The sequence below is a fragment of the Pseudomonas cistanchae genome (assembly GCF_054483635.1).
In genome coordinates this window covers 115,730-341,084 of the sequence record NZ_JBTLWN010000007.1, presented here as the reverse complement: position 1 = coordinate 341,084, position 225,355 = coordinate 115,730, and the positions used below count along the sequence as shown (strand labels likewise).

General features: G+C 62.0%; 212 protein-coding genes, 2 tRNA genes, 1 other RNA gene and 1 pseudogene (2 of these 216 cut by a window edge). 107 read left to right on the top strand and 109 right to left on the bottom strand.

Annotated elements, in window-relative coordinates; genetic code table 11:
- Window positions 1–1,337: the 5' portion of a phosphoglucomutase (alpha-D-glucose-1,6-bisphosphate-dependent) gene (pgm, locus tag ACX0MV_RS19710; RefSeq protein WP_458984191.1), read on the bottom strand. Its footprint begins 316 nt before the window's first position; 1,337 of the gene's 1,653 nt are visible here — the first part of the coding sequence; it begins with the start codon at window positions 1,335–1,337; its stop codon lies off the left edge, out of view.
- Window positions 1,338–1,854: 517 nt separating this feature from the next.
- On the opposite strand from pgm, the gene ACX0MV_RS19705 reads away from it, so the two are divergent.
- On the top strand, window positions 1,855–3,957 hold the full coding sequence (locus tag ACX0MV_RS19705) for a putative bifunctional diguanylate cyclase/phosphodiesterase (RefSeq protein WP_458984190.1): 2,103 nt from the start codon (window positions 1,855–1,857) through the stop codon (window positions 3,955–3,957).
- A 63-nt stretch (window positions 3,958–4,020) separates the two neighbouring features.
- Window positions 4,021–4,554, top strand: a complete 534-nt coding sequence (locus ACX0MV_RS19700) for a hypothetical protein (RefSeq protein WP_458984189.1) — start codon at window positions 4,021–4,023, stop codon at window positions 4,552–4,554.
- Between the two features lie 174 nt (window positions 4,555–4,728).
- On the opposite strand, the gene ACX0MV_RS19695 is transcribed toward ACX0MV_RS19700, so the two are convergent.
- The 4 genes and pseudogenes from ACX0MV_RS19695 to ACX0MV_RS19680 form a co-directional block, all read right to left on the bottom strand.
- Window positions 4,729–5,898 (bottom strand): iron-containing alcohol dehydrogenase, encoded by a 1,170-nt coding sequence (locus tag ACX0MV_RS19695; RefSeq protein ID WP_458984188.1) that lies wholly within the window; start codon window positions 5,896–5,898, stop codon window positions 4,729–4,731.
- 8 nt (window positions 5,899–5,906) lie between these two features.
- Window positions 5,907–7,295 (bottom strand): aldehyde dehydrogenase family protein, encoded by a 1,389-nt coding sequence (locus tag ACX0MV_RS19690; RefSeq protein ID WP_458984187.1) that lies wholly within the window; start codon window positions 7,293–7,295, stop codon window positions 5,907–5,909.
- Window positions 7,296–7,512: 217 nt separating this feature from the next.
- Complete coding sequence (locus ACX0MV_RS19685; protein ID WP_458984186.1) at window positions 7,513–8,886, bottom strand: glutamine synthetase family protein; 1,374 nt, start codon at window positions 8,884–8,886, stop codon at window positions 7,513–7,515.
- A 473-nt stretch (window positions 8,887–9,359) separates the two neighbouring features.
- A pseudogene (locus ACX0MV_RS19680) lies at window positions 9,360–9,524 on the bottom strand (con-10 family general stress protein); the annotation flags it as partial.
- A 377-nt stretch (window positions 9,525–9,901) separates the two neighbouring features.
- Between ACX0MV_RS19680 and ACX0MV_RS19675 the strand changes: the two are divergent.
- From ACX0MV_RS19675 to ACX0MV_RS19665, 3 genes are all read left to right on the top strand, one after another.
- Window positions 9,902–10,432, top strand: a complete 531-nt coding sequence (locus tag ACX0MV_RS19675) for a DUF2243 domain-containing protein (RefSeq protein ID WP_458984185.1) — start codon at window positions 9,902–9,904, stop codon at window positions 10,430–10,432.
- A gap of 45 nt (window positions 10,433–10,477) precedes the next feature.
- The gene (locus tag ACX0MV_RS19670) at window positions 10,478–10,726 is read left to right on the top strand and encodes a metallothionein family protein (protein ID WP_458984184.1); all 249 of its coding nucleotides are present in this window, start codon (window positions 10,478–10,480) and stop codon (window positions 10,724–10,726) included.
- A gap of 165 nt (window positions 10,727–10,891) precedes the next feature.
- On the top strand, window positions 10,892–11,623 hold the full coding sequence (locus tag ACX0MV_RS19665; protein ID WP_458984183.1) for a TylF/MycF/NovP-related O-methyltransferase: 732 nt from the start codon (window positions 10,892–10,894) through the stop codon (window positions 11,621–11,623).
- 54 nt (window positions 11,624–11,677) lie between these two features.
- Here the strand turns inward: ACX0MV_RS19665 and ACX0MV_RS19660 are convergent, their stop codons facing one another.
- Entirely contained in the window at window positions 11,678–12,457 is a 780-nt protein-coding gene (locus tag ACX0MV_RS19660; protein WP_458984182.1) for an MBL fold metallo-hydrolase, read from the bottom strand.
- 89 nt (window positions 12,458–12,546) lie between these two features.
- Here ACX0MV_RS19660 and ACX0MV_RS19655 point away from each other — a divergent pair, with 89 nt between their 5' ends.
- Window positions 12,547–13,515: a GlxA family transcriptional regulator gene (locus tag ACX0MV_RS19655; protein ID WP_458984181.1), complete on the top strand. Its 969-nt coding sequence runs from the start codon at window positions 12,547–12,549 to the stop codon at window positions 13,513–13,515.
- A gap of 178 nt (window positions 13,516–13,693) precedes the next feature.
- On the opposite strand, the gene ACX0MV_RS19650 is transcribed toward ACX0MV_RS19655, so the two are convergent.
- The 4 genes from ACX0MV_RS19650 to ACX0MV_RS19635 form a co-directional block, all read right to left on the bottom strand.
- Window positions 13,694–14,710, bottom strand: coding sequence for an alpha/beta hydrolase (locus tag ACX0MV_RS19650; RefSeq protein WP_458984180.1), 1,017 nt, complete (start codon window positions 14,708–14,710; stop codon window positions 13,694–13,696).
- A 209-nt stretch (window positions 14,711–14,919) separates the two neighbouring features.
- A complete protein-coding gene (locus ACX0MV_RS19645; RefSeq protein WP_458984179.1) occupies window positions 14,920–15,348 on the bottom strand; it encodes an organic hydroperoxide resistance protein in 429 nt (142 codons plus the stop codon).
- A 111-nt stretch (window positions 15,349–15,459) separates the two neighbouring features.
- Window positions 15,460–16,272, bottom strand: coding sequence for an alpha/beta fold hydrolase (locus tag ACX0MV_RS19640; protein WP_458984178.1), 813 nt, complete (start codon window positions 16,270–16,272; stop codon window positions 15,460–15,462).
- Between the two features lie 164 nt (window positions 16,273–16,436).
- Window positions 16,437–16,565: a hypothetical protein gene (locus tag ACX0MV_RS19635; RefSeq protein WP_458984177.1), complete on the bottom strand. Its 129-nt coding sequence runs from the start codon at window positions 16,563–16,565 to the stop codon at window positions 16,437–16,439.
- Window positions 16,566–16,960: 395 nt separating this feature from the next.
- Here ACX0MV_RS19635 and ampC point away from each other — a divergent pair, with 395 nt between their 5' ends.
- On the top strand, window positions 16,961–18,121 hold the full coding sequence (ampC, locus tag ACX0MV_RS19630; RefSeq protein WP_458984176.1) for a class C beta-lactamase: 1,161 nt from the start codon (window positions 16,961–16,963) through the stop codon (window positions 18,119–18,121).
- Window positions 18,122–18,161: 40 nt separating this feature from the next.
- Here ampC and ACX0MV_RS19625 read toward each other — a convergent pair whose 3' ends face one another.
- Window positions 18,162–20,102 carry a hybrid sensor histidine kinase/response regulator gene (locus ACX0MV_RS19625; RefSeq protein ID WP_458984175.1) on the bottom strand — a complete coding sequence of 647 codons (1,941 nt, stop codon included), beginning with the start codon at window positions 20,100–20,102 and terminating at the stop codon, window positions 18,162–18,164.
- Between the two features lie 466 nt (window positions 20,103–20,568).
- Between ACX0MV_RS19625 and ACX0MV_RS19620 the strand changes: the two genes are divergently transcribed.
- A complete protein-coding gene (locus ACX0MV_RS19620) occupies window positions 20,569–22,680 on the top strand; it encodes a putative bifunctional diguanylate cyclase/phosphodiesterase (RefSeq protein ID WP_458984174.1) in 2,112 nt (703 codons plus the stop codon).
- Window positions 22,681–23,008: 328 nt separating this feature from the next.
- Here the strand turns inward: ACX0MV_RS19620 and gdhA are convergent, their stop codons facing one another.
- Together gdhA and ACX0MV_RS19610 are read right to left on the bottom strand one after the other, a co-directional pair.
- Window positions 23,009–24,346, bottom strand: coding sequence for an NADP-specific glutamate dehydrogenase (gdhA, locus tag ACX0MV_RS19615; protein ID WP_458984173.1), 1,338 nt, complete (start codon window positions 24,344–24,346; stop codon window positions 23,009–23,011).
- Between the two features lie 219 nt (window positions 24,347–24,565).
- Window positions 24,566–24,970: a RidA family protein gene (locus ACX0MV_RS19610; protein WP_458984172.1), complete on the bottom strand. Its 405-nt coding sequence runs from the start codon at window positions 24,968–24,970 to the stop codon at window positions 24,566–24,568.
- 138 nt (window positions 24,971–25,108) lie between these two features.
- On the opposite strand from ACX0MV_RS19610, the gene ACX0MV_RS19605 reads away from it, so the two are divergent.
- Window positions 25,109–26,035, top strand: coding sequence for a LysR family transcriptional regulator (locus ACX0MV_RS19605; protein WP_458984171.1), 927 nt, complete (start codon window positions 25,109–25,111; stop codon window positions 26,033–26,035).
- Between the two features lie 219 nt (window positions 26,036–26,254).
- On the opposite strand, the gene ACX0MV_RS19600 is transcribed toward ACX0MV_RS19605, so the two are convergent.
- Window positions 26,255–26,671: a VOC family protein gene (locus ACX0MV_RS19600; protein ID WP_458984170.1), complete on the bottom strand. Its 417-nt coding sequence runs from the start codon at window positions 26,669–26,671 to the stop codon at window positions 26,255–26,257.
- Between the two features lie 59 nt (window positions 26,672–26,730).
- Between ACX0MV_RS19600 and ACX0MV_RS19595 the strand changes: the two genes are divergently transcribed.
- Window positions 26,731–27,033 carry a putative quinol monooxygenase gene (locus ACX0MV_RS19595; protein ID WP_458984169.1) on the top strand — a complete coding sequence of 101 codons (303 nt, stop codon included), beginning with the start codon at window positions 26,731–26,733 and terminating at the stop codon, window positions 27,031–27,033.
- A 53-nt stretch (window positions 27,034–27,086) separates the two neighbouring features.
- On the opposite strand, the gene ACX0MV_RS19590 is transcribed toward ACX0MV_RS19595, so the two are convergent.
- On the bottom strand, window positions 27,087–28,337 hold the full coding sequence (locus ACX0MV_RS19590) for an MFS transporter (RefSeq protein WP_458984168.1): 1,251 nt from the start codon (window positions 28,335–28,337) through the stop codon (window positions 27,087–27,089).
- Between the two features lie 74 nt (window positions 28,338–28,411).
- Between ACX0MV_RS19590 and ACX0MV_RS19585 the strand changes: the two genes are divergently transcribed.
- Entirely contained in the window at window positions 28,412–29,113 is a 702-nt protein-coding gene (locus ACX0MV_RS19585; protein WP_458984167.1) for an ArsR/SmtB family transcription factor, read from the top strand.
- A gap of 246 nt (window positions 29,114–29,359) precedes the next feature.
- Here the strand turns inward: ACX0MV_RS19585 and ACX0MV_RS19580 are convergent, their stop codons facing one another.
- A complete protein-coding gene (locus ACX0MV_RS19580) occupies window positions 29,360–30,910 on the bottom strand; it encodes a cell envelope integrity TolA family protein (protein ID WP_458984166.1) in 1,551 nt (516 codons plus the stop codon).
- 306 nt (window positions 30,911–31,216) lie between these two features.
- On the opposite strand from ACX0MV_RS19580, the gene ACX0MV_RS19575 reads away from it, so the two are divergent.
- On the top strand, window positions 31,217–31,714 hold the full coding sequence (locus ACX0MV_RS19575) for a hypothetical protein (RefSeq protein WP_458984165.1): 498 nt from the start codon (window positions 31,217–31,219) through the stop codon (window positions 31,712–31,714).
- Window positions 31,715–31,927: 213 nt separating this feature from the next.
- Here the strand turns inward: ACX0MV_RS19575 and ACX0MV_RS19570 are convergent, their stop codons facing one another.
- The 3 genes from ACX0MV_RS19570 to ACX0MV_RS19560 are packed head-to-tail and all read right to left on the bottom strand — an operon-like array spanning window position 31,928 to window position 33,386.
- Window positions 31,928–32,320 carry a GFA family protein gene (locus tag ACX0MV_RS19570; RefSeq protein WP_458984164.1) on the bottom strand — a complete coding sequence of 131 codons (393 nt, stop codon included), beginning with the start codon at window positions 32,318–32,320 and terminating at the stop codon, window positions 31,928–31,930.
- A 51-nt stretch (window positions 32,321–32,371) separates the two neighbouring features.
- Entirely contained in the window at window positions 32,372–32,680 is a 309-nt protein-coding gene (locus tag ACX0MV_RS19565) for an AzlD family protein (RefSeq protein ID WP_458984163.1), read from the bottom strand.
- Window positions 32,670–33,386, bottom strand: a complete 717-nt coding sequence (locus ACX0MV_RS19560; protein ID WP_458984162.1) for an AzlC family ABC transporter permease — start codon at window positions 33,384–33,386, stop codon at window positions 32,670–32,672. Before ACX0MV_RS19560 ends, ACX0MV_RS19565 begins: the two co-directional genes overlap by 11 nt.
- Before the next feature lie 191 nt (window positions 33,387–33,577).
- Here ACX0MV_RS19560 and ACX0MV_RS19555 point away from each other — a divergent pair, with 191 nt between their 5' ends.
- Entirely contained in the window at window positions 33,578–34,447 is an 870-nt protein-coding gene (locus ACX0MV_RS19555) for a LysR family transcriptional regulator (RefSeq protein WP_458984161.1), read from the top strand.
- A gap of 126 nt (window positions 34,448–34,573) precedes the next feature.
- Here ACX0MV_RS19555 and ACX0MV_RS19550 read toward each other — a convergent pair whose 3' ends face one another.
- The 5 genes from ACX0MV_RS19550 to ACX0MV_RS19530 all read right to left on the bottom strand — a co-directional run bounded on the left by ACX0MV_RS19550 (window position 34,574) and on the right by ACX0MV_RS19530 (window position 39,712).
- Entirely contained in the window at window positions 34,574–35,623 is a 1,050-nt protein-coding gene (locus ACX0MV_RS19550; protein ID WP_458984160.1) for a TRAP transporter substrate-binding protein, read from the bottom strand.
- A gap of 183 nt (window positions 35,624–35,806) precedes the next feature.
- Window positions 35,807–37,132, bottom strand: coding sequence for a TRAP transporter large permease (locus ACX0MV_RS19545; protein ID WP_458984159.1), 1,326 nt, complete (start codon window positions 37,130–37,132; stop codon window positions 35,807–35,809).
- A complete protein-coding gene (locus ACX0MV_RS19540; protein WP_458984158.1) occupies window positions 37,132–37,638 on the bottom strand; it encodes a TRAP transporter small permease subunit in 507 nt (168 codons plus the stop codon). The genes ACX0MV_RS19545 and ACX0MV_RS19540 overlap by 1 nt, the downstream gene beginning before the upstream one ends.
- A 131-nt stretch (window positions 37,639–37,769) precedes the next feature.
- Complete coding sequence (locus ACX0MV_RS19535; RefSeq protein ID WP_458984157.1) at window positions 37,770–38,717, bottom strand: alpha/beta fold hydrolase; 948 nt, start codon at window positions 38,715–38,717, stop codon at window positions 37,770–37,772.
- A 107-nt stretch (window positions 38,718–38,824) separates the two neighbouring features.
- Window positions 38,825–39,712 (bottom strand): esterase/lipase family protein, encoded by an 888-nt coding sequence (locus tag ACX0MV_RS19530; RefSeq protein ID WP_458984156.1) that lies wholly within the window; start codon window positions 39,710–39,712, stop codon window positions 38,825–38,827.
- Between the two features lie 274 nt (window positions 39,713–39,986).
- On the opposite strand from ACX0MV_RS19530, the gene osmE reads away from it, so the two are divergent.
- On the top strand, window positions 39,987–40,340 hold the full coding sequence (gene osmE, locus ACX0MV_RS19525; protein WP_458984155.1) for an osmotically-inducible lipoprotein OsmE: 354 nt from the start codon (window positions 39,987–39,989) through the stop codon (window positions 40,338–40,340).
- Window positions 40,341–40,400: 60 nt separating this feature from the next.
- Here osmE and ACX0MV_RS19520 read toward each other — a convergent pair whose 3' ends face one another.
- Both ACX0MV_RS19520 and ACX0MV_RS19515 read right to left on the bottom strand, forming a co-directional pair.
- The gene (locus ACX0MV_RS19520) at window positions 40,401–41,468 is read right to left on the bottom strand and encodes a fatty acid desaturase family protein (protein WP_458984154.1); all 1,068 of its coding nucleotides are present in this window, start codon (window positions 41,466–41,468) and stop codon (window positions 40,401–40,403) included.
- Between the two features lie 35 nt (window positions 41,469–41,503).
- Window positions 41,504–42,631: a ferredoxin reductase gene (locus tag ACX0MV_RS19515; protein WP_458984153.1), complete on the bottom strand. Its 1,128-nt coding sequence runs from the start codon at window positions 42,629–42,631 to the stop codon at window positions 41,504–41,506.
- A 136-nt stretch (window positions 42,632–42,767) separates the two neighbouring features.
- On the opposite strand from ACX0MV_RS19515, the gene ACX0MV_RS19510 reads away from it, so the two are divergent.
- The 23 genes from ACX0MV_RS19510 (at window position 42,768) to ACX0MV_RS19400 (ending at window position 70,095) form a co-directional block, all read left to right on the top strand.
- On the top strand, window positions 42,768–43,403 hold the full coding sequence (locus ACX0MV_RS19510) for a TetR family transcriptional regulator (RefSeq protein ID WP_458984152.1): 636 nt from the start codon (window positions 42,768–42,770) through the stop codon (window positions 43,401–43,403).
- A gap of 161 nt (window positions 43,404–43,564) precedes the next feature.
- Entirely contained in the window at window positions 43,565–44,065 is a 501-nt protein-coding gene (ureE, locus tag ACX0MV_RS19505; RefSeq protein WP_458984151.1) for an urease accessory protein UreE, read from the top strand.
- Entirely contained in the window at window positions 44,062–44,736 is a 675-nt protein-coding gene (locus ACX0MV_RS19500) for an urease accessory protein UreF (RefSeq protein WP_458984150.1), read from the top strand. Before ureE ends, ACX0MV_RS19500 begins: the two co-directional genes overlap by 4 nt.
- Window positions 44,737–44,755: 19 nt before the next feature.
- Complete coding sequence (gene ureG, locus ACX0MV_RS19495) at window positions 44,756–45,370, top strand: urease accessory protein UreG (RefSeq protein WP_458984149.1); 615 nt, start codon at window positions 44,756–44,758, stop codon at window positions 45,368–45,370.
- A 56-nt stretch (window positions 45,371–45,426) separates the two neighbouring features.
- Complete coding sequence (locus tag ACX0MV_RS19490; RefSeq protein WP_458984148.1) at window positions 45,427–45,999, top strand: HupE/UreJ family protein; 573 nt, start codon at window positions 45,427–45,429, stop codon at window positions 45,997–45,999.
- A 127-nt stretch (window positions 46,000–46,126) separates the two neighbouring features.
- On the top strand, window positions 46,127–47,038 hold the full coding sequence (locus tag ACX0MV_RS19485) for a glycerophosphodiester phosphodiesterase family protein (protein WP_458984147.1): 912 nt from the start codon (window positions 46,127–46,129) through the stop codon (window positions 47,036–47,038).
- Between the two features lie 798 nt (window positions 47,039–47,836).
- A complete protein-coding gene (locus ACX0MV_RS19480; protein ID WP_458984146.1) occupies window positions 47,837–48,778 on the top strand; it encodes a DUF808 domain-containing protein in 942 nt (313 codons plus the stop codon).
- Window positions 48,779–48,889: 111 nt separating this feature from the next.
- Window positions 48,890–49,066, top strand: coding sequence for a hypothetical protein (locus tag ACX0MV_RS19475; RefSeq protein WP_003244646.1), 177 nt, complete (start codon window positions 48,890–48,892; stop codon window positions 49,064–49,066).
- Window positions 49,050–52,004, top strand: a complete 2,955-nt coding sequence (locus ACX0MV_RS19470) for a sensor histidine kinase (protein ID WP_458984145.1) — start codon at window positions 49,050–49,052, stop codon at window positions 52,002–52,004. Before ACX0MV_RS19475 ends, ACX0MV_RS19470 begins: the two co-directional genes overlap by 17 nt.
- 64 nt (window positions 52,005–52,068) lie before the next feature.
- Window positions 52,069–53,496 carry a sigma-54-dependent transcriptional regulator gene (locus ACX0MV_RS19465; protein ID WP_458984144.1) on the top strand — a complete coding sequence of 476 codons (1,428 nt, stop codon included), beginning with the start codon at window positions 52,069–52,071 and terminating at the stop codon, window positions 53,494–53,496.
- A gap of 668 nt (window positions 53,497–54,164) precedes the next feature.
- Window positions 54,165–55,568, top strand: a complete 1,404-nt coding sequence (locus ACX0MV_RS19460) for a polynucleotide adenylyltransferase PcnB (protein ID WP_458984143.1) — start codon at window positions 54,165–54,167, stop codon at window positions 55,566–55,568.
- Entirely contained in the window at window positions 55,568–56,059 is a 492-nt protein-coding gene (gene folK, locus ACX0MV_RS19455) for a 2-amino-4-hydroxy-6-hydroxymethyldihydropteridine diphosphokinase (protein ID WP_458984142.1), read from the top strand. Before ACX0MV_RS19460 ends, folK begins: the two co-directional genes overlap by 1 nt.
- Before the next feature lie 225 nt (window positions 56,060–56,284).
- The gene (panB, locus tag ACX0MV_RS19450; RefSeq protein WP_458984141.1) at window positions 56,285–57,085 is read left to right on the top strand and encodes a 3-methyl-2-oxobutanoate hydroxymethyltransferase; all 801 of its coding nucleotides are present in this window, start codon (window positions 56,285–56,287) and stop codon (window positions 57,083–57,085) included.
- Entirely contained in the window at window positions 57,082–57,942 is an 861-nt protein-coding gene (panC, locus tag ACX0MV_RS19445; protein WP_458984140.1) for a pantoate--beta-alanine ligase, read from the top strand. Before panB ends, panC begins: the two co-directional genes overlap by 4 nt.
- Before the next feature lie 82 nt (window positions 57,943–58,024).
- Window positions 58,025–58,405: an aspartate 1-decarboxylase gene (gene panD / locus ACX0MV_RS19440; RefSeq protein WP_458984139.1), complete on the top strand. Its 381-nt coding sequence runs from the start codon at window positions 58,025–58,027 to the stop codon at window positions 58,403–58,405.
- A 226-nt stretch (window positions 58,406–58,631) separates the two neighbouring features.
- The gene (pgi, locus tag ACX0MV_RS19435; protein ID WP_458984138.1) at window positions 58,632–60,296 is read left to right on the top strand and encodes a glucose-6-phosphate isomerase; all 1,665 of its coding nucleotides are present in this window, start codon (window positions 58,632–58,634) and stop codon (window positions 60,294–60,296) included.
- Window positions 60,297–60,416: 120 nt separating this feature from the next.
- Window positions 60,417–62,354: an acetate--CoA ligase gene (acs, locus tag ACX0MV_RS19430; protein WP_458984137.1), complete on the top strand. Its 1,938-nt coding sequence runs from the start codon at window positions 60,417–60,419 to the stop codon at window positions 62,352–62,354.
- Window positions 62,355–62,480: 126 nt separating this feature from the next.
- On the top strand, window positions 62,481–63,662 hold the full coding sequence (locus ACX0MV_RS19425) for an acetyl-CoA C-acetyltransferase (protein ID WP_458984136.1): 1,182 nt from the start codon (window positions 62,481–62,483) through the stop codon (window positions 63,660–63,662).
- Window positions 63,663–63,840: 178 nt separating this feature from the next.
- On the top strand, window positions 63,841–64,857 hold the full coding sequence (locus ACX0MV_RS19420) for a class I SAM-dependent rRNA methyltransferase (RefSeq protein ID WP_458984135.1): 1,017 nt from the start codon (window positions 63,841–63,843) through the stop codon (window positions 64,855–64,857).
- Between the two features lie 114 nt (window positions 64,858–64,971).
- The gene (locus ACX0MV_RS19415; RefSeq protein ID WP_458984134.1) at window positions 64,972–67,944 is read left to right on the top strand and encodes a DUF748 domain-containing protein; all 2,973 of its coding nucleotides are present in this window, start codon (window positions 64,972–64,974) and stop codon (window positions 67,942–67,944) included.
- A gap of 9 nt (window positions 67,945–67,953) precedes the next feature.
- Window positions 67,954–68,244 carry a DUF2845 domain-containing protein gene (locus ACX0MV_RS19410; RefSeq protein ID WP_458984133.1) on the top strand — a complete coding sequence of 97 codons (291 nt, stop codon included), beginning with the start codon at window positions 67,954–67,956 and terminating at the stop codon, window positions 68,242–68,244.
- Window positions 68,245–68,282: 38 nt separating this feature from the next.
- Window positions 68,283–68,582, top strand: coding sequence for a DUF2845 domain-containing protein (locus ACX0MV_RS19405; protein ID WP_458984132.1), 300 nt, complete (start codon window positions 68,283–68,285; stop codon window positions 68,580–68,582).
- A gap of 58 nt (window positions 68,583–68,640) precedes the next feature.
- Complete coding sequence (locus ACX0MV_RS19400; protein ID WP_458984131.1) at window positions 68,641–70,095, top strand: rhomboid family intramembrane serine protease; 1,455 nt, start codon at window positions 68,641–68,643, stop codon at window positions 70,093–70,095.
- A 116-nt stretch (window positions 70,096–70,211) separates the two neighbouring features.
- On the opposite strand, the gene ACX0MV_RS19395 is transcribed toward ACX0MV_RS19400, so the two are convergent.
- From ACX0MV_RS19395 to rlmE, 17 genes are all read right to left on the bottom strand, one after another.
- Complete coding sequence (locus ACX0MV_RS19395; protein ID WP_458984130.1) at window positions 70,212–70,598, bottom strand: BON domain-containing protein; 387 nt, start codon at window positions 70,596–70,598, stop codon at window positions 70,212–70,214.
- 201 nt (window positions 70,599–70,799) lie between these two features.
- Window positions 70,800–72,215 carry a tetratricopeptide repeat protein gene (locus tag ACX0MV_RS19390; protein ID WP_458984129.1) on the bottom strand — a complete coding sequence of 472 codons (1,416 nt, stop codon included), beginning with the start codon at window positions 72,213–72,215 and terminating at the stop codon, window positions 70,800–70,802.
- A 160-nt stretch (window positions 72,216–72,375) separates the two neighbouring features.
- Entirely contained in the window at window positions 72,376–74,481 is a 2,106-nt protein-coding gene (pnp, locus tag ACX0MV_RS19385) for a polyribonucleotide nucleotidyltransferase (protein WP_458984128.1), read from the bottom strand.
- Window positions 74,482–74,690: 209 nt separating this feature from the next.
- Complete coding sequence (rpsO, locus tag ACX0MV_RS19380) at window positions 74,691–74,960, bottom strand: 30S ribosomal protein S15 (protein ID WP_422602863.1); 270 nt, start codon at window positions 74,958–74,960, stop codon at window positions 74,691–74,693.
- Between the two features lie 155 nt (window positions 74,961–75,115).
- Window positions 75,116–76,033, bottom strand: a complete 918-nt coding sequence (gene truB / locus ACX0MV_RS19375; protein WP_458984127.1) for a tRNA pseudouridine(55) synthase TruB — start codon at window positions 76,031–76,033, stop codon at window positions 75,116–75,118.
- Between the two features lie 4 nt (window positions 76,034–76,037).
- Entirely contained in the window at window positions 76,038–76,442 is a 405-nt protein-coding gene (gene rbfA / locus ACX0MV_RS19370) for a 30S ribosome-binding factor RbfA (RefSeq protein WP_275961683.1), read from the bottom strand.
- Window positions 76,443–76,550: 108 nt separating this feature from the next.
- Window positions 76,551–79,052, bottom strand: a complete 2,502-nt coding sequence (gene infB / locus ACX0MV_RS19365; protein WP_458984126.1) for a translation initiation factor IF-2 — start codon at window positions 79,050–79,052, stop codon at window positions 76,551–76,553.
- A gap of 26 nt (window positions 79,053–79,078) precedes the next feature.
- Window positions 79,079–80,560: a transcription termination factor NusA gene (gene nusA / locus ACX0MV_RS19360; RefSeq protein ID WP_458984125.1), complete on the bottom strand. Its 1,482-nt coding sequence runs from the start codon at window positions 80,558–80,560 to the stop codon at window positions 79,079–79,081.
- A 47-nt stretch (window positions 80,561–80,607) separates the two neighbouring features.
- Entirely contained in the window at window positions 80,608–81,066 is a 459-nt protein-coding gene (gene rimP / locus ACX0MV_RS19355) for a ribosome maturation factor RimP (RefSeq protein WP_458984124.1), read from the bottom strand.
- A 126-nt stretch (window positions 81,067–81,192) separates the two neighbouring features.
- Window positions 81,193–81,269: transfer RNA gene (locus ACX0MV_RS19350), tRNA-Met, on the bottom strand.
- A gap of 97 nt (window positions 81,270–81,366) precedes the next feature.
- A tRNA-Leu gene (locus ACX0MV_RS19345) sits at window positions 81,367–81,452 on the bottom strand.
- A gap of 10 nt (window positions 81,453–81,462) precedes the next feature.
- The gene (secG, locus tag ACX0MV_RS19340) at window positions 81,463–81,843 is read right to left on the bottom strand and encodes a preprotein translocase subunit SecG (RefSeq protein ID WP_458984123.1); all 381 of its coding nucleotides are present in this window, start codon (window positions 81,841–81,843) and stop codon (window positions 81,463–81,465) included.
- A gap of 4 nt (window positions 81,844–81,847) precedes the next feature.
- Window positions 81,848–82,603 (bottom strand): triose-phosphate isomerase, encoded by a 756-nt coding sequence (tpiA, locus tag ACX0MV_RS19335; protein ID WP_458984122.1) that lies wholly within the window; start codon window positions 82,601–82,603, stop codon window positions 81,848–81,850.
- 65 nt (window positions 82,604–82,668) lie between these two features.
- On the bottom strand, window positions 82,669–84,006 hold the full coding sequence (gene glmM, locus ACX0MV_RS19330; protein ID WP_458984121.1) for a phosphoglucosamine mutase: 1,338 nt from the start codon (window positions 84,004–84,006) through the stop codon (window positions 82,669–82,671).
- A gap of 19 nt (window positions 84,007–84,025) precedes the next feature.
- The gene (gene folP, locus ACX0MV_RS19325) at window positions 84,026–84,874 is read right to left on the bottom strand and encodes a dihydropteroate synthase (RefSeq protein ID WP_458984120.1); all 849 of its coding nucleotides are present in this window, start codon (window positions 84,872–84,874) and stop codon (window positions 84,026–84,028) included.
- An 8-nt stretch (window positions 84,875–84,882) separates the two neighbouring features.
- The gene (gene ftsH / locus ACX0MV_RS19320) at window positions 84,883–86,799 is read right to left on the bottom strand and encodes an ATP-dependent zinc metalloprotease FtsH (protein WP_458984119.1); all 1,917 of its coding nucleotides are present in this window, start codon (window positions 86,797–86,799) and stop codon (window positions 84,883–84,885) included.
- A gap of 185 nt (window positions 86,800–86,984) precedes the next feature.
- Entirely contained in the window at window positions 86,985–87,608 is a 624-nt protein-coding gene (rlmE, locus tag ACX0MV_RS19315) for a 23S rRNA (uridine(2552)-2'-O)-methyltransferase RlmE (RefSeq protein ID WP_458984118.1), read from the bottom strand.
- A 103-nt stretch (window positions 87,609–87,711) separates the two neighbouring features.
- Between rlmE and yhbY the strand changes: the two genes are divergently transcribed.
- On the top strand, window positions 87,712–88,023 hold the full coding sequence (gene yhbY / locus ACX0MV_RS19310) for a ribosome assembly RNA-binding protein YhbY (protein ID WP_458984117.1): 312 nt from the start codon (window positions 87,712–87,714) through the stop codon (window positions 88,021–88,023).
- 37 nt (window positions 88,024–88,060) lie between these two features.
- On the opposite strand, the gene ACX0MV_RS19305 is transcribed toward yhbY, so the two are convergent.
- From ACX0MV_RS19305 to grpE, 8 genes are all read right to left on the bottom strand, one after another.
- A complete protein-coding gene (locus tag ACX0MV_RS19305; RefSeq protein WP_458984116.1) occupies window positions 88,061–88,507 on the bottom strand; it encodes a DUF4149 domain-containing protein in 447 nt (148 codons plus the stop codon).
- Entirely contained in the window at window positions 88,479–88,955 is a 477-nt protein-coding gene (greA, locus tag ACX0MV_RS19300; protein ID WP_458984115.1) for a transcription elongation factor GreA, read from the bottom strand. Before greA ends, ACX0MV_RS19305 begins: the two co-directional genes overlap by 29 nt.
- Entirely contained in the window at window positions 88,952–92,173 is a 3,222-nt protein-coding gene (gene carB / locus ACX0MV_RS19295; RefSeq protein ID WP_458984114.1) for a carbamoyl-phosphate synthase large subunit, read from the bottom strand. The genes greA and carB overlap by 4 nt, the downstream gene beginning before the upstream one ends.
- 145 nt (window positions 92,174–92,318) lie before the next feature.
- A complete protein-coding gene (gene carA / locus ACX0MV_RS19290) occupies window positions 92,319–93,467 on the bottom strand; it encodes a glutamine-hydrolyzing carbamoyl-phosphate synthase small subunit (protein WP_458984113.1) in 1,149 nt (382 codons plus the stop codon).
- A 208-nt stretch (window positions 93,468–93,675) separates the two neighbouring features.
- Window positions 93,676–94,479 carry a 4-hydroxy-tetrahydrodipicolinate reductase gene (gene dapB / locus ACX0MV_RS19285; protein WP_458984112.1) on the bottom strand — a complete coding sequence of 268 codons (804 nt, stop codon included), beginning with the start codon at window positions 94,477–94,479 and terminating at the stop codon, window positions 93,676–93,678.
- Between the two features lie 66 nt (window positions 94,480–94,545).
- Entirely contained in the window at window positions 94,546–95,682 is a 1,137-nt protein-coding gene (dnaJ, locus tag ACX0MV_RS19280; RefSeq protein WP_458984111.1) for a molecular chaperone DnaJ, read from the bottom strand.
- A 122-nt stretch (window positions 95,683–95,804) separates the two neighbouring features.
- Entirely contained in the window at window positions 95,805–97,724 is a 1,920-nt protein-coding gene (gene dnaK / locus ACX0MV_RS19275; protein WP_458984110.1) for a molecular chaperone DnaK, read from the bottom strand.
- 99 nt (window positions 97,725–97,823) lie between these two features.
- Complete coding sequence (grpE, locus tag ACX0MV_RS19270; RefSeq protein ID WP_458984109.1) at window positions 97,824–98,381, bottom strand: nucleotide exchange factor GrpE; 558 nt, start codon at window positions 98,379–98,381, stop codon at window positions 97,824–97,826.
- A 157-nt stretch (window positions 98,382–98,538) separates the two neighbouring features.
- Here grpE and recN point away from each other — a divergent pair, with 157 nt between their 5' ends.
- Complete coding sequence (gene recN / locus ACX0MV_RS19265) at window positions 98,539–100,212, top strand: DNA repair protein RecN (protein ID WP_458984108.1); 1,674 nt, start codon at window positions 98,539–98,541, stop codon at window positions 100,210–100,212.
- Between the two features lie 84 nt (window positions 100,213–100,296).
- On the opposite strand, the gene fur is transcribed toward recN, so the two are convergent.
- Window positions 100,297–100,707, bottom strand: coding sequence for a ferric iron uptake transcriptional regulator (fur, locus tag ACX0MV_RS19260; protein WP_458984107.1), 411 nt, complete (start codon window positions 100,705–100,707; stop codon window positions 100,297–100,299).
- Window positions 100,708–100,804: 97 nt separating this feature from the next.
- On the opposite strand from fur, the gene ACX0MV_RS19255 reads away from it, so the two are divergent.
- Window positions 100,805–101,326, top strand: coding sequence for an outer membrane protein assembly factor BamE (locus tag ACX0MV_RS19255; RefSeq protein ID WP_458984106.1), 522 nt, complete (start codon window positions 100,805–100,807; stop codon window positions 101,324–101,326).
- An 84-nt stretch (window positions 101,327–101,410) separates the two neighbouring features.
- Here the strand turns inward: ACX0MV_RS19255 and ACX0MV_RS19250 are convergent, their stop codons facing one another.
- The 3 genes from ACX0MV_RS19250 to ACX0MV_RS19240 are packed head-to-tail and all read right to left on the bottom strand — an operon-like array spanning window position 101,411 to window position 103,558.
- Complete coding sequence (locus tag ACX0MV_RS19250; RefSeq protein ID WP_458984105.1) at window positions 101,411–101,731, bottom strand: RnfH family protein; 321 nt, start codon at window positions 101,729–101,731, stop codon at window positions 101,411–101,413.
- Window positions 101,724–102,158 (bottom strand): type II toxin-antitoxin system RatA family toxin, encoded by a 435-nt coding sequence (locus tag ACX0MV_RS19245; RefSeq protein ID WP_458984104.1) that lies wholly within the window; start codon window positions 102,156–102,158, stop codon window positions 101,724–101,726. Before ACX0MV_RS19245 ends, ACX0MV_RS19250 begins: the two co-directional genes overlap by 8 nt.
- Window positions 102,155–103,558, bottom strand: a complete 1,404-nt coding sequence (locus ACX0MV_RS19240) for a sodium-dependent transporter (RefSeq protein ID WP_458984103.1) — start codon at window positions 103,556–103,558, stop codon at window positions 102,155–102,157. The genes ACX0MV_RS19245 and ACX0MV_RS19240 overlap by 4 nt, the downstream gene beginning before the upstream one ends.
- Before the next feature lie 109 nt (window positions 103,559–103,667).
- Between ACX0MV_RS19240 and smpB the strand changes: the two genes are divergently transcribed.
- Window positions 103,668–104,150 carry an SsrA-binding protein SmpB gene (smpB, locus tag ACX0MV_RS19235; RefSeq protein WP_458984102.1) on the top strand — a complete coding sequence of 161 codons (483 nt, stop codon included), beginning with the start codon at window positions 103,668–103,670 and terminating at the stop codon, window positions 104,148–104,150.
- Between the two features lie 61 nt (window positions 104,151–104,211).
- On the opposite strand, the gene ACX0MV_RS19230 is transcribed toward smpB, so the two are convergent.
- Window positions 104,212–104,988 (bottom strand): FCD domain-containing protein, encoded by a 777-nt coding sequence (locus tag ACX0MV_RS19230; RefSeq protein ID WP_458984101.1) that lies wholly within the window; start codon window positions 104,986–104,988, stop codon window positions 104,212–104,214.
- Window positions 104,989–105,282: 294 nt separating this feature from the next.
- Here ACX0MV_RS19230 and ACX0MV_RS19225 point away from each other — a divergent pair, with 294 nt between their 5' ends.
- The 4 genes from ACX0MV_RS19225 (at window position 105,283) to ACX0MV_RS19210 (ending at window position 111,486) form a co-directional block, all read left to right on the top strand.
- Window positions 105,283–106,977, top strand: a complete 1,695-nt coding sequence (locus ACX0MV_RS19225) for an L-lactate permease (protein WP_458984100.1) — start codon at window positions 105,283–105,285, stop codon at window positions 106,975–106,977.
- 116 nt (window positions 106,978–107,093) lie between these two features.
- Window positions 107,094–108,245, top strand: a complete 1,152-nt coding sequence (gene lldD, locus ACX0MV_RS19220; RefSeq protein WP_458984099.1) for an FMN-dependent L-lactate dehydrogenase LldD — start codon at window positions 107,094–107,096, stop codon at window positions 108,243–108,245.
- A 46-nt stretch (window positions 108,246–108,291) separates the two neighbouring features.
- Window positions 108,292–111,135: an FAD-binding and (Fe-S)-binding domain-containing protein gene (locus ACX0MV_RS19215; protein WP_458984098.1), complete on the top strand. Its 2,844-nt coding sequence runs from the start codon at window positions 108,292–108,294 to the stop codon at window positions 111,133–111,135.
- A gap of 105 nt (window positions 111,136–111,240) precedes the next feature.
- On the top strand, window positions 111,241–111,486 hold the full coding sequence (locus ACX0MV_RS19210; RefSeq protein WP_458984097.1) for a hypothetical protein: 246 nt from the start codon (window positions 111,241–111,243) through the stop codon (window positions 111,484–111,486).
- A 4-nt stretch (window positions 111,487–111,490) separates the two neighbouring features.
- Here the strand turns inward: ACX0MV_RS19210 and ACX0MV_RS19205 are convergent, their stop codons facing one another.
- Window positions 111,491–114,406, bottom strand: a complete 2,916-nt coding sequence (locus tag ACX0MV_RS19205; RefSeq protein ID WP_458984096.1) for a hybrid sensor histidine kinase/response regulator — start codon at window positions 114,404–114,406, stop codon at window positions 111,491–111,493.
- Window positions 114,407–114,551: 145 nt separating this feature from the next.
- Between ACX0MV_RS19205 and ssrA the strand changes: the two genes are divergently transcribed.
- The 3 genes from ssrA to ACX0MV_RS19190 all read left to right on the top strand — a co-directional run bounded on the left by ssrA (window position 114,552) and on the right by ACX0MV_RS19190 (window position 115,668).
- Window positions 114,552–114,939, top strand: a transfer-messenger RNA (tmRNA) gene (gene ssrA / locus ACX0MV_RS19200).
- Window positions 114,940–115,099: 160 nt separating this feature from the next.
- Complete coding sequence (locus tag ACX0MV_RS19195) at window positions 115,100–115,381, top strand: hypothetical protein (RefSeq protein WP_458984095.1); 282 nt, start codon at window positions 115,100–115,102, stop codon at window positions 115,379–115,381.
- 20 nt (window positions 115,382–115,401) lie between these two features.
- The gene (locus ACX0MV_RS19190) at window positions 115,402–115,668 is read left to right on the top strand and encodes a hypothetical protein (protein ID WP_458984094.1); all 267 of its coding nucleotides are present in this window, start codon (window positions 115,402–115,404) and stop codon (window positions 115,666–115,668) included.
- Window positions 115,669–115,699: 31 nt separating this feature from the next.
- Here ACX0MV_RS19190 and ACX0MV_RS19185 read toward each other — a convergent pair whose 3' ends face one another.
- Window positions 115,700–116,791, bottom strand: a complete 1,092-nt coding sequence (locus tag ACX0MV_RS19185) for a phage integrase (RefSeq protein WP_458984093.1) — start codon at window positions 116,789–116,791, stop codon at window positions 115,700–115,702.
- A gap of 225 nt (window positions 116,792–117,016) precedes the next feature.
- Here ACX0MV_RS19185 and ACX0MV_RS19180 point away from each other — a divergent pair, with 225 nt between their 5' ends.
- The 4 genes from ACX0MV_RS19180 (at window position 117,017) to ACX0MV_RS19165 (ending at window position 119,629) form a co-directional block, all read left to right on the top strand.
- Complete coding sequence (locus ACX0MV_RS19180; RefSeq protein WP_458984092.1) at window positions 117,017–117,541, top strand: YniB family protein; 525 nt, start codon at window positions 117,017–117,019, stop codon at window positions 117,539–117,541.
- Window positions 117,542–117,573: 32 nt separating this feature from the next.
- Entirely contained in the window at window positions 117,574–117,996 is a 423-nt protein-coding gene (locus tag ACX0MV_RS19175) for a DUF1810 domain-containing protein (protein WP_458984091.1), read from the top strand.
- A 114-nt stretch (window positions 117,997–118,110) separates the two neighbouring features.
- The gene (gene xth / locus ACX0MV_RS19170) at window positions 118,111–118,932 is read left to right on the top strand and encodes an exodeoxyribonuclease III (protein WP_458984090.1); all 822 of its coding nucleotides are present in this window, start codon (window positions 118,111–118,113) and stop codon (window positions 118,930–118,932) included.
- A 118-nt stretch (window positions 118,933–119,050) separates the two neighbouring features.
- Window positions 119,051–119,629 carry a sterol desaturase family protein gene (locus ACX0MV_RS19165; protein ID WP_458984089.1) on the top strand — a complete coding sequence of 193 codons (579 nt, stop codon included), beginning with the start codon at window positions 119,051–119,053 and terminating at the stop codon, window positions 119,627–119,629.
- On the opposite strand, the gene crtB is transcribed toward ACX0MV_RS19165, so the two are convergent.
- Genes crtB through fni form a run of 5 tightly spaced genes read right to left on the bottom strand, consistent with a single transcriptional unit; the run spans window position 119,544 to window position 125,509 of the window.
- The gene (gene crtB / locus ACX0MV_RS19160; protein ID WP_458984088.1) at window positions 119,544–120,470 is read right to left on the bottom strand and encodes a 15-cis-phytoene synthase CrtB; all 927 of its coding nucleotides are present in this window, start codon (window positions 120,468–120,470) and stop codon (window positions 119,544–119,546) included. The genes ACX0MV_RS19165 and crtB overlap by 86 nt on opposite strands.
- Window positions 120,467–121,951, bottom strand: coding sequence for a phytoene desaturase (locus tag ACX0MV_RS19155; protein WP_458984087.1), 1,485 nt, complete (start codon window positions 121,949–121,951; stop codon window positions 120,467–120,469). Before ACX0MV_RS19155 ends, crtB begins: the two co-directional genes overlap by 4 nt.
- The gene (crtY, locus tag ACX0MV_RS19150; protein ID WP_458984086.1) at window positions 121,948–123,174 is read right to left on the bottom strand and encodes a lycopene beta-cyclase CrtY; all 1,227 of its coding nucleotides are present in this window, start codon (window positions 123,172–123,174) and stop codon (window positions 121,948–121,950) included. Before crtY ends, ACX0MV_RS19155 begins: the two co-directional genes overlap by 4 nt.
- Window positions 123,171–124,457, bottom strand: a complete 1,287-nt coding sequence (locus ACX0MV_RS19145; RefSeq protein ID WP_458984085.1) for a glycosyltransferase — start codon at window positions 124,455–124,457, stop codon at window positions 123,171–123,173. The genes crtY and ACX0MV_RS19145 overlap by 4 nt, the downstream gene beginning before the upstream one ends.
- Complete coding sequence (gene fni / locus ACX0MV_RS19140) at window positions 124,454–125,509, bottom strand: type 2 isopentenyl-diphosphate Delta-isomerase (protein ID WP_458984084.1); 1,056 nt, start codon at window positions 125,507–125,509, stop codon at window positions 124,454–124,456. Before fni ends, ACX0MV_RS19145 begins: the two co-directional genes overlap by 4 nt.
- Window positions 125,510–125,741: 232 nt before the next feature.
- Between fni and ACX0MV_RS19135 the strand changes: the two genes are divergently transcribed.
- Complete coding sequence (locus tag ACX0MV_RS19135) at window positions 125,742–126,719, top strand: polyprenyl synthetase family protein (RefSeq protein ID WP_458984083.1); 978 nt, start codon at window positions 125,742–125,744, stop codon at window positions 126,717–126,719.
- Window positions 126,720–126,741: 22 nt separating this feature from the next.
- Window positions 126,742–126,885, top strand: coding sequence for a hypothetical protein (locus tag ACX0MV_RS19130; protein ID WP_458984082.1), 144 nt, complete (start codon window positions 126,742–126,744; stop codon window positions 126,883–126,885).
- Window positions 126,886–126,909: 24 nt separating this feature from the next.
- On the opposite strand, the gene ACX0MV_RS19125 is transcribed toward ACX0MV_RS19130, so the two are convergent.
- Complete coding sequence (locus tag ACX0MV_RS19125) at window positions 126,910–127,362, bottom strand: FAD/FMN-containing dehydrogenase (protein WP_458984081.1); 453 nt, start codon at window positions 127,360–127,362, stop codon at window positions 126,910–126,912.
- Window positions 127,363–127,501: 139 nt separating this feature from the next.
- Window positions 127,502–128,752: a cytochrome P450 gene (locus ACX0MV_RS19120; RefSeq protein ID WP_458984080.1), complete on the bottom strand. Its 1,251-nt coding sequence runs from the start codon at window positions 128,750–128,752 to the stop codon at window positions 127,502–127,504.
- 217 nt (window positions 128,753–128,969) lie between these two features.
- Between ACX0MV_RS19120 and ACX0MV_RS19115 the strand changes: the two genes are divergently transcribed.
- The 4 genes from ACX0MV_RS19115 (at window position 128,970) to ACX0MV_RS19100 (ending at window position 131,905) form a co-directional block, all read left to right on the top strand.
- A complete protein-coding gene (locus ACX0MV_RS19115) occupies window positions 128,970–129,344 on the top strand; it encodes a hypothetical protein (RefSeq protein WP_458984079.1) in 375 nt (124 codons plus the stop codon).
- A 20-nt stretch (window positions 129,345–129,364) separates the two neighbouring features.
- Entirely contained in the window at window positions 129,365–129,721 is a 357-nt protein-coding gene (locus ACX0MV_RS19110; protein ID WP_458984078.1) for a YgaP family membrane protein, read from the top strand.
- 142 nt (window positions 129,722–129,863) lie between these two features.
- Window positions 129,864–130,358 (top strand): LEA/WHy family protein, encoded by a 495-nt coding sequence (locus ACX0MV_RS19105; protein WP_458984077.1) that lies wholly within the window; start codon window positions 129,864–129,866, stop codon window positions 130,356–130,358.
- Between the two features lie 200 nt (window positions 130,359–130,558).
- Entirely contained in the window at window positions 130,559–131,905 is a 1,347-nt protein-coding gene (locus ACX0MV_RS19100; RefSeq protein WP_458984076.1) for a choice-of-anchor Q domain-containing protein, read from the top strand.
- A 40-nt stretch (window positions 131,906–131,945) separates the two neighbouring features.
- Here the strand turns inward: ACX0MV_RS19100 and ACX0MV_RS19095 are convergent, their stop codons facing one another.
- Entirely contained in the window at window positions 131,946–132,821 is an 876-nt protein-coding gene (locus tag ACX0MV_RS19095) for a YihY/virulence factor BrkB family protein (RefSeq protein WP_458984075.1), read from the bottom strand.
- Between the two features lie 175 nt (window positions 132,822–132,996).
- Here ACX0MV_RS19095 and ACX0MV_RS19090 point away from each other — a divergent pair, with 175 nt between their 5' ends.
- From ACX0MV_RS19090 to ACX0MV_RS19080, 3 genes are all read left to right on the top strand, one after another.
- Window positions 132,997–133,803 carry a substrate-binding periplasmic protein gene (locus ACX0MV_RS19090; RefSeq protein WP_458984229.1) on the top strand — a complete coding sequence of 269 codons (807 nt, stop codon included), beginning with the start codon at window positions 132,997–132,999 and terminating at the stop codon, window positions 133,801–133,803.
- An 89-nt stretch (window positions 133,804–133,892) separates the two neighbouring features.
- Window positions 133,893–134,237 carry a zinc ribbon domain-containing protein YjdM gene (locus ACX0MV_RS19085; RefSeq protein WP_458984074.1) on the top strand — a complete coding sequence of 115 codons (345 nt, stop codon included), beginning with the start codon at window positions 133,893–133,895 and terminating at the stop codon, window positions 134,235–134,237.
- A gap of 50 nt (window positions 134,238–134,287) precedes the next feature.
- Complete coding sequence (locus ACX0MV_RS19080; protein ID WP_458984073.1) at window positions 134,288–134,494, top strand: hypothetical protein; 207 nt, start codon at window positions 134,288–134,290, stop codon at window positions 134,492–134,494.
- A 4-nt stretch (window positions 134,495–134,498) separates the two neighbouring features.
- On the opposite strand, the gene ACX0MV_RS19075 is transcribed toward ACX0MV_RS19080, so the two are convergent.
- Both ACX0MV_RS19075 and ACX0MV_RS19070 read right to left on the bottom strand, forming a co-directional pair.
- Window positions 134,499–135,842, bottom strand: a complete 1,344-nt coding sequence (locus tag ACX0MV_RS19075) for a beta-galactosidase (RefSeq protein WP_458984072.1) — start codon at window positions 135,840–135,842, stop codon at window positions 134,499–134,501.
- A gap of 300 nt (window positions 135,843–136,142) precedes the next feature.
- On the bottom strand, window positions 136,143–136,925 hold the full coding sequence (locus ACX0MV_RS19070; RefSeq protein ID WP_458984228.1) for a hypothetical protein: 783 nt from the start codon (window positions 136,923–136,925) through the stop codon (window positions 136,143–136,145).
- Window positions 136,926–137,169: 244 nt separating this feature from the next.
- Between ACX0MV_RS19070 and ACX0MV_RS19065 the strand changes: the two genes are divergently transcribed.
- Window positions 137,170–137,895 (top strand): endonuclease, encoded by a 726-nt coding sequence (locus ACX0MV_RS19065; RefSeq protein WP_458984071.1) that lies wholly within the window; start codon window positions 137,170–137,172, stop codon window positions 137,893–137,895.
- Between the two features lie 27 nt (window positions 137,896–137,922).
- Here the strand turns inward: ACX0MV_RS19065 and ACX0MV_RS19060 are convergent, their stop codons facing one another.
- A complete protein-coding gene (locus tag ACX0MV_RS19060) occupies window positions 137,923–139,011 on the bottom strand; it encodes a DUF3616 domain-containing protein (protein ID WP_458984070.1) in 1,089 nt (362 codons plus the stop codon).
- Window positions 139,012–139,116: 105 nt separating this feature from the next.
- Window positions 139,117–139,950, bottom strand: coding sequence for an arylamine N-acetyltransferase family protein (locus ACX0MV_RS19055; protein ID WP_458984069.1), 834 nt, complete (start codon window positions 139,948–139,950; stop codon window positions 139,117–139,119).
- Window positions 139,951–140,162: 212 nt separating this feature from the next.
- On the opposite strand from ACX0MV_RS19055, the gene ACX0MV_RS19050 reads away from it, so the two are divergent.
- A complete protein-coding gene (locus ACX0MV_RS19050) occupies window positions 140,163–140,696 on the top strand; it encodes an REP-associated tyrosine transposase (protein ID WP_458984068.1) in 534 nt (177 codons plus the stop codon).
- A 205-nt stretch (window positions 140,697–140,901) separates the two neighbouring features.
- On the opposite strand, the gene ACX0MV_RS19045 is transcribed toward ACX0MV_RS19050, so the two are convergent.
- Both ACX0MV_RS19045 and aptA read right to left on the bottom strand, forming a co-directional pair.
- Window positions 140,902–142,398, bottom strand: coding sequence for a CoA-acylating methylmalonate-semialdehyde dehydrogenase (locus ACX0MV_RS19045; protein ID WP_458984067.1), 1,497 nt, complete (start codon window positions 142,396–142,398; stop codon window positions 140,902–140,904).
- Window positions 142,399–142,495: 97 nt separating this feature from the next.
- Window positions 142,496–143,842 carry an omega-aminotransferase AptA gene (aptA, locus tag ACX0MV_RS19040; RefSeq protein WP_458984066.1) on the bottom strand — a complete coding sequence of 449 codons (1,347 nt, stop codon included), beginning with the start codon at window positions 143,840–143,842 and terminating at the stop codon, window positions 142,496–142,498.
- Between the two features lie 138 nt (window positions 143,843–143,980).
- Between aptA and ACX0MV_RS19035 the strand changes: the two genes are divergently transcribed.
- The 3 genes from ACX0MV_RS19035 (at window position 143,981) to ACX0MV_RS19025 (ending at window position 147,495) form a co-directional block, all read left to right on the top strand.
- Window positions 143,981–144,898, top strand: coding sequence for a LysR family transcriptional regulator (locus ACX0MV_RS19035; RefSeq protein WP_458984065.1), 918 nt, complete (start codon window positions 143,981–143,983; stop codon window positions 144,896–144,898).
- Window positions 144,899–145,244: 346 nt separating this feature from the next.
- Window positions 145,245–146,168, top strand: a complete 924-nt coding sequence (locus ACX0MV_RS19030; protein ID WP_458984064.1) for an aldo/keto reductase — start codon at window positions 145,245–145,247, stop codon at window positions 146,166–146,168.
- A gap of 37 nt (window positions 146,169–146,205) precedes the next feature.
- Window positions 146,206–147,495 (top strand): NTP/NDP exchange transporter, encoded by a 1,290-nt coding sequence (locus tag ACX0MV_RS19025; RefSeq protein ID WP_458984227.1) that lies wholly within the window; start codon window positions 146,206–146,208, stop codon window positions 147,493–147,495.
- 9 nt (window positions 147,496–147,504) lie between these two features.
- Here the strand turns inward: ACX0MV_RS19025 and ACX0MV_RS19020 are convergent, their stop codons facing one another.
- Window positions 147,505–148,929, bottom strand: a complete 1,425-nt coding sequence (locus ACX0MV_RS19020) for an amidohydrolase family protein (RefSeq protein WP_458984063.1) — start codon at window positions 148,927–148,929, stop codon at window positions 147,505–147,507.
- 273 nt (window positions 148,930–149,202) lie between these two features.
- Between ACX0MV_RS19020 and ACX0MV_RS19015 the strand changes: the two genes are divergently transcribed.
- The 8 genes from ACX0MV_RS19015 (at window position 149,203) to ACX0MV_RS18980 (ending at window position 156,976) form a co-directional block, all read left to right on the top strand.
- On the top strand, window positions 149,203–149,868 hold the full coding sequence (locus tag ACX0MV_RS19015) for a TetR/AcrR family transcriptional regulator (protein ID WP_458984062.1): 666 nt from the start codon (window positions 149,203–149,205) through the stop codon (window positions 149,866–149,868).
- 11 nt (window positions 149,869–149,879) lie between these two features.
- On the top strand, window positions 149,880–150,464 hold the full coding sequence (locus ACX0MV_RS19010) for an IMPACT family protein (RefSeq protein ID WP_458984061.1): 585 nt from the start codon (window positions 149,880–149,882) through the stop codon (window positions 150,462–150,464).
- A 79-nt stretch (window positions 150,465–150,543) separates the two neighbouring features.
- Window positions 150,544–151,230 (top strand): SDR family oxidoreductase, encoded by a 687-nt coding sequence (locus tag ACX0MV_RS19005; protein WP_458984060.1) that lies wholly within the window; start codon window positions 150,544–150,546, stop codon window positions 151,228–151,230.
- 147 nt (window positions 151,231–151,377) lie between these two features.
- Entirely contained in the window at window positions 151,378–152,733 is a 1,356-nt protein-coding gene (locus tag ACX0MV_RS19000) for an 8-oxoguanine deaminase (RefSeq protein ID WP_458984059.1), read from the top strand.
- Window positions 152,734–152,869: 136 nt separating this feature from the next.
- Entirely contained in the window at window positions 152,870–153,817 is a 948-nt protein-coding gene (locus ACX0MV_RS18995) for an adenosine deaminase (protein WP_458984058.1), read from the top strand.
- A gap of 283 nt (window positions 153,818–154,100) precedes the next feature.
- Window positions 154,101–154,871, top strand: a complete 771-nt coding sequence (locus ACX0MV_RS18990) for a substrate-binding periplasmic protein (RefSeq protein ID WP_458984057.1) — start codon at window positions 154,101–154,103, stop codon at window positions 154,869–154,871.
- Window positions 154,872–154,875: 4 nt separating this feature from the next.
- Entirely contained in the window at window positions 154,876–156,222 is a 1,347-nt protein-coding gene (locus tag ACX0MV_RS18985) for a GGDEF domain-containing protein (protein ID WP_458984226.1), read from the top strand.
- 22 nt (window positions 156,223–156,244) lie between these two features.
- Window positions 156,245–156,976 (top strand): substrate-binding periplasmic protein, encoded by a 732-nt coding sequence (locus ACX0MV_RS18980; protein WP_458984056.1) that lies wholly within the window; start codon window positions 156,245–156,247, stop codon window positions 156,974–156,976.
- 86 nt (window positions 156,977–157,062) lie between these two features.
- On the opposite strand, the gene thiO is transcribed toward ACX0MV_RS18980, so the two are convergent.
- A complete protein-coding gene (gene thiO / locus ACX0MV_RS18975) occupies window positions 157,063–158,166 on the bottom strand; it encodes a glycine oxidase ThiO (protein WP_458984055.1) in 1,104 nt (367 codons plus the stop codon).
- Between the two features lie 60 nt (window positions 158,167–158,226).
- Here thiO and ACX0MV_RS18970 point away from each other — a divergent pair, with 60 nt between their 5' ends.
- The 8 genes from ACX0MV_RS18970 (at window position 158,227) to ACX0MV_RS18935 (ending at window position 166,336) form a co-directional block, all read left to right on the top strand.
- Window positions 158,227–158,745 carry a GspH/FimT family pseudopilin gene (locus ACX0MV_RS18970; RefSeq protein WP_458984054.1) on the top strand — a complete coding sequence of 173 codons (519 nt, stop codon included), beginning with the start codon at window positions 158,227–158,229 and terminating at the stop codon, window positions 158,743–158,745.
- A 75-nt stretch (window positions 158,746–158,820) separates the two neighbouring features.
- On the top strand, window positions 158,821–159,339 hold the full coding sequence (locus tag ACX0MV_RS18965; RefSeq protein WP_458984053.1) for a GspH/FimT family pseudopilin: 519 nt from the start codon (window positions 158,821–158,823) through the stop codon (window positions 159,337–159,339).
- Window positions 159,326–159,916, top strand: coding sequence for a type IV pilus modification protein PilV (gene pilV / locus ACX0MV_RS18960; protein ID WP_458984052.1), 591 nt, complete (start codon window positions 159,326–159,328; stop codon window positions 159,914–159,916). Before ACX0MV_RS18965 ends, pilV begins: the two co-directional genes overlap by 14 nt.
- Window positions 159,916–160,719: a PilW family protein gene (locus ACX0MV_RS18955; RefSeq protein ID WP_458984051.1), complete on the top strand. Its 804-nt coding sequence runs from the start codon at window positions 159,916–159,918 to the stop codon at window positions 160,717–160,719. The genes pilV and ACX0MV_RS18955 overlap by 1 nt, the downstream gene beginning before the upstream one ends.
- Before the next feature lie 6 nt (window positions 160,720–160,725).
- Window positions 160,726–161,229, top strand: a complete 504-nt coding sequence (locus ACX0MV_RS18950; protein ID WP_458984050.1) for a pilus assembly PilX family protein — start codon at window positions 160,726–160,728, stop codon at window positions 161,227–161,229.
- Window positions 161,230–161,243: 14 nt separating this feature from the next.
- Window positions 161,244–161,579 (top strand): hypothetical protein, encoded by a 336-nt coding sequence (locus ACX0MV_RS18945; RefSeq protein ID WP_458984049.1) that lies wholly within the window; start codon window positions 161,244–161,246, stop codon window positions 161,577–161,579.
- Window positions 161,580–161,594: 15 nt separating this feature from the next.
- Window positions 161,595–165,893, top strand: a complete 4,299-nt coding sequence (locus ACX0MV_RS18940; protein WP_458984048.1) for a PilC/PilY family type IV pilus protein — start codon at window positions 161,595–161,597, stop codon at window positions 165,891–165,893.
- Window positions 165,893–166,336, top strand: a complete 444-nt coding sequence (locus tag ACX0MV_RS18935; RefSeq protein ID WP_458984047.1) for a type IV pilin protein — start codon at window positions 165,893–165,895, stop codon at window positions 166,334–166,336. The genes ACX0MV_RS18940 and ACX0MV_RS18935 overlap by 1 nt, the downstream gene beginning before the upstream one ends.
- Window positions 166,337–166,383: 47 nt before the next feature.
- Here ACX0MV_RS18935 and ispH read toward each other — a convergent pair whose 3' ends face one another.
- From ispH to murJ, 6 genes are all read right to left on the bottom strand, one after another.
- Window positions 166,384–167,334 carry a 4-hydroxy-3-methylbut-2-enyl diphosphate reductase gene (gene ispH / locus ACX0MV_RS18930; RefSeq protein ID WP_458984046.1) on the bottom strand — a complete coding sequence of 317 codons (951 nt, stop codon included), beginning with the start codon at window positions 167,332–167,334 and terminating at the stop codon, window positions 166,384–166,386.
- A 212-nt stretch (window positions 167,335–167,546) separates the two neighbouring features.
- A complete protein-coding gene (gene fkpB, locus ACX0MV_RS18925; RefSeq protein WP_458984045.1) occupies window positions 167,547–167,999 on the bottom strand; it encodes an FKBP-type peptidyl-prolyl cis-trans isomerase in 453 nt (150 codons plus the stop codon).
- Window positions 167,992–168,495: a signal peptidase II gene (gene lspA / locus ACX0MV_RS18920; protein ID WP_458984044.1), complete on the bottom strand. Its 504-nt coding sequence runs from the start codon at window positions 168,493–168,495 to the stop codon at window positions 167,992–167,994. Before lspA ends, fkpB begins: the two co-directional genes overlap by 8 nt.
- Window positions 168,496–168,555: 60 nt before the next feature.
- Window positions 168,556–171,387, bottom strand: coding sequence for an isoleucine--tRNA ligase (gene ileS, locus ACX0MV_RS18915; RefSeq protein ID WP_458984043.1), 2,832 nt, complete (start codon window positions 171,385–171,387; stop codon window positions 168,556–168,558).
- Between the two features lie 29 nt (window positions 171,388–171,416).
- Window positions 171,417–172,346 carry a bifunctional riboflavin kinase/FAD synthetase gene (gene ribF, locus ACX0MV_RS18910; RefSeq protein WP_458984042.1) on the bottom strand — a complete coding sequence of 310 codons (930 nt, stop codon included), beginning with the start codon at window positions 172,344–172,346 and terminating at the stop codon, window positions 171,417–171,419.
- 82 nt (window positions 172,347–172,428) lie between these two features.
- Window positions 172,429–173,973, bottom strand: coding sequence for a murein biosynthesis integral membrane protein MurJ (gene murJ / locus ACX0MV_RS18905; protein ID WP_458984041.1), 1,545 nt, complete (start codon window positions 173,971–173,973; stop codon window positions 172,429–172,431).
- A 193-nt stretch (window positions 173,974–174,166) separates the two neighbouring features.
- Between murJ and rpsT the strand changes: the two genes are divergently transcribed.
- Window positions 174,167–174,445 (top strand): 30S ribosomal protein S20, encoded by a 279-nt coding sequence (gene rpsT / locus ACX0MV_RS18900; RefSeq protein ID WP_136663161.1) that lies wholly within the window; start codon window positions 174,167–174,169, stop codon window positions 174,443–174,445.
- 128 nt (window positions 174,446–174,573) lie between these two features.
- Here rpsT and ACX0MV_RS18895 read toward each other — a convergent pair whose 3' ends face one another.
- From ACX0MV_RS18895 to rplU, 5 genes are all read right to left on the bottom strand, one after another.
- Complete coding sequence (locus tag ACX0MV_RS18895; RefSeq protein ID WP_458984040.1) at window positions 174,574–175,038, bottom strand: CreA family protein; 465 nt, start codon at window positions 175,036–175,038, stop codon at window positions 174,574–174,576.
- 9 nt (window positions 175,039–175,047) lie between these two features.
- Complete coding sequence (gene proB, locus ACX0MV_RS18890; protein WP_458984039.1) at window positions 175,048–176,166, bottom strand: glutamate 5-kinase; 1,119 nt, start codon at window positions 176,164–176,166, stop codon at window positions 175,048–175,050.
- A 68-nt stretch (window positions 176,167–176,234) separates the two neighbouring features.
- A complete protein-coding gene (gene cgtA / locus ACX0MV_RS18885; RefSeq protein ID WP_458984038.1) occupies window positions 176,235–177,458 on the bottom strand; it encodes an Obg family GTPase CgtA in 1,224 nt (407 codons plus the stop codon).
- Between the two features lie 174 nt (window positions 177,459–177,632).
- Entirely contained in the window at window positions 177,633–177,890 is a 258-nt protein-coding gene (gene rpmA, locus ACX0MV_RS18880) for a 50S ribosomal protein L27 (protein WP_085584170.1), read from the bottom strand.
- Between the two features lie 39 nt (window positions 177,891–177,929).
- On the bottom strand, window positions 177,930–178,241 hold the full coding sequence (gene rplU / locus ACX0MV_RS18875) for a 50S ribosomal protein L21 (protein ID WP_296217630.1): 312 nt from the start codon (window positions 178,239–178,241) through the stop codon (window positions 177,930–177,932).
- A 245-nt stretch (window positions 178,242–178,486) separates the two neighbouring features.
- Here rplU and ACX0MV_RS18870 point away from each other — a divergent pair, with 245 nt between their 5' ends.
- Together ACX0MV_RS18870 and ACX0MV_RS18865 are read left to right on the top strand one after the other, a co-directional pair.
- Window positions 178,487–179,455, top strand: a complete 969-nt coding sequence (locus ACX0MV_RS18870) for a polyprenyl synthetase family protein (RefSeq protein WP_458984037.1) — start codon at window positions 178,487–178,489, stop codon at window positions 179,453–179,455.
- 193 nt (window positions 179,456–179,648) lie between these two features.
- Window positions 179,649–179,876, top strand: coding sequence for a PA4570 family protein (locus ACX0MV_RS18865; protein WP_458984036.1), 228 nt, complete (start codon window positions 179,649–179,651; stop codon window positions 179,874–179,876).
- Between the two features lie 92 nt (window positions 179,877–179,968).
- On the opposite strand, the gene bamJ is transcribed toward ACX0MV_RS18865, so the two are convergent.
- The 9 genes from bamJ to tesB all read right to left on the bottom strand — a co-directional run bounded on the left by bamJ (window position 179,969) and on the right by tesB (window position 188,065).
- Window positions 179,969–180,586, bottom strand: a complete 618-nt coding sequence (gene bamJ, locus ACX0MV_RS18860; RefSeq protein WP_458984035.1) for a BamJ family beta-barrel-assembly machinery protein — start codon at window positions 180,584–180,586, stop codon at window positions 179,969–179,971.
- Window positions 180,587–180,650: 64 nt separating this feature from the next.
- Window positions 180,651–180,782, bottom strand: coding sequence for a DUF2256 domain-containing protein (locus ACX0MV_RS18855; RefSeq protein WP_458984034.1), 132 nt, complete (start codon window positions 180,780–180,782; stop codon window positions 180,651–180,653).
- The gene (locus tag ACX0MV_RS18850) at window positions 180,779–182,314 is read right to left on the bottom strand and encodes a cryptochrome/photolyase family protein (protein ID WP_458984033.1); all 1,536 of its coding nucleotides are present in this window, start codon (window positions 182,312–182,314) and stop codon (window positions 180,779–180,781) included. Before ACX0MV_RS18850 ends, ACX0MV_RS18855 begins: the two co-directional genes overlap by 4 nt.
- A gap of 11 nt (window positions 182,315–182,325) precedes the next feature.
- Window positions 182,326–182,631 carry a DUF6482 family protein gene (locus ACX0MV_RS18845; protein ID WP_458984032.1) on the bottom strand — a complete coding sequence of 102 codons (306 nt, stop codon included), beginning with the start codon at window positions 182,629–182,631 and terminating at the stop codon, window positions 182,326–182,328.
- A 138-nt stretch (window positions 182,632–182,769) separates the two neighbouring features.
- Window positions 182,770–183,258 (bottom strand): TIGR00645 family protein, encoded by a 489-nt coding sequence (locus tag ACX0MV_RS18840; RefSeq protein ID WP_458984031.1) that lies wholly within the window; start codon window positions 183,256–183,258, stop codon window positions 182,770–182,772.
- A gap of 188 nt (window positions 183,259–183,446) precedes the next feature.
- A complete protein-coding gene (locus ACX0MV_RS18835) occupies window positions 183,447–183,788 on the bottom strand; it encodes a PA4575 family protein (protein WP_458984030.1) in 342 nt (113 codons plus the stop codon).
- A 200-nt stretch (window positions 183,789–183,988) separates the two neighbouring features.
- Window positions 183,989–186,448, bottom strand: coding sequence for a Lon protease family protein (locus tag ACX0MV_RS18830; RefSeq protein WP_458984029.1), 2,460 nt, complete (start codon window positions 186,446–186,448; stop codon window positions 183,989–183,991).
- A gap of 142 nt (window positions 186,449–186,590) precedes the next feature.
- On the bottom strand, window positions 186,591–187,199 hold the full coding sequence (locus ACX0MV_RS18825; RefSeq protein ID WP_458984028.1) for an HAD family hydrolase: 609 nt from the start codon (window positions 187,197–187,199) through the stop codon (window positions 186,591–186,593).
- Window positions 187,196–188,065, bottom strand: coding sequence for an acyl-CoA thioesterase II (tesB, locus tag ACX0MV_RS18820; protein ID WP_458984027.1), 870 nt, complete (start codon window positions 188,063–188,065; stop codon window positions 187,196–187,198). The genes ACX0MV_RS18825 and tesB overlap by 4 nt, the downstream gene beginning before the upstream one ends.
- A 244-nt stretch (window positions 188,066–188,309) precedes the next feature.
- On the opposite strand from tesB, the gene ACX0MV_RS18815 reads away from it, so the two are divergent.
- Window positions 188,310–189,230 carry a histone deacetylase family protein gene (locus tag ACX0MV_RS18815; protein WP_458984026.1) on the top strand — a complete coding sequence of 307 codons (921 nt, stop codon included), beginning with the start codon at window positions 188,310–188,312 and terminating at the stop codon, window positions 189,228–189,230.
- Window positions 189,231–189,250: 20 nt separating this feature from the next.
- On the opposite strand, the gene ACX0MV_RS18810 is transcribed toward ACX0MV_RS18815, so the two are convergent.
- Together ACX0MV_RS18810 and ACX0MV_RS18805 are read right to left on the bottom strand one after the other, a co-directional pair.
- Window positions 189,251–189,577, bottom strand: a complete 327-nt coding sequence (locus ACX0MV_RS18810) for a protealysin inhibitor emfourin (RefSeq protein ID WP_458984025.1) — start codon at window positions 189,575–189,577, stop codon at window positions 189,251–189,253.
- A complete protein-coding gene (locus tag ACX0MV_RS18805; protein WP_458984225.1) occupies window positions 189,574–190,641 on the bottom strand; it encodes a M4 family metallopeptidase in 1,068 nt (355 codons plus the stop codon). The genes ACX0MV_RS18810 and ACX0MV_RS18805 overlap by 4 nt, the downstream gene beginning before the upstream one ends.
- A gap of 185 nt (window positions 190,642–190,826) precedes the next feature.
- Here ACX0MV_RS18805 and ACX0MV_RS18800 point away from each other — a divergent pair, with 185 nt between their 5' ends.
- Both ACX0MV_RS18800 and ACX0MV_RS18795 read left to right on the top strand, forming a co-directional pair.
- Window positions 190,827–192,071 (top strand): TIGR03862 family flavoprotein, encoded by a 1,245-nt coding sequence (locus ACX0MV_RS18800; RefSeq protein WP_458984024.1) that lies wholly within the window; start codon window positions 190,827–190,829, stop codon window positions 192,069–192,071.
- Between the two features lie 152 nt (window positions 192,072–192,223).
- On the top strand, window positions 192,224–193,624 hold the full coding sequence (locus ACX0MV_RS18795) for a choice-of-anchor Q domain-containing protein (RefSeq protein ID WP_458984023.1): 1,401 nt from the start codon (window positions 192,224–192,226) through the stop codon (window positions 193,622–193,624).
- 3 nt (window positions 193,625–193,627) lie between these two features.
- Here ACX0MV_RS18795 and rhlE1 read toward each other — a convergent pair whose 3' ends face one another.
- From rhlE1 to ACX0MV_RS18780, 3 genes are all read right to left on the bottom strand, one after another.
- Complete coding sequence (gene rhlE1, locus ACX0MV_RS18790) at window positions 193,628–194,962, bottom strand: RNA helicase RhlE1 (RefSeq protein WP_458984022.1); 1,335 nt, start codon at window positions 194,960–194,962, stop codon at window positions 193,628–193,630.
- Between the two features lie 329 nt (window positions 194,963–195,291).
- Window positions 195,292–195,909 (bottom strand): 3'-5' exonuclease, encoded by a 618-nt coding sequence (locus ACX0MV_RS18785; RefSeq protein ID WP_458984021.1) that lies wholly within the window; start codon window positions 195,907–195,909, stop codon window positions 195,292–195,294.
- A 2-nt stretch (window positions 195,910–195,911) separates the two neighbouring features.
- On the bottom strand, window positions 195,912–196,391 hold the full coding sequence (locus ACX0MV_RS18780) for an NYN domain-containing protein (protein WP_458984020.1): 480 nt from the start codon (window positions 196,389–196,391) through the stop codon (window positions 195,912–195,914).
- A 75-nt stretch (window positions 196,392–196,466) separates the two neighbouring features.
- Here ACX0MV_RS18780 and ACX0MV_RS18775 point away from each other — a divergent pair, with 75 nt between their 5' ends.
- Complete coding sequence (locus tag ACX0MV_RS18775; protein WP_458984019.1) at window positions 196,467–197,057, top strand: cysteine hydrolase family protein; 591 nt, start codon at window positions 196,467–196,469, stop codon at window positions 197,055–197,057.
- 36 nt (window positions 197,058–197,093) lie between these two features.
- Window positions 197,094–197,765, top strand: a complete 672-nt coding sequence (locus ACX0MV_RS18770; RefSeq protein WP_458984018.1) for a YciC family protein — start codon at window positions 197,094–197,096, stop codon at window positions 197,763–197,765.
- Window positions 197,766–197,777: 12 nt separating this feature from the next.
- On the opposite strand, the gene ACX0MV_RS18765 is transcribed toward ACX0MV_RS18770, so the two are convergent.
- Window positions 197,778–198,623 (bottom strand): SDR family oxidoreductase, encoded by an 846-nt coding sequence (locus tag ACX0MV_RS18765; protein ID WP_458984017.1) that lies wholly within the window; start codon window positions 198,621–198,623, stop codon window positions 197,778–197,780.
- A 399-nt stretch (window positions 198,624–199,022) separates the two neighbouring features.
- Here ACX0MV_RS18765 and ACX0MV_RS18760 point away from each other — a divergent pair, with 399 nt between their 5' ends.
- Complete coding sequence (locus tag ACX0MV_RS18760) at window positions 199,023–199,772, top strand: substrate-binding periplasmic protein (protein ID WP_458984016.1); 750 nt, start codon at window positions 199,023–199,025, stop codon at window positions 199,770–199,772.
- A gap of 16 nt (window positions 199,773–199,788) precedes the next feature.
- On the opposite strand, the gene hrpB is transcribed toward ACX0MV_RS18760, so the two are convergent.
- A complete protein-coding gene (gene hrpB, locus ACX0MV_RS18755; protein ID WP_458984015.1) occupies window positions 199,789–202,338 on the bottom strand; it encodes an ATP-dependent helicase HrpB in 2,550 nt (849 codons plus the stop codon).
- Between the two features lie 142 nt (window positions 202,339–202,480).
- Here hrpB and ACX0MV_RS18750 point away from each other — a divergent pair, with 142 nt between their 5' ends.
- The 4 genes from ACX0MV_RS18750 (at window position 202,481) to ACX0MV_RS18735 (ending at window position 205,269) form a co-directional block, all read left to right on the top strand.
- Entirely contained in the window at window positions 202,481–202,900 is a 420-nt protein-coding gene (locus ACX0MV_RS18750; RefSeq protein WP_458984014.1) for a polyribonucleotide nucleotidyltransferase, read from the top strand.
- 80 nt (window positions 202,901–202,980) lie between these two features.
- Window positions 202,981–203,871, top strand: a complete 891-nt coding sequence (locus ACX0MV_RS18745; protein ID WP_458984013.1) for a cation diffusion facilitator family transporter — start codon at window positions 202,981–202,983, stop codon at window positions 203,869–203,871.
- 544 nt (window positions 203,872–204,415) lie between these two features.
- Complete coding sequence (locus ACX0MV_RS18740; protein WP_458984012.1) at window positions 204,416–204,895, top strand: Lrp/AsnC family transcriptional regulator; 480 nt, start codon at window positions 204,416–204,418, stop codon at window positions 204,893–204,895.
- Window positions 204,896–205,065: 170 nt separating this feature from the next.
- On the top strand, window positions 205,066–205,269 hold the full coding sequence (locus tag ACX0MV_RS18735) for a DUF2788 domain-containing protein (protein WP_458984011.1): 204 nt from the start codon (window positions 205,066–205,068) through the stop codon (window positions 205,267–205,269).
- Window positions 205,270–205,443: 174 nt separating this feature from the next.
- Here ACX0MV_RS18735 and ACX0MV_RS18730 read toward each other — a convergent pair whose 3' ends face one another.
- Window positions 205,444–206,010 (bottom strand): pseudouridine synthase, encoded by a 567-nt coding sequence (locus tag ACX0MV_RS18730; protein ID WP_458984224.1) that lies wholly within the window; start codon window positions 206,008–206,010, stop codon window positions 205,444–205,446.
- A 214-nt stretch (window positions 206,011–206,224) separates the two neighbouring features.
- Here ACX0MV_RS18730 and ahr point away from each other — a divergent pair, with 214 nt between their 5' ends.
- Window positions 206,225–207,259: an NADPH-dependent aldehyde reductase Ahr gene (gene ahr, locus ACX0MV_RS18725; protein ID WP_458984010.1), complete on the top strand. Its 1,035-nt coding sequence runs from the start codon at window positions 206,225–206,227 to the stop codon at window positions 207,257–207,259.
- Between the two features lie 62 nt (window positions 207,260–207,321).
- Here the strand turns inward: ahr and amn are convergent, their stop codons facing one another.
- The 5 genes from amn to ACX0MV_RS18700 all read right to left on the bottom strand — a co-directional run bounded on the left by amn (window position 207,322) and on the right by ACX0MV_RS18700 (window position 214,084).
- Window positions 207,322–208,803 (bottom strand): AMP nucleosidase, encoded by a 1,482-nt coding sequence (amn, locus tag ACX0MV_RS18720; RefSeq protein WP_458984009.1) that lies wholly within the window; start codon window positions 208,801–208,803, stop codon window positions 207,322–207,324.
- A 76-nt stretch (window positions 208,804–208,879) separates the two neighbouring features.
- A complete protein-coding gene (locus ACX0MV_RS18715; RefSeq protein WP_458984008.1) occupies window positions 208,880–209,206 on the bottom strand; it encodes a DUF3703 domain-containing protein in 327 nt (108 codons plus the stop codon).
- An 88-nt stretch (window positions 209,207–209,294) separates the two neighbouring features.
- Entirely contained in the window at window positions 209,295–210,944 is a 1,650-nt protein-coding gene (locus ACX0MV_RS18710; protein ID WP_458984007.1) for an acyl-CoA dehydrogenase family protein, read from the bottom strand.
- On the bottom strand, window positions 210,941–211,582 hold the full coding sequence (locus ACX0MV_RS18705) for a TetR/AcrR family transcriptional regulator (protein ID WP_458984006.1): 642 nt from the start codon (window positions 211,580–211,582) through the stop codon (window positions 210,941–210,943). The genes ACX0MV_RS18710 and ACX0MV_RS18705 overlap by 4 nt, the downstream gene beginning before the upstream one ends.
- Window positions 211,583–211,693: 111 nt before the next feature.
- Window positions 211,694–214,084, bottom strand: a complete 2,391-nt coding sequence (locus tag ACX0MV_RS18700; RefSeq protein WP_458984005.1) for a hybrid sensor histidine kinase/response regulator — start codon at window positions 214,082–214,084, stop codon at window positions 211,694–211,696.
- Between the two features lie 178 nt (window positions 214,085–214,262).
- On the opposite strand from ACX0MV_RS18700, the gene ACX0MV_RS18695 reads away from it, so the two are divergent.
- The 6 genes from ACX0MV_RS18695 to ACX0MV_RS18670 all read left to right on the top strand — a co-directional run bounded on the left by ACX0MV_RS18695 (window position 214,263) and on the right by ACX0MV_RS18670 (window position 219,184).
- The gene (locus tag ACX0MV_RS18695; RefSeq protein ID WP_458984004.1) at window positions 214,263–215,021 is read left to right on the top strand and encodes a substrate-binding periplasmic protein; all 759 of its coding nucleotides are present in this window, start codon (window positions 214,263–214,265) and stop codon (window positions 215,019–215,021) included.
- Between the two features lie 95 nt (window positions 215,022–215,116).
- Window positions 215,117–215,911 (top strand): hydroxymethylpyrimidine/phosphomethylpyrimidine kinase, encoded by a 795-nt coding sequence (locus ACX0MV_RS18690; RefSeq protein ID WP_458984003.1) that lies wholly within the window; start codon window positions 215,117–215,119, stop codon window positions 215,909–215,911.
- Window positions 215,912–215,938: 27 nt separating this feature from the next.
- Window positions 215,939–216,568, top strand: coding sequence for a thiamine phosphate synthase (thiE, locus tag ACX0MV_RS18685; protein WP_458984002.1), 630 nt, complete (start codon window positions 215,939–215,941; stop codon window positions 216,566–216,568).
- 48 nt (window positions 216,569–216,616) lie between these two features.
- Window positions 216,617–217,906, top strand: coding sequence for a glutamate-1-semialdehyde 2,1-aminomutase (gene hemL, locus ACX0MV_RS18680; RefSeq protein ID WP_458984001.1), 1,290 nt, complete (start codon window positions 216,617–216,619; stop codon window positions 217,904–217,906).
- Entirely contained in the window at window positions 217,906–218,550 is a 645-nt protein-coding gene (locus ACX0MV_RS18675) for a DUF6962 family protein (protein ID WP_458984000.1), read from the top strand. Before hemL ends, ACX0MV_RS18675 begins: the two co-directional genes overlap by 1 nt.
- A gap of 88 nt (window positions 218,551–218,638) precedes the next feature.
- Window positions 218,639–219,184, top strand: a complete 546-nt coding sequence (locus tag ACX0MV_RS18670; RefSeq protein WP_458983999.1) for a tetratricopeptide repeat protein — start codon at window positions 218,639–218,641, stop codon at window positions 219,182–219,184.
- 47 nt (window positions 219,185–219,231) lie between these two features.
- On the opposite strand, the gene ACX0MV_RS18665 is transcribed toward ACX0MV_RS18670, so the two are convergent.
- Complete coding sequence (locus tag ACX0MV_RS18665) at window positions 219,232–219,555, bottom strand: DUF1820 family protein (protein WP_458983998.1); 324 nt, start codon at window positions 219,553–219,555, stop codon at window positions 219,232–219,234.
- A gap of 176 nt (window positions 219,556–219,731) precedes the next feature.
- Here ACX0MV_RS18665 and miaB point away from each other — a divergent pair, with 176 nt between their 5' ends.
- From miaB to lnt, 5 genes are all read left to right on the top strand, one after another.
- Complete coding sequence (gene miaB, locus ACX0MV_RS18660) at window positions 219,732–221,075, top strand: tRNA (N6-isopentenyl adenosine(37)-C2)-methylthiotransferase MiaB (protein WP_458983997.1); 1,344 nt, start codon at window positions 219,732–219,734, stop codon at window positions 221,073–221,075.
- An 87-nt stretch (window positions 221,076–221,162) separates the two neighbouring features.
- Window positions 221,163–222,167, top strand: coding sequence for a PhoH family protein (locus ACX0MV_RS18655; RefSeq protein ID WP_458983996.1), 1,005 nt, complete (start codon window positions 221,163–221,165; stop codon window positions 222,165–222,167).
- Entirely contained in the window at window positions 222,160–222,618 is a 459-nt protein-coding gene (gene ybeY / locus ACX0MV_RS18650; RefSeq protein WP_458983995.1) for an rRNA maturation RNase YbeY, read from the top strand. The genes ACX0MV_RS18655 and ybeY overlap by 8 nt, the downstream gene beginning before the upstream one ends.
- Window positions 222,619–222,673: 55 nt before the next feature.
- The gene (locus ACX0MV_RS18645) at window positions 222,674–223,513 is read left to right on the top strand and encodes a CorC family transporter (RefSeq protein WP_458983994.1); all 840 of its coding nucleotides are present in this window, start codon (window positions 222,674–222,676) and stop codon (window positions 223,511–223,513) included.
- A gap of 121 nt (window positions 223,514–223,634) precedes the next feature.
- Entirely contained in the window at window positions 223,635–225,155 is a 1,521-nt protein-coding gene (gene lnt / locus ACX0MV_RS18640) for an apolipoprotein N-acyltransferase (protein ID WP_458983993.1), read from the top strand.
- Here lnt and ACX0MV_RS18635 read toward each other — a convergent pair.
- A protein-coding gene (locus tag ACX0MV_RS18635) for a YdcF family protein (RefSeq protein WP_458983992.1) crosses the window boundary here: on the bottom strand, window positions 225,152–225,355 show its end. Its footprint extends 561 nt past the window's final position; 204 of the gene's 765 nt are visible here — the last part of the coding sequence; the start codon falls outside the window, past its right edge; its stop codon occupies window positions 225,152–225,154. The two genes, lnt and ACX0MV_RS18635, sit on opposite strands and share 4 nt — an antisense overlap.

The following is a 225,355-nucleotide window of genomic DNA, read 5'->3' as shown; positions in this document are numbered from 1 at the left end:
GCGCCAAACTCATCGACCAGGCCGCGGTACGACTCGCCAGGATCGCGGCCTCGGCTGGCGGTCATCTCTGCCGCCAGCAACGCCAGCACGATACCGTCCTTATCAGTGGTCCACACGCGGCCATCGCGGCGCAGGCAGGTCGCGCCGGCGCTTTCCTCACCGACGAAACCGAGCGAGCCATCGAAGAGCCCGTCGACGAACCATTTGAATCCAACCGGCACCTCCACCAGGCGCCGGCCGAGGCGTGCGCTGACCCGGTCGATCATCGAACTGCTGACCAGGGTCTTGCCAATCGCCGTCTGCGCGCCCCAGTGAGGACGCTGCTGAAACAGGTAATCGACGGCGACGCTAAGAAAGTGATTGGCCGGCAACAGGCCGACACTCGGCGCGACTATGCCGTGGCGGTCGTAATCGGTGTCGCAGGCAAAGGCGATGTCGTAGCCGTCCTTGAGCCCGATCAGGCGCTGCATGGCATCGCGCGAAGACGGGTCCATGCGGATCTTGCCGTCCCAGTCCAGCGACATGAAAGCGAACTGCGGGTCGATTGCCTCGCTGACCACACTCAGGTCGATGGCATAACACTCGGCGATGCGCGCCCAGTAATGCACACCCGCGCCGCCCAACGGATCGACGCCCAGGCGCAGGCCGGCCCCGCGAATCAGCTCGAAATCGATCACGCTCCCCAGGTCGGCGACGTAATGGCCGAGGTAATCATGTTCATGGGTGGTCGCTGCCCGGCGCGCCTCATCCAGCGGCATGCGCTTTACATCCTTGAGGCGACCTTCGAGCAGCTGGTTGGCACGGTTCTGCACCCAGCCGGTGATATCGGTATCGGCCGGCCCGCCGTTGATTGCGTTGTACTTGAAGCCGCCGCTGTCCGGCGGGTTATGCGACGGCGTGATGACGATGCCATCGGCCAGACCGCGGCTACGGCCCTGGTTGTACGTCAGGATGGCATGGGAAATCGCAGGCGTCGGCGTGAACTCGCCGTCCTTCGACAACATCGTCTGTACGCCATTGGCCGCCAGCACCTGCAGCGCTGTCTCGAGGGCCGGCTGCGACAGTGCGTGGGTGTCCGCACCGATGAACAGCGGCCCGTCGATCGACTGGCTCAGGCGGTAATCGCAGATCGCCTGGCTGATGGCCAACACGTGCCACTCGTTGAAACTGCCCGCCAGCGACGTGCCGCGATGCCCGGACGTGCCGAATGCGACCCGCTGCGCAGCGCTGCTTGGATCTGGCTGCACATCGAAGTAAGCGGCGAGCAGTTGCGCGATGTTGGTCAACATAGAAGCAGGTGCCGGCTTGCCGGCAAGTGGGTGGATACGCGAACTCAAGAAGAAACTCCTGTCAGGGACATTGCGCCGCAAGGCGGTGGCTAAACGCTCGGCGCGCAAGCATAGCGCCACGGCTATTGAAACGTTGACTCCATTAACACCGCACAAGTGCAGGGAATCGCAGGCCGCGCCATGCTCCGATGCAGCCTTGGACTGGACAGCAACAACGCTCATAAATACGCGAAAATCCGGCTTTTTGCTGCGATCAGGTGCTCTGCAAGGGCGTTTCGTGTGGCAACGTACGAAAGGTGGAACCGTGGCCGACGGAGTTCTGTCGAACCTGTAGCAAGTCCACCAATAAGCCGTACCTTTATGGTCGCTGTCGCTACGACTGCGGCCATTTGTGCAAGCACAAGCCAGATGCCGCGCCTTTAGCGACGACGCTGAATATTGCCTCTTCAGCCTGCATGCCGGGACCTTGTTCCGGATATTTGCTTCACGGATAGAAGGAGCAGGCCGCACTTTCGCCTGTGGATCGTTTCTTGTTCATACAGTTGCAGAAAGGAGTGATGGCAAGATGACCAATCGAGTGCTGATCATCACGGGGGACGCCCACGATGCCACGACATTACGTTCGGTCCTTGCGCGTGCGCAGGACGGGCCGTTCGAGGTCGAGTCAGCGGGCAGCCTGGCAGACGCGCTGGCTCGCCTGAGTGCGCAGGATCAGGAATCGGTGGATGCGATCATGGTTGACCTGGCGCTCCCCGACAGCCAGGGACTGGACACCTTCGATGCCTTGTTCGCCCTGACGCCACATACACCGATCATGACCCTCAGCGAAATCGAAGATGAACAGCAGACCTGGGAAGCGATCCAGCGCGGGGCCCAAGGCTGTCTGTCCAAAGGGCATTTCAGCAGTTACCTGGTGCCGCAGTCGCTGCGCAACATCATCCAGCGCAAGGCGGTGGAAGAAGCCTTATTCATTGAGAAAGGCCGTGCCGAAATCACGCTCAACTCGATCAGCGACGCGGTGATCAGCACCGATCTGGCCGGTAACGTTGATTATCTCAATCTGGCTGCGGAACAAATGACCGGCTGGCCCCGCGACGAGGCCTTGGGCAAGCCCATTGAAGACGTCATGCGCTTGATCAACGGCGAAACCCGCGAGCCCGTCGCAAACCCCGTACGACGGGTGCTTCGCGACGACGAACCCAAAATGCTGACACCTGGCACTATTTTGATCAGACGCAATGGCAGCGAGGCCGCGATCGAGGATTCCGCTGCGCCTATCCATGACTGGGCGGATCGCACCAAAGGTGCAGTCATGGTCTTTCACGACATGACCGCCGCCCATGAAATCACTCGAAAAATGGCTCATTTGGCCCAGCATGACGCGCTGACCAACCTGCCCAATCGTGCCCTGCTGAACGATCGGATTGCCCAGGCTATTTCCCTGGCCGAGCGGAGCGGGACGCAATTGGCGCTGTTATTTCTCGACCTCGATAACTTCAAGCGCATCAACGACTCGCTTGGCCACGGGGTGGGCGACGAGTTATTGCAATCTGTGGCCACGCGTATTACCGGGTCCGTACGGAGCTCGGATACTGTCAGTCGCCTGGGAGGCGATGAATTCGTCGTACTGCTTGGCGAAAATAATTCGGCTGAAGATGCCGCACGCACCGCGGACAAGATTCTTACCGCCCTGGCGAATCCGCACACGGTCAGCGAGCACGAGCTACACGTGACCTCCAGCATTGGTATCAGCACCTATCCGGCCGACGCAAAGAACGCAGAGGCGCTAATCAAAAATGCAGATACGGCGATGTATCAGGCCAAGGAAGAAGGCCGCAACAACTACCAGTTTTTCAAACGCGAGATGAATGTCCGCGCTGTCGAACGGCAGATGATCGAAGCGCACCTGCGCAATGCCCTGTCACGCGACGAATTCACCCTGTATTACCAGCCAAAGATCAACCTGAATACGGGCGAAATCAGCGGCGCCGAAGCCTTGATCCGCTGGATTCATCCGGAATGGGGCGTGGTCCTGCCGGACCGCTTCGTGCCGGTCGCCGAATCCTGTGGGCTGATCATCCCGATCGGGCGGTGGGTCCTGCAGCAGGCATGCACGCAAGCCAAGCACTGGGAAGCTGGCGGTTATAGCCTGGCATCGATTGCCGTGAATATTTCCGCCCTGGAATTTCGTCGCAAGGATTTCGTCGCCAGCGTCACCGCAGCGCTTGAAGCCAGTGGCCTGCCAGCCGAGCGCCTGCAACTGGAGATTACCGAAAGTGTGCTGATGCGCGACGCGCCCGCCAGCGCGGCGATTCTGCAGCAGCTCAAGGATCTCGGCGTGCAGCTGGCGGTGGATGATTTTGGTACTGGCTATTCCAGCCTCAGCTATCTCAATCAGTTCCCCATCGACGTGCTCAAGATCGACCGCTCCTTCGTTCATGACATCGGCTCCAACGAGGGCATCATCGTCAGCGCGGTGATCGCCATGGGCAACAGCCTGATGCAGCGAGTGGTCGCCGAAGGCGTCGAGGAAACCGCCCAGCTCGAATTCCTGCAAGCGCACCATTGCGAAGAGGGCCAGGGCTTTCTGTTCAGCCACGCTGTCGACGTCGAGCAGTTTACCCAGTTGCTCGACACCGGCATCCAGCCCCGGCCATTGCCAGCATGACGGGCGCCGCCGTGCGGCAAATCCAGCTATGCTTGGCGACCTTTTTCGCCAGGACACACCGCCATGAAAGCCCAGCTTGAAGAACTGATCGGCCGCATAAGCTCGGGCTGCATGACCGCAGACGAGATCGCCCGTATCGCCGATGAGGCCGCCCAGGCCTATGCCGACCCACAGGCATTTCTCGCGGCCAATCCGGATATCAATTACGACGACAGCTTTCCCATTCCGCTCGGCGAATGGATCGTGGTCGGCAGCCTGCCGGACACCGTGCTGTTCCAGGCCGACAGCTACGACCAGCTGTTCCAGCAGATCGTCGAGTCTTTCGGGCCCCAGGTGAGTTTCGTGCTCAAGGCCAAGCAGTTGTTCAAGGTCGAACCGCTGAAGGCGCTGAACCGAATCCAGGTGCAGCTCGCCAGCCTGTCGCCAGAGACCCAGGGCTATGTACTGGTGGACTTCAGCGAGCCGCTGGACGATGCGCTGCAGGCGGTGCTGGTCTATACGAACGACCTGCCGCGGGTAATGGCGCTGGCGGTGGAAGTCGGCATCTATGCCGCCCCGGCCTATGACACGCTGAAAGCGGCCCAGGCCAGCGAATAAGCGACGCTCAACGCCCTCACCGTCTGCACAAGCCTTGCGAAACCCTAGGGCGGACATGTTGCAAGGTTCGGCCGTCGTATGCCCTGTTGGTGGACAAGCTGCGCATGTCCACCCTACACCGCAGCCGTAGCCGGATGCCTGCAGGCTACGCGACCAAACCCGCTTATCAGGCCGTTAAAGATCGCCACGCAGGGCTTTCTCGAACAGCTGACGATACTGCGTGGCACTGAAGGTGATCGGGTTGGTGCCTGCCGAAGGGTCGACCTCCGCCATCTGCCCGACCTGCTCGATACGCCGGTCGTCGATGCCGATCTCACTCAGACTGTGGGGAATGCCCACCTCGTTGCGCAAGTGCAGCACCCAGTCGAGCACACCGGTGAAGCCCGGTTTGGCCAGATTCAGGTAACGCGCCATCTTGGCCATCTGCGGCTCGATGCTGGCGCGATTGGCCACCAGCACAAAGGGCATCAGCACCGCGTTGAGTAACCCATGGTGGGCGTCATACAGCGCACCGAGCGGATGAGCCAACGCGTGCATGGCGCCCAGCCCGCGCTGAAACGCGGTCGCGCCCATGCTCGAGGCCACCAGCATCTGCAGGCGCGCCTCAACATCGTTGCCATGGCTCACCGCCCTTGGCAGGTAGTGTTGGATCAGGTGCATGCCTTCCAGGGCGATGCCTTCGGCCATCGGGTGGAACAGCGGCGAACAGTACGCTTCGAGATTATGCGAGAGCGCATCCATACCGGTGGCCGCGGTGATTTTCGGCGGCAGCCCAAGGGTGAGCTCAGGGTCGAGAATCACCAGGGCCGGCAACATCTTCGCGTGGAAGATGATGCGCTTGATCTGCGCCTCGTCGTCGGTGATCACCGAGGCGCGCCCCACTTCCGAACCGGTACCGGCGGTGGTCGGTACCGCCACCACCGGCGCCATGCCACTGACGTTGACCCGGTTGCAGTTGTCGCCGATGTCCTCGAAATCCCACAGCGGCCGATCCTGCCCGACCATCAGCGCGATGGCCTTGCCGGCATCCAGCGCCGAGCCCCCGCCAAAGGCGATCACCCCGTCATGGTTGCCGGCCTTGAATGCGGCGACGCCAGCGGTCACGTTGGGGCCGGTGGGGTTTCCCTTGATGCCATCGAACAGACCGGCTTTCAGGCCATCATCGCGGCATTGGCGCAGCGCCTGCTCGACCATCGGCAACGCGGCGAGGCCGGGGTCGGTAACCAGCAGCGGCGCGCTCATGCCCAGTTGCCGGCAGGCGGCCGCCAGTTCGGCGACGCGGCCCGCGCCGACGCGCACCGAGGTCGGGTAATTCCAGTTCATGCGGTACTGATTCAGGTCCATAACGTGCCTCACAACTGGGTTTTGAAGTGGAAGGATTTCGGCCGGGTCAGGTGCTCGTAGCCGACACTGGAAAGCGTGCAGCCGCGCCCGGAGTTCTTCACCCCGGTCCAGGCCAGCGCCGGATCAAGGTAGTCGCAGCGGTTGAGAAACACCGTGCCGGCCTCGACGCGGTCGGCCAGTGCCAGCGCGGTCTCGACGTCGCGGCTGAAGATGGCGGCGGTCAGGCCGAATTCGCTGTCGTTCATCAACGCCAGGGCCTCTTCGTCGTCGCGAACCCGCTGGATGCCCACCACCGGGCCAAAGGATTCTTCGGTCATCACCCGCATGCCATGGTGCACGCCGGTCAGCAACTGCGGGGCCAGGTAAGGCGTGCCGCGCTTGCCCAGGGTGAAGGTCGCGGGATCGATATGGGCCGTCGCGCCTTGCGCCAGCGCCTCGCTGATCTGATCGCGGACGAAATCCGCTGCATCGGCCTTTACCAGCGGGCCGAGGGTGGTGTCCGGGTCGTCGGAGCGACCCAGCGTGTATTGCTTGACCAGCGCCACGGCCTGTTCGACGAAGGCGTCATACAGCGACTCATGCACGTAGATGCGCTCGATTCCGCAACAGGATTGCCCGGAATTGAAGAAGGCGCCGTCGATGGTGGTTTCCACCGCGTGAGCGAGGTCGGCGTCGGCGCGGACGTAGGCTGGGTCCTTGCCGCCCAGCTCCAGCCCGGCGCTGATAAAGCGCCCTGCCGCCGCGCGCTCGACCATGGCGCCACCCGGTACCGAGCCGGTAAAGGCGACGTGCTGGATCGCTGGCGCCTGGATCAGTTGCTCGGTGTCGGCATGGCTCAGGTGCAGGTACTGGAACACCCCATCCGGCAAGCCGGCCTCGGTGAACGCCTCGACCATGCGCTCGGCGCACAGAGGTGTCTGCGCCGAGTGCTTGAGCAGCACGGCGTTGCCGGCCAGCAATGCCGGCATCACCGCGTTCACGGCGGTCAGATACGGGTAATTCCAGGGCGCGATGACCAGCGCTACGCCCAGCGGCTCGCGGCGGATAAAGCGAATAAACCCGGGCTTTTCCGGCACCTTGATATCCGCCAACGCCTGCTCGGCAATATCCGCCATATAGCTGGCACGCTCGACAAAGCCGCGCACCTCGCCTGCGGCATAGCGGATCGGCCGGCCCATCATCCAGCACAGCTCTTCAGCCAGTTGCGTTTCCCTTGCGGCAAAGGCAGCAATCGCCTTGCGGCCGATGGCGATGCGCTCTTTCAATAGTGTCCGCCGCCATGCCTGCTGGGCCTGTTGCGCTTTGGCCAGCGCACTGGCGATCTGCGCGGCGCTGGCCAGTTCGCGTTCGACATACAGCGAGCCGTCGATGGGTGAAATGCATTGCAGTCTGCTCATTGCTCACTCCGTAGAATTCTGTGGCGAATAACAGGTAGGCCTGCTGTGTCTCTATAAGTCTGGTTCTCGTGGGGTGGATGGCGCACCCACCAATACGCGGGTGGATGAAACAGCGTCACCCACTTACCTAGCTTGTTTGCCGTCCGCGCCGCCAAGGGTGGACAAGCCTTCGGCATGTCCACCCTACAAAAAGCCCGTCCCTTGGGTTATGCGGCGCTCAGATGATTTCGAAGTAGCGATCAAGCTCCCAGTCGCTGACGTGGCGGCGGTATTCGCGTTCCTCCCATTCGCGGCTGGCGGCGAAGTGCTCGACGAACTCACTGCCGAACAGCTCGCGCGCGGCCTCGGAGGCTTTAAAGCGCTGCGCCGCATCCCACAGGGTGCGCGGCAGAGCCAGGTGTTCCGGGTGTTTCTGCGAATAGGCATTGCCCTCCACCGGATCGGTCGGTTCCCACTGGTTCATCACCCCGTACAGGCCGGAGCCAAGCGCCACTGACAGCGCCAGGTAAGGGTTGCCGTCCGCGGCGCCGAGGCGATACTCCTGGCGCTGGGATTTGTCGCTGCCAGGAATCACGCGCAGCGCGGCGGTGCGGTTTTCCACGCCCCAGGTGGCATCGGTGGGTGCCCAGAAGCCTGGAATCAAGCGCCGGTAGCTGTTCAGCGTCGGCGCCACCATGCACAGGAATTCCGGCATCAGGCGTTGCTGGCCGGCGAGAAAATGACGCTGGATCGCGCTCATGTTGTGCGCCTGGGTCGGGTCGTAGAATGCCGACTTGCCGGTAGCCTGATCGCGCAGCGAAACGTGGATATGCCCGCTCTGGCCAGGGTACTTGCCCGACCACTTGGCCATGAACGTGGCCATCAACCCGCTGCGCTGGGCCAGCACTTTCATGAAGGTCTTGAACAGCGCGCCCTTGTCCGCCGCTGCCTCGGCATGGTCGTAGGCGATGGCTGCCTCGAGCACACCGGGGCCGGTTTCGGTGTGCAGGCCTTCGATGGGGAAATCCATGCGCTCGGCCATGTCGAGAATTTCGTGGTACAGCTCGGCATGCACCGAGTTGCGGATCATCGAATAGCCGAACCAGTCCGGGGTAAACGGCTTGAGGTTGCGGTAGCCCTTTTCCCGAGCGGAGTCCGGGGTTTCCTCGAACATGAAGAACTCGTACTCCAGCGCTGCAAAAGCGTCGAAGCCCATGTTGTGGCACCGCTCGATCACCCGGCGCAGGGTGCCGCGCGGGCAGACCTTCTCTGCCGCTTCGGCAAACTCGCAGATAAACAGCAACATGCCGTTCTCAAACGGCAGCTCGCGACAGGTATGCGGCAACACCCGCACGGGTGCGTCCGGGTAGCCGGTGTGCCAGCCGGTGTATTGGCCGTTGTCGTACAGCTGGTCCTTCACATCCCAGCCGAGCACCACATCGCAAAAGGCGAATCCGCTGCCCAGGGCGGAGATGAACTTGCTGCGGCTCAGGTATTTGCCGCGCATCACGCCATCGTTATCGAACACCCCAACCTTGACGTGACTGAGCTCGCGCTCCTCGACGATGCGCCTGGCATCCTCGACAGTTTTTACATCCCGCGGATTGAGCATAAATCCCCCGTTCTTGTTGGTATGAACCTCACCTGCAGCGGCAGAGGTTCGAGCCAGGTCCATAGGCAAACGACACCCCGGCATCAAAGCCCATTGAGTGTGGTACAGGTTTGCCAACTTGGCTGAAGGGTTAGGAAAAATCTGCGGGCTGGGCGGGGACGGTCAAACCGGGACGCATGGCGCTGGGTGAGTCGCTTCGCTCCCTTTTGATTCAAAGCAGCGTTGAGTGAAAGATGCTGATATCAACTTAATAGTGGCTTGACTCTTGAATAGCATTCGCCAATACAACTACTTAAATGATTGCAACCTCCTATCACAGTCACTCTCACGGATATTGCCGATTTATAACTTAGACATCATTTTGATTACATACACGAGTCGCTACCAATCCTCGCTGTAGGCTAATAGGCGAGAACAAAAAAAGGGAAGACTAAAAAGCCTTCCCCTTTCGGTGTTACACAATGGGTTCGCCACTAGTTGCGGCCGCCACCGTGCCCGTTCTGCCCGCCTTTGCGGCCGGCCTCAGAGGCTTTCTCGCGGTCATTGGCGAAGTTACCACCGGAAGCCTGACCGCCTTTACGGCCAGCTTCTGAAGCCTTTTCACGATCGTTAGCAAAATTACCCGAGTTGGAGTTTCCTGAATTAGGCATGACTATATCCTCATAAATTGAAATTTAACGAAGCAAGTACTTGCAGAGTTTCTGAAGGGTAGTGACCTGTAAAAGTTCTGACTGGTTAATGTAGAGGTGACGAACGGCTCACTTACACCCGGCTTATGATTAAACAGCCTTATTAAAGCTAAAACTCATTCCACGAATTTATAAATTTAATATTAATTCGCCGCTTTACACTTCGACGTTTAGGCTGTTGCTATCGCTTCAATATCAGCCGTCCACAGCGTCTCGTTAAACGCACGCCCTGACCAAAAATTCGATATGGAACGGCCATCGCAACCTGTAATCGAAACTTCAGGCGCGCAGCTTCGCTGCTTGCGGCCTCGCCAAAAGGGAAACCCGTGAAACACACCGCCAAGTCCCTTGACCCTTCTACTGCACCGCACTTCCCGCTGAGTGCGGGGATTCTCGTTGGTCTGGGCCTGGGCGGTTTCTTCGATGGCATCGTTCTGCACCAGTTGCTGCAATGGCATCACCTGTTGAGCAGCGCCGGTTACCCGCCCACCAGCCTGGCCAACCTGCAACACAACACATTGTGGGACGGCATCTTCCACGCCTCCACCTACGTGTTCGTGCTGTGCGGCCTTGTGCAACTCTGGCGCGCAGCGCATCGCCCTCACCTGTACTGGTCGAGTCGCCTGCTGGTCGGCTCATTGCTGGTCGGCTTTGGCCTGTTCAACCTGGTGGAGGGCATCCTTAACCATCAGATCCTGGGCCTTCATCACGTCAATGAAACCGTCGCGCCGCAGTACTGGATCTACTGGGACCTGGGCTTTCTGCTCTGGGGGCTGCTGATGCTGGTTAGCGGTGCGCTGTTGCTGCGCTCCAGAGCAAGCCAGCTGGGTAAGCGCGAGCACGACGCCACACCTTGACCACCCAGCGTCAAATAGCGCTGGGACACCCTTCAGGAGAGAACAATGACCGATCAACAATGCGCCTGCCCAACCTGCTGCTGCAGCGTCGATACCGCCATCGCCCAGGTGCGTGGCGCGGCCACCTATTGCAGCGAAGCCTGCGCCAGTCAGCATGCCGAGGGGCAGCACTGCCCGGCAGCGCAGTGCAACTGCGAGCAGGTCGCCAAAGCGCCGAGGGCTGCTGTCAGCGAGGACCAACTGGATGATGCGCTGGAAGAAACCTTCCCGGCCAGCGACCCGATCTCCCCGTAATCTGCGCCGGTAATCCGTTGCGACAGCTGAAGCGCAGCGCCGGTGCCGATGGCCGAACCCATTCGTTCGGACTATTCTGCTGGCCGAGCCGACGCCCGACGTACCCCGTGTGCGGCGCGTGCGGCGCGTGCGGCGCACCTCCCAGACGATTATTCGGAAAATAAAATGAGCGACAGTCAAACAAGCGAAAAAAAACCGATAAAGATGCCGGTCGAGCTCAGCAAGGAAGAACAGGAAATCGTCTCCTACGTCATGAACAACGGTCTGACCCTGGTTTCCTACGAGCGCCTGTGGGCGACCCTGATGGCCTGCAAGCACGCAATCGAGCGCAATATCGAGGGTGACTTCGTCGAGTGCGGCGTTTGGCGCGGTGGCAATGCCCTGCTCGCCGCGGCGATGTTCAAGCTGCACAAGGTCACCCGCAAGGTGTACATGTTCGACACCTTCAAGGGCATGACCGCGCCGACCGATGCCGACAAGTATTTCTCCAACGGCGCCCCGGTGATCGACACCTTCCTCAGCAAGCAGCGCGACACCCACAACGAGATGTATTACTCGTCGCTGGACGAGGTGAAGAACAATTTCACCAAGGCCGGTCTGCTCGACGACAGCATCGTCTTCGTCGAGGGCGACGTGCTGCAAACCCTCGAAGACCCAGCCAACCTGCCGGACAAGATCTGCGTGCTCCGCCTCGACACCGACTGGTATGAATCGACCAAGAAAGAGCTCGAAGTGCTCTATCCGCGCATCACCATCGGCGGCTCGGTGATCATCGACGACTACGGCCATTTCACCGGTTCGAAACAGGCCACCGACGAATACTTCGCCGCCACGCAAAAACGTCCCTTGCTGCTGTACACGGACTACACCGGCCGGATCGGGGTGAAGTTCGACTGATGCCGGCGATGCGGTTGCCCCGCGCGAACAACCGCATCGAGCGTCCCCCTCCCCCTACGCGTTGAACGTCAGCACCTGACCATCGCCTGGTATCGACAGGCGTGCCGCGACCCCGGCCTGTTGCGCGGCCAGCGCCAGTTCGGTGCGGGTTACCGGGCAATGGCTGAGCGCCTCCAGGTGGTTGGCCACCACCCGACCGGTGGCCAGGCGGGCAAAGGCAATCACGTCATCGACGCCCATGATGATGTCGCCCCCCAGATCGAACCGCGCGCCACCGGCCGGCACCACGCTGACCTGCGGTTGATGCGCGCGGACGAAGGCCTCGACCCTTGGCGTCAACCGCGTATCGCCCGCCAGATAGAGGCTGGGTTCGCCTGGCATCTCGATCAGGTAGCCGACCCCATGCTCCATCAGCTTGCCAACCAGCCCGTAACCGTGGGTGCAACGCACCGTGCGGATCTGCCCGCCGAGAAACGCGCTCGGCTGCTCATGCCGCTCGGGCAGCGGCTGCACGTTGAGGCCGCGTTTGCCGAGGTAGGCCGCATCGTGCGGGGTGCAGATGACCGGCGTCTGGGTGTCCCTGAGCCAGCGCGCACCGAGCCGATCGAGGTGGTCGAAGTGGCCTTTCTGGCAGTGGGTGATCAGGCAATGGGTGACCGATTGCAGCGCCGCGCTCGCCGAATCGGGCAGGTCGACCAGCGGGTTGCGCTGCCGCGCGCCGAACAGGCGCAACGGCGGCAGTGCGTCTTTCGCCGCCAGCATCGGGTCGAGCAGCACCCGGTGCGGGCCGAGTTCGAGAATAAGAGTCGCGTTGCGCAGCTGGTGGATTTGCATGGCCTAGCCTCCGGTAAGAGGCCCCATTGTGTCGATGCACGGGCGCGCCCAGAATGGCAAGCCTGGACACAATCAATTCGGTTTCAGCCATGGCCACTCCCCTGCGCATTGCTTTACTGCTGTTCCCCCACTGCATGCCGGCCGGCCTGTTCGCCTTTGCCGACCTGCTTAACGCGGCCAACCGGCGCGCCGGCAAAAGCCTGTTCGACTGCCGCTTCGTCGCACTGCAGGCGGGTCCGCTGGAATGTGCCCAGGGCCTGACGCTGGACGTGACGACAGCACTCGAACCGCGCGAGCTGGACGCGATTCTGCTGCCCGGCTTCTGGGCCGAGTCGGCGCAGCAGGTCGAGGCCGCCATCGAGGCGAATGCCGCGCTGATCGCCGCACTGGCGAAGAGCCCGCGAAGGCTGCAACTGTGGAGCTATTGCGCGGGCGTGAGTCTGCTGGCGGCCAGCGGGCGGCTGCACGAACAGCCAGCGACCATCACCTGGTGGCTCACCGAGGCCATGACCCAGGCCTACCCGCAGATACGCTGGCAGAGCGAACGCAGCTGCGTGGTCAACCCCGGCAATGCCACCGCTGCCGGGGTCAACGGTTACCTACCGATCGCCCAGGCGCTGATCGAGCAGCGGCTTAGCCCCGACGCGCTGAACGACCTGATCAAGCTGATGGTGCTGCCGCGCCCCGCCCAATCCCACCGCGCCTTTCACGCGATGAGCCTGATCGAACAGCCGAGCACGCTGCTGCGCCGTCTGCACGCCTTGGTCGAGCGCACGCCCGCCGAGCAGATCACCACCCTGCGGCTGGCCGAACAGCTCGGCCTGTCGGAACGCACCCTGGCCCGCAAGGTCAGCCGCGAAACCGGCGTTGCGGTTGCCGCCTACGCCCGCTGCATCAAGCTCAACCAGGTCAGTGAGCGCCTCACCCTGACCTCGGCTTCAGTCTCGCGAATCAGTCAGGAGCTGGGTTTCAGCAGCGATTCCAACATGCGCCGGATGTTCAAGGAACTGACCGCGCTGACGCCGCTGGAATACCGCCAGCGCTTCGCCCGTTACTGACCCGCCTGCCGGCTGCGTTGGTAGGGCAGCGCGCCGGCGCGCAAGAATCGCAGTGAACGGATGCAGGCACTGATCGAGTTTCTCGAAGCTTCGCTGAAAGGCGAAAGCCTGACCGAGAAACAGGCAAAAGCCCCGGCGCTTGCGACAGCGGCGGGGCTTGCCATTCACTCGATTACGATTACTTCAGGTTGGCTTTCAGCGCCTCGGCCGCCTGTTGCAGGGCGCTTTGCGTGCCGGGAATCTGGCTGATCACGTTGAGCAGACCGAAGTCGTGGATCATGCCGTTGTAGCGCACCGAGGTGACGTTGACCCCGGCCGCGTCCAGCTTGCGGGCGTAGGCTTCGCCTTCATCGCGCAGCACGTCGAACTCGGCGGTCTGCACCAAGGCCGGCGGCAGGCCCTTGAGCTGTTCGAGCGAAGCCTGCAACGGCGAGGCGTAGATCTCGGCGCGCTGCTTCGGGTCGGTGGTGTAGTTATCCCAGAACCATTGCATCAGCGACTTGCTGAGGAAGTGACCATCGGCGAACTGGTTGTATGAGGCGTTGTTGAAATTGGCATCGGTTACTGGCCACAGCAGCAGCTGGAAGCTGATTGCCGGGGTGCCCTTGGCCTTGGCCATCAACGCAACCACCGCGGCCATGTTGCCACCAACACTGTTGCCGGCTACCGCCAGGCGCTTGCCATCCACGCCGATCTGCTCGCCATGCTGCGCCACCCACTGGGTCGCGGCGTAGGCCTGGTTGATCGCGGTCGGGTACTTGGCTTCCGGCGACGGGGTGTAATCGACATACACCGCCGCAGCGCCCGAGCCGACCACCAGATCACGGATCAGCCGTTCATGGGTCGGGTAATCACCCAGCACCCAGCCACCGCCGTGGAAGTACATGAACACCGGCAGTGTGCCGGTGGCGTTCGCCGGACGCACGACCTTCAGGGCAATCGACAGGCCATCGACGCTGATGGTTTTATCCTCGACCTTGATCCCGGAGACATCGACCTTGACTCCGGCTTGCGCACCCACCAGCACGGCGCGGGCGTCCTTCGGGCTCATCTGCTCGAGCGGTGTGCCGCCACCGGCGGCCAGGGCATCGAGGAAACCCTGGGTGTTGCGCTCGACGCCAGGGCTGCCCGCGGCGAAGGCGGTGTTGACGGCAAGGGCGAGTACGGCGATCGACAAACGTTGCTTGATGTTCATGGTGAGTCTCCGAGGTGGAGGGCCGCCATCCAATGGCGGCCCTCCGAAGGGGTTAGCAGGCCGTTAAAAACTATCTACGTTGGCAATACGGCGTTAAAAACAGGCCGGGACGCGGCGTCTCGGAATGCTCATTTACAGCACGTAAACTCCGCTTCCTCGCCTGTTTTTGCCTTGTCTTGCCTGCCTCGCTTACGTTTTTAAATGGCCTACTAGTCGATCAGCGTCAGGGTGACGTCGATGTTGCCGCGGGTGGCGTTGGAGTATGGGCAGACGATGTGCGCACGCTCGATCAGGGTCTGTGCCTGAGCGCGGTCCATGCCTGGCAGGCTGATGCGCAATTCGACTTCGATGCCAAAACCGTTGGGGATTGCGCCGATCCCGACCACGCCTTCGATGGAGGCATCGGCCGGCATGGGCAGCTTGTCGCGACCGGCCACGAACTTCATGGCGCCGATAAAGCAGGCCGAGTAGCCGGCAGCGAACAGTTGCTCGGGGTTGGTGCCCGCACCGCCTGCACCGCCGAGTTCTTTCGGCGTGGTCAGGGCGACGTCGAGGATGCCGTCGGAGGAGATGGCACGGCCGTCACGGCCGCCGGTGGCTTCTGCGTAGGCACGGTAAGCAATGGTTTGAATCGACATGGTGGTAATCCTCTGGTTCGTATGGGTAAGGGTGTACGTGGGTGTTGCTGGCTAACCGGCCGGTATGGCCGATCAGCCCAAGCGAAACTTTAGAATCCGTAGGTGACATCTTTAGCGAGCAGAAACCTCGGCCGCTTCGATGATCAGTGCTGCGACTTTCTCGGGGTTGGACGTCATCACGACATGGGACGCGCCCGGCACGGTAACGGTCTTCTTCGAGCCGGCGCGCTCGGCCATGAACTTCAGCGCCGCTTCGGGAATGTTCTTGTCCGCCGAGCCGTAGATGAACCAGGACGGCAACTGCTTCCAGGCTGGATCACCCGAGGCTTCGGTCAAAGCGAACTCGCTGATCGGGCGCTGGGTCGCGGCCATCAATGCTGAATCGGCGGCGGCGACGTCGGCTGCAAACTGCTGACCGAACTTGTCCTGCTGGATATAGAGGTCCTTGTTGCCGTCATCGAGCAGCACCGGGGGAGCCAGGGTCGGGCCAAGGGTGCCGCCGGGGTAACGACCGGACAGCTCAAGGGCGGTTTCGCCTTTGTCCGGGGCGAATGCCGCGACGTAGACCAGCGCCTTGACCTTGGCGTTGTCACGCCCGGCGTTGGAGATCACCGCACCACCATAGGAGTGGCCAACGAGAATCACCGGGCCGGCGGTTTGCTCGACGATGTCGGCGATGTAGTCGGCATCATGGGTAACCCCACGCAGCGGGTTGGCTGCGGCGATCACCGGGTAGCCCTTATCCAGCAGGCGGGCAGCGACGCCATTCCAGCTCGAGGACTCGGCGAATGCGCCATGGACCAGCACGACAGTGGGCTTGGCACTGGCGCTCTGCGCTGCAGCAACCGCAACATTCAATGGGCCGAATGCGAGGGCGGTGGTTGCTACGGCTACGGCGGTCTTGAGGAACTTGAATGTACGCATGATGGTTTCCTTTTCGTTCATGGTTGGGTTCGTCAGCGCTAGCCGATGCCGGCGCCTGGTGATCTGTTAACGGGTTTGGCTTTATCCAGCAGGTGTAAACCCTGGTTAAGCCAAACGTCTTCGTTCAATAAACAAATCTGAATCTGCTAAGTCTGGCGCGGCGATCAACCCTGGTGGTTGATCAGCCATTCCGGGTACAGGCCTTTGCCGTCCCGCTGGTTGGGCTGGCTGTTGTCAGCCAGAACAGGAGCAGAAAGAACCAAGGTGGCGGCGAGAGCGATCAGGGTTTTCATCGTTAATCTCCAGAAATATCGAGTTGTTTGGTTGGGTGGCGAAGACCACTGCAAGGTCTTCCCTGGGCCTTCGCGCTAATGTTTTGTGCGCTAATCAGTTCCATGGAGCGAACATTAGCGGCCAATAATTTAGCGCGCAAGTTATATTTTTGATCTTTTCGTTATACCTGCTGCGCGCTTACGGCATAAGCGAGTAACCACGGGGCTTCCAGGGCGTCATACACGCAGAAAATAATTACTTGATGCTGCCCACGTGCGACCTGATGTCGGCACTTATGCAACCGGCGTAACTCGCGATCGCCGGAAGAGAAATCATGCTCGGAGATACATCGCCCTTGGGAAGGGCCTGATGAGGTGGTAGGTTTCCACTCCCGATCTGTCTCAAGGAAACCTCGATGCGCCCTTTCGCAACAGGCTGTGTGCGCCTTCTGCTATTGGCCTGTAGCAGCGCTTTCGCCAGCATCACCTCGGCCGGCGATGCGCAACAGCCTAGCGATGCCCATGTGCGGGCCGCCGCCGAAGCGGTGATGCAGCAGTACGGCATTGCCGGCATGGCCATCGCACTCACCGTCGACGGCAAACAGCGCTTCTACAATTTCGGCGTTGCCTCCAAGCAAACCGAACAGCCCGTGACACGCGACACGCTGTTTGAGATCGGCTCGATCAGCAAGACCTTCACCGCCACCCTGGCGACCCTGGCCCAGGCCAACGGGCGCCTGGCACTCAGCGACAGCCCGAGCCGGCACCTCGCCCAGTTACGGGGCAGCAGGCTTGACCACGTGACGCTGATGCACCTCGGCACCCATACCGCCGGAGGCTTCCCGCTGCAGGTTCCCGAACAGGTCCACAACGATCAGCAACTGATGGACTACTTCAAGGCCTGGCAGCCCGAATTCGCCGTGGGCACCCAGCGCACCTACGCCAACCCCAGCATCGGCCTGCTCGGGGTGGTGGCCGCCAAGAGCATGAACCTGCCGTTCGATGTCGCGGTGCAGAGCGAAGTATTCGCCAAACTTGGCATGCACAACAGCTACTACGATGTTCCGCCAGCGCAGATGGCGCGCTATGCCCAGGGCTACAACAAGGAAGATGCACCTGTCAGGCTCAATCCGGGGGTGTTGGCTGCCGAGGCCTACGGGGTGAAGACCAGCAGTGCGGACCTGTTGCGTTTCGTCGAAGCCAACCTGCACCTTGCCGAAACCGAAACCCGGTTGCAGCGCGCGCTCGATGACACCCGCACGGGTTACTTCAGGCTCGGTGCGATGACCCAGAGTCTGATCTGGGAGCAATACCGCTACCCGGTGGCGCTGGAGACTTTGCTGCAAGGCAACTCCAACGCGCTGGCTTACGAAAGCAAGGCCGTTACCCCCATCGACCCGCCCGAACCGGCACAAGACGCCATGTGGGTGAACAAGACCGGCTCAACCAATGGCTTTGGCGCCTACGTGGCATTCGTACCGGAGAAGAAGCTCGGCATCGTCGTGCTCGCCAACAAGAACTACCCCAACGAGGCGCGGGTGAGCCTGGCGCATGGGATTTTCAGTGAGCTGGATTGACCAGGCGCGGAGCCGCCCCATCCGCCATCAGCGACGAACGTTATGGGGCCTTGGCCAGATTCACGGCGTGGTAGACCGCATGGGCCAGGGCTTCCTGATCGAAGGGTTTGTTCAACCTGGGCAGCCCATCGATGATATCGGTCGGCTCTTCGCTGTACCCGGTCGCGAGAACCACCGGTAGCCGAGGATGGCTGCGCTGTATCGCCTTGGCCAGCTGGGTACCGGTCATCTTGGGCATGACCTGGTCGGTAAGCACCAGATCAAAGCGGGTGTGTTCGAGCGCGACCAGAGCTTCGGCAGCCGACGACGCCTGCACCACCGTACAGCCGAGGTCCTCCAGCATCGCGGTCGCACTGAGCAGCACCAGCGGATCGTCGTCTACCGCGAGCACCACCAGATCATTGGTGCCGGCTTGGGTCGATGAAGGCTTCGTGACCGGACGCGGCTTCGCCCTCATTTCAACCGCAGCGGGCAACCACAGTTCTGCGGTGGTTCCTTGGCCAACCTCGCTCTTGAGGAACAACCGGCCTCCCGACTGCTCGGCCAGTCCATGGACCATGGACAATCCCAGCCCCGTACCCTTGCCTACGCCCTTGGTGGTAAAGAACGGTTCCTTGGCGCGCTGCAAGGTTGCCTCATCCATGCCTTCGCCGCTGTCGGTGAATGACAGGCACACATAGTTACCGGGCTTCATGCCCTCGCGGTCGTCGGTGATCTGCCGCTCTTTCGACGAGATGACGATCACCCCACCGTTCGGCATCGCATCGCGGGAATTGACCGCCAGATTGAGCAGCGCCATTTCCAGCTTGTTGCTGTCCGCCAGCACGGATTTGAGAAACAGCGGGAAACGCGTCTCGATGGTGATCTGCGGGCCGAGCGAGCGTTGCAGCAGCTCGGCCATGCCGCGAACCAGCGTGCGCACATCAATCAGTTCCAGCTTGAGGTCCTGGCGCCGCGCGAATGCGAGCATGCGCTGGGTCAGGCTGACGCCGCGGTTGGCGCCCTGAATGGCGTTGTCGAGCAACGAAAGCACCCGCGGATCATCATCGACGCGCTTGCGCACCAGTTGCAGGCTGCCCAGGATGACCATCAGCAGGTTGTTGAAATCGTGGGCGATGCCGCCGGTCAGTTGGCCGAGGGATTCTATTTTCTGTGATTGGAACAGCGCTTCGCGGGCCTTCTCCAGTGCCAACTGGGCTTCTCTGGCTTGGGTAACATCCCGAGTGATCTTGGCGAAGCCAAGGAGCGTGCCGTCTTCACTGCGAATGGGGTCGAGCACCACGCTGGCCCAGAACCGCGTGCCGTCCTTGCGCACCCGCCAGGACTGGGTCTCAAACTTGCCGTCGCGCGCCGCGGTGTCGATTCCGCGCTGCGGTTCGCCTTTCAGCCGGTCCTCTTCGGTAAAGAACAGCGAGAAATGCTTGCCGATGACTTCTTCCGGCAGATACGCCTTTATCCGCTGTGCGCCCATGTTCCAGTTGGTGATGAGCCCATTCGGGTCGAGCATGTAGATCGCGTAATCGGTGACGCTCTGCACAAGCAGCCTGAACTGCTGCTCGCTTTGCAGCAGGGAATTTTCCGCCTGCCTGCGCTCGGTCAAGTCGCGGGTGATCTTGGCGAAGCCCAGCAGCCTGCCGTCGTTGGCAACGATCGGGTCGATGACCACGTGGCACCAGAAGTGGCTGCCATCCTTGCGCACCCGCCATCCCTCACCTTCGAAACGACCTTCGGTGGTGGCGATGCGCAGCGCGCGTTGCGGCATGCCGGCGCGCTGATCTTCGGGGGTATAGAACCGCGAGAAATTGGAGCCGAGCACCTCGGCCTCTTCATAGCCCTTGAAGCGTCTGGCGCCAGCGTTCCAGCTGGAGATCGAACCGTCCGGAGCGAGCATGTAAATGGCGTAGTCGGTTATCGAGTCGACCAGCAACCGATATCGGCTTTCGTCCACCATGGAGGCGTCCAACCGTTCTCCTGGGTACATTGACAAGGCTCCAGACAGCGTGAGTGATTGGGCAGGTTCGATGTGCAGATGCGCGAAAAGGTCAGCCGTTATCCGCGATATCGTTGAAAAGTACGAGAAATATTCTGACTTATTGTCGTGACGTAAGTGCAGACTTTCACCGCGCTGCGGTTCACGAAATCACGCTTGCAAGCGACCCATCAGAGCCTGTTTTCAAGACTCTCAGGCACGTAGCCGACGCATCCCCAAGCGGCTGAAACGCCCTCCTCACCTCAGCTCGCTGCAAACCAACAGCAGTCCGTTACAGGCTGATGAATGCACGGCTACCGCCGGTCGAATTCCACGGCAACCGGCTCAAGGGATTGGCGAAATGCGCGATTAATTGTCAGGGACCAGGGTTTTCGTCCTCGGTGACTTGGCGCGGCTAACCGGCATCTGTCAGCACCGCCTATCTCAGGATCAGGCCCTCCCCCAGGTAACTCGATAAATGCTCGTTGGTAGCTACAACCACATTCTGGTGTTCTTTTCCTTCGTCGTGGCGGTGCTCGCGTCCTATACCGCGCTCGACATGGCCGGCCGTGTCGCCACCGCACGAGGCAAGGCCGCCCGCCGCTGGCTGATGGGCGGGGCGTTTTCCATGGGCTTCGGCATCTGGTCGATGCACTTCATCGGCATGCTCGCATTCAGCCTGCCGATCCCTTTGGGCTATGACCTGGCCATCACCGCGGCCTCGCTGGTCATCGCGATTGCCGCTTCGGCGCTGGCGCTGTGGCTGGTCTGCCAACACACGCTGCCGTTGTCGCGCCTGGCTCAGGGCGCCACATTGATCGGCTGCGGGATTGCCGCGATGCACTACACCGGCATGGCCGCGTTACGCATGCAGCCAGGGATCGTCTATCACAGCGGCTGGCTGACGGCTTCCGTGGTGGTCGCCGTGCTCGCGTCGGCCGCGGCACTCTGGCTGGCGTTCCGCCTGCGCGCGGAGTCCTCCCATGTCCGGGCGTGGCGCGGCATCTCGGCCATCGTGATGGGTTTCGCGATCGTCGGCATGCACTACACCGGCATGGCGGCAGCGGACTTTCCCGAGGGCAGTTTTTGCGCGTCGTCGAACTCCGGCGTGGACATCGAGTGGCTCGCCGTTCTGGTGATCGTGCTGACGCTCGCCGTGCTGTTCATCACGCTGCTGGTTTCGGTACTCGATGGGCGCATCCATTCGCGCACCTCGTCCCTCGCCCAATCGCTCAAGCAGGCCAACAGCGAGCTGATGCAGCTGGCCTTGCATGACAACCTCACCAAGCTTCCCAACCGGCTGCTGCTGGAAGACCGAATCGAGCAGGCGCTAAACACCGCACAGCGCGAAAGCAGCTCGTTCGCGCTGATGTTCATGGACCTCGACGGGTTCAAGGCGGTCAACGATGCATTCGGCCACCACGTTGGCGACCTGTTGCTGATCGGTGTGGCCGAACGGCTGCGCGCCACGTTGCGGGCTCAGGACACCCTCGCCCGGCTCGGTGGCGACGAGTTCGTCCTGCTGGTGAAGATCGCCAGCCCGGACGACGCCGCAGCACTGGCGGAAAAGCTCTGCGACAGCATCAACCAACCGTTCGTCCTGCCACGGCATGAGCTGCATGTCTCGGCCAGCATCGGGATCGCCGTTTACCCGGGCGATGGCGAAGACGGCCGCGACCTGATGCTGCACGCGGACGCCGCGATGTATCACACGAAAAATTCCGGCCGCAACGGCCACAGCTTTTTCGAGGGATCGATGAACGCCAACTCGGCGGAAAAACTGCGCCTGGTGCATGACCTGCGCCTGGCCGTGCAGAACGCCGAGCTGCGCCTGCACTACCAGCCCAAATACCAGGCGCCCAGCGGCCCGGCCTGCGGCTTCGAGGCATTGCTGCGCTGGCAGCATCCGCAACGCGGGCTGCTGTACCCGGATGCCTTTCTGCCCCAGGCCGAAAAAACCGGGCTGATCATCCCCATCGGCAACTGGGTAGTGAATGAAGCCTGCCGCCAGCTACGCGAGTGGCACACCCAGGGCTACGAACAATGGACGGTCGCGGTCAACCTGTCGGCCGCTCAGTTCGAGCAGCCTGACCTGCTTCGGGTAGTGACCGAGGCCATCACCGAGCACGGCATTGCACCAGCCAGTCTGACGATCGAGGTCACCGAGACCGTCGCCATGCGCAACCCGGAAACCGCCATCGCCACCCTAAACAAGCTGACGACGCTGGGCATCAAGGCGTCGATCGATGATTTCGGCACCGGTTATTCCAGCCTGCTTTACCTGAAGCGATTGCCGGCCAGCGAGCTGAAAATCGACCGGGCGTTCGTCAAGGAAATGCGCATCGGCAACGAGGACTCGGTGATCGTCTCGGCCATCATCGCCTTGGCAAAGGCCCTCGGCCTCACCGTCGTGGCCGAGGGCGTCGAAACCCAGGAGCAGCGCGATTACCTGACGCAATTGGGGTGCCAGACGCTGCAAGGCTATTTCTTCGACATGCCTCTGACCGCCGAGCAGATTCACCTGCGCTGCGAACACGCCAAGGCCAACAACGCACCGTTTATGCCTCTGCAGGCCAGCCACGAACCTTGATGTGCAGTCAGCTGCCTGGCGGTTGCCGCACTTCAGCTCACGGCGACCGCTTTTTCAGGCCCCCGAGCCAAGGCGCTAACGCACTTGGTTGGACTTAAACTTGCGCAGCAAAACTTATGACCCAGAGGGCGCCTCGACCTCTGGGTGGATGACCAATTCGGCGACAGGGTTGCGTCGCTCCGTTGATCACCGGAACGCCTTTTGCGAACTTATGATTTTTGAGGACCGTCCAGAGACGCGAACGCTGTCGCTGGCGGAGAGGAGATGACCCGCTCCTTGCGAAGCGGGCACTCAGGTGCAGGCAGCTGTAGCCGGCCATGCCGGTGGGTTAAACCACGCCTTGTGCCAGCATGGCGTCGGCAACCTTGACGAAGCCGGCGATATTGGCCCCTTTGACGTAATTAATGCGGCCGTTTTCCTCGCCGTAATGCACACAGGCGCTGTGAATGCCTTGCATGATGCTGTGTAGCCGCTGATCTACTTCGCCGGCGGTCCAACTCAAACGCACGGCGTTCTGGCTCATTTCCAGGCCACTGGTGGCCACTCCGCCGGCATTGGACGCCTTGCCTGGAGCGAAGCAGATACCGGCTTCGAGGAACAGGTCTACGGCCTCCAGGGTGGAGGGCATGTTGGCGCCTTCCGCCACGCAAAAGCAGCCGTTGCTCAGCAGAGCGCGCGCATCGCCGGCATCAAGCTCGTTCTGCGTCGCACAGGGCAGCGCGATATCGCAGGGCAGGCTCCATGGCCGCTGGTCCGCATGGAAGTTGAACTGGAACTGCGCGGCCATCTCGCTGAGGCGGCCACGGCGTACGTTCTTGAGCTCCATCAGGTACTGCCAGTGCTCGTCGGTCAGGCCATCCGGGGTGTGCAGGGTGCCTTCCGAGTCCGACAGCGAGACGACTATGCCGCCTAATTCCATGACCTTCTGCGCGGCGTACTGGGCCACGTTGCCCGAGCCGGAAATGGCCACGCGCTGAACTTCGAAGCCGCGATTGATGCGCTTGAGCATTTCCTGGGCGAAATACACGCAACCGTAGCCGGTAGCTTCCGGGCGAATCAGGCTGCCGCCGTAGCTGATGCCCTTGCCGGTCAGCACCGATGTGAACTCGTTGGACAGACGCTTGTACTGGCCGAACAGGTAGCCGATCTCACGGCCACCGACACCAATGTCTCCAGCAGGCACGTCGAGGTCGGCACCGATATGACGGTACAGCTCACTCATGAAAGCCTGACAGAAACGCATCACTTCGTTGTCGCTCTTGCCCTTGGGATCGAAATCCGATCCGCCCTTACCACCGCCCATGGGTAGTGAGGTAAGCGAGTTTTTGAAGACCTGCTCAAACGCTAGAAATTTGAGCACACCAAGATTGACTGAGGGGTGGAAACGCAGCCCGCCCTTGTACGGACCGATCGCGCTGCTCATTTGCACGCGGTAACCGCGGTTGACCTGCACCCGACCGGCATCGTCAACCCAGGACACACGAAACAGAATTGCCCGTTCCGGTTCGACCATGCGCTCTAGAATGCCGGCCTTCAAATAGCGCGGATTGGCTTCAAGAAACGGCCACAAAGAACGCAGTACCTCTTCCACGGCCTGGTGAAACTCGGGCTGATCGGGGTCGCGCTGTTTCAGGCGAGAGAGGAAAAGGTCAACAGCCTCGGTCATGTGGATATCCTGCATTGCCCATACAGCTGGGCAGATTGGCTAAAAGTGCGGCGACTTTATCAGCCAAAAAGGCTCCCAAACAGTGCAAAATGTCGCCAAGGCGAATCTTTTTGGTGCATTTATATAAATAACGAACAACCTTGAACATTGCTGTGCCAGCACGCCCCCCGGACAAACCAGTATTGAACTCGCCGGCTCCGACCTTCGGCCGGTTCGGCGCTAGGCGACGTCCGGCAGCTTGGCGATCACCTTGATCTCGAACTGGAAGCCATACAGCCACGTCACCCCGACGGCGGTTAATGTCGGATGTGGCGCGTTGCCCCAGAATTCGGGGACGACCTTCCAGATCGTTTCGAACGTCGAGTCGGGATCGACCATAAATACGGTCACGTCGATCACCTCGTCGAACGAGCAACCGGCCTCGCTCAGGATCGCGTTGAGGTTGGTGAATGCGCCTCGCACCTGTGCTTCAAGATCAGGCTCGGGCGAGCCGTCTTCCCGGCTACCCACCTGCCCCGAAACGAACAGAAAACCGTTGGAGCGGATCGCAGGCGAGTAGCGATTGCGTTCGTAAAGCGCCCGGCGTCCGGACGGAAAAACCACATCGCGTGTATTCGTGCTCATGTCACATCTCCAGCAAAGGGTCGCAAATGACCCGGAATCAAACGATGGAGGCACTTTAGGCGCTTGCACTGGCGCGATAAACGCGCAACCGTAGCCATCACTGTTTGTAAAATCCAAACAATCAGCAGAGACAGAAGAATGGACCGCTTCGATGCGATGCAGGCGTTTGCTCGGGTGGTTGAAGCAGGCAGCTTCACCAAGGCGGCGGAGACCCTGCACATGAGCAAAACCAGCGTGACCCAGCTGGTGCAGCAGCTGGAGGCGCGGCTGCGGGTCAAGCTGCTCAACCGCACCACGCGCAAGGTCAACCTGACGGCCGACGGCGCGGCGTACTACGAGCGCGTGGTCAGGCTGCTCGACGACCTGGACGATGTGGAAACCAGCCTGTCCAGCGCCTCCGCCATGCCCAGGGGCCGCCTGCGGGTGGATGTGCCGAGCCCGCTGGCCAGGATGATTCTGCTGCCGGCGCTGCCCGCCTTTCACGCACGCTACCCGGATATCCAGCTCGACATGGGCGTGAGCGATCGGATCGTCGACCTGATCGGCAAGAAGGTCGATTGCGTGGTGCGCGGCGGCGAGCTGACGGACCAGTCGCTGATGGCGCGGCGGGTCGGCGACCTGCAGCTGGGCGTTTACGCGGCGCCAAGCTACCTGGCGCGGCTCGGTACGCCCACCCACCCGCGGGAGCTGGAAGACTCGCACCATCGCATCGTCGGCTTTCTCTGGGCGCGCACCGGAAAAGCCCTGCCTTATGCCATGCACCGGGGCGCCGAAGGCATTCATATCCACGGCCGTTACGTGCTGGCGGTGGACGATGGCAACGCCTACCTCGCGGCCGGCCTGGCCGGCATGGGGGTGCTCTGGCTGCCGGACTACATGGCCAAGGCCCATGTGGCGCAAGGCGAACTGCTCCCGCTGTTCGAAGACTGGCGCCTCGAATCGATGCCGCTTTATGTAGCGTTTCCACCGAACCGGCATATCAGCATCAAGCTGCGCGTGTTTATCGACTGGGTGGCGGAACTGATGGCGCAGCACGCGCCTATCACGCGTCCGCATCAGCAATAAGCGGATGTCCGCTGTCAGCAGCGAGTCGCCGGGCGGACCTGCTGTGTTGCTGACAGTGCTGACCGTATAGACGCGCTAGCCCGACAGCGGGCCGGGGCTTGAATCAAGAGAGCTCATTGGTGCGCGCGGCGCACCCTACGGTAGCTTGGCGCTGTCAGATGTCGATCACCCCCTGTCAGCCGCTGCGGGCTACTGCACGCACGGCCTCGCCTGGGCCTGCTATGGCTTGGGGCTACTGAAGCGCTGACCGGATACCGCAGGGTGAAAAAGCGGCTGTATCTTGTTGCCGGCCGGGTCGAGCAGATGGAAGCTGCGCGCCCCATCACCATGATCGAACGGCCGGTCTAGAACCGTTACGTTGAGCGACTTGCAGTAGGCGTACCAGGCGTCGAGTTCTTCCACGCTATCAACGACAAACCCATAGTGATCGACAGCCTGACCGCCACCGCTTGGCACATGCGCGCGGCCCAGCGAGAGGTTGTCGTTGCCGCAGGTCAGGTAAACCAGGTCCGCATTTGCCCGATGCAGTACCTTCATGCCCAGTACATCCACGTAGAAGCGTTCGCACTCTTCCAGATTCGGTACAAGCAATGCCAAGTGTCGTAGCCCGTTGAGGCGGCCGGGTCGTGTGCTCATGAGATTGGCTCCATTTTTTGTATACAATATTGTAGACAATAATCCATATGGAGCGGCCCATGTACAGCATTCTGCTGAAAACCCGCCTGAAGCCGGGCAGCCGTGACGCGTTCCTCTCTGCGATGCGCAACAATGCCGCCGCTTCGGTTCGCGACGAGCCAGGCTGCATAAGCTTCGATGTTCTGCTCGACCGCAGCGACTCGGACGTGGTCTGGCTGTACGAAATCTATGTCGATGAAGCCGCGCTGGATGATCACATGCGCACAGCGCACTTCATGGCAAGCCGGCCGCTGGTGGAACCCTTGATACTCAATCAGGAAGTGATCGAAGCGGACGTCGCGCTGCTAAATCCTCAGCGTTAAAACCGCGTGCTGAGCACGGCGCCTGCGCCATAAGCGCGCGTTCGTTTAGTTCTTCATGAAGGCTCCGCATTCGCGGCCCGGCTGCGCCGCAGCGACATGCTGCCAAGCAGCAGCGCCAGGATCGCGACCATCTGCACACCGCCAGCAAAACCGAACAGCAGCAGCGCGGAACCAGGCTCGTCGACACGCGATTTCAGCAGGCCGAACAGCGCCGGGGCGAAGGCGTAGCAGCCTTGCGACGTCGCCACGATCAGGGCGATCACACGCTGCGTCTGCTGCCTGGGAAATTCGGCCTGGGCGATAAGCGGAGGCAAGGACGTCGCGTTACCGATGCCGGCGCCGAACATCAGGATGCCGATCCACACCAGGGCGGGATGGAGGTGCAGCCCCATCATGATCAGGCAGCCCGCCAGCTGGCTTGCGTAGCTGATGCAGGCCACGGTTCGCCGGTTGGCGTTCACCGGCATCAGCCAGCCCACCAGCAACCGTCCGGCAATTGCGCTGGCAGTCGCCAGGCCCATCGCCAGGCCCGCCTGGGCCTCGCTGAGCTGCGGCGTCAGCAGCAGAAAGATGTGCGCGATCAGGCCGATCTGGGCGAACAGGCCCAGGGACATCCCCGCCGCCAGGGTGAGAAATTGCGGGTTTTTCCAGAGCGACTGCGTGGATGCGACTGCCTGGGTAATGGCCTCGGCAGAACTGGTATCGGCACCATCGGCATGCTGGCCAAGGTGCTCCGGGCGGACGCCGAACACCTTGAGCGACAGCAAAGCGATGACCGTTATCGTCAGCCCGCCGATCAGCACTGCGGTCTGCGGAAAACCCAGGTGGTTGATCAGGTAGACCCAGGCAGACGAGAAGATCACCCCGCCGATGCTCGCTCCGTTGTAGGCCATCGCCAGCGCGGCAGGCCGCTTGGTGACGAACCAGGGCGCGATGATCGCGTTGATCGCCGCAGCACCCAGCGTTACCCAACCCAGGCCACTCAGCAGCGCGGCGATAAACAGCTCGCCTGGCTCGCGCGCCACGGCCCAGCCGTAAACCCCCACGCAAAGCAGCGCGGAGCCCAATACGGTGATCCGCGGAATGCCAAAGCGCTTGTACAGCCGGGGCAGGTTCACCACCACCAGCGTGCCCGCGAGAAAATGCACGGTGACGGCGGCGGAGCACAGCTGCACCGACCAGCCCGTGCGCTGGATGACCGCGTAGAGGAAAATCGGCGGCCCGTAAAAGCCGATTCCCCAACCGAGCAACGCGGTGACAAACGCCGCTGCCACAACCTTTCTACCGAAAAACGCTGGGTTCATGCCTGACTCCGTTCATGGGGTTTGAACCTGAGTATGATGGCGACGACACGGGACGCTTCGGGGATTGCCGAACTATGAATGCAGATAGCGCAGACGTTTATCTCGCTGCGGTGGCAGGCGCCATCGCCGATCCAGCGCGGGCGCGCATGCTCTGTAGCCTGCTGGATGGCCACGCGCGCACCGCCACCGAACTGGCCGCGGTTGCCGACATCGGCGCTTCCACCGCCAGCAGCCATTTCACCCGGCTGCGCGACCAGGGCCTGGTCGAACTCCACGTGCAGGGCAGGCATCGCTATTACCGGCTGGCCACTGCCCAGGTGGCCCAGGCATTGGAGGCGCTGCTCTCCCTGGCCCAGGGATCAGCACCCGCTTTCCAGCCGTCGACCCCGTCCGCATTGCGGCACGCACGCACCTGTTACGACCACTGCGCGGGTGAAGTCGCGGTCGGGCTCCACGACGCCCTGCTGGCCGCGAACTGGATTCAGACGCAGGGCAACGACTACGTACTCACCGAAGCAGGCATTCACGCACTCACACATCTGGGCATCGACGTCGACCGCGTGCTCCATCAGCGCAGACGGCTGGCCTATCCGTGCATGGACTGGAGCGAGCGCTCGCCCCACCTGGGCGGCGCGCTGGCCGCGGCGCTGCTGGAGCTGATGCTGAAACGCCGCTGGGTCACTCGCCACCTGGATTCCAGAGCCCTCAGCGTGACGGCCAAAGGCCGTGCGGGGCTGGCGAAAAGTTTCGGGATGGCAGGTAAAGGGTTGGGCTGACGTTACGAAGGTGGGAAGCGCTCGCGATCAGTCTGCGAGGTTAGCGGTGAGTAAGGGCCAGGGTTGGTAGATTCATTTTGTTCGTCGATTGTCGGTCGCTGACGGCGGGCTTGAGAACATACTTACTAGCGGTTGACGCTGGACTGTCCGCTATCGGCCAAGAGCGGACGGTCAGCAGCGCTCGTAACGGCCGCGCGTCGTCACCCCCGAGCGCATTTGCAATGCTCGCACACTCGCCGCTCAGCGTTAATCGCGTAAGAAAATCTCGATGCTGCCCTGCTTGCGCGGCTCAAAGATGCACCTAGCCGTGTAGCCGATCTCCGTGCCAAAAACGTTCTCGGCATCAAAGTTTAAGAGCACCTGGACGTTCCCGGTGGTCTTGGCGGTTGTTGCACTGGTACCAGTAAAGCTGTGGAAGTTGACCGAGCTCGGGATGGTCGCGCTCCGTTTCGTCATGCCCCTACACGCAGCAATGGCCTCACCTTCGTCCCAAGAGTTTTCTGCCTGCGTACGCACCTCGGCGCCGCTCTTAAGTTCAGCCTCGGTCAGGTAGATCCGGTTCTCGTTGGCGCAGTCAATGAAGAACTTGAGTGATCGCAGCGAGCTTTCGTCGCTGAGCTGGACATTCTCGACGTAGTCGCATTTGCCGCTGTCAATCACGCGCTCAGCCGCTGTGCGGCGGAAGTTTTTAATCTCCATAAGCCGGCTGCGATATTTGGCCGTAAGCTTCGGATACTGTGCCGAAGTGTACTCGTCGATCGCGTAGTCTCGGATGCGAGTGGTGTAGTTCTCCTGGCGCTTCCGCTCGGCCTCGGTAGCGGCCTTCTTGGCTTCGAAGGCTTCCTTTTTCAGTTCGTATTCACCCTTGAGCGCGACCAGATCAGAATCAGAAACCGCGCTGTACTTGTCCATGATCGCTTTCGCGTCCGTAAATCGCTCTTCTTGGATGGCCCGACTTAGGTTATCGAGGACCTCTAAGCGCTTCGCCGCGAACTCATTACCGACTTGAGCCTCTGCCGCCAGCCTTTTCTGTTCGGCATCCACGCGACGCTGCTCGGCAACTCTCTGCTGCTCAATCGCCCGCTGATTTTGCTGTTCGACAAGGAGGGCCTGGCTCTCGTCGTAGACCGCCTGGGCATGCTGAAAGTAGGAGATGTTAGCCAGTAACACGATGCCCAGAATCGCCCAAATTCCGATGTTGTATCGGTCGTACCACGGTGCTTTCTGCACCATTTTCTGGTGTGTCAGCGGGTTGAACACCAAGCCGGCAACCAGCATCAGCAAGGCCCCCAGCCAGCCTTGGTGGATGGCGGTGTAGACCGCGACGGCGACGAACACTATCGAGAAAAACCAGCGGGCCGGGATCAACAACTTTTCAGCCTCGCCTGCCGGCTGGATTGCGTCGGCCGCATACTCTTCGACGGGGAACTGACGGGGGAACACATCGCCGTCCAACAGTTGGAGAAGCATGGTCGTGGCAAATTGGTGGAAGACAGCCTGATCGGCCCGGGTCCTGATAAAACCCTCGACCTTCGGGCGGACGATCATAGTGATGAACTTGTCCAGTTCAGCTTTCCACTTCGAGTCGTCGACGACCTGATACCCCTTATCTTCGACCAGCAAAACCGACTTGTCTTTCAGCTCAACGTAATGCGCTTCAACGGCGGCCATCACCGCCTTACCGTAGGCGACCCCCTGTTTCTTGGTCTGCATCGCAGCCAGTTGCTGACGGGTCAGCCAGAAAAGGTAAGCACCCAGCGCCAGCAGCACCAGAACGAGATAGAGCTTGGGACTCATGCGGAACTCCTTTTCAAAGCATCTGTTTGTGGTTCTTTTGCACGCATACCATAGCATTCCGCCAGCATCGGGAGCTCGCCTGCATGAGTAGTTGTCGTTACATATCCGAGAAAGCGTGGGGCTGTGGGAAAAGGCAAAAGGGCCAGATTTACTTTCCTAAACTTAACGTCCGCTTTTGGCCGAAAGCGGACCCTAGTAACAGAAAAACTGCTCTTAGCCGACGAACTCAGTCCGAACTGAAATACACTTTGCGCCGACTACCCTGGGCCATAACTATGGCTGCCTCGAACAAGGAAACCCGCCTCCATGGCCTCCCCCGATAAACAGCAAAAACGTGCCCAGCGGGCCAAAGCCAAGGCCAAGCAGAACCGTTCGGGCAAGCCTAAAGCCAATGTCGTACACCCGGTGCTGGCCAATCCGCTGATCAACGAACCGTTCGATGATGTTGAAATCGACCTGAGCACCTTCGACTTCAAAGACATCGAAGAGAACGGTTTCGACCCGGCGCATTTCGACGATTTGTTCCAGGCAATGAAGGTTGGCGAGGGCATCAGCCTGCTGGCGATGTGTCTGGTGTTCCTGCAATACCCGGTGTTGGAGCTGGTGGTCGCTGAGGAAGCGGAAGACGCGGCCACCGACTTTATGATGGGCCTGCTGATCACCTATCGCGGGATTTTCCACGATGAAGACGAAGACACGGCCGTGGAGTGGATCGGCGGCGATGCCTTCCAGAATGCCTACAACGAAGCGTCGATGATTTTGCAGAAGAAGAACGCTCGCAGCACCCCAGGCGCCCACGTTTAGCCGCGCCGAGCTGCCTCAGCTTGCAAGTCCATGCGGCCGGTGTCCGGACCGGCCCGATGGCTGCTGTTGGCGGAGCTCTACCGCTCACCCAATCACACCGCACTCGTTCGCGATACGTGCAAAGCGCATTCAGACAGCCAGGGTTCCAGCCGCGCCGATGACGCTGCCGGGCGCCGCTTTTTCGGCGCCGCTCCACGCAGCAGGTGCTTACCCCTACTCCTCGCCGCGCCCCGCTCCTTCTCGGTCGTGCTGGTAATGCCTGGCCAGCGGAAACGCCGGCAGCCAGGCCTCGCGGCGGGTGGTCCAGCATTCGTAGGTGGGCATCAGCTGGTCGGGGGCATCCAGGGAGCCCAGGTTGACTTCGATTTCGTCTGCGCTGCGGTTGAATACCGATGAGCCGCAGCGCGGGCAGAAACACCGCCCTTGGTAATCCCGCGTTTCGCCTTCGACCGTCACCGCATTCTTGGGAAACATCGCGGCGGCGAAGAACAATGCGCCGTGCTGCTTGCGGCAATCCAGGCAATGGCAGAGGCCGACCCGGTACGGGCGCCCCCTGGCCTCAATTCTTACGTTGCCGCACAGGCAGCCGCCAGTGAATCGGTCCATGTTGCGTCTCCTCTAGCTGTTCAACCGCATCAAGGGTTGACCACATACGAGTCAAAACTGCCTGACCAGCGCCGCTGTGAGGATGCCGGCAGCAATCGCGGGCAACGGCTTTTTCACCAGCAACATCGTGAGTGCGGTGGCCAGTAATGCCAACCGCGCGCCGTTGTCACCGTCCAGCGCCAGCGGGGCGAGAAGCGCGACCAGCACCGAGCCGGACATGGCGTTGATGAACTGCTGCACCCGGTAGCTGATCGGCACGAAGGACATCACGAACACGCCACCCAGGCGAGTCGCCAGGGTCACTACCGCCATGATCAGGACAATTAGCAGCGCGCCAAAACCGGTCGTTTCAATGTTCATTGGGTTTCTCCATCCACAGCGCGCCGAGCACGCCGCCCGCCAGGGCTCCCACTACGACGTGACTGTTGGCAGGCAAATACCAGTGCGCCAGCAGTGACGAACCTGCTGCCACGACCCAGATGACCAGCATGCGCGGATTCTTCTGCCCGCCCACCACCATTGCCAGCAGGAAGCAGCCCATTACCATGTCCAGCCCCAGGCTGACCGGGTCCTGAATCGCATTGCCGAAATAGAGCCCCAGCCAGGTGCCGACTATCCAGAACGACCAGAGCGCAAGACCGCCGCCGAGCAGCAGACCCATGCCCGGCTTGCCGCGACCGAACGCCTGCATGGCCATAGCCCAGTTGGCATCCGAGGCTACCACCATCACCCCATAACGCTTCGCGGGCGGCAGCTGCCGTAGCCAGGGATAGAGCGTGGCGCCCATCAGCAGGTGGCGGGCGTTGATGGCAAACACCGTGACGATCAGCGGCACGACCGGCACCTGGGTGCCCCACAGTTCCAGCGCGGCGAACTGTGAGGCGCCGGCAAACACCAGGGTGCTCATGGCGACGATGGTCGCGTCGTCCAGCCCCGTCTGCGTGGCGGCCAGCCCGAAGGCCAAGCCGAACACGATGACGAAAAGGGAAATCGGTACCAGTTGCTTGAAGCCCGCCCAGACATCCTGGCGGGTGATTACATGCAAATTCGCTTCGACGTCTGACACCACATGCCTCTCCTTTAACCCGTGCTCGCGGCCATTTTCAGCACACGTCTGCTAGCTGATACCGCGTTTTCGCGGCGCTCGACAAGTGAACGCCAGCGCAATCGGGCACCAGCATGCGCCAGACACTGCGCTGCGAAAAACGCATAATTCGCGCGAACGCTATTCGATTACCTAATGCATGAGCAGATGACATGACGTATCAGGACCTGCAGATTGATTGGCTGAAGTGCTTTGTCGCGGTGGTGGATGCAGGTTCGCTGTCAAACGCCGCCCCGCAGGTGCATCGCTCCCAGTCGGCGGTGAGCATGCAGATCAAGAAACTCGAAGCCGCTCTGGGCTGCCCGCTGTTGCTGCGCGGCCCGCGCCAGCACCAGCTCACGGCCGAAGGACAGATTCTGCTGGGCTATGCACGGCGCATGCTCGACCTGCATGCGGAGGCCCAGGCTGCGTTCCATGGCGAAGAACTCACCGGCCGCGTTCGCCTCGGCGTACCGGACGACTATGCAGCCAAGTACCTGACGCCTGCGCTCAAGCGCTTCGCCCCGCGCCACGGCACCGTGGAAATCGAACTGAACTGCGAGCAGTCAACCGCGCTGATTCCCCGTGTCGAGCGTGGCGACCTCGACCTTGCGCTGATTTCCCGAGACCACGCGCGCCGCGGCACCCTGCTGTTTCATGAACCCATGGTGTGGGTCGGCTCGCCTCAGTTCGATGCCTGGCGACGCGACCCGCTGCCGATCGCCGTGTATGAAAACACCAGCCTGGCAAGGCGCAGCGCGATCCACTCGCTCGGTTTGCAGGGCCGCCGCTACAAGGTGGTCTACAACAGCTCCAGCCTGGCCGGGCAGATTGCCGCGGTTGAAAGTGGCTTGGCCGTGGCGGTGCTGACCCAGTGCAGCGCACCGGCGCACCTGCAGATTCTCGGCAGGGAGCACGGCCTGGGGCCGCTCGAACCCATGGAGGTCGCGGTTTACCGCAGCGCGGCGTCGATGGGCTCGAAAGCCGTCGACAGCCTGCATGATCTGCTGCTCAAGACGCTCAGGTTGTCCGCGTCAACCTGAGCGAGGCAGCAGTTTATGGACCCGCCGTGCAACGGCATCGGTGAGTCGGCTTTCCCTCGCGATGACCACGCCCGCACAAAAAAGCCCGCACCTCTCGGCGCGGGCTTTTATCGCAAGCGCCAGGCTTTAACGGTAAGGCGCGCCGGCCTTGGCCATCAGCGCGTTGTACTTCTTGAAGATCTCCACGACCTTGGCGCAGCGCGGGCTGGTCTTGGCGATTTCATCCCAGAACTTCTGCGCCTCGGCTTCCACCGTGGCCCACTCCTCCGCCGGGATGGAGGTGAGTTGCAGTTTGCCGCCCTCAACTCGCAGCTGCGCTTCGCCGCCCCAGTACCAGTGCTGGCGGTAGTAGTTGGAGCTGTCCATACACAGCTTGAACAGGGTTTGCAGGTGCTCGGGGACCTCGTTCCATTTCTCCGAGTTGGCGAAGTAGGAACCGCACCAGGCGCCGGAAATGTTGTTGGTAAGGAAGTACTTGGTGACGTTGGCCCAGCCGACGGTGTAGTCCTCGGTGATGCCGGACCAGGCGATGCCGTCCAGTTCGCCGGTCTGAATCGCCACTTCCACATCCTCCCAGGGCAGGGTCACGGGGATGACGCCGAAGCGGGTGAGGAACTTGCCCGCCGTGGGAAAGGTGAAGATGCGCTTGCCCTTGAGGTGTTCGAGCTTGGTGATCGGCTCAACGGTGGCGAAGTGGCAAGGGTCCCAGGCGCCGGCGCCAAGCCAGGTCACGCCTTTGACTTCGCCATAGGCCTCGGCCCAGATCTCGTTGAGGCCGTACTGGTTGAACAGCACCGGTACGTCGAGGCTGTAGCGGGTGGCGAAGGGGAAATAACCGCCGAACACCGAGATGTCGACGGGCGCGGCAATCGAGTCGTCATCGCTCTGTACCGCATCGATGGTGCCGCGCTGCATGGCGCGGAACAGCTCGCCGGTGGGCACCAGTTGGTCTGCGTAATACAGCTGGATTTCCATCTGCCCATTGGCGGCCTTGTTGAAGGCGTCGATGGACGGTTTGATCACGTGCTCGCCCAGCGCCGGGCCGGCGTAGGTTTGCAGGCGCCAGGTGATCTTCTTTGGCTCAGCGGCATAGATATGCGCCGAGCCCAGGGCCGTGGCGCCCACTGCGCTGGTTGCCACCGCGGCGTTCTTTAGAAAACTGCGTCTGGTACTCATGCTGGTCTCTCCCTAAATGTCGGTGCAGACAGTGTCGATTCGAATGGCATACAACCGCATTGCGCTGCGCGGCCTGGTGGAGCCGCGCGGTGTTTTCAGGAGGGCGCGTTGGCCCTTGTTACCGGATGCGCATGAGCATGCGTAGAGGTCCGACTGCGTGTAACCAGTTCCTGAAAAATCGAATCAGTTTGCGTAGTGCCACTCGGGCAACCACAGGGCGATCTGCGGGAAGACCATCACCAGTGCCAGCGCCAGCGCCATGATCAGCACGAAGGGCGTGACCGACACGTAGATATCCCGTAGCGAGATTTCCGGCGGCGCCATTGCGCGCATGAGGAACAGGTTGTACCCGAATGGCGGCGTCATGTAGGCGATCTGGCAGGTGATGGTGTAGAGCACGCCGTACCAGACGAGGTCGAAACCCAGGGCGCCGACGAGCGGAATATAGAGCGGCGCGACTATCACCAGCATGGCGGTGTCGTCGAGGAACATGCCCATGATGATGAACGAGAGCTGCATCATGATCAGGATTTCCCAGGGGCCGAGGTTCATCCGGTCGACGAAGAAACTCTCGATCGCCTTGACCGCGCCCAGGCCGTCGAACACCGCGCCGAAGCACAGCGCCGCGAGAATGATCCACATGAACATGCAGGTGATGCCGAGCGTCTTGCGCACGGTTTCTTCCATCACCTGGCGGTTCAACCGACCTTTGACCCAGGCCATCAGAATGGCCGCGGCGGCGCCGACCGCCGAACTTTCCACCAGGCTGGTAACGCCCAGCAGAAACAGCCCGGTCATGCAGAAGAAGATGAACAGCGGCGCGATCCCGGCCCTGAGCAGCAGCAGTTTTTCCCGCCGTGGGATCTGCTGGCGCTCCGCCTCGGACAGCGCCGGGCCCATGCTCGGGTTGAGGCGGCAGCGGATAACGATATAGAGCACGAACAAGCCGGCCATCAGCAGGCCCGGAAACACCCCGGCCAGCCACAACTGACCGACCGGCTGGCGAGCGATCATGCCGTACAGCACCAGCACCACGCTGGGCGGAATCAGGATCCCCAGCGAGCTGCCGGCCTGGATCACGCCGGTGACCATGATCTTGTCGTAGCCACGCCGCAGCAGTTCCGGCAGAGCGATGCTGGCGCCGATGGCCATGCCGGCGACGCTCAGGCCGTTCATGGCCGAGATCACCACCATCAGGCCGATGGTGCCAATGGCGAGGCCGCCGTGCAGCGGGCCCATCCAGACATGGAACATCTTGTAGAGGTCTTCAGCCAGGCCCGACTCGGACAGCATATAACCCATGAACACGAACATCGGCAGGGTCAGCAGCGGGTACCACTTCATCAGCTTCATGGCGGCGCTGAAGGCCATTTCCGAGCCGCCGTCGCCCCACAGCAGCAACGCTGCCACCACGGCGACGAAACCGATCGCGCCGAACACCCGCTTGCCGGTGAGCAGCAGCAACATCATGGTGGAAAACATCAGCAGGGCGATTAGTTCGTAGCCCATCAGAGCGTCTCCCCGCGCGCCTTGGCGACATCCCGGAAGAAGGTGGCGAGGGTCTGCAGCAGCATCAGGGCCACCCCGATGCACATGACGATCTTGATCGGCGCCATCGACGGCGACCAGGCCGAGTAGCTGGATTCGTCGTACTCCAGCGCGTACTGGGTCGAGGAAATACCGCCGTAGAGCAGAAACCCCAGGTAGAACAGCAGAAACAGCACGGTGATCGCGTCGACCACGGCCTGGGTTTTTGGCGACCAGCGACTGTAGAGCAGGTCCATCCGCACATGGGCGTCGAGCTGCATCGAATAGGCGCCGCCGAGCAGGAAGTAGGCGACCATCAGAAACTGCGCGGTCTCGAGCGTCCAGACCGCGGGCAGCAGGAAGGTTTTGCTGAGCGAGGAATACAACAGAACGGCGAGCATGGCGAAGATCAGGTACATGGCGAAGCGCCCGATTGCTCGGTTCATCGCGTCCACTGCTCGCACAAATAGCCTGATTGCCCTAGGCATACCCCGGCCCGCCGAATAGTTGTTATCCGGACAGCCTAGACGAAGATTGGCCAAAGCCAACCGGCCCACCTGCGCCTTCAAGCAGTCCGGGCAGCGGCGCTAAAAGCGCCGCTGTTATGCGATGGGGAAGATCACTCGGCGAGGAAGCGCTGCAGTGCCGCGACGGTGCGTTGCGGGTCTTCCTCATGGGGGACGTGGCCCAGGTCGTCGAAGACCACCAGTTGGCTGCCGGCGATGTCGCGCTTGAAGCGCTCGCCATTGTCCGGCGGGATCAGGCCATCGCGCCCGCCCCAGATGATCAGCGTCGGTATCTTGATTTCGCTGATCCGCTCGGCGCCCTCGCTCCATTGCGCCTGGGCGAAGCGCTGACGCAACGCCTGGCGGTTGCCGGCGCGCAGGGTCAGCTCGTAGTAACGGTCGATCAGCGCTTCGTCGACCTTGTCAGGGTCGCCATACACGTTGCGCACGCTGGATTCGATCATTGAGCGCGGCAGCAGCTTGCTCATCAGAGGTGCAAGGGCCGGGATCTGCGCCAGACGAAAACCGATCGGCACCGAAGTCGCGTTGCGTGGATAACCGGCCGCATCGACCAGCACCAGTCGCTCGACGCGCTGCGGGTATGCCAGGGCGAACTGCCAGGCCAGTTGACCGCCAAAGCTGTTACCGGCCAGCGTCGCCTTCGGCACCTGCAGGTGATCGAGCACGGCGACAATGAAGCGGCTGTAGTGGTCGGTCCGGTAGTCGCCATCGGGGAACGGGCCGGTCAAACCAAAACCCGGCAGATCGAGGCTGATCACCCGCCGCTGGGTGCTCAGCGCCGCCACCCAGCCTTCCCAGGTATGCAGGCTGGCGGAGGTGCCATGCAGCAGCACCAGCGGCGCGGGGTCGTCCCGCGGGCCCTGATCGCGTATGTGCACCTGCATGCCGTCGATGGCGATGAACTGCGACGGTTCAGGTGCCCAGCGCGGCCGCAGCTCGGCCAGCGAGCGGTCCGGCGCCCAGCTCAGGGCGATGAATGCGCCGACCGCGCAGCACAGCAATACGACAACCGCGAGCGACAGCTTGCCGAGAAACTTCATAGGGTTGTTTTCCTTGCGACGACCATTGGCGGGGCTGCAAGCATAGCCAGCAGCCGGGCGCCCGGGGATCGCTCCTAAGCAGTAATCGCCGCGGGTTTGCCGGCTGTTTATAAGCCAGCGGCATGCAGGCGCTGGGCATGCTCGACGAACAGCTTGACCGGGTCCGCGCCCTTGCCGACCAAGCCGAAGGTCTGGTTGACGATATCGAAGTGGTCCAGCGGGTAGCTGTCGCCGATCACCTTGCCCAGGTGCGAGCTGTAGCGGCCCACCATGCCGTCGCAGTGACCGGCCTCACGGACGAAGGTACGGGCAAAAATGCGGCAGGCGCGATTCGGCCCGTCGAAGCGGTTGCCGCCCTGGTCGGTGATCCCAGGCTGCAAGGTACCGGACCAGGAGTAGTAGCGTACGCCGGCCACTTCTTCCGCGCCTTCGCCGCCCCAGGTCGCAGGCAGGCCCTGGGGGTACTTGGCATTGAAGGCCGCCACGCCGGCGCTGGTCAGCGATTGCTGCGCCGCGGCGACATCCATAGGCAGCCGTGACCCCTTGTAGCCGGTTTCCAGCAGCGCCATGCAACGGGCAATGCCGCGTAACACCATCGCCAGCAATCGTTCCCGCAGGCTGCCATGGGGCGCCTTGCCTTGCAGGTAGTCGGCCAGTTCCGAACCCTGATTGGGCCCGGCGACCGAGGTGACCGAAGCGACCCATTCGGGCCTCATGGCGGCGGCATAGCGGGCGGTCAGCGAGCCCTGGCTGTGACCGATCAGATGGACCTTGGCCGCGCCGGTCTGCTGACGCACCTCGGCGATCCGCTCTAGCAACTGCTCGCCGCGCACCTCGGAGGAATTGACCGAGGACACCAGCACGGGAAACACCGTGGCGCCGTGGCGACGCAACGCCGACACGATGCCGTACCAGTACGGGTAACCAAGCTGACGGATAAATCCAAGCAGGCCTGGTACCAGAACCAGGGGATAACGTGGGGCATTGGCGGACATGGGTGCACTCCTGTGCAGATGAAACGGGCAAGCCTGTCGCGCCGGTGGCGAACAAGGGCTTGAACAGGCAGGCAACGAAAAGGTCGCGCACCCTGCACGCTGGCAGGACGGCGCTGATGTAGAACGTCGGTACTACCTCAGGTTCAATCTGCCACTACGACGCAGCCAGCAGGCGATCTGCCGACCGTCCAGGCGACAGGTTAGGGCAACTTTATTCGCGGCTGGCCGCTCCAACACTGGGTAACCCGCCACCTACAGCGATGAGGAATCCGTCATGTACAAGCAAACGTTGGGCGTCGTATGTGTAATGACCGTGCTAGCCGGTTGCGCCGGTAAGCCGGAAAACCCGATCGACCATGTGACCTTCCGCAACGAGCCGCTGGTCGAGCACGTCGAAGATGGCATGACCAAGGAGCGCGTACTGGAGATCGGCGGCCCGGCCTCTACCGAAGTCCAGCGCAGCATGTTGCCCGGCACCTGCAACAACTACGTGCTCAACCGGGACGGCCATCAGCAGACCTACCACGTCAGCTTCGACTCGAACGGGCGTGTGGACGGCAAAGGCTTCATGAGCTGCGAGCAGATGGAAATCAACGAGCGCGAGCGCGCCGAGGGCAATGGGCTCTGACCTGTAGCGTGTCCCTCAAGCCCGGCCAATGCCGGGCTTTTTCATGGGTGCTCAGAACGCCTAGGCGTTTGCCAGGCGGTAAATCCAGATGCGTTTGAGTACGCTGGCGAACTGCACGCTCAGGCGGCCGCTGTTGTAGACCTGACCGTAACGCCCGGCAATCTCGCGAACGTCCACCGCCATGGCGGCATAACGCCGCGCGGGCAAATCCGGAAACAGGTGGTGTTCGATCTGGTGGCTGAGGTTGCCCGTGAGGATATGCAATAGCGGGCCGCCCTCCAGATTGCTCGACCCACGCAGCTGACGCAGGTACCAATGCCCGCGGCTTTCACCGTCCAGCATCTCGGGCGGGAAAACCGCTGCGCGCTCGGTGAAGTGGCCGCAGAAAATCACCAGGAACGTCCACAGGTTGCGCAGCAGGTTGGCCAGCAGGTTGCCGACCAGCACCGCCAGCGCATTGGCACCCAAGAGCGCAGCCAGCAATGGAAAGAACAGGTAATCCTTGCCCCACTGGCGCAGCAGTTTGGCGTTGAACTGGCGGATCAGCGGCGCCACCGCGGCGCGGTCGAGTTTGCCTTTGTAGACCTTGTCCAGGCGCAGGTGCTGAACCGCCACCGCGTACTGAAACAGCATTGCCTGCAACGTCACCCACAGCGGTTGCCAGCGGTAGAACGGCTTCCAGCGCTGCTCGGGAAACAGCCGCACCACGCCGTAACCGACATCGTCGTCCATGCCCAGCACATTGGTGTAGGTGTGGTGGATATGGTTGTGGGTGTGCCGCCAGAAGTCGGCGGGGCCGGCGATGTCCCACTCATAGCTGCGCCCGGCGAATTCGGGGTCGTTCATCCAGTCGTACTGGCCATGCATGACGTTGTGGCCGAGCTCCATGTTCTCGAGGATCTTGCCCAGGCCCAGCAGCAAGGTGCCGAGCAGCCAGGTCGGCGGAAACCAGCCGGCCAGCAGCAGCGCGCGACCGCTCCAGCAGCAGAAGCGCACCGCACCGCGAACGCGGCGGATATAGCGCGCGTCGGCCTCGCCCAGGTCGGCCAGGGTGCGTTGGCGCAGGGCGTCCAGTTCTTCGCCGAACGCCGCCAACTGCTGCGCCGACAATTCACGATCGAATCGCATGGGTAATCCTCATTCGGGTGATGCTGAATGGCTGCCTACAGGTCGAGCAGCAGATCGCGATAAGGCGCGCTGATGCACAGCCGGATCGGCTGCCCCGGTTCGCTCATGACGACGCCGCTGCGCAGGTCGCGCACCGCACCGCCAAGCAGGATGCAGGTGCAGCTCGCGCAGATGCCCTGGCGGCAACCGTGGGCTGGGCGCAAGCCGTGTTCCTCTGCCTGTTCGAGCAATGCGCGGCGGGGGTCGCCCTGCACCGTCTGCTGGCTGCGGGCAAACCCCACCTTCACTGGCGCAGACGCAGACCCAGCGCCCTCGGACTGACGCAGGTCAGGCGCGGTAAAGGCCTCATACTGCAGCGCGGTGTTCACGCCCATGCCGTCCCACCAGCGCTGTACCCGCTCGACGAAACCGGCCGGGCCGCACGCCAGCACACGCCGCTGCGCCAGGCCGACGACGGCCTGCAGATGTTCGGAACTGAAGCGGCCGCGCAACTCGCCCTCGGCGGCAGGTGCGTCGCTGAAGGCCCAGCGCACCCGGAAATTGCCATGTCGTTGTTGCAGCGCCAGCAGTTCGGGTACGAAAGCCTGCTGCCCCTGCTCGCGTACGTAGTGCAGCAGGTCGATCGGTGCGTCATAGCCCTGGGCCAGTGCACCGCGCAGCAATCCGATTAGCGCGGTGATGCCGCTGCCCGCGGCCAGCAGCACGACGCCCTGCTGCCCCTCAGGCCAGTGCAACTCACCGAACGCCGAACCCAATTCGAGCACTTGACCGACCGCTAGCTGCTCGAGCAGGTACGGCGAAACGCGTCCGCCGGGCTGGCGCTTGATCGCGATTTCCAAGAGGCCGTCGGCATGCACCGCCGTCAGGCTGTAACTGCGACTCAAGCGTACGCCCATACGCTGCAGGTACAGCTGCACATGCTGCCCGACCCTGGCGCCGCGCCAGTTGCCGTTGGGGCGCAGGGTCAGGGCGAGCATGTCGTCGGCAACCCAGCGCCGCGACTCGACCCGGGCAAACACCCGGTTCAGGCGCCAGGCCGGATGCAACGCCGCAAGCAGCGCGTCGGCATCGCTTTCGCGCATCCAGTTACGCGTTACCAGCGCACGTAGCGGTCGCAACCAGGGCGCACTGGCACGCACCAGGGCAAAAGGCAGTAAGGGCATAGAGTCGATCCAGTGAACATACGTGCACTAAAATGGCAGAGCCGCAACACTCAGTCAACAGTCGTTCACTCAAACCGTTCGACGGCTCTAAAGCGCATTTGCTAGAGTGCGCGCAAACCCCTGGAAGCCCGTTTGCATGCAGCCCCGCGCCGAACAGAAACTGCAAACCCGCCATGCGCTGATGGAAGCGGCACGCACCCTGATGGACAGCGGCCGTGGCTTTGGCAGCCTTAGCCTGCGCGAGGTCGCGCGCAGCGCGGGTATCGTCCCGACCGGCTTCTACCGCCACTTTCACGACATGGACGAACTCGGCCTGGCACTGGTCGCCGAGGTAGGCGAGACCTTTCGTGAAACCATCCGTCAGGTACGTCACCACGAGCTCGAAATGGGCGGTGTAATCGACGCGTCTGTGCGCATCTTCCTCGACGCAGTGGCGGCCAACCGCTCGCAGTTTCTGTTCCTCGCCCGCGAGCAATACGGCGGCTCGCTGCCGGTGCGGCAGGCCGTTGGTGCGCTGCGCGAACGTATCACCGCGGACCTGGTGGCGGACCTGGCAACCATGCCCAAGCTGCAGCACTTCGACACGCCGGCACAGACGGTGATCGCCGACCTGGTGGTGAAAACCGTGTTTGCCACCCTGCCGGAGCTGATTGATCCACCCGCACCCACGCTGCCCAGCCATGCCACGCCGCAGGTGAAGATGATCGAGCAGCTGCGCTTCATCTTTATCAGCGCCAAGCATTGGCAGGGGCTAGGCCACCCGCGGGATTAACGCACCAAAAAAAAGCATCCTTGCCTAGCGCGCACCAATAAAAACCCGCCACCGCCCCAATTGCTGTCACCTGCCAGCCGCCCGCCTTGATAACCCGCGCTCCAACCGGCTTGGCAAGCCCCTTGCTCTAGCAACCGGCATCAACCTGCCGGAACCTGCCCATGCTGGTGATCCATCAACGTATCGACGCCCAGCCCCAGTGGGACGCCGAACTGCAGCTGACCTTCGAAGCCCGCAGCAAAAGCCGTCTGCGCTGCCTGTCCAGCGCAGGCGAAGACGTCGGCCTGTTTCTCGAACGCGGCCAACCGCCGCTGCAGGACGGTGAATGCCTCAGGGCCGAAGACGGCCGCATCGTCAAGGTGCGCGCCCGCGCCGAACGACTGCTGCATGTCACCTGTGCCAACCCCTTCGAACTGATGCGCGCCGCCTATCACCTGGGCAACCGCCATGTCGCCCTGCAGCTCGGTGATGGCTGGCTGCGCCTGCCGGACGACTACGTGCTCAAGGCCATGCTCGAACAGCTCGGCGCCACGGTTGCAGACGTCGAAGCGCCCTACCAACCCGAACAGGGCGCCTATGGCGGCGGCCATCACCACTCCCATGCCGGCGATGCCGAATTCAGTTACGCGCCGCGTCTGCATCAATTCGGGGCGCGCAAGTGAATAAAGCCTGGCAGCTACTCCGGCTCGCCAGCCCGCAGCTGCCGATTGGTGGTTATAGCTATTCACAAGGCCTGGAAATGGCCGTCGAGCAGGGCCTGGTCATCCACGCAGAAAGCGCCGAACGCTGGATTGCCGATCAGTTGCTGCTGAATCTCGCGCGCTTCGAAGCGCCTTTGCTGCTCGCCCATTGCCAGGCTGCCGCGAGCGAGGACTGGACGCAGCTGCGTCAGCTGGCCGAACAGCAACGCGCCAGCCGCGAAACCCGCGAGCTGCGCCTGGAAAGCCGGCAGATGGGTTACTCCCTGCAGCAACTGCTGAGCGGTTTGCCGGAGCTGGATCAGCCGGCGCAGCAGCTGTTTGGCGAACTGGACGAACCCGGCTTGGCCGTCGGCTGGGCGCTGGCCGCGCGTGCCTGGCAGATCGCGCCAGAGGATGCCCTCGCCGCCTGGCTCTGGGGCTGGCTGGAAAACCAGCTGGCGGTGCTGATGAAAACCCTGCCGCTGGGCCAGCAGGCGGCCCAGCGCCTGACCTCGCAACTGTTGCCGCTGCTCGATCAGGCGCAGCGCCAGGCCAGTGAACTGCAACCGCAACACTGGGGCAGCGCCGCGTTTGGCCTGGCCCTGGCGAGCATGGCGCACGAGCGCCAGTACAGCCGTCTATTCCGTTCTTGAAGATAAGGAAGACTCGAAGATGAACAGCCAACCCCTGCGCATTGGCATCGGTGGCCCGGTCGGCTCCGGCAAGACCGCCCTGACCCTGGCCCTGTGCCTGGCCCTGCGCGAGCGCTACAACCTGGCGGTGGTGACCAACGACATCTACACCCAGGAAGACGCGCAGTTTCTGGTGCGCAACGAAGCCCTGGCGCCGGAGCGGATCATCGGTGTGGAAACCGGCGGCTGCCCGCACACGGCGATCCGCGAGGACGCCTCGATCAATCTGGAAGCGGTCGACCAGCTCAACCGGCGCTTTCCGGGGCTGGACCTGATCATCGTCGAATCCGGCGGCGACAACCTCTCGGCCACCTTCAGCCCGGAACTGTCGGACCTGACCATCTATGTGATCGACGTATCGGCTGGCGACAAGCTGCCGCGCAAAGGCGGGCCGGGCATCTGCAAGTCCGACCTGCTGGTGATCAATAAAATCGACCTCGCCCCGCTGGTCGGTGCCTCGCTGGAGGTGATGGAGCGCGACACCCTGAAAATGCGCGGCGACAAGCCATTCGTGTTCAGCAACCAGAAGATCGGTCACGGCCTTGACGCCATCATCGCGTTTATCGAACGCCACGGCATGCTCACCGCAGCCTGATCGGCCGCCTCGGGCAAATACACGCTGCCAACGCACACTGACACGGAGTTTTTCTTATGACCCTGCGCCAATCCCTGTACGCCCTCGCCCTGTTTCTCACCCCGGCCGTTGCCTTTGCCCATTCGGGCCACGACCCATCCGGCCTGATGGCAGGGCTGGCGCATCCGGTACTCGGCCTCGATCACCTGCTGGCGATGCTTGCCGTTGGCCTCTGGGCCGCGCAGCAATCCGGCGCGACGCGCTGGGCGCTGCCGCTGACATTCGTTGCCAGCATGCTGCTTGGCGGCCTGTTCGGGCTTAACGGCGTGCAGCTTGCGCTGATGGAAACCGCGATCGCCACCTCGGTTATGGCGTTCGGCCTGCTGGTGGCCGTGGCGATTCGCCTGCCAACCGCGATTGCTTTGGGCATGACCGCGCTGTTCGCCCTGACCCACGGCGTCGCCCATGGTCTGGAACTGCCGGCTCTGAGCAGCCCCTGGGGCTACGCAGCCGGTTTCGTGGTCGCGACCGCGGCGCTGCACGCCTGCGGGTTCGCCCTGGTACGCGCCCTCCCCGCTGCAGCTGCACCCTTGGTACGCCTGGCTGGTCTCGCCTCGGCAATCACCGGCGCCTGCCTGCTGGCTGGCTAAGCCAGCGCACAAGGACGAGGGCCATCACTGGCGCGAAAGAGCCGGGACCTGGCGCATTTGGCCTCTCGCCCGGCAACGCGTGCTTTGTCATAGTCATGGCGTTTTCCCTCGTCCGTGGAAGCTGACCATGTTGCGCCTCGCTCGTTTCTTGTTGATTCCCGCACTGCTGATCGCTGGCGTATTGCTTGCGATTGCCGCCACCAGCCAGCCCGCGCAACAGCCGGCGGTGCTCGCGGCCCTGGGCGACCAGCCGCTGGTCATCGCCCACCGCGGCGGCAAGGGCCTATGGCCGGAGAACAGCCTGTTCGCATTCGAGCGCGCCCACGCGCTGGGCGTGGACATGCTGGAAATGGATTTGCACCTGTCCAGCGACGGCGAGCTGGTGGTGATTCATGACCAGACGCTGGAGCGCACCACCAATGGCCAGGGTAATGTCGCGGCCTTCAGCCTGGACCAGCTGCAGGCGCTCGATGCCGGCTATCAGTGGACCGCAGATGGCGGGCAGAGCTATCCGTATCGAGGTCAGGGCATTGCCATTCCGAGCTTTGTCGAGGTGCTCGAACGCCTGCCCAGCGCGGCCAAGGTCATTGAGATCAAGGTGCCGGATGCCGGCATGGAAGCGCGCCTGTGCGATGCACTTGAACAACACGACCAGCTTGAGCGGGTCATCGTCGGCAGCTTCTATGAGCGCAGCCTGCAAACATTCCGCGAACAGTGCCCAGGCGTTGCGACCTCGGCCGGCCCAGGCTCGGTGCGCCTGCTAGTCGCGCTCAACTGGCTCGGTCTCGGCGGCCTGCTGTCGCCGTCGTACCAGGCACTGCAAATCCCACAACGTCACAGCGGCCTGCAGGTTGCCAGCGCGCGGCTGATGCGGGTCGCCCAAGAGCGTGGCCTGGCCGTCCAGCTATGGACCATCAACGAGCAGCCGCGGATGCGTCGCCTGCTGGATCAGGGTGCCCAGGGGTTGATCACCGATTACCCGGACCGCGCCCTGCAGCTGCTGGGTCGCTCGACCCGTATCGGCGCGCTGGAGCAATAGCCACGGCAGTTCAAAAAACCGACAATCGCCGTCGCGCCTAGGCGCGCGCGGCATTGCCTCAAGCGCTCGCAGCTTATCCACAGATCGCTCCACAGAAATCCGGGATATTTCTCCCGCCTGCACCTGGAGAAGTTCATCAAGTTATTGAAACAGCGTGCTTTTTGCTTGACTTTGGCTAAACCGGAAAGCACCACGACCGCTGCTCATAAAATGATCATCTGGCGCTAACGCCCGCTGTGACTGGCTTGCAGCGCCCCATACCCTAGTTATCAACAGCTCTGCCCACAGCAGCCGTGGACAACTAAAATTGTTGCTAAGTAGCTGTTTTTATATGAATTATCGCACTGTTCAAAAAATCACCAGCGGTTGCAAGCGACCGGCTTGCTAAGGGCTGCGTCACCTGCACCCACGTTATCCACAGTTCCCTCCACAGCATCTGTGCACAACTGCCATGCGCGTCACTATTACCCTCATCGAGACAATCAACGAGGCGCTCTGCCGATCCCCAGGTACTGTGCCGTTCATTGCTCAGGAGAACGCCCATGCCATTCAACGATCTGTTACGCAGCCTGCTTGCCGCTTACGCCAGTGGCGCCAGTGGCAGCAGCACCGATTGACCAGCCAGCCCACCGCGGGTGCATAACCTGGCTATCGATTGTTTTCAGTTCAGCGGCTGACCCACATCCAGCCGGCTTGCCTCTGGCTGAGCGAGGCGCAGTCACGTATAACCCTGCCGATAGCCGCGCGACTCGCCTGAGTCGCGCCCGACAGCGTGCTGAAAACAAGGAAATCTTCCCCATGGCCGGTGCCAGCCTGTTAACCCTGCTCGACGACATTGCGACGGTATTGGACGACGTCGCACTGATGACCAAAGTGGCCGCCAAGAAGACTGCCGGCGTGCTCGGTGATGACCTCGCCCTCAACGCCCAGCAGGTCAGCGGCGTACGTGCCGAGCGTGAACTGCCTGTGGTCTGGGCGGTGGCCAAGGGCTCGATGAAGAACAAGCTGATTCTGGTGCCCGCCGCGCTGCTTATCAGCGCGTTCGCGCCCTGGGCGGTGGTGCCGCTGCTGATGTTTGGCGGTGCGTTCCTGTGCTACGAGGGCTTCGAGAAACTTGCCCACAAGTTTCTTCACGACAAGGCCGACGATCAGGCCAAGCAGCACGAACTGCTGGAAGCGGTGGCCGACCCGCAGGTGGACCTGCTGGCGTTCGAAAACGACAAAATCCGCGGCGCCATCCGCACCGACTTCATCCTGTCCGCCGAGATCATTGCCATCACCCTGGGCACGGTGGCCGCGGCCAGTTTCGGCAAACAGGTGGCGGTTCTCGCAGGTATCGCAATCCTGATGACTGTGGGCGTATATGGCCTGGTGGCGGGCATCGTCAAGCTGGACGATGCCGGCCTGCACCTTAGCGAGCGCCCCGGCAGCGGCGCCTTCAGCCGTGCCCGCCGGGCCTTTGGCCGCGGCATCCTGCTGACCGCGCCTTACCTGATGAAAGCCTTGTCGCTGCTCGGCACCGCCGCGATGTTCATGGTCGGTGGCGGCATCCTGACCCACGGCATCCCTGCAGCGCACCATTGGATCGAAGACGTCACCGCGCAGGTCGCGACCAGCAGCGGACTGCTCGCCGCCTTCGTCCCCACCCTGCTCAACGCCCTCGCGGGGATCATCGCCGGCGCCATCGCTCTGGTGCTGGTGATGCTCGCTACCCGCGTCTGGAAAGCGCTTAAAGGCTGACAAGACGGCGCGCGACGATCAGCCCGCACGCGGTCGTCGCGTGATTCCGCCAGCTTACGCAGGCCGGTGCGCATCCGTTACCATCGCGGCACTCACGAGACGGGACGCGGCATGTATATCTATCGACTGGTCCTGATCCTGGTGGTGGGGATCTACCTGTTTTCCCCCGCCATCATGGATTGGTGGATCGACCCGAACGGCGCCTGGTACCGGCCCTATCTGCTGTGGCTGATCCTGATCGTGGTCACTTTCATTCTTCAGAGCCAACGTGATGCTGATGAGCTTTAGCCTTAGCCAGCTGATCCTCATCAGCGCCGCTTACCTGCTGGTGTTATTTGGCGTTGCCTGGGGCAGCGAGCACGGCCTGGTGCCGCGCCGGATCATCCATCACCCGCTGACCTACACCCTGTCGCTCGGCGTCTTCGCCAGTGCCTGGGCTTTCTATGGCACGGTCGGCCTCGCCTACCAGTACGGCTACGGCTTCCTCGCCAGCTACCTTGGGGTTTCCGGCGCCTTCCTGCTGGCGCCGGTGCTGCTTTATCCGATCCTACGAATCACCCGTACCTATCAGCTGTCTTCCCTGGCGGATCTGTTTGCCTTCCGCTTTCGCAGCACCTGGGCCGGCGCGCTGACCACGGTGTTCATGCTGGTCGGCGTGCTTCCGCTGCTGGCGCTGCAGATCCAGTCGGTCGCCGATGCGATCGGCATCCTCACCCGCGAGCTGGTCCAGCAGCGGGTGGCGCTGGCCTATTGCGGACTGATCATCCTGTTCACCATCCTGTTTGGTGCCCGCCACATCGCCACCCGCGAGAAGCACGAGGGGCTGGTGTTCGCCATCGCCTTCGAATCGGTGGTCAAGCTCGTCGCTCTGGGCGCCATCGGCCTGTACGCGCTCTATGGCGTGTTCGATGGCCCGCAGGATCTGGAATTCTGGCTGGTACAGAACCAAGCGGCGCTCGCCAGTCTGCACACGCCGTTGCAGGAAGGCCCTTGGCGCACCCTGCTGCTGGTGTTCTTCGCCTCGGCCATCGTGATGCCGCACATGTACCACATGACCTTCACCGAAAATATCAACCCGCGGGCCATGGTCAGCGCCAGCTGGGGGCTGCCGCTGTTCCTGCTGCTGATGAGCCTGGCGGTGCCGCTGATTCTCTGGGCTGGCTTGAAGCTGGGCGTCGCCACCAACCCGGAATACTTCACCCTCGGCCTCGGCCTTGCCGTGGACAGCCGCACCCTGGCGTTGGTCGCCTATGTCGGCGGCCTTTCCGCCTCCAGCGGGCTGATCATCGTCACCACCCTGGCGCTGTCGGGCATGGTGCTCAACCACGTGGTGCTGCCGCTGTATCAGCCGCCCGCCGAAGGCAATATCTATCGCTGGCTGAAGTGGACCCGCCGCGCGCTGATTTTCGCCATCATCATGGCCAGCTACGGCTTCTACCTGCTGCTCGGCGCAGAGCAGGACCTGGCCAACCTGGGCATCGTGTCGTTCGTCGCCACCCTGCAGTTTCTGCCCGGCGTGCTTTCGGTGCTGTACTGGCCGGCCGCCAATCGGCGGGGCTTCATCGCCGGCCTGCTGACCGGTATAGCGGTCTGGATGGTCGGCATGCTGCTGCCGATGCTGGGCAATCTGCAGGGCTTCTACCTGCCGATGTTCAACCTGGTCTACGTGCTCGATGACAGCAGCTGGCACCTTGCGGCAATCGCCTCGCTGGCTGCCAACGTGCTGGTGTTCACCCTGGTGTCCTTGTTCAGCGAAGCCAGCAGCGAGGAAATCAGCGCGGCCGAAGCCTGCGCGGTGGACAACGTGCGCCGCCCGCAACGCCGCGAACTGCTTGCGGTAACCCCGCAGGATTTCGCCACTCAGCTGGCCAAGCCGCTTGGTGCCAAAGCCGCACAGGGCGAGGTGGAACAGGCGCTACGCGACCTGCATCTGCCCTTCGACGAAAGCCGGCCCTACGCCCTGCGCCGATTGCGCGACCGCATCGAGGCCAACCTGTCCGGCCTGATGGGCCCGAGCGTTGCCCAGGACATAGTCGAAACCTTCCTGCCTTATAAGTCCGGCACCGAGGGCTACGTCACCGAAGACATCCACTTCATCGAGAACCGCCTGGAGGATTACCACTCGCGCCTCACCGGCTTGGCAGCCGAACTCGACGCGCTGCGCCGCTACCACCGGCAGACCCTGCAAGACCTGCCGATGGGCGTCTGCTCGCTGGCCAAGGATCAGGAAATCCTGATGTGGAACAAGGCCATGGAGGAGCTCACCGAGATTCCCGCAGAACGCGTGGTCGGCTCGCGCATGTCGGCGCTGAGCGAACCCTGGCGCGAACTTCTGCAGAACTTCATCGAATTGCCGGACGAGCATCTGCACAAGCAGAACCTCGCGCTGGATGGCCAGACCCGCTGGCTGAGCCTGCACAAGGCCGCCATCGACGAGCCCCTGGCGCCAGGCAACAGCGGCCTGGTCTTGCTGGTCGAGGACCTGACCGAAACCCAGTACCTGGAAGACAAGCTGATCCACTCCGAACGCCTGGCGAGCATCGGTCGCCTGGCCGCCGGGGTGGCGCACGAGATCGGCAACCCGATTACCGGCATTGCCTGCCTGGCGCAGAACCTGCGCGAAGAGCGCGAAGGCGACGACGAGCTGACCGAGATCAGCGGCCAGATCATCGAGCAGACCAAGCGCGTTTCACGCATCGTCCAATCGTTGATGAGCTTCGCCCATTCCGGCGCCCACCAGCATGCCGACGAACCGGTGTGCCTGGCCGAAGTCGCCCAGGATGCGATCGGCCTGCTGGCGCTCAACCGGCGCAGCATCGAGGTGCAGTTCTTCAACCTGTGCGACTCGGATCACTGGGTGACCGGCGATGCGCAACGGCTTGCCCAGGTGCTGATCAACCTGCTGGCCAACGCCCGCGACGCTTCGCCGCCAGGTGCGGCTATCCGGGTCAAGAGCGAGGCATCCGAGCATACCGTTGACCTGATCGTGGAAGACGAAGGCAGCGGTATTCCCCAAGCCATCATGGATCGTTTGTTCGAGCCGTTCTTCACCACCAAGGACCCAGGAGAAGGCACCGGACTCGGCCTCGCACTGGTCTATTCGATCGTGGAAGAGCATTATGGACAAATAACAATCGACAGCCCGGCCGATCCCGAGCAACAACGCGGCACCCGAATCCGGGTGACACTGCCGCGGCATGTCGAGGCGACGTCCATAGCGACCTAAACCAGCTACCGATGACCCTGAATCATTTGATTTCAGGCTCTGCGACCGTCGAGAGATTCTGTTGATGCCTCATATTTTGATCGTCGAAGACGAAACCATTATCCGCTCTGCCCTGCGTCGCCTGTTGGAACGCAACCAATACCAAGTCAGCGAAGCCGGGTCCGTGCAAGAGGCGCAGGAGCGTTTCAGCATCCCCAGCTTTGACCTGATCGTCAGCGACCTGCGCTTGCCGGGTGCGCCCGGCACCGAGCTGATCAAGCTCGGCCAGGGCACGCCGGTGCTGATCATGACCAGCTACGCCAGCCTGCGCTCGGCGGTCGACTCGATGAAGATGGGCGCGGTCGATTACATCGCCAAGCCCTTCGACCACGACGAAATGCTGCAAGCCGTTGCCCGCATCCTGCGCGACCGCCAGGAAGCGAAAAGCACTGCCGGCCAGACTGCAAGCACCCCTGGTGCGGCGCGCGGCGACAAGGGCGTCGATAACAGCAACGCCGAGATCGGCATCATCGGCTCCTGCGCCTCCATGCAGGAGCTCTACAGCAAGATTCGCAAGGTTGCGCCCACCGACTCCAACGTTCTCGTCCAGGGTGAATCGGGCACCGGCAAGGAGCTGGTCGCGCGCGCGCTGCACAATTTGTCCAAGCGTGCCAAGGCGCCGCTGATTTCAGTCAACTGCGCGGCCATTCCCGAATCCCTGATCGAGTCGGAACTGTTCGGCCATGAGAAGGGCGCCTTTACCGGTGCCAGCGCAGGGCGCGCTGGCCTGGTCGAGGCCGCTGATGGCGGCACGCTATTCCTCGACGAGATTGGCGAGTTGCCGCTGGAAGCCCAGGCCCGACTGCTGCGGGTACTTCAGGAGGGCGAGATCCGCCGGGTCGGTTCGGTGCAGTCGCAGAAGGTCGACGTGCGTTTGATCGCCGCCACCCACCGCGACCTGAAAACCCTGTCCAAGGTCGGCCAGTTCCGTGAAGACCTGTATTACCGCCTGCACGTCATTGCCCTGAAACTGCCCGCGCTGCGCGAGCGTGGTGCCGACGTCAGCGAGATAGCCCAGGCCTTCCTGCAGCGGCACTCGGTACGTATGGGGCGCAACGATCTGCATTTTGCCCAGGACGCCGAGCAGGCCATTCGTCATTACCCATGGCCCGGCAATGTGCGCGAACTGGAGAACGCCATCGAGCGCGCGGTGATCCTTTGCGAGAGCGCGAGTATCTCTGCCGAGCTGCTGGGTATCGATATCGAACTCGACGACCTTGAAGACGACGATGGCTTTTCCGGTTTGCCAGGCCAGGGCGGCAACAGCAGCAATGAGCCGACCGAGGACCTGTCGCTGGAAGACTACTTCCAGCACTTCGTGCTCGAACACCAGGACCACATGACGGAAACAGAACTGGCGCGCAAGCTCGGCATCAGTCGCAAGTGCCTATGGGAACGCCGTCAGCGCCTCGGTATCCCGCGTCGTAAAGCGTCGGGCGCAGCCGCTGGCTAGCGGCGGTTACACCTGCCAGGCTGTTACCGCATCAACAGTTAGTAACAAAAACCGGGTTTTACGGTAACGAGAACCCGGCTCCCACCGCCTCCCACGCGCCGCCCAATCTCCGCAACCCCTTGTTTTATAAAGAATCTCAAAAGCTGGCACGCGTTCTGCTTTGTTGCTGGTACAACAACAATAACAAGCACGACCCAGACAATAAAAATAAGACGTACCGACTCCAGCAAAATAAAAACAACAACGCGGAGGCGCAGCTAACTGATTCTTTTGGAAAGGAATGCCGTTGGGGTTCTGCCCCACAACCAGGCTGAGAACAATAAAACTGCTTCGAGGCAGTGCCCGTACTGGTTGGGTCAAATGACTAAGGCGATATCAGCATCCAAAATAATCTGTTTGCTATTTACTCCCAGCTTGGGAGGTTTTCCTGAAGTCTCTGACTTAATGGAACGGGTAAGCAAACAAAAACAAGAAGCCCGCCATAATAATAAAAACAAAGTAAGCACCTACTTGCGGGGGAGCCTCGGCTCCCCCAGTAGCTTCTGCCTGCAGCGTTCTCGCTCGCTCCCGCCTCGTCCTACACCATCTCCCGACACAATGCTAGAATCCGCGCCACTCATGTGGTCAGCGTCCATTCTGGCCGGTCATTTCGTCAAACAGTGCATCCCATGCTGAAAAAGCTGTTCAAGTCTTTCCGCTCCCCCCTGCGTCGCGCCAACCAATCGCATAGCAGCCCCGCAGTGCTGACCAATCATCAGCATTCGCTTCACCGCGGGGATATCAGCCGCTACGCCACCAGCGTAGTGGAGCGCCTGCACCAGGCGGGCTATCAGGCTTACCTGGTTGGCGGTTGCGTACGCGACCTGCTGCTCGACATCGACCCCAAGGATTTCGACGTTGCCACCAGCGCCACGCCTGAGCAGGTGCGCGCCGAGTTCCGCAATGCGCGGGTCATCGGCCGCCGCTTCAAGCTGGTGCATGTGCATTTCGGCCGCGAGATCATCGAAGTCGCTACCTTCCGCGCCAATCATCCCGAAGGCGATGAGGAAGAGAACAGCAACCTGTCGTCACGCAACGAGAGCGGGCGAATTCTGCGCGACAACGTGTACGGCAGCCTGGAAGACGACGCCCAACGGCGCGACTTCACCATCAATGCGCTGTACTACGACCCAAGCACCGAACGCATCCTCGATTACGCCAACGGCGTGCACGATATCCGCAACCATCTGGTCCGTCTGATCGGCGACCCGACCCAGCGCTACCAGGAAGACCCGGTACGTATGCTGCGGGCGGTGCGCTTTGCCGCCAAGCTGGACTTCGATATCGAGAAACACAGCGCCGCGCCGATTTACAAGCTGGCGCCCATGCTGCGGGAAATCCCCTCGGCACGCCTGTTCGAAGAAGTGCTCAAGCTGTTTCTCACCGGCTACGCGGAGTTCACCTACGAACTGCTGGTGGATTACGGCCTGTTCGGCGAACTGTTCCCGGCCAGCGCCGCTGCGCTGCGCGACAACCCCGATTACACCGACACCCTGATCCGCAACGCGCTGGCCAATACCGATCTGCGCATTCAGCAGGGCAAGACGGTAACGCCAGCGTTCCTGTTTGCCGCCATGCTCTGGCCCGCTCTCCCCGCTCGCGTGATTCGTTTGCAGGATCGCGGCATGCCGCCGATTCCGGCCATGCAGGAAGCTGCCCATGAACTGATCAGCGAGCAATGTCAGCGCATCGCCATTCCCAAGCGTTTCACCATGCCGATCCGCGAGATCTGGGACATGCAGGAGCGCCTGCCTCGCCGCAGCGGCAAACGCGCCGACCTGCTGCTGGAAAACCCGCGCTTCCGTGCCGGTTATGACTTTCTCCTGCTACGCGAAAGCGCGGGCGAACAGACCGGTGGCCTGGGCGACTGGTGGACGGTTTACCAAGACGCTACGGACAGCGAGCGCCGCGCTATGATTCGCGACCTCAGCCAGGACAGCAGTGCCGAAGCACCGCGCAAACGCCGCCGCGGCGGCAGCAAACGCAAACGCGCGCCTGGCGCAGAAACCGCCGGCAACCCGACCGGCGAGTGATGGAACGGGTTTATCTGGGGCTCGGCAGTAACCTTGCCGATCCGCTCAGCCAATTGCGCGACGCCCTCGCCGCGCTGGCTGCACTGCCGGATTCGCAGGTGCGGACGGTTTCCTCCTTCTATAGCAGCGACCCACTGGGCCCGGCCGACCAGCCGCGCTACGTCAATGCCGTCGCGGCGCTGGACACCGTCCTTGCGCCGCTGGCGCTGCTCGACGCCTTGCAGGCGATCGAGCGAGACCACGGCCGCGTCCGTAAAGCCGAACGCTGGGGCCCACGCACGCTGGACATCGACATCCTGCTCTTCGGCGAGCGGGTATTGAACGAGGCCCGCCTGCAGGTGCCGCATTACCACATGCATGCGCGCCCGTTCGTGCTCTACCCACTGGCCGAACTGGCGCCTGCGCTGCACCTGCCGGATGGACGCGTTCTAAGCGAGATGATCGCTGCCTGCCCGTTCGTGGGCTTGGAACGCCTGCCTGACCTTGACTGACTTCGTTACCCAGCCGCGCACCGGCTACGCGAACCGCGGTGGGTGCCCACTGGCGCAGGCGAGGTAACGCCAGTAACAGGTCGGTAACAGCCGCAATTGACTTCAAGCCCCCCCATCAGGACTATAGGCGTCCCGTCGCCCGGCCACCGGTGCGAACCGAGGCCAATGCAGGCCAACTTGAAGCAGCAACAACGCTGACCGAATGCCTGAGTGAGGACATTTCCCATGCCTGATATAACCCTGACCACCCTGCAAAGCCTCAAGCAGAGCGGCGAGAAGATCGCCATGCTGACCTGCTATGACGCCACTTTCGCTCAGGCTGCCTGTCAGGCAGGTGTCGACGTACTGCTGGTCGGCGATTCCCTTGGCATGGTCCTGCAAGGTCACGACAGCACCTTGCCAGTGAGCACGGCCGAGATGGCGTATCACACCGCCTGCGTCAAACGCGGCAACCAGGGCGCGCTGATTCTCGCCGACCTGCCGTTCATGGCTTACGCCACCAACGAGCAGGCCTTGCTCAATAGCGCGGCCTTGATGCAAGCCGGCGCGCACATGGTCAAGCTGGAAGGTGCTGCCTGGCTTGCCGAGCCGATCCGCCTGCTGGCGGAGCGCGGCGTACCGGTATGCGCACACCTCGGGCTGACGCCGCAGGCCGTCAACCTGCTCGGGGGTTACAAGGTGCAGGGGCGCCAGGAAGCCCAGGCGCGGCAGATGCGCGCCGATGCCATCGCCCTGGAACAGGCCGGTGCCGCCATGCTCCTGCTGGAATGCGTGCCAAGCGAGCTGGCTGCGGAAATCAGCCAGGCAGTCAAGATTCCAGTGATCGGCATCGGTGCCGGCAGCGCCACCGATGGCCAGGTGCTGGTGCTCCACGACATGCTCGGCTTGTCGCTGAGCGGGCGCATGCCCAAGTTCGTGAAGAACTTCATGGCTGGCCAGAGCAGCATCCAGAACGCGCTCAGCGCCTATGTCAAAGCGGTCAAAGATCAGAGCTTCCCAGCAGCCGAACACGGGTTTTCTGCATGAATACGGTTAAAACCGGCCGTGAACTGCGTGCCGCCATTGCCCAGGCCCGCGCCGAAGGCAAACAGATCGGCCTGGTTCCGACCATGGGCAACCTCCACGCCGGCCACGCGGCGCTGGTCGAAAAAGCCGCTCAGCGCGTCGACTTCGTGGTCGCCAGCATCTTCGTCAACCCCCTGCAGTTCGGCCCCAGCGAGGACTTAGACAAGTACCCACGCACCCTGGCTGCCGATCAGGAAAAACTGCTCGAAGCCGGTTGCGACCTGCTGTTCATTCCCGATGTGGACGAGATGTACCCTGCCGGCATGGCCGGGCAAACCCGCGTGTGCGTTTCCGGTGTATCGGAAGGCTTGTGCGGCGCCAGCCGGCCGGGGCATTTCGAAGGCGTCGCCACAGTCGTCACCAAGTTGTTCAATCTGGTGCAGCCGGACCTGGCCATCTTCGGGCAGAAGGATTATCAGCAGCTGGCAGTGATCCGCACCTTGGTGCGTGACCTCAATATGCCAATCCAGATCATCGGCGAAGCCACCGTGCGCGCTGAAGACGGCCTGGCGCTGTCCTCGCGCAACGGCTACCTGAGCGCCGAACAGCGCGCTGCAGCGCCCACGCTGTACCGCGGCCTGAGCGAGATGGCGACAGCGATCAGGAATGGCGAGCGCGATTTCGCCAAGCTGATCGCCGCCGCGCAACAGCAACAGCTGTCCGCAGGTTTTCGTCCGGATTACCTGGAAGTGCGCGAGGCCAACAGCCTGCGTCCGGCCACTGCAGACGATCGCCATCTGGTGATTCTGGTTGCGGCCTTTATCGGCAGCACCCGACTGATCGACAACCTGGCCATCGACCTGGACAGCGTGACCTAATTCGCTTTTTCAAGGCGGTTGCCCGGCATTTTTGCTTCGGGCACACTCTGCCGCCGTTTGTGGACCCGCTAAGGAAACTGCCATGCACGCCATCATGCTCAAGGCCAAACTGCACCGCGCCGAAGTTACCCATGCGGTGCTCGATTACGAAGGCTCCTGCGCCATCGACGGCGACTGGCTGGACCTGGCCGGTATCCGTGAATACGAGCAGATCCAGATCTATAACGTGGACAACGGCGAGCGTTTCACCACGTACGCCATTCGCGGCGAAGCCGGCTCGCGGATGATTTCGGTGAACGGCGCAGCGGCGCACAAGGCCAAGGTCGGCGACCGCGTGATCATCTGCGCCTACGCTCACTACAGCGAAGCCGAGCTGGCCAGTTTCAAACCGCGCATGCTCTACATGGCGCCGGGCAACGAGCTGAGCCACACCAGCAACGCCATTCCGCTACAGCTTGCCTGAGCCAACGCCGCTACACTCGAGTGCTTGCCGGCAATGGCGCCCTGCCGTTCAGCTGAATAATCCGGCCCGCTGATGCTTACCGAGTGCGGTACAGACGCGGTGAAATCCCCGGTTACTGGCGCTGCACCAGCGCCCGGGGGCCGCGTAAAAAAGCTGACTTTTCCAGGCGTTTCGTTGCCCAAGCCATTGCCCCAAGAATGCATAACGCACAAGGAAGCAACTCTAGATGGCGTACTACCAGCACCCGCTCGACGTAACCGCGCTGCCCACCTGGCAAGCGCTTCAGGCCCACCGTGCCAGCATGCAGAACTTCAGCATGCGCGAGGCGTTCAATGCCGACGCCGAGCGCTTCGACAAGCTGTCGCTGAGCGGCTGCGGTCTGTTTCTCGACTACTCGAAGAACCTGATTACCCAGGAAACCTGCGACCTGCTGGTCAGCCTAGCGAAGGAAGCTGGCCTGGAGCAGGCGATTCGCGCGCTGTTCGACGGCGAGCTGGTCAACGCATCGGAAAGTCGTCCAGCCCTGCACACGGCGCTGCGACGCCCCCTGGGCGATCGACTGCTGGTGAGTGGCGTCAACGTGATGCCGGAAGTCCACCGCGTGCTCAACCAGATGACCGAACTGGTTGGCCGCATCCATGACGGGCTATGGCGCGGCTACACCGAAAAGCCGATCACCGACGTCGTCAATATCGGCATCGGCGGCTCCTTCCTCGGCCCGCAGCTGGTCTCCGAAGCGCTGCTGCCGTTCGCCCAGCGCGGTGTGCGCTGCCATTACCTGGCCAACATCGACGGCAGCGAATTCCACGAGCTGTCGGCCAAGCTGCGCGCCGAAACCACCTTGTTCATCGTCTCTTCTAAATCCTTCAGCACCCTGGAAACCCTCAAGAACGCCCAGGCGGCGCGCATCTGGTACCTCGCTCAAGGTGGCACCGAAGCGCAGCTGTATCGGCATTTCATTGCGGTATCGAGCAACCGCGAGGCGGCAGTCGCGTTCGGTATCCATGAAGAAAACATCTTCCCGATGTGGGACTGGGTCGGCGGGCGCTACTCGCTGTGGTCGGCGATTGGCTTGCCGATTGCCCTGGCCATCGGCATGTCCAACTTCAAGGAGCTGCTCTCCGGCGCCTACAGCATGGACCAGCACTTCCTCAACGCGCCCTTCGAAGAAAACATGCCGGTTCTGCTGGCGTTGCTGGGCATCTGGTACGGCAATTTCTGGGGTGCGCAGAGTCAGGCGATTCTGCCGTACGACCACTACCTGCGTAACATCACGAAGCACCTGCAGCAGCTGGACATGGAGTCCAACGGCAAAAGCGTGCTGCAGGACGGCAGCCCGGTGAACGCCGCTACCGGCCCGGTGATCTGGGGCGGCGTCGGTTGCAACGGCCAGCATGCCTACCATCAGTTGCTGCACCAGGGCACCCAGTTGATACCGGCCGATTTCATCGTGCCGGTGGTCAGCTACAACCCGGTCGCCGACCATCACCAATGGCTGTACGCCAACTGCCTGTCGCAAAGCCAGGCGCTGATGCTCGGCAAAACCCTGGCAGAAGCCAAGGCGGAGCTGCGCGCCAAGGGCCTTGCAGAGGACGAGATAGAGCGTCTGGCGCCGCACAAGGTGATTCCCGGCAACCGCCCGAGCAATACCCTGGTACTCGAACGCATCAGCCCCCGGCGTCTCGGCGCGCTGGTCGCACTGTATGAACACAAGGTGTTCGCCCAGAGCGCGATCTGGGGCATCAACGCATTCGATCAGTGGGGCGTCGAACTCGGCAAGGACCTCGGCAAAGGCGTCTACCAGCGCCTGACGGGCACCGAAGAGAAGTCGGCCGAAGACGGCTCGACCCAGGGCTTGATCGATTACTTCCGCGGCCGTCATCGCGGTTGAACATGGTCATGCGGCCTGGGCAATCCAGGCCGTTGCCAGGGGCGTTTCCCTTGAGTTGAAGCAGACGGGCGCCTGGGTGCTATCTTTGACGGCACTGCGGAACAACAAAAAGGCCCCGCCATGTTCGAAATCACTCGTCACCCGGTTACCGATGCCGTTCGCCAGCACGCCCACCTGAAGCAGGCCGATTACCAGCGTCTCTACCAACAATCCATTGCCCAGCCAGAGTCGTTCTGGGCAGAACAGGCCAAGCAGTTTCTCGACTGGCTCAAGCCCTGGGATGCGGTGTACAGCGGCGACCTGCAGTCCGGGCAGGCGAGCTGGTTTGCCGGTGGCCAGCTGAACGTCAGCCACAACTGCATTGACCGTCACCTGGCCGAGCGCGGCGAGCAGATCGCGATCATCTGGGAAGGCGACAACCCCGCCGAGTCGGCCAACATCACCTACAACAAGCTGCACAGCCATGTGTGCCGCCTGGCCAACGTGCTGAAGAGCCGCGGCGTGAAAAAGGGCGACCGGGTGTGCATCTACATGCCTATGATCCCCGAAGCCAGCTACGCGATGCTCGCCTGCGCGCGCATCGGCGCCGTGCATTCGGTGGTGTTCGGCGGCTTCTCGCCGGATGCGCTGCGCGACCGCATCCTGGATGCCGACTGCCGCACCGTGATCACCGCCGACGAGGGCGTGCGCGGCGGCAAGTATGTGCCGCTGAAGCAGAACGTCGACAAGGCGCTGCTCAGCTGCCCGGCGGTTTCCAGCGTGATAGTGGTCGAGCGCACTCAAGGCGAGGTCGACTGGGTTGAAGGCCGCGACATCTGGTATCACCACGCCTTGAAGCAGGCCTCCAGCGATTGCCCGGCCGAACCGATGGATGCCGAGGATCCACTGTTCATCCTCTACACCTCGGGTTCGACCGGCAAACCCAAAGGCGTGCTGCACAGCACCGGCGGTTACCTGCTGATGGCGGCCATGACCCACAAGTACGTGCTCGACTACCACGAGGGCGATATCTACTGGTGCACGGCCGACGTCGGCTGGGTCACTGGGCACAGCTATATCGTCTACGGCCCGTTGGCCAATGGCGCGACCACCCTGGTGTTCGAGGGCGTCCCGAACTACCCGGACGCCTCGCGCTTCTGGCAGGTGATCGACAAGCACCAGGTGAATATCTTCTATACCGCGCCAACCGCCCTGCGCGCCTTGATGCGCGAGGGCGAGGCGCCGCTCCAGAGCACCAGCCGCAACAGCCTGCGCCTGCTGGGCAGCGTCGGTGAACCGATCAACCCCGAAGCCTGGGAATGGTATTTCAACGTGGTCGGCGCGCGCCGCTGTCCGATTGTCGACACCTGGTGGCAGACCGAAACGGGCGCAATCATGATCAGCCCGCTGCCTGGCGTCACCGACCTCAAGCCCGGTTCGGCGACCATCCCGTTCTTTGGCGTGGCACCCGTGCTGTTGGATGAACAGGGCAAGGAAATCGACGGGGCAGGCGCGGGCGTGCTTGCCATCAAGGGCAGTTGGCCAAGCCAGATCCGCAGCGTCTATGGCGACCATCAGCGCATGGTCGACACCTATTTCAAACCCTACCCCGGCTACTACTTCACCGGCGACGGTGCGCGCCGCGACGAAGACGGTGACTACTGGATCACCGGTCGGGTCGACGATGTGATCAACGTATCCGGCCACCGCATCGGCACCGCCGAGGTGGAAAGCGCGCTGGTGCTGCACGATGCGGTGGCGGAAGCGGCCGTGGTCGGTTATCCCCACGACGTCAAAGGCCAGGGCATCTATGCCTACGTCACGCTCATGAACGGCGTCGAGGTGAGCGATGAACTGAAGAAGGAACTGCTCGCCCTGGTCGGCAAGGAAATCGGCAGTTTCGCCAAACCCGAGCTGATGCAATGGGCGCCGGGCCTACCGAAAACCCGCTCGGGCAAGATCATGCGGCGCATCCTGCGCAAGATCGCCTGCAATGAACTGGACAGCCTAGGCGATACCTCGACCCTGGCCGATCCGAGTGTCGTCGACAACCTGATCGACCAACGCCTGAACCGCTAAAACCTACCCCACGAACCAACGCGAGCCGGCTGACCGGCCGGTTCGCACGCTGGCCGTCAGCGGAGCCGGTATGCCAACATAGCGGCCTTTCGCGGCCCGCCGCGCTCGCTCGTGAGGATCGAACCCATGCAAGAAGTCGTCATCGTCGCCGCCACCCGCACCGCCATCGGCAGCTTCCAGGGCGCGCTGGCCAGCATTCCGGCGCCGGAGCTGGGCGCCGCCGTGATCCGCCGGCTGCTTGAGCAAACCGGCCTGAACGGCGCCGAAGTCGATGAAGTGATCCTTGGCCAGGTGCTCACCGCCGGCAGCGGCCAGAACCCGGCGCGCCAGGCGGCGATCCTCGCCGGTCTGCCCCATGCGGTGCCCGCGCTGACCCTGAACAAGGTCTGCGGTTCGGGCCTCAAAGCATTGCACCTGGGTGCTCAGGCGATCCGCTGCGGCGATGCCGAGGTGATCATCGCCGGCGGCATGGAGAACATGAGCCTGGCGCCTTACGTGATGCCGGCGGCGCGTGCCGGGTTGCGCATGGGCCACGCAAAGCTTGTCGACAGCATGATCACCGACGGCCTGTGGGATGCCTTCAACGACTACCATATGGGCATCACCGCCGAGAACCTGGTGGAAAAATACGGCATCAGCCGTGAAGACCAAGATGCGTTTGCCGCGGCGTCCCAGCAAAAGGCCGTAGCGGCCATCGAGAGCGGTCGCTTCGTCGATGAAATCACCCCGATCCTGATTCCCCAGCGCAAGGGCGACCCAATTGCCTTTGCCACCGATGAGCAGCCACGCGCCGGCACGACGGCCGAATCCCTCGCCAAGCTCAAGCCGGCCTTCAAGAAGGACGGCAGCGTTACCGCCGGCAATGCCTCCAGCCTCAACGACGGCGCTGCGGCCGTGCTGCTGATGAGCGCCGACAAGGCCAAGGCCCTCGGCCTGCCAGTGCTGGCGAAGATCGCCGGCTATGCCAATGCCGGCGTCGACCCGGCGATCATGGGTATCGGCCCGGTCTCGGCAACCAACCGCTGCCTGGAAAAAGCCCGATGGACGCTCGCCGACCTCGACCTCATCGAGGCCAACGAGGCCTTTGCCGCCCAGGCTCTTTCAGTCGGCAAAGAGCTGGGCTGGGACGCCAGCAAGGTCAACGTCAACGGTGGCGCCATCGCCCTGGGTCACCCGATTGGCGGCTCTGGCTGCCGCGTGCTGGTGACCCTGCTGCACGAGATGATCAAGCGCGACGCCAAGAAAGGCCTGGCGACGCTATGCATCGGCGGCGGACAGGGTGTGGCCCTCGCGATCGAACGCGCCTGACCGTGGGGTGGGTCGGTCTTTAACCGGCACACCGCGGAGGGACCATTGGTGGATGAACAAAGTGTCATCCACCCTACAACAGCTGCGCGGACCTCCCCTCACCCGCCACGACAAAACGCCGGCCAAGAGCCGGCGTTTTTCTTGGTAAACTGCGCGCCCTTTTATCGAGACGCCGCGCATGTCCTCTCTCGACCAGGCGCTGCGCGCCGCCCTTGATGCTCGTCAGCCGTTGCTGGCCGACCTGCACCAGCAGGGCACCGACTGCTACCGGCTGTTCCACGGCAGTCAGGAAGGCGCTGGCGGCCTGACCATCGACCGCTATGGCCCGCAGCTGCTGGTGCAGAGTTTTCATCAGCCGCTGAATCGCGACGAGCTGCTGCGCCTGGCCGAACAGTGCCAGGTCAGCCTCGGCACACCGCTTTCACTGGTCTACAACGACCGCTCCCAAGGCAATTCGCGAATCGACCGCAGCGACCCGATCTACCAGGCCGAAGCCGACGCGTTGCGCGACCAGGTGGGCCACGAATGGGGCCTTAATTACCGAGTGCGCGGCCGCCATCCCGGGCAGGATCCGCTGCTGTTTCTCGATCTGCGCAACGCCCGCGGCTGGGTCAAGCAGCACAGCACCGGCAAGTCGGTACTCAACCTGTTCGCCTACACCTGTGGCGTCGGTCTCAGCGCGGCAGCAGGCGGCGCACGCGAGGTGGTCAATCTGGATTTTGCCGAAGGCAACCTGGCGGTGGGCCGGGAAAACGGCGATCTGAACCCGCAGCTGGCGCCGATGCAGTTCATTCAGTCGGATTACTTCCCGGCAATTCGCCAGTTGGCCGGGCTGCCGATCAATGCGCGTCGCGGGCAGAAACTGCCGCACTACCCGCGCTTGTCGCCGCGCCAGTTCGACCTGGTGTTTCTCGACCCGCCGGCCTGGGCCAAGAGTGCGTTCGGCACCGTGGATCTGTTGCGTGATTACCAGAGCCTGCTCAAGCCGGCGATCCTCGCTACCGCCAGCGATGGCGTACTGATCTGCTGCAACAACCTGGCAAAGGTCGCGTTCGCCGACTGGCGTGACCAGGTGCTGCGCTGCGCGGAAAAGCTCGGTCGACCGGTACGCGATTGGCAGACACTGGCGCCGGCAGCGGACTTCCCTTCGCTGGACGCACAACCGCCGCTGAAAACGCTGATCCTGCAGTTCTAACGCAACACCGGCTCGCGAAAATTCCAGCGCGCAGGCACGCTTTAACTCCCGCCTCTTGAACTGCGGCCGCGTGCCATACTCAAACGCATTTCTCATCGGGACAGATGACGTTCTATGCAAAAGGGAATAAAACGCGCCGCGGCTGCAGTAGTAATTGCGCTCGGCCTCTACAGCCTCATGGGGTTTCTGGTGGTGCCGGGCATCGCTCTGCGCATCGCCAATCAGCAGTTAGCGATCTACAGCAACCAGCCCGCGCAATTGCAGCGTGTGCAACTCAACCCCTTCAGCCTGGAAGCAAGCCTCTGGGGCCTGCGCATCGGCGAAACGGGCCAGGAGCAGATCGCCTTCGAGCGGCTGTATGCCAACGTCCAGCTCGACAGCCTGTGGAGTGGCGTGCTGCACCTCGCAGCGGTGGAGCTCGACAAACCGCACACTGAGCTGCTGTTCGAAGCCGACGGCACGCTCAACCTGAATCAGCTGTTCAAGCTGCCCGGAGCTGGCGAGCAGCCTGCCCAACAAGCGCCCAGCGATCCATTCCCGCTGCGTATCGAGCGCATCGAACTGACTGGCGGCAACCTGCATTTCCAGGACCTGCGGCCAAGCGAACCCATCGAGTTTCTTTACGACGACCTGAGCTTCGAGCTGCACAACCTCAGCACCCTGCCCGATGACAACGCGCAAATGCAGCTGGTTGCCACCGGCCCCCAGGGTGGGCGGATCGACTGGACCGGCACCCTCAGCCTGGTACCCATCAGTTCGAAAGGCTCGCTGAAAATCAGCAACGGACCGATGACGACGTTCTGGCCCTATGTCCGCGATGCGCTGCCCCTGGTACTGAAAGAGGGCGTAGTCAGCGCCGCCACCGATTACGAGCTGAGCCTGGCCGACCGCACGCAATTGCTGCTGAACAACCTCCAGCTTCAGGTTGCCCCTCTGAACATCGAGAGCGTGGATGGCAGACCGCTGGTCAAACTGGCCAAGCTGGACGTCAGCGAAACCCGAGTGGACCTCGCCAACCAGCAGGTGCAGGTAGGCAAGCTGCGCAGTCAGCAACTGGAAACCTGGGTCGAGCGCGAAAGCGACGGGCAGTTGAACTGGCAGACGCTGTTTAGTGACGCCGCACAGCCCGCGCCTCCGAGTGAAGCTCCTGTCGCAGCGCCAACGGAGCCAGCCGGACAAACGCCAGCGCCGTCTCCCGACGCAGAAGCAGGCGACGCCGGCAAACCCTGGCAGGTGCTGCTGCGTGATGTGCAGTTGCGTGACTATAAGGTGCACGTGAGCGACCGGCAGCCAGAACAGGACGTCGCCATCGACGTGGGCCCGCTGGACCTCGACCTGCAGAACTTCGACAGCCTTGGCACCTCGCCTTTCAGCCTGCAACTCGACACCGGGGTCGGCAAGCAGGGCGAACTCGCGATCGATGGCGACGTGCAGCTCACCCCGACCAGCGCGCGTCTGAAGGTGGTCAGCCGCAATCTCGACCTGCGTGTCGCCCAGGCCTACCTCAGCCCCTACGTACGCCTGGAGCTGCGCAGCGGTCTGCTCGGCAGCGACCTGAACGTCGCGCTGACCAGCACCGAACCCTTGGCCTTCACTATTGCCGGTCAGGCACAGATCAATCAGCTGCACACCCTCGACACCATCAAGCAACGCGACTTTGTGCGCTGGCAGCAGCTCGACCTGCTGGGTCTGAACTACCAGAACGGCGACAGCCTCAGCATCGACAGCGTGCAGCTGAATCAGCCCTATGCGCGCTTCATCATCAACGAAGACCTGACCACCAACGCCAGCGATCTGGTAATTTCAGCGCCTGCAGCGGCTAAAGAAGCGCCAACCGATGCCGCAAACTCGACGACAGCTGAAGCGACTTCCGCCAGCAACCCCCTGGCCATCCGTATCGGTGAAGTGACCTTCAAGGAGGGTTCGGCGAACTTCGCCGACTTCAGCTTGACACCCAATTTCGCGACGGCGATCCAGCAACTCAACGGCCGCATTGGCACCCTCGACAGCCGCAGCGACAAGCCCGCCAGCATCGCCGTCGACGGCAAAATCGATCGTTATGCGCCGGTCAGCGTCAATGGCAGCTTGAACCCCTTCGATCCGCTGCAAAGCCTGGATATCACCGCCCAGTTCAAACAGGTGGAACTGACCACGTTGACTCCCTATTCCGGCAAGTTCGCCGGTTATCGCATCCGCAAGGGCCGGCTCAACCTCGACCTGCATTACCGTATCAGCCGGGGGAAGCTCACGGCCGAGAACAGCGTCGTGGTCGAGCAACTGCAACTTGGGGAAAAGGTCGACAGCCCCAGCGCCGTCGACTTGCCCATTCGCCTAGCGGTGGCACTGCTCAAGGACACCGACGGCAAGATCGCGATCAACCTACCGGTGCAGGGCGACCTCAACAACCCGCAGTTCAGCGTGATGCCGATTGTCTGGCAGACGCTGCGCAACCTGGTGTTGCGCGCGGCCCAGGCACCGTTCAAATTCATTGGCGGGCTGGTAGCCGGGGGCTCAGATTCCGACCTCAGCACCGTGCGTTTCGCGGCGGGCGAGAGCGAGCTTGACGACACGGCCAGGTCTTCGCTGGACACCCTGGCATCGGCGCTCAAGGAGCGCCCGGCGCTGCGCCTCGAGATAGAAGGTGCGAGCGCGCAAAGCAGCGATGGCCTGCCACTTGCCGAACAACGCCTGGAGCGCGAATTCCGCACCATCTACTACCGAATGCTGCAGCGCAGTGGCGACGAGGTGCCGTCCGAAGCCAGCGCCTTGCAGGTACCCGAGGACGAAAAAGCCGCGCTGCTGGAAGGCATTTACCGCGCGCGTCTGAAACAACAGCCGCCCGCCGAATGGCAGGACCTGGACGATGAGCAGCGCACCGCCAAAATGCGCGGGGCCGTGCTGCAGTCCTGGGCGCAAAGCAAGCTGCTGCAGCGTCAGCTTGCCCGAGAGCGGGCATCGGCGATCAAGGCGTATCTGGTCGACACGGGTGGTCTGGCAGCCGAGCGGCTGTACCTGCTCGACGTCAGCCTGGGCCAGGCCGAAGCCGATGGCAGCGTCGCAACACCACTACACCTGGACAGTGAATAGGAGTTGCCCATGCATAGAATTCTTGTGGCGCTGGCAGTCGCGCTGGCCGGCACCAGCGCAGCCCAGGGCGAAACCCTGCGCTGCGGCAGTCAGCTGGTAAGCATTGGCGACCGCGCCTTCGAGGTGCTGCAAAAGTGTGGCGATCCGGCGTATCGCGATGAGGTCGGCTATTCGCTGGGCGCGCACGAGCGTCGGGAATACAGGATCGAAGAGTGGGTATATGGGCCCGATAACGGCATGCTGAGTATCCTGACCTTCGAGGCCAATCGCCTGCGCCAGATCGAGCGCAAACGTAACTGACGGCCAGGTTCGCCTGCCCCACCCTTTTTGGAGCCCCCATGAAAGCCTTCTTAGCCGCCTTGCTGCTTTTACTGCCAGTTGCCGCCCAGGCGTCCTCGACACTGCGCTGCGGCAGCGAGCTGATCAGCCAGGACGACTCCACCAGCGAGGTTGCCAGCAAATGCGGCGAGCCCATTAGCCGGGATTTTCTCGGCTACAAGGAAGTGCTGGATGCCTATGGTTTCCGCAACGAGGTCGCGGTCGAGGAATGGACCTACGGCCCGCGCAACGGCATGTACCACTTCCTGCGTTTCGAAGGTAACCGCCTGTTAAAGATCGACAGCAAACGCGGCAACTGACAAACCGCGAGCCGGCTGTTAGCCTCGCCAGCTGCCTGTCGCCAAGGAACGGTTGCCGATGCTGATCATCCCCGCAGAACACCCGCTGGACTGGAAAAAACCGCCGGTCATCACGCTGCTGCTTATCGCCCTCAATGTGCTGATCTATTTCGCCTACCAAGGCGGCGACGGGGCGCGCGAAGCGCATGCAGTTGAGCTTTATCTGGACGGGGGTCTGCTCAATCGGGAGCGGGCGCTATTCATCCCCGCCTTCACCGAGCGCCACGCGCTGGACGCCGACGAGCAGCGTTACGTGAGCGCCATGCGCCGCACCGAACTGGCCAAGCTGGTGCTCTACGACCTGCAGTTCGAGAACAGCCTGCACCACAATCCGCTGTACCTGGCCGACCCCGCCTGGCAAAAGGCTCGCCAGCAGGCCGAGGCGGCGCGCGACCAGATCAGCTCCATGCGCTTTGGCTTCATCCCTGCCCGTTTCAGCCTTGAAGGTTTGTTCGGCGCGATGTTCCTGCACGGCGACTTCGGCCACCTGGCCGGCAATATGCTGTTCCTGTTCATCTTCGGTTTCGCCCTGGAGATTGCCCTCGGGCGCTGGGTCTACCTGGGCCTGTATTTGCTCAGCGGCGTTGCGTCGCACCTGCTGTGGTGGATCATGGAGCCGGTCTGGATAACCGGCGTAGGCGCCTCTGGCGCTATCTCCGGGTTGATGGGCATGTACCTTGGCGTCTACGGCCTGCGCCGGATCAATTTCTTTTACTGGCTGGGCCCGCTGTTCGGCTATTTCCGTGCGCCGGCGCTGTGGATTCTGCCGGTGTGGCTGGGCAAGGAGCTGTACGGCGTGCTGCTGGCGGATGACAACGTCAACTACTACGCGCACCTTGGCGGCCTGTTGGCCGGTTTCATCTGCGTCTGGCTACCGCGCCACGGGGGCGCCCTCAAGGTCGATGAGTCCTACCTGCACAAGGAGGACCCGGACGCCGTGTTCAAACGCGAACTCGCGGGCCTGGATCAGCTGATCGGCAGCTTTACCCTGGATCAGGCCGCCAGCCGGGGCCAGGAGATGCTCACACGCTACCCGGGCCGCCTGGCGTTGTTGCAGCGACTCTATCCCCTGGCGCTCAACCGGCAGGACAAAGGCCTTCTCCGCACCGTGCTGCAACAGCTGTTTAAGCTGCCAGAGCAACCGGAGACCCTTGCATTGCTGCAACGCCTGGCACAGGACAGCGGCAACCCGCTGTATGCCCTACTGCGCCATCCGGCGGTACAACTGCATCTGCTCCAGCGCCTGTTACGTGCTGCTCAAGCGCCTCTGGCCCTGAATGCCTGGCGCAGGTTGAGCCAGACTCAGCAGCGCCCCGCTACGCTGCCCACCCTGACGCTGCAGTTGGCCAAGCAACTGGGCAAACAGGGCGACTTCGGCGGCCTGGCGGAACTTGCCCAGTTTCTCGGCAAGGCTTATCCCGACGCCGAGCAGACCGCTCAGTTGAATCTCTATCGCCAGCACCTGCAGCGCTAAAACGCAAAAGCCCCGCAGGCATAACCTGCGGGGCTCTGATTGAATCTTCAACCCGATTCACCGATAAGCCTGGTGCTGATTCGGTGAGGCACTCCATTGCCTATGGTGACTGTCGATCAGTCGGCGGTTTTCAGGCCGTCGGCGGAGACAGAGGTCACACCCTCGATTTCCTTGGCTTTAGCTACTGCCAGGTCACGCTCAGCTTCGCTCGACACTACGCCGGACAAGGCAACGACACCTTTGTTGGTTTCAACTTCGATGGCCATGCCACTGAGGCTGTCATCGGCGAGGAAGGTCGATTTAACTTTGCTGGTGATCCAGGTATCGGATACGGCTTCGCCTGCTTTATCCATGGTGTTTTCTGCAGCGTCCATGGTGTCTTCTGCAGCCAGCATCAGCGGCTGAGGCGCTTGAGTGGCTTCGGCGAAGGCGGCGCTGGAAATGGACAGGCTCAGAGCGGTTGCAGTCATGGCAACGACAAATGCATTCATTGGATTTTTCATAGGTATCAACTCCTGTACGTCCTTAGACAATCTGCAGCCATTCCTCCGAGCTGCAGTCTCCCCATAACTATCGCAAGCGCTGTGCCAGCCTGACTTAATTAATAAGTTCTTATTTTTCAACGACTTAAAATACTAAAAGCGAAGCGGATTCGTGCAATCTGCAAGTTGGCCATATAGGGCCAGGGCAATTTGCACGAGTTTTCAGATCTGACTGGCAAGTTTTTTCAGTGTGGCCTGCAGGGCTGTCACTTCCGCAAGCAACGGCGACTGCGGGTAACGCGCCTGAATGTAGGCCAACAGCTTTTGCGCGGGCTCAACCTGCCCCAGACCCTCGGCAAAACCTCGCGCCGCCAGCAGATAAGCACGAGGTATGTCCGGATAAGCCGGAAAGCGCTGGTGCAGGTTACGCAACAGACTCAGCGCCTCGCGCGTTTTATGGCGGCGCAACAGTGCTTCGGCGATGCGCTCGCACACCCATGCATCGTCTGGCAGGTAATCGGCCTTGAGCTGCCGAGCATTGAGCAGCGCGGTGGCCGCCAGAGGCGGGTTCGCCCGCGCCGCCAATGGCAGGTAATGAGCCAGATGACGCAGGCAACGTTCGCGGTCATGCAGGCCATACAGCAATTGATGAAAACGCTCGTTCAACTTGAGGTCGTCGGGGTCGCGCTCGAGCGCGCTCGCCAGCGTCTCGAGGGCTTGTCCGCTCTGCCCATCCTTGACACGGATCTCGGCATGCGCCAGCGCACGGCGGCGCAGGAACTCGGCTGCCGGATAAGCCGCCTGCCCCTCTTCGTCGGCGATCACATAACCCAGATCGCCCTGATACTGGAAGACCGCGTACCCCATCATGGCGCACATCACCACGCCAAAGTAGGCGAACAGAAAGGCTGCGATGGGAATCAGCACCACACCCGGCAAGCCGCTCGACAGCATGTAGGTGACCCAGCTCGGCGACTGCCAGAGGATGAACAGGAACGCGCAGAGAATCAGGTAGCGCCAGCCCATGGCACTGATGACCTGGCCGACCTGATCGGGGCTGAGCGCCGCACTCAGCTCCTTATCCAGGGCCAGACGGATGATGCTGGCCGGTAACACCAGCAGGATGGCGATATTGACCGCCCAGTACAGCGCCTCACTGTCAAAGTCGATCGCCAGCCAAAGCGCGCAGAACGCCACCAGGAAAACCGCAAGCTGTTTGAAAAACAGGCTGAAGCCCTCGCCGCTGAAGGCGCTCAACAGCGTGGGAGCCTGCTTTTCCGCCTGGCAGCTGGCTTCGATCACGCTGTAGAAGTATTTGGTCGCAACGCTGAACAGGCCGATCCACAGCAGGATCGAGCGAGGCATGAACATACTGGCCAACGCCAGCAGGGCAGCAAATGCCAGAGGCCCGGTCTGCAGACCATAAGCGAAGAATTTAGGGATACGTTCCCAGAACGGCTGCGCGCTGTTCGCCGCGCCGAGAAAATTCAGTGAAGCATTGCATAACGGACAGCCCGGCGTTTCTTCCGGGGCGTCGGCATTCAGGGCGATGCAGCAGTCGCCAAAGCTGCGCTCGCAGGGCACGCATTGCCAAGTCGCGGGCTGCGCCGGGTGGTAGCGGCAGAGAGTCTTGTCCATAAGCGAGGGCCTTCCAGGAGCGTGCGGGGGCGAGCTGATCAGCTCGAACGGATTACAGAAAATGTTGCCCGCCAGGTCCTGGCGGGCGACGCGCTATTGTCCAGGCAAAAAAAGAGGGCCCGCAAGGGGCCCTCTTCTCAAGCGTGAAGCGCGTTGGCGATTAAGCGCCAGAGGCTTCAGCTGCGGCTACGTCCTTGATCGACAGCTTGATACGGCCGCGGTTGTCCACGTCCAGTACCAGTACCTTCACTTCCTGACCTTCCTTCAGAACGTCGGTGACCTTCTCGACCCGCTGATCGCTCAGCATGGAGATGTGCACCAGACCGTCCTTGCCCGGCAGGATGTTGACGAAGGCGCCGAAGTCGACGATGCGCTCGACCTTGCCGACGTAGATCTTGCCAATCTCGGCTTCCGCGGTGATGCCCAGGACACGCTGACGCGCAGCCTCGGCCGCTTCCTTGGTTTCGCCGAAAATCTTGATCGAACCGTCGTCTTCGATATCGATCGAGGCCTTGGTTTCTTCGCAGATGGCACGGATGGTCGCGCCACCTTTGCCGATCACGTCGCGAATCTTATCCTGGTCGATCTTCATCGCGATCATGGTCGGCGCGTTGGCCGACAGTTCGGTACGCGACTGAGCGATCACTTGGTTCATCTGGCCGAGGATGTTCAGGCGCGCTTCCAGGGCCTGGCCCAGGGCGATTTCCATGATTTCTTCGGTGATGCCCTGGATCTTGATGTCCATCTGCAACGCGGTCACGCCTTTAGCGGTACCGGCTACCTTGAAGTCCATGTCGCCGAGGTGGTCTTCGTCGCCGAGGATGTCGGTCAGTACGGCGAACTTCTCGCCTTCCTTGACCAGGCCCATGGCGATACCGGCTACCGGCGCCTTCATCGGTACACCGGCGTCCATCAGTGCCAGGGAAGCCCCGCAAACCGAAGCCATGGAGCTGGAACCGTTCGACTCGGTGATCTCCGATACCACACGAATGGTGTACGGGAACTCGTCGGCGCTCGGCAGCATGGCGGCAACGGAACGACGGGCCAGACGGCCGTGACCGATTTCGCGGCGACCGGTGGCGCCCATGCGACCACACTCACCGACCGAGTACGGCGGGAAGTTGTAGTGCAGCATGAAGGGGTCTTTCTTCTCGCCTTCGAGGGTGTCGAGCAGCTGCGCATCGCGTGCGGTGCCGAGGGTGGCAACCACTAGGGCCTGGGTTTCGCCGCGGGTGAACAGCGCCGAACCGTGGGTCTTGTCCAGCACGCCGACTTCGATGTTCAGACCGCGCACGGTGCGGGTGTCGCGGCCGTCGATACGCGGCTTGCCGTTGACGATGTTCTCGCGCACGGTGCGGTATTCGATTTCGCCGAACGCCTCTTTCACTTCGCCAGCAGAAGGCTGACCTTCCTCGCCGGAGAACTTGGCGACAACCTGGTCTTTCAGCTCGCCCAGACGCGCATAGCGGTCCTGCTTGATGGTGATGGTGTAAGCCTGGGAAATCGCTTCGCCGAACTCGCTACGGATGGCGGACAGCAGCGACGTGTTTTCCGCTTTCGGCTGCCAGTCCCAGGTTGGCTTGGCGGCTTCGGCAGCCAGCTCGGTAACGGCCTGGATCACGGCCTGGAATTCGTCATGGGCGAACAGTACGGCGCCCAGCATCTGGTCTTCGGTCAGCTCTTTGGCTTCCGACTCAACCATCAGCACGGCGTCTTTGGTGCCGGCTACGACCATGTCCAGGCTAGACGCCTTGAGCTGTTCATAAGTCGGGTTCAGCAGGTAGCCGGTTTCCGGGTGGAAGGCCACGCGCGCGGCGCCGATGGGGCCGTTGAACGGAATGCCGGAGATCGCCAGGGCAGCAGAGGTACCGATCATCGCAGCGATGTCCGGATCGGTCTTCTTGCTGGTGGAGATCACGGTGCAGATGACCTGCACTTCATTCTGGAAACCTTCTGGGAACAGCGGACGGATCGGACGGTCGATCAGGCGCGAGGTCAGGGTTTCTTTCTCGGAAGGACGCGCCTCACGCTTGAAGAAACCGCCGGGGATCTTGCCGGCTGCGTAGGTTTTTTCCTGGTAGTGCACGGACAGCGGGAAAAAGCCTTTGCTTGGGTCAGCGGTCTTGGCGCCGGTTACGGCGACCAGTACGGCGACGTCGTCGTCAACGGTGACCAGCACTGCGCCGGAGGCTTGACGGGCGATACGGCCTGTCTCGAGGGTAACGGTCGATTGACCGAACTGGAACTTCTTGATTACCGGGTTCACGGTGTCTTCCTTCTCTGTATTGCCTTTGGGGAAAGCGTTTCTTGCTCCGGCACTCACACAGGTGCTCAGGCCGGCTTCTGCAGAAATTGGTGGGCAGTGGCGGGTATCGAACCCGGACCTGTCCAAAACGCGTATGGCTGAAACGCAAAAGCTGGAAGCAGGGCAAACCCCACTTCCAGCTTCGGCAGTCAGCTACGCGTAAGCATTGCTTAGCGACGCAGACCCAGGCGACCGATCAGGGCGCTGTAACGACTGGCGTCCTTACCTTTCAAGTAATCCAGCAGCTTACGACGCTGGTTAACCATGCGGATCAGACCACGACGCGAGTGGTGATCTTTACCGTTGGCCTTGAAGTGACCTTGCAGCTTGTTGATGTTGGCGGACAGCAGTGCAACTTGCACTTCCGGGCTACCGGTGTCGCCTTCAGCTTGCTTGTAGTCGCTAACGATCTGGGCTTTTTCTTCAACGCTGAGTGCCATGTGGGCATCCTCTCAGTTAGGAAACTGCCGCAGCGCAACAGTTCCAATAGGCCGGGAATCGCTTCCCGTGTTTTTAAGTGAGGTATGACCGCGCCTATTAACAGCCACCCTCGGTATGGATGCCGAAAACCGAAGTTCCCAGCCACCCGCTACGGTCATGCAGACCGAATCAAACGACGTGGCGCAATGCGCCCGTCTTCGCTCACTTCACCGATACCGATAAAGCGGCCGTTGTTATCTTGCACCCGTACCATGCCGAACTTCGGCGCTTCTGGAGCGCGTATCGGCTGCCCTTGCAGCCAGTAGAACGAACTGTGCTCGGAGAACTGCAGCAGCGGCCAGTGTTGCAGACCGCTATCGACCGGTTGCAGGAACTGGTCGACCGCTTCGTTGCCACCTTCGCCATGCACCCGTTCCAGCTCTTCGAGCGTTACGGTGCGGCTCAGATCGAAGGGGCCGGCTTTGGTTCTGCGCAGCTCTGCAACATGTGCACCGCAACCCAGCAGCTGGCCGATGTCTTCGACCAGGGTGCGAATATAGGTGCCTTTGCTGCAATCGACCGCCAGACGCGCCTGCTCCGCCTCGCAGCCCAGTAATTCCAGGCGCGCAATAGTAACAGAACGCGGCTCGCGCTCCACTACTTCGCCAGCACGGGCCAGCTTGTAAAGCGGTTGCCCGTCACGCTTGAGCGCCGAGTACATCGGCGGTATCTGGCTTATTTCACCCCGGAAACCGGGCAGAACCGCTTCGATATCAGCGCGACCAACGGTCACCGGGCGACGCTCCAGTACTTCACCTTCGGCATCCGCGGTGGTGGTGGTGACACCCAGCTGCATCAGGGTCTCATAGCCTTTGTCAGCGTCCAGCAAGTACTGGGAGAACTTGGTCGCCTCACCAAAGCACAGCGGCAGAACGCCAGTGGCCAAGGGGTCGAGACTACCAGTATGCCCGGCCTTTTCGGCATTGAGTAACCAGCGCACCTTCTGCAGCGCCGCGTTGGAACTGAAGCCCTTGGGCTTATCCAGCAGGATGATGCCATCGACGGCACGACGAATACGTTTAACCTGGGCCACGCGCTTACTCCTTGGCCTCGGGTTCATCACCGTGCTGACGGTCTTCGCTGACTGCACGCTCGATCAGTGCCGACAGCTGGGCACCGCGAATCACGCTTTCGTCGTAGTGGAAACGCAGATTCGGCACACTGCGCAGCTTCATCGCCTTGCCCAACTGCATGCGCAGGAAACCGCTGGCATCGTTGAGCACCTTGATGCTCTGCACAACGGGATCAACGCCTTCTTCCGGCTCGCCACCCATGATGGTGACGAACACCTTGGCATGGCTGGAGTCGCGGCTGACTTCCACCGCAGTGATGGTCACCAGGCCGCCTAGACGCGGATCCTTGATTTCCAGGCGGATCAACTGCGCCAGTTCGCGCTGTATCTGGTCGCCGATGCGCTGAGCCCGGCTAAATTCTTTGGCCATTTCTACTACCTTCACTCGTCACGCTGCCCAAAAAGCAGCGGACCTAAAAGCGGCAAACGCCCGGCCGCGCAAAAGCGGGGCCGGGCGCTGCGTGTTGCGACTCGCGTCTTACAGGCTGCGAGCCACTTGGACTTTCTCGAACACTTCGATCTTGTCGCCGACCTTGACGTCGTTGTAGCTCTTCACGCCGATACCGCATTCCATGCCGGCACGCACCTCGGACATGTCGTCCTTGAAGCGGCGCAGGGATTCCAGTTCGCCTTCGAAGATCACCACGTCTTCGCGCAGGACGCGAATCGGACGGTTACGGTGCACGACACCTTCGACCACCATGCAACCGGCGACCGCGCCAAACTTCGGCGAACGGAACACGTCACGCACTTCGGCGATACCCAGGATGTTCTCGCGAACATCGCTGCCGAGCATGCCGGTGAGGGCTTTCTTGACGTCTTCGATGATGTCGTAGATCACGTTGTAATAACGCATATCCAGACCTTCCTGCTCGACGATCTTGCGCGCACCGGCATCGGCCCGCACGTTGAAGCCGAACAGTACAGCGTTGGAGGCCAGCGCCAGGTTGGCGTCAGACTCGGTGATACCACCGACACCGCCACCGACCACACGCACTTGCACTTCGTCGTTACCCAGGCCGCCAAGCGAACCCTGCAATGCTTCCAGCGAACCACGGACGTCGGATTTGAGGACGATGTTGAGCGTCTTCTTCTCTTCCTGGCCCATGTTCTCAAAGATGTTTTCCAGCTTGCCGGCGTGCGCACGGGCCAGTTTCACTTCGCGGAACTTGCCCTGACGGAACAAGGCGACTTCGCGGGCCTTCTTCTCGTCGGTCAGCACGCTCATCTCGTCACCCGCATCCGGGGTGCCGTCCAGGCCGAGAATCTCGACCGGGATCGACGGGCCAGCTTCTTTGATCGGCTTGCCATTCTCGTCGAGCATGGCGCGGATACGACCGAAGTTCGAGCCGACCAGAATCATGTCGCCTTGGCGCAGCGTGCCGTCCTGAACCAGAACGGTAGCAACCGGACCACGACCTTTGTCGAGGCGCGATTCGACCACCACACCACGACCAGGCGCGGATGGGGTCGCTTTCAGCTCGAGAACCTCGGCCTGCAGCAGTACCGCTTCCAGCAGATCGTCAACACCGGTACCCACTTTCGCGGAAACCGATACGAACGGCGTGTCACCACCCCACTCTTCGGACGTCACGCCATGAACGGACAACTCGCTGCGGATACGATCGAGATCGGCGCCGGGCTTGTCGATCTTGTTCACTGCTACCACCAGCGGAACACCGGCGGCCTTGGCATGCTGCACGGCTTCAACGGTCTGAGGCATCACGCCATCGTCCGCGGCGACCACCAGAATCACGATGTCAGTCGCCTGGGCACCACGGGCACGCATCGCGGTAAACGCCGCGTGGCCGGGGGTGTCGAGGAACGTAACCATGCCGCGGTCGGTTTCCACGTGGTACGCACCGATGTGCTGCGTGATACCACCGGCTTCGCCGGCAGCTACCTTGGCGCGACGGATGTAGTCGAGCAGCGAGGTCTTACCGTGGTCGACGTGACCCATTACGGTAACGACCGGCGCACGAGCGAAGCTCTCGCCCTCGAACTTCAGGGACTCGGCCAGTTGGTCTTCCAGGGCGTTGTCGCTGACCAGCTTGACCTTGTGGCCCAGCTCTTCGGCGATCAACTGGGCAGTTTCCTGATCCAGTACCTGGTTGATGGTCACCGGGGTGCCCATCTTGAACATGAACTTGATGACTTCGGCGGCTTTAACCGACATCTGCTGAGCCAGATCACCGACGGTGATGGTTTCGCCGATGGCAACATCACGCACTACGGGACCGGTCGGGCTCTGGAAGCCGTGCTGGTTACGCTTCTTCAATTTCGCCTTGCCACGGCCACCACGACGGAAACCGTCGCTTTCTTCATCGATGGTGCGCGGTGCAACACGCGGAGCAGGCGCCTTTTCCTTGACGGTTGGGCGGTGCTGGGTGGTCTTGCGATCGCCGCGACGATCCGCATCGTCGTTGCGGGTCTTGTCCGGACGACGCTGCTCATCTTTCTTGCGTTCGTCAGCCGCTGGTGGCGGCGCAACCATAGGCAACTCGACGGCTGCACTGGGTACGGCAACCGGAGCAGCAGGAGCCGAGTCGGCTGCAGAAGATGTGGCGGCTTGACGCTGCGCATCTTCCTTAGCTCGACGGGCTGCGTCCTCTTCAGCCTTCACGCGCTCGGCTTCGGCCGCTGCACGCTGCTCAGCCAGTTCACGCTGCTTTTCAGCTTCGATCTCTTCAGGGCTGCGCTTGACGAAGGTCTTTTTCTTGCGCACTTCCACACTGATGGTCTTGCTGCCTGCTACGCGCAGGGTGCTAGTGGTTTTACGCTGCAAGGTGATCTTGCGCGGTTCTTCCACTTTCACGCCGTGGCTGCTCTTGAGATGAGCAAGCAAAGCCTGCTTCTCGTTATCGGTGACAACTTGCTCGGCACTGCTGTGCGGCAAACCCGCCTCACGCATCTGCTGCAGCAGGCGCTCTACCGGTGTGTCGACCACTTGGGCCAGTTCTTTCACCGTGACTTGCGACATGCACTTCTCTCCTCAGGCCGTAAAACTTACTCGAACCAATGGGCTCGGGCGGCCATGATCAGCTTGCCGGCACGCTCTTGGTCGATGCCGTCGATGTCGAGCAGGTCGTCAATCGACTGCTCGGCTAGGTCTTCGCGGGTAACCACACCGCGCACTGCCAGTTCCTGCGCCAGGCCTTTTTCCATACCCTCGAGTGAGAGCAGGTCTTCGGCCGGGTGCGCATCCGCCAGTTTTTCTTCAGTAGCAATGGCTTTGGTCAGCAGGCGATCTTTCGCCCGTGCCCGCAGCTCATTGACGATTTCTTCATCGAAACCGTCGATGCTGAGCATCTCTTCCATAGGCACATAAGCGATCTCTTCCAGGCTGGTGAAACCTTCTTCAACCAGTACCTGAGCCAGCTCTTCGTCGACTTCCAGCTCGTCGATGAAGTTCTGCAGAATGTCGCCCGTTTCCGCCTGTTGCTTGGCCTGAATGTCCGCTTCGGTCATCACGTTCAAGGTCCAGCCAGTCAATTGACTGGCAAGCCGCACGTTCTGACCACCACGGCCAATGGCCTGCGCGAGGTTGTCTTCGCCAACTGCGATGTCCATGGCATGGGCATCCTCGTCGACAATGATTGCTGCAACTTCAGCCGGCGACATGGCGTTGATAACGAACTGCGCGGGATTGTCATCCCACAGCACGATATCCACACGCTCGCCTACCAGCTCGCCGGATACTGCCTGCACGCGCGAGCCGCGCATGCCGATGCATGCACCTTGCGGATCGATACGCTTGTCCTTGGAGCGCACGGCGATCTTGGCGCGCGAACCCGGATCACGGGCAGCGGCCATCACTTCGATCAGCTCTTCGGCAATTTCCGGCACTTCGATGCGGAACAGCTCGATTAGCATCTCTGGCGCAGTCCGCGAAAGGATCAATTGCGGACCGCGATTCTCGGTGCGGATTTCCTTGAGCAGTGCACGCAGGCGGGCACCCACTCGGAAAGTCTCGCGGGAGATGATGTCTTCGCGGGCCAACAGCGCTTCTGCGTTGTTGCCCAGGTCGACGATCACGCTGTCGCGGGTAACCTTCTTCACGGTACCGGAAATGATCTCGCCCAGACGCTCGCGATAGGCTTCCACTACCTGCGCGCGCTCCGCTTCACGGACCTTCTGCACGATCACTTGCTTGGCGGTTTGCGCCGCGATACGACCGAACTCGATGGAGTCGATCTTCTCTTCCAGCACGTCACCGACCTTGGCCTTGGCTTCAAGCGCCCGAGGCATATCAATAGTCACCTGATGTGCCGGATCGTCGAAATCGCTTTCCTCAACCACTGTCCAGCAGCGGAAGGTTTCATAGCTGCCGGTCTGACGATTGATCGTCACCCGCAACTCGACTTCGTCTTCAAACCGTTTTTTCGTCGCTGTCGCCAGAGCAAGCTCAAGCGCTTCGAAAATCACACCGGCCGGTACGCCTTTTTCATTGGATACCGACTCAACAACCAGCAGTACTTCTTTGCTCATCGTACGCCTCGCCTTTCGCAATCCATTGGATCCGCGGGATCCGCGTCTCAATCAAACCTGGGGATAATATTGGCCTTGTCGATCATGTCGACCGGCAACAGGAACTCGTGGTCATCCACCTGCACTACCACGTCCTGCTCCTCCACACCGCGGAGAAGGCCCTGAAAGTTGCGACGCCCTTCGAAAGGCGAACGCAACTTGATCTTTACCTGCTCGCCGGCATGACTGGCGAATTGTTCCAACGTGAACAGCGGTCTATCCATGCCTGGCGAAGACACCTCGAGGGTGTATTCCGCACTGATGGGATCCTCTACATCGAGGACCCCACTGATTTGCCGACTGACTTTCTCGCAATCTTCAATGAGAACGCCGTTGGCGTGATCGATATAAACGCGCAGCAACGAATGCCGCCCCTGCGACAGGAACTCGACACCCCAGCACTCATAGCCGAGCGCCTCGACTACCGGGGCCAACAAGGCCTGCAACTGTTCTAGCTTGCTCGACACCTGAACCCCTCGCGCATGCTGTGCAAATAAAAAATGGGCGAAACGCCCATCACTAACCGCCTGTACAGGTCGGCAAAGCTGTCACCCAGCTAGCAAAAAGCCCCTGAAAAGGGGCTCCGCTACTGCTGGTTGCGGGGGCTGGATTTGAACCAACGACCTTCGGGTTATGAGCCCGACGAGCTACCAGACTGCTCCACCCCGCGTCAAAGCTGGGGCCGAAGTATACGGCCGAACCCTGTTTTGGGTCAACCGAAGCTCCAGCGACAAGAAAGCCCGCATGAAGCGGGCTTTCTTGTTTGTTGGTACCGAGAAGGGGACTCGAACCCCTACAGCCTATGGCCACTACCACCTCAAGGTAGCGTGTCTACCAATTCCACCACCTCGGCAAAATCGTTTTTACTGCTGCTCTGGAGCCTGAGGTACGTCAGCGGCTTCAACAGCCGGCTTCTGCTCTTCGAGCACCGGCACGTCTTCAACGGCCGGTTTTTCTTGCACTTCCAACACGGCCGGATCAGGCAAACCAACCTGAGTCAGACCATCAGCCTTTTCTTTAGCGAAGAACGCTAAGCCCAAGCTGGTTATGAAAAAAGCGGTGGCGAGTATAGCAGTAACGCGACTCAAAAAGGTAGAGGAACCTTGGCTACCAAAAACAGTACCCGAAGCACCCGAACCAAAAGAAGCGCCCGCATCGGCACCCTTGCCCTGCTGCAACAGAACCAGCGCAACCACGCCGATTGCACCCAGCAGATGAACAACTACAACGACTGTTTCCAGCATTTTTTCAGTTTCCTGCGGCGCGACAGATCGCACCGAATTCATCCGCATTCAGAGAGGCCCCACCAACAAGCCCCCCATCGATATCCGGCATACCGAACAACTCGGCAGCATTGGCGGCCTTGACACTGCCGCCATATAGAATTCTTACACCGCCAGCCACCTGCGCGTCATGCGCAGCCAACTGAGCGCGGATCGCAGCATGCACATGCTGAGCCTGCTCAGGCGAGGCGGTCAGCCCCGTACCTATTGCCCATACCGGCTCGTAGGCAACCAGCGCTTCGGCAAAAACCTTGATACCCAGAGCAGAAATGACCGCATCCAGTTGCCGACCAACCACTTCAAGCGTTTGACCAGCTTCGCGCTGCTCAAGGGTCTCCCCCACACAGAGCACAGGTGTTAAGCCGCAGGATTGTGCTGCAGCAAACTTGCTCGTCACGTCCTGATCGCTATCACCCAGCGCCTGGCGCCGCTCGGAATGCCCGACCAGCACCATGCTGCACGCTGCATCGCGCAATTGACTGGCAGCCACTTCGCCCGTCAAGGCGCCCTGTCCAGGCTCGACCGCACAATTCTGGGCGCCTACGGCAAAAGCCTTATCACCCAGACCCTCTACAACCTGCGCAATGTGCAGGCAGGAAGGGAATACCGCCACATCAACTTTGACTGGCCACTCCTGCTTGCGTAAACCGTCAATCAGCTCTGCGACGCTGGCGCGGGTACCGTGCATTTTCCAGTTACCAGCTACCAATGGGCGACGCATGGCTTACCTCGTCGGTCAAAGAGGGCGCAGATGTTACCCAACAGCACCAGGGCTGGCAAGCCGAATCAAACACAGACGTCGGCAACAACCCTAGCCAATTCATCGGCATAGCCCCGAACCTGGATTTCGTCGTCGCCTTCGACCATTACCCGCACCAACGGCTCGGTGCCCGACTTGCGCAAGAGGACTCGCCCGCGACCAGCCATACGCTCAGTGACGCGAGCGCTGGCATCCAGTACCGCTGGGTGCTCTAAGGGATCCTGACCGCCAGCAAACCGAACGTTGACCAACACCTGAGGACACTTGCGCAAACCCAGGCGCGCTTCAGCAAGACTCTGGTCGCGGCGCTTCAACGCCAGTAGAACCTGCAAGGCCGCAATGATCGCATCACCCGTGGTGGTGTGCTGACAGCACAGCAAATGGCCGGAGTTTTCTCCGCCCAGCTGCCAGTTGCGCGCCTGCAACTCGGCAACTACATAGCGATCACCAACTTTGGCCCTTACGAAAGGAACACCGAGATCGGCCAACGCCAGCTCGAGACCCAGGTTGCTCATCAATGTCCCGACAACCCCGCCTTGCAACTTACCGCGTTCCTGAAGATCCCGCGCGATGATGAACAACAGCTCATCCCCATCGACCACCGCCCCCGTGTGATCGACCATCAAAACCCGATCCGCGTCCCCGTCAAAGGCGATACCCATATCGGCATGCTGCGCAACCACTTCGGCCTGCAGCGCATCGAGATGGGTCGAGCCACAGGCATCATTGATATTGAGCCCGTTGGGATGCGCGGACAGCACAGAAACCTCGGCGCCCAGCTCACGAAAGACACTGGGCGCCACTTTGTAGGCCGCGCCGTTAGCACAATCCAGAACGATTTTCAGGCCCGCGAAGTCTGTGCTGGTTGGCACACTGCTTTTGCAGAATTCGATATAGCGCCCAGCGGCGTCATTGATACGGGATACCTTGCCCAACTGCGCAGACTCGACCACAGTCATCGGCGCATCAAGCAACTCCTCGATCATCAGCTCGATTTCATCGGGAAGCTTCGTGCCCTGCCCCGAAAAGAATTTGATGCCATTGTCGTGATGCGGGTTGTGCGAAGCACTGATGACAATCCCGGCCTCCGCATGAAAGGTGCGCGTCAAATAGGCTATGGCCGGAGTCGGCATGGGACCGAGCAGCATAACGTCCGCCCCAGCCGCCGAGAGACCGGCCTCCAGCGCGGACTCGAACATATAGCCGGAGATGCGGGTGTCCTTGCCGATCAGAATCCGGCACTTGCCCTGCTTGCGAAACGCCATCCCGGCCGCCCAGCCGAGCTTGAGCATGAAATCCGGAGTAATCGGAAACTCGCCGACACGCCCACGAATACCATCGGTGCCAAAATATTTTCTACTCATGAACCACGTGTCCCTTTGATTATTCGGCCGCTTCGACGGCAGCCAGCATGCGCACCACGTCGACCGTCTCGGCTACATCATGCACCCGCAGAATATGCGCACCCTTGCTCACCGCCAGGGCCGCCAGAGCCAGGCTGCCACACAACCGCCCGCCTACCTCGTGACCCAGCACCCGACCGATCATGCTCTTGCGAGAGACGCCAACCAACAGCGGGCGCCCCAAGCCATGCAGCGAGTCCAGGTGCTTGAAGAGCGTAAGATTGTGCGCCAGGTTTTTAGCGAAACCAAAGCCCGGATCAAGAATTAGCCGGTCGGCGACGATCCCTGCGGCCTCACAAGCCGACATCCGCGCCTGCAAGAAGTCACGCACTTCCACCACTACGTCGGTGTAAAAGGGATCCTGCTGCATGGTCGTAGGCTCGCCACGCATATGCATCAGGCAGACCGGCAAACCGCTATCAGCTGCTGCATCCAGTGCACCATCTCGCTGCAATGAACGCACATCGTTAATCAGCCCAGCACCCAGGCGCGCAGCTTCGCGCATCACTGACGGAGTCGACGTATCCACCGAGATGATCACGTCGAGCGCCTCGGCGATAGCTTCCACCACAGGCGCAACTCGCTCCAGCTCCTCAAGCGGTGACACCGCCCGCGCACCTGGACGAGTGGACTCTCCGCCTACATCGATCAGTGTAGCGCCGGCCTGCATCATGGCTTCAGCGTGGCGCAACGCGGCATCGCGCTGGCTGAATTTGCCACCGTCGGAAAAGGAGTCAGGCGTGACGTTGAGAATACCCATCACTTGCGGACGGGTTAAATCAAGAAACCGGCTACCACAGGGTAGCCGGTTGATCTTCGCTGCAGACATTGTCGACCTTAAAGCTCGGTGGCTGGGCCGCCGATTGGCTTCTCGGGAACATCGACCCCATCGGTGCTGGTAACCGGCAGGCCGGCATCAGTACCACCGCCACTCCAGTCGCGAGGCTCACGCGGGGTGCGGCCGTTCATGATGTCGTCGATCTGGTTCGCGTCGATGGTTTCATACTTCATCAAGGCCTCGGCCATCGCATCCAGCTTGTCGCGGTTTTCTTCAAGCAGACGCCGAGCGGTCGCGTAGCAACCGTCGATAATGCTGCGCACTTCCAGATCGATCAGCTTGGCGGTGTCCGCAGACACGTTACTGCCCGAGCTGCCCATGCTGCGACCGAGGAACACCTCACCCTCTTCTTCGGCATACATCAGCGGGCCGAGCTTTTCCGACAGGCCCCACTTGGTCACCATGTTTTTTGCCAACTGTGTGGCACGCATGATGTCGTTCGATGCACCGGTGGTAACACCATCAAAACCCAAGGTCATTTCTTCAGCGATACGACCACCAAACAGCGAGCAGATCTGGCTGGTCAAGGCACGCTTGCTCAGGCTGTAGCGATCTTCTTCCGGCAGGAACATGGTCACGCCAAGCGCGCGTCCGCGGGGAATGATCGACACCTTGTAGACCGGATCATGCTCCGGCACCAGGCGCCCGACAATCGCGTGGCCCGCTTCGTGGAACGCGGTATTGAGCTTTTCCTTATCGGACATGACCATGGTTTTGCGCTCGGCGCCCATCATGATCTTGTCTTTCGCCAGCTCGAATTCCTTCATCTCGACCACGCGCTTGCCAGAGCGAGCGGCAAACAGCGAAGCCTCGTTGACCAGGTTAGCCAGATCCGCCCCTGAGAAGCCAGGCGTACCACGGGCGATGACAGCCGGCTGGACGTCTTCGCCCATCGGCACTTTGCGCATATGAACCTTAAGAATCTGCTCGCGACCCCGGATGTCCGGCAGTCCGACGACCACCTGACGGTCGAAACGACCCGGACGCAACAAGGCTGGGTCGAGTACATCAGGACGGTTGGTGGCGGCAATTACGATGATGCCGTCGTTCATCTCGAAGCCGTCCATCTCCACCAGCAACTGGTTGAGAGTCTGCTCGCGCTCGTCGTGACCGCCGCCCATGCCTGCGCCACGATGGCGGCCCACGGCGTCGATCTCGTCGATAAAGATGATGCAGGGCGCGTGCTTCTTCGCCTGCTCGAACATATCGCGAACACGGGAAGCACCGACACCGACAAACATTTCAACGAAGTCAGAACCGGAAATGGTGAAGAACGGCACCTTGGCTTCGCCAGCAACCGCCTTGGCCAGCAGCGTCTTACCGGTACCTGGCGAGCCGACCATCAGTACGCCACGTGGAATACGCCCACCCAAACGCTGGAACTTGCCCGGATCACGAAGAAACTCGACCAACTCGCTGACTTCTTCCTTGGCCTCGTCACACCCGGCGACGTCAGCAAAAGTCGTCTTGACCTGATCTTCTGAGAGCAGACGCGCCTTGCTCTTGCCGAAGCTCATCGGCCCGCCTTTGCCGCCTGCACCGCCCTGCATCTGGCGCATGAAGAACATGAACACGGCGATGATCACCAGAATCGGGAAACTAGCTACCAGCAGCTGAGTCCAGATGCTCTGCTGCTCAGGTTGCTTGCCGACGATCTCGACGTTGTTGTCCATCAGGTCCTTGATCAGGCCATTGTCCTGAATCGCCGGACGCACGGTTTCGAAGGACGAACCATCGCCGCGTACACCGCTGATGATGAAACCATCGACAGTGACCCGCTTAACGCCGCCATCCTGAACCTGCTGGATAAACTCCGAATAGTTGAGCTTGCTCGACTCACTCGGGCTGGAAAAATTGTTCATCACCGTCACCAAGACAGCGGCGATGATCAGCCACAGGATCAGATTCTTTGCCATGTCGTTCAATTAGCTACCCTCTGAAGCAGGCCCCGTGCGCAAGCGCGCTTCGCATGACGACCAGTTATGTACAGAACTTAACTTACTACACAACGCCCACTCCTGGCAGGCGCCGTCTGTAACCCTTTATTTGAAGCACATCTGCCTGCTGGTTCGACCCGCCAAGCGCCGCATGGTTGCAGGCGTCAAACCCCGCGAAATCCACGCGCCAGCATGTACTGCTCTCGCGAGCGATCTCGGGACGACAACGGTTTGCGCATCTGCACCTTGTCGAACATCTGGCGAACCTGCTTGTGGTAGACGTCGAATCCTTCGCCTTGGAAAATCTTGATCAGGAAATCACCGCCCGGGCGCAGCACCCGGGATGACAAATCAAGCGCCAACTCACACAGGTACATGGCGCGCGGCTGGTCGGACTCTCTCACCCCACTCATATTGGGGGCCATATCGGAAATCACAAGGTCCACTGGATTTCCACCAATCGCATCAAGGATCTGCGCGAACACCGCATAGTCGGTAAAGTCGCCCTGAATGAAGTTCACGTCGGGGATGCTGTCCATCTCGAGAATGTCCGACGCAATCAGAGTTCCCTTGTCGCCAATCACCCGGCTGGTGACCTGCGACCACCCACCGGGGGCGGCGCCCAGATCCACCACGGTCATGCCGGGCCTGAGGATGCGATCCTTCTCCTGAATCTCCAGCAGCTTGTAACTGGCACGCGAACGGTAGCCGTCCTTTTGCGCCATTTTGACGTAAGGGTCGTTGAAGTGCTCTTTCAGCCAACCTTGACTGGTCTTGGAACGGGCCACGCAATACCTCGATGTGTGCTGCGCATGAATATCTGGGCGGCCCCGAGAGTGCTCGGGTAAACTAATCGCCGTTTTTTACCAGATTAAATGCAGGAATCAGATTATGCCGCTCACTCAAGAGCAGAAGAAACAATTCAAATCTATCGGCCACCACCTGAAACCCGTATTGATCGTGGCCGACAATGGTTTGACCGAAGGTGTGCTGGCTGAACTGGAGCGCGCACTGAGCGATCATGAGCTGATTAAAGTGCAACTGCGCATCATCGAGCGCGAAGACCGTCTCGCTGCCATCGCCGCGCTGTGCAAAGCCGGCCACGCCGACCTGGTGCAGGTCATCGGCAAGATGGCGCTGATTTACCGGAAGAACCCCAAGGTAAACAAGAACCTGTCCAACGTGCACCGCCACCACGGCTAAGCATCGAGCTGGGTAGCACCGCCATGGCTAAACCCAGCTATTGCCGAACAGCCGCCGTTACCGGCACTGGCTGCAATACCAGCAGCAGCCCGCAGAACGCCATCACCAGATAGCTGAACATCAGCCACAGATCACTGCCAGGTAGCAACGCGCGCACGCCGAAGTAGCTGCCAGCCATCACGACGACCACCAGCAGCAACTGCCCACGGGTATCGCGCCACATGCTCGCCAGACGCTCGACGCGCACCAGCACCATCATCTGCAAGCCTGCACAGGCCGCCGCAAGCCCCACCAACAGCGGGCGCAAACTGCTGCCAATCTCCTCGACCAGCAGCGAAGCCAGGCCGGACTTGGCGATTGCCGGCAGAATCAGAAAATGCAGCAACCAGAGGCCGCCGACCCAGAGCGTCTGAGCCAACAGCCAGCTGATCGAGCCAGCATCTCGCGCGCCAGGCTTAAATATGGCGAACCTCGACGATCTCATACTCGACGGTGCCGCTCGGCGTCTTGACCATGACCACGTCGCCTTCTTCCTTGCCGATCAACGCGCGGGCGATGGGCGAACCCACCGACAATTTGCGCTGCTTGATATCGGCTTCGTCTTCGCCAACGATCTGGTAGATCACGCTTTCGTCGGTTTCGACGTTGGCGATCTCGACCGTCGTGCCGAAAATCACCTTGCCCGTGTGCTCGATGGTCGTGACATCGATGACCACCGCGTTCTGCAGGCGGCCTTCGATATCACGAATCCGCGCTTCTACCATACCCTGCTGCTCGCGCGCGGCATGGTATTCGGCGTTTTCCTTGAGGTCACCCAGCTCGCGCGCAGTGCCAATATCCTGGCTCAGCTTGGGCCGCACCACCTTGGTCAGGTGAGCGAGTTCTTCCTCCAGGGCGCGTGCGCCCTGGACAGTCATCGGGTATTTGGTCATGCCTTGAGTCCTGCATGCAGATCCTGCAGCCGGCGCACGGTCTTCTCGGGACCGAATTTCAGCGCTTCACAGATCGCCTGGCCCGCCGCGATGGTGGTGGTGCAGTAGATCTTGTGCTGCAGAGCGTTACGACGAATGGAATAGGAGTCCGCGATGGACTGGCGGCCCTCGGTGGTGTTGATGATCAGCGTGACTTCGTCGTTCTTGATCATGTCGACCACATGCGGGCGGCCTTCGGTTACCTTGTTGACCCGGCGCACCGGCAAACCGGCGGCCTCGATCAGCTTGGCGGTACCGACAGTTGCCACCACCTCGAAGCCCTGCTCGATCAGGTCACGAGCGACGTCAGCCACCAGCGGCTTGTCGTCGTCACGCACGCTGATAAAGGCAACACCGGCGTTCGGCAGCACTTCGCTGGCGCCCATCTGGGCCTTGGCAAAGGCTTCACCGAAGCTGTCGCCCACGCCCATGACTTCACCGGTGGACTTCATTTCAGGGCCAAGAATGGGGTCGACGCCTGGGAACTTGGCGAACGGGAATACCGCTTCTTTGACGCTGTAGAAGTTGGGGATGATTTCCTGGGTGAAACCGACTTCGGTCAGGGTCTTGCCGGCCATTACCCGGGCGCCCAGCATCGCCAGGGAGATGCCGATGCACTTGGAGACAAACGGTACGGTGCGGGAAGCGCGTGGGTTCACTTCAATGACGAAGATGTCCTCACCCTGTACGGCCATCTGCACGTTCATCAGGCCGATCACACCAAGCTCCAGGGCCATTTTCTTGACCTGATCGCGGATCTCGTCCTGGATATGCGCCGGCAGCGAATACGGCGGCAACGAGCAGGCCGAGTCGCCGGAGTGCACGCCGGCCTGTTCGATGTGCTGCATGATCGCGCCGATCACCACGTTCTCGCCGTCGCAGATGGCATCGATATCGACCTCGATGGCGCAGTTGAGGAAGTGGTCGAGCAGCACCGGGCTGTCGTTCGACACCTTCACCGCTTCACGCATGTAGCGCTTGAGTTCTTCTTCCTGGTAGACGATTTCCATCGCTCGGCCGCCCAGGACGTAGGACGGACGCACCACCAGCGGATAACCGATGACCTTCGACGCAGCCAGGGCCTCTTCTTCGCTGCGCGCCGTGCAGTTCGGCGGTTGACGCAGGTGCAGGCGCTGGACCATCTGCTGGAAGCGCTCGCGGTCTTCGGCGCGGTCGATGGCGTCCGGCGAGGTGCCGATGATCGGCACACCGGCTTCCTCCAGGGCGCGGCAGATCTTCAGCGGGGTCTGGCCGCCGTACTGCACGATGACGCCTTTCGGCTGTTCGACGCGGACGATTTCCAGCACGTCTTCCAGGGTCACCGGCTCGAAGTACAGACGGTCGGAGGTGTCGTAATCGGTGGAGACGGTTTCCGGGTTGCAGTTGACCATGATGGTCTCGTAACCGTCCTCTCGCAGGGCCAGTGCGGCGTGTACGCAGCAATAGTCAAACTCGATGCCCTGACCGATACGGTTAGGCCCGCCACCAAGAATAATGATCTTGTCGCGGCTCGACGGATTGGCCTCGCACTCTTCCTCATAGGTCGAATACATGTAGGCGGTGTCGCTGGCAAACTCGGCGGCGCAGGTGTCGACACGCTTGTATACCGGCAGCACTTTCAGCTTGTGCCGGTGACTGCGCAGGCTCTTCTCAGAAATGCCGAGCAACTTGGCCAAACGGATATCGGAGAAACCCTTGCGCTTGAGTTTGTACATCAAGTCGCGGTCGATGCTGGCCAGGCCGAGGGTCTTGACCCGCTCTTCTTCCTGGATCAGGTCTTCGATCTGCACCAGAAACCATTCGTCGATCCGGGTCAGCTCGAACACTTCGGCAACCGTCTTGCCCGCCCGGAAAGCATCGGCGACGTACCAGATACGGTCGGCGCCGGGGACGGTCAACTCGCGCTTGAGCGTGCTTTCGCTTTCAGGGTCCGCCAGGTCGAGCATCGGATCGAAGCCGGATACGCCGACCTCCAGACCACGCAGGGCTTTCTGCATGGATTCCTGGAAGGTACGACCAATGGCCATGACCTCACCGACGGACTTCATCTGAGTTGTCAGACGGGCATCGGCCTTGGGGAATTTCTCGAAGGCAAAACGCGGGATCTTGGTCACGACGTAGTCGATGGCCGGCTCGAACGAGGCCGGGGTGCGGCCGCCGGTGATGTCATTGCTCAGCTCGTCGAGGGTGTAGCCGACAGCCAGCTTGGCGGCGATCTTGGCGATCGGGAAACCGGTGGCCTTGGAAGCCAGCGCCGAGGAACGCGACACGCGCGGGTTCATCTCGATCACCACCATACGGCCGGTGTTCGGGCAGATGCCGAACTGCACGTTGGAGCCGCCGGTTTCCACGCCGATCTCGCGCAGTACCGCCAGGGAGGCGTTACGCAGGATCTGGTATTCCTTGTCGGTCAGGGTTTGCGCCGGGGCCACGGTGATCGAGTCGCCGGTGTGCACGCCCATCGGGTCGAAGTTTTCGATGGCGCAGACGATGATGCAGTTGTCCTTCTTGTCGCGGACCACCTCCATCTCGTATTCCTTCCAGCCGATCAGCGATTCGTCGATCAGCAGCTCGCTGGTCGGCGACAGATCCAGGCCGCGCGCGCAGATTTCTTCGAATTCTTCACGGTTGTAGGCGATGCCGCCGCCGGTGCCGCCCATGGTGAAAGACGGACGAATGATGCACGGGAAGCCAACCTTCTCCAGCACGCCGTAGGCTTCTTCCATATTGTGCGCGATGCCAGAAACCGGGCAGGCCAGGCCGATGTCCTTCATCGCCTTGTCGAAGCGCGAGCGGTCTTCGGCCTTGTCGATGGTGTCGGCATTGGCGCCGATCATCTCGACGCCGAATTTTTCCAGGATGCCGTGCTTTTCCAGGTCCAGTGCGCAGTTCAGCGCAGTCTGGCCACCCATGGTCGGCAGCAGCGCGTCTGGGCGCTCCTTCTCGATGATCTTGGCCACGGTGGACCACTTGATCGGCTCGATGTAGGTGGCGTCGGCCATGGCCGGGTCGGTCATGATGGTGGCGGGGTTGGAGTTCACCAGAATGACCCGATAACCCTCTTCCTTCAGGGCCTTGCAGGCTTGCGCACCGGAGTAATCGAACTCGCAGGCCTGGCCGATAACGATCGGGCCGGCGCCGAGGATCAGGATGCTTTTGATGTCTGTACGTTTTGGCATGTTATCTCTCTCGAATCTCTGGTTCAGCCGGCGAGCCGCCTGGTAACGCGGTGCTCATTCCTCGCCGTACTGCTTGTGCTGTCTCGTCGCTGCGTTCCGAGCGCCTTGCGCAGGCGCCGCGCGCTACGTGTTCAAGACGACTCGATTAACGGCGCTTGGCCATGGTTTCGATAAAACGATCGAACAGAGGCGCCACATCGTGCGGGCCTGGACTGGCTTCCGGGTGCCCCTGGAAGCTGAAAGCGTCCTTGTCGGTGCGTTCGATGCCTTGCAGGGTGCCGTCAAACAGCGACTTGTAAGTGGCGCGCACATTACTCGGTAGGGTCGCCTCGTCCACCGCAAAGCCGTGGTTCTGGCTGGTGATCATCACCACTCCGGTTTTCAGGTCCTGCACTGGGTGGTTGGCGCCGTGGTGACCGTTGACCATTTTCACCGTCTTGGCTCCGGAGGCCAGAGCCAGCAGTTGATGGCCGAGGCAGATGCCAAAGACCGGTACATCGGTTTCCAATACTTCTTGAATGGCCTTGATGGCGTAGTCGCAAGGCTCAGGGTCGCCTGGGCCGTTGGCGAGGAAGACGCCATCGGGATTCAGCGCCAATGCTTCGCTGGCAGGGGTCTGTGCCGGCAGCACGGTGATCCGGCAACCGCGCTCGACCAGCATGCGCAGAATGTTCCACTTAACGCCGTAGTCGTACGCCACAACGTGGTAAGGCAGTTCGCTGGCCGGAACTTCCGGATGAGCATCGTCCTGCAGGTTCCAAACATTTGAACGCCATTCATAGCGCTCGGTGCAGCTGACCACCTTGGCCAGATCCATGCCTTTCAAGCCGGGGAAGCTGCGCGCCAGCTCCAATGCCTTTTCTTCGGTGGCGTCGTCGCCCGCCAGGATGCAGCCGTTCTGGGCACCTTTCTCACGCAGGATGCGGGTCAGGCGGCGGGTATCGATACCAGCAATGGCGACAGTACCGTTTTCTTTCAGGTATTCATCCAGCGGTTGCTTGTTGCGCCAGTTGCTGGAAGTCAGCGGTAGATCGCGGATGATCAAACCGGCTGCCCAGACGCGGTTGGATTCGGCGTCTTCCGGCGTCGTGCCGGTGTTGCCGATATGCGGGTAGGTCAGGGTGACGATCTGCTGGGCATAGGAAGGATCGGTAAGGATTTCCTGATAGCCGGTCATGGCGGTGTTGAAAACCACCTCTCCAATGGTATGGCCATCGGCACCGATGGCCTCGCCGCGAAAAATGCTGCCATCAGCAAGGGCCAGAATGGCAGGTTTAAGGGCTGGCTTACTCAAGAAAACCTCCGAAGATCAACGCTTGAAGCAAACGCAGATTGTAAAAAAGCGGGATGACGTATCGACCGTCACCCCGCTTTTTTATCTGATTCATTCTGCGCAACTTTAGTGGACACACTAAAGCGGGAAGCTTACAGAAAAATGCCTTTTTGGTCCACCGCAAGATGCGATTAAGACCCAACGGCGTGTCGTTTTTCGGACAAAACGCTTAGTTGAGGCCCAGCACATCCTGCATGTCGTACAGCCCTGGGCGACTCTCGCGCAGCCACAGCGCGGCACGCACCGCACCTTTGGCGAAGGTCATGCGGCTGGACGCCTTATGGGTGATTTCCACACGCTCGCCGTCGGCGGCGAACAGTACGGTATGATCGCCAACCACATCGCCAGCGCGCACGGTGGCAAAACCGATGGTCTCGCGAGCACGGGCACCGGTCTGGCCCTCACGGCCATAAACCGCGACTTTTTGCAGGTCACGCCCAAGAGCATTGGCGACCACTTCGCCCATTCGCAGCGCAGTACCCGATGGTGCATCGACCTTGTGCCGGTGGTGCGCCTCGACGATTTCAATATCCACGTCATCACCGAGCACCCGCGCAGCGGTGTCCAGTAGCTTCAGGCAAAGGTTCACGCCAACGCTGAAGTTGGCGGCAAACACGATCGGGATCTGCTTTCCAGCATCCGCCAGCAGCTGCTTTTCTTCCGGGGAAAAGCCGGTGGTGCCGATGACCATGGCTTTGCCGGCCTTGCGGCAGACGTCCAGATTCTTCAGCGTCACCGATGGATGGGTGAAGTCGATCAGCACGTCGAACTGGTCAAGCACCGCACTCAAGTCGCCAGCCAGGGCCACGCCGATCTTGCCCAGCGCGGCCAACTCGCCGACGTCCGCACCCACCAGACTGCTGTCCGCGCGATCCACCGCCGCGCTCAGGCTTGCACCGTCGGCAAGGTGAACCGCTTCGATCAGGGTCTTGCCCATGCGCCCTGCGGCGCCCATCACTGCAATACGTTGCATCTACCAGCCCCCACAAACACGCAGCGAGCCCCTGCAAGTAACCCCGCAAGACCCCGCGCCGATTACTTACAAGTCGCCAAAAAAGCGCTTCACACCTTCGAACCAGCCGTTGGCTTTCGGCGAGTGCGAGCTATCGCCTTCCAGCGACTTGCGGAACTCCTCCAGCAATTCGCGCTGACGCCTGCCTAAATTGACCGGCGTCTCCACCGCCACCCGGCACATAAGGTCGCCGGCTCCGCCGCCACGCACCGGCGCGACACCTTTCCCACGCAGACGGAACAGTTTGCCGGTCTGGGTGCCTTCCGGAATTTTCAGCTTGACCCGGCCGTCCAGCGTCGGCACTTCCAGCTCGCCGCCCAACGCTGCATCGGCAAAGCTGATTGGCACTTCGCAGTACAGATGCTTGCCATCGCGCTGGAAAATCGCGTGCTCGCGCACATTCACCACGACGTACAGGTCGCCTGCCGGGCCGCCCATGGCCCCCGCTTCGCCTTCGCCGGACAACCGAATGCGGTCGCCGGTATCAACACCAGGCGGCACTTTCACCGACAGGGTCTTGTGCTCTTCGACACGCCCCTGACCGTGGCAGCTACCGCACGGATCGGTAATCATCTTGCCGTTGCCATGGCAGCGCGGGCAGGTTTGCTGCACCGAGAAGAAGCCCTGCTGCATGCGCACCTGGCCGATACCGCCACAGGTGGTGCAGGTCACGGGGCTGGTGCCCTTCTTCGCGCCTGAACCTTCGCAGGTCTTGCAGTTGACCAGCGTCGGCACGCGAATCGTCACGGTGGTGCCACGCACCGCCTCTTCCAGATCCAGTTCCATGGTGTAACGCAGATCGCTGCCGCGCTGCGCGCCGCCACGCTGGCCACCACGACCGCCGGCTCCGCCAAAGAAGTCGCTGAACACGTCGCCAAAAATATCGGAGAAGTTCGCCCCACCGAAGCCGGGGCCGCCCGCTCCACCGCCCATGCTCTGATCCACACCGGCGTGGCCGTACTGATCATAGGCGGCGCGCTTGCTCGCATCGGACAGCACTTCGTAAGCCTCGTTGGCTTCCTTGAATTTCTCTTCCGAGGCTTTATCGTCGGGATTGCGGTCCGGGTGATGTTTCATTGCCAGACGCCGGTAGGCCTTTTTCAGCTCCGACTCACTGGCGCCACGCTCGACACCCAAAACCTCGTAATAATCTCGTTTAGCCATAAGTCTTCAACACCCTTAAATCGTCTACCCCAGACACGCCAACGCGGGAGCAAGCTCCCGCGCGGCGGATCGTACCAGGCGTGACTCGCGCCACGCCTGGCCAGAGCGGCATAAGCTTGCGCTTACTTGTTGTCTTTGACTTCTTCGAACTCGGCGTCGACCACGTCGTCAGTCGAGTCCTTGGCTTCTTCCGCACCGCCTTGAGCTGCGGCACCGGGCTGCGGTTGCTCGGCGTACATCTTCTGCGCCAGCGGCGTGGTAGTTTCGGACAGGGCATTCATCTTGGCGTCGATTTCAGCCTTGTCGTCGCCCTTGATCGCCACTTCCAGTTCGCCCAGCGCTTTCTCGATAGCTGCTTTCTCATCCGCGGTGGCCTTGTCACCCGCCTCGGTGATCATCTTGCGGGTGGCGTGCACCAGCTGATCGCCCTGGTTACGCGCGGTGGCCAGCTCTTCGAACTTGCGATCTTCCTCGGCGTTGACCTCGGCATCGCGCACCATCTGCTGAATTTCTTCCTCGGACAGACCGGAGTTGGCCTTGATCACGATCGACTGCTGCTTGCCAGTAGCCTTGTCTTTCGCGCCCACGTGCAGGATGCCGTTGGCGTCGATGTCGAAGGTCACTTCGATTTGCGGCACGCCACGCGGAGCCGGCGGAATTTCGGCCAGGTCGAACTTGCCCAGCGACTTGTTCTGCGCGGCCTGCTTGCGCTCGCCCTGCAGCACGTGAATGGTCACGGCATTCTGGTTGTCATCGGCGGTGGAGAACACCTGGGACTTCTTGGTTGGAATGGTGGTGTTTTTCTCGATCAGCGCAGTCATCACGCCGCCCATGGTTTCGATACCCAGGGTCAGCGGGCTGACGTCGAGCAGCAGAACGTCCTTCACGTCACCGGCCAGCACGGCGCCCTGAATGGCGGCACCCATGGCAACGGCTTCGTCCGGGTTGACGTCTTTACGCGCTTCTTTACCGAAGAAATCGGTCACCAGCTTCTGCACCAGTGGCATACGGGTCTGGCCGCCGACGAGGATCACGTCGTTGATCGAACCAACGTCGATACCGGCGTCTTTCATCGCGATGCGGCACGGTTCGATAGTGCGCTGAACCAGGTCTTCAACCAGCGCTTCGAGCTTGGCGCGGGAGATTTTCACGTTCAGATGCTTAGGACCGGTGGCATCCGCCGTGATATACGGCAGGTTCACGTCGGTCGACTGGCTTGAGGACAACTCGATCTTGGCCTTCTCAGCGGCTTCTTTCAGGCGCTGCATGGCCAGCGGGTCACCCTTGAGGTTCATGCCGCTTTCTTTCTTGAACTCGTCGACGAGGTAGTCGATCAAGCGGATGTCGAAGTCTTCGCCACCGAGGAAGGTGTCGCCGTTGGTGGCCAACACTTCAAACTGGTGCTCACCATCGACTTCGGCGATCTCGATCACGGAGACGTCGAAAGTACCGCCACCCAGGTCGTAAACGATCACGGTGTGATCGCCCTTGGCCTTGTCCATACCGTAGGCCAGCGCGGCTGCGGTCGGTTCGTTGATGATGCGTTTTACGTCCAGACCCGCGATGCGACCTGCGTCTTTGGTGGCTTGGCGCTGGCTGTCGTTGAAATAGGCCGGAACGGTAATCACCGCCTCGGTCACAGGCTCGCCAAGGTAGTCTTCGGCGGTCTTCTTCATTTTCTTGAGGATTTCAGCCGAGATCTGCGGCGGCGCCATCTTCTGGCCGTTCACTTCAACCCAGGCATCGCCGTTATCGGCCTTGGCGATCTTGTACGGCACCATCTTGATGTCTTTCTGCACGACGTCTTCGTCGAACTTGCGACCGATCAGACGCTTCACCGCGTACAGGGTGTTGTGCGGGTTGGTCACCGCCTGACGCTTGGCAGACTGGCCAACCAGAATTTCGCCATCGTTGGCGTACGCGATGATCGATGGCGTGGTACGCGCGCCTTCAGCGTTTTCAATAACCTTGGCTTTGCCGTTTTCCAGAATGGAGACGCAGGAGTTGGTGGTCCCCAGGTCGATACCGATAATTTTACCCATCTTCACTCTCCCGAAACTTTGATAATCCCGCCGCTGTGATGTGTCAGCCGCGGTAGCACTAAAACGCTTGACTGCTTAATGGGGGCGTCCCGAAAAATTTCAAGCCTGCTCGTCGATCGACGGCGGTGCATCGACCGGGGCCTTGCTGACCACCACCATCGCCGGGCGCAGCAGCCGACCATTGAGCAGGTAGCCTTTCTGAAACACCTTGAGCACGGTATTGGGCTCGACATTGGTGCTTTCCTGCATCGCCATCGCCTGATGGTGCTCTGCGCTGAAGGGCGCACCATGGGGGTCGATAGCTTCCAGCTGGTAACGCTTGAGGGTGTCGTGGAACAACTTCAGGGTCAGCTCCATGCCTTCGCGCACCGCCCTGATCGCCTCGTCGTCGGGGCTGGACAGTTCAAGGCCGCGCTCCAGGCTGTCCACCACCGGCAGCAAGTCGTTGGCGAATTTCTCCAAGGCGAACTTGTGGGCTTTTTCCACATCCTGCTCGGCGCGGCGGCGCACATTCTGCAGGTCCGCTGCCATGCGCAGCGATTGATCCTGCGCAGTAGCCAGTTGCTCTTCCAGCGTTTCCACGCGAGCAGCCAGGTCATCGCCCGATGCTGCTTGTGCTTCGGGATTCTGCGGATCCAGGGTCTGTTCGTCTGCCATGCGTTTCTCTCCTCAAAAAAATCGACGCGAGCCTCAACTTGCGTACCTGACGCCTATATGGGGGCAAAAACCAACCCTTCAAGGGCCGCCGGAGGATTGTCAGCCCATGAATAAACACTGTATAAATAACCAGACTTAAGAACTGGGAGGCCTCCCCATGCTGGTGCACCTGTCCGTACACAACTACGCCATCGTCGAACACCTCGACCTCGAGCTGGATGCCGGCATGAGCGTAATCAGCGGCGAGACCGGCGCCGGCAAGTCGATCATGCTCGATGCCCTCGGGCTGACTCTGGGCGACCGCGCCGACAGCGGCGTGGTGCGCCCCGGTGCGGACAAAGCAGACATCCTCGCCAGTTTCGATCTGGCTGATATTCCCGAGGCACGCGCCTGGCTGGCCGAGCGCGATCTGGACAACGACGGTCCGTGCATCCTGCGCCGCGTCATCACCGCAGAAGGCCGTTCGCGCGGCTATATCAACGGGGCACCCTGCCCCCAGGGCGACCTGAAGGCGCTGGGCGAGCTGTTGATCGACATTCACAGCCAGCACGAGCACCAATCACTGCTGAAGGCCGATACCCACCGCCGCCTGCTTGACGAATACGCCGGCAGCCAGGAACTCGCGCGCCAGGTTCAGCTCGCCGCGCAACGCTGGAAACAGACCAAAGCCGAGCTGGAGCGGATTGCCAATATCGGCGACGAACAACGCGCGCGCCATCAGTTGCTCAGCTACCAGCTGGAAGAGCTGGACAACCTGGCCCTGGGCGAGGATGAACTGGAGCAACTGGAGCACGAACACAAGAACCTTACCAACGCCGAAAGCCTGCTCAGCGCCTGCCGCCTGGTGATCGAACAATGCAGCGAAAACGACTCGGGCAACGTGCTCTCGGCGCTGACCAGCAGCCTGCATCGGCTTGGGGCCTTCCAGGGCCAGCCCGGCGCCTTGAGCGAAGCGACCAATCTCCTGGCCAGCGCGCAGATTCAGATAGAGGAAGCGGTTGGCGAGCTGAATCGCTTTCTCGACCATTTCGATGCAGACCCTGAGCGGCTGCAACAGATGGAAGAACGCCTGGATGCGATCTACACCCTGGCGCGCAAACACCGCATTCAGCCTAGCGAGCTGCTCGCCATGCAGCAGCAGCTGTTCGAGGAGCTGGAAAGCCTCAATGCCGACGACCAGGCCGCCGAGCGCCTCGGTGAAGAACTGGCCGCGTATGAGCGGCACTATCAGGAAAAAGCTGGCGAACTGAGCACGCTGCGTAACAACGCGGCCACCGAACTGGCCGCTGCGGTCGAGCGGGAAATGCAGAACCTGGGCATGCCCGGCGGGCGCTTCAGCATAAAGCTGAGCGCCAACAGCAACAGCGAACCGCACCCGCACGGCTTGGAGCAGCTGGAGTTTCTCGTCAGCGCCAACCCCGGCCAACCGCTCAAGGCGCTGGCCAAGGTCGCCTCGGGTGGCGAACTGTCACGCATCAGCCTGGCGATTCAGGTGATCACCGCACAGACATCGCGCGTGCCGACCCTGGTGTTCGACGAAGTGGATGTCGGCATCGGCGGCCCTACCGCAGAAGTCGTCGGCCAACTGCTGCGGCGGCTTGGCGAGCGCGGCCAGGTACTGACCGTGACCCATCTGCCGCAGGTGGCAGCACAGGGTCATCAGCACCTGTTCGTGCACAAGGTGCGTGAAAGCGATGCCACCCGCACCGCCGTCAGCAAGCTGGACAACGCGCGTAGGGTCGAGGAAATCGCGCGCATGCTTGGCGGTGTCGACCTGACAGAAGAGTCCTTGGCCCACGCGCGGCAAATGGTCAGCAGCGCCCAGGCCTGAGCCCGACAATCGAAACACCAGACAGCACAAAGGCGACCCTAGGGTCGCCTTTGGCATGGTGCAATTACGTCTGCGTTGCCACGCTTACATCGATTTCTTGGTTCGCACGTACAGCACCAGGTTGTGATCGACCAGTTCGAAACCATGCTCTTGCACGATTTCCTTCTGGCGCTTTTCGATCTCAGCATCGAAGAACTCGATCACCTGACCGCTATCAACGCACACCATATGATCATGGTGCCCACCGTCGGCCAATTCGAACACGGCATGGCCGCCATCGAAGTTGTGCCGCACCACCAGACCTGCAGCTTCGAACTGGGTCAGGACGCGATATACCGTTGCCAAACCGACGTCTTCGCCAGCTTCCATCAGTGATTTGTAGACATCTTCCGCGCTCATATGACGCTGCTCGGCAGAGTCGAGCATCTGCAGAATCTTGACCCGCGGCAGGGTTACCTTCAAGCCAGCTTTGCGTAGTTCGCTATTTTCAACCATGGTCTGTTTTCTCGCGGAAGCGGCTTCGCAGCTCCCTTTATTGCGGGTATGATCCGGGATTAAATTGCCCAGCCAAGATAGTGGAAGTCACCCTCCGATGCAAAAAACCAAGCTCATGCTGACCAGCCTCACCCTCTCGGGGCTCCTCGCACTCGCCGGTTGTTCGTTCCCCGGGGTTTACAAAATCGACATCCAACAGGGCAACGTCGTAACGCAGGACATGATAGACCAGTTGCGCCCCGGCATGACCCGCAGCCAGGTGCGTTTTATCATGGGCAACCCTTTGATCACCGACACTTTTCACGCCAATCGCTGGGATTACCTGTACAGCATGCAACCCGGTGGCCGTCAGCGTCTGCAGGAGCGCGTCAGCGTGATGTTTGACGATGGCGACCAACTCGTGGGCCTGTCGGGCGACTTCATGCCGGGCGTCAGCCGCGACCAGGCGATTCTCGGCGAGCCGGGCAGCAGCGTCGTGACCGAGCCTGCCAACCAGCAGCAGACCGACGACGAGCCCCCAGCGCCAGGTTCATTGCTCGAGCAGATCCAGCGCGACGTGGACAACGTCGAAACCGTGCCGGTACCGACTCCAGAACCGCTGGAAACCTCGCCGCAGTAAGCTGCGCGCTGCAACAAAAAGCCCGGACATGCCCGGGCTTTTTTATTGGGTTCTGCTCATACCAGCCAAGCTTCGACTCAACCGCTACACATCAGCGCCATCGCTCTTGGCTTTGGCCGCTTTGGCAGCACGCTGCTTACGAACTTCTTTTGGATCCGCGATCAGCGGCCGGTAAATCTCGACCCGCTCGCCATCCTCCAGAACGCGCTCATCCGGCTTGGCCACCGCCTTGCCGAAAATGCCCAAAGGACTGCTGGACAGATCGAGGCCCGGAAAGTGGCTGGCCAAGCCGGACTGCTCGGCGGCCTGGCGCACGGTTGTGCCGTAAGGCAGGCTGAGCCGCAGCAACTTCTGCTTGTCGGCGAGCGCGTATACCACTTCGACGACTATCGGTTTGCTATCCATACAGATGCTTTGCCCTCTGACAGAACGCATCCACCAAGGTATTGGCGGCCTGGTTGAACAATGGCCCCAACGTCGCCCGCACCAGCGGCCCGGCATAGTCGAAGGTGAGGTCCAGACTGATTTTGCAGGCCTTGTCGGTCAAGGGTTTGAACTGCCATTGGCCGTGAAGCTGAGTAAACGGCCCTTCTTCCAGGTTCAACTCGATCGACTGCCCGGGCACCAGCGTGTTTGACGTCACAAAGCGCTGGCTGAAACCCGCCTTGGCAACCTCCAGGCTGGCGCGCATATGGGTGGCGCTGGCTTCCAGCACCTCACTGGCCGAACACCAGGGCAGAAACTCCGGGTAGCTCGCCACATCGTTAACCAGCTCGAACAGCGCCTGCGCCGGATACGGCAATAACGCCGAACGCTGGATATGAGTACTCATTTCAGCAACTCGGCAACAAACACCACCAGCACACCCAGGGGCGCCACCACTCGCACCAGCCAGTACACCAGGCTGAACAGCAGCGGGTTGCTCATCGCCAGCTCCTCGCGCACCGCCTCGCGTTTCAGCACCCAGCCGGCGAACATCAGGAACGCCAGGCCGCCTAGGGGCAGCAGAATGCGGCTGGTCAGGTAGTCAATGCTGTCGAAGAAGTTGCGCCCGCCTTCGGCACCCCACTGGAACAGATGGAAGCCATCCTCGGCAAACACGAAGAATTTGGCCTCGGCACCGATGTTGAAGGACAGCACGGTGCCCATGCCGACCAACCAGCAGAGCAACGCCAGCACGCTGGTCACCAGCACGCGGCTGCGCTTGGTGCGCTCGACCAGATAGGCCACCGCAGGCTCCAGCATGGAAATCGAAGATGTCCAGGCAGCGATCAGCACCAGGATAAAGAACAGCGTGCCCATCACCTGGCCGAAAGCGATGTTGCCGAACGCTACCGGCAAGGTGACGAACATCAGCCCAGGCCCGGCACCCGGCTCAAGGCCAGCCGCGAAGACGATTGGAAATAACGCCAAGCCGGCGGTCAGCGCCACCAGGGTGTCGAGAATGCCGACCGCCAGCACGGTATTGCCGATCGAGGCGCGCTTGGGCATGTAGGCGCCGTAGACCATGATCGAGCCGACACCCACGCTCAGGGTGAAGAAGGCATGACCCATGGCGGCGAGCACGCCATCGAGGACCTTGTCCGGCTGGAAATCGAAAAGAAAATGAAAGCCCTGCATGAAATGCCCGGTAGTCATGCTGTAACCCAACAATATCAACAGCAGAACGAACAGCAGCGGCATCATGATCCGCAGGCTGCGTTCCAGGCCGGCAACCACACCGCGGGCGATGACGAAGCCGGTCAACAGCATGAATAGCGTATGCCACAGGGTCAGGCGCCACGGATCGGCCGTCAGTGCACCAAAGGCGCCGCCCGCCTCCTGAGCGGTCACGCCCTCAAACTGGCCGCGGCCCGTGCTCAGGATGTAATCCAGCGACCAGCCGGCCACCACACTGTAGAACGACAGGATCAGCAAGGCCGCGATCATGCCCATCATCGCCGCCCAGGACCACTTCGCCGATGCGCCGGATTCGATGGCCAGGGTTTTCAGGGTATTCACCGGACTTTGCCGGCCGCGGCGGCCAATCATGGTTTCCGCGAGCATGATCGGCAGGCCGATGAGGAAGATGCACACCAGGTACATCATCACGAACGCCCCACCACCGTACATGCCGGTCATGTAGGGGAACTTCCAGATGTTGCCGAGCCCGACCGCGGACCCCGTAGCAGCCAGGATAAATACCCAGCGACTGGCCCATGCGCCGTGGATGGAAACCTTGTCACTCGCCATGAATTCGCTCGAGATGGGGAAAAAGATCGCGCATTGTCCGGGATTACCCCCTCACCCTCAAGATCGGGCTGTCGCCAGCAGGCCAACGACTCCCTATAATGCGCGCCCTATGGCTAAACAAAAGAAACACCCGCAAGGCACCATCGCGCAGAACAAGAAGGCGATGCACGACTACTTCGTCGAATCCAGATTCGAGGCGGGCCTGGTCCTGTCCGGCTGGGAAGTGAAGAGTCTGCGCGCCGGCAAGGCCCAGTTGGTCGACAGCTATGTATTGCTTAAGGACGACGAAGCTTGGTTGATGGGCTGCCACATCACCCCGCTGAAAACCGCCAGCACCCACGTGATCGCCGACCCGATCCGCACACGCAAGCTGCTGCTGAACAAGCGCGAGCTGGACAAGCTGTTCGGCTCGGTGCAGCAGAAGGGTTACACCTGCGTGGCCATGTCGATCTACTGGAAAGCGCACCTGATCAAGTGCGAAATCGCGCTGGCCAAGGGCAAGAAGGACTTCGACAAGCGTCACACCGAGAAGGAACGTGATGCCGATCGCGAAGTGCAGCGCGCCATGCGCACCAAGGGCAAGGACGATTAACTCGTCCATAGGGCGTGCCGCGCGCACCTGAATATCCGCACAGCAGTGCGCATGGCGCACCCTACGGCTTGACCGCTAGCCCGCGCCGCTGTGCCCGCTCTTCGCGGCGGGCCTGCTGCTGCACCTCAGCAAGAACCTCCTGCACGTAATCGATATGCTGGTTCGACAGCTGCCGCGCATCCTCGGCACGCCCTTCGACGATCGCCCGATAGAGCGCGCGGTGCTGCCCGATCAGCATGTCGCGGGTTTCGTCACGCTGGGCATACATGCCGCCGATATTGGTCACCACGTTACGCTTGAGCAGGTCGAACAGGCCGCGAATGGTGTGCAGCAGCACCGCGTTGTGGCTCGCTTCGGCAATCGCCAGATGGAAGCGCGCGTCGGCAGCGCCCTCTTCGGCGCGGGTCACCTTGCCGCTGCGACCGTAGCAATCCTGCAGGGCGGCAAACGCCTCGCTCAGGCGCTGGCGGTCGAGATCGGTGGCGCGTTGCGCCGCGTAGAACGCACAGGAACCTTCCAGGGTATGGCGGAACTCAAGCAGGTCGCGCTGCGCATCCGCGTTGCTTTCCAGCAGGTGCAGCAGCGGATCGCTGAACGTCGAGCCGAGTGACTCGGCGACATAGTTGCCGCCGCCCTGCCGGCTGACCAGCAGGCCTTTCGCCGCCAATTTCTGAATGGCTTCGCGCAGCGAAGGTCGAGATACGCCGAATTGCTCGGCAAGCATCCGCTCCGCCGGCAACCGCTCGCCGGCCTTGAGCGTGCCTTCGAGGATCATCGTCTCCAGCTGCAGAACGATATCGTCTGATAAGCGGCGCTGGCGCACCTGGCCTATTTCCATCGCTCACACTCCATTGGTTTTACCACCTGCTTGGCAGTTACGGCGCTCAGCCTATCGCCGCATCGGCTATCCAACAAGGCTTCAGCTCAATCTCCAGAAGCCCTACGACCAAAGTAGCAGGTCGTCTGATTGACAGCAGCTGAGCCCGGCCCCTACCCTGAGCAGGCATATTTGTAAATTGGTATTACCAATTAAACAACAATAATTCAGCTCCACGAGAACCGCGCCGACTTGTGCTCGTGCAAGGGTCGTCCCGGCCTCCTTAATCCGCCGCGTTTCGCAAAGGAAATCGACATGTCCACTGGCCTGCTCGCCCTTCTGGCTTTCTCCCCCATTCTGCTCGCGGCGCTGCTGCTGGTCGGCCTGCGCTGGCCAGCAAAACAGGCCATGCCGCTGGTTTACCTGGTTACCGCCGCCGTAGGCCTGTTCGTCTGGGACATGAGCTTCAACCGGATCTTGGCCTCCACCCTGCAAGGGCTGGTGATTACCGTCGGGCTGCTGTGGATCATCTTTGGCGCGATCCTGCTGCTCAACACCCTCAAGCACTCCGGCGGCATCACCGCCATCCGCGCAGGCTTCGCCACCATCAGCCCGGACCGGCGAATTCAAGCGATCATCATTGCCTGGCTGTTCGGCTGCTTTATCGAAGGCGCCTCCGGCTTTGGCACCCCGGCCGCCATCGCCGCACCACTGCTGGTGGCTATAGGCTTTCCGGCCATGGCCGCAGTGCTGCTTGGCATGCTGGTGCAAAGCACGCCGGTGTCGTTCGGCGCGGTGGGTACGCCGATCGTCGTTGGCGTCAACACCGGCCTCGACTCGGCGACCATAGGCGCACAGCTGATCGAGCAAGGTTCGTCCTGGGCGCAGTTCGTGCAGTTGATCACCAGCGAAGTGGCGATCGTCCACGCCACGGTCGGCACCGTCATGCCGCTGGTCATGGTGCTGATGCTGACGCGCTTCTTCGGTCAGGAAAAAAGCTGGAAAGCCGGCTTCGAGGTGCTGCCGTTCGCACTCTTCGCCGGCTTCGCCTTCACCATTCCCTATGTGCTGACCGGCGTGTTTCTCGGGCCCGAATTTCCCTCGCTGGCCGGTGGCCTGATCGGCCTGGCGATTGTTACCAGCGCCGCGCGCCTGGGCTTTCTGGTGCCGAAAACCACCTGGGATTTCGCCCCGGCCAGCAGTTGGCCAAGCGAGTGGCTGGGCACCGTGGAGATGAAGCTCGACGCGCTGACCTGCAAGCCAATGAGCACGCTGCGCGCCTGGCTGCCCTATGTGCTGGTGGGCGTGCTGCTGGGGATCAGCCGGGTATTTCCAGAGGTCGCCGCGGCGCTGCAATCGGTGGTCGTGAGCCTGCCCAACCTGCTGGGCGAAACGGGGGTCAGCGCCAGCTTCCAGCCGCTGTACCTGCCCGGCGGCATTCTCGTTGCCGTGGTGCTCGCCACCTATGTGCTGCACGGGATGAAACCGCGCGAACTGGGCCTGGCAGTCAAGGAGTCGTCCGGCATCCTGCTCAGCGCCGGCTTCGTGCTGCTGTTCACCGTGCCGATGGTGCGCATCCTGATCAACTCCGGGGTCAACGCCGCGGAGCTGGCGAGCATGCCGATCCTGATGGCGCGCTGGGTGGCCGACAGCGTGGGCGGCATCTACCCGCTGCTGGCACCGAGCGTGGGCGCCCTGGGCGCATTCATCGCCGGCTCCAACACCGTCAGCAACATGATGTTCAGCCAGTTCCAGTTCGGTGTAGCCAACAGCCTGGGCATCTCCAGCGCGCTGATCGTGGCGGTGCAGGCAGTGGGCGCCGCGGCCGGCAACATGGTGGCGATCCATAACGTGGTGGCGGCCTCGGCAACCGTGGGCCTGCTTGGCCGTGAAGGCGCGATCCTGCGCAAGACCATCTGGCCTACCCTGTACTACGTGCTGTTTACCGGCGTGCTGGCCTTGCTCGCCGCCTATGTACTGGGCATCCGCGACCCGCTGATGGCGGGCTAGCCAGCGGGCCACCAACAACAACAACAACAACGAATTACCCGAACGACCGGCGCTGTAGTGTTACGGACCGCCCGGCCTTCAACAGCGACAGCCTTCTCCGCTTTCAGGGGTGAACCATGATCATTTCCGCCTCCACCGACTACCGCGCCGCCGCACAGCGCAAGCTGCCAGCGTTTCTGTTCCATTACCTCGACGGCGGCGCCTATGCCGAACACACCCTGCGGCGCAACGTCGAAGACCTCGCCGACATCGCCCTGCGCCAGCGCGTGTTGCGCAACATGTCCGAGCTGAGCCTGGAAACCCGGCTGTTCAACGAAAACCTGTCGATGCCGGTGGCGCTGGCCCCGGTGGGCCTGACCGGCATGTACGCGCGGCGCGGCGAAGTGCAGGCGGCCAAGGCAGCGGCCGCCAAGGGCATTCCCTTCACCCTGTCGACGGTATCGGTGTGCCCCATCGAGGAAGTCGCGCCGGCCATTGATCGCCCGATGTGGTTCCAGCTCTACGTGCTCAAGGACCGCGGCTTCATGAAACATGCGCTGGAGCGCGCCAAGGCCGCCGGCGTGACCACCCTGGTGTTCACCGTGGACATGCCGGTGCCCGGCGCCCGATACCGCGACGCCCACTCCGGCATGAGCGGGCCGAACGCGGCGATGCGCCGCATGCTGCAGGCCGTGACGCATCCGGCCTGGGCCTGGGATGTCGGCCTGTTCGGCCGCCCCCACGACCTGGGCAATATTTCTGCCTATCGTAATAGCCCTACTGGGCTGGCCGACTACATCGGTTGGCTGGGGGCGAACTTCGACCCGTCGATTTCGTGGAAGGACCTGGAATGGATTCGCGACTTCTGGGAGGGCCCTATGGTGATCAAGGGCATACTCGACCCCGAGGACGCCAGGGATGCGGTGAAATTCGGCGCCGACGGCATCGTCGTGTCCAACCACGGCGGACGTCAGCTTGATGGCGTGTTGTCCAGCGCCCGCGCGCTGCCGGCAATTGCCGACGCGGTGAAGGGCGACCTGACGATTCTCGCCGACTCGGGCATCCGCACCGGCCTGGACGTGGTGCGGATGATCGCCCTCGGCGCCGACAGCGTGCTGCTCGGGCGCGCCTTCATCTACGCCCTGGCCGCGGCCGGCGGAGCCGGGGTGAGCAACCTGTTGGACCTGATCGAGAAAGAAATGCGTGTGGCAATGGTACTGACCGGCGCCAGGTCGATCAGGGAAATAAGCGCCGATTCGCTGGTGCGTGAACTGGGTCGCCCAGCCTGAGCTCTGACACCTATCGACAACGATATCGACAACGTTCGGAGCGCCCATGAGCCTGCCCGCCGCTTTTCTTGCCGAGGTACAACGCCTGATACCGCGCGAGCGTCGCTTCGACGACCCGCTGTCGACCCTGGCATTCGGCACCGACGCCAGCTTCTACCGGCTGATTCCCAAGCTGGTGGTGCGCGTCGAGAGTGAAGATGAGGTGATTGGCCTGCTCAGGTCAGCCAGGGCCGAAGGCGTACCGGTGACCTTCCGCGCCGCCGGCACCAGCCTGTCCGGCCAGGCGATTTCCGACTCGGTACTGATCGCCCTGGGCGACAACTGGAATGGCCGCGAGATTCGCCAACAGGGCCGCCAGATCCGTCTGCAGGCCGGGGTGATCGGCGCCCATGCCAACGCGCTGCTGACCCCGTTCCAGCGCAAGATCGGCCCGGACCCGGCGTCGATCAATGCCTGCAAGATCGGCGGCATCGTCGCCAACAACGCCAGCGGCATGTGTTGCGGCACCGCGCAGAACAGCTACCACACCCTGGCCGGCATTCGCGTGGTGCTCGCCGACGGCAGCGTGCTGGATACCGAAGACGCGGACAGCGTGGCGCGCTTTCTGGTCAGTCACGCGGAACTGCTCGCACAGCTCGGCGAACTAGCACGCGCGACCCGCGCCGACGCTGAACTGGCCGCCAGGATTCGCCATAAGTACCGCCTGAAAAACACCACTGGCCTGTCGCTCAATGCCCTGATCGATTTCGACCAGCCGCTGGATATCCTCAGCCACCTGATGGTCGGCTCCGAAGGCACCCTGGGCTTCATCAGCGCGGTGACCTACAACACCGTTGACGATCACCCGCATCGGGCCAGCGCCCTGCTGGTATTCGCCGATGTGGAGACCTGCTGCCATGCCGTCACCACACTCAAGCAGCAGCCGGTGTCTGCGGTCGAGTTGCTGGATCGACGCAGCCTGCGCTCGGTGGAGAACAAGCCGGGCATGCCGGAGTGGGTCAAGGCGCTGTCCCAGGGCGCGTGCGCACTGCTGATCGAGTCCCGTGCGGCCAGCGACAGCCTGCTGCAGGAACACCTGCTGCAGATCATGGCGGCCATCGCCCATTACCCGGTGGAAAAGCAGGTCGATTTCAGCACGGACCCGCTGGTCTACAACCAGCTCTGGAAGATCCGCAAGGACACCTTCCCCGCGGTCGGCGCGATGCGCCAGACCGGCACCACCGTAATCATCGAGGATGTGACCTTCCCTATCGAGCAGCTTGCCGAGGGCGTTAACCGGCTGATCGGGCTGTTCGACAAGCATGGCTATGACGAGGCGATCATTTTCGGCCATGCGCTGGAGGGCAACCTGCACTTCGTCTTCACCCAAGGCTTCGACGACCCGCAGCAAATCACCCGCTACGCCGCCTTCATGGATGACGTGAACCAGCTGGTGGCGGTCGAGTTCGGTGGCTCGCTCAAGGCCGAGCACGGCACGGGGCGCAACATGGCGCCCTTCGTTGAGCTGGAATGGGGCAGCCAGGCGTACCAGTTGATGTGGCGCATCAAGCGCCTGCTCGACCCTGCCGGCATTCTCAACCCGGACGTAGTGCTCAGCGACGATCCCGATATTCACCTGAAGAACCTCAAGCCGCTGCCGGCCGCCGACCCGATCATCGACAAATGCATCGAGTGCGGCTTCTGCGAGCCGGTCTGCCCGTCCAAAGAGCTGACCCTGAGCCCGCGCCAGCGCATCGTCATCTGGCGCGACATCCAGGCGAAAAAACGCGCCGGCATCGACACCGCCGCCCTGGAGCGCGACTACCAATACCAGGGCGTCGACACCTGCGCCGCCACCGGCCTGTGCGCCCAGCGCTGCCCGGTGAACATCAATACTGGCGACCTGGTGCGCAAGCTGCGCGCGCAGAGCGCAGACAACGGCCGCAACGCCGAGTGGCTGGCCAACAACTTTCACAGCGCCATGCTGGCCGCGCGCTTCACCCTGCACGTCGCCAACGGCGCGCGAATGGTCATGGGCAAGAATCTGCTGGGACGCACGTCCGCCGCCCTGAGCAAGGCCAGCAAAGGCCGCGTGCCGTTGTGGACGCCCGCGATGCCGCAGCCGATCTACCGGCTGGACCTGGGCCAGCCCCAGGAGAACACCGACGACCGTCCGCGCGTTGTCTATCTCGCCGCCTGCGTATCGCGGGCGATGGGCCCCGCGCCTGGCGACAGCGAACAGCTGCCGCTGATCGACAAGACCCGCGCATTGCTCGACAAGGCGGGCTTTCAGGTGATTTATCCGGCGCAGCTCGACAGCCTCTGCTGCGGTCAGCCGTTCGCCTCCAAAGGCTACCCCGAGCAGGCCGAGCGCAAGCGCCAGGAACTGATCGACGCCTTGCTGATTGCCAGCCGAGGTGGCCTCGATCCGATCTACTGCGATACCAGCCCGTGCGCCCTGCGCCTGTTGCAGGACGGGTTGGATACGCGGCTGAAGCTGTACGACCCGGTGCGGTTCATCCGCGAACAACTGCTCGACCGCCTGGAGCTGACGCCCCAGGACGCACCGGTGGCCGTGCACGTGACCTGCAGCACCCAGCACCTGGGTGAGGCCCAGGGTTTGCTCGATATCGCACAGCGCTGCGCCAAGCACGTGGTGATTCCGGAAGGCATCCACTGTTGCGGCTTTGCGGGTGACAAAGGCTTCACCACCCCCGAGCTGAACGGCCATGCATTGCGCGGACTCAAGCCTGCGGTGAGCAGCTGCGCGGAAGGCATTTCCACCAGCCGTACGTGCGAGATCGGCCTCAGCCAGCACGGCGGCATCGATTACCATGGCCTGGTTTACCTGGTGGACCGAGTATCGCGGGCAAAACAGCCCTCCTTGGCGCAGGCGCAGGCGCCAGAGTGATTGCCTCGGCGCGTCGTCAGCCAACGCCACTGCCGCCGTCCGATCAGTCAGGCGCGCCGCCGTTTACTTCCTATACTGGCTTTTCCGTCAACGAGGAGAGTCACCATGCGCCGTCTTACCGCTTTCTTCACCGCTGCACTGTTGAGTACCTCAGCCCTGGCCATGCACTGCCCAGCCGACATGGCCAAGATCGACGAACTGCTGAAAAGCGATCCACCTGCCGACGCCACCGTCCTTGCGCAAGTGCAGGCGCTACGCGCCGAAGGCGAAAGCCTGCACAAGGCTGGCGATCACAGCCAGTCGGTAAAGGTGCTCGACGAAGCGCTGCTTCTGCTGCAAGGCAGCGAATAGGCCGTCAGTGGCCTTGGCTCAGCAGGGCCAAGGCCACCTGACGAATCTCCACCAGGTCGATGGGTTTGGCCAGGCATGCCTGGGCGCCATGTCGACGCGCCTCCTCGAATTCCTGTACATCAGCCGACGCACTGATCACCAGCACCGGCACCGCGCGCAGCCGCGGGTCCCGGCGCATGGCATCAAGCACCTCGAGGCCATTGCCGTCCGGCAGGTCCAGGTCCAGCAGCAGCAAGGTCGGCGTGGCACCTTCCAGCTCAGCCCAGGCCTGACGCACGGAGCCTGCGCCGCGCACGTTGGCAAAACCGCGCAGCGCTTCTTGCACCACGCGCAGACAAACCGGGTGATCCTCCACGCACAGCACGTCCGCCAGTGATTGGGCCGCAGGCGTGGCAACCACTGCGGCAGGCTCGTCCACCGTACCTGGCACCGGAGCGCCCGGCAGATCGATCCAGAACCGGCTGCCATGGCCTGCCGAACTGCTGAAGCCCATCTCGCCGCCCATCAGGTTCGCCAGTTCGCGGCACAGCACCAGGCCGATGCCGGTCCCGGGAATGCTCGAATTCTCCCGGCCGAGTCGCTGGAACGGCTGGAACAATTGCGCCTGCTGCTCTTCGGTCAGACCCGAGCCATTATCCTCGACCCACAACCGCACGCAGTCCGAACGCACCTCGAAGCCCATGGTGATCAAGCCCTGCGGGCTGTTGTACTTGATCGCATTGGACAGCAGGTTGAGCATCACCTGGCGCAGCCGGCGAACATCCGCCTGCACGTACAAGCCGCTGTCCACCTCCGCCAGCACATGCAGCTGCAATTGGCGCTGCAACACCTCCGGCTGCACCAGCTCGGCGCAGCTGGAGAGCAGCGCACCCACTTCCACCGCCTGCAACTGCAGCTGCTGGCGGCGGCTTTCGATGCTCGACAGGTCGAGAATGTCGTCAACCAGTGAGGTCAGGTGGCGGCTGGCGTTGACGATCTCGCGGGCGTAATCCGCTTCCTGTCTGGCCTCGGGCTTGTCCTGTGCTTCCATTTCAATCAATTGGCCAAAGCCGTAGATCGCGTTCAACGGCGTGCGCAGCTCATGGCTCATGCTCGAGAGAAAGCGGCTCTTGGCCTGGCTCGCCGCCTGTGCTTCCAGCGTTGCGCTGCGTAACTCATCCTGCACCTGCTTGAGTCGGGTGATATCCACGTGGGTACCGGCCACCCGCAGCGCACGGCCATTGGCATCACGCTCCAGCACCTGTCCGCGGCTGAGCAGCCAGGCGTAGTCGCCGTGCGCGTTGGCATAGCGGTATTCGGCCTCGAACTTGTCTTCGCCACTGGCAACGAATAGCTGCCGCAGATGGCGAATCCGCTCGAGGTCGTTGGGGTGCACGCGCTGGTTGAAGTCGCTGAAGCTCATCTGCTCGGCGGGCAAACCAAAGCGCTTGGCGAAGCGCCCGCTGAGGCTGATATGGAGGTTGGCAACATCCACCTCCCAAAGGCTTTCCGTGGTGCTGTCCAGGACAATCTGCAACACCTGTTGCGCCTTGTGACGATTGTCCTCACTGACCTGCAACTGCTCGCCGGTGTGCTGCACCGCCCGCGCCATATCGACCAGTTCGACGATCTGGCTGTGAGGCGCTGCCGGTTGGAAATTGCCCTTGCCGAGTTCCTCCATCATGCCGACGATGCCATCGATCGGCTGCACCAGCTGCTCGTTCAGACGCCGCGAGCGCATCCACATCCAGGCGAAGAACAACACGTAGAACAGCGCCAAGCCAGCGATCAGCAGGTAGCCGATCTGCAGGTAGCGCTCGGCCAGTCGGTTGGTCTCGCGGAAGATGTTTTCCTCATCCACGACCAGCATCAGCCGCCAACCGGTCTGCGGAATTTCGCTCCAGGCCACCAACTGTTTGCGACCACCCAGGAGAACCTCCTGAACGTTGTTCTGGCCGCTCGCCATCGCCTCCAGCAGCGGGCGCATTTCGCTGCGCTTGCCTAGGTTGAAATCCTCGGGTTTGAGCATTTCGCGCCGCACCGCTTCGGCGTAGGAATACTCGGTGAGCTCGCGCAGACCGAAATCGGCCTCGCCAGCGCGCGGCAGCGCCATGATGTTGTGGTCGTGGCTGACTAGCATTGCATACCCCTGCCAGGGCACATCCAGCTCGCCGATCTCGCTGAGAATCTGGCCGACGGTGATATCCAGGCCGACCACACCCTCCAGAAAATCATCGCGGTAAACCGGCGCGACCGCCGACATCATCCAGCCCTGCCCGGCCGGGTCCAAGTACACATCGGTCCAGGCCACCCGGCGAGCCGGGTTATGCTTGGCATCGGCGAGGTAATAGAAGTTGTAATCCGGGATCACCATGTCATGGGGATACTGCTCCGGCGTCATGAAGAACGGATAGATGCGGTTGTAGCTGTCCCAACTGTTGAAATACAGCCCGGCAACCAATGGGTTGGCCGCCTTCATCGAGCGCATCAGCGGGTCGAGCTGCGACAGGCGCAGCGCCTTGGCGTGATCCTGCTGCGCCACCGGCGTGCTGTTGGCATAGAAGGACGCGGCCCGGCCATCGTCGCTCTTGCTGTAATACACCCCGTTTTCGGTCATGGCGTGGCGCTGGTGCTCCACCTCATCCGGCTGAAAGGCCTTGTTCTGCAAGGCCGTAACCGCAGCGTCGCGAAAGATCCGCACTTGCTCCTCGACCGAGCGCAGGCGGCTGTCGATCACCTGGCCTTCGCGTTTGACCGCCGTGGTCAGATCGTCCAGCGCGCTTTCCTGCAGATGGTCGATCTGCGCATCACGAATGGCCGCATTGCTCAGCAGGTAGACGGTGATCAGCACTGACTCCACCAGAACCAGGGGAATCAACGCGCTTTGCACGAACGCGCGCCAGATCCACTGACGCAGGGGGTAGCGGGACTCGCGGGGCATAAAAGGTCCAGTCCTCAAGACAGCGCAGGCAGCAGAATGGCAATCATAGCTGCGCGCGTCTACCCGCGCCCGCTCGGCATTGCGGGTCGACGCTGTGGAACCTTTGCCGTACACTCCCGTCCCAGTAACACGCACTGAAAGTTTTGGGGCCGATTAGGATTCGACGCCGGTAGCGAAACTCGAGGGGCATGCCGAGTTGGTAACAGAACTCGTAAATAAACTGTTGCAAAACTCTATAATTGCCAATGATGACAATTACGGTGCCCAACTAGCTGCGTAAGCAGCCTAGTCGCACTTCTGGTAGCTTCGGCTCCAGCAATCATTAGGGGATGTCTGTAAACCCGACATGATTGTCATATAGAACAGAATCGTCGCTTAGTACGTTGTGGACGACGCGACTAAAAATTACACAACTCGCCCAAAGCACCCTGCCCGTCGGGCGGCCAAGGGTTAACTCAGTAGACACGGCTAAGCATGTAGAACCAACAGCGGAGAACTGGCGGACGGGGGTTCAAATCCCCCCGGCTCCACCAATTAGAAACACCTTAAGCCCCTGATTTTCATAGAGAAAGTCGGGGGTTTTTGCTTTCGACACTTGTCGACTGTCCCGAAAGTGTCACGCTTCAATCAAGAGCTGCTGATTGAACGATCATCTGTGAGTGAGCAGGACGCGATGCCAGGAGGTGATTATTTATGTTCAGTGTTCTGATTCTCGGCTTTTTCTTCCTGCTGCTAGGCATCGGTGTTGGCGTTTCCGCCTATCTGGATATATCAAGCGGCTCCGTCTATATCGCCGGGCACCGCGGCTCACCTTCGGCTTGGTACACCGCGGAGCACAATCCCGAAGAGTTTGCATCAGCTATCCAGCTCAGCATTGGATTCTCCAGTGTTTCGGCCATCATTGGTCTGGTGCTGATCGCGGTCGCGGTCAGAATGGCATTCCCTAAGCGCAAGCAGTACCGCGGGCTGATTTGACCATCGCAAGGAGGCACAACATGGAATACCTAACGTTCAGCCGCGTACTTTCTTTGGGCTGCCTTATGGCGGCGCAAGGCCCGGCACTCGCAAGCTTTGAACAAGGCAACCGAGCATTGGCCTACAACGGCGGCATACTTCTCGCTCAGTTTGTTGGTGCGTTCGTTCTGCTGACAGTCATTGGTGCGATATGCATGATTGTTCGAGACATCCGCAACTGGCTTTGCCGGCGTCGGGAACGAAAGGCTCAGTCAATTTCAGAGGCTTCTGCAAAAGGCCAGAAGTAATCCTGAATGAAGGGCTGCTTTGGGGTGATACCTACCGTTGACGAGCGACAGCGTTGGGTCGTTCGCTGACAGCCAGAGCTACAAAGCATGAAGCCCAAGCTAGAAATGAAGGGCATGGCAATCTAGTGAAGCGAAGAATGTGCCCTGCCAACGGACTCAACCTCACCGCCTCAGCCAGATGCTCCGGGGCCAGGTGCGAGTAGCGCATTGTCATAGCCAGGCTGGAGTGACCCAGGATCTTCTGCAGGGTCAGGGTGTTGCCGCCCTTCTGTATGAAGTGACTGGCGAAGGTGTGGCGTAGAGCGTGGCTGGCTTGGCCTTTCGGTAGCTGGATTCCTGATCGAACCAGGGCACGGCGAAACGAGCTGATTGAGCCAGTGAACGGGCCATGACGCTTCCAATGATCCCTGATCAATGTCTCCAGGGCCGGATCGATTGGCACCGTACGGACGCGGCTGGATTTGGTCTTGCTATACGTCACCGAACCATTACGCAACCGAGCCGGGATTAACCCTTCTGCCTCAGACCAACGCGCACCCGTTGCCAGGCAAAGCAAGGTGATCGGTTCGACATGCGGGTTGTCCGACTGCTTGCGGATGGCGTCCAGCAGAATGGTTACCTGATCATCTGTGAGCCAGGGCAATTCACGCTCATCAATGCGGAATGGCTTAACCAGCTCCAATGGGTTGGCGTAGTCGATCTGGCCGAGGCCGCGAAGCTCATTGAACACCGCACGCAGGTAGCCCAACTCATTGTTGAGGGTCTTAGGACTAGTGCCGTTTTCAGGGCGAACGCGCCGATCATGAGCGTAAACCGAAGCATCGAGCTTGGCAGCTACGGGGTTACGAAGGCGAACGCACAGAGCATCGAGCTTGGATTTCCTACGCATACCATCCTTGAGCATGTGGCCGTGCAGGTCATACCAGAGCGTCACCAGTTCCAAGAGCTTACGACAGTCTGATGCCTTGGGGTTCCAGCCGGCATCCTTGGCTTTATTGGCCAGAATGAAGGCCTCGTAACGCAAGGCCTCAGCCTTTGTATCAAAGAGCGTGCGGAAGCGTTGACCACGGATAGGCTGAACATCCGCCAACCAGCGACCATCATCGCGCCGCTTCACACTCATACAGCACGATCCCGCCGCACACTGCGCTCTTCCAGCAGCTTCTTGATGTGCTTGTAGATGTCGTGCTAGCTCATGTCCTTGGCGGCGTAGTGATCCCGCACATGCCGCGTTGTTTTGAATAACACCTTGAATGCGACACCCCCCAACACCCAGTTCTATGAACTTAAATCACCCTTTCCCTGACAGAGTTCAAGGGAGCCGGAAACGGATTTAAGGGATGCCTGCATGAACATCAAACAAGCCCGCAACAACGCCCGAGTGCGCATCGTCATCGGCATGGGCGTGGCCGTTTTGGCATCGCTGTCGACGCTGATTTCGCTGCTGTTGATGCTGAGTGCCTTTACCTCGACCATGGCCGCGCCGCTGCGCAATCTGGTGTATGTCGTGTATGCCAATACCGGGTTCCTGGGTTGGCTGTGGCAGTACTGCCCGACGCCAACGCCCTATCAGTTGATCACCTTCGATAACCTGGTGTTTGCGCTGATCTACCTGGCTTTCTTTGTCGGGCTGGCGCTTAGCGCGTCCGGCTGGAAAATTCAGCGGCGGGTGAAGCGGCTGGAGCAAGAGATTGATGATCAGCTGATGCGGGAGTCGATCCAGGGTGTTACGCAGCGCAGCAGGGAGCAGATCGAGCGCAGCGCGCAGGTGCCTGGCAGCAGCGTGCTGGCGCAGATCCATCAGTTGTATATCGCGCCGCTGGTGGTGACGATCGTCGGCGGGTTGATACTGAAGTTCATCTTCGGTGTCTGAAGGTTACTGCCCGGCCACCGAGCGTTATCGCCATGAACGACCCCTATCAGCTGCAGCGATTTGTCGACGCGCAACAACCGATCTTCGAGCAGGCCCTGGCGGAATTGCAGGCGGGCAGGAAGCGCACTCATTGGATGTGGTTCGTGTTTCCGCAGCTGCAGGGCCTCGGCCATAGCGCCACTGCCAGGCACTACGGCATCAGCGGTGCCGACGAGGCCCGCGCGTACCTGGAGCATCCGCTGCTCGGCCCTCGCCTTGAGCGCTGCACGCAGGCCTTGCTGCAAGGCCATGAGCGCTCTGCGACGCGAATTTTCGGTTCGCCGGATGACTTGAAGCTGCGCTCATGCATGAGCCTGTTCGCGGCGGTGTCGGCGCCAGGCTCATCGTTCCAGCAGGTGCTCGATGCTTTCTATGACGGCCAGCCCGATCCCGCCACGCTGGCCAAACTGGGATAACCCGCCGGTCGTCCGGCCTGGTAAATCTTCTATCGCTGGGCGTGTCCGAATGGATAGCCGGCTCGGCTGTTCGCGCGTCAGCGACGCGCAGAAAACCAACGGTAAGGCATACCCGTGACTCACCTGAAAATCGCGACATTCAATATCAACGGCATTCGCTCGCGTCTGCCGATCCTGCTGGACTGGCTGGACCGCGAAGCGCCCGATGTGGCGTGCCTGCAGGAGTTGAAAGCGGACGACCACGCCTTCCCCATCGATGACATCCGCGACGCCGGTTACGGGGCGATCTGGCAGGGGCAGAAATCCTGGAATGGCGTGGCGATTCTGGCGAAGGGCATGGAGCCGCTGGAGATCCGCCGCGGGCTGCCGGACGATCCCGACCCAAGCCAGAGCCGCTACCTGGAAGCGGCGGCCCATGGCGTGATCATCGGCTGCCTGTACCTGCCCAACGGCAACCCGCAGCCGGGGCCGAAGTTCGATTACAAGCTGGCCTGGTTCGAACGTTTCATCAGCCATGCCGCTGGCCTGTTCGAGTCTGGCCATCCGGTGGTGCTTGCCGGCGACTACAACGTCATCCCTACCGATGCGGACATCTACAACACCCGCTCGTGGAAAAAGGATGCGCTGCTGCAGCCGGAAAGCCGCGCCTGCTTTCAGCGCCTGCTCGATCAGGGCTGGACCGACGCATTGCGTGAGCGTTACCCGGAGGAGCGCATCTATACCTTCTGGGACTATTTCCGCCAGCACTGGCAAACCAACTCGGGCCTGCGTATCGACCACCTGCTGTTGAGCGACGCCGTGGCGCCGATGCTGGTCGATGCCGGCGTACACCGCTGGGTGCGCGACCTGCCCCATGCCAGCGACCACGCGCCGACCTGGATCGAACTGGCCACTGCCGCGAAAAAGAAACCCCGGGCGAAAGCCAGGAAGCCCTAGTCTGGACGAACTAGGCGCAGCGCACACGCCGAACTAACAGGCCTATGTTGAGTCAGCTTTCTGTAGGTCGAGGTACGCTCGTTACGTAAGATCAGCCAGCGTTTTTAATGAGATAACGATGAGCATTTTGCTGAATACAGGTGTGGTCCTGCTCACCATCGCCGTGATGGAGTGGATTGCCGTGGTTGCGCACAAACACGTAATGCATGGCTGGGGCTGGGGCTGGCACCGCTCGCACCACGAGCCGCGCACGGGCTGGTTCGAAAAGAACGATCTATACGCCACCGTGTTTGCCAGCCTGGCGATTGTGCTGATCGCGCTGGGCACGGCGGGCGCCTATCCGTTGCAATGGATAGGCGCCGGCATGACCGCCTACGGGGTGATCTATTTCGTGTTGCATGACGGCCTGGTTCACCACCGCTGGCCGTTTCGCTACGTGCCGCGCAGCGGTTATTTCAAGCGGCTCTACCAGGCCCATCGGATGCACCATGCGGTGGAAGGCAAGGATGGCTGCGTGTCCTTTGGTTTTATCTACGCGCCGCCCATTGCCACGCTCAAACGGCAACTGCGCGAGGCGCATGACGGGCCACTGAAAAAGGCTGACGAAAAGCCTAGCGAGGCCGCTGCCACAGCGCTTCGGGACGCGGCGGCGCGCTCAGGTTCCGCGAGCCAAGGGCAAAACCGGCGGCACAGGTAACCAGACGCAGCTTGTCCAGTTTCGAAGTGGACACTCGCTGATCCCACGCCTGGGCGCCACGGGCCCTGACCTTGATACCGATCTCCCGATACACCCCACGCGCCGTGGCAATGGCCCAGGCGGAACGCAGCGGCAGCGCCGCGATGCCGGCCTGCGCCGAGGCGTAGTACGGCTCCGCGTGCTCGACCAGGCGCCTGGCCAGGCCAGCCAGCGCCTCGCGGTGCACCGTTGCGGTCAGTTGCTCAGGCGCAATGCCCGCTTCGTCCAACCACTGCACGGGCAGGTAGCAACGACCGATGGCGGCGTCCTCGACGATATCGCGGGCGATGTTGGTCAGTTGAAACGCCAGGCCCAGGTCGCAGGCACGGTCAAGCGTGGCCTCGTCCTCGACGCCCATCACCCGCGCCATCATCAGGCCAACCACGCCGGCGACGTGGTAGCAATACTCGAGCGTGTCGTCGAGCGTGAAGTAGCAGCGCTCACGCACATCCATGGCGAAGCCTTGCAGGTGCTCGAAGGCATAGCGTTGCGGAATTCGATGGCGCACGGCGACTTCCTGGAATGCAGCGAAAGCCGGCACTGTCATCGGCTCGCCGGCATAGGCGCGCTGGGTCAGGCGGTACAGCTCGGCAAGGGCTTGTTCGCCGTCGTGCGGCGTCAGCGGCTGGGCGGCGAAACCCATTTCCTGGCCATCGACCACGTCGTCGCAATGACGGCACCAGGCATACAGCATCAAGGCGCTGCGCCGGGTCTGCGGGTCGAACAGGCGCGAGGCGGCCGCGAAGCTTTTCGAGCCGACGGCAATGGTCTGGCTGGCATGTTGGTACAACGCCTCGTTCATGCCAGGTCCTCCAGCATCAGCCCGGCGGTGGCCTTGGCCGACCCGACCACGCCTGGCACGCCAGCGCCGGGATGGGTACCGGCGCCCACCAGGTACAGGTTGCCGAGCGTGTTGTCGCGGTTGTGCGGGCGAAACCAGGCACTCTGGGTCAGGATCGGCTCGAGGGAAAAGGCCGAGCCGTGATGGGCGTTCAAGTCGTCGCGAAAATCCGTGGGGGTGAAGATGCGGCTGGTGACGATGGCGTCGCGCAGGCCCGGCATATAGCGCTGTTCCAGGTACGCCAAAATGCGGTCGCGGTAGCGCGGCCCCTGCACCGCCCAGTCCAGCGGCGCGTTGCCCAGATGCGGCACCGGCGCCAGCACGTAATGGCTGCCGCAACCGGGCGGCGCCAGTGCGGGGTCGGTGACGCAGGGTGCGTGCAGGTACAGCGAGAAATCATCGGCCAGGCTGTCGCGCTTGAAAATGTCCTCGATCAAACCCTGATAGCGCGGGCCGAAGCAGACAGTGTGGTGCTGCAGGTCGTACTGGCGATCAACGCCGAAATAGATCACGAACAGCGAGTTGCTGAAGCGCTTGCGCACCAGCGACTTCGCCTCGCTGGCGCCACGCGGGTGATGGCCGAGCAACGCGCCGTAGGTGTGCACCACATCGGCATTGGACGCCAGCGCATCGGTGGCGAAACTGCGCCCGTCGGCCAGACGCACGCCGCTGACCAGGCCGGCTTCGACCTCGATGCGCGCTACTTCGGCATTCAGCTCCAGCTTCCCGCCAAGGTCCTCGAACAGCCGCACCAGGCCGCGTATTAGCGCGCCGGTGCCGCCGCGGGGAAACCACACGCCCCACTGCCGCTCGAGGGCGTGGATCAGGGTGTAGATCGCCGAGGTGGCGAACGGATTACCGCCCACCAATAGCGAATGAAAGGAGAACGCCTGGCGCAGCTGCTCGTCCTCGATGAACTTGGACACCATCGCGTAGACGCTGCGCCAGGCCTGCAAGCGGGCCAGTTGCGGGCCAGCCTGGGCCATATCGCGGAACGACAGAAACGGCACTGCGCCAAGCTTGATGTAGCCCTCCTCGAACACTGCCTGGGAATAGGCGAGAAAGCGCCGGTAGCCGGCGACATCCGCCGGATTGCGCGCGTGGATCTGGCGGTCGAGGGCATCCTGGTCGTTGGCGTAATCGAAGTGCGAGCCATCTTCCCAGCACAGCCGGTAGAACGGCGCGACGGGCAGCATCTCGACGTAATCGGCCATACGCTTGCCCGCCAGGGTGAACAGCTCTTCCAGCGCCGAAGGATCAGTGATCACCGTGGGGCCGGCGTCGAACACGAAGCCCTGGTCTTCATACACGTAGGCGCGGCCGCCCGGCTTGTCGCGTTTTTCCAGCAGTGTGGTCTGTACCCCCGCTGCCTGCAGGCGGATGGCCAGGGCCAGGCCGCCGAAGCCAGCACCGATTACCAGGGCGCGTTTGGGTTGGCTCATGAGTTGTTCCTGATTCGGTGCGGATTGGACAAACGCGCCGCCCTGGCGGCCTCGGCGACCGGCACCGGCGGTTTGCCGACGAGGATGCGCAGCTTGTCGAACGGGTTGAGTCGGCCGGCGTAGAAGCGCTGGATCAGCCCCTCCGGCAAGCCATAAAAGCGCTGCATGACGCGCCAGCGCTGCTCCGGCCGCCCAGCCAGAAACAGCATGCGATTGAGCAGGCGGAAATAGCCCTGACGCTGCCATTGCCGCTGCGCCTCCTGGCGAATGGTGGCGAACAGCGCAAGCGCGCTGAGGTCTTCCAGGTTGGCAATGGCGTCGGCCAGCCGTACCGCATGGGGTAGCGAATAACCGGTGGTGGGGTGAAACAAGCCGGCGCGCAGGCCGCTGCGTGGCAGGCCGTAGGCTTCACGCCAGAAGCCGTCGAAGTCGCCAGCCAGCACGATGGGCAAGGCGCCTTGCTCCTCGCGTAACAGCGTATCGATCTGCCAGCCGCGGCTGGCGGCATACGCCGCGATATGACCACGCAACTGCTCGGCGGTGAGGCTGACGCGGTCGACATAATGGGTATCTTCGATCAACAGGGTATCGGCATCGAACGGCAGCACGTAGACGAAGCGATAGCCACCCGCCTGATCGACGCTGGCGTCCATGATGATCGGCGCCTCCAGGCCATGGGGCTGGCGCAGGCGGAGCAACTGGCCGAGAAACGCCTGCACGCCGATTGCCAGATGCGGGCTCGGCTGCGCGCCGCGGCCATCGATCACTGCCGCCGCGCCGAGCATTTTGCCGCTGGCCAGGCACACGCTGGTGGGCGTCAGGCTGTGCACCGGCGTGTTCACTTGCAAGGCATCGCCCAATGCGGGGCCGATGACCCGGGCAAAGTCGTCGGAAAATATGCTGGCGTAACCGCTGGCAAGCGTGCGCGAGCGCTGCGGGAATATCACCTGATAGCGCGGCCAGCGCCGGCTGATCAGCGGCTCCAGCCACTGGTGCTGGGCGGGGCTAAGATCAGCGTCATGAAACGACCAGGTGTGGTTGCCGCCGAGTTGCTCATCCTGCTCCAACAACAACAGGCGCAATTGCGGACGCAGCGTTTTCAGGCGCCAGGCGATCAGGCCGTTGGCCAGGCCGCCGCCCACCAGAATCAGGTCATAGTCGGTTGCCTGCTTGCGCTCGCTTGCCTGGTCACCAGCGCCAGGGGTGTGCGCGGCGCGGCTCATGCAACCTGCTCCGCAAGCACCGGTTTACCGCTGCTCAGCACCGTCTCGACGATATCGGCAGCGTGCAAGGTACCGCCGGCGGCGGCCAGCTCGACAGCCAGCCGCTCAAGGTGGGTACGCAGCAAAGGCTGCTCGAGCACCTGGCGTAGCCGCACACTCAGGCTCTGCGCACTGGCGAAGCGAGCCGAGGCACGCAGGCCGATACCGGCATGGCACACCCGCGCCGCCACTCCCGGCTGGTCGAAGGCGATCGGCAGCGCCAGGATCGGCGTGCGTGTGGCGATTGCGTCCATCACCGTGTTCAGGCCCGCGTGGCTGATTACCGCATCGGCTCGCTGCAGCGCCGCGCGCTGCGGGGCGAAGTCAGTCACCCAGGTCGCCCCGCTCGCCCGCAACCGCCGCGCCTGGGCCTCGCTCAAGCCGCCGCAATGGGCCAGCAGCAACTGCACATTGAGCGTGCGACAGGCCGCTGCGATGCGCCGGAACAAGGCGAAACGCTGGCCCTGCAAGGTGCCCAGCGAGGCGAACACCAGTGGCCGGTCCGCCGCCACCGACATGCTCAGCGTTTGCTCCTCGCGCTGGGCGGGGCGCAGCGGGCCGACGTGGTGAAAACAGGCTGGTAGCGCAGTGCGCGGAAAATCGAACCCGGCAATTGTCTGGCTGATCTGCGCCAGCGGGGACAGGCATTCATGCAAGGCGCCGCGGCGCGACAGGCCGAACACGGCGGCGTGCTGCTCAATCACCCGGCGGTGTGGCTGCATCAGCCAGTCGTACACCTGGGTGCTGCCCTGATACAGCCGTTGCGCCTGCTCGCTACGCGAATAGGCGAACGGCATGACCGGCAGCGGCACGCCCGCTTCGCGGTTGACCGGCAACGCACATGCCACCGAGACCAGCGGCCGGCCCGTGGCCTCGGCGAGCAGACCGGCGGCGGCCTCCATCTGGTCGCCGATCAGCGCATCGATATTCAGTGCATCAAGCACGGCCGGTACCTCCCGGCAGAGCATGGCGGTGGTCCGGCTCAGGTCCTCGATCACCCGGCGCAGGCCCAGCGGGCCACCGGGGTTGGCGGCAATCCGTACGCTGCGCGCGAGGCTGCCGGGCGGATGGCTGCGTAGGCCGACCGCAGAAAAACCCAACCGTGGGTCGGCGAGCAGCGCTGCGGCGTCCTGCTGGTGAATGAAGGTGACCTGATGGCCACGCTCGATCAGCTCCACGCCCAGGTTTTCCAGCGCGCGGAAATGGCTGAAGAACGGCGGTGCGATAACGCCCAGATGACTCATGAGGGCAGATCCACCCATGTGCGCTCGACGCTGATTGGCGCACGTTTTAACGCGGCGATATCAGCGGAACCGGTACAGAAGCAGGCGATTCGCAGCTGGCGGATGACGACTTCGAAGTGCTCGACTACCGCCTCGGTGGAAGCCGTAGCGCTGTTCAGCACGGCGGCGGCCTGGCCGACCACGTCGGCACCGAGGCGCAGTGCCTTGGCCACGTCGATGCCGCTGCGGATGCCGCCAGATGCGATCAACGGCGTGGTTGGCAGCGCCTGACGTGCCAGAATGATCGCCTCGGCCGTGGGAATGCCCCAGCCGGCAAATGCCATGGCTACCTGGCGATCGGCAGCACTTTGCGCGCGCTCGGCCTCGACCGCTGCCCAACTGGTGCCGCCGGCCCCGGCCACATCGACAATCGCAACGCCTGCCTCGACCAGCGCCTGGGCCACTGCCGCAGAAATGCCCGCCCCTACTTCCTTGACCACCAGCGGTACCGGCAGCGCCGCCGCAACCCGGCCAATGGACTCAAGCACACCACGCCAGTCGCGGTCGCCGCCACCTTGAACGGCCTCCTGCAATGGGTTCAGGTGCACGATCAACGCATCGGCGTCGATCATTCCAACCGCCCGCCGGGCAAGCTCCAGGCCGTGCTCGCCGACGATCTGCGCCGCACCCAGGTTGGCCAACAGCGGCACGCTCGGCGCCAGGCGGCGCAATTCACGGGTCAAGCCCTGGTCGTTGCCGGTCTCCAGTGCCACCCGTTGCGAGCCGACGGCTAGGGCGATACCAAGGGCTTCGGCGGCCTCGGCCAGGTGCCGGTTGATACCGGACGCCCGCGCCGCACCGCCGGTCATCGAGCTGATCAGCAAGGGTGCCTTCAGCTGCTTACCGAGCAGCGAAGCGCTCAAGTCAACCTGATCCAGGTGCAGCTGTGGCAGCGCGCAATGGCGCAAGCGGTAGGCGGCAAAGCCGGTTTGCGCAGGCGCAGCCGCCCGTAATGGGTCCAGCACGATGTCCAGATGGTCATTCTTGCGGGTCAGCACATCGACGCTGGTCATGTCGGCTCCTGATTTAGGGAATATTTCCCAGATGACGCGGTCACTTTTCTACGCGACCCGGTTTTGTCCAACTCGGGTACAACAATCGCTAGTTTTAAGGCAGTGCTTTGCCCATAGCGTTCCCTGAAAAATCACACCGCAGACTCACCCGCGGCGTGATATGGCGAAAACCGGACCCTCGACTCAGCAGCGAGATGCGTGGTGAGGGTCATCGAACAATGAGGATCGGTTCATGGCGTCTTATGCACAGTCGGTGGCTCCCAGGAAAACCCCTTGCGATATCGCAGCGATTCGCCAGGAGTTCGAGCGGCGCATGGGCGAGTTGCTGCCTAAAGCCGGTGGCGAGCGCGATCTGGTGGCCCTGGCAATGGGCGAAAGTACCCTGGCGCCGGGCAAGCGCCTGCGCCCGATGCTGCTGATACTGGCAGCGCGCAATCTCGGCTACGACCACCCGGCACTGCTCGACCTGGCCTGCGCGGTGGAAATGGTCCACTCGGCGTCGCTGGTGCTGGACGACATGCCATGCATGGACAACGCTCGGCTGCGCCGCGGACGCCCGACCATTCACCTGCACTTCGGCGAGGACGTCGCCATCCTCGCAGCTGTCGCGCTATTGAGCCGAGCGTTCAGCGTGATCGCCTCGACCAACGACATCGCTCCGGCGATACGCACTCAACTGGTCAGCGAGCTGGCCAATTCGATCGGCATGCAAGGCCTGGTCAAGGGACAGTACGAAGACCTGCGCGAGGGAGCGCGGGCTCGCACGGCGGAAGAAATCGCTGCCACCAACGAACACAAGACCGGCGCGCTGTTTGGCGCCACCCTGGAAATGGCAGCGATCATTGCCGGCAGCCACCATTCGAAACGGATGACCCTGCGCAGCTTCGCCCTTGAGCTGGGCCAAGCGTTCCAACTGTTCGACGACCTGCTCGATCACCTTCTGCAAAACGGTGCAGCCATCGGCAAGGATGTGACCAAGGACAAGGACAAATCCACCCTGGTCGCCTTGCTTGGCGCCGATGCTGTGCGCGCCCAGCTCGAACGCCACCTGCGCAACGCTGACGCTCACCTGGCGACGGTGTATGGCGACGATCAGACCATCAGCGCCTTTATCGCCGGCATCTTTGCCCCGCTGCACACGCTCGATACCGGGGCCGCCCACGCCACCTTGCAAAAACAGGCAGAACCTCTGCCCGTGCCCGGTGCCTGAAGCCATTCAGGAGGATTGGGTTATGAGCAAAAAACTGTTGCAGGTATTGCTGGTTGCGGGGCTGGCCGGTGCGCTGGCAAAGACGATGGCACTGCGCAGCCGCGCCTACTTCAAACCGGAGGGACCGCGCGAACGCCTGCTGCGCAGGTGCCGACAGCACCGCTGAGCCACCTACGACTGAGCGTAGGGCCTAAGGCGCGAGGGCATCCAGCGCGCTTTTCAGGCTCGTCGCATCGCTGAACAGGCGTTGCTGAAGCGCTTCGCCATTCCTGACCTCGACCCAGATCACCGCGTCGCGTTCGCTGCCGTAACGCGCGGCCACCTGGCCCTCGCGATCCAGCAGAATCCGGTAGGACGCATCGCGCATCGCCGGCAGAAAAAACAGCTTGGCCACTGCCGGCATGCGTTCGATATCGGCGATAAACACCGCATCACGCGCTTCCAGATAGCCTTTGGCTTGATCCTCCAACGTCGCGTTGACCAGCTTGGCGCTGCCCATGCTGCGGGCGACCAATAACACGCGGGTGTTCGCATCAAGGCGGTAAGGGCGGTCGAACTGGTCGTTGAGCGTCCAGGGTTCGGCGAGCGGCGCGGGCTGGGTGGCGGGCGCCGGCGCTGCGAAGCCCGTCAGGGATAAGCTCATCAAAAACACTGCGTAGAGAAGTCTCATTGGCTGTTCCACAAGTGAAGGATGGCGCGGCAGCACGCTTCCAGGCGTAGCGGGCGCATGGCCGCCGTCGCCTCTTGAGACCACACGAAACGACGTTGGTGTCCGCTACAGGCTAGGCGCGTACCGCCGTTATTTCACTGAGGATCAACTGGCTGGACGGCAGCATCGGGATGCGCCGGCTGGAGACCTTGATGTCGTGCGTGGCGACGGTGTAACGCATGCGCCGGCTAAACAGGCGCAGGGCATTCTCGATCAGGGCGATGGCCAGGTCCTCGCCCGGACAACGGTGGTTTTGCTGCGCAGTCGCGCCACCCTGGGTGATGAAGTCGAAGTCGCTGCCCTGGCGCGCGTTGAAACGTTCCGGGAGGAAGTCGTCGGGTTTTGGCCAGGTCGCCGGGTCGCGGTTGGTGCCGTACAGGTCGAGCAGCACGCGGGTGCCGGCGTCGAAGCGATAGCCCTGCCATTCGAAATCCTGACGCACGCGCGCGGGCACGAACGGAAAGAAGGCATACAGCCGCCGCACTTCCTGGGTGAAGGGGCGTAGCCATTCATCACTCTGCACCAGGCGCCGATTCCACTCCGGGTGGCGATGCAGCTCCAGCAGGGCGAACACGATAAAGCGCGCCACCGCCACGGTCGGGCGCAGCAGGTTGAGCAATTCGACTGCGGCGACCTCTTCTTCCAGCAGCTCTCCGTCGTCGTCACGGTGCAGGCTGAGCACCGCCAATGCGGATTCCGCAGGGGCGTGCAACTGGCCGCCACGCTGGGCGACCACCAGGTTGGCCGCCCAGGTCTGCGCGGCCTTTTGCGCGGCGCGGGCTTGGAAGTGGCCCCATCCCAGACGCGCGGTGCCGTCGATCATCGCGGCCATCTGCTCGCGCCGCTCAGCCGCCTCGCCATCCGCCAGCGGTACACCGGCCCAGCGGCACACAGCCTTGCACAGCAGGGTTTCGATTTCCGGCAGCATCACCACCTGGGGCTGGCCTTCCCAGCGCTGCAGCGCCGCCAGCCATTGCTGCTCCGCCAGTTGCACCAGCAGCTCGACCCGCTCAGGCGCCAGCACGTGCATGAACAGCTGCTTGCGCTGCAAATGGCTGGTGCCGTCCAGCCCTTGCACGCCGCCAATGCCGAACAGGGTTTTCTTCAGCAGGCGCGGAGCAGCGTTCTTGCGGGTGAATAGCTGCTGGTCATAAAACAGCGCGGCCGCCGCCTCGCCACGCATGCAGATGGTTCGTTGCAGCATTAATCGGGTAGCGAATATAGGGCTCTGATACCGCTCACAGCGGTTGGAGATGAATCGGTAACCTTCGCTCAACAAGGCCAGCGAACTATCAAACAGGGTTCCCCCTGGAATTTTCTTCATGCAGCCACTCCGTTATCCATCACGTCGGGGCACGGTACTGCCAGTGCCAATGCTGCAATCGACCACAGCAGCGGTTAACAGTTTGATCTGATTGTTACAGTAAAAGGCTCAAGCTAGAGAGGCTGCGAGCCACTGCACAAACACCGTTTATCGACTGGATTGAACAGCCCGACGCTTGGGCAAGTCGTCTATACACCCCCCTGATGGAGTAGACGACATGGTTGCATTCGATCCCCAATCACGCACAACCGCAGCGCCTCAACGCAACGTCCAGGGCTGGGAACGCGCCGCTTCCATCGGTGGCGGCCTGTTGCTGCTGGTGAAGGGCGCACGCAAGGGCGGCGTGCTGGGCCTGGTCAACATGGGCATCGGCGGCATGGGTCTGCTGCGCGGTATCAGTGGGCATTGCGAAGCCAAGCGGGTGTTTAACCGGGTAGCCTCGCCCAGCTCCGCCGCCCGTCTTGGCACTTCTCCGTGCAGCGATACGCGGCCCATGCCCACCCTGGATATGGACGCCGGCCCGCAAGCCGGCGCCGATATCGGCGTGGACAGCCGCGACCCGCTGAGCCCACGGCCCAATCCAATCATCTGAAACTACCGAGGAGGCTCAACATGATTGATACACCCCCACGCGCAGAACCTGGCAGCACCGCACCGGCCACCGTCAAACTGGCCAACACTCAGTTGCCGATCGCCAACGTCACCGGCTGGGAGCGCAAGCTGTCCACCGGCCTGGGTGTCGCACTCATCAGTCGCGGCATCAAGAATGGCGGCGGCGTAGGCCTGGCCGAAATCGGCGCTGGCGGCCTGTTGCTGACCCGCGGTCTGACTGGCCACTGCAGCATGAAGGCGATGTTCAAACAGCCTGATCAGGAGCTGCATTACCTGCAGGATGAACTGCGCAAGGCCAAACACAGCCTGGCCGATCTCTATCGGCAAAAGGCCAACCTCGCGTCCACCACTCACTAACGGCCAGGCGGGGTGGCGGCGATCAGTGCCGCCGCCCGCTGCCTGAGGTTGCGCGACTTTCATACCTCAATAGTCGTCCACAGCTTTGTAGTCCACAGTGCCAAGCGAACCTGAAGTCCCCATCCAAGAGGAAGTCCAGCCGATGCCTGTTCGTCCCATGCGTTTCGATGGCCGCTGGTTGCGCGCCTGGTTCGTCAGCCTGCTGTTGCTTGGCCTGAGCGCCTGCAGCAGTTTCGGCCCACGTGACCCCTTGCACATCGACCTGGTGGGCCTGGAGCCCTTGCCGGGCGAAGGTCTGGAAATGCGTTTCGCGGTAAAGCTGCGGATTCAGAACCCCAACGACGATGCCATTTCCTACAACGGCGTGGCCTTGCAACTGGCGATTAACGATCAGCCGTTGGCCAACGGCGTCAGTGCGCAACGCGGTCAGGTACCGCGCTTCGGCGAAGCGCTGATCAGCGTGCCGGTGACCATCTCGGCCTACTCGGTGATGCGCCAGGCCTGGGGTGTAGCGGGCTACCAGGAAAAAGACGGCCTGCAGTATCACCTGCGCGGCAAGCTGGCCGGCGGCCTGTTCGGTAGCGCGCGCTTCAGCGACTCCGGCACTCTGCAGTGGCTCGGCCCCGCCACGCCCTGAGCCAGCTGCGCTGACGCAATTGGCGGCGAGATCGCGCTGATCCTGCCCCTGGCACGCACCAGCGGATAAACGGCTGCACGGCTCTGGAACGGCATTATCGGCGCGCTGTCCATTCTCCACTGGGTGATCACGCTCAGCCTGCGGAAGCAGTGTTGTGTCCGCGTCATAACGCTTTGGCCTCAGGCCGAAAAGGAATCGATATGCGCTCTACCTGCTCCGCTCAGCATTCGCTGCGCGCCCCCATGCTCGCCCTCTGCATGATTGCCCTACCCACCTACGCGGCCGATTTTCTGGTTACCAGCGACACCGACCAGCTCAGCGGCGTCTGCGCTGCTGTCTGCTCGCTGCGCGATGCGGTGCAGGCGGCCAACAGCCTGGGCGGCAGCAACCGCATCCTCCTGCCAGCGGGCACCCATACGCTGGCGCTGCTGCCGCCGCGGGGCGATGAAGGGGAAATTCTCGATGACGATGACAACCAGAACGGCGATCTCGACGTCAGCGGCCACCTGACCATTCTCGGTGCTGCGGCCGGCAGCACGGTCGACGGTGCCTATATCGACCGGGTGTTCGAAGTGCTTCCCGGCGCCAACCTCACGCTCAGCCGCCTCACCGTGCAACGGGGGCGCACCTACTACTTTGGCGGCGGGGTCGAAAACCACGGCACCCTGACCGTGCAGCGCGTGCGCTTCGAGGGCAACCTGGCATCCGGTGCCTTCGAGCCCGGCGCCGGAGGCGGCATCGCCAACTTCGGCCAGTTGAACCTGTACAACTCGGTGCTGAACGGCAACCGCTCCAGCGCAGGCGAGGCGTTTTCCGGGCGCGGCGGCGCGCTCTTCAACCAGGGCACGGCGCTGGTGCGCGACAGCCTGTTCAGCAACAACCGCGCCTCCGACGACGATGAGACCGGCATGGGCGGCGGCGTGTACAACCGCGGCAACGCCGATGTCGCGCGCAGCGCCTTTATCGGCAACAGCGCCTCGGGCAGCGGCGCGGCCATCACCAATATCGGCGTGCTCAAACTAAGCAACAGCACCCTGGGCGGCAACGACAACCTGAATGCCTATTTCGGCGGCACCTTCAACAACGGCCAGTCGTACCCGCCATTCAGCGGCACTCCGGAAGCGACGCTGATCCACGTCACCATCGCCGGCAACCTGGGCGGCGGGCTGCACAACTTCGGCAAGCTGCGGCTGCGCAACAGCCTGATCAGCGGCAACAGCGGCCTGTACGACGAAACCTCGGTGGACAACTGCAACAACGCCGGCGACCTGGCGGAGTACCAGGCAGTGGGGCTGCTGCTCGGCAGCGGGCCGGGCAACTGCACTGCCGAGCTGACCGTGGACAACCAGCAGACTTTCACCCAGGTGTTGGAGCCAATGGCGGATAACGGCGGTAACAGCCCGACCTTCACCCTGCCCGCCAATAGCCCGGCACTGGACGCCTCGATCGGCTCCTGCGCCAGCCACGATCAGCGCCGCGCCCCACGGCCGCTGGATGGCAACGGTGACGGCGTCGCGACCTGCGACCTCGGCGCGTTCGAGCGCTAGCTCGGCAAGGCGACGCGCGCCAGCTCAGGCGCGCGGTCACCTATTCGTTGGCGACCTTCTCCCCTTCGTTCTTGCCTTCTTCGGCGAGGTGTTCGACCACCGCGTTCAACTCGGCGCCAAACAGCAGCACCGCCGATGAGATGTACAGGTACAGAAGAAACACGATGATTGCGCCGATGCCGCCATAGGTAGCGTTGTAGTCGGCGAAGTTTTGCGCGTAGTAGCCGAAGCCGAGAGAGCCGACTATCCAGACCACCACGGCAAGCACCGAGCCTGGGGTGATAAAGCGAAATTCCTGCTCGACATCCGGCGCGACGTAATACACCACCGCCACCACGACCATCAGCAGAATCACCACGATCGGCCAGCGCAGCCAGGTCCAGAGCGTGATGACCACCTGCTCCAGCCCCAGGTAGTGCGCCAGCCAGCCGATCACCTGCGGCCCGACGATCATCAGGCCTGCCGCCATCAGCAGGGTCCCGGCAATCGCCACGGTGTAGAGCAGCGACAACGGCACGCGCTTCCAGATCGGCCGCCCTTCGGTGACGCCATAGGCCTTGTTGGTGGCGTCCATCACCGAGCGCACGGCGGCCGAGGCGGTCCAGAGCGCCACCAGGATACCCACGGAAAACAACCCGGCCTTCTGCGTCTGCAGCTGCTCGATCACCGGGTCGACCAGCTCCATCGCGGCCTGGGGCATCACCAGCGCGGCCTGCTCGCGCAGCCAGTCGAAGAACGACTGCAGGTCCAGCACACCGATCAGCGCGATCAGAAACAGCAGAAAGGGAAACAGCGAGAAAAACAGCTGAAAGGCCAGCGCGGATGCATACGTCGGTAATTCATCATCGATGAAGTCAGCCACCGTGCGCTTGATGACGGTCACGATGCTCACATTCGGTAAACTCGGAAAAAACATACTCAGCCCCCCAACGCCAATCTGGCTCTCAACGATGAGCTTTGGAACGGTACAGGCGGCGGTGAGTTCAGGCTTATTGGCTACGCTGGCAGGCGGCATGCGCGCTATGCTTCGCCTTACTGCCATGCGCACAGCCGAGCGGCGACCCGCCCGCAACCAGAGGAGCAATCCTGTGATCCGCAGAATCCTGGCCGCGTTATTGCTGGCGGCGGTCGCCGGAAATGGCCTGGCCACCGACCTGCACTTCGTCACCGAGGAGTTTCGCCCGTTCAGCTTCGCCTCCAGCCGGGTCAAGACTGCGGCCGGCTTGCCCCAGGCCGATGGCGCTATGGCCGATATCGTCCGCGCCGTGTGCGAGCGTCTGCACTACCGCTGCACCATCGAGGTCCATCCGTGGCGCCGCGCCCTGGCACTCGGCGAAAACGGCGAAGTGGATGGCCTGTTCACCGTGATCCGCTCGCCCGCGCGGGAGCGCGCCTTTTTCATCACGCCGATGCTGGCAACCTCGCGCTACGACATCTACGCCCTGGCCGACAGCGGCTTCGCCTACCGCAGCCCGGCGGACATGCGCCGCCGCACCGTTGGCGTCTACGGGCCGTCCGGCACGTCGTACATCCTTGGCGAACACTTGCAGGCAGTCCCGGATGTCGACGTGCAGCTGGTCACTGATAATCAGCGTTTGCTGCGCATGCTCAACGTCGGCCGTTTCGGTGCGGATGGCCTGGTCGTGCTGAACCGTGATGTCGCCCGTCACCTGATCGAGAAAGAGAAGCTGGTGCGCATTCGCAAGGTCGGCCACCTGGAATCGGTGTCCTACGCCATCGGCCTGTCGCGCAAGCGGGTCAGCGAGGCGCGCTTCAAGGCGTTCAGCGGCGGTGTAAGCGCGGCGATTGCCGACGGCACGGTGGCGACCATCCTGCAGCGCTACGGCCTGCAACCCGCCGAACCCGAACCGAGCCACGCGCCCTCAGCACAACGCTGACACGCCGCCTGGCTGGGCGCGCGCAGCCAATCGCGGCAAAACCTTATACACTTCGCGGCCCTTCGTTTAGCCCACCTGCGAGATCGCCCATGAGCACCCTGCCGCCCTGCCCGAACTGCCAGTCCACGTACACCTATGAAGACGGCGGCCTGCTGGTATGCCCGGAGTGCGCCCATGAATGGTCCGCCGACGGCGGCGCCGACAGCGCGACAGACGACGGCAAGGTGATCAAGGATTCGGTCGGCAATGTGCTGCAGGACGGCGACACCATCACCGTGATCAAGGACCTCAAGGTCAAGGGCTCGTCGCTGGTGGTCAAGGTCGGCACCAAGGTCAAGGGTATCCGCCTGGTAGACGGCGACCATGACATCGACTGCAAGATCGACGGCATCGGCGCGATGAAGCTCAAGTCCGAATTCGTCCGCAAGGTCTAAGCCTGGCGCCGTCGAGCCGCCTTCCCCTTCAGTTATTTCATGGAGCTGCCATGCGCGTCCTTCACATCAGCATTGCCCTGATCGGCCTGCTCGCCCTGCTCGGCTGCGGCGCCGGCGAGACCGCCGCCACCGCCGCCTTGCAGGCGGAAAAAGCCAAGCAGGCGCAACAGCAGATGGAGCAACTGCAACAGCAGATCGACCAGGCCAACCAGCACAATGCCGAACGGCTGGAGCAGGCGATTCAGGACGCGCAGTAGCCGATCACAGCAGCAGAATCTGCAGCTCGGTGCCGACCTCGACCGTTATTCCACCGGCGCCGGCGCTGACGGTCTGGCTGGTGCCGCGCAGTGGGTTGTAGAGCGTGCCCTGGCCCGGCCGGGGCAGCGTGACCTGCCCTGGAACCTGGGCCCAGAACACCCAGACCCAACGGCCATCGGGGCGTTGCCAGGCCATGTTCAGCATGCCGTCCGGCGCATTGGCGAACGCCGGAGCGTCCATCGGCTTGACGCTCGGCCCGGTGATGTCGAGAAAGCGCTTGAGCGCCTGATAGGCGGGCTTCTGGCTGCCATCGAGGCGCAACAGGCCGTACTTGCGGTCACGCACCGTGGCCCGCGCGTCCAGGTCGCTCAGGTTGAACAGAAAGATGCGGTCGTAATCCATCGCGCTCATCAGGGCGATGCGCTTGATCAGGTAATCCGCCTGGCCCTGCTCACCCACCAGCGGTTGCCATTCGATCTGCTCGGTGTAGCTGGACCAGCCGAACTCGGTGGCCCAGATCGCCTCGCTGCCCAACTCGCGCAGACGCTGGTTGAGCACGGTGCCGCGAATCAGAAAATCCTTGTCCGCCACCACATCGCCCTCGGGGCTCATGCTGTACGGGTGGTACGCCACGACCCGATCGGGACCGATGCCATTGAGGCTGTCCATGGCCTCCAGCATCAGCCCGCCCCGCAGCGGCATCTGGCTGTAATAGGCCATTCCACCCATGACGCGCTGCGCTGCCGGATTGGCGGTTTTCAGGCGATCAAGGGTGGTTTCCAGCAAATGGCTGTAAGCCACCGGGTCTTCGGCGGGCTGCCAGAACGGCGAGATGTTCTGCTCGTTCCACACCTGCCAGGCGTCGACCGAGGGATAGCGTGCGGCGAGGTAGCCCATGCTGTCGGCAAACACTTCCGCCGAAGTTGGGGGGTACTGGTCGTAATTCGGCGTGCCGGCCGGGGCACTGCTGGCGAACGGCGCCGAGCCGACCATGAACAGCAGCGACTTGATGTTCTTCTCCGCGAGTACCGCGGTCATCCGATCCATTTCGCTCAGTTGCCACTGCCCTGGAGTCGGCTCCAGGCGGTCCCAGTGCAGGTCGACGCGCACCCAATTCAAGCCGAGGGCCTGCATCTGCTCCAGCTGGTGCCGGTAGCTTGCCTCCTCGAACCAGAGCAGCTGAGCGTTCACACCGAGAAAGTCGGCCCATACCACATCGCGAGGTCCTTTCAACGACAGGGAAGATCCAGCTTCCACCGAGGGGCATATCAGCAATGCCAGGCTCAACAAAAACGCGGCCACTTGTTTGCGGCCACTTTCTACGGAACTACGCGTCCAGAGTTTCATGTCTGGCTCTCCTGTAGAGGTGGGTTCACGCGCAGCCTAAGGAGAGTCAAGCAATCAATCGCGGCCCTTTGGAACGGCCTGAGACGTAATCGGCAAATTTATGGCGTCAAGTTACAGACGGTATAGTTTGATATTCATTGGGATATCTATCGATGCTGTCCTTACCCAGGGAAAGGCATAAGCAACTGACACGCGCTCGCATATAGGCGCAGCGGTGCAGGCACGCGACGTCAACACGCGGGGTATTAGGAGGCTGAAGCCGCAGCGCGGGAGGCAGGTCAGATCGGCTTTGGGGAAGCGCTACTGCACCGGCAGGAAGTTGAGAAACAGCAGGCCCTGGGCATAATTCACGCCCATGCGCCGGTAGCGCTCGTCCAGCACATCGGTGAGCAGGTCGAGGCGCGCGACTATCTTGCCGAACTCCACGGCATAGCTCAGGTTGCGGCCATCGGCCGATATCTCATTGGACAGCAGCCACGGCTTGCCCTGGGCGTCGCGGCGATTGGCGAGCATCCAGGTGGCGATTTCGATATTGCGCGCAGCGTTGTGGATGAACTGAGGGTCGAGCGAGTCGCTCAGGTAGAACTCGGTGCGCCCGCCGTGAGCAGTAATCAGCATGCTGGCGATGGAATAGATGAAAGCGCCAACCCGATCACCCTGGTATTCGGCGCTGAGTGCATAGCCAAGCGCGGCGATGTCCTTGCGGCCACCCAGTTCAGGCAGCGGCTGATCCAGCTCTATCGCCCGGTGCACTGCTCGCTTGGCTGCCTGCATATCGGCGAGGCCGGTCTTGCGCCATTCCCGCGGGTTGCGCAGGTAGAGCTTGTCCATCAGCCGGTAGAGGCTATTGAGGTTGTTGCGCATGCCGATGGTGGCCATGCGGTCGGCATGGCTTTGCAGCAATTCGGTAGCCTTGATCGAGCTGCTGTTGCTGATGATCGACTGATGGTCCTGACGGCTGGCGCAGCCCGAGGCAGCACCAATCAGCAGCACGCCCAGCACCAGTCGACGCCAGGCGGCGAACGGCTTGCAAATCGGACGAGGCAGCGGCTGTTGCACCGCCGTAAAGTCACGCGACGTCATCATGGGCAGCGCTATCCATAGGGAACCCTGGGTTAAACCTAGCTGCAAAAAACCAGCGGCGTGGTTTTTCTGCGCTAAATATGACCTGTAGCGCAATCAATCGTTTAGGCGCAGAAGTTAAAGCCAGGGGAGAGATCGCGACGCTGATCGCAAAAAACCTCCAAGGCTGCCAAATCGCACGGGCGAAAGGTCCGGACTAGAGCGACGCCAGGTATGATGCGCAACTTTTTGCGCAGAGTGTTCCATGCCCCGCCTGCTAGCCCTGTTGTGTGTGCTGCTTGTCCTCCCTGCTTACGCCGATGCCCCGAAAACCTTCGCCGCCGCTAAGAAGATTGCCTGGCAGCTCTACGCCGAACGCCCCACCACCTTCTATTGCAACTGCACCTACAGCGGCAACCGAGTGAACCTGGGCAGCTGCGGTTACCGCGTGCGCAAGCAGTTGCGTCGCGCCCAGCGACTGGAGTGGGAACATGTGGTGCCGGCCTGGGTGATCGGCCATCAGCGCCAATGCTGGCAGCAGGGCGGGCGCAGGAACTGCACCCGCAGCGATCCGCTGTTCAAGGCCGCCGAAGCCGACCTGCACAACCTGGTGCCAAGCATCGGCGAGCTCAATGGCGACCGCTCCAATTACGCCCTGGGCATGCTCAGCGAGCGCCCCACGCAATACGGCGCCTGCCCGATGGTGGTCAACTTCAAGGCGAAAACCGCGATGCCGCCAGAGCGCGCCCGCGGCGCGTCGGCGCGCATCTACCTGTACATGGCCGATCGTTACCGGCTACGGCTGTCAAAGCAGGACCGGCGGACCTACGAGGCCTGGAACCGCCAATACCCGATCAGCGAATGGGAGCGCTGGCGTAACCAGAAGGTCGGCTGCGCGATGGGCCACGGCAATCCCTATGTCGGCCCATTCGACAGCACCCGCTGCACGCCGCTGCGGCGCGCCAGTGCAACGCAGCGGACCAGCGGCTAGGCCGGGCTGCGCCCTGAGCCGTATGGCTCAGTCGCGCTGCAGCAGGTCGCCGAATACCGTGTACTCGGCCTCGGTGCGATCAGGCCCGGGCGCGTCGTACAGCACCAGCCAGCTTGGCGTGCCACCGCTCAAGGCGAGCGGCAGGTTGCAGATCGCCTCAGCGCGGTTGCAGCCATCGCCATGGGGTAATTGCACCGCATCCACCAGGTTGTCTTCGAAACGCACCGGCTCGCGGTTGGCGGCTAGCGGCGGTCTGGCGCCCGGCCATTTGAACAGGCGGATTTCGCCATCCAGCACCATGGTCGGGCCGGCGAGCAGGTACAGGTCGTCGCCACAGAAATGCAGGTCACGCACGCCAAGGCCGCCAAGCTGAAGGAAATGTTTGCGCAGCAGCGTGCCGTCCTCGTCCAGGGCAACGAGGCGCAAATGGCCGCCATGGGCCTCGACCGCGATTTCCAGCAACGCCGTCCAGCCACGTAGAACCGGCCCACGCAGGCCGAGCAGCAGGCGGTTGCCGTCCACCGCCAGGCCTTCGATATCGAAGCCGTTGTCCTTGCCGGGAATCGCCATGAACGGGCCGAAGTGCGGGTCGTCCGCCAACAGCTCGGTGAGCAGGTTGTCTTCGGCATCACCCTTGAGCCGCAGGGCTTCGCGGCCGTCTTCGGCGCTGCGTACCAGGCAAGGCACGCCCTGCGGGTCGAACTCGACGGGCACGCAGGCCAGCAGCCGACGATTGCTGTCCAGCTTGAGCTTGGTCAGCCGCTTGGCGTTGTCCGCATCGCTGCGGTCAGGCTTGGCGTTCTTGCGCTTGAGCCCGTGGGAGCCAACCATCCACAGATAGCCGTCTGCCAACGCTATGCCTTCGAGGTCGGCCTCATCGTCTGCCGCCCCGGGCAGGTCGAGCAGATCGGCCAGGGTGAAGCTACGGCCCTTGCCGAAGCGCAGCACCTCCCCCGCCACCGGCTCGAGCCGCTGCAACCGCTCGACCGAACAGGCTTCGTCGCCCGCCACCCATAACCACTGCTCGGTAAAGGCCGCGCCGGAGAGGTTGCTGTGCACCAGCGCGCCGGGTTCGAACTCGAGGCGCACGGCATTGGCTAATCGCTGCTTGGGCATGGTTATGCTCTGCTGAATTTAAGGGCGCTCGGGCAACCCGAGCGGTGCGCTGGCAGGGTCATGGACAACGGGCGCGGTGAATCATCTGGTTTTTCGCCGCCGCAGTCAGCCCTGTTGCTCGGCCAGTATGCGCGCGATCGTGGCGCGCAACGCGGGGTGCTCCGGCGGGCGAATGCCGAACTCGCTGCGCAGCACCTCAAGCAGCGCATCGACATCGGCCAGTTGCACCCGCTCGCTGACTTCGCCCTGGCGGTGAATGGCGAAGCTGCCGTTGTGCAGGGTCTTGCGCCACTGCGGCCCGGTGCGGGCGACGATCATCTGGCCGAGAAACGGCGAATCCGGGTGGGTGGAGACGTACCAGCTGGCGACCGTGTAATCGATCTCTGCGGTCCGCTGCAGATCGAACACGTACAGCGCCCGCCACTCCTCGCCTACCAGCGCACGCAAGGTGTAACTGCCGTCGCGCAGGCTGAGCCGGTAGAGCTCGTGCGGCGTGGCCTGTTGCGCGTCGCTGTCGAGCAGCAGCGGACCGGTCGGCACCAGGCCGCCAAAACCGACATCGACGATGTAGCGCGCGCCGTCGAGCGTCACCAGCACGATCATATGGGTACGCGCCGGCAGCGCATCTTCCGGCCCGCCCATCACTACCCGCCCGGTCAGCCCACGCGCCTCAAAACCGAGCGCCTGAAGCAATCGCAAGAACAGCTGGTTGAGCTCGAAGCAATAACCGCCGCGCCCCTCACGAAACAGCTTGTCCTGAATGGCTGCGGGGTCCACCGCTACCGGCGCGCGCAGCATTGTCGACAGCGTCTCGAACGGAAACTCGGCGGTGTGCCGCAGCTGCAGTTCGCGCAGCGTTTCCAGGCTCGGCGGCGGCGCGGCCGAATAGCCCAGGCGGCCGAGGTAGGTTTGCAGATCCAGGGTAAACGGCTCGCTCATGATCATTGCTCCTTGCTTACATACGCCCTTTTTAACAGAAGGCCCTGACGACTAGACGAACCAGTGGGGCGGAATAAGACAAGAAGAGATGGAATAAGCCTTTACGTAGCCTGGGTTGAGCGCAGCGATACCCAGGGCACGGTTTCCCGGGTGTCGCTTCGCTCGACCCGGGCTACAGTTGGGTGGTGTTTTTCTGCAAGGGACTGCAGGCCATGGTGCTTTACCGCCGTGACACCACACCAGGCGCGACCTGGTTTTTCACCCTCAACCTGGCGAACCGCCGCAGCGATTTATTGACCGCGCATGTCGATCTTCTGCGCGCCAGCTTCAGGCATGTGATGCGCCTTCATCCGTGGCGCATCGAGGCTATCGTCATCCTCCCCGATCACTTGCACGCGCTCTGCACGCTGCCACCCGGGGATGCGGATTTTGCCCTGCGCTGGCGTCTGATCAAAAGTGGCTTTTCTCGATCTATACCATCAGGCGAACACATATCGGCTAGCCGCCAACGCAAAGGCGAGCGCGGTATCTGGCAGCAGCGTTATTGGGAGCATCATATTCGTGACGATGACGACTTTTCCCGCCATGTCGATTACATCCATCACAACCCACGCAAGCACGGCCATGTGGAGCGCGTGATCGACTGGCCGTGGTCATCATTTCATCGTTATGTCGCGTCAGGGATGTTGCCGGCGGATTGGGCAGGTGGTGGGAATGATGAGCTATCAGCCGGGGAGAGGCCGTAGCCTTGACGGTTCATGAGTCGCTCCCGGGTGTCGCTGCGCTCGACCTGGGCTACGAGGTGTCCGTAGCCTGGGTTGAGCACAGCGATACCCAGGGGTGCGCGCACAAAAAGGCCAGTCTCTCGACTGGCCTTATGTTTACCGCCCTACTCGCGCTTAGCTCCCGGGTATCGCTTCGCTCAACCCGGGCTACGAACTGGATACGCGCTTAGCCATTGCTGGGGAACGCGAACTGCGCCGCTTCATGGGACGCGCGTTGCGGCCAGCGTTGGGTGATGGCTTTTTTGCGGGTGTAGAAGCGCACGCCGTCCGGGCCGTAGGCGTGCAGGTCGCCAAACAGTGAGCGCTTCCAGCCTCCGAAGCTGTGGTAAGCCACCGGCACCGGCAGGGGTACGTTGACGCCGACCATGCCGACTTCGATTTCGTCGCAGAACAGGCGCGCCGCTTCACCATCACGGGTGAAGATGCAGGTGCCGTTGCCGTATTCGTGGTCGTTGATCAGTTGCATGGCCGCTTCCAGGCTGCCGACGCGGACGATGCACAGTACTGGGCCGAAGATTTCGTCGGTGTAGATGCTCATGTCTGGAGTCACCTTGTCGAACAGGGTGCCACCGACGAAGAAGCCGTTCTCGTTGCCCGCCACCACCAGGTCGCGGCCATCGACCACCAGGCTCGCGCCCTGAGCGACGCCGGCGTCGATGTAGCCCTTGACCTTGTCACGCGCCGCGCCAGTAACCAGCGGGCCCATGTCCAGGCCGCAGGAGGTGCCAGCACCGATTTTCAGCGCCTTGATCTGCGGCACGATCTTATCGACCAGCGCATCGGCGATCTGGTCGCCCACGCATACGGCCACCGAAATGGCCATGCAGCGCTCGCCGCAGGAACCGTAAGCCGCGCCCATCAGCGCGCTGACGGCGTTATCAAGATCAGCATCAGGCATCAGCACGGCGTGGTTTTTCGCGCCGCCCAAGGCCTGCACGCGCTTACCGCGCTTGGTGCCTTCGCTGTAGATGTATTCGGCAATCGGCGTGGAGCCGACGAAGCTCAGGGCTTTGACTTCCGGCGCTTCGATCAGGCCGTCGACCGCTTCCTTGTCGCCGTGCACGACGTTGAGCACGCCTTTCGGCAGGCCGGCTTCGAGCAGCAGTTCGGCGATATATAGGGTGGAGCTGGGGTCGCGCTCGGATGGCTTCAAGATAAAGCAGTTGCCGCAGACGATGGCCAGCGGGTACATCCACAGCGGCACCATGGCCGGGAAGTTGAACGGGGTGATACCGGCGACCACGCCGATCGGCTGGAAGTCGCTCCAAGCATCAATGTTCGGTCCGACGTTGCGGCTGTACTCGCCCTTGAGGATTTCCGGGGCGGCGCAGGCGAACTCGACGTTCTCGATGCCGCGCTTGAGTTCGCCGGCGGCGTCTTCCAGGGTTTTGCCGTGCTCTTCGCTGATCAGTTGGGCGATGGCGCCTTCATGCTGTTCGAGCAACTGCTTGAAGCGGAACATCACCTGGGCGCGCTTGGCCGCCGGGGTGTTGCGCCAGGCCGGAAACGCGGCCTTGGCCGAGTCGATGGCCAGTTGCAGGGTGGCGCGGTCTGCCAGGGCGACTTGCTTGCTGACGGCGCCAGTGGACGGATTGAACACGTCTGCGCGGCGGCCGCTGCCGGCGACCAGTTCGCCGTGGATCAGGTGGTTAACAAGGCTCATGGGAGTCTCCGATTTTTGTAGGGTGGATGACGCTTTTTCATCCACCTTGCGGTTTTGGCTTTTTGGTGGATGGGTGAAGCGTCATCCACCCTACGGTTCAATCGATTGCGTTCAGGGTCTCGCCGACGGCATTGAAGACGCGGTCGAGGTCTTCCATCTTGGCGTTGAACATTGGCCCGAACTGCAGGGTGTCGCCACCGAAACGCACGTAGAAACCGGACTTCCACAGCGCGATGCCGGCCTCGTAGGGGCGGATCACCGGGTCGCCATCGCGCGGCGCCAGCTGAATAGCGCCGGCCAGGCCGCAGTTGCGGATGTCGACGATATGTTTGCTGCCCTTGAGGCCATGCAACGCGGTGCCGAATTTCGGCGCCAACTCGGCGGACTGCTGCAGCAGGTTCTCGCGCTTGAGCAGTTCCAGCGAGGCCAGGCCGGCGGCGCAGGCAACCGGGTGGGCCGAGTAGGTGTAGCCGTGGGTGAACTCGACCATATGCTCAGGCGTGGCCTGCTGCATGAAGGTGTTGTAGATCTCGCTGGAGGCGATGACCGCACCCAGGGGAATGGCGCCGTTGGTGATCTGCTTGGCGGCATTGATGATGTCCGGCGTCACGCCGAAGTATTCGGCACCGGTCCATTTGCCCAGGCGGCCGAACGCGGTGATCACTTCGTCGAAGATCAGCAGGATGTTGTGCTGGGTGCAGATTTCGCGCAGGCGCTGCAGGTAACCCTGGGGCGGCACCAGCACGCCGGCGGAACCCGCCATGGGTTCGACGATCACCGCGGCGATGTTGGAGGCGTCGTGCAGTTCGATCAGCTTGAGCAGCTCGTTGGCCAGCTCGACCCCGCCGGTTGCGGCCATGCCATTGGTGAAGGCCAGCTGCGGCTGCAGGGTGTGCGGCAGGTGATCGACGTCCATCAATTGGCCATACATCTTGCGGTTGCCGCCGATGCCGCCGAGGCTGGTGCCGGCGATGTTGACGCCGTGGTAGCCGCGGGCGCGGCCGATGAACTTGGTCTTGCTGGCCTGGCCTTTCAGACGCCAGTAGGCCTTGGCCATCTTTACCGCGGTGTCGGCGCACTCAGAACCAGAGCCGGTAAAGAACACATGATTGAGGTCGCCTGGGGTCATCTCGGCCATCTGTTCGGCGAGCTGGAATGACAGCGCGTGGCCGTACTGGAAGCCTGGCGAGTAATCCAGGGTGCCGAGCTGCTTGGCCACCGCCTCCTGGATTTCCTTGCGGGCGTGACCGGCACCGCAGGTCCACAGGCCGGACAGGCTGTCGTAGATCTTGCGGCCCTGGTCGTCGAACAGCCAGCTGCCTTCGGCGCCGACGATCAGGCGCGGGTCGCGCTGGAAAGCGCGATTGGCGGTGAAGGGCATCCAGTGGGCGTCCAGTTTCAGCTGGCTGGCCAGCGACGGGGTGGCGGTCTGCGGCATGTTCATGGGGCGGCCTCGCGAGAAAGAGCGTGAGTTCTTATGAGAGAAGCAGTTGTCAGCTAAGGTGCCACGGGCTTAGAGTCAGTAAAACCAAACTCTTCTTATCTTTAGTTAAGCCCACGCTAAACAAAGCGAGTAGCAACCATGAGCACCCGCCGCCCCGATCCACTGGCCCAGGTCAGTGATTTTGATATTCGCCTGCTCAAGCTGTTTCGCAGCGTGGTGGAATGCGGCGGCTTTTCCGCAGCGGAAAGCGCCCTGGGGATTGGCCGCTCGGCGATCAGCCAGCAGATGAGCGACCTCGAGCAGCGCCTGGGTTTGCGCCTGTGCCAGCGCGGCCGCGCCGGCTTCGCGCTGACCGAGGAAGGCCGCGAGGTGTACCGCAGCACCCAGCAATTGCTGGTGGCGCTGGAAAGCTTTCGCACCGAGGTCAACGGCCTGCACCAGCACCTGCGCGGCGAGCTGAACATCGGCCTGACCGACAACCTGGTGACGGTGCCGCACATGCGCATCACCAATGCCCTGGCACGCCTGAAGGAGCGCGGGCCGGACGTGCACATCCATATCCGCATGACGCCGCCGAGCGAGGTTGAGCAAGGCGTGCTCGACGGCCGCCTGCATATCGGCGTGGTTCCGCAGGCTGGCGCGCTGTCGGGGCTGGAGTACCAGACGCTGTACGACGAACGCTCGCTGCTCTACTGCGCGGTCGGCCACCCATTGTTCTATGTCGATGACCAGCAGTTGGCGGATGAACGACTGAATGCCCAGGAGGCCATCGCGCCGACCTTTCGCCTGCCTACCGAAGTGCAGAGCCACTATCAGGCGCTCAATTGCACCGCCAGCGCCTCGGACCGTGAAGGCATGGCCTTTCTGATTCTCACCGGGCGCTATATCGGCTACCTGCCGGACCACTACGCCCAGGCCTGGGTGCAACAGGGCCGCCTGCGCGTGCTCAAGCCGGCCAGCCGCTTCTATGACATCAGCCTAGCCTCGGTCACCCGCAAAGGGCGGCGCCCTCACCTGGTGCTGGAGAGTTTTCTCGAGGCGCTGGCCAACAGTTAAGACCTGCGCATCAAGCTTGGCGCTCGGCTAGCCAGGCGCAAATCCGGGCCACGCGGCGTGCTTTTGTAGAGTGGAGATAGCGAAGTTTTGTCCACCGTGTGCACCCTCATGGCGGACAAGCCTGCGGCATGTCCGCCCTACGGCTCGCGAACTTGCCGATAGATCGGTAACAGCTTCAGCCCCACCGTCACGCTTGCGCGCATTACGCGACATGGCCGCTAACAAAACCACCCATCACCTTTGCCGGGCCTCTGCGGTCATAGGTCTATGCTCGAAAGGGCGATTTCGCCATGCCCTCGCTTGAGGACTTTTCTGCACCCGTTGCGGTGCAACCAAGGAGGCCATCATGCCCAGCCGCCGTCACTTTATTCAGCGCAGCGCTTCCCTGCTCGCCCTTGCCGCCGCCGCGCCGCTACTGCCCCGCTTCGCGTTCGCCCTCGACCCCACCCAGCTGCTGCAGCGGGTCATTCCCAGCAGTGGCGAAGCCCTGCCGGTAATCGGCCTCGGCACCTCGCGCACCTTCGATGTGCGCATTGAAGATGACAGCCTGGAACCGCTGGAAGACGTGATACGTACCTTTATCAACGGTGGCGGCCGGTTGATCGACACAGCGCCCAGCTACGGCAACTCTGAACAGGTCACCGGCGCACTGCTTGAGCGCACCAGCACCGAAGCCAAGGCGTTTCTCGCCAGCAAGATTTCCGCCACGGGCCGCGAGCGTGGCTTGCAGCAATTCGAAGCAAGCCTGCGTGCCTTGCAAACCGAACGGATCGACCTGATGCAGGTGCACAACCTGCAGGACACCCGCACCCAACTGGCACTGCTGCGCGAGCTGAAGGAGCAAGGCAAGGTGCGCTATATAGGCGTCACCCATTACCGCGAATCCGCCCACGACGATCTGCTCGACGCGCTGGCGCGGGAGAAGGTGGATTTCGTCCAGTTCAACTATTCGGTGGGCGAACGCAACGCGGAAAAACGCCTGCTGCCCTATTGCGCCGACCATGGCATCGCGACCCTGATCAACCGACCGTTCCAGCGTGGCGAGCTGCTCGCGCGAGTGAAGGACAAGCCGCTGCCAAGCTGGGCGATGGAGGTGGACGCGAACTCCTGGGCGCAGTTGCTGCTCAATTTCATCATCGCCCACCCGGCGGTCACGGCGGTGATTCCGGCCACCTCCAAGCCGCGCTACATGGCCGACAACCTCAAGGCCGGCCACGGCCGGATAGCGGACGCGGCGCTGCGCGAGAAAATCGCCCAGGCGTTCAACTGATTCGTCGCCAAGCGCGCTTGCGTCCCTGATGGCTGCCATGCAACCCGGTGAATGGCTGGCCAACGCCATCAACGCCCGGCCTGGCGAATGGCGCGCCGCGCTCTGCGGCTTCGTCCTGTTTCTGTGCCTGTTCACCGGCTACTTCATGCTGCGGCCGATCCGCGAGGCCATGGGTATTCGCGGCGGCGTGGACAATCTGCAATGGCTGTTCACCGCCACCTTCGTGGTAATGCTGGTGGCCGTGCCGCTGTTCGCCTGGCTCAACTCGCGGGTGGCGCGGGCGCGTTACATCGACTGGGTGTACGGCTTCTTCATCCTCAATCTGCTGGCGTTCGCCGCGCTGTTTCAACAGGCCGGCGATGCGATCTGGGCGGCGCGGGTGTTCTATGTGTGGATCTCGGTCTACAACCTGTTCGTCGTGTCGGTGGCCTGGAGCCTGATGGCCGATGTGTTCGACGCGGCGCAGGCGCGTCGGCTGTTTGCCTTCATCGCCGCGGGCGCCAGTTGCGGCGGCTTGCTGGGGCCGGCGCTGGGTGCGCTGTTTATCGATGTGGTCGGCCAGAGCGGGCTGATTGTCGCGGCGGCGCTGTTGCTCGGTATGGCCGTGCTGGCCAAGCATTACCTGATGGCCTGGCGCGCCCTTGGCGGTGCCGGGCGGCCGGGCGCGGAACCGGGCGAAAGTCCGCAGCAGCCGGTGCTGGGCAATCCGTTCAGCGGCATCACCCAGGTGCTCGGCTCGCGTTACCTGATGGCGATCAGCGCGTTCGTGGTACTGCTGGCGACGGTCAGCACCTTTCTCTATTTCGAACAGGCGCGTTTGGTCGCACAGCTGTTCCCCGAACGCAACGAGCAGATTCGCGTATTCGGCTTGATCGACTTCTGCGTGCAGGCGCTGTCGCTGTTCGCCCAGCTATTTATCACCGGGCGCATCGCCCAGCGCTGGGGCATACGCGCGCTGCTGACCGGCGTGCCGCTGCTGATGTGCCTGGGTTTTCTCGGCCTGGCCCTGGCACCGACCTTCGCCATGCTCGCGGGGCTGATGATCGTGCGCCGAGTGGGCGAATACGCCTTCGTTCGGCCGGGCCGGGAGATGCTGTTCGCCCCGCTCGATGCGCAAACCAAATACAAGGCGAAGAACTTTATCGACACCGTGGTCTATCGCGGCGGCGATGCCATCAGCGCCTGGGCCAAAGCGCTGCTCGACCTGCTCAGCCAGGGCGTATTGCTCGCGGCACTGGCCGGTGCACTCTGCGCAGCGGCCTGGGGCGCCCTGGGCTGGTACCTGGGCGGGCGTCGCGAACAGACACCCCGCTTGCCTGCGCCGTAACGGGCTCGCTTAACGGCGCGCGCCCACCCGCCGTTGCAGTTCGATCACCGCCGCTGCCGCTTGCCGCCCCAGCTCGGCAAGGTCGAGCCCGGCGACGCAGTCGTTGTCGACCACCCGCCGGCCGCCGATCAACAGCGTGTGCAGCCGGGCGCGACCGCCGCAGGCAATCGGGCCGATGGCCGGATCGTGCAGGCCGAAATACCGTGGGTCGTCCAGCCGGTAGATCGCGATGTCCGCAGCCTGACCAATAGCCAGGCTGCCGACTGCATCCAGCCCGAGCACCTCGGCACCGCCCGCCGTGCCCCAGCGCAACACGTCCTCGACCTTGAGCACATGGGCGCCGCCTTCATGCTCGCCGCCGGCGGATCGCGGCAACGCCCGCTCGCCGCCCTTGGCCCGCTGCAGTAGCCAGGCGGCGTGGGTTTCGCTGAGCATGTCGCAGGCCTCGTTGGAGGCCGCGCCGTCAACGCCGAGGGAAATGCGCATGCCGGCCGCCTCCATGGCGACCACATCGGCGATGCCACTGCCCAGGCGCGCGTTGCTTTGCGGGCAATGGGCGACACCAGTGCGCGTGGCGCCGAGCAACTGGACTTCCTCGGGCAGCAGCTTGACCAGGTGGGCGAACCACACGTCCTCGCCCAGCCACTCGTGCTCGGCGCAATAGGCCACCGGGCTCATGCCGTGGCGCGCCTGCACCTCGTCGAGGTAGTCGACCGTTTCCGACAGGTGACTGTGCAGGCGGATACCCAGGCTGCGCGCCGCGCGGGCGGTCTCCCGCAGACCGTCGGGACTTACCGAATAGGGTGGGCTGGTCGGCGCCATGACGATTCGGCGGTACGCATCCGGCGCCGGGTCGTGGTAGCGGGCGACCAGCCGTTGCACGTCAGCCAGGTAGGCATCCAGGGTTTCCAGCTGCCGGCCGCGCGCGGTGTCGCGCAAGCGGGTAGCGCCGCCGCGGCACAGCACCAGGCGCATACCCAGCGCCTGCGCCTCGTCGAACAGGATCGCCGCGCCATCGAACGGCATGTCCGGGTAATACAGGTAGTGGTGATCGGCCACCGTGGCACAGCCGGAGCGCAGCAGTTCGACCAGGCCGATGCGCGCCGCCAGGCGAAAACTGTGTTCATCGAACGCACCGCGATAACGCAACGGCACCGCGTTCAGCCAGGCGTCGAGGTTCTGATCGAGCCCTTCCGGCACACCTTTGAGCAGCGACTGGAACAAGTGGTGGTGACTGTTGACCCAGGCCGGATACACCACGCAGTCGCGCGCATCGATCAGCGGCTCGCCGGTCTCAGGCTGCAGCGTGCCGATGGCGGCAATGCGCCCGCCAACGACGCGAATATCCGGGCCGACGGCACGCGCAGCACCACCGCCAAGGCCGGTGAGAATCGCGCTGGCGTTACGGATCAGCCAGTTGCTTGCAGTGTTCATGGGCAGGTATCCGCGATTGCCCGCGACGTGGCGGGAGGTTTGCTCGGGTTGCAGCGATCAAGGCCACGAAAAACAGCGGCGGCGCGGCGATTTCGATCTGATAGGCCAACGCCGCGCCAGTTCCGCTGCGCCGAACAAAATCGACAAACCCAGGCGGCCCTGGCGAGGCATCGGGCGTCGGCCAGGCGGATTTTCCGCTGCCCGTGCTTGTCACCTCGATGACGTTGGGGTATCTGTGCTGTCGCTCCGTTCCCTGATCAGCCGGAATCGCCCATGACCTTTAACGTACCCGCGCACAGTGCCAACCCTGCCGGCAAGCCAGCCGGGCGCATTCGCCAGAAAAACGAAGACGCGATCATCAAGGCGGCCGAGGAAGAGTTCGCCCGGCACGGCTTCAAGGGCACCAGCATGAACACCATCGCCCAGACCGTCGGCCTGCCGAAGGCCAACCTGCATTATTACTTCGGCAACAAGCTGGGCCTCTATCAGGCGGTGCTGAGCAATATCCTCGAGCTCTGGGACAGCACCTTCAACCACCTGCAGGTGGACGACGATCCCGCCGAGGCCCTGGCCCGCTATATCCGCGCGAAGATGGAGTTTTCCCGACGCCACCCGAAGGCCTCGCGCATTTACGCGATGGAGGTGATCAGTGGCGGCGAACACCTCTCGCAGATGCTCAATCAGGACTACCGCGCCTGGTTTCGCGGCCGCGCGGCGGTGTTCGAAGCCTGGAGCGCTGCAGGCAAGATGGACCCGGTCGACCCGGTGCACCTGATCTTCCTGCTGTGGGGCAGCACCCAGCACTATGCCGACTTCGCCTCGCAGATCTGCCGCGTTACCGACAGCGCACGCCTGAGCAAGCGCGATTTCGAGGTAGCAGGTGACAACCTGGTGCAGATCATCCTCAAGGGCTGCGGCCTCACCCCACCCGTCCATTAAGCTGATTGCCGATGCCTGCCACCCTGCTCGGCCCCTGCGATTACCGCGAAGAAATCCGCAAGAGCCGCTTCCTTGCCCTGGCTGCGCCGATTAGCGATGCAGCCGAAGCCCAGGCATTTATTGCCCGCCACAGCGACGCCGCCGCCACGCACAATTGCTGGGCCTGGAAGGTCGGCAATCAATACCGTTTCAGCGACGATGGCGAACCGGGCGGCACCGCCGGCCGGCCGATACTTGCGGCCATCGAGGGGCAGGATTGCGACCAGGTCGCCGTGCTGGTCATCCGCTGGTACGGCGGCATCCCGCTCGGTACAGGCGGCCTGGCCCGCGCCTATGGCGGCAGCGCCAGCAAATGCCTGCAAGGCGGCGAACGCCTCGAGCTGGTGGCGCGCGGCCGTTACGCCTGCCACTGCCTGTTCGCCGAATTGCCGCTGTTCAAGGCGCGCCTGGCGGAACTTGAAACGCTGCTGGAGCACGAGACCTACGACGGCACAGGCGCCGAGTTGCAGCTGGCGGTGCCAGCGCAGCGACTGACCGAACTGCAACGCGCGCTGGCCGATATCAGCCGCGGGCGCGAACAACTGCGGCCGCTCTAGCCCGCCTATCGCACGCGTACATAAGCCGAACCGTGCGCGGCCCGGTATGCTGATACGCCTTCAACCCAGGAGCGACCCCATGACTTCCACTCGAACGGCATTGATCATCGGCGCATCCCGCGGGCTTGGCCTGGGCATGGTGCGCCGGCTGCACAGCGAGGGTTGGCAGGTAACGGCCACGGTGCGTGACCCCAGCCGAGCGCAAGCCTTGCAGGCATTGCCCGGCGTGCGCATCGAAACCCTCGATATCGATGAACGCGGCGGGCTGGATGCACTGGCGGAGCGTTTGCAGGGTCAGGTGTTCGACGTGCTGCTGATCAACGCAGGGATTCTCGGGCCAGACCATCAGTCCGCCAGCGCGGCCACGGCCGAGGAGCTGGCCCAGTTGTTCATGACCAATGTCGCGGCGCCGATTCGCCTGGCCGAGCGCTTGGTCGCCCAGGTCCGCCATGGCAGTGGCGTGCTGGCGTTCATGAGCTCGGTGCTGGGCAGCGTGAGCAACCCGGAGGGCAATAACCTGGCGCTGTACAAGGCGAGCAAGGCCGCCCTCAATTCCCTGACCAACAGCTTTGTCTGCAACCTGGCCGAGCCGCGGCCGACGGTGCTTTCTCTGCACCCCGGCTGGGTCAAGACCGACATGGGCGGCGCAGGCGCAACGCTGGAAATCAGCGAAAGCTGCGAGGGCCTGGTACGGCAGATCGAGCAGTATGCCGGGCGTGGCGGTCATCATTTCATCGACTATCAGGGCCGCTCCATTCCCTGGTGACTTAAGCGCGCCGACCCGCGCGAGACGGATTGCGGTCGCTGACCGAGCAGGGTATGGTCGCCCCACGTCATTCGACGCACCTGGATCAGCAGACAGGGTCAACACTGAGCTGGCTAACCTGAACTCAACCTCAGAGGAGCCTGCTCAATGGCAGCTACCCGTATCTGGATCAAGAACCCTCTCGCGATTTTTACCGCCAACAACCTAGACGCCGCTGGCGGCCTGGTGATCGACAATGGCGTGATCGCCGAACTGCTCGGCGCCGGCCAGCAACCTTCCCGCCCCTGCGACCAGGTATTCGACGCCCGCGAGCATGTGCTGCTGCCGGGCCTCATCAACACCCATCATCACTTCTATCAGACCCTGACCCGCGCCTGGGCACCGGTGGTCAACCAGCCGCTGTTTCCGTGGCTGAAAACCCTGTACCCGGTATGGGCGCGGCTGACGCCCGAGAAGCTCGCGCTGGCGAGCAAGGTGGCGCTGTCCGAGCTGCTGCTGTCCGGCTGCAGCACGGCGGCGGATCACCATTACCTGTTTCCCGGCGGCCTGGAAAACGCCATCGATGTGCAGGTCGAGGCGGTGCGCGAACTGGGCATGCGCGCCATGCTCACGCGCGGCTCAATGAGCCTGGGCGAGGCAGAGGGCGGCCTGCCGCCGCAACAAACGGTGCAGCAGGGCGAGGTGATTCTGGCCGACAGCCAACGCCTGATCGAGCAGTACCACGAGCGCGGCGACGGTGCACAGATCCAGATCGCCCTGGCACCCTGCTCGCCGTTTTCGGTGACCCAGGAAATCATGCGCGACAGTGCCGCCCTTGCGGAAAAGCTCGACGTGCGCCTGCACACTCACCTGGCGGAAACCCTGGATGAAGAGGACTTCTGCCTGCAGCGCTTCGGTCTGCGCACCGTGGACTACCTCGACAGCGTCGGCTGGCTCGGCCCGCGCACCTGGCTGGCCCATGGCATTCATTTCAACCCGGACGAAATCGCCCGCCTGGGCCAGGCCGGCACCGGCATCTGCCACTGTCCAAGCTCGAACATGCGTCTGGCTTCGGGCATCTGCCCGACCCTGGATCTGCTGGCGGCTGGCGCGCCGATCGGCCTCGGCGTGGATGGCTCGGCATCCAATGACGCATCCAACATGATTCTCGAAACGCGTCAGGCTCTGTATATCCAGCGCCTGCGTTACGGCGCCGAGAAGATCACCCCGGAACTGGTGTTGGGCTGGGCCAGCAAGGGCTCCGCTCAGCTGCTCGGGCGCAGCGATATCGGCGAACTGGCGGTGGGCAAGCAGGCCGACCTGGCGCTGTTCAAGCTCGACGAACTGCGTTTCTCCGGCAGCCATGATCCGGTATCCGCCCTGCTGCTGTGCGGCGCCGACCGCGCCGACCGGATGATGATCGGCGGCCGGTGGCGCGTCATCGACGGCCAGATCGAGGGGCTCGATGTGGCGCAACTGATCGCCGACCACCGCCAGGCGGCTCGAGAGCTGATCGGGGACTGAGCAAGCCGTAGGGTGGACGACGCTTTTATCGTCCACGACTGTGCCTAGCGCAGGTGGATGGGTGAAACGTCATCCACCCGACGACTGACTACGCAGTTAAACTCCTCCCGACCACGACGAATAACGAGGCCCCATCATGTACGACTGGCTCAACGCCCTGCCCAAGGCCGAACTGCACCTGCACCTGGAAGGCTCGTTGGAACCCGAATTGCTGTTCGCCCTGGCCGAGCGCAACAAGATTGCCCTGCCCTGGAATGACGTCGAAACGCTGCGCAGCGCCTACGCATTCAACAACCTGCAGGAATTTCTCGACCTTTATTACGCCGGTGCGGACGTGCTGCGCACCGAGCAGGATTTCTACGACCTGACCTGGGCCTACCTGCTCAAATGCAAGGCGCAGAATGTCATCCACACCGAGCCGTTCTTCGATCCGCAGACCCACACCGACCGCGGCATTCCCTTTGAAATAGTACTGCGTGGCATCAAGCAGGCGCTGGTCGATGGCGAGAAACAGCTGGGCATCCGCCACGGCCTGATCCTCAGTTTTCTGCGCCACCTGTCCGAAGAGGAAGCCTTTAATACCCTGAAACAAGCCATGCCGTTTCGCGACGCGTTTATCGCCGTCGGCCTGGACAGCTCGGAAATGGGCCACCCGCCGAGCAAGTTTCAGCGGGTGTTCGACAAGGCGCGCAGCGAAGGCCTGCTGACCGTCGCCCATGCCGGCGAAGAAGGCCCACCCGACTATATCTGGCAGGCCCTGGACCTGTTGAAGGTCGAACGGATCGACCATGGCGTGCGGGCGATTGAAGATGAGCGACTGATGCAGCGCATCATCGACGAGCAGATCCCGCTGACCGTGTGCCCACTGTCCAATACCAAGCTGTGCGTGTTCGACGACATGCGCCAGCACAATATCCTGCAGATGCTCGAGCGCGGCGTGAAGGTAACGGTTAACTCCGACGACCCCGCCTACTTCGGCGGCTACGTAACGGAAAACTTCGTGGCGCTGCAGACAAGCCTTGGCATGACCGAACAACAGGCGACTCGCCTGGCCCAAAACAGCCTCGACGCGCGGCTGGTTTAGCGCCAGGCCCGCCGCTGCCGACGACAGGTGCCGCCGGCAGTTGGCCAAATGCACCACAGGTGACTATAAAAACCTTGGTTGACCGGCATTCAGCTTGCGCCCTGAAGCATGCCGCGCAATCGATCCGCCATGGGACTACTTGGCGCTTTTCCCTATACGGCTACCCAACTCAGGCGTTCTGACGTAGGGTCGGAATAAAGCTGTCTATCTAAAGCCCGCCAGGAGATGGCAATATGATGGCAACTGACGAAATCGCTTTTCGCCGCATCCGAGGTCGTTGCCTATGACAAAGCCCCTGTCCAGCCGCCTCGCCAGCCTGGTATTCAGTGTGTTGGCCGCATTCGCTCCGCTGGCCGGCGCAACCGACAAGATTCGTATCGTCACCGAAGAGTTGCCGCCCTATAACATGACCCTCGACGGGCAGCTCACAGGTATGAGCACAGAGGTTGTGCGGGCGGTGCTTGAGGAAATCGACGTCGACGCCGACATCCAGTCGATGCCCTGGGCCCGTGCCTACGACACCGCGCTAAACTCGGAAAACGTACTGATCTATTCGATCATCCGTACACCCCAGCGGGAAAACCTGTTCAAGTGGGTCGGCGTGATCGCTCCCACCAACTGGCACCTGTATTCGCTTGCCGAGCGCACCATTCAACTGACCGATCTTGACCAGGCGCGCCAATATCAGATCGCCACCGTCAAGGAGGATGCTGGTGAGCAATACCTGATTGCCAACGGCTTCGCCATCGGCAAGAACCTGCAGTCGAGCAACAAGTACGAACACAACTACGAAAAACTCAAATTCAGGCGCGTCGATCTCTGGGTCTCGAACGAGCTCAATGCATCCTATCTGGTGCGTCAGGCGGGTGAGGACCCGGCAAAAATGCTGGTGTCCGCGCTTAGCCTGCCGGAGCTAGGCGGCAATGGCGGCTCCGGCCTGAACATGGCCTTCGGCCCAAAGACGTCGAATGCCGTGGTCGAGCGTTTCCGTAAAGGCCTGGCCGCCATCCGCAGCAATGGCACTTACGATGCCATCGCGAAAAAATGGTTGTAGCGTGATCGAAACCTCCCAGACCGAACCTGTGGCCGCAACGCCGCCAGCAAGCGCCAACGCCGGTTCGCTGGGCCGTCGGCTGGTGATTGCGACACTGCTGTTCTGCCTGATCTTTACCCTGTTTACCGTGGCGGTGCGCACCTGGTCAGCCTGGAACGCCAACCTTGCGACCATGACCGGTGAGCTCACGCTGATCGATCAAGTGTTCCAGCGCACCCTGTCCAAGGCGATCTGGGAAATGGACCGTGAGTCCTTGCAGACCCAGCTGGACAGCGTGTCTCAGGTCGCGCCCGTAGGCCAGGTGGAGCTGCGCATCCTGCGGGCCGGCCGCGAACCTGAAGTGCTTGAACAGCACCGCGGCGACCAGGCCAGTTCAACCCTCGCGCCGTCGCTGCAGCGAGAGCTGGTGTATGAGCCCTATGCCGGCGCAAGCGAAGTCGTCGGCAAACTGACCTTGATGGGCGATGAGCGGGTGCTCTGGCAACGGCTGGCCGGTGAAGTGGCGAGTATCGTCGTGACCCAGATCATCCAGTCACTGCTGCTGGCGGGCTTGATCATGTGGATGTTCAACAGCTCGGTCACGGTGCATGTGCAAGCCATCGCCCGCCACCTCAGCCAGCTGTCGCCAGCCAATCTTCGCCAGACGTTGCGTCTGGAACGCGCCACAACGCGCCGCGACGAGCTGAGCTTGCTCGAAGCCGGGGTTAACGACTTGCAGGACAAACTCTCCGCCTACCTAGAGCGGCAGAAACAGGATGAACTGGACCTGGCCGCCCACCGCGACCGCCTGGCCGAATTGGTGGAAGAGCGTACGGTCGAATTGCGCGAAGCCAACAGTCGCCTTGAAGAACTGTCGCGCAGCGACCCGCTGACCGGCTTGGCGAATCGCCGGCACTTCGATGAACTCAAGGAAATCGAATTTCGTCGTGCGCAACGTCTGGGCCAACCGCTGTCGGTGCTGATGTGCGATGTCGACTTCTTCAAGCTGTATAACGACACCTACGGTCACGCGCTGGGTGACGAGTGCCTGCAGACAGTTGCCAGCACCTTGAAGCAGGTCTTCGCCCGGGCAGGTGAGTTGTCGGCACGCATCGGCGGGGAAGAATTCGCTGTGCTGCTGCCAGGCTCCGACGCCGGGCAAGCCCACAAAGCAGCGGAACGACTGCGTCAGGCAATGGCCGCGCACGCCGTACCGCATCGCTCATCGCAAGCAGCCGAGCACGTCACGCTGAGCATTGGCGTCGCCCAATACGAGTCGGCAACGATAGCCAGTTTCGACCAGTTACTGCAGCGTGCCGACCAGGCGCTGTACCGCGCCAAGAGTCTTGGGCGCAACCGAATCGCCGATTGATCAACTTCGACCGAGGCCTGTCATGAACTTTCGCCAGTCGCTCTGCGTTGCACTTCTGCTACTGGCCAGCACCGGTAGTCTCGCCGAAACCATCAAGGTGGTGACCGAGGACACCTCATACAGCTATCTGGAAAACGGCAAGGTGGCCGGCCCGGCAAGTGCGGTGGTCGAAGCCACCCTGCAACGCGCGGGGCTTAGCGACTACCGCATGATTCTGTACCCCTGGGCACGGGCGTACGACATGGCGCTTCAAGAGCCCAACGTACTGATCTATCTGATCGCGCGCACCCCGGCCCGGGAGCGTCTGTTCAAGTGGGTGGGGGAAATTGAACGCATCGAGTATCACCTCTACAAACTGCGCGAGCACGAGGACATCCAGGTGCAGGGCCTCGCAGATGCACGGCGCTACAGCGTAGGCGTGGTACGCGACGATGTACGTCATCACTACCTGGAAAAACAGGGCTTCAACAAGGTGGTGGTTGCGGCGCAGAACCGCGATATCTTCCGCATGCTGCTCAACCAGCAGGTTCAGTTGATCCCGATGCCGGAGCGCGACGCCCAGACCCTGAGCGAGGATGCCAAGATCGACTTCGCCAGCCTGGAGAAAGTCCACACCCTTGATGCGCTGACCACCGGGCTTTACATGGCTTATAGCCCAACGACCGAGGAGGAGTTGGTCACCCAAACCCGTACAGCCTTTGACAGCATCAAGGCCGAAGGGATGGTGAAGCGGCTGATGCAGCCCAAGAAATGATGCCTTGCTCACAGCCGAGATGGCCGGCATTGCAGGGGCTGCAGGGGACGATAGGATTTAGACGGATCGAATTGCAGGCGCGCCTGTTAACCCAGGCGGCCGGCCGGTGCATAGGGCGCAGGATCAATAATCGGCTCGCGCTCTAGCAGCAAATCCGCAAGCAACTGGCAAGACGCCGGGGCCAGCACCAAACCGTTCCGGTAGTGGCCGCAGTTCAACCACAAGCCTTCGTGCCCAGGAACCGGGCCGATAAACGGAATGCCCTCGGGCGACCCAGGACGCAAACCCGCCCAGTGCCCGACGACCTCGGCCTCCGCCAATGCCGGCAGCAGCTCCACCGCGGACGCCTTGAGACTTTGCAGCGCCTCATCGGTAGGAGTCTTATCGAAACCGGCATGTTCGAGCGTGCTACCAATCAGAATATGGCCATCGCGCCGCGGGATCGCATAACGACCCTTGGCCAGAACCATCGACGGCAGAAAGTCCTCGGCACACTTATAGAGAATCATCTGGCCTTTGACCGGCACGACAGGCAGCTCAAGACCCAGGGTCTTCATTAACTCGCCGCTCCAGGCACCTGCGGCGACCACAACCCGGTCCGCGCGCATATCGCCCTCGGCAGTACGAACCCCCACTACCCGCTCGCCATCTCGTATGAAACCGGTCACCGCACACTGCTCGTGCAGCGTGACGTTGGGCATCTGCTGTAAGGCTGCGCGGAGCGCTTTGACTAGCCGAGGGTTGCGCACATTGGCGACATCCGCCATCTGAACCGCCCGCTCAAACCCACGCGCCAGTGCCGGAACAGCCTGGTGCACCGCGGCCATCTCAACAGACCGCAGCGACCGCCCCTCACGCGCAGCCCAGGCCAACGCGTCGGCCTCGTCCTTAAGGTCCAGCCAATACAAGCCAGTGGCCTGAACCTCAGGATCGATCCCCGTCTGAGCAAACAACTGCTCGCCTAACCGAGGATAAAAATCCTGCGACCAATGCGCCAACGCCGTCACCGCCGGGCTGTACCGCCAGGGATACAACGGCGAAATAATGCCGCCGCCGGCCCAGGAGGATTCGACGCCAAGCACGCTGCTCTCAAGCACGTCTACAGCCCGCGTTGCACTATGTAGTGCCCCAGCCGACAGCAACCCAATAACACCGCCACCAACAACGAGAATTTTCTCAGCGTGATTCAAACTGGCAACCTCTAAAAAACCATCTTTAATAAAACGGCGCCCATGGATAGGGGAACAAAAATGAATAAGGAAAATACCGCCGGAGCCAGTCTTGTTGAGCTTCTGACCTGTGTAAGCATTCTAGGCGTCCTTGCCTACGCGGGCTCAGCCTCGCTGGATGCGTTGTATCGCCGAACGCAATTAACCAATACGAGTCAAGACCTCCACCACCTGACGCAACTAGCGAGGCAGAGCGCTTTAACAAGGCAGACTCGAATTTCCCTCTGCCCGCTCAACCCAGCAGGAGAGTGCTCAAGTGACTGGCAACAATCGCTCAGCATATTTACTGACAACAACGGCAACCGCCGCCTTGATCAAGACGACGAGATTTTGAAAACCTATCAAAATCATACCCGCACGCAAATTACCTGGCGCGGAATGGGAACCCAAAACAGCTTACACTTCAATCGTCAAGGAATAACCTTCGTTAGCAATGGCACCTTTTATCTTCAAAACGGAAATTTAACAGCACAGCTGGCCATCAGTCGCCTTGGCAAAGCCAAGATCGTAGCCAGCGCCAACCGTCCGCCCCCAGAGTAAAGCCGACCATCTCCCTGACATTGTCCTAGGCTAGTCACCGTCTTATGGTAACCGCCAGGCATAAGGGGTCCGTGGATGTATAGAAAAAATGGCTTCACCCTCATAGAGCTTCTGATCACATTGACGCTACTGGCGATATTGATGGGAATAGCAATTCCTAACATGAGGCAATTTCTTGTAAATCAACGCGTGTCTGCGCAAGCCAGTGAGCTGATCAATTCCTTAGCGGCAGCCCGCAGTGAAGCTAGCAAACGCAATACGAATATCGTTGTAATTCCTTGGACGAATGCACCCACAGGATGGGGCAACGGTTGGTGTACCGGCCCCGTAAGTATTACCAATTGCGGCCACGCTGACGTCTTGACGATTTACCAACCCAAAGCTACCGATGTAACCGTTACCTCAACCTATTTACAGAGCGGCAACCGCCTGACTTTTCGCCGTGACGGCACCCTGCTCGCTCCAGGCGCCGCTGCCCCTTTCAAAGTAAGCTCCTCTCGCCTAAACGCGACAAGTAGCAGTGCTCGTTGCGTCACCCTGAATGGCCTAGGAAAAACCACAATCACCAAGGTAAAGCCCGATGATGATTGCTAAGTTCGATCACTACAGTAAAGGTTCATCCTTGATCGAAGTATTGATCACGTTACTAATATTTGTGGTCGGCCTGCTTGGCTTTGCCGGCCTCCAGCTAAACGCTTTACAAAGCACCGCTGATAGTAGCCAACGCTCCCAAGCTGTGTGGATCAGCCAAGAACTTGCAGAGCGGATGCGCTCCAACGCTGAGGCCGGTGATGCGGTCTACACGGCCGTAGCCACCAACTGCGCTACGCTACCTGCTCGTATGTGCGCGGATTATTTTGATCCCATCAGCGCAAACAAAGTTAATGCTGCAGATTGCAATGCTGCCCAAATGGCGGCCTTCGATCTATGGGAGGCGCAATGTGCATACAGTGGTACAGCTGTCTACCAAGCAAATCCTACTGCTGCCAATGGCCGTTATAACAGCCGAGACTTTCTTACACGACCGGCAGGGGCAACGCCGCCCTTAGCGCTACAAGTTTCAGGAACCCGCTTAAGCATTACCACTAACTGGCTAAGTACTGCTTCAAGATCTGCAGCAGGCGTGGGCGCGGGAGAAAACCTTTCCAATCGCCTGGAGGTGCAGCGGTGATGGATAGACAGCAAAAAGGCTTCAGCATCATCGAATTGCTAGTCGCAATGGCCATAGGCCTGATCCTCCTTCTTGGGGTCAGCCAAGTTTTCCTGTCCAGCAGACAGACCTTCGCAACCAACGACGCGATGAGCAAGCTTCAGGAAAATGGACGCTTCGCCTTGGAGTTCATCGCAAGCACCGCTCGCCAGGCCGGCTATTTATCTCCAGGGTCGACAGAAAGCCGACCCTTTCCGGTAGAACCAATTAATTGCGGGAAAGGTTCAAGCGCTAGCAACCCATGCACAGTTAATGGCGCCGCGGGCGCTTCTGATCGTGTGAGCTTTAGTGCCGAACCGGCAATATTGATTGACGGCAATCTACGCGACTGTGCTGGAGGAATAGTTCCAGTCAACAAGATCGTTATCAACTCGTACTTTATTATCCCCGCAGATGGTGACAACCCTCAGCCATCCCTCGGCTGTAGTTCTTACAACAGGAGCGATAGCACCTGGATTGTACAAAACCAACGCCTTATTGATGGAGTTGAATCACTGCAAGTGCTTTACGGCGTTGCCTCCAATGCAGACCCATTGAGCGTTGGCAGCTTTATTTCAGCAGATAAAGTTGAACTACAGAACAAATGGAAGGATGTGATTGCTGTGAGAATAGCCGTACTAGCCAACAGTATTGATGCGGTTACTCCCGCCCCACCGCAACGAGGTTATTACCTGCTAGACGCCCCCCCCATAATGCCGGCCGCTAACGACCTGCGATCCAGGCAGATATTCACAACAACGATTCAACTGAAAAATGTTTACTGAGGCCCCATGCCAAGCACAGCCCACCCGAAAAAAATGCAACGCGGCGCAACGCTGATTGTAGCCCTGGTATTTCTGTTGATACTAACAGTCGCAGGGATAACAGCTGTGAGGCTTTCAACAACAAGCGAGCACATGGCGAGTAACAGTCAGTTCAGGGGCTCATCTTTCCAGCTAGCTCAAAGTGAGCTGAAGGGGCAGCTACGCAATATGAATTTGAATATTGTAAATAGGCAACCACTATTAAACGCCAAAGCCAAGTCAATAGAAGCCCTTCCGCGCTTTCCTGAACGCCGCGCAGCACTAGCTCTTAATCCACAGATTGCCACGTCCAACCTAACACAAACAAGCAGAGTAAATTCATTAGGCAGCGTTGATTGCTTGCTTTTTGGCGAGGGTACTTCGGCAGAGAAATTCAGCTGTGAGCAGTTTGAGCTTACCGCCCGCTCAACGCTAACCAGCGGTGCATTCTCAGAACAGGTAAGTGGCTTAGTAATGTCCACTCCTAGATAACGCGAGGATAGATAATGATTAGTTTTGGAAGAGTATTTCTTGCCTTGATGTTTAGCATGGTAGCAACCGCCGCAACCGCATCCGAAGAGAATATTAAATATATAGAGTTTGCGGATATCGTACTCAATTTGGAAACCTCCCCAGAATCAGACGATATACAAGGTTATTTATTGGCTACAGCATGTGAAACATGCTCACCCGTTCGCATAGAAGTGGACAGGCATACGGAAATCTTCTTAAACGGTAGACGCACCGATCTAGAAAAGCTGGCACTAAAAATTGACTGGCAGGGAATGGTTTTCTTCAATAGCAGAAAACCCGCAATTGCTACCCGCCTACTATTGCAGTGACCCGAGGACAGAATGATGATTAACAAGACCAACACGGCAACCAGTTTTTTTGCCTTCAGTTACCTATTCCTTTCGCTACAAAGCGGCCTGCTATTTGCCGATGACACCGAAATCTATTTGACACGCGAGCTCCCGGCGGATCAACGTGTTCGCCCGAATATTCTCTTCGTTATTGACACATCAGGCTCGATGTTGAGTGGTGTACCCGGCACCAACTGTCGAGCACTAGTGGTACCAAACAACTATGGATCAACACCACAAAACTGGTGCACGAATACTAGACTCCCTAATGATCGCAGAAATGACGGCACACTGACGCGCATGGAAGTAGTCAAGCAGGTTGTCACTCAACTTGTAGATGAGCTTGCTGTATCAAATGACTCTAATATTGGCCTCGCTAGATTTGACTCCAACAGCTACGGGGGATTCATAAATGTTCCCATCGGACAGGCTGCCAATGTAGCGACTACTTTTAAATCGCAACTACGCAGTTACTATGCGGCCGGCGGCACGCCCCTACTTGAAAGCTATCATGAGGCGGCACTGTATCTACGCGGAGAAGCGCCACGCTATGGCAACAACACACGCGGCAGGATTGAAGATGGCACAGGTGCGATAACTGTCAACCCTTGGCGAAGCAACAGCGGCGCCTTCGCTGGCAGCAGCTATAAATCACCAATTGAAAACTCCTGTCAAAAATCAAATATTATTGTTTTGACTGACGGACTACCAAACGGTGACATAGACAGCAATGCGGCAGTTCAAGCATTAGTTGCTGACAAAAATACACAATATACTTCGTGCAACCGTAACTATCCAACCGACGGCGTGCCCGCTGACGGCTGTTGGATGCCTGGGCTGTCGGAGTATCTTGCCAATCAAGACAACTCTCCTGCAGCCGGAAAGCAGTCAATCAACACATACACTGTTGGTTTCGGGAATATCGGTAATTCCCAATTACTTCAGGATACTGCGAATTATGGCGGTGGTAAATTTTTCACAACAGGTGATACATCAGGTTTAGTTAGCGCCTTAAAAAGCATTGTTGTAGATATCCTTGCAGAAAATACATCCTTTACCACCCCTACTGTTTCAGTGAGCGCATATAGTAACTTCGGCTATCGCAACGATCTTTACTACGCTCTTTTCAGACCCGCCGAAGGTGCACGCTGGGTCGGGAATATCAAAAAATATAAAGCTGCTACAGATACTACCTCTGGCAACCTCATCATTACCGATGTTAATGGTAGGAACGCTGTAGATTCGGAAACTGGTTTTTTCAAAGATACAGCTCAGAGCTTCTGGAGCCCTTCTGCTGATGGTAAAAATGCAGAAAGTGGTGGCGCTGCAAGTAAAATCATAAGCCCCAGCAGCAGAAAAATGTACACATACACCGGTACCACACCACTAGCAGGCCCCAGCGCCACGGGTACTATCAACCTTACCTCAAGCTCAAATGCACTTAACACCACTAATATTACGAAGGCGTTATTGGGCGATGCGTCAATGTCGGATGATTACAAAACAAAATTAATCAGTTGGGCTCGAGGTAGCGACCCAAGTGTTTCCGGTTCTCCAGCACGCCTACAAGTGGCAGACGTATTGCACAACGCCCCTAAAGTTGTCGCATATATTAGTGACGAGGACTTGGCCCGTGTTGACGCAGGCAACAGCCAAGATAAGCTAGTTCTATTTTACGGCACCAACGAAGGTCATATTGCCGCTATTGACCCAGAAACAGGTAACGAGCTATTCGTTTATATTCCGAAGGAGCTGCTTCCGAATTTAAAGGCGTATTATGACAACCCTAAAGGTAGCGCAAACAAAAAATACGGTATAGATGGTCAATTTGGCCTCAAGGTCAGCTACGGCACTCCCAATGCGACCACTAAGGTACGTCCGGTTTCGCAGGTCATACTATATGCCGGGATGGGTCGCGGCGGGCGCAACTATTATGCTCTTGACGTAAGCCCATCAAGCAGTGGTGAGCCCTCTACCATTCAACCAAAATTAAAATGGGCAATAGCTGGCGGCACTCCCGGCACGGCCTATCAGCGCTTGGGGCAAACATGGTCCACACCCAAGGTCAGCAAAATCAAATGGAATGGCAGTGCGCGCGACGTGCTGGTTTTCACCGGCGGCTATGATCCAAACCAAGACGATGACACGCCAAACACACCAAACAACGACAGCTATGGCAATGCGCTCTACATAGCAGATGCAAACACAGGGGAACGCCTATGGATGGCTGGCCCGGATCCTATATCCGGAGAAACTTCTCCGGCAGATTTGCGTATAACCAGCATGACCAACAGCATGCCGGCCGACCCGACTCTAGTCGATATAACAGGTGATGGACTAATTGATACCATCTTTGCAGCCGATACTCGGGGACAAATATTCCGTTTCGACTTAAACCCGCTTAGCACCACTGCAAGTAATTTTGCCACTGGTGGCCGAGTGGCCAACTTTGGCGGTACCACAGCGCTAGATAACCGCCGATTCTACAATGCGCCTGACGTTGCACTGATCAGGGAACGTGGAAAGCCGCCTTTTTACACGATCGCTATCGGGTCCGGCTATCGCGGACATCCACTAAACGAAGACACAATTGATCGTTTTTATGTGATTCGAGATACACACGTAGCAAGCAAACCAGCAACTTACGAAACGATAACAGAAGCAAATATGGTTGATGTCAGCAGCATTGACCCTAGCGGTACCACGGCAACGGATATACAAAATCGTATTAATGCAAAGCGTGCTGAGATTGCTTCTTTAACCGCTGCCGAAACGGCCGCGCGAGATACTTTTTCAAGCTACCAATTCAGCATTGGTTATATTGCCAAGCAAGAAGCCCTGCTACAAACAAACAATGAGATAAATGCAAAGCAGTCAGCCATTGAAGCCATTATAAAGAACGACCCCTTTATTGTTCAACATGCGACCGAAATGGATGCTAGAACTCAGTTAAGCAACTTGATCATTGAGACTCTTGACGGCCTAAAAACTTTAAAAACCCTAACGGCGTCAAGCTCACCATCCAATGCAGAAAGCTTTTTGGCAGATCAACTAAGCAATAGTAGCCGCGCCGACTGGGGCCAACTTCAGCTTAACCTGCAAGTACTTAAAACAACACCGGACAATGAATACCAAGCGGTCGTTGCTGCTGAGGAGGCGCTGAAAACAGCGCGTGCAAACAACCAACCTGACACGACATCACTGGAAGGAAACCTGGCAAATGCAATTGCCAATCACGAGGCCTCCTCTGCATATATCCAACGTCAAGAATTGATTGACAATCAGGACGCTTTAAATAATAAGCTGAGCCAAGTTTTGGCACTACAAAAGGAAATTTTTCAGACGCTGGAAGCGGATGACAATGCTGACGTAAGCGCCGAAATAACGAACTTGGCTAATTTAAAGACGAACATCAGCGACCTTATTCCCAGTCTTGATCAAAACTCCACAACCCCAACTACTAATAGCGAAATACTGTCTGTAGAGGCGGATATTAGACAGGCGCAGATCGACAGTGTTGCCGCTAGTACACCACTGAATAGTGAGGTTGCTCGACTCAACGCCCTGCAGGCAGAGCAGTTGGCGCTAAGTGGCCTTGCTGCAAGTCAGCTTGCAGAACTTACCGCCATGAGTGAAGCAAATTACAACGGTACAGAACCTGCTTTGACAGCTGCGCAGCTAGCTGCTGCAACGGCAGCGGATGAAGTACCTCCACTTAGCTCGTTTGATGTGTATAACTACTTGATTGATGCGCAACGACAGGCGGCAATGAACCGAATCCCTACGTTACGCAGTGAGATCAATGAGCTTTATGCTCAACTTAGCCCCGGCAACAGCTATGTCCCAGACCTAACGGCACTTAATAACAGTAAAGGTTGGTTCATACGTTTTCCCATTGGGGAGAAGGTACTTTCAAGTTCTATCAGCTTCCGAGGAGCAGTGCTTTTCTCTACTTTCCGCCCTAGCGGACAGCAAGTAACGACCTGCGGGCCTGATGTCGGCCGCGGTAGGTTCTATGCGCTTAACCTAACGGATGCAACGTCGATCTTTACTGAAACTATCAACGGCGTGACTACTGATAAGCGCGGCATTGACCTTAAGCATGGTGGGATACCACCTCAACCCGCGGTGGTACTTCGTGAGGACGGTCGTCCTGGGTTACTATGTGGTGCTGAGGGTTGTGAAGGCGGAGAAGATGACGGAATCAAACCGCCTCTAACCTGTAAACCAACTTCCCTATTTTGTGACCCCAATGCGGGAGGTCTTAAGTCCACCTACTGGAGAGAAAATTAATGCCCCGTCAAAATGGCTTTACTCTGATAGAGCTGATGATCGCAGTGGTCATACTTGCTATTTTGGCAGCGATTGCAATACCAAACTATCAGCAGTATTTATTGAAAAGTGGCCGTAGCGAAGGGCAGGCTAAGCTGCTGGAGGCGATGCAGATGCAAGAACGCTTCTATTCGCAGAATCAAGCATACACGCGCAACTTGGGGGTTGGTGGTATAGGGTATGCGGGAGTGGCGGCAAACGCTGCAGCTCCATCTGAAGACGGACGGTATCTAATAACCGCAGACGTTTGCGCAGCAGGGATACCTATAACTGCTTGCGTAGTGTTAACAGCCGCGCCTCAGGGCTCCCAGGGTGCAGATACAGTCTGCGCTAGCCTTACCTTAAACAGTCGTGGCGTTAAGGGGATTAGCGGAGGAACAGGTACTGCAGCCACTTGTTGGTAAAAATTGAAAGCTGAGATATAGCCTTCAGCTCCGAGCCAAGTCGCAAGTTATTCTTGCCGAGCAATTACTCTCAACTCTCTTGGCATAGAAAACGTCACGTTTTCTGCGCGCCCCGCCAGTTCACTCTCACCTTCAGCGCCCCAGAGTTGGAGTTGTTCAACCACACCCCGCACCAACACCTCCGGCGCTGAAGCGCCGGCGGTGATGCCTATGCCGTTCACGCCGTTGAACCATTCCTGTTTGAGATCCTCTGCCCCATCAATCAAGTACGCTGGGGTACCCATACGCTCTGCCAGTTCACGCAGGCGGTTGGAGTTGGAGCTGTTGGGGCTGCCGACCACCAGTAGCACATCGCATTCAGCAGCAAGTTGTTTCACGGCATCCTGACGGTTCTGGGTGGCGTAGCAGATATCGTCCTTGCGCGGGCCGCCGATGGCAGGGAATTTGGCGCGCAGGGCGTCGATGACCTTGCTGGTGTCATCCATCGACAGCGTAGTTTGGGTAACAAACGCAAGGGCCTCGGGGTTTCGCACCTGGAGCTTTTGCACATCTGCTTCGTCCTCGACAAGGTAGATGGCGCCGCCGTTGCTAGCGTCATACTGCCCCATCGTGCCCTCGACTTCAGGGTGGCCGGCGTGGCCGATGAGGATGCACTCGCGCCCTTCCCGACTGTAGCGGACCACCTCCATATGGACCTTCGTCACTAGTGGGCAGGTTGCATCAAAAATTTTCAGCCCCCGCCGTTCCGCTTCAGTGCGCACCGCCTGAGAAACTCCGTGGGCGCTGAAAATCACGATTACATCATCGGGAATCTGGTCCAGCTCCTCGACAAAAATCGCACCACGCGCGCGCAGGTCTTCGACCACGAACTTGTTGTGCACCACTTCATGGCGTACGTAGATCGGTGGGCCGAAAACCTCCAGTGCGCGATTCACAATCTCTATCGCGCGGTCGACACCGGCACAGAAGCCACGGGGATTGGCGAGTTTGATATGCATGGCGGATCTCTCGGCGTGCTTAAATGAAATGGCCGTTGGATTTTGGCGGCAGACTGCGGTACATGCCAGTAAGAGCGAGATTAATGCCCTAACACTGCAGCACGGGGCTCAACATGCGAGCAATGGTGGGTTACTGCGCTCCGAACACGCTGTTTCAATCCATCCACGCTCAGCGTAAGCGCCTAACCCACCCTACAAGAATACTGCGCCGATCAGAGCGCTTTGACGTCGATAATTTCCACGTCGAAGCTCAGCGCTTTCCCAGCCAATGGATGATTGAAGTCAACGGTAACCTGACTGTCGTCGAAGCTTTTGACCACACCCGGTAGCTCGGCGTTGGCGGCGTCGTTGAAGATGACCAGCAACCCTTCCGACAACTCCATGTCTTGAAACTGACTACGCGGCATAACCTGAATGTTCTGCGGATTGCCCTGGCCAAATCCCTGCTCCGGCGTGATCGACAAACAGCGCTTATCGCCCGCCTTGAGGCCATAGATGGCTTGTTCGAAACCTGGCAACAGGTTGCCATCACCCACCTTGAAGGTGGCTGGCTGCTTGTCGAAGGTGCTGTCCACCACATCGCCGTTTTCCAGCTTGAGGGCGAAATGCAGCGTTACTTGCTTGTCCGGGCCGATACGCTGTTCTTGGATGAGAGGGTCAGTCATGGGCGGGCTCTCGGGATTTATCGCTTTTGAACATGTCCAGTGCCAACAGGATGGCACCACAGGTAATCGCCATGTCGGCAACGTTGAACGCAGGGAAGTACGAACGATGCTGCCAGTGCACCAGAATGAAATCGACGACATGGCCAAACACCACGCGGTCGACCAGATTCCCCAGCGCACCGCCCAGCACCAACGCCAGCGCCAATGCCAGCCAGGTTTCCTCGCGCTTCAGACGCTTGAGCCACACCACCAGTACCACACTGACAACCACGGCAATCGCGGCGAAGAACCAGCGCTGCCAACCCGACTCGCCCGCCAGAAAGCTGAACGCCGCACCTGTGTTGTAGGCCAGGGTCCAGCTGAAATACTCGGGGATCACCACGATCTGCTGGTACATGCTCAGGCTGTTATCGAAATAGTATTTGCTGGCCTGATCGACCACAAACACCAACAGGCTCAACCACAGCCAAGGCAGCTTTCCGAATCGGGTGCTCATAAGCCAAGCGCCCCTGCCAGAACCTGACCGCTGCCGGCAGCCGGGGTGACTTGCCACTGATTACGCATAGTGGCGAACCTCGCCGTCACCTTCGATATTGTCCACACAACGGCCGCAGATTTCCGGGTGCGCCGGATTCACGCCGACGTCCTCGCGGTGGTGCCAGCAACGTGCGCATTTGATGTGGGCAGACTTCGACACTTTCAATTTCAAGCCAGCGACTTCGGTAACGACTGCATCGGCAGGCGCAGCGGCGAGCGGCGCAAGGCTCGCGGTGGAGGTGATCAGGACGAAGCGCAGCTCGTTGCCGAGCTTGTTCAAATCGGCGATTAGGCCGTCTTCGGCATACACCGTCACCTCGGCCTGCAGGTTGCCGCCGATGGCCTTGGCTGCGCGCAGGTTTTCCATCTCCTTGTTGACCGCGACCTTGACCGCCATCACCCGTTCCCAGAACTCGCGGCTCAGCTCGAAATCCTCCGGCAACTCGCTCAGGCCCTGATACCAGCCATTGAGCATCACCGACTCGTTACGCTCGCCCGGCAGGTAGTGCCACAATTCGTCCGCGGTAAACGCCAGTACCGGGGCGATCCAGCGCACCAAGGCTTCGGCGATGTGAAACAACGCGGTCTGGCATGAGCGACGCGCCACGCTGTCGGCTGCAGTGGTGTACTGCCGATCCTTGATGATGTCGAGGTAGAAGCCACCCAGTTCCTGCACGCAGAAGTTATGCACCTTCTGATAAACGTTCCAGAAGCGGTAGCTGTCGTAGGCTTCTTCGATTTCACGCTGCAGCAGCAGGGCGCGATCCACCGCCCAACGATCAAGGGCGAGCATATCTTCGGCCGCCAGCAAGTGCTGCGCAGGGTCGAAGCCGCTGAGGTTGGAAAGCAGGAAGCGCGCGGTATTGCGAATACGCCGGTAGGAGTCGGCGCTGCGCTGCAGGATGACCTTGGACACGGCCATCTCGCCGGAATAGTCGGTGGACGACACCCACAAACGCAGGATATCGGCGCCCAGGCTGTCGTTGACCTCCTGCGGAGCAACCACGTTACCCAGGGATTTGGACATCTTGCGGCCGTTCTCATCGACCACGAAGCCATGGGTCAGCAGCTCCTTGTACGGGGCATGGCCATCAATGGCGGCGCCGGTGAGCAAGGAGGAATGGAACCAGCCGCGGTGCTGGTCGGAGCCTTCCAGATACAGATCGGCACGCGGTCCTGTGCGGTGGCCGAGCGGATGAGAGCCGCGCAGCACGTGCCAATGGGTGGTGCCGGAATCGAACCAGACGTCGAGGGTGTCGCTGATCTTGTCGTATTGTGCCGCTTCGTCACCCAGCAGCTCGGCTGCATCCAGTTTGAACCAGGCTTCGATCCCCGCTTCTTCGACGCGCTGGGCTACCGCTTCCATCAATTCTGCCGTGCGCGGATGCAGCTCGCCGCTTTCCTTGTGCAGGAAAAACGGGATGGGCACACCCCAGTTGCGCTGACGCGAAATGCACCAATCCGGACGGCCCGCGATCATGCCGTGCAGACGTGCCTTACCCCAGGCGGGTACGAACTCGGTTTGCTCGATGGCTGCCAGGGCGCGATCGCGCAGGGTCTCGCCGTCATTCGGCTGCGTGTCCATGCCAACAAACCACTGCGCCGTTGCGCGGTAGATCAGCGGAGTTTTATGCCGCCAGCAGTGCATGTAGCTGTGCTGGATCGCTTCATGCTTGAGCAGCGCACCAACCTCCTGCAGCTTGGCGACGATATTCGGATTGGCCTTCCAGATGAATTGGCCACCGAACAGGGGCAGCGACTCGACATACACGCCATTGCTCTGCACCGGGCTGAGAATGTCGTCATTGCTCATGCCATAGCCTTTGCACGAACGGAAGTCGTCCTCGCCATAGGCCGGAGCCGAATGAACGATACCGGTACCAGCGCCCAGCTCGACATAGTCGGCCAGGTAGACAGGGGCGAAACGCTCGTAGAGCGGGTGGCGGAAGCGGATCAGCTCCAACGCCTCGCCTTTGGCGCGAGCAACCACTTCGCCCTGCAGGTCATAGCGCGCCAGGCTGCTTTCGACCAGTTCTTCAGCCAACACCAGCAGTTTGTCGCCGGTATCGACCAGGGCGTAATTGAACTCAGGATGAACGTTAAGCGCCTGGTTGGCCGGGATCGTCCAGGGCGTGGTGGTCCAGATGACGATACTGGCAGGCTTGCTCAGGCTCGGCAGGCCGAACGCGGCGGCCAGCTTGTCGGCATCTTCGACCAGGAAGGCGACATCGATGGCATCGGATTTCTTGTCCTGGTACTCGACCTCGGCCTCGGCCAGCGCCGAGCCGCAGTCGAAGCACCAGTTGACCGGCTTCAGGCCCTTGAATACGAAACCCTGCTTGACCATCTCGGCCAGTACGCGAATTTCGCCGGCCTCGTTGGCAAACGCCATGGTTTTATAGGGGTTATCCCAATCGCCAAGCACGCCCAGGCGGACGAAATCAGCCTTCTGCCCTTCGATCTGCTCGCCGGCATAGGCGCGGCAACGCTCGCGCGTCAGGTCGGAGGGCTGGTTCTTGCCAAAGGTGGTTTCGACCTTGTGCTCAATCGGCAACCCGTGGCAATCCCAACCCGGCACGTAAGGTGCGTCGAAGCCGGCCAGGGTTTTCGAACGGGTGATGATGTCCTTGAGAATCTTGTTGACCGCATGGCCGATATGGATGCTGCCGTTCGCATAGGGCGGACCATCGTGCAGAATGAATTTCGGCCGGCCTTCGCCCTGCTCACGCAGCTTCTTATACAGACCGATTTCGTTCCAACGCTGCAGAATCTGCGGTTCGCGTTGCGGCAAGCCGGCCTTCATCGGGAACTGGGTATCAGGCAGGTTTAGCGTGGCTTTGTAGTCGGTCATGTCAGGCTCTTCTAAGCGGATGGCACTAATTATTCAGTGCGCCAGTGGGCACGGGCGGCGGCAATATCGGCAGCAATCGCCGTCTTCAGTGCCTCAAGCGAGGCGAAACGCTGCTCATCGCGCAGCTTGTGGTGGAAGGCCACCGTTAAACGCCGGCCATACAGATCACCGGCAAAATCAAGGAGATGCACTTCGAGATGGGCTCGGCCATCGCCTGCCACACTCGGACGCACACCTATATTGGCGACACCCGGCCAGGGTTGACCATCTATCTCCGTGCTGACGAGGTAAACCCCAGTCAGCGGTACACGGCGCCGCTTTAGCTGCACGTTGGCCGTTGGCGCATTCAACTGCCGGCCCAGTTTCTGCCCGTGCAACACGCGCCCGGCGATCTGGAAGGGCCGACCGAGCAGATGCTCTGCCAGGCTGAAATCGCCTGCCGCCAGCGCCTCCCGCACGCCGGTGCTGCTGACCCGAATACCGTTGAGTTCAACCGTCGTCGCAGCCTCCACGCTGAATCCCTCGCGCGCTCCGGCTTGAGCCAGAAAGCTGAAGTCCCCGGCACGGTCACAGCCAAAGCGGAAGTCGTCGCCCACCTCTAGATGACGTACCTGCAGGCCATCCACCAGTACCCGCTGCACGAATTCACTGGCGCTGAGCTCGCGAAACCGGCGATTGAAGCTCAGGCACAACACCAGATCCACGCCCTCGGCGGCAAACAGCGCGAGCTTGTCGCGCAAACGGGTCAGCCGGGCCGGAGCGCTGTCCGGGGTGAAAAACTCCCTCGGTTGGGGCTCGAAAATCACCACGCAGCTGGGTAACGCCAACTCGGCTGCACGCTCACGCAAACGCCCCAAGATGGCCTGATGGCCACGATGGACGCCGTCGAAATTACCGATGGTGGCGACGCAGCCCCGATGCTGGGGCCGCAAATTGTGAAGGCCTCGAACCAGCTGCATAGCGCGCTTCTTGCTCATAAAGTGCGCGATTATACGCATACCCGCCAACGGACAACAGGCGACATATCCCACGTGCGCGTCATCACAGTACCGACCGGCGGGCAAAATCGCGCAGACGAAAGCCCAATAGCAGCAACATGCCAAAGTAGCTCAGCAGGCCAAGCGCCACGAGCGCGGCTAAACGCGACAGACGCCACAGCATATGGCCCTCGCTCCAGGCTGGCATGACATGCATCGCTGCCAGCAATGCAGCTGCCATTGTCAGCACCGCAACCGCCAACTTGCAGAAGAACGCTGCCCATCCCGCTTGAGGCTGGAACATATCTGCCTTGCGCAAGCGCCAATAGAGCAAACCGGCATTCAGGCACGCGGCCAGGCCAATCGCTAGCGCGAGGCCGGCGTGGGCAAGCGGAATGACATAGACGAACAGCACGTTCATCAGCTGCGTGGCCACTAAGGTGATGATCGCGATTCGCACCGGCGTTTTGATGTTCTGCTGAGCGTAAAACCCCGGGGCGAGGATTTTCACCAGAATGATGCCGACCAGCCCGAACGAATAGGCGATCAGCGCGCGCTGGGTCATATCGGCATCATTGGCAGTAAACTTGCCGTATTGAAACAGCGAGACCGTCAGCGGTTCGGCAAGAATCGCCAGGGCCACCGCGCTCGGCAGCGCCAGAATGAAACACAGCCGCAACCCCCAATCGAGCAGCTTGGAGTAGTCGTCGCGACTGGCACCTGCATGGGCCTTCGATAGCGCAGGCAACAAGATGGTACCCAGTGCCACGCCCAGCACACCGGCCGGCAGCTCCATCAGGCGGTCGGCGTAATACATCCACGACACCGAGCCCGCCACTAGAAAAGAGGCGAAAATGGTATTGATGATCAATGAAATCTGACTGACCGAAACACCGAAAATCGCCGGTCCCATTTGCCTGAGCACCCGCCAGACGCCGGTGTCCCTGAGGTTCAGGCGCGGCAGCACCAGCATCCCAATCTTCCTCAGGTGCGGCAGCTGAAACAGCAGCTGTAGCAGACCGCCAAACAATACGGCCCAGCCCAACGCCATGATGGACGGGTCGAAATAGGGCGTCAGAAACAGAACGAAGACGATCATGCTGAGGTTGAGCAAGGTCGGCACGAACGCCGGCACCGAGAAGCGGTTCCAGGTGTTGAGTACCGCACCCGCCAACGAAGACAGCGAGATCAGCAGGATATAAGGAAAGGTCACCCTCAGCAGATCCGTGGTCAGCGCGAACCGGTCCGCCTCGTCGGCAAAACCCGGCGCCGAGACCCAGACAATCCATGGGGCCGCCAGAATCCCGACGAGGGTTACCAGCGCAAGTACCAGGGTCAACAAACCAGACACATAGGCAACAAAGGTCCGGGCAGCCTCTTCGCCTTGCTGGGTTTTGTACTCCGCAAGGATCGGCACGAATGCCTGGGAAAACGCGCCCTCTGCAAAAATTCGGCGCAGCAGGTTTGGTAGCTTGAACGCCACCACAAAGGCATCTGAGGCAACGCCTGCGCCAAAAACTCGGGCTATCAATGTGTCGCGTACAAAGCCAAGTACACGCGAGAGCATGGTCATGGAACTGACTGCAGCCAACGACTTGAGCAGATTCATGTAATAATCGGTTTCCGCAAGCAGCACGACCGCGGACAATCCGGCGGCGCGCGAAGGCGACGAGTGTAGCGGTCTGCCACTGGTCAGGCCAGCACAGGGAAACACCAACAGGGTTGACAGCCTGCCCTCATATCGGCATGATTCGCGGCCTTATTTGTTTGTAACCCCCCAGTTTTTTTCGAGGAGCTTGACGGTGGCCAATACACCTTCTGCCAAAAAACGCGCAAAACAGGCTGAGAAGCGTCGTAGCCATAACGCCAGCCAGCGCTCGATGGTTCGTACCTACATCAAGAACGTCGTTAAGGCTATCGAAGCCAAAGATGTCGCTCTTGCTACTACTGCTTACACCCTGGCTGTGCCGGTAATCGACCGTATGGCCGATAAAGGCATCATCCACAAGAACAAAGCAGCGCGTCATAAAAGCCGCCTGAATGGCCACATCAAGGCCCTCGGTGAAGCTGCAGCTGCCTAAGCTGTCAGTCATTCGCTGCGAGTTCTTAGAAAACCGACCTTAGGGTCGGTTTTTTATTACCCACAAAAAAGTCCGAATTGCTTCGGGCTTTTTTGTGATACGGATAAAGCATGAGCCAATGCCGCAGCCTATTGTTTTTCAGGCCAAGGCAGAATGGGTATGGCCGTTACCGCGTTCTGCGGGCTACCTTCGATCACCCGGTCGCTGTAGACCAGATACACCAGGGTATTGCGTTTTTCATCGAAGAACCGCACCACCTGCATGGTTTTGAATACCAGCGAGGTGCGCTCACGAAAAACCTCCTCGCCCTCTTTCAACTCATCAGTGAAGCTGATCGGACCGACCTGGCGACAGGCGATCGAAGCCTCTGCGCGATCTTCGGCCAAACCCAAGCCACCTTTGACGCCACCGGTCTTGGCCCGCGATAGATAGCAGGTCACACCCACAACTTTAGGGTCATCGAAGGCCTCGACGACAATTTTGTCGTTCGGCCCCACGATCTTGAATACCGTCGAGACTTCGCCAATCTGTTCTGCCGAAGCCAGCAGCGGCAACGCCGCAAGCACGCCCATCCATCCTTTAGCCACTCGCATGCAACCTCCTCAAACCAGAATCAAATTATCCCGGTGCACCAACTCCGGCTCATCGACGTAACCAAGCAGCTTCTCGATTGCGTCCGAAGGCTGGCCGATGATTTTCTGCGCTTCGAGAGCGCTGTAATTAGCCAGCCCACGGGCAATCTCGCGCCCCTCAGGCCCGACGCAAACCACCATTTCACCTCGCCGGAAGCTGCCCTGCACGGCCTTGACGCCCACCGGCAGCAGGCTTTTGCTGCCAGTCGCCAGCGCCTTGACCGCGCCGGCATCCAGCACCAGGGTGCCACGGGTCTGCAGATGACCTGCCAACCACTGCTTACGCGCCGCCAGCATCCCGCGCTCGGGCGCCAATAAGGTTCCTAGGCGCTCGCCCGCCTTGAGCCGCGCCAGCACCTGATTGATAGCGCCGCCTACGATAACCGTGTGCGCACCGGAGCGTGCCGCCAGCCGCGCAGCGCGCAGCTTGGTCTGCATGCCGCCACGCCCTAGCACACCACCGACACCGCCCGCCACGGCATCCAGCGCCGGATCATCGGCGCGTGCTTCGAAAATCAGCTCGGCATCGGGGTTATGCCGCGGATCGGCGTTATACATGCCGTCGCGGTCCGTGAGGATTACCAGCAGGTCGGCCTCGACCAGATTGGCCACCAGCGCCGCCAGGGTATCGTTATCGCCAAAACGGATCTCATCGGTAACCACGGTGTCGTTCTCGTTGATCACCGGCACCACATCCAGATCCACCAGCGTGCGCAGCGTGCTGCGCGCATTCAGGTAGCGCTTGCGATCAGACAGATCATCATGGGTCAGCAGAATCTGCGCTGTGCGCCGGCCGTGCTCAGCAAAACTCGACTCCCACGCCTGAATCAGCACCATCTGACCAATGGCTGCGGCCGCCTGCAACTCATGCATGGCGCTCGGTCGCGCTGCCCAACCCAGCTTGCTCATGCCCGCCGCCACCGCACCGGAGGACACCAGCACCAACTCCACGCCCTGCTCACGCAGCGCGACCATCTGCTCGACCCACACAGCCATTGCAGCCCGATCCAGGCCGCGACCGTCGGCGGTCAACAGAGCACTGCCAATCTTCACTACCCAGCGCTGTGCACCGGTTACCTTGTCACGCATGATCTTCCAACCCTAGCGACGACCTGTGATTACAAAAACGCCGCAATTAAGCGGCGTTTTGTAGTTGCTTAATCCCGGACGTAAATGATTTCCGGGCCATCCTCTTCGTCTTCTTCATCCCAGAAGCTATCGTCTTCATCGACATCACCGACCGCCTTGACCCCGGAACGACGCAGCGCACGCTTGTCGTCCAGCGCCTGCAACTGGGCGCGCGCTTCGTCTTCGATGCGCGTATCCAGCTCAGCCAGCTCGGCCGCGTACTCTGGGTTTTCCTGAATGCGCTCAGCGCGCGCCTCAAGGAAGTCCATGATGTCATAACACAGCTTCTCAGTACCCTGGCGCGCCAGGGCAGAAATCACATACACCGGACCTTCCCACTCGATCCGTGCGACGATTTCAGCGATACGTGCTTCCTGCTCCTCATCGAGGATCTGGTCAGCCTTGTTCAGCACCAGCCAGCGCTCACGCTCAGCCAGCGACGGGCTGAACTTGGTCAGCTCGTCAATAATGGTGGCGGCCGACTCGGCCGGATCGGTCAGATCCAGCGGCGCCATATCAACCAGGTGCAGCAGCAGACGGGTACGCGACAAGTGCTTGAGGAAGCGAATACCCAAGCCAGCACCGTGAGAAGCACCCTCGATCAGCCCCGGAATGTCGGCGATCACAAAGCTCTTGTAGCGATCGACACTGACCACACCCAGGTTTGGCACCAGAGTGGTGAAGGGATAGTCAGCGACTTTCGGCTTGGCCGCCGATACCGAGCGGATAAAGGTGCTCTTGCCGGCATTCGGCAAGCCCAGCAAACCAACATCGGCCAACACCTTCAACTCCAGCTTGAGGTCGCGCGCATCGCCCGGCTTGCCCGGCGTGGTCTGCCGCGGTGCACGGTTGGTACTGGACTTGAAGCGGGTGTTACCCAGACCGTGCCAACCACCCTGCGCTACCAGCAAACGCTGGCCAGCACGAGTCAGGTCGCCAATCACTTCCTGGGTGCCGGCATCGATCACCGTGGTACCAATCGGCACCGGCAGGATCAGGTCCTCGCCCTTGGCACCGGTACAATCAGTGCTACCGCCCTTTTCACCATTCTGCGCCTGAAAGCGACGGGTATAGCGGTAGTCCACCAGGGTATTGAGGTTCTCTTGGGCCTCGATATAAACCGAGCCACCGTCGCCACCATCACCACCGTTAGGGCCGCCCTTCTCGATGAACTTTTCACGACGAAAAGCCATCATGCCGTTACCGCCGTCGCCGGCTTTTACAAAAATCGATACTTCATCGACGAATTTCATGGGTAAGCCTCCCGCAACTACGCGGGTTATCTAAAACGAGAAAACCAGGTTCTTGCAAAATTGACCTGCATTCAAATCGAACGCTTACACCCAGGACAGTTTGGCAAGAACCCCAAGAATACAGAAACAAAAAAGCCCCGTCGCAAGGACGGGGCTTTTCCAGCAGCCGTGCGATTAAGCCGCAACGACGCTCACGTAACGGCGGTTGAACGCGCCTTTTACTTCAAACTTGATCACGCCTTCGATTTTCGCGAAGAGGGTGTGATCCTTACCCATGCCTACGCCGTAACCGGCGTGGAACTGGGTACCGCGCTGACGCACGATGATGTTGCCTGCTTTGATAGCCTGGCCGCCATACATCTTCACGCCAAGGCGTTTGGCTTCTGAGTCGCGACCGTTGCGGGTACTACCGCCAGCTTTTTTGTGTGCCATGAGTTCAATACTCCTATTAAGGGATCAGACCGAAACGAATCAGGCCTGAATACCGGTGATTTTGATCTCGGTGTACCACTGACGGTGGCCCTGACGCTTCATGTGGTGCTTACGACGGCGGAACTTGATGATGGTGACTTTATCGTGACGGCCTTGAGCAACAACTTCGGCCACGACTTTAGCGCCATCAACAACCGGAGCGCCGATGGTTACATCGTCGCCGTTGCCGATCAGAAGAACACGGTCAAAAGTAACGGCTTCGCCAGTGGCGATTTCGAGCTTTTCGACCTTGAGGAATTCGCCTTCGGTGACTTTGTATTGCTTGCCACCAGTAACAATTACTGCGTACATGGTAAATCTCCGTTAATCCTGCTCACCCAGCGCTTTATAGGAATAGTCGTCGGCTGGCATGGCTGCTTGGGGCCGGAAGGACACCCTTGCAATTGCGTAAGGCAGGGAAATACCCAGGGGGAAGTTCAGGGTGCGCGATTGTACGCAAGCTGCCGACGCGGCGCAAGCATCCCGGCCAGTTGCCTTGACAGCCCCTACCCTGCCCCCTAGCATGCCGCGCAACCCATGAGTAGCAGGTGCCAGCGATGCAACCCCAGGCTTTCTACCGCGTGGTGGCGGATGACTTTATCGCCGTCGACGGCATCATTCGCGCGCAACTGGTTTCGCGCGTACCGCTGGTAGAGAAGATCGGCGACTACATCATTTCCGCAGGTGGCAAACGCCTGCGTCCGCTGCTGGTTCTGCTCAGTGGCAAAGCGCTCGGGCTGCAGGGCGATAATCTGCGCCTGCTCGCCGCCACCATCGAATTTCTGCACACCGCCACCCTATTGCACGACGACGTGGTCGACATGTCCGACATGCGCCGCGGCCGCAGCACCGCCAACGCCCAGTGGGGCAATGCGCCGAGCGTACTGGTGGGCGACTTCCTTTATTCACGCTCGTTCGAAATGATGGTCGAACTCGGCTCCATGCCGGTGATGAAGATTCTTTCCAAGGCCACTCGGGTCATTGCCGAAGGCGAAGTGCTGCAGCTGTCGAAGATCCGCGACGCCAGCACCACGGAAGACACCTATATGGAGGTCATTCGCGGCAAAACCGCGATGCTCTTCGAGGCCTCGACCCACAGCGCGGCAGCACTTGCCGGCGCCACAGCCGAACAAACCGAAGCCCTGCGCACCTTTGGCGACCACCTGGGCGTGGCCTTCCAACTGGTCGACGACCTGCTCGACTACCGCGGCGATGCCACTACCTTAGGCAAGAACATCGGTGACGACCTGGCCGAAGGCAAACCGACTCTGCCGCTGATCTACACCATGCGCGAAGGCACGCCCGAGCAGGCTGCACTGGTGCGTCAGGCGATCCAGAAAGGCGGACTCGAGGACCTGGAAAGCATCCGCAATGCCGTGGAAGCCGCGGGCGCACTCGACTACACCGCCCAGCAAGCCCGCGACTACGCAGAGCGCGCGATTGCCTGCCTGGATGTATTGCCCGCCAACGAGTATCGCGACGCGCTGATAGAGCTGAGTCGCTTTGCCGTGGCGCGAACTCACTGACGTACAGCCGAAACGCAGAAGCCCGTCCATGCGACGGGCTTTTTATGACTCCCATCTCATAACCGCCGCCTAGAATCGCTCTGCGCGCTTAAGCCACTCAGCCAGCTCGCTGCCGCGACCAAAGGTCGCAATTAACACTTGCTATAATGACAATAGGAATTATTCTCATCTAACTATTTAAGGGAGATGAGTCATGACCTATTTGATCGATGCCTGGCTGGACCGTCCGCAACCTTATCTACGCATCCTTAATCGCGATACGGGCGAAGTCTGCGCAGTATTGAAGGACGACGCGCTGGACGAGCTGCGCGAACAAGGTGATCTGGACCTGCACGAGCTGAATTCCAACGAGCCGCTGGTGCTCAAGGAGCTGGTGCGTAATCTGTTTCTCTACTGCTACGCCCGGGCATTGCGCCCGTGACGCCCAGTGCCGCACGAGATGGATGAACACGCGTTATCCATCTCGACAGCCGTTGCGGTGGATGACCGGGCCATCCACCTTATGAACATCGCTTAGAGGACGTCCAGCAGCTCGACGTCAAATACCAGCACGCTGTTCGGCGGGATGCTGCCAACGCCTTGCTCGCCATAGGCCAGCTCGCTCGGCACATACAACCGCCACTTGCTGCCTGCTTTCATCAGCTGCAGCGCTTCGGTCCAGCCCGCGATCACACCACCGACCGGGAATTCGGCCGGTTGGCCGCGCTCGTAGGAGCTGTCAAACACGCTGCCATCGATAAGCGTGCCGTGGTAATGGGTGCGCACAGTGTCATCGCGCGAAGGCATTGCGCCGTCGCCGGCGTTCAGCACCTCGTACTGCAGACCGGAGGCCAGCACGGTAACGCCGTCACGCTTGGCGTTTTCTGCCAGGAAGGCCAGGCCAGCCCCGGCAGCGGCTTCAGATCTGGCTTGAGCCTCGGCCTGCATCGCGTCGCGAATGACCTTGAAGCTGGCCGACAGCTCAGCGTCAGCAACCCGGCTCGGCAGACCGGCGAAGGCATCGGACAGACCCGCGATCACGGCTTCCAGGCTGACACCCGGCGGCGGGTTGTCACGCAGTTGCCCACCCAATTGGCGGCCGATGCCGTAGCTGACCCGGGTTTCATCGGTCGATAGATTGATTTCGGACATGGCACTGCTCCGCTGAGGCTGAAAAAAGGTCGGCCAGCCTAGCACAGATGGTCAAAGCCCTTGATCACCGACGCTGGCGACGACAGCGCTCGGAGCAATATTTCACCTCATCCCAGCAGCGCGACCATTTCTTGCGCCACACAAACGGCAGGTCGCAGACCAGGCAGCGCTTTACCGGCAGCTCGGACTTCTTCACAACCGCTCGCCGGCGTCCAGGATCGCGAGAATCTGCTCGCCGCGCAGCCATAGGCCCTGTTGCTTGCTTTCGCTCATCCGGTCCAGGCCTCGGTAGATCATGCCGAGGCGATGGTTGCCAGCCAGCTGCTGGCGATGACGCATCAGAAAATGCCAATACAAGGCATTGAACGGGCACGCGCGCTCGCCCACGCTCTCGCTGACCTTGTATGCGCAGTCGCCGCAGTAATTGGACATCCGCTTGATGTACTGGCCGCTGGCGCAATAGGGCTTGGAACCCAGGTAACCTCCATCGGCATGCATGACCATACCGAGGGTATTGGGCAGTTCGACCCAGTCGAAGGCGTCCATGTACACCGCCAGGTACCAGTCGCAGACCTGGCTGGGCGCAATGCCTGCCAGCAGGGCGAAATTGCCGGTCACCATCAGCCGCTGAATATGGTGGGCATAGGCGTGTTCCAGGGTCTGACCGATGGCCTGGCTCATGCACTTCATGCCGGTGTCACCGGTCCAGTAGAACTCGGGTAACGGCCGGGTGTTGCCGAAGGCATTGCGCTCGGCGTACTCGGGCATGTGCATCCAGTAGATGCCGCGCACGTATTCGCGCCAGCCAATCAACTGGCGGATAAAGCCCTCGGCGGCGTTCAGCGGCACCTGGCCGCGCCAATACGCTGCCTCGACGTCGGCACATAAGCGACGCACATCGAGCAGGCCGATATTCAGCGCCGCACTGATCCGCGCATGAAATAGAAACGGCTCGCCAACCGCCATCGCATCCTGATAATCGCCAAAGGCCGGCAGGGCAAAGTCGAGAAAGTGCTGCCACAGCGCCTCAGCCTCGGCATGGGTCACCGGGTAATCGAAGGCCGTCAGGCTGCCGTAGTGATGGCTGAAACGTTCGGCCACCAGCGCCAGCACTTCCTGGGTGATGTCATCCGCGGGGAAGCGTGCGGTCATCGGTGCCTTGATCTGCCTGGGCAGCGCCTTGCGGTTTTCCGCATCGAAATTCCAGGCGCCGCCCACCGGCGTCCCGTCGCCATTTAGCAGCAGGCCGGTCTTACGGCGCATCTCGCGGTAGAAGAACTCCATGCGCAGCTGCTTGCGCCCTTCGGCCCAGCGCGCGAAGTCATCGCGGCCGCAGATAAAGCGGCTATCGGCATGCCAGGTAATGGGCAGGCCGCACGCTTGCAACGCCAGCTCCAGCCGCCACTCCCCACATTCGGTGATATGCACCTCGGCTGCCTGTAACCGCGCGACCCAGCGCTGCAACTCGCCAGGCAGCGAGCCGCTGTTTTCGGCATCGTCCAGCCTGACGTAATGCACGCGCCAACCCTGCTCGCGCAGCGCTTCGGCAAAGTGGCGCATGGCACTGAAGATCAACGCGATCTTTTGCGGATGATGCGGTACGTAGTCGGTTTCCGCCGCCACCTCGGCGAGCAGCACCGCATCCTGTTGCGGGTCCAGGGCCTGCAAACTGGGCAGATCGAAAGACAGCTGATCACCCAGCACCAGGGCAAGCCGGCGAATAGACATAAATGGAGTCGTTACCAGGAAGAGTTGAAGGAAATCGGCACGCGCAGGGTGTCCTGGGTACCGTCCTGCATGCCGCACATTTCGTCATGCACCACCGCGTGTACAAGGTGGAACGGCAGGCGTGGCAGATCCTGCAGCAGGTCGCGGGCGTGCTCGACCGAGCGCAGGTGCAAGGTTTGCCCTGCATCATCACTAAGCGGATGCGCGCGACCGTCCATGCGTGCCTCCAGCAGGTAGATGCCACCTTCGATGGAGATCAGGTTGAGTTCATCGATATGCCCGGCGTGGGCGTGCTGCGACAGGGCTTGCAGATTCATGATGAATACCTCGGCGAGCAAAACTATACAAAAACTTATACGAATACAATTTTTGTACAACAAAGCAAAAGCACAAGGTAGAAAGCAAACCGCCCGTCCGTTTTGCAACGGCCGGGCGGCGGTAATGCTGCTGCAGGATCAGTGCTTGGTCAGCTTGTCCAGGTAACCCATGGCAAAGGCCGAGAGTACAAAGGCCATGTGGATGATCACGTACCACATCAGGTAGTCCGTCTTGATGTTCTCCGCATTCATGAACACCTTGAGCAGGTGGATCGAGGAAATCGCCACGATCGAGGCGGCGACTTTCATCTTCAGCGAGCCGGAGTCCATCTTGCCAAGCCAGCTGAGCTTTTCCTTGCCGTCATCGATATCCAGCTGCGAGACGAAGTTCTCATAGCCGGAGATCATCACCATGACCAGCAATCCGCCGACCAGGGCCATGTCGATCAGCGACAGGATCACCAGAATCAGGTCCGCCTCAGCCATGGCAAACACGTTAGGAATGATGTGAAAGATTTCCTGGAAGAACTTCAGCGCCAGAGCCAGCAGCCCGAGAGACAAGCCGAAATAGATTGGCGCCAGCAGCCAGCGTGAAGCGTACATCGCATTTTCGATAAAGCGTTCCATGGGTATCTCGCAGGGGTAAATCAAATCAGGCTGGGAGTATACGCAGCGCACTATTGCAGGCAATAGCGGCCTGCCCCACGGGCGGCAAACGGCTGCAAGCAATTGTGGATAACCTCAAGCGGAGGCTCAGGATCGGGGTTTGCCGGCAACGCCTGGATGCGCTGCGCTGCGGTGATGAGCGCCCGTGCTCAGCTGTCGGGCTGAAACTGGTAGTGGCCAGGGTGGGGACAGCGCTCGCCATTCAGACGACGCAACTCGGCTTGCACATGCAGACGCCAGATTGGAATGTCCGTGCACGTCACGTAGCCCTGCTCCGCCAGGCTTTCGGCGATCCCGAGAAGCACCCCTTCCGCCACCAAAGGCCCGTAGAATGGGCCCTGCGCCTTGATGGCGGAAGGTTGCGCGCCAGACATACCGGCCGCGCAGATCAGCGTCCAGAGGCCTTTTTCCCCAGCCAGTGGCAGCACGGCACACTCGATCCGAGTGACCAGGCCCAGGCATTGACGGGTAAGGCAGAGGTGGCGCGACATGGCGGCAACCCTCGAAGAAACCTGGCTTCAGCCTACACCCGGGCGGGCGAGTCTGAAAGCCGACAGTTATCCCCGCATGCTGTGGATAACTGTGTGGATTAAACGTGGGCAAGCCAGACGGATCAGCGCAGCCCGCGGCCGTCAGCATTTCGCTCAATGACTGACCAGCCACCGAGCGAACCTGACGACTCGCCCCGCGCTTATGCGGCCGGTTTTTTAACCGGAGTTTTTTTTGCCACCGCAGCGGCGACGAGCTCTTCCACCTTCGGCTCGTCCTTGTCGTCGTCATCCAGGCCCATTTCGGCGATTTCGCGCAGCCGCTCGACCACCCGTGCATTGACGCTGCCGGCGGGGAACTGGCCTTTATCGTTGGGACTGCCGACGTCTTCGCCTGCCAGCAGGCTCAAGGCCTCATCCACCTGACGCACGGCGTAGACATGGAACTGCCCTGCGCGCACGGCCTGCAGCACGCGCTCGTCGAGCATCAGGGTCGAGACATTGGAGTGGGGAATGATCGCGCCCTGCTCGCCGGTCAGGCCACGGGCCTCGCACAGGCGGAAGAAGCCTTCGATCTTCTCGTTGACTCCGCCGACCGCCTGCACTTCGCCGAACTGGTTGATCGAGCCGGTGATGGCGAAGCACTGCTTGAGCGGGGTGCGCGACAAGGCCGAGATCAGTGTGCAGACCTCACCGAGCGAGGCGCTGTCACCATCGACATACCCATAAGATTGCTCCAGGGCGATGCTCGCGGAAATCTCCAGGGGAAATTCCTGGGCATAGCGGCTGCCGAGGTAACCAGTAAGGATCATCACGCCCTTGGAGTGGATCGGCTGGCCGAGATTCACCTCACGCTCGATATCGACAATGCCGCTGCCGCCGGGATAGACGGTCGCGGAAATCCGCGCCGGCACACCAAACGCCGAGTCGCCGACTTCCAGCACGGTCAGGCCGTTGCACTTGCCGACAGCTGCGCCAGCGGTGTCGATCAGGATGATGCCGGCCAGCATGTCGTCGATGATCCGCGCCGACACACGCCCGGTGCGGGTGGCCTTGGCCTTGAGCGCACGCTCGATATGACCGACATCGGTGATCGTTTCGCTGGCCAGCTGACGAATGAAATCGGCCTCGCTGACCAGTTGGAACAGATCGCCGATTCGCGCCGACAAGCGCCCTTGATGCTCGGCCAGGCGCGCGCTGTAAGTCGCCAGGCGCGCCACCGCTGCGGCAGTGAGCGGTGCCATACCTTCTTCGGTGGTGCGGGTTTTCATCAGTTGGGCGAACTGCTCCAGGCTTTCATCGCCGAGGGGAATGTCCTCGTCGAAATCGACCAGCACGCGAAACATTTCCTGGAAGTCAGGATCGTGGTCCTGCAAGGCGTAATACAGCTGGCGGGCGCCGATGATGATCACCTTGACCTGCAGCGGGATCACCTGCGGATTGAGCGTCACGGTGGCGATGCGGCCGAGTTCGCCGAGCGGCGATTCCATCTTCAGCTGGCGCGAATGCAGAGCGCGCTTGAGCGCATCCCAGACGAAGGGCTCGCCGAGCATCTTCTCCGCCTCGAGAATCAGAAAGCCGCCATTGGCGCGGTGCAGCGCGCCGGGGCGCAGCTGCCGGTAGCTGGTATAGAGCGCACCCTGGTCGGTGTTGTATTCGATGCGACCGAACAGGTTGTCGTAGGTCGGATGCGGCTCGAACACCACGGGCGCGCCGCCATGGGCGTGATGGCCGACCACCAGGCTCGGGCAGTACTGCTCTTCCAGCAGCTTGCGGGTCTGCACGTCGGCTTTTTCCACCTCGACCAGCTGATCCACCACGGTTTTCAGCAGGTTGACCTGCACCGCCTGCAGGTAGGCGCAGACCTCAGCGTTCTCCGCATACTTCTGCGACAGCGGCGCGAGCAGCGGTTGCAGAGCGACGGTGATGGTTTCTTCGTTGAGCTGGCGCAGCTGATTGCTCGACTCGCGCTTCCACTGCGGCAGGCTGGCCAGCTCTTCATTGAGCCGCTCTTCCAGGGCCGCGATGTCCGCATGGAAACGCTCGCGATCGGCTTCCGGCAGCTGGGCGAACTCGGCTTCGTCCAGCGCCTTGCCATCAAGCATCGGGGTGAAGGCGATGTTGCTGCTGTCGCGGTACAGCGCGACATTCTTTTCCAGCGACAGCTTCTCGATCACGTCCAGCGCCTGGTCGTAGCGCTTGTTGAACGCGCGGTCGACGGCGTTCTTCTTCTGCTGAAACGAGGGATGCTCGAACACCGCCGGGAAGGTCGCAATCAGGTTGTCGATCAGCCCGTTGATATCGGCGATGAACTCACCGGCGGTACCGGACGGCAGCTCCAGCGCGCGGGGCTCGCGGGGTTCATCGAAATGGTTGACGTAGACCCGGTCGGCCGGCGTCTCCAGGCGTTTGGCTTCAGCCTTGAGGTAGCGTTTGACGAAGGAAAAACGCCCAGTGCCGGGCTCGCCCATGACGAATACGTTATAGCCGGGACGCGGCATCGCCACGCCAAACTGCAGGGCCTCGACGGCGCGCGCCTGACCGAGCACGCCGCGGAACGGCTCGAGATCATCGGTGCTGGTGAAATTGAACTGCTCTGGTGAAAAGGGCCGGGTCAGGGCGTCAGGTGCTAGCCGCAGGTGGGCAGCGATGGTGTCTGGCATTGGAAATCCTTCAGGGCAGCGGTCGCAAAACGTTGATCAATTCTGGGCCTGCTCGGCGCTGGCGATCAAGGTTTGATTCGCCGCAGCGCTTGCCACAGCTGGCCCAGCGACACAGGTGGGCGCCATGGGCGGCGCCCCGTTGTTACAAATGACACTCCGCTGCCAGAAGGGTTGCCCCCAGCACGTGGCAATCCGCGGCGAAATGATCGGTCAGCTCGGGCCAGGGATTTTCCGCAAGGTTGACCAGCACGCTGTAGGCCCCAGCGGCCCGCGCGCATTCGAGGTCGTAGCGGTAGTCGCCGACCATCACCAGTTCGGCCGGCGCCACCTGCCAGCGCTCGGCCAGGTGCAGCAAGCCGCCCGGATGGGGCTTGGGCGGCGCCTCGTCGCGACCGAGAATATCTTCACGGGCAAAGCACTCGCCCAGGCCGACCGCCTCCAGGGTAATCAACGCCAGCGCGTGGGCATTGCGGGTCAGTACGCCGAGCCGGCAACCGCGGGCGCGCAGCAGGCGGATCAGCTCCACCGCGCCAGGCGCAGGACGGGATGCCACCGCCAGCTCGCGCTCATGCTCGAGCAGCCAAGCGTGCTTGGCGACCGCTTCGTCGGCGGGCAGGCCGGCCAGGTGTTCAAGAATGTCATGCTCCAACGGGATGCCCAGCGCCTGCTTGATCGCCTCGAAATCATGCACGGCCAGGGTCAGGGTGCCGTCCATGTCGAACACCCAATGGCGCGCCGTCTGCAGCTTCATTTCCAGTCGTCCCGCACGCGGGTCAGCCCTTCCTGGGCCACCGAGGCGACCAACTGGCCCTGGCGATTGAAAATGCTGCCGCGGGCGAAGCCCCGGGCATTGCCGGCCCAAGGGCTATCCATGGCATACAGCAACCAGTCGTCCATGCGCAGGTTGGCATGGAACCAGAGCGCATGGTCGAGGCTGGCGACCTGCATGAACTTCTGAAACACCGAGACGCCATGGGGCTGCATCGAAGTGGTCAGCAGGTTGAAGTCGCTGGCGTAAGCCAGCAGCAGCTTGTGCAGCTGCGGCTCATCCGGCAGCGCGCCGGCAGCGCGGAACCAGACGTACTTGACCGGCTCGCAGGGATCGGGCGCAAAGGGGTTGATCCGGGTGACCGGGCGAATCTCGATCGGTTTTTCGCTGGTCGCCCGCTCGCGCATGCGCTCTGGAATCATCGATGCAACCATGCGCGCCAATTCGGTTTCCGACTTCAGCTCCTCGGGGCCCGGCACATCGGGCATGGCGTTCTGGTGGGCAAAGCCCTCTTCGTCGAACTGGAACGAGGCGCTGCAGGTGAAGATCGGCTTGCCCTTCTGGATCGCCGTCACCCGCCGGGTGCTGAAGCTGCCGCCGTCGCGCACCCGGTCGACCTGATAGACCACCGGCAAGGTCGCATCGCCCGGGCGCAGGAAATAGCCGTGCAGCGAGTGCACATGGCGCGCCGGCTCGACCGTCTGGCTCGCCGCCGACACGCACTGGCCGAGCACCTGGCCGCCGAACAGCTGGCGAAAGCCCAGGTCCTGGCTAACCCCGCGAAAAAGATTTTCCTCGATGGTTTCCAGGGTTAACAGGGCGACCAACTGGTCCAATACCTGACTCATGCATGTTCTCCAGTGGTTGCTACAAAGCGTGATTCGCGGTGGGCCGGCGCGGCGCTGATACGCTCATACCATAGCGCTTGGCCCAGGGTGAAATGGTAAAGGCTTTGCCTGCGGCTGTCGGCAGTGCCAAGCACTTCATGCTCCGCATTGGCGCAATAACCGCCGATTCCGCTGCCGCTGGCCGGCCTTGAGCGCAGACGGGCGCCAGCGCCATACTCGGGCGCTGCCCTCAGAGCTTTATTCTATGCGCCTGCCGCTGGTCTATCACGACGACTACAGCCCGCCCTTCCCGGCCGAACATCGCTTCCCCATGGAGAAATTTCGTCTGCTACGCGACCACCTGGTGGCCAGCGGGCTGACCAGCGACGCCGAGCTGCTGCGGCCTGAACTCTGCCCCAGCGAGATTCTCCGCCTGACCCACTGCCCGGCCTACATCGAGCGCTTTCGCAGCGGCGAGCTGGCCCATGAGGAACAACGCCGCCTGGGCTTGCCCTGGAGCGAGGCACTGGCCCGGCGCACGGTGCGCGCGGTCGGTGGCTCGCTGTTGGCGGCCGCGCAAGCCTTGCAGCATGGCCTGGCCTGCCACCTGGCGGGCGGCACCCACCACGCCCATTACGATCACCCAGCCGGCTTCTGCATCTTCAACGACCTGGCGGTGATTAGCCATTACCTGCTGCAAAGCGGCCAGGCGCAGCGCGTGCTGATCTTCGATTGCGATGTGCACCAGGGCGATGGCACCGCCCGCCTGCTGGCCGACACCCCAGAGGCGATCACCGTATCGCTGCATTGCGAAAAGAACTTCCCCGCACGCAAAGCCGACAGCGACTGGGACATCCCGCTGCCGATGGGCTTGGGCGACACCGACTATCTGCAGGTAGTGGATGAGGCGCTGAACTACCTGTTACCGCTGTACCAGCCCGATATCGTGCTGTACGACGCCGGCGTGGACGTGCACCGGGACGACGCCCTGGGTTACCTGCAGTTGACCGACGCCGGCATCGCCGCCCGCGACGAAGCGGTGCTCAACCATTGCCTGGGCCGCGATATTCCGGTGGTCGGGCTGATCGGCGGCGGCTACGACAAGGACCGCCACGCCCTGGCCAGGCGCCATGGCCTCCTCCATCACAGCGCGGCCAAGGTCTGGCAGGCGCGCGGACTCGGCTGAGTTATCGCCCGCTCGATGCGTCAGAGCACCTCGCCCTTGTCCCACAGCCGCACCAGGTCGCCGGGGGCCTCGTTCTCGGGCACCTGGATAACCAGTTCATCGTCTTTTTCATCCTGCCGATAGCGCAGTTCGATTCGATAAAAGCGCTGATCGCCGCGCCCGGTTGTGGCGTTATTGGCCAACGGCAAACAGCCCTCCAGCACTGAGCAGATCTGCCCACGCTGGTGTTCGTCGCACTCGGCAAATTCGATTTCACGTGGCCGGCTCAACGCCTGGATCGCCGCCACGCCACCCTGTCGCGACAGGCGCACGACCGCGTCGCTGCCCAGTTCAGGTAACCGCTTCATAACCCTTCCTCATCAAGGTTTACACCAACCCCGGCCCAGCCCTGCTCGACCGCACGCGCTTCGCTGGCCAGGGCGCCAAAGCGTGCCTTGGCATTTTCGACAGTCAGCCTGGCGAACGCGGAGAAATCCGCATCGTTGGCCAGGCGCTTGTCGCAGAGTGTGTCATACCAGATGCGCCCGGCCTTTTCCCAGGCGTATCCGCCCATGGTGGTCGCCGCGAGATAGAAGGCGCGGTTGGGAATGCCTGAGTTCAGGTGCACGCCGCCGTTGTCCTCACGGGTTGTGATGAAGTCACGCATGTGCGCCGGCTGCGGGTCCTTGCCCAGCAAAGGGTCATCGTAGGCGGTGCCAGGGTTCGCCATCGAGCGCAGCGCCACGCCATTGACCTTGTCGGTCAGCAGGTCGGCGCCGATCAGCCAGTCCGCCTGGTCCACCGTCTGCCTGCGGGAAAACTGCGTGGTGAGCACCCCGAACACGTCGGACACCGACTCGTTCAGCGCGCCGGACTGATTGAAATACACCAGCCCGGCTTCGTGCTCGGTCACGCCATGGGCCAGTTCGTGGGCGACCACATCCAGCGAGCGGGTAAAACGGTTGAAGATCTCTCCGTCGCCGTCGCCGAACACCATCTGCGCGCCATTCCAGAAGGCGTTCTCATAGCCTTCGCCGTAATGCACGGTACCGACCAGGGCAAGGCCCTGGTTATCGATGGAGTCGCGGCCGAACACCTGCCAGAAGAAATCATGGGTAATGCCCAGCGCATCGTACGCCTCGTCGACGGCGGCATCGCCACTGGCGGGCTGGCCTTCGACGCGCACGGCCACGCCCGGCAGCTGCATCTGGCCCTGGGCGTCGTGAATGCTGCGCTGCGGCTGGCCGGGTTGACCGCGCCCCGGCTCCATTGCCTGCGCCCGGCGGTGCGGCAGCCCATGGTCGGCGCGCAAGCTGCGCACATGGGTCAGGGTGCCCAGGGCGAATGAGCGCTGGCGCTGCGTACCGTGGTCGATGATGCGATCGAGAATATAAGGCGGGATGAATCCATACAGCGAATCCTGAGCATACATGGGAGCGTCCTTCTGCTTGAGCGCGCCACCGCGGGCGATGGCACCGATACTGTTGTGATCGATTCGCGCCGTCTGGGTTTCTTCCATCGCGATTTTTTCTTTGTGCGCGACCAGGCCGCTGTCGCGCAAAACCGGCGAACGCCCTCAGGTAGAATGCGCGCTCGCCCACCAGCCCCCTGCCGACCATGACCAACGCCTCTCGCCCGCCTCTGTATCGCGTCGCCATCATTGGCGGCGGCCCCGCCGGGCTGATGGCCGCCGAGGTATTGGCCCTGGCTGGGGCCAGCGTCGAGCTGTTCGACGCCATGCCCTCGGTGGGGCGCAAGTTTCTTCTCGCAGGCGTCGGCGGCATGAACATCACCCACTCGGAAGCGCAGGACGCCTTTCTCTCGCGCTACGGCGAGCGGCGCGAGGCAATCGCCCGACTGCTCGCCGACTTCGACGCCGACGCCCTGCGCGGCTGGATTCACGGGCTGGGCATCGACACCTTTGTGGGCAGTTCCGGCCGCGTGTTTCCCTGCGATATGAAAGCCGCCCCGCTGCTGCGCGCCTGGCTCAAGCGCCTGCGCGAGCATGGCGTGGCGATCCATACCCGCCATCGCTGGCTGGGCTGGAGCGCAGGCGGCGCCCTGCGCATCGCCTCGCCCGCCGGCGAAATAAGCGTGACGGCTGACGCCACCTTGCTGGCATTGGGCGGCGGCAGCTGGGCTCGGTTGGGGTCGGATGGCGCCTGGGTGCCACTGCTGCAGGCGCGCGGTGTCGCCATCGCAGCGCTGCAAGCAAGCAACTGCGGTTTCGAGGTCGCCGGCTGGAGCACGCTGCTGCAGGACAAATTCGCCGGCGCGCCGCTGAAGAACGTCACCCTGGCGCTGGCCGACGGTGCTCCGCGCCAAGGCGAATTCGTCCTCACCACCACTGGTGTCGAGGGCAGCCTGGTTTATGCGCTGTCTGCAGCCATTCGCGAAGCGATCAACCAACACGGCAGCGCCACTGTCCACCTCGACCTGTTGCCCCACAGCAGCCACGCCAAACTGCAAGCTGCCCTGAGCAAGCCCCGCGGCGCCCATTCGATGGCCAAGCACCTGCATCGCCAGGTCGGCATCGACGGGGTCAAGGCGGCGCTGCTGCACGAACTGACGCCGGCCGCACATTTTCACGACCCGGCCCTGCTGGCGACTGCGCTGAAAGGGCTGCCACTGACCTTGGTGAAACCGCGGCCGCTGGACGAGGCGATCAGCAGCGCGGGCGGCATACCCTTCGAACAGCTGGATCAACAGTTGATGCTGCAAGCCCTGCCCGGCGTGTTCTGCGCCGGCGAAATGCTCGACTGGGAAGCGCCGACCGGCGGTTACCTGCTGACCGCCTGTTTCGCCAGCGGCCGGGCGGCGGCCCTGGGCCTGTTGGCCTGGCTTGAGCAGCAGCTCGGCTAGCACCTGCGATCCTCTTCACAGCTCGCTGACCAACGTCAAGGGGGCCATGGAACCTCTGCCAGGCGCCCCGGGTCAGTAGCTGGCGAATCTCGTTTCTGAAAGCGGAAGCCCTGCCTTCTCCGCCAGACATCCAACCTGTGTGGAGAGCCATCATGCCCATTCATCGTTCATTCCTGTGCCTCAACGCCGTTGCGCTTTGCCTGTTCACTGGCGCGCTACAGGCGGCCGACCTGCGCATCACCACAATGGCCGACGACCACGACGGCTTCTGCGACGCCCACTGCTCGCTGCGCGATGCGGTCAGCGCCGCCAATCGCGAGCCAGGGCCGGACCTGATCCGCCTGCCTGCGGGCAATTTCGTGCTGAGTCGCCTGACCGACTTCGGCGAGCCGGAAATCCGTTACGACGAGGATGCCAACCTCAACGGCGACCTGGATGTCGTCGACCACCTCACCATCCGCGGCGCCGGCCGCGAGCTGACCCGCATTCGCGGCATCGACCCGACGCAACCGCCCTATCGCAACGATCGCCTGCTCGAGGTGCTGAGTGGCGCAACCCTGCACCTGCAGCACCTGGCACTGGAGGACGGCCGCACCGCCTTCAACGGCGCCGCGGCGGAGAACCACGGGCACCTGCGTTTGCAACAGGTGCGGGTGCAGGGCAACCGCGCCGCAACCATCAACCCGACCTACCGCGAGATGCCCGGCGAGGAAGGCTTCCGCTACGGCCAGGGTGGCGGCATCGCCAATTACGGCACGCTGGAAGTCTATTCGTCGGACTTCGTCGACAACCACTCCCGCGGCGACGACGTCAATAACATCGGGCGCGGCGGCGCGATCTTCAACCGCGGCAGCCTGCTGCTTCGTGACAGCAACATTCGCGACAACAGCGCCTCGGACGAGGCCGAGCGCTCTGCTGGGTCCGGCATCTATAACAATGGAGTCGCCGACATTTCCCGCAGCGCCTTCGTTGGCAACAGCGGCTCGGAAGGCGGTCGCGGTTTCGCCATCGCCAACGACGGCCAATTGAAGCTGACCAACAGCACCCTCAGCGACCATATCGGCACCGGCGGCGCACTGAGCAACGGCTACCACGCCAACCCACCGAGCATCAACGCCAGCGCCACCCTGATCAACGTCACCATCGCCAACAACAACGGCTACGGCGTGCAGAACACCGGCGAGCTGCTGATTCGCAACAGCCTGATTGCGGGCAACCTCGGCTTCTTCGGCGACGAAGTGACCAATTGCCGCAACAATGGGCCGCGCTACCGCTACCAGGCCATCGGCCTGGTGATGAACAGCGAACCGAGCAACTGCAGCGCCGACCTGTACCTGCCCTTCGAGCAGACCTTTACCCGGCTGATTTACCCACTCGCCGACAACAACTCGACGGTGCCGAGCCATGCGCTGCGCAAAGGCAGCCTGGCGGTGGACAGCGGAGTGGGTTCCTGCACCGCCCACGACCAGCGCCGCCTGACTCGCCCGCGTGACGGCGATGGTGACGGTGTCGCCCGCTGCGACCTGGGCGCCTACGAACGGGCCAAGCCGTAGCGCTTAACGCTTCTTCGGCGTTGGCCTGGCCGGCGCGCCCAGGCTCGGCACCTTGCGCACCGCCTTGACCGCTGGCGCCGTGGGTTCGTCGGTTTCCAGCCAGCGGCCAAGGCTGCCTTTGCCGCCGCCGACCACTTTCGGCTTCTTGGCCTTTTTCGGCTTTTTTGTCACCTGGCCACCGGGCAGGGTTTGCGGCACGCGGTGGTCGGGAATGAAATCGGGCTCGTCGATGCGCTGCAGCACCTGCTGGGTCAGGGCCTCGATCGCTGCCAGGTGCTGCACCTCGTCGGCGCAGACCAGAGACACCGCCTGCCCGCTGGCGCCAGCACGGCCGGTGCGACCAATCCGGTGCACATAGTCTTCGGCGACAATCGGCAGGTCGAAGTTGACCACCAGCGGCATGTCGTCGATATCCAGGCCGCGGGCTGCCACGTCGGTGGCCACCAGCACCTTCACCTCACCATCCTTGAACCGCTGCAGGGCGCGCAGACGGGTGGCCTGCGGCTTGTCGCCGTGGATCGCATCGGCGCTGATGCCGTGGCGCTGCAGCTCGGCCTCCAGCTCATCGACACCCTTGCGGGTTTTCACGAACACCAGCGCCTGGCTCCAGCGCTTGGCCTGGTACAGGTGCAGAAACAGCTCGCTCTTGCGCTTCTTGTCGACCGGGATCAGCCACTGCTTGACCGACTTGGCCGCGGCGTTGCGCGGGCTGACTGCGATGCTCAAGGGGTCGCGCAGCATCTCGCTGGCCATGGCGCGGATGGCTTCGGAGAAGGTCGCGGAGAACAGCAGGGTCTGGCGTTTTTTCGGCAGCGCGGCGAACACGTCCTGCAGCTCGCGGGCAAAACCCAGGTCGAGCATACGGTCGGCTTCATCCAGCACCAGCACCTGCAGCTGGTTGAACTTGACCGCGTTCTGCCGGTACAGGTCGAGCAAACGCCCAGGGGTGGCGACCAGCACGTCGAGGCCCTTGCGCAGCTTCATCATCTGCGGGTTGATGCTCACGCCGCCGTACACCGCATAGCTGCGCAGTGGCAGGTGCTGACCATAGGTCAGAAAGCTCTGCTGCACCTGTTCGGCCAGCTCGCGGGTCGGCACCAGCACCAGGGCCCGCACCGAGTTGCTGGTTACCTGCGGGCCTTCCATCATCAACCGCTGCAACAGCGGCAGGGCGAAGCCGGCGGTCTTGCCGGTGCCGGTCTGCGCTGCAGCCATCAGGTCGCGGCCCTGCAGGATCGGTGGAATGGACTGGGCCTGCACCGGCGTTGGAGTCTGGTAATCAAGGCCGTCGAGGGTGCGCAGCAGGGGCTCGATCAGGCCGAGGGAAGCGAAAGTCATAGGGGTAACCAGCGAGGCAAATAGGCGGATGCGCGCAGTTTACCTTGCCCGGCGCCGACCATCGCGTTTCTGTTGCGAGGCTGGTTGCCGGCAGCCCGAAAGCAATCCGGGGAATTGCGTAGCTGCAAATCGCTCCTGGGTTGCAGCGGACCTTCGACAGCGTAGGGCGGACATGCCGTAGCTTGCCTGCCATCTCGGGGCCAACGGTGGACAAGGCTTCGCATATCCACCCTACAAAAGCGATACCTGCCCCGATAGGTCTTGGCGGTGCCCTTAGAGAAGCGGCCTTGGTTGGGGTTGGCGATGGCGATGGCGATGGCCAGAGCCTGCTAACACCCACGCACCCGCTGCAGCGCCTGGGCCATTTTGGCGGCGGGGACTTTTTGCAGGTTGCACAGCAGGTCGTGGGACACCGCGCCGAGGCCATGGCGCTCGCGCAACAGCGCAGCCATGAAGCAGGTCAGGTTGGCCGCCATTTCCGCATCGGCCAGCGCCCGGTGCGCCTTGCCGGTATCGGGCAGGCCGGCCCAGCGGTTGAGGTTGCCGAGTTTGTGGCTGGGCGCGAGCGGTAGTAGCCGGCGCGACAACAGCAGTGAACAGGCGAAGGGTTGCAGCCGACGCCGCCGAATCAACGCCAGCTCGGCGTCCCAGAACTTCTGATCGAACGAGGCGTTGTGCGCCAGCAGCGGAATGTCGCCGACGAAATCCGCGACCTCGTGCATCACCTGGGCGGCCGGTGGCGCATCACGCAGCATGGCATTGCTGATGCCGGTGAGCTGCTCGATGAACGGCGGCACCCAGGCGCCGCTGTTCATCAGGCTCTGGTAACGCGCGACGATCTTTCCGCGCTCGACGATGACCACGCCGATTTCGGTCGCGCGCGCCTGCTGCGCCGGGGACATGCCGGTGGTTTCGAAGTCGAGCACGGCAACGGGATGGTCGAGCACGCTCAGTTCCTCAGCAGCAGGTCGCCGTCGATCGGCACGTAGCGGCTGGCGGCGCGCACCAACGATTGCGCGGTCAGCCCCGGCACACCATAGGCCACCGCTTCGACGCCTTGGCTGGCGCGGATCTTGTCCAGCAACAGATCGAAGTCGCCGTCGCCGGACGCCAGCACCACCTGATCGACACGCGGCGCGGCGTCCATGATGTCGATGGTGATGCCCACGTCCCAGTCGCCCTTGGCCGAGCCATCGCTGCGCTGGATGAACGGCTTGAGCTTCACGGTGAAGCCGAGGTTGCGCAGGATCTGCTGAAACTGCTGCTGCTTCTGGTCGCCACGGTCGATGGCATAGGCGTAGGCCTCGACGATCTGCCCGTGCTGGCTGATATCGGCCCACAGCGCGGCATAGTTGAAGTGGCAGCCATAGGCCTGGCGCACGGTGTAATAGAGGTTTTGTACGTCGGCGAATACGGCAATTTTCTTCACCGGGAATCCTCGGCAGGCGGATGACGCGTTAAAGTCGGCGTGCAGTATGCCAGCCACGAGCCCAGGACTGTCGAAATGCCGAATACCGATAACCGCCCATCACCGCCTGCACTGCTGATCATCGACATGCAGCAGGGCATCCAGCGGGTCAGCCAGCCGCGCAACAATCCCCAGGCCGAGACGCAGATCGCCGCCCTGCTCGCCCGCTGGCGTCACGCGGGCTGGCCGCTGGTGCATATTCGCCATATCTCGCGGCAGGCCGAGTCGGTGTTCGCACCGGGCCAGGACGGCGTGCTCTTCCAGCCGGCACTGGCGCCATTGCCCGCAGAGGCGGTGTTCGAGAAGAACGTCACCGATGCCTTCACCCACAGCGGCCTGGAGCGCTGGCTGCATGCGCGCGGTATCCGGGCGCTGGTGATCGTTGGCGTCGCCAGCGAAAATTCGGTCGAAGCCACCGCACGCAGCGCCAGCAATCTGGGCTTCGCCACCCAGGTGGTGGCGGATGCCTGTTACACCTTCGCCAAGCTCGACTATGCCGGCCGCCCGCGCAGCGCCGAGGACGTGCACGACATGGCCATGGCCAACCTGCGCGACGAATACGCGGAGGTGGTGGACAGCGCCGCGCTGCTCGCAGCGCTGTTTGGAGCCGGCACAGCGATCCGCTAAAGTGGCGGCCCGCCGAATCGAGCGTGATCACCGCTTATGAATGTCCTCCATGTGCTGCGCGACGCCTGGTACTTCTTCAGCCACAACCTGCTGGCGATCGCCCGGCTGTGCCTGCCGCTGATCGTCCTCGAGGCCGTCGTGCAGCACGTCGTGCAGCATCAGTTTGTGCCGGCCGATGCGGACGAATCGCTGGCGCTGTACCGAATTCTGCTGGGGCTGCTGTTCTACCCGCTGTACACCGGTGCACTGATCCTGTTTCTCGATGCGCGCAGCGGCGGCCAGGCGGCTTCACCCCGTGACCTGCTCGCCGCCAGCCTGCGCCTGTGGCCGGCGTTCGCGGTACTCGCGGGCGTCAGCACCCTGGCGATCCTGTTCGGTGCGGCCTTGTACGTGCTGCCGGGGCTGTGGGTCATGATCAAACTGGCGTTCGCCGAGTTCTTGCTGGTGTTGCGCGGCGCAACGCCCTGGCAGGCACTGCGCGGCAGTTTCGAGATGACCCGTGGTTACTTCTGGCCGATGCTGCTCTGCGTGCTGAGCGTGGCGGTGCCGCTCTGGCTGTTCGACGGCTGGGTGCAGCAGAGCGACCTGGCAGTGGCGAACCCCGTGCTGGATCTGGCGCTGAGCAGCCTCAACGGCTTTCTCCAACTGTTCAGCACCGTGGTGCTGTTTCGCCTGTTTATGCTGCGCAGCGCCCTGCCTGCCGCGTGATTATCGGCCTGATCAGATACGGCCGGCCTGGGTCGGTTTGAGCCCCGACAGGCGCGGCAGCATCACCCGCTCGAACAGCCGCGGGAAGAACCGCGCCAGCAGCCGTGCGCGCCAGCCGACATTCGACAGCACCAGCAACCGTCGCCGCCTCAAGGCACCGAGGTAAATTGCCTCCGCCACATCCTGGGGCGACGCGACCTTGCCCATGGCCAGCGGCGGCTGGCCAGCCACCGAACCGTCACCGACCAGGGCGTTCTTGCGCAGGTCGGTGGCAGTGAAGCCGGGGCAGACCAGCATCACATTGACCCCGGCGCCCTTCAGCTCATAACGCAGGGTTTCGAACAGACCATGCAGCGCATGCTTGCTGGCGTTGTAAGCGCTGCGGTAGAGCAGCGGGGCGAAACCGGACAGCGAACTGAGCACGATCACCTGCCCCCCGCGGGCCAGCAGGCTGGGCAACGCAGCCTGGGTACAATGCAGCGCGCCAAAATAGTTGACGGCCATGATTCGCTGGAACACCGCCAGGTCGGTTTCGGCAAAGCCGCTGCGGTGGGTGATGCCGGCATTGTTGACCAGCACGTCGATACCGCCGAAGCGCTCCACCGCCAGCGCCATGGCGCGCTGCACTGCTTCGGCATCGGCCACGTCGCAGACCAGGCCGAGGGCTTCGGCATTGTGGTGATCGGCCAGGTGCTGGACCAGGCCGTCCAGCGCCTGCTGCTGCAGATCGAGAATCACCAGGCGCGCCCCGGCTTGCGCCAGGCGAACTGACAGCGCCCTGCCGATACCGGCGCAGCCGCCAGTGATCACCACCACCTTGCGATCAAATACCTTGTTGGTGAATACCTTGCGATACATAACGACCCCGCGCTGCCGACGACCAAGCCCTTACTACAGCCTGTAATGGCCGCCATCGCAACACCAGGCCATTTATCCAGAGCTTTGACTTCGTAGGGTGCGCCGCGCGCACCAATACCAACACCAATACCGGAGCGTGGTGCGCACGGTCTAAGCGGCCCCGCGCACCCTACCTTTGCGGTCGCTGCACACAACGTCACGCTTATCCAGGTGCGCCATGCAACACGCTATTGGGGCAGAGCTTTATCCAAGGGGTAAACCGCGCCGACGAACACTGGCATGGCGACGCGCGGCCAGGCTGACTCGCAGATTCGCCTGGACAAGAACAATGGCCCTTCGCCATGCTTGCCTTTATGACGATTTCATTACGATAGAACGGCCCACAGAGCTGCTAACCAATTGACGCGAAACTTATTTTGCCTGGTGCTGGCTTCACTGCTTGGCGTTGGCACAAGCCACGCCGACACCGGTGATCATGCGGCCGCGCCGATCATCCAGGTCGGCTTCTACGAGTTTGCCCCCTACTCCTACAGCGACAGCCAAGGCCGTCCGCAAGGCGCCATTCTGCAGCTGACCCAACGCTTGCTGGAGCACGCCGGCTACCGCGTGCAGATGCGCTCGTACCCCAGCGCCCGCCTGTACAGCGGCCTGCGCGATGGCGGCATCCATATCTGGCCGGGCGCACCGGGCAAAGTCGAGTTGTCCGAACACACCATCGAGACCCGCACCCAGGTCGGTGAGATCGCCCTCAACCTGTATTTTCGCCGCGGCGACCTGCTGCCACGCATTCCCGAAGACCTGCATGGACAGGACCTGATCCTGATCACCGGTTACACCTACTGGCAGCCGATCAACGTGCTGATCAACGACCCCGCGCGGGGGATCAGCCAACATCGCACCAGCACCCATACCGCCGCGCTGGAAATGCTCCAGCGCCATCGCGGGGATTTTCTGCTCGACTATCAGACCCCGGTGGAACAGGCGCGCCAGCACCTGAACATGGCCGAGCTGCCATTCGTGCAGCTGCAGCGGCTACCACTGAAACTGATCGTTTCGCGCCACGCGCCCGATGCGCTTACCCTGCGCGACGACCTCGACCGGGCCTACCGCGAGCTACAAGCGGCGGGCGTCGACCTGAGCCTGCCATAGCCGCTGTCGGCGCCCGTTATTTGCGCGGTTTGGCGCGCGCCGTGGGTTCGGCGATCAGCGGGTCGTCCGGCCAGTAGTGCTTCGGATAACGCCCCTTTAGGTCCTTTTTCACGTCGGCGTAGGTGCTGCGCCAGAAGTTCGCCAGGTCCTGGGTGACCTGCACCGGGCGCCGCGCCGGCGACAACAGATGCAGCTTGACCACTTGCCGGCCGCCGGCGATGCGCGGCGTCTCGGCCAGGCCGAACAGTTCCTGCAGGCGCACCGCCAGCACCGGCGGCTGCTCCCTGTAATCCAGGCCGATGCGCGAACCGGACGGCACCTGCAGGCTGCGCGGGGCCAGTTCGTCCAGGCGCTGTGGCGATGGCCAGGGCAATAGGTTGTGCAACAGGCTAGGCAGATCGAGATTGGCGAAATGGCTGAGGCGCGTGACCTTGGCCAGATAGGGCTGCAGCCAGTCTTCCAGCGATTGCAGCAGGGCCGTATCGCTGACATCCGGCCAGTCGCTGCGGGCCTGGCTGTGCAGGTCAAGGTCGCGCAGCAGGGCCACGCGCGCCTGCCACTGGCGCAGTTCCGGGGTCCAGGGCAACAGCGCCAGGCCCTTGCGCCGCACCAGGCCGAGCAGGGCGCGGCTGCGCGTTGCCTCATCCAGCCCGCTCAGCGGCTCGCGGCTCAGCACCAACTCGCCCAGCTTGCGTTGGCGTTCGGCACGCAGCACGCCCTCGCGCTCGTCCCATTCGAGTTCCTCATGCTGGCTGATCTGCTCGGCCAGCACGCTGTCGAACAGCAACGGGTCGAGATCGGCGGCCAGGTAGATGCGCTCCTCGCGCTGCCCCTGCCGACTGCCCAGTTCGGCCAGTACCAGCCACTCGTGCTTCATCAAGGCATCGGCTTCGCCGAACAAGGCCGCGCGGCCATTGGCCAGACGGTATTCGGCGCTGCCAGCGCGGCGCTGCTGGGCTACCCGGTCCGGGTAGGCGAACGCGAGCAAGGCACCAAGCCAACGCGGGTTTTGCGGGTCGGCCACCGGCATGCTGACGGGCTGATACTTGAGATAACCCTGAAACTGCCGGGCCAATTGCCGCGCCCGTTGTACGCCGCCGTGGGCGGCATTGCGTTGCTGGCCACGCGGCGCCTTGCTCTCGCCGGACAGCAGCACCAGACGGCTGTGCAGATCGGCGCCCGCGCCCTTGAGGATGTCCCGCTCGCCCAACAGCGCCGCCAGATCGCAGGCCAGCGGGCCCAGCCCCAGCGCCTGCCCGCGCAGTAATAGATGGGCAATGCGCGGATGGGCGGGCAGCTCGGCCATTGCGCGGCCATGGTCGGTCAGCGACCCACGCCCATCCAGCGCGCCCAGGCGCATCAGCAGATCCGTGGCCTGGGCGTAGGCCGCGGCGGGCGGCGGATCGAGCCACATCAGCTCGTCCGGGGTCACGCCCCAGCGCGCCAGTTGCAGTGCCACGCCGGCCAGGTCGGCCTGGAGGATTTCCGCCGCGCTGAAGGCGGCGAATTGCTCGTGCTGCGCCTGCGACCACAACCGATAACAGGCGCCCGGCTGCAAGCGCCCGGCCCGGCCGGCGCGCTGGGTCGCCGAGGCGCGGGAGATGCGCTGGGTGTCCAGGCGGGTCATGCCGCTGCCGGGATCGAAGCGCGGTACCCGCGCCAGGCCCGCGTCCACCACCACACGCACGCCATCGATGGTCAGGCTGGTCTCGGCGATATTGGTCGCCAGCACGATCTTGCGCATGCCGGCAGGCGGCGCCTCGATGGCGGCGCGCTGGGCGCTCAGGTCCAGCTCGCCGTGCAGCGGGCAGAGCCGGACATCGGCGCGCCCGCCCAGGCGTTCGGCCAGTTGCTCATTGACTCGGCGAATCTCCGCCTGCCCCGGCAGAAACACCAGCAGGCTGCCCGGCTCGTCATCCAGTGCCTGCAGCACCGTCTGCACCACCTTGGGTTCGAGCCACTCACCGGGTTGGAAAGGCGCGCCCCAGCGCTGCTCGACAGGGAACATGCGGCCTTCGCTGCGCAGCACCGGCGCATCATCCAGCAGCGCAGCCAGGCGCTCGCCCTCCAGGGTCGCCGACATCAGCAGCACCTTGAGCGGCGGCTCGCCGGAATCCTCACCGCGAAACATTGCCCGGCCGTTGAGGCACAGCGCCAACGCCAGATCGGCATCCAGGCTGCGCTCGTGGAACTCGTCGAAGATCACCAGGCCGACGCCTTCCAGTGCCGGGTCGTCCTGCAGCCGCCGAGCCAGAATGCCTTCGGTCACCACTTCGACGCGAGTGCGCGGCCCCACCTTGCTGTCCAGACGAATGCGATAACCGACGGTCTCGCCGACCGCCTCGCCCAGCTCGCTGGCCAGACGCTCCGCCGCGGCGCGGGCCGCCAGCCGGCGCGGCTCGAGCATGATGATGCGCTGTCCGGCCAGCCATGGTTGATCAAGCAGGGCCAGCGGCACGCGGGTGGTCTTGCCGGCGCCGGGTGGCGCCTCCAGCACCGCTTCGTGGCGTTCGGCCAAAGCAAGGCGTAGGGCGGGCAACAGGGCATCAATCGGCAGGGAATTCATGGGCTCTCCATTCAGGCCGGCGATTATAGCGGCGAACTGCCAGCCCGCTTTGCGGGTCCTAGTTCAAGTCACACCACGGCGCAGCGGTTTTGCCATAGCCGGCTTGCTATAGTTGCGCCCCCTTTCAGCCCAGAGGTGTCCAATGCGCATGCACTCCCGCGTTATCGGTGGCGTACTCGCCGTCTCCCTGCTCACCCAGCTGACCGCGTGCGGCACGCTGTTTTTCCCGGACCGCCGCGGCCAGATCGAAGGCCGCATCGACCCGGTGGTCGCGGGCCTCAATGCTATTGGCATTCTGTTCTACGTCATCCCCGGCTTGATCGCCTTCGGTATCGACTTCGCCACCGGCGCGATCTACCTGCCAGGCGGCCTGAGCGCGCAAGTCGACCCACAGGATCTGCAGAACCTGGTGGACGCCGACGGCAAGGTCGACAACGCCAAGCTCAAGGCGCTGATCGAACAGAGCACCGGCCATAGCCTGCCGCTCGACGATCCACGCCTGATCCAGCACAACGGCGACGTGCAACAGCTCGCCGCCTACGGTCTCAAGCCAGCCGCTTGATCTCGCTGCGCCGCGCCACAGCCTCGGCGCACGCTCGCGGGTTGCGACTCGGCAACCCGCTTTAAGCCGCCGGGAGCGCCATGGATATCCTGCCGCAGCACGCCCGCCTGATGCGCCTCGCCACGGTCGCCGCCCTCGCGGTGGCGCTGACCCTGGCGCTGGCCAAAGCGATTGCCTGGTGGGCGAGCGGCTCGGTGAGTCTGCTGGCTGGGCTGACTGACTCACTGCTCGATGGCGCCGCCTCGCTGCTCAATTTGGCGGCCGTGCACTACGCGCTGCGCCCGGCCGATAACGATCATCGCTATGGTCACGGCAAGGCCGAAGCCTTGGCCGGGCTCGGTCAGGCACTGTTTATTGCCGCCAGTGCGGTGCTGGTGGCAAGCCACGGCGTGGCGCGGCTGCTCGATCCACAGCCACTGGGCGCGCCCGGGCTAGGCATCGCGGTGATGCTGCTGTCGCTGGTACTGACCCTTGCCCTGCTGCTGTTCCAGCGCCACGTGGTGCGCCTGACCGGCTCCACCGCAATAGGCGCCGACTCGCTGCACTACCGCTCCGACCTGTTGCTCAACCTCAGCATTCTGCTGGCGCTCGGCCTGGCCAGTTACGGCTGGGAACGGCTGGATGCGTTTTTCGGCATTGCCATCGCGTTCTACATCCTGTGGAGCGCCATCAGCATCGGCCGTCAGGCGGCCGCCGTGCTGATGGACAAGGAACTCGACCCGGCCATCAGCGCGCAAATGCATGCGCTGGCGTGTGCGATACCGGGCGTGCTCGGCGCCCACGACCTGCGTACGCGGATTTCGGGGACCCAATGGTTCGTGCAGATGCATATCGAGCTACCCAACGACCTCAGCCTGGCCGAAGCGCATCGCTTGTGCGACCAGGTCGAAACGGCGATCCGCACGCAGTACCCGCGCGCCCAGGTACTGGTGCACGCCGACCCGGAAGAAGTCGTCAAACACGCGACCTGAACGCCAATGCCCTCAATAAGATGGGCCAATCGACCGTTGAGGCCAGCCTCAACGTAGGGTGCGCCATGCGCACCGATAAACGCGCAAGCCGGTGCGCATAGCCTGGGCGGCCCCGCGCACCCTACAACTCTGGGACTTGCCCGGCAGGGACAATGCAACCCTCAACCCGTAGGGTGCGCCATGCGCACCGACAAACGCGCAAGCCGGTGGACACAACACATTCAAAAGCCAAACAAAAAAGGGGGGCCTTGCGGCCTCCCCTCGGGAAAACTGTCCTGTGCTGGCAATGGTTTGCCGCTTTCATCGCGCGCCTGGTTGGGCAGTGCGGACCCGGATGCCGTGACGGTCTGGTAAGACCGGCGGCGCTGGCTGGCCTGATTGGGCGAGCCGGGTGGACGTGCTGTCCGGGCCGTGAAACTGAGGTAAAGCTTAGCCCTGGGTGCGGGACGAAAGATTGCGAATATTGCGCAGAAATTCTCTTGTTGCGCAATTTTTCACTTATCCAGCATCATCAACAGCAAGCCAAATAGAAAATCGGTAGAAAATGAACAAGCTTGATCGTTACGACCTGAACATCCTCGCCGAACTGCAGCGCGACGCCACCCTGTCCAACCAGGACCTGGCCGAGCGCATTGGCCTGTCGCCCTCGCCCTGCTCGCGCCGAGTCAAGCAACTGGAGGACGACGGCTACATCCTTGGCCAGGTCGCCCTGCTGGACCGGAAAAAACTGGGCCTGAGCCTGACCGCCTACGTATTGATCGGCATGGACCGGCATACGCCTGAGCGCTTCGAACATTTCCAGGAGCAGATCCGCAAATGTCCGGAAGTGCTCGAATGCAGCCTGGTGACCGGCATGGACGCCGACTACCAGCTCAAGGTGGTGGTGCCGGACATGGACCACTACCAGAAACTGCTGCTCGGCACCCTGACGCGCATCGAAGGGGTGTCCAGCGTGCGCTCCAGCTTCGTGCTGCAGCAGATTCTCTCCAGCACCCAGTTGCCGCTGCAGCATCTGCGCAGCTGAGCGGCGCTGACAAACCGCCCCGCGCAGGTATAATCGCCAGCCTATCGCTGTGCCAACGCGTGCCCCGCCATAACAGCCTCGCGCTGCAATAACAACAAACCGCACCGCCCGCCTTCCCGTCACGCCTCGGCCTGACGGCGCAGCCCGTTTTGCAGCCAGTCGAGGTAAAGATGGAACCGCAAGTGTTCGAAGAGCTGATGATGACCGTGCTGGTTGGCGGCCTGGTGCTGTTCATGGCGTTTATCGTCTGGGACCTGGCGAAGAAATCCAAGGCCGGCCGCTTCGGCAGCATGATCCTGTTTCTCGCCCTGGGGCTAGGCGTCCTCGGCTTTATCATCAAGACATTTGTGATCGCCGGGCTGGAAGGCATTTAGCAGGCCGTTGAAAAACGTAGGCGAGGCAGGCAAGACAAGGCCTAGGCGGCCCCGCAAAAACAGGCGAGGAAGCGGAGTTTACGTGCTGTAAATGAGCATTCCGAGACGCCGAGTCCCGGCCTGTTTTTTACGCAGTATTGCCAACGTAGGTAGTTTTTCAACGGCCTGCTAGCGCTACAGGCGCGCTTCGACTTCCCTCCACTCGCCAGGCTGCAGACCGTCCAGGCTCCAGGGACCGATGCGTACGCGCACCAGACGCAGGGTCGGCAAGCCCACCGCTGCGGTCATCCGCCGGACCTGGCGATTGCGCCCTTCACGAATCACCAGTTCCAGCCAGGCCGTCGGGATGCTCTTGCGAAAACGCACCGGTGGGTTGCGCGCCCACAGTTGCGGCTCCTCAAGCAGCCGCGCCTCGGCTGGCAAGGTCGGGCCATCGTTCAGCTCCACACCCTTGCGTAACCGCTGTAGCTGTTCAGCCGTCGGCTCACCTTCCACCTGCACCCAGTAGGTTTTCGCCAGCTTGTGCTTGGGGTCGGCGATACGCGCCTGCAGGCCGCCATCGTTGGTCAGCAGCAACAGCCCTTCGCTGTCACGGTCCAGCCGCCCGGCCGGGTAAACCCCTGGCACCGCCACGAAGTCCTTCAGGGTCGCGCGACCCTGCTCGTCATTGAACTGGGTGAGCACGTCGAACGGCTTGTTCAACAGCAACAGGCGCGGTTCGGCGGGCGGCGCTTTGGCCACCCGACGCGGCGCACTGGGCGCGGGACGGCTGGCCGGGGAACGGGGCGATGACGGGGGGCGAGGCGGGCGCGGCATGCAGGCATCCGGGGGCGGCAATTAGGCGTGCCAGTGTAACCGAGGCCAACCTTCGGCTATCAGCCGGACTTATCCAGGCGTATTTTCTGCGTCGGGACGGCTATGCTGGCGGGGTCCTGTAACCCGCGAGGCAATTGCGATGAGTTCGTCCGAATCCGTAGTCGATACCTTCACCGGCTGGGCCGCCAAAGCGCCTGGCGCGCCACTGGAACCGCACAGCTATGACCCGGGCCCGCTGGGCGCCGAAGACGTCGAAGTGGCGGTGGAATACTGCGGCATCTGCCACTCCGACCAGTCGATGATCGACAACGAGTGGGGCAACGCGCGCTACCCGTTCATTCCCGGCCATGAGGTGGTTGGCACCGTAGTGCGCCTCGGCCCGCAGGCGCGTGGCCTGAAGCTCGGCCAGCGGGTCGGCATTGGCTGGTACAAGGGCAGCTGCATGCATTGCAGCTCCTGCATGGAAGGCGCGCATCAGCTCTGCGGCACGGTAAAACCGACCATTGTCGGCAGCAATGGCGGTTTCGCCGACCGCTTGCGCAGCCACTGGGCCTGGGCCGTGCCGCTGCCGGATGGCCTCGACCCGGCGCTGGTCGGCCCGCTGTTCTGCGCCGGTTCGACGGTGTTCAGCCCGCTGCTGGATTTCGACGTGAAGCCCACCGACAAGGTCGGCGTGGTCGGCATTGGCGGCCTCGGTCACCTGGCGCTGGGGTTCCTCAATGCCTGGGGCTGCGAAGTCACTGCCTTCACCTCGTCCCTGAGCAAGCAGGAAGAAGCCAAGCGCCTGGGCGCACACAAAGTGGTGGCCTCGACCGACAGCGCGGCATTGAAAGCGATTGCCGGCAGCCTGGACTTCCTGCTGGTCACCGCCAGCGCCGACCTGGACTGGAACGCGATGATCGGCACCCTGCGCGGCAAGGGCCGACTGCACTTTGTCGGCATCGTGCCCAGCGCGATTCCAGTGCACGTGTTCAACCTGATTCCGAAGCAGAAGAGCCTGTCCGGCTCACCCGTCGGTTCGCCGGCGAATATGGCGAAGATGCTGGAATTCTGCGCACGCCATCAGATCCTGCCGCAGGTCGAGCATTTCCCCATGAGCAAGGTCAACGAGGCCATCGACCACCTGCGCAGCGGTAAGGCGCGCTACCGCGTGGTGCTGGATGCCAGCAAATAAGCTGAGCCGAAACAAAAAAGCCCGAGGCGCAAACCTCGGGCTTTTTTATGCAACACGAAGCGTTAGCGGAACGGCGGCTCGTCGAAGCTCCTCAGCTTGCGCGAGTGCAACGAGTTGAGCTGGCTGCGCAGCAAATCCAGCGCGGCGATGCCGATATGCAGGTGCTGGGTCACGGCGCGCTCGTAGAACGCACCCGCCGCGCCCGGCAGCTTGATCTCACTGTGCAGCGGTTTGTCCGAGACGCAGAGCAAGGTGCCGTAGGGCACGCGCAGGCGGTAGCCTTGGGCGGCAATGGTGCCGCTTTCCATGTCCACCGCCACCGCGCGCGACAGGTTGATCAGCGGGCGCTCCTGGGCCCAGCGCAATTCCCAGTTGCGGTCGTCGTAGGTCAGTACGGTGCCGGTACGCAGCCGCCGCTTGAGGTCGTCGCCGCGCTCGCCGGTGACCTGGGCGGCCGCTTCCTGCAGAGCCAGCTGCACTTCTGCCAACGCCGGCAGCGGAATGTGCGGCGGCAGCACGCGATCAAGGATGCCGTCGCGGCGCATGTAGGCGTGGGCCAGCACGTAGTCGCCGATGGTCTGGGATTGGCGGAGGCCACCGCAGTGGCCGATCATCAGCCAGCAATGCGGGCGCAACACCGCCAGGTGGTCGGTGATGTTCTTGGCGTTGGACGGGCCGACGCCGATATTGACCAGGGTGATGCCGTCGCCGTCTGCCGCCTGCAGGTGGTAGGCCGGCATCTGATAGCGGTGCCAGATCACGCCTTCGATGATCGCCTGCATCTCGCCTTCGGCCATGCCGCGCTCGACCACGATGTTGCCCGGCATGACCATGCGCACGAAGCGCGAATCGCCGACCAGCATGTCCAGCCCGTGGCGGATGAACTGGTCGACATAGCGGTGGTAGTTGGTCAGCAGAATCCACGGCTGCACATGCCGCCAGTCGCTGCCGGTGTAATGCACCAGGCGCCGCAGGGAGAAATCCACTCGCGCCGCATCGAACAGCGCCAGCGGCAACGGGTCGGTGTTTTCCCAGTCGTACAGGCCGTCGGCGGTGCCATCGGTTGCAGCAGACAGGTCGGTGCTGGGGAACACCCGCGCCAGCTCGCCCGCCGTCACGCCCGAGCCGGCCAGCTCGTCGCCCTGCTCGACCACGTAGGGGTAAGGGATGTTCTGCTGACTGACGCCAACCTCGACGCGCACGTTGAACTCACTCATCAGCGGGCGCAGCTGTTCCAGCAGGTATTTGCGGAACGCCGCCGGGTGGGTGACCGTCACGCTGTAGGTGCCCGGCACCTGCACCTTGGCATAGGCGCGCAGGGTGGTGGGCACCTCGCCCTGAGACAGGTAGGTCAACCGCAGTTCCGGGTAGCGGTATTGGCAATGCTCGCTCGGGTCCGGTTTGATGCGCTCTTTCAGGTAGCGCTTGAGCGCCTGGCTCAACGCCTCGGTGGCATGCAGATGCAGGGCGGCGAGACGGTCGACCGCGTCCTCTGCGCTGTTGGCGACAACGAAGTCTTCGGAACAAAAGCTCACGATAGGCATTCCTGGCTGAACGGAGAGGCTCTATCTTGCCCTGACCAGGGCGTTTTGGCATAGCTCCGCGGGTGCCCGACGCGAGCTACTTGAGCAACGCCTCGAGATCCGCCGGCAACGCCTGCGCCTTTAACGGTTCGACTCGGCGCGTACCTGGGTTGCCCAGGGGATACAGCCCCAGCAGCGAGCCCAGGCTGCCAGGCAGGCGCAGCAGTTGAGCCAGGCATTCCTTCCAGTCCCGCTGCCGCCAGGCCCAAGCGAGCAGCCACAGGTGGCTGCGCAGGTGTTCGCCAAACACCGGCTGGCCGAGAATATGGGCGCGCTCCAGGTGGTACAGCTCGGTCGCAGCGCTCAGTTCCCGCTGCATCCGCGCCTGTTGATATTCGTGCCAGAAAGCCTGTTGACGGGTCATGGTGCCGCTCCGTTTAGGGGTTCGCCAGCAGTCTGCAACTCGGGGGCGGCACCCAGGTCAAGCAGACCTGAGCTGAGTACCGCGCGAGTTACAGAAACTGCGGCGTGCTGCGCGCCAGCAGCGCCTCGACGTCCGCCCCCCGTGGCAGGGTGCCGTACACCCGCCCGCCCTGCTCCAGGCGGCTGCCGATAAAGGCATCGGATACCGTGGCGTCGCCGGCTTCCAGCAGCAGCTTGGCTTGCAGCGCGAGGGCGACGTCCTCGGTCAGCTGACGCGCGCGGTACTGGATATCGGCGGTGTCGCGAAAATCCGCCTGCAACCTGGCGATATGCGCTTTCAGGCGGGCATCGCCGTGGCCGTCGCCCAGCTCGCTGAACAAGGCATCGAGCACACCGGGCTCCTTCGACAGGGCGCGCAGCACGTCCAGGCACTGCACGTTGCCCGAACCTTCCCAGGTCGAGTTGACCGGCGCTTCGCGGTACAGCCGCGGCAGGATGGTGTCTTCGACATAGCCCGCACCGCCCATGCACTCGGCGGCCTCGTTGATCATCGCTGGCGCCCGTTTGCAGATCCAGTACTTGCCCACGGCCGTCACCAGGCGGGCGAACTTGTCTTCCTGTTCGTCATGCGGGTTATCCAGGGCCTTGCCCATGCGCATGGTCAGGGCTAGCGCGGCCTCGCTTTCCAGGGCCAGATCGGCCAACACGTTCTGCATCAGCGGCTGCTCGCTGAGCATTCGCCCGCCAACCTGACGGTGCGCGCAGTGGTGGCTGGCCTGGGTCAGCGCCTGACGCATCAGGGCACTGGAACCGACCATGCAATCGAAGCGGGTCAGCGCGACCATCTCAATGATGGTCGGTACGCCGCGGCCTTCTTCGCCGATCATCCAGGCCAGAGCGCCGCGGAACTCGACCTCGCTGGAGGCATTCGACCAGTTGCCCAGCTTGTTCTTCAGGCGCTGGATGTAGAACGCGTTGCGCGTGCCGTCCGGCCGATGGCGCGGCAGCAGGAAGCAGGTCAGGCCCTTGTCGGTGTAGGCCAGGGTGAGAAACGCATCGCACATGGGCGCCGAACAGAACCATTTGTGGCCGACCAGCTCATAGGCCTGGCCCGGCCCGCCGATGCCGACCGGGTGGGCGCGGGTGGTGTTGGCGCGCACGTCGGTGCCGCCCTGCTTCTCGGTCATGGCCATGCCGATGGTCGCACCGCTTTTCTGCTCAATCGGCAGGTTGCGTGGGTCGTACTGGGTCGAGAGGATTTTCGGCAGCCACTGCACGGCGATATCACCCTGCAGGCGCAGCGCGGGCACGCTGGCGAAGGTCATGGTCAGCGGGCAGCCGCTGCCGGCTTCGGCCTGGCTGTGCAGGTAGCTCATGGCAGCGCGTGCGACCTGGGCGCCGGCCCGCGGATCGGTCCAGGGCATGGACGGCAGGCCATGCTCGATCGCCGCGCTCATCAACTGGTGATACGCCGGGTGAAACTCGATCAAGTCGATGCGATGGCCGTAGCGGTCATGGCTCTTGAACACCGGTTTGTTTTCGTTGGCGAGAAAACCGGCGGCCATCAGCTCGCCGCCCGCCAGGGCGCCGTAGCCGTCCAGACGCTGCTCGGCCCAGCCGGCACCAAAGCGCCGCGCCCACTGCTGCAAGGGCAGGTCGAGGCGATACAGATTGGCGCCATCGAGCGGCGGCACCTGATTGAATACGTCGTGGGTTTCCGCGGGGAAATGCCCGTTCATGGCTGCACCTCTTCAGCGCCGACGGCGCGTAGACAGAATGTCACCAGGCCCTGACTGACCTGCTCCAGGTCCAGGCTGAGCTGCCCGGCCTCACGGGCGGCGCGGGCCGGCGGCGACAACGGACCGACCAGGGATTCGGCAATCGCGCCGACCAGGCAGGCGGCGACCAGATTGATCTGCTGAACGCGGAAGGCGCCGCTGGCGACACCCTCCTCCAGCAGCTCGACGAACAGCTCGGCGTAGGCTTCGCGATACAGCAATCGCTGCTCATCCACCTCGGCGTCGACCGGCTCGGCGATCAGGGCGAATGCGAGGCGGCGACTGTGCCAGGCGCGCCCGGCAAACTGGCGCAGCCCCTGGGCCAGGCGCGCGGCGGGGTGGCCAGGGCCGTGCAAGGCGTGCGCCAGTGCTTCGACCTCAAGGTGGCACGCGGCGGCGAAGACCTCGGCGGCCAACTCGCCCTTGCTGCGAAAGTGCCGGTACAGGCTGCCGGTGGCGATGCCGACATCTTCCGCCAGCGCCTGCATGGTCAGGGCGGCAAAACCGCCTTCGGTGACACGCGCCAGCGCGCATTCGAGGATGCGCTCGCGCAGCGCCTGGTCGCGGTCGACTCGTTCGGGGTTGGTACGGTAAGTCATACGCTGAATCCTGATTCACTATTTGGTTAGTGAATCAGGATTCAGCTGTTATCGACAGGGCGATTTCGGCCAAAACAGCGGCTGTTCCTTCATCGAGACAGCCGCTGCGTCTCAGGCCCGCTGACCGGCGGGCGCGCAGAGCACCCAGTCATGCAGGAGCAGGCGCAACTCCTCGAACTTGATCGGCTTCGCCAGGTAATCGCTCATCCCGGCCGCCAGGCAACGCTCGCGGTCGCCGCTGTGGCTGTGGGCGGTAATCGCCAGCACCGGCAGGTCCACGCAGCCGGGTAGACCACGCAAGGCGCGGCAGGTAGCGAAGCCATCCATCACCGGCATCTGGCAGTCGAGCAGGATCGCATCCACCGTATCGCCACGCAGCAATTCCAGTGCCTGGGCACCATTGTCGGCGGTGCGCACCCGGTAACCGAGCTTGAGCAACATGCCGCGGGTCACCAGCTGATTGATCGCGTTGTCCTCGACGATCAGCACCGTGCATTGCCCGGGCTGGCGCAGCGCCTGGCCGCTGCCACGACGCACGGGCGCCACCGGGGCGACCTGGGCCGGCAATGCCAGGGGCACATTCAGTTGAAAGCGACTGCCCTCGCCCAGGGTCGATACATGGCTGAGGCTGCCGCCGAGCAGGTCGACCAGTTGCCGACAAATCGCCAGGCCGATGCCCAGACCACCGTATTCGCGGGTCATGGAGTTATCCAGCTGGCGGAAGCTCTGGTACATGGCGCGGCCATGCAGCTCGTCGAAACCGACGCCGGTGTCGATCACCTGAATACACAGCGGCAGGTTTTCCGCCAGCGTGGCGACGCTGACGATACGCACGCACACGCAGCCGCGCGGGGTGAACTTGATCGCGTTATCGAGCAGATAGCCCAGGCTCTGGGCCAGCTTCGTCGCATCGCCCTCGACCACGTCCGGCAGGCTTTCGTCCAGTTCGATCACAAAGCGCAGGCCCTTGTCGTGGGCGGCCGGCGCGTACTGGGCGCGCAGGCCGTCGAACAGCCCGCGCAGGCTGAAGGGCTCGCGGCGCGGGTAGAGCTTGCCGGACTGCAGTTCGGTGAGCGCCAGGATGTCGTTGACCATGCGCATCATGTCGCGCGCCGAGCTGGCAGCGGTTTTCTGGTACTGGGCCAGTTCGGCGTCCAGGGGCAGGGTCTGCATCAGTTCCAGCGAGCCGATCACGCCGTTCATCGGGGTGCGCAACTCGTGGGTGACGGTAGCAAGAAACTCGTCCTTCAAGCGGTTGCTGTTGGCCAGCTCCTGGTTCAAGGACTCCAGCTTCTGCCCGGCCTCCAGCAGGATGCGCGCTCGCTCTTCTTTCATGGCGTTGATGCGGTCGGCCAGCGCCAGGGACAGCAAGCCGACTTCCAGCGCCGAGCCGATCTGGCTGGCGTACATGGTGAAGAACACATTGGGCAGGTAACCCAGCACCATCAGGGTATTGATCGCGCCGCCGGCGAGGAAGGCGCTCCAGGCGATGATGAAGTAGCGCGCCACGCGCATGCCGCGCAGCCAGGCGAGGATGCCGGCCGTGAAGATCACCACGGTGAACAGCAGCGCCAGGTACGTGGCCAGGCGCAGGGACAGCGCATAACTGGCCGTTAACGCCAGCACCATCACCCCGGCGCCGCACGCCATCATGATCAGCAGCGCACGGTCGACCCAGGGGCTGTGCGCCGACGTGTGCAAGAAGCTGCGGGCGAACTGGCAGCCGAACAACGCCGCCGCGCCAATCATGAAAGGCGTCGCCGCGTTCGCCCACCAGGGGTTGTCGGACCAGAAGTATTCGATACCGGCACCGTTGACCGACACCTGATACAGGCCGAACGAGGCGATGTAGAGGATGTAATACAGGTAACTGGTGTCGCGCACGCTGAGGTATATGAACAGGTTGTAGATCAGCATCACCAGCAGCACGCCGTAGATGATGCCAAGCACGTAGATCCGCGCGGGCTGGTCCTCCAGGTAGGCGTTGGGCGCCCACAAGGTTAACGGCGCCTGGATCGAGCCCTGGCTTTCCAGGCGCAGGTAGACGCGCTTCGTCTGATGGGGCTGCAGCTCCAGCTCGAACAGGTAGTTGTTCTGCTTGATCTGCCGGCTGGCGAACGGCAGGGCATCGCCCGTGCGCAGGGCAAGCTGGAAATCGCCGCGCTCGTCCGGCACGTACAGGTCCAGATGATCGAGCGGCGGGTAGGCCAGCTCGAGCAGCCAGAGGTGTGGCGTGGTCTGTCGTTGCGGGCGAAATTCCAGGTCCAGGCGAATCCAGAACACCGAGCGCGAATAGCCGGCGTTCAGGACCGCACGCTCGTGCTGGCGGAAGCTGGCCTGCAGCGCCGGCGAGCTGATGTCGCGGATGCTCGCGTCGCCGCGCACGTCCTCGAATACATGCATGACCTGCCCCAGCGGCAGGCTGCTCATATGCTCATCGAACACCACGGCATGTACCGGGCTCGATAGCAGCAGACACAGACAAACAAGGAGGTAACGCATGCAGCCCGCCAGATCATCGTTGCCGATGCATCAGTCCTGCTGGTCGTCGGTATTGGCGGCCACGCTGTGCATCATTATCAGTTGCGGCACTCTAGCATAGGCCTGTGTTTGAGCCTGTAATGCATCTGCCAACAACCACTGGCTATACTGCAGCGACTAACCTGCTGAGGCATTCACCATGGGGCGCATTTTGCTCCTGCTGTTGTTAGTGCTGCCGCTCTCAACCCGCGCCGATACGCTCAGCGTTCGTCTGAGCACGCTCGAATGGCCGCCCTATGTCAGCGAAAGCCTGCCCGATGGTGGATACGCCCAGGCGGTGGTCCGTCGTGCGTTCGCCGAAGCCGGCATTGCCGTGCAGATTCGCAGCTATCCATGGGCGCGCGCACTCCAGCTTGCCGAACAGGGCAAGGTGGACGGGGTATTCCCCGAATACCTGGCGCCCGCCGAGCGCAGTGATCTGCTGTTTTCCGAACCCTTTCCGGGTGGTCCGGTCGGGCTCTACAAACTACGCAAACAGCCGATCGCCTTCGCCGCCGACCCGCGCAGCAATCCCGAACAGGCGCTCGAAGCACTGGCGGGTTTGCGCCTCGGCCTGGTGCGCGGCTACCTCAACCACCCTGCGCTGGATGCCAACCCGGCCTTCACTCGCAGCTTCGCCAGCAACGACCGGCAGAACCTGGGCAAGCTGCTGGGCGGGCGGGTCGACATCATCTTCATCGACTTCAGGGTCGCGCAGCACTTGATCAACCAGGCGTTCCCGGCGCATGCCGAGCAGTTCGAGGCCATGCAGCCCGCCCTGCTGCAACCCGACCTGTACCTGACGCTGTCGCGCAACAAGCCCGATGCACAGACCAAGATCGCCGCGTTCAACCGCGGCTTGCGCCAGCTCAAAGCCAGCGGCGAGCTCGAACGGCTGATGCGCGAACACGGCTTTTAGCGATAACCGGGCGAGCGCGCCCAGCAATCGCCGAAGCGGACTGCGTCATCGTCGACGGGCGGCAAAACGCTGTTTTGGTGATAAGCTCGCGCACCATGAAAACACCTACTTCTCGCCCCGTAGTGCTGTGCCTGTCCGGCCACGACCCCAGTGGTGGTGCCGGTCTGCAAGCCGATATCGAAGCCCTGCTCGCCCAGGGTTGCCACGCCGCCCCGACCGTGACCGCGCTGACCGTGCAGGACACGGTGAATGTGTCCGACTTTCGCGTGCTCGACCGCGAGTGGGTACTGGCCCAGGCCAATGCGGTGATCAACGACCTGACGGTCGAGGCGGTCAAGCTGGGCATGCTCGGCTCGGTCGAGATGGTCGAAACCGTGCTGAAAATCATGCAACGCTTGCCGGGCATTCCGCTGGTCTGCGACCCGGTACTGCGAGCCGGCGGCGGTGGCGCCCTGGGCAAGGATGAAGTTGGCTACGCCATGCGCGAACGCCTGTTCGCCGTCTCGACCATCGCCACGCCGAACCTGCCGGAAGCGCGCATCCTCGCCGAGCTGCCGGACGGTAGCGCCGACGAATGCGCAGAGAAACTGCTGCCGTACATCCAGCACCTGCTGATCACCGGCGGCCATGGCGACGAGCACGAAGTGCACAACCGTCTGTACTCGCGTGACGGCAGCCGCCACACCTTTACCTGTCAGCGCCTGCCTGGCAGCTACCACGGCTCCGGCTGCACCCTGGCCAGCACCCTGGCCGGTCGCCTGGCCCTGGGGCAGGAATTGGTCAGCGCGGTGCAATTCGCCCTCGATTACACCTGGCGCACCCTGCGTGACGCAGAACAGCCCGGCCACGGTCAATTCATCCCACGCCGACTGCCGCTGGATGCCGGGTGATGGAGAGCAGCTGATGAGCACGTACCGATGAAACTGCGTGGCCTGTATGCCATTACCGATAGCGAGTTGCTGGCCGGCGGCAAGCTGCTGCCGTACGTCGAGGCCGCGCTGAAAGGCGGCGCCACGCTGCTGCAGTACCGCGACAAATCCAGCGACGATGCACGGCGTCTGCGCCAGGCCGAAGCGCTGCGCGAACTGTGCAACCGCTATGGCGCCGCCCTGATCATCAATGACGACGCCGAGCTGGCGGCGCGCCTGGGCGTTGGCCTGCATCTGGGGCAAACGGACGGTTCGCTGTCGGCGGCCCGCGCACTGCTCGGGCCCAAGGCCGTGATCGGCGGCACCTGCCATGCCCAGGTCGAGCTGGCCGAAGCGGCGGCCAAGGAAGGCGCCAGCTATGTCGCCTTCGGCCGATTCTTCAATTCCCACACCAAACCCGGCGCGCCGGCCGCCACGCTCGAATTGCTGGACACCGCGAAGCGTCGGGTGAACCTGCCGATCGTCGCCATCGGCGGCGTGACCCTGGAGAACGCCCCCGAGCTGATCGCCCGCGGCGCCAGCATGGTGGCGGTGATCCACGCGCTATTCGCCGCCGACTCGGCCGCCGAAGTCGAACACCGCGCCCGCGCGTTCAGCGCGCTATTTGCCGCGAATTAATCGTTTTCCTGGATGAGCGCGCTCATCCGATGCTTGAGAGGCCTTGTCATGTCCCGCTCCGAAATGCTTTTCGCCAACGCCCAAAAACACATCCCCGGCGGCGTCAACTCGCCGGTTCGCGCCTTCAAGAGCGTCGGTGGCACACCGTTGTTCTTCAAGCACGCGGCAGGCGCCTACGTGACCGACGAAGACGACAAGCGTTACGTGGACTACGTCGGTTCCTGGGGCCCAATGATTCTCGGCCACAGCCACCCGGACGTGCTCGACGCGGTCCGCCGCCAGCTCGAACACGGGCTGTCCTACGGCGCGCCGACCGCCATGGAAACCGAAATGGCGGACCTGGTCTGCGCCATGGTGCCGTCGATGGAAATGGTACGCATGGTCAGCTCCGGCACCGAGGCAACCATGAGCGCGATCCGCCTGGCGCGCGGCTTTACCGGGCGCGACAACATCATCAAGTTCGAAGGCTGCTACCACGGCCACTCCGACAGCCTGTTGGTCAAGGCCGGCTCCGGGGCGCTGACCCAGGGCGTGCCGAGCTCCGCGGGCGTGCCGGCAGACTTTGCCAAGCACACCCTGACCCTGCCGTTCAACGACCTCGCCGCCGTCGAGGCGATGCTTGCCGATACCGGCGAGACCGTCGCCTGCATCATTGTCGAGCCGGTGGCCGGCAACATGAACTGCGTGCCGCCAGCGCCCGGCTTTCTCCAGGGCCTGCGCGAGCAGTGCGACAAGCACGGCGTGGTGCTGATTTTCGATGAGGTGATGAGCGGCTTCCGCGTCGCGCTCGGCGGGGCCCAGGCCCACTACGGCGTGACGCCAGACATGACCACCTTCGGCAAGATCATCGGCGGCGGCATGCCGGTCGGCTGCTTCGGCGGCAAACGCGAGATCATGCACTGCATCGCTCCGCTCGGCCCGGTCTACCAGGCCGGTACGCTGTCCGGCAATCCGCTGGCTATGGCCGCCGGTCTGACCACACTGAAGCTGATCAGCCGTCCGGGGTTTCACGCGCAGTTAAGCGATTACACCAGCCGCATGCTGCAGGGCTTGCAGGACCGCGCTGACGCTGCAGGCATGCCGTTCGTGACCACCCAGGCCGGCGGCATGTTCGGCCTGTACTTCAGCGGCGCCGACGATATCGTCACCTTTGAAGACGTCATGGCCAGCGATGCCGAGCGCTTCAAGCGCTTCTTCCACCTGATGCTGGCCGGCGGCGTTTACCTGGCACCCAGTGCCTTCGAGGCCGGCTTCACCTCCATCGCCCATGGCGACGCCGAGCTTGCAATCACCCTGGAAGCAGCCGAGCGCGCGTTCGCCGAACTGAAAAAAGCCTGATGCAATACAGCACCGCGCTCAGCGACGGCGCACTGACGCTGGCGTGCTTCGCCTGTGTGTTCTATGTCGGCAGAGCGCGTAAACGCTATGGGCCAGCCGACCAGCCGGCCTTGTTCTGCGCGCTGCTCGGCTTTCTGCTGCCCGCCGCGGCGGCAACCGTCGGCGCGCTGCGTTATGGGGTCGACCCGGACTGGCAGGCCGCTCACCTGTGGCTGACCCAGGCGAGCCGCTTTCTGGCCTGGCCGCTGCTGGGCGCCGCTGCGTTGGCGCTAAGCCGAGGCTGGGCCTGGAGCAGACCGAACTGGGGGCGGATACTGCTGGGGCTCTGTGCATTCTTCGAACTGTTCCGGCAGATGAATCAGCTGGAGACCTATCAACTGGTGCTCGACCTGACGACCCTGCTGCTGATTCTCTACGCAGGCGCGGTGCAATGGCCACGGCGCCTGCCGCTGTGCGCCGCGCTGGCAGCGATCACGCTGTTTGCGCTGGCGGGCCAGGCCGTCGGTACCGAAGGTTTGCTCGGTTCCATACGCCGTATCGACTTATTCCATGGCCTGCTGGCCCTGGCCTATCCGCTGCTGGCCTGGCTGATCCTGGCATTGCCGGGCACTGCCGCAGCAGAAAACCCGGTAAAGACTTTGTAACAACTGCACTGCTTATTTCATAATGCTCGCGCCGACCCTTCCGTCGGCCGGAAAAACCGTCCGTCCAGCTGCAGAGGCACATGAGTTCATGATTCGCACCGGCCGCGCCCTGATCCTGGGCTGCCTGATGCTTGTTCCGTCGCTCGCGTTCGCGGGTGGCAACTCGTTGCTGATCCCCGCGACCGGCAGCTGCTCGCTGAATACCTCAGCGGAAGACCTTCCCGACGCCATCGCCGCCTGCGAACAGGCGGCACGCAAAGGCGACCTGCAAGCGGGATACGAGCTTGGCGAATTCTTCTATCAAGGCAAACAGGGCGAGCAGAATCTGCAGCAGGCACTCGACTGGTTCGAGCAGGCATCCTTGCAAGGCCACGCACGCGCCCAATACCGGCTGGGCATGATGTTCTTCCTTGGCGAAGGCGTGCCGGCGAACAACGTGCAGGCCTATATCGTGCTGAAGATGGCCGCCGTGAATGGCTCGGACGAGGCGATGGACAGCGCCGACATGGTGTCGGCACAGATGCAGCGTGAGGAATTCGAACTCGCGGCTCAGGTTCTCGGCGATATCTTCCGCAGCTACCTGATGGAGTTGCAGGCCGCCGACGGCATGCTGCCCTTTTCGCCACAGCCGTAGCGCCGAGCCAAGCGCAGGCTCACCGCACGCCCAACTGACCAAGCCCGTTACTTGTCGGGCATCGGCATCGGAAACGGCATGACGTTACCGCCACCCTTGGCCTCACTGATCTTCGGCGTACCCAGGCGTTCCACTTCATCGATCCGGACGATGGCGTGCATCGGAATGAAGCTGCGCACCACCCCGTCGAACTGCGCTTTCAGCTTCTCTTCACTGGGGTCGACCACCACCTGCGTGCGCTCGCCAAAGACAAACTCCTCGACCTCGAGAAAGCCCCACAGATCGCTTTGATAGATCTGCTTGGCATACATCTCGAATACCTGGCCCTGGTTGAGGAAGATCACCTTGTAGATAGGCTCGCGTTTGCTCATGGCTATGCAGTTCGGACTCTGGGTTTGCGAAAGGGCGCGGATCATAGCATAGCGACAGGCAATGCCAGTTCCGCCAGCGCTCGCCGCGCCAAACGGACCTCCGTCGACAAGCCCTAGGAAGCCAGGCACTTGGCCCCTATAATGCGCGGTTCGTCGAATCAGCCCTTTGAGTACGCATGACCAAGAAGCTTTATATCGAAACCCACGGTTGCCAGATGAACGAGTACGACAGCTCGCGCATGATCGACCTGCTGGGCGAACATCAAGCCCTGGAAGTCACCGCCCGTGCGGAAGACGCCGACGTCATCCTGCTCAATACCTGTTCGATACGCGAACGAGCCCAGGACAAGGTCTTTTCCCAGCTCGGCCGCTGGCGTGAACTCAAGCTGGCCAACCCTGACCTGGTGATCGGCGTCGGCGGTTGCGTCGCCAGCCAGGAAGGTGCGGCCATCCGCGACCGCGCGCCGTACGTGGACGTGGTATTCGGCCCGCAAACGCTGCACCGCCTGCCGGAAATGATCGACGCGGCGCGCACCACCAAGGTCGCCCAGGTCGATATCTCGTTTCCCGAGATCGAAAAATTCGACCGCCTGCCGGAACCCCGCGTCGACGGCCCCAGCGCCTATGTCTCGGTGATGGAAGGCTGCAGCAAGTACTGCACGTTCTGCGTAGTGCCCTACACCCGTGGCGAGGAAGTCAGCCGGCCGCTCGAAGACGTCCTCGCGGAAGTGCTGCACCTCGCCGAACACGGCGTGCGTGAAATCACCCTGCTCGGCCAGAACGTCAACGGCTATCGCGGTGACGCGCGCGATGGCCAGGTCGCCGATTTCGCCGAACTGCTGTATGCCGTGGCGGCCATCGACGGCATCGACCGCATTCGTTACACCACCAGCCATCCGCTGGAGTTCTCCGATGCGCTGATCCAGGCCCACGCGGAGATTCCCGAGCTGGTGAAGTACCTGCACCTGCCCGTGCAGTCAGGCTCCGACCGTATTCTCGCGGCGATGAAGCGCAACCACACCGCCCTGGAATACAAGTCGCGCATCCGCAAGCTGCGGGCGGCGGTCCCGGACATCCTGATCAGCTCCGACTTCATCATCGGCTTCCCGGGTGAAACCGAGAAGGACTTCGAGCAGACCATGAAGCTGGTCGAGGACGTCGGTTTCGACTTCTGCTACTCCTTCGTCTACAGCGCACGCCCTGGCACACCAGCGGCCGACCTGCCCGACGACACGCCGGACGAGCTGAAAAAGCAGCGCCTGGCGATCCTGCAGCACCGCGTCAACCAGCAGGGCTTCGAAAACAGCCGCCGCATGGTTGGCAGCGTTCAGCGCATCCTGGTCAACGACTACTCGAAGAAGGACCCTGGCATGCTCCAGGGTCGTACCGAAAGCAACCGGGTGGTCAACTTCCGCTGCGACAATCCACGCCTGATCGGCCAGTTCGTCGATGTGCGTATCGATGAAGCGATGCCGCATTCTTTACGTGGCACCTTGTTGACGGAACAGACTCCAAATTGAAGAAGCCGGCGCCCGAGCTTCCACCGTCGGGCCGCTAGCGCTATTCTTCGATCCATTACCCAGCCGACTGGCGGCCAATACACGACCTTGAACGCGCCCATAGAACCCCATCGTTTCATCCTCGAACCCTTTGAAGCGCGCCGCTTCGCCAACCTCTGCGGCCAACTCGACGAGCATTTGCGCTTGATCGAAGGACGCCTGGGCATCGAGATCCGCAACCGCGGCAACCAGTTCGAACTGCTCGGCGCACCCGAGCAAACCGCGTCCGCCGAGCAACTGCTGCGTCGCCTTTATCGCGAGAGCAACAGCACCGAACTGACGCCCGACCTGGTCCACCTGTTCCTGCAGGAATCCGGCATCGAAGAGCTCAACAGCCCGGTGACCGAAACCAGCGTGGCCTTGCGCACCCGCAAAGGCATGATTCGCCCGCGCGGGGTCAACCAGCAGCGCTACGTGAAGTCGATTCTCGAGCACGACATCAACTTTGGTGTCGGCCCGGCCGGTACCGGCAAGACTTATCTCGCAGTCGCCTGCGCGGTGGACGCGCTGGAACGCGAACAGATCCGACGCATCCTTTTGGTGCGTCCGGCGGTCGAGGCTGGCGAAAAGCTGGGCTTCCTGCCCGGCGATCTGTCGCAGAAGATCGACCCCTATCTGCGCCCGCTGTACGACGCGCTCTACGAAATGCTCGGCTTCGAAGTGGTGGCCAAACTGATCGAGAAACAGGTGATCGAGGTTGCACCGCTGGCCTACATGCGCGGCCGCACGCTGAACAACAGCTTCATCATTCTCGACGAAAGCCAGAACACCACGCTGGAACAGATGAAGATGTTCCTCACCCGCATCGGCTTCGGCTCGACCGCGGTAATCACCGGCGACATCACCCAGGTCGACCTGCCGCGCGGCACCAAAAGCGGCCTGACCCACGTGATCGACGTGCTGCGCGACGTTCCGGGCATCAGCTTTACCCACTTCAAGCCCAAGGACGTGGTGCGCCACCCACTGGTGCAGCGCATCGTCGAAGCCTACGAGCGTTACGAGGATCGCCAGCACGGCAAACTGGTCGATGGCCAGGAAGACGGCAATGCTTGAGCTGGACCTGCAACTGGCCAGCGACGCCGCCAACCTGCCGAGCGAGGCGCAGTTTCGCACTTGGTGCGAGCTGGCGCTGCGCCAACGCAGTGCCGACTCCGAACTGACCATCCGCCTGGTCGACGAAGACGAAGGCCGCGAACTCAACCGCACCTATCGCCAACGCGACTACGCCACCAATGTGCTGTCGTTTCCGGCCGACGTGCCCGACGAATTACTCGATATCCCGCTGCTCGGCGACTTGGTGATCTGCGTGCCCGTGGTTGACCGCGAAGCCCTGGAACAGGGCAAAACTACGCAGGCACACTGGGCTCACATGGTGATCCACGGCTGCCTGCACCTGCTCGGCTACGACCACATCGACGATGAGGACGCCGAGGAGATGGAAGCGCTGGAACGAGATTTGCTCGCAGAGCTGGGTCACCCCGACCCGTATACCGACCACGACTAGTGATCCACGCCACCCGACAGCCACCGCCAACACAGAAGGTTCCTGAGTAACCACCATGAGCGAAGACCGATCGAGCAACGAGCAGAAGTCCTGGTTTAACAGACTGACCCAGGCTTTTGCTCATGAGCCGAAAAACCGCAAGGAACTGCTGGAAGTACTGCGTGAAGCGCACCAGAACAAGCTGCTCGACAGCGAAGCGCTGGCCATCGTCGAAGGCGCTATTCAGGTCGCTGACCTGCAGGTACGCGACATCATGGTGCCGCGCTCACAGATGATGAGCATCAAGGCCAACCAGACGCCTAAAGAATTTCTCCCCTCGATCATCGAGGCCGCGCACTCCCGCTACCCGGTGGTCGGCGAAAGCCTGGATGACGTGATCGGCATCCTCCTGGCCAAGGATCTGCTGCCGTTGATCCTGCAGGGCGACCAGCCCAACTTCAACATCAAGGACCTGCTGCGTCCCGCCACCTTCGTACCCGAATCCAAGCGCCTCAACGTGCTGCTGCGCGAGTTCCGCGCCAACCATAACCACATGGCCGTGGTAATCGACGAATACGGCGGCGTCGCCGGCCTGGTGACCATCGAGGACGTGCTCGAGCAGATCGTCGGCGATATCGAGGACGAGCACGACGTCGAAGAAGACAGCTACGTCAAACCGCTGCCCAGCGGCGACTTCCTGGTCAAGGCACTGACACCGATCAGCAGCTTCAACGAGTCCTTCGACACGCAATTCTCCGACGATGAATTCGACACCGTCGGCGGCCTGGTAATGAGCGCGTTCGGCCATCTCCCCAAGCGCAACGAAGTAACCGAAATCGGCGAGTTCCGCTTCCGGGTCATCAGCGCCGACAGCCGCCGTATTCACCTGCTGCGCCTGACGCCTCGGGTGCGCTGAAACCCAACCGTCGCCCGGACGTCAGCCACTGGCGTCCGTAGCGCGGGAAGCCGATCCAGGCTTTTGCGCCGCCTCAATCCGCCCTACCCTTGCACCACCTCATTTCTAGGATCTGCCCGCAATGCATTGGATAACTCGCGCTGGCTGGCTCGGTAACCTGATCGCGCTGCTCGCTGGCGCCCTGACGCCGCTGGCGCTGGCGCCGTTCGATATCTGGCCGCTGATGCTGCTGTCCATTGCCCTGTTCTACCTCGGCCTGCGCGAGCTCGCCGCGCGTCAGGCGCTGTGGCGTGGCTGGTGGTACGGCTTCGGCACATTCGCCGCCGGCACCAGCTGGGTGTATGTGAGCATCCACGATTACGGCGCGGCTTCGCCACCGCTGGCCGCCCTGTTGACGCTGGCCTTTGTCGCAGGCCTGGGCCTGTTGTTCGCCCTGACGGCCTGGCTGTGGGCGCGCTGGCTGCGCCGCTCCGAAGCACCGCTGGCGGACGCACTGGCCTTTGCCGCGTTGTGGCTGGCCCAGGAACTTTTCCGCAGTTGGTTTCTCACCGGTTTCCCCTGGCTGTACGCCGGTTACAGCCAGCTCGACGGTCCGCTGGCCGGGTTGGCGCCGATTGGCGGCATGTGGTTGCTGTCCTTCGTCCTGGCATTGAGCGCTGCACTGCTGGTCAACGTCACGCGGCTGCGCAGCCACAAAGGCTTTGCCGCACTTGGCGTGTTTCTGCTGCTGGCGCCCTGGCTCGCCGGACTGGCGCTCAAGGGCCATGCCTGGACCGAGCCGGCCGGCGAGCCGCTGTCGGTTGCTGCGGTACAAGGCAATATCGAACAGAACCTGAAATGGGACCCCGCCCAGCTCAACGCGCAGCTCGCGCTGTACCGCGACATGACCTTCAGCGCCAAGCCGACCGACCTGATCGTCTGGCCGGAAACCGCGATTCCGGTACTCAAGGACCGCGCTCAGGGCTACCTGGGCATGGTCAACCGCTTCGCCAACGAACGAAATGCTGCGCTGATTACCGGCGTGCCGATTCGCCAGAGCAACGAGCGCGGCGAGCAGCGCTACTACAACGGCATCAGCGTGGTCGGCCAGGGCAGCGGCGACTACCTCAAGCAGAAGCTGGTGCCGTTCGGTGAGTACGTGCCGTTGCAAGAGGTACTGCGCGGCCTGATCGCCTTCTTCGATCTGCCGATGTCGGACTTTGCCGGCGGCTCGGCCGACCAGGCGCTGCTACAGGCCAAGGGTTACCAGATTGCCGCCTATATCTGCTACGAAGTGGTGTACCCGGAATTCGCCGCCGGGCTCGCTGCGCAAAGCCAGTTGCTGCTAACGATCAGCAACGACACCTGGTTTGGCCGCTCGATCGGCCCCCTGCAGCACCTGCAGATGGCGCAGATGCGGGCGCTCGAAGCCGGTCGCTGGATGATTCGCGCCACCAATAACGGAGTGACGGTGCTGATCGACCCCCACGGCCGGATCACCGAACAACTGCCGCAGTTCGAGCAGGGCGTGCTCTATGGCGACGTAGTGCCGATGCAGGGCCTGACACCTTACCTGCTATGGCGCGGATGGCCGTTGATGCTGCTTTGCACATTGCTGCTGGCCTGGGCGTTACTGGCTAACCGCATGGCCAAGACGCTTTAGTTGCCGCGGTAGAACAGCTTGTAAGCGAGCAGCCCGATGGCCTCGTTGATCAATAGCCCGCTCTGCCAAACCGCCTGGCTTTCCGGCAGCCAGCCGCCGGCAGGGCGGCCATTGGCGACGCCAAGAAAACCCATTGGGGCGCTCAACACCTGAAACCCCGCCTGCTCGTAGCTCCAGCGGGCCCTCGGCATATGCCAGGC

Bases quoted from the DNA above. Each gene is read 5' to 3' on its own strand.
- tesB (WP_458984027.1), bottom strand. From the start codon at position 188,065: ATGAGTCAGGTATTGGACCAGTTGGTCGCCCTGTTAACCCTGGAAACC.
- ACX0MV_RS19395 (WP_458984130.1), bottom strand. From the start codon at position 70,598: ATGAAAAATCCAATGAATGCATTTGTCGTTGCCATGACTGCAACCGCT.
- ACX0MV_RS19620 (WP_458984174.1), top strand. From the start codon at position 20,569: ATGCTCGTTGGTAGCTACAACCACATTCTGGTGTTCTTTTCCTTCGTC.
- ACX0MV_RS18980 (WP_458984056.1), top strand. From the start codon at position 156,245: ATGAACTTTCGCCAGTCGCTCTGCGTTGCACTTCTGCTACTGGCCAGC.
- ACX0MV_RS18670 (WP_458983999.1), top strand. From the start codon at position 218,639: ATGATTCGCACCGGCCGCGCCCTGATCCTGGGCTGCCTGATGCTTGTT.
- ACX0MV_RS19555 (WP_458984161.1), top strand. From the start codon at position 33,578: ATGACGTATCAGGACCTGCAGATTGATTGGCTGAAGTGCTTTGTCGCG.
- ACX0MV_RS19190 (WP_458984094.1), top strand. From the start codon at position 115,402: ATGGAATACCTAACGTTCAGCCGCGTACTTTCTTTGGGCTGCCTTATG.
- ACX0MV_RS19565 (WP_458984163.1), bottom strand. From the start codon at position 32,680: ATGAACATTGAAACGACCGGTTTTGGCGCGCTGCTAATTGTCCTGATC.
- ACX0MV_RS19045 (WP_458984067.1), bottom strand. From the start codon at position 142,398: ATGAGCCTTGTTAACCACCTGATCCACGGCGAACTGGTCGCCGGCAGC.
- ACX0MV_RS19645 (WP_458984179.1), bottom strand. From the start codon at position 15,348: ATGTCGATTCAAACCATTGCTTACCGTGCCTACGCAGAAGCCACCGGC.
- ACX0MV_RS19550 (WP_458984160.1), bottom strand. From the start codon at position 35,623: ATGAGTACCAGACGCAGTTTTCTAAAGAACGCCGCGGTGGCAACCAGC.
- tpiA (WP_458984122.1), bottom strand. From the start codon at position 82,603: ATGCGTCGCCCATTGGTAGCTGGTAACTGGAAAATGCACGGTACCCGC.
- ACX0MV_RS18735 (WP_458984011.1), top strand. From the start codon at position 205,066: ATGGAACCGCAAGTGTTCGAAGAGCTGATGATGACCGTGCTGGTTGGC.
- smpB (WP_458984102.1), top strand. From the start codon at position 103,668: ATGGCTAAACAAAAGAAACACCCGCAAGGCACCATCGCGCAGAACAAG.
- ACX0MV_RS19605 (WP_458984171.1), top strand. From the start codon at position 25,109: ATGGACCGCTTCGATGCGATGCAGGCGTTTGCTCGGGTGGTTGAAGCA.
- ACX0MV_RS18955 (WP_458984051.1), top strand. From the start codon at position 159,916: ATGGATAGACAGCAAAAAGGCTTCAGCATCATCGAATTGCTAGTCGCA.
- ACX0MV_RS19105 (WP_458984077.1), top strand. From the start codon at position 129,864: ATGCCTGTTCGTCCCATGCGTTTCGATGGCCGCTGGTTGCGCGCCTGG.
- ACX0MV_RS18845 (WP_458984032.1), bottom strand. From the start codon at position 182,631: ATGAATCTGCAAGCCCTGTCGCAGCACGCCCACGCCGGGCATATCGAT.
- ACX0MV_RS18850 (WP_458984033.1), bottom strand. From the start codon at position 182,314: ATGTCTATTCGCCGGCTTGCCCTGGTGCTGGGTGATCAGCTGTCTTTC.
- ACX0MV_RS19070 (WP_458984228.1), bottom strand. From the start codon at position 136,925: ATGACGTCGCGTGACTTTACGGCGGTGCAACAGCCGCTGCCTCGTCCG.
- ACX0MV_RS18970 (WP_458984054.1), top strand. From the start codon at position 158,227: ATGAATAAGGAAAATACCGCCGGAGCCAGTCTTGTTGAGCTTCTGACC.
- ACX0MV_RS19390 (WP_458984129.1), bottom strand. From the start codon at position 72,215: ATGGACAAGACTCTCTGCCGCTACCACCCGGCGCAGCCCGCGACTTGG.
- ACX0MV_RS19570 (WP_458984164.1), bottom strand. From the start codon at position 32,320: ATGGACCGATTCACTGGCGGCTGCCTGTGCGGCAACGTAAGAATTGAG.
- ACX0MV_RS18705 (WP_458984006.1), bottom strand. From the start codon at position 211,582: ATGACTTACCGTACCAACCCCGAACGAGTCGACCGCGACCAGGCGCTG.
- ACX0MV_RS19165 (WP_458984089.1), top strand. From the start codon at position 119,051: ATGAGCATTTTGCTGAATACAGGTGTGGTCCTGCTCACCATCGCCGTG.
- grpE (WP_458984109.1), bottom strand. From the start codon at position 98,381: ATGGCAGACGAACAGACCCTGGATCCGCAGAATCCCGAAGCACAAGCA.
- ACX0MV_RS19205 (WP_458984096.1), bottom strand. From the start codon at position 114,406: ATGCCCCGCGAGTCCCGCTACCCCCTGCGTCAGTGGATCTGGCGCGCG.
- ACX0MV_RS19540 (WP_458984158.1), bottom strand. From the start codon at position 37,638: ATGCCTAGGGCAATCAGGCTATTTGTGCGAGCAGTGGACGCGATGAAC.
- ACX0MV_RS19085 (WP_458984074.1), top strand. From the start codon at position 133,893: ATGAGCACCCTGCCGCCCTGCCCGAACTGCCAGTCCACGTACACCTAT.
- ftsH (WP_458984119.1), bottom strand. From the start codon at position 86,799: ATGGCAAAGAATCTGATCCTGTGGCTGATCATCGCCGCTGTCTTGGTG.
- ACX0MV_RS19405 (WP_458984132.1), top strand. From the start codon at position 68,283: ATGAAAGCCTTCTTAGCCGCCTTGCTGCTTTTACTGCCAGTTGCCGCC.
- crtY (WP_458984086.1), bottom strand. From the start codon at position 123,174: ATGAGCCGCGCCGCGCACACCCCTGGCGCTGGTGACCAGGCAAGCGAG.
- ACX0MV_RS18835 (WP_458984030.1), bottom strand. From the start codon at position 183,788: ATGTCGCGCCACCTCTGCCTTACCCGTCAATGCCTGGGCCTGGTCACT.
- bamJ (WP_458984035.1), bottom strand. From the start codon at position 180,586: ATGTCCGAAATCAATCTATCGACCGATGAAACCCGGGTCAGCTACGGC.
- ACX0MV_RS19175 (WP_458984091.1), top strand. From the start codon at position 117,574: ATGAACGACCCCTATCAGCTGCAGCGATTTGTCGACGCGCAACAACCG.
- ileS (WP_458984043.1), bottom strand. From the start codon at position 171,387: ATGACCGACTACAAAGCCACGCTAAACCTGCCTGATACCCAGTTCCCG.
- ACX0MV_RS19400 (WP_458984131.1), top strand. From the start codon at position 68,641: ATGCTGATCATCCCCGCAGAACACCCGCTGGACTGGAAAAAACCGCCG.
- ACX0MV_RS19215 (WP_458984098.1), top strand. From the start codon at position 108,292: ATGAGCCTGCCCGCCGCTTTTCTTGCCGAGGTACAACGCCTGATACCG.
- ACX0MV_RS19515 (WP_458984153.1), bottom strand. From the start codon at position 42,631: ATGCCCTTACTGCCTTTTGCCCTGGTGCGTGCCAGTGCGCCCTGGTTG.
- ACX0MV_RS19655 (WP_458984181.1), top strand. From the start codon at position 12,547: ATGGCCACTCCCCTGCGCATTGCTTTACTGCTGTTCCCCCACTGCATG.
- ACX0MV_RS19690 (WP_458984187.1), bottom strand. From the start codon at position 7,295: ATGAGCAGACTGCAATGCATTTCACCCATCGACGGCTCGCTGTATGTC.
- ACX0MV_RS19125 (WP_458984081.1), bottom strand. From the start codon at position 127,362: ATGAGCTTATCCCTGACGGGCTTCGCAGCGCCGGCGCCCGCCACCCAG.
- ACX0MV_RS19530 (WP_458984156.1), bottom strand. From the start codon at position 39,712: ATGTCCGCCAATGCCCCACGTTATCCCCTGGTTCTGGTACCAGGCCTG.
- ACX0MV_RS19420 (WP_458984135.1), top strand. From the start codon at position 63,841: ATGTCCTCTCTCGACCAGGCGCTGCGCGCCGCCCTTGATGCTCGTCAG.
- cgtA (WP_458984038.1), bottom strand. From the start codon at position 177,458: ATGAAATTCGTCGATGAAGTATCGATTTTTGTAAAAGCCGGCGACGGC.
- ACX0MV_RS19120 (WP_458984080.1), bottom strand. From the start codon at position 128,752: ATGAAGAAAATTCCAGGGGGAACCCTGTTTGATAGTTCGCTGGCCTTG.
- ACX0MV_RS18940 (WP_458984048.1), top strand. From the start codon at position 161,595: ATGATTAACAAGACCAACACGGCAACCAGTTTTTTTGCCTTCAGTTAC.
- ACX0MV_RS19240 (WP_458984103.1), bottom strand. From the start codon at position 103,558: ATGGCGAGTGACAAGGTTTCCATCCACGGCGCATGGGCCAGTCGCTGG.
- ureG (WP_458984149.1), top strand. From the start codon at position 44,756: ATGAACAGCCAACCCCTGCGCATTGGCATCGGTGGCCCGGTCGGCTCC.
- ACX0MV_RS19075 (WP_458984072.1), bottom strand. From the start codon at position 135,842: ATGAAACTCTGGACGCGTAGTTCCGTAGAAAGTGGCCGCAAACAAGTG.
- ACX0MV_RS18950 (WP_458984050.1), top strand. From the start codon at position 160,726: ATGCCAAGCACAGCCCACCCGAAAAAAATGCAACGCGGCGCAACGCTG.
- ACX0MV_RS19135 (WP_458984083.1), top strand. From the start codon at position 125,742: ATGGCGTCTTATGCACAGTCGGTGGCTCCCAGGAAAACCCCTTGCGAT.
- ACX0MV_RS19635 (WP_458984177.1), bottom strand. From the start codon at position 16,565: ATGAAAACCCTGATCGCTCTCGCCGCCACCTTGGTTCTTTCTGCTCCT.
- acs (WP_458984137.1), top strand. From the start codon at position 60,417: ATGTTCGAAATCACTCGTCACCCGGTTACCGATGCCGTTCGCCAGCAC.
- ACX0MV_RS19180 (WP_458984092.1), top strand. From the start codon at position 117,017: ATGAACATCAAACAAGCCCGCAACAACGCCCGAGTGCGCATCGTCATC.
- ACX0MV_RS19640 (WP_458984178.1), bottom strand. From the start codon at position 16,272: ATGCGTACATTCAAGTTCCTCAAGACCGCCGTAGCCGTAGCAACCACC.
- ACX0MV_RS18740 (WP_458984012.1), top strand. From the start codon at position 204,416: ATGAACAAGCTTGATCGTTACGACCTGAACATCCTCGCCGAACTGCAG.
- ACX0MV_RS18995 (WP_458984058.1), top strand. From the start codon at position 152,870: ATGTACGACTGGCTCAACGCCCTGCCCAAGGCCGAACTGCACCTGCAC.
- ACX0MV_RS18840 (WP_458984031.1), bottom strand. From the start codon at position 183,258: ATGGAACGCTTTATCGAAAATGCGATGTACGCTTCACGCTGGCTGCTG.
- ACX0MV_RS19595 (WP_458984169.1), top strand. From the start codon at position 26,731: ATGTACAGCATTCTGCTGAAAACCCGCCTGAAGCCGGGCAGCCGTGAC.
- ACX0MV_RS18990 (WP_458984057.1), top strand. From the start codon at position 154,101: ATGACAAAGCCCCTGTCCAGCCGCCTCGCCAGCCTGGTATTCAGTGTG.
- ACX0MV_RS18715 (WP_458984008.1), bottom strand. From the start codon at position 209,206: ATGACCCGTCAACAGGCTTTCTGGCACGAATATCAACAGGCGCGGATG.
- rbfA (WP_275961683.1), bottom strand. From the start codon at position 76,442: ATGGCCAAAGAATTTAGCCGGGCTCAGCGCATCGGCGACCAGATACAG.
- ACX0MV_RS18745 (WP_458984013.1), top strand. From the start codon at position 202,981: ATGGATATCCTGCCGCAGCACGCCCGCCTGATGCGCCTCGCCACGGTC.
- pilV (WP_458984052.1), top strand. From the start codon at position 159,326: ATGATGATTGCTAAGTTCGATCACTACAGTAAAGGTTCATCCTTGATC.
- rhlE1 (WP_458984022.1), bottom strand. From the start codon at position 194,962: ATGACTTTCGCTTCCCTCGGCCTGATCGAGCCCCTGCTGCGCACCCTC.
- ACX0MV_RS19005 (WP_458984060.1), top strand. From the start codon at position 150,544: ATGACTTCCACTCGAACGGCATTGATCATCGGCGCATCCCGCGGGCTT.
- ACX0MV_RS19185 (WP_458984093.1), bottom strand. From the start codon at position 116,791: ATGAGTGTGAAGCGGCGCGATGATGGTCGCTGGTTGGCGGATGTTCAG.
- ACX0MV_RS18750 (WP_458984014.1), top strand. From the start codon at position 202,481: ATGCGCATGCACTCCCGCGTTATCGGTGGCGTACTCGCCGTCTCCCTG.
- ACX0MV_RS18805 (WP_458984225.1), bottom strand. From the start codon at position 190,641: ATGTATGCTCAGGATTCGCTGTATGGATTCATCCCGCCTTATATTCTC.
- ACX0MV_RS19475 (WP_003244646.1), top strand. From the start codon at position 48,890: ATGTATATCTATCGACTGGTCCTGATCCTGGTGGTGGGGATCTACCTG.
- ACX0MV_RS19225 (WP_458984100.1), top strand. From the start codon at position 105,283: ATGTCCACTGGCCTGCTCGCCCTTCTGGCTTTCTCCCCCATTCTGCTC.
- ampC (WP_458984176.1), top strand. From the start codon at position 16,961: ATGCGCCCTTTCGCAACAGGCTGTGTGCGCCTTCTGCTATTGGCCTGT.
- ybeY (WP_458983995.1), top strand. From the start codon at position 222,160: ATGCTTGAGCTGGACCTGCAACTGGCCAGCGACGCCGCCAACCTGCCG.
- ACX0MV_RS19195 (WP_458984095.1), top strand. From the start codon at position 115,100: ATGTTCAGTGTTCTGATTCTCGGCTTTTTCTTCCTGCTGCTAGGCATC.
- ACX0MV_RS19575 (WP_458984165.1), top strand. From the start codon at position 31,217: ATGGCCTCCCCCGATAAACAGCAAAAACGTGCCCAGCGGGCCAAAGCC.
- ACX0MV_RS19255 (WP_458984106.1), top strand. From the start codon at position 100,805: ATGCAAAAAACCAAGCTCATGCTGACCAGCCTCACCCTCTCGGGGCTC.
- hemL (WP_458984001.1), top strand. From the start codon at position 216,617: ATGTCCCGCTCCGAAATGCTTTTCGCCAACGCCCAAAAACACATCCCC.
- ACX0MV_RS19000 (WP_458984059.1), top strand. From the start codon at position 151,378: ATGGCAGCTACCCGTATCTGGATCAAGAACCCTCTCGCGATTTTTACC.
- ACX0MV_RS19460 (WP_458984143.1), top strand. From the start codon at position 54,165: ATGCTGAAAAAGCTGTTCAAGTCTTTCCGCTCCCCCCTGCGTCGCGCC.
- ACX0MV_RS19465 (WP_458984144.1), top strand. From the start codon at position 52,069: ATGCCTCATATTTTGATCGTCGAAGACGAAACCATTATCCGCTCTGCC.
- ACX0MV_RS19410 (WP_458984133.1), top strand. From the start codon at position 67,954: ATGCATAGAATTCTTGTGGCGCTGGCAGTCGCGCTGGCCGGCACCAGC.
- fkpB (WP_458984045.1), bottom strand. From the start codon at position 167,999: ATGACTGACCCTCTCATCCAAGAACAGCGTATCGGCCCGGACAAGCAA.
- ACX0MV_RS18825 (WP_458984028.1), bottom strand. From the start codon at position 187,199: ATGAAGCTGCAGACGGCGCGCCATTGGGTGTTCGACATGGACGGCACC.
- ACX0MV_RS19485 (WP_458984147.1), top strand. From the start codon at position 46,127: ATGTTGCGCCTCGCTCGTTTCTTGTTGATTCCCGCACTGCTGATCGCT.
- ACX0MV_RS19145 (WP_458984085.1), bottom strand. From the start codon at position 124,457: ATGAGTCATCTGGGCGTTATCGCACCGCCGTTCTTCAGCCATTTCCGC.
- ACX0MV_RS19030 (WP_458984064.1), top strand. From the start codon at position 145,245: ATGCCCAGCCGCCGTCACTTTATTCAGCGCAGCGCTTCCCTGCTCGCC.
- ACX0MV_RS18675 (WP_458984000.1), top strand. From the start codon at position 217,906: ATGCAATACAGCACCGCGCTCAGCGACGGCGCACTGACGCTGGCGTGC.
- ACX0MV_RS19415 (WP_458984134.1), top strand. From the start codon at position 64,972: ATGCAAAAGGGAATAAAACGCGCCGCGGCTGCAGTAGTAATTGCGCTC.
- ACX0MV_RS18800 (WP_458984024.1), top strand. From the start codon at position 190,827: ATGACCAACGCCTCTCGCCCGCCTCTGTATCGCGTCGCCATCATTGGC.
- ACX0MV_RS19685 (WP_458984186.1), bottom strand. From the start codon at position 8,886: ATGCTCAATCCGCGGGATGTAAAAACTGTCGAGGATGCCAGGCGCATC.
- thiE (WP_458984002.1), top strand. From the start codon at position 215,939: ATGAAACTGCGTGGCCTGTATGCCATTACCGATAGCGAGTTGCTGGCC.
- ACX0MV_RS19110 (WP_458984078.1), top strand. From the start codon at position 129,365: ATGATTGATACACCCCCACGCGCAGAACCTGGCAGCACCGCACCGGCC.
- ACX0MV_RS18645 (WP_458983994.1), top strand. From the start codon at position 222,674: ATGAGCGAAGACCGATCGAGCAACGAGCAGAAGTCCTGGTTTAACAGA.
- ahr (WP_458984010.1), top strand. From the start codon at position 206,225: ATGAGTTCGTCCGAATCCGTAGTCGATACCTTCACCGGCTGGGCCGCC.
- miaB (WP_458983997.1), top strand. From the start codon at position 219,732: ATGACCAAGAAGCTTTATATCGAAACCCACGGTTGCCAGATGAACGAG.
- ACX0MV_RS19665 (WP_458984183.1), top strand. From the start codon at position 10,892: ATGAGCGACAGTCAAACAAGCGAAAAAAAACCGATAAAGATGCCGGTC.
- crtB (WP_458984088.1), bottom strand. From the start codon at position 120,470: ATGAACGAGGCGTTGTACCAACATGCCAGCCAGACCATTGCCGTCGGC.
- ACX0MV_RS19625 (WP_458984175.1), bottom strand. From the start codon at position 20,102: ATGTACCCAGGAGAACGGTTGGACGCCTCCATGGTGGACGAAAGCCGA.
- ACX0MV_RS18935 (WP_458984047.1), top strand. From the start codon at position 165,893: ATGCCCCGTCAAAATGGCTTTACTCTGATAGAGCTGATGATCGCAGTG.
- greA (WP_458984115.1), bottom strand. From the start codon at position 88,955: ATGACCAAATACCCGATGACTGTCCAGGGCGCACGCGCCCTGGAGGAA.
- ACX0MV_RS19705 (WP_458984190.1), top strand. From the start codon at position 1,855: ATGACCAATCGAGTGCTGATCATCACGGGGGACGCCCACGATGCCACG.
- ACX0MV_RS19600 (WP_458984170.1), bottom strand. From the start codon at position 26,671: ATGAGCACACGACCCGGCCGCCTCAACGGGCTACGACACTTGGCATTG.
- fur (WP_458984107.1), bottom strand. From the start codon at position 100,707: ATGGTTGAAAATAGCGAACTACGCAAAGCTGGCTTGAAGGTAACCCTG.
- ACX0MV_RS18870 (WP_458984037.1), top strand. From the start codon at position 178,487: ATGCAACCCCAGGCTTTCTACCGCGTGGTGGCGGATGACTTTATCGCC.
- panC (WP_458984140.1), top strand. From the start codon at position 57,082: ATGAATACGGTTAAAACCGGCCGTGAACTGCGTGCCGCCATTGCCCAG.
- ACX0MV_RS18815 (WP_458984026.1), top strand. From the start codon at position 188,310: ATGCGCCTGCCGCTGGTCTATCACGACGACTACAGCCCGCCCTTCCCG.
- ACX0MV_RS19520 (WP_458984154.1), bottom strand. From the start codon at position 41,468: ATGCGATTCGATCGTGAATTGTCGGCGCAGCAGTTGGCGGCGTTCGGC.
- ACX0MV_RS19470 (WP_458984145.1), top strand. From the start codon at position 49,050: ATGCTGATGAGCTTTAGCCTTAGCCAGCTGATCCTCATCAGCGCCGCT.
- fni (WP_458984084.1), bottom strand. From the start codon at position 125,509: ATGACCAGCGTCGATGTGCTGACCCGCAAGAATGACCATCTGGACATC.
- ureE (WP_458984151.1), top strand. From the start codon at position 43,565: ATGCTGGTGATCCATCAACGTATCGACGCCCAGCCCCAGTGGGACGCC.
- ACX0MV_RS19305 (WP_458984116.1), bottom strand. From the start codon at position 88,507: ATGAGATCGTCGAGGTTCGCCATATTTAAGCCTGGCGCGCGAGATGCT.
- ACX0MV_RS19250 (WP_458984105.1), bottom strand. From the start codon at position 101,731: ATGGATAGCAAACCGATAGTCGTCGAAGTGGTATACGCGCTCGCCGAC.
- ACX0MV_RS19695 (WP_458984188.1), bottom strand. From the start codon at position 5,898: ATGGACCTGAATCAGTACCGCATGAACTGGAATTACCCGACCTCGGTG.
- ACX0MV_RS19660 (WP_458984182.1), bottom strand. From the start codon at position 12,457: ATGCAAATCCACCAGCTGCGCAACGCGACTCTTATTCTCGAACTCGGC.
- ACX0MV_RS19545 (WP_458984159.1), bottom strand. From the start codon at position 37,132: ATGGGCTACGAACTAATCGCCCTGCTGATGTTTTCCACCATGATGTTG.
- ACX0MV_RS18795 (WP_458984023.1), top strand. From the start codon at position 192,224: ATGCCCATTCATCGTTCATTCCTGTGCCTCAACGCCGTTGCGCTTTGC.
- folK (WP_458984142.1), top strand. From the start codon at position 55,568: ATGGAACGGGTTTATCTGGGGCTCGGCAGTAACCTTGCCGATCCGCTC.
- hrpB (WP_458984015.1), bottom strand. From the start codon at position 202,338: ATGAATTCCCTGCCGATTGATGCCCTGTTGCCCGCCCTACGCCTTGCT.
- ACX0MV_RS19590 (WP_458984168.1), bottom strand. From the start codon at position 28,337: ATGAACCCAGCGTTTTTCGGTAGAAAGGTTGTGGCAGCGGCGTTTGTC.
- ACX0MV_RS19610 (WP_458984172.1), bottom strand. From the start codon at position 24,970: ATGAGCACGAATACACGCGATGTGGTTTTTCCGTCCGGACGCCGGGCG.
- lspA (WP_458984044.1), bottom strand. From the start codon at position 168,495: ATGAGCACCCGATTCGGAAAGCTGCCTTGGCTGTGGTTGAGCCTGTTG.
- ACX0MV_RS19025 (WP_458984227.1), top strand. From the start codon at position 146,206: ATGCAACCCGGTGAATGGCTGGCCAACGCCATCAACGCCCGGCCTGGC.
- glmM (WP_458984121.1), bottom strand. From the start codon at position 84,006: ATGAGTAGAAAATATTTTGGCACCGATGGTATTCGTGGGCGTGTCGGC.
- dapB (WP_458984112.1), bottom strand. From the start codon at position 94,479: ATGCAACGTATTGCAGTGATGGGCGCCGCAGGGCGCATGGGCAAGACC.
- carB (WP_458984114.1), bottom strand. From the start codon at position 92,173: ATGCCAAAACGTACAGACATCAAAAGCATCCTGATCCTCGGCGCCGGC.
- proB (WP_458984039.1), bottom strand. From the start codon at position 176,166: ATGCGTGACAAGGTAACCGGTGCACAGCGCTGGGTAGTGAAGATTGGC.
- ACX0MV_RS19035 (WP_458984065.1), top strand. From the start codon at position 143,981: ATGAGCACCCGCCGCCCCGATCCACTGGCCCAGGTCAGTGATTTTGAT.
- ACX0MV_RS19425 (WP_458984136.1), top strand. From the start codon at position 62,481: ATGCAAGAAGTCGTCATCGTCGCCGCCACCCGCACCGCCATCGGCAGC.
- ACX0MV_RS18895 (WP_458984040.1), bottom strand. From the start codon at position 175,038: ATGCGAGTGGCTAAAGGATGGATGGGCGTGCTTGCGGCGTTGCCGCTG.
- ACX0MV_RS19700 (WP_458984189.1), top strand. From the start codon at position 4,021: ATGAAAGCCCAGCTTGAAGAACTGATCGGCCGCATAAGCTCGGGCTGC.
- ACX0MV_RS18765 (WP_458984017.1), bottom strand. From the start codon at position 198,623: ATGTATCGCAAGGTATTCACCAACAAGGTATTTGATCGCAAGGTGGTG.
- ACX0MV_RS18665 (WP_458983998.1), bottom strand. From the start codon at position 219,555: ATGAGCAAACGCGAGCCTATCTACAAGGTGATCTTCCTCAACCAGGGC.
- ispH (WP_458984046.1), bottom strand. From the start codon at position 167,334: ATGCATATCAAACTCGCCAATCCCCGTGGCTTCTGTGCCGGTGTCGAC.
- ACX0MV_RS19580 (WP_458984166.1), bottom strand. From the start codon at position 30,910: ATGAGTCCCAAGCTCTATCTCGTTCTGGTGCTGCTGGCGCTGGGTGCT.
- ACX0MV_RS19245 (WP_458984104.1), bottom strand. From the start codon at position 102,158: ATGAGTACTCATATCCAGCGTTCGGCGTTATTGCCGTATCCGGCGCAG.
- ACX0MV_RS18830 (WP_458984029.1), bottom strand. From the start codon at position 186,448: ATGCCAGACACCATCGCTGCCCACCTGCGGCTAGCACCTGACGCCCTG.
- infB (WP_458984126.1), bottom strand. From the start codon at position 79,052: ATGTCGCAAGTCACGGTGAAAGAACTGGCCCAAGTGGTCGACACACCG.
- ACX0MV_RS18775 (WP_458984019.1), top strand. From the start codon at position 196,467: ATGCCGAATACCGATAACCGCCCATCACCGCCTGCACTGCTGATCATC.
- panB (WP_458984141.1), top strand. From the start codon at position 56,285: ATGCCTGATATAACCCTGACCACCCTGCAAAGCCTCAAGCAGAGCGGC.
- ACX0MV_RS19230 (WP_458984101.1), bottom strand. From the start codon at position 104,988: ATGGAAATAGGCCAGGTGCGCCAGCGCCGCTTATCAGACGATATCGTT.
- ACX0MV_RS18965 (WP_458984053.1), top strand. From the start codon at position 158,821: ATGTATAGAAAAAATGGCTTCACCCTCATAGAGCTTCTGATCACATTG.
- aptA (WP_458984066.1), bottom strand. From the start codon at position 143,842: ATGAACATGCCGCAGACCGCCACCCCGTCGCTGGCCAGCCAGCTGAAA.
- ACX0MV_RS19020 (WP_458984063.1), bottom strand. From the start codon at position 148,929: ATGAACACTGCAAGCAACTGGCTGATCCGTAACGCCAGCGCGATTCTC.
- ACX0MV_RS19050 (WP_458984068.1), top strand. From the start codon at position 140,163: ATGGTGCTTTACCGCCGTGACACCACACCAGGCGCGACCTGGTTTTTC.
- rpsO (WP_422602863.1), bottom strand. From the start codon at position 74,960: ATGGCACTCAGCGTTGAAGAAAAAGCCCAGATCGTTAGCGACTACAAG.
- lnt (WP_458983993.1), top strand. From the start codon at position 223,635: ATGCATTGGATAACTCGCGCTGGCTGGCTCGGTAACCTGATCGCGCTG.
- ACX0MV_RS19055 (WP_458984069.1), bottom strand. From the start codon at position 139,950: ATGAGCGAGCCGTTTACCCTGGATCTGCAAACCTACCTCGGCCGCCTG.
- osmE (WP_458984155.1), top strand. From the start codon at position 39,987: ATGTACAAGCAAACGTTGGGCGTCGTATGTGTAATGACCGTGCTAGCC.
- ACX0MV_RS19095 (WP_458984075.1), bottom strand. From the start codon at position 132,821: ATGTTTTTTCCGAGTTTACCGAATGTGAGCATCGTGACCGTCATCAAG.
- ACX0MV_RS19535 (WP_458984157.1), bottom strand. From the start codon at position 38,717: ATGAAGTTTCTCGGCAAGCTGTCGCTCGCGGTTGTCGTATTGCTGTGC.
- ACX0MV_RS19490 (WP_458984148.1), top strand. From the start codon at position 45,427: ATGACCCTGCGCCAATCCCTGTACGCCCTCGCCCTGTTTCTCACCCCG.
- panD (WP_458984139.1), top strand. From the start codon at position 58,025: ATGCACGCCATCATGCTCAAGGCCAAACTGCACCGCGCCGAAGTTACC.
- rpmA (WP_085584170.1), bottom strand. From the start codon at position 177,890: ATGGCACACAAAAAAGCTGGCGGTAGTACCCGCAACGGTCGCGACTCA.
- amn (WP_458984009.1), bottom strand. From the start codon at position 208,803: ATGCCTATCGTGAGCTTTTGTTCCGAAGACTTCGTTGTCGCCAACAGC.
- ribF (WP_458984042.1), bottom strand. From the start codon at position 172,346: ATGCAGCTGGTTCGAGGCCTTCACAATTTGCGGCCCCAGCATCGGGGC.
- pgi (WP_458984138.1), top strand. From the start codon at position 58,632: ATGGCGTACTACCAGCACCCGCTCGACGTAACCGCGCTGCCCACCTGG.
- ACX0MV_RS18690 (WP_458984003.1), top strand. From the start codon at position 215,117: ATGAAAACACCTACTTCTCGCCCCGTAGTGCTGTGCCTGTCCGGCCAC.
- ACX0MV_RS18710 (WP_458984007.1), bottom strand. From the start codon at position 210,944: ATGAACGGGCATTTCCCCGCGGAAACCCACGACGTATTCAATCAGGTG.
- ACX0MV_RS19585 (WP_458984167.1), top strand. From the start codon at position 28,412: ATGAATGCAGATAGCGCAGACGTTTATCTCGCTGCGGTGGCAGGCGCC.
- ACX0MV_RS19065 (WP_458984071.1), top strand. From the start codon at position 137,170: ATGCCCCGCCTGCTAGCCCTGTTGTGTGTGCTGCTTGTCCTCCCTGCT.
- ACX0MV_RS19130 (WP_458984082.1), top strand. From the start codon at position 126,742: ATGAGCAAAAAACTGTTGCAGGTATTGCTGGTTGCGGGGCTGGCCGGT.
- ACX0MV_RS19480 (WP_458984146.1), top strand. From the start codon at position 47,837: ATGGCCGGTGCCAGCCTGTTAACCCTGCTCGACGACATTGCGACGGTA.
- ACX0MV_RS19510 (WP_458984152.1), top strand. From the start codon at position 42,768: ATGCAGCCCCGCGCCGAACAGAAACTGCAAACCCGCCATGCGCTGATG.
- ACX0MV_RS18770 (WP_458984018.1), top strand. From the start codon at position 197,094: ATGAATGTCCTCCATGTGCTGCGCGACGCCTGGTACTTCTTCAGCCAC.
- yhbY (WP_458984117.1), top strand. From the start codon at position 87,712: ATGCCGCTCACTCAAGAGCAGAAGAAACAATTCAAATCTATCGGCCAC.
- dnaK (WP_458984110.1), bottom strand. From the start codon at position 97,724: ATGGGTAAAATTATCGGTATCGACCTGGGGACCACCAACTCCTGCGTC.
- ACX0MV_RS18810 (WP_458984025.1), bottom strand. From the start codon at position 189,577: ATGAAGCGGTTACCTGAACTGGGCAGCGACGCGGTCGTGCGCCTGTCG.
- nusA (WP_458984125.1), bottom strand. From the start codon at position 80,560: ATGAGCAAAGAAGTACTGCTGGTTGTTGAGTCGGTATCCAATGAAAAA.
- folP (WP_458984120.1), bottom strand. From the start codon at position 84,874: ATGTCTGCAGCGAAGATCAACCGGCTACCCTGTGGTAGCCGGTTTCTT.
- recN (WP_458984108.1), top strand. From the start codon at position 98,539: ATGCTGGTGCACCTGTCCGTACACAACTACGCCATCGTCGAACACCTC.
- ACX0MV_RS19060 (WP_458984070.1), bottom strand. From the start codon at position 139,011: ATGCCCAAGCAGCGATTAGCCAATGCCGTGCGCCTCGAGTTCGAACCC.
- ACX0MV_RS19210 (WP_458984097.1), top strand. From the start codon at position 111,241: ATGCGCCGTCTTACCGCTTTCTTCACCGCTGCACTGTTGAGTACCTCA.
- ACX0MV_RS19155 (WP_458984087.1), bottom strand. From the start codon at position 121,951: ATGAGCCAACCCAAACGCGCCCTGGTAATCGGTGCTGGCTTCGGCGGC.
- secG (WP_458984123.1), bottom strand. From the start codon at position 81,843: ATGCTGGAAACAGTCGTTGTAGTTGTTCATCTGCTGGGTGCAATCGGC.
- ACX0MV_RS18695 (WP_458984004.1), top strand. From the start codon at position 214,263: ATGGGGCGCATTTTGCTCCTGCTGTTGTTAGTGCTGCCGCTCTCAACC.
- ACX0MV_RS19670 (WP_458984184.1), top strand. From the start codon at position 10,478: ATGACCGATCAACAATGCGCCTGCCCAACCTGCTGCTGCAGCGTCGAT.
- ACX0MV_RS19100 (WP_458984076.1), top strand. From the start codon at position 130,559: ATGCGCTCTACCTGCTCCGCTCAGCATTCGCTGCGCGCCCCCATGCTC.
- ACX0MV_RS18700 (WP_458984005.1), bottom strand. From the start codon at position 214,084: ATGCGTTACCTCCTTGTTTGTCTGTGTCTGCTGCTATCGAGCCCGGTA.
- ACX0MV_RS19650 (WP_458984180.1), bottom strand. From the start codon at position 14,710: ATGAACATCAAGCAACGTTTGTCGATCGCCGTACTCGCCCTTGCCGTC.
- ACX0MV_RS18865 (WP_458984036.1), top strand. From the start codon at position 179,649: ATGACCTATTTGATCGATGCCTGGCTGGACCGTCCGCAACCTTATCTA.
- rplU (WP_296217630.1), bottom strand. From the start codon at position 178,241: ATGTACGCAGTAATTGTTACTGGTGGCAAGCAATACAAAGTCACCGAA.
- lldD (WP_458984099.1), top strand. From the start codon at position 107,094: ATGATCATTTCCGCCTCCACCGACTACCGCGCCGCCGCACAGCGCAAG.
- ACX0MV_RS18945 (WP_458984049.1), top strand. From the start codon at position 161,244: ATGATTAGTTTTGGAAGAGTATTTCTTGCCTTGATGTTTAGCATGGTA.
- murJ (WP_458984041.1), bottom strand. From the start codon at position 173,973: ATGAATCTGCTCAAGTCGTTGGCTGCAGTCAGTTCCATGACCATGCTC.
- gdhA (WP_458984173.1), bottom strand. From the start codon at position 24,346: ATGACCGAGGCTGTTGACCTTTTCCTCTCTCGCCTGAAACAGCGCGAC.
- dnaJ (WP_458984111.1), bottom strand. From the start codon at position 95,682: ATGGCTAAACGAGATTATTACGAGGTTTTGGGTGTCGAGCGTGGCGCC.
- ACX0MV_RS19010 (WP_458984061.1), top strand. From the start codon at position 149,880: ATGCCTGCCACCCTGCTCGGCCCCTGCGATTACCGCGAAGAAATCCGC.
- ACX0MV_RS19015 (WP_458984062.1), top strand. From the start codon at position 149,203: ATGACCTTTAACGTACCCGCGCACAGTGCCAACCCTGCCGGCAAGCCA.
- ACX0MV_RS19080 (WP_458984073.1), top strand. From the start codon at position 134,288: ATGCGCGTCCTTCACATCAGCATTGCCCTGATCGGCCTGCTCGCCCTG.
- ACX0MV_RS19115 (WP_458984079.1), top strand. From the start codon at position 128,970: ATGGTTGCATTCGATCCCCAATCACGCACAACCGCAGCGCCTCAACGC.